The sequence below is a fragment of the Nocardiopsis akebiae genome (assembly GCF_018316795.1).
In the GTDB taxonomy this organism is placed as follows: domain Bacteria; phylum Actinomycetota; class Actinomycetes; order Streptosporangiales; family Streptosporangiaceae; genus Nocardiopsis; species Nocardiopsis dassonvillei.
The window spans coordinates 1,033,277-1,263,962 of sequence record NZ_CP074132.1 but is presented as its reverse complement, the minus strand read 5'-3'; the positions used below and the strand labels follow the sequence as shown (position 1 = coordinate 1,263,962).

At 72.6% G+C, this 230,686-nt stretch carries 198 protein-coding genes, 2 tRNA genes, 2 pseudogenes and 1 riboswitch (2 of these 203 cut by a window edge); of the genes and pseudogenes, 109 read left to right on the top strand and 93 right to left on the bottom strand.

Going from position 1 to position 230,686, the window contains the following annotated elements; genetic code table 11:
* Positions 1-302, top strand: the 3' portion of a protein-coding gene (locus KGD83_RS05435; protein WP_212642812.1) for an LCP family protein. 994 nt of this gene lie to the left of the window's left edge; 302 of the gene's 1,296 nt are visible here — the last part of the coding sequence; the start codon falls outside the window, past its left edge; the stop codon is at positions 300-302.
* Between the two features lie 558 nt (positions 303-860).
* Here the strand turns inward: KGD83_RS05435 and KGD83_RS05430 are convergent.
* Positions 861-2,078: an NADP-dependent isocitrate dehydrogenase gene (locus KGD83_RS05430; RefSeq protein ID WP_212642811.1), complete on the bottom strand. Its 1,218-nt coding sequence runs from the start codon at positions 2,076-2,078 to the stop codon at positions 861-863.
* A gap of 183 nt (positions 2,079-2,261) precedes the next feature.
* Positions 2,262-2,747, bottom strand: a complete 486-nt coding sequence (locus tag KGD83_RS05425; protein ID WP_212642810.1) for a DUF3017 domain-containing protein — start codon at positions 2,745-2,747, stop codon at positions 2,262-2,264.
* Between the two features lie 525 nt (positions 2,748-3,272).
* Here KGD83_RS05425 and KGD83_RS05420 point away from each other — a divergent pair.
* Positions 3,273-3,878, top strand: a complete 606-nt coding sequence (locus tag KGD83_RS05420; RefSeq protein WP_212642809.1) for an FHA domain-containing protein — start codon at positions 3,273-3,275, stop codon at positions 3,876-3,878.
* Between the two features lie 366 nt (positions 3,879-4,244).
* Here KGD83_RS05420 and KGD83_RS05415 read toward each other — a convergent pair whose 3' ends face one another.
* Genes KGD83_RS05415 through purN form a run of 3 tightly spaced genes read right to left on the bottom strand, consistent with a single transcriptional unit; the run spans position 4,245 to position 7,316 of the window.
* On the bottom strand, positions 4,245-5,099 hold the full coding sequence (locus KGD83_RS05415) for a bifunctional methylenetetrahydrofolate dehydrogenase/methenyltetrahydrofolate cyclohydrolase (RefSeq protein ID WP_212642808.1): 855 nt from the start codon (positions 5,097-5,099) through the stop codon (positions 4,245-4,247).
* 16 nt (positions 5,100-5,115) lie between these two features.
* Complete coding sequence (gene purH / locus KGD83_RS05410) at positions 5,116-6,684, bottom strand: bifunctional phosphoribosylaminoimidazolecarboxamide formyltransferase/IMP cyclohydrolase (protein ID WP_212642807.1); 1,569 nt, start codon at positions 6,682-6,684, stop codon at positions 5,116-5,118.
* Positions 6,681-7,316 (bottom strand): phosphoribosylglycinamide formyltransferase, encoded by a 636-nt coding sequence (gene purN, locus KGD83_RS05405; RefSeq protein WP_212644278.1) that lies wholly within the window; start codon positions 7,314-7,316, stop codon positions 6,681-6,683. The genes purH and purN overlap by 4 nt, the downstream gene beginning before the upstream one ends.
* 438 nt (positions 7,317-7,754) lie before the next feature.
* Between purN and KGD83_RS05400 the strand changes: the two genes are divergently transcribed.
* From KGD83_RS05400 to KGD83_RS05360, 9 genes are all read left to right on the top strand, one after another.
* The gene (locus KGD83_RS05400) at positions 7,755-8,147 is read left to right on the top strand and encodes a DUF4190 domain-containing protein (RefSeq protein WP_212642806.1); all 393 of its coding nucleotides are present in this window, start codon (positions 7,755-7,757) and stop codon (positions 8,145-8,147) included.
* Positions 8,148-8,363: 216 nt separating this feature from the next.
* Positions 8,364-10,910 carry a lipopolysaccharide biosynthesis protein gene (locus KGD83_RS05395; RefSeq protein WP_212642805.1) on the top strand — a complete coding sequence of 849 codons (2,547 nt, stop codon included), beginning with the start codon at positions 8,364-8,366 and terminating at the stop codon, positions 10,908-10,910.
* On the top strand, positions 10,910-12,337 hold the full coding sequence (locus tag KGD83_RS05390) for a ligase (protein ID WP_212642804.1): 1,428 nt from the start codon (positions 10,910-10,912) through the stop codon (positions 12,335-12,337). The genes KGD83_RS05395 and KGD83_RS05390 overlap by 1 nt, the downstream gene beginning before the upstream one ends.
* Positions 12,334-13,557: a phosphotransferase gene (locus KGD83_RS05385; RefSeq protein WP_212642803.1), complete on the top strand. Its 1,224-nt coding sequence runs from the start codon at positions 12,334-12,336 to the stop codon at positions 13,555-13,557. Before KGD83_RS05390 ends, KGD83_RS05385 begins: the two co-directional genes overlap by 4 nt.
* Before the next feature lie 144 nt (positions 13,558-13,701).
* Positions 13,702-14,583 carry a sulfotransferase domain-containing protein gene (locus KGD83_RS05380; RefSeq protein WP_212642802.1) on the top strand — a complete coding sequence of 294 codons (882 nt, stop codon included), beginning with the start codon at positions 13,702-13,704 and terminating at the stop codon, positions 14,581-14,583.
* Complete coding sequence (locus KGD83_RS05375) at positions 14,553-16,247, top strand: lipopolysaccharide biosynthesis protein (protein WP_212642801.1); 1,695 nt, start codon at positions 14,553-14,555, stop codon at positions 16,245-16,247. Before KGD83_RS05380 ends, KGD83_RS05375 begins: the two co-directional genes overlap by 31 nt.
* A 145-nt stretch (positions 16,248-16,392) precedes the next feature.
* Entirely contained in the window at positions 16,393-16,851 is a 459-nt protein-coding gene (locus KGD83_RS05370; protein WP_212642800.1) for a glycosyltransferase family 28 protein, read from the top strand.
* On the top strand, positions 16,848-18,419 hold the full coding sequence (locus tag KGD83_RS05365; RefSeq protein WP_212642799.1) for a glycosyltransferase: 1,572 nt from the start codon (positions 16,848-16,850) through the stop codon (positions 18,417-18,419). The genes KGD83_RS05370 and KGD83_RS05365 overlap by 4 nt, the downstream gene beginning before the upstream one ends.
* Before the next feature lie 56 nt (positions 18,420-18,475).
* On the top strand, positions 18,476-19,060 hold the full coding sequence (locus tag KGD83_RS05360) for a GNAT family N-acetyltransferase (RefSeq protein ID WP_212642798.1): 585 nt from the start codon (positions 18,476-18,478) through the stop codon (positions 19,058-19,060).
* 63 nt (positions 19,061-19,123) lie between these two features.
* Here KGD83_RS05360 and KGD83_RS05355 read toward each other — a convergent pair whose 3' ends face one another.
* From KGD83_RS05355 to KGD83_RS05320, 8 genes are all read right to left on the bottom strand, one after another.
* The gene (locus tag KGD83_RS05355; protein WP_212642797.1) at positions 19,124-20,248 is read right to left on the bottom strand and encodes a glycoside hydrolase family 26 protein; all 1,125 of its coding nucleotides are present in this window, start codon (positions 20,246-20,248) and stop codon (positions 19,124-19,126) included.
* Positions 20,249-20,351: 103 nt separating this feature from the next.
* Positions 20,352-21,242, bottom strand: a complete 891-nt coding sequence (locus KGD83_RS05350; protein WP_212644277.1) for a sulfotransferase — start codon at positions 21,240-21,242, stop codon at positions 20,352-20,354.
* Between the two features lie 241 nt (positions 21,243-21,483).
* Positions 21,484-22,644, bottom strand: a complete 1,161-nt coding sequence (locus KGD83_RS05345; RefSeq protein ID WP_249352164.1) for a S8 family peptidase — start codon at positions 22,642-22,644, stop codon at positions 21,484-21,486.
* 539 nt (positions 22,645-23,183) lie between these two features.
* Positions 23,184-24,467: a sulfate adenylyltransferase subunit CysN gene (gene cysN / locus KGD83_RS05340; protein ID WP_275956947.1), complete on the bottom strand. Its 1,284-nt coding sequence runs from the start codon at positions 24,465-24,467 to the stop codon at positions 23,184-23,186.
* A gap of 176 nt (positions 24,468-24,643) precedes the next feature.
* Positions 24,644-25,573, bottom strand: a complete 930-nt coding sequence (cysD, locus tag KGD83_RS05335) for a sulfate adenylyltransferase subunit CysD (RefSeq protein ID WP_013154983.1) — start codon at positions 25,571-25,573, stop codon at positions 24,644-24,646.
* Positions 25,574-25,623: 50 nt separating this feature from the next.
* A complete protein-coding gene (locus KGD83_RS05330; RefSeq protein WP_026338425.1) occupies positions 25,624-26,415 on the bottom strand; it encodes a 3'(2'),5'-bisphosphate nucleotidase CysQ in 792 nt (263 codons plus the stop codon).
* A gap of 3 nt (positions 26,416-26,418) precedes the next feature.
* Complete coding sequence (locus tag KGD83_RS05325) at positions 26,419-27,987, bottom strand: sugar transferase (RefSeq protein WP_212642795.1); 1,569 nt, start codon at positions 27,985-27,987, stop codon at positions 26,419-26,421.
* Between the two features lie 309 nt (positions 27,988-28,296).
* The gene (locus KGD83_RS05320) at positions 28,297-29,283 is read right to left on the bottom strand and encodes a DsbA family protein (RefSeq protein ID WP_212642794.1); all 987 of its coding nucleotides are present in this window, start codon (positions 29,281-29,283) and stop codon (positions 28,297-28,299) included.
* A 73-nt stretch (positions 29,284-29,356) separates the two neighbouring features.
* Between KGD83_RS05320 and KGD83_RS05315 the strand changes: the two genes are divergently transcribed.
* Positions 29,357-29,941, top strand: a complete 585-nt coding sequence (locus KGD83_RS05315; protein WP_212642793.1) for a TetR/AcrR family transcriptional regulator — start codon at positions 29,357-29,359, stop codon at positions 29,939-29,941.
* 165 nt (positions 29,942-30,106) lie between these two features.
* Here the strand turns inward: KGD83_RS05315 and KGD83_RS05310 are convergent, their stop codons facing one another.
* Both KGD83_RS05310 and KGD83_RS05305 read right to left on the bottom strand, forming a co-directional pair.
* Positions 30,107-31,426 carry an SGNH/GDSL hydrolase family protein gene (locus KGD83_RS05310; RefSeq protein ID WP_249352162.1) on the bottom strand — a complete coding sequence of 440 codons (1,320 nt, stop codon included), beginning with the start codon at positions 31,424-31,426 and terminating at the stop codon, positions 30,107-30,109.
* Between the two features lie 109 nt (positions 31,427-31,535).
* On the bottom strand, positions 31,536-32,552 hold the full coding sequence (locus KGD83_RS05305; protein ID WP_212642792.1) for a LacI family DNA-binding transcriptional regulator: 1,017 nt from the start codon (positions 32,550-32,552) through the stop codon (positions 31,536-31,538).
* 162 nt (positions 32,553-32,714) lie between these two features.
* Between KGD83_RS05305 and KGD83_RS05300 the strand changes: the two genes are divergently transcribed.
* Positions 32,715-33,884 (top strand): endo-1,4-beta-xylanase, encoded by a 1,170-nt coding sequence (locus KGD83_RS05300; protein WP_212642791.1) that lies wholly within the window; start codon positions 32,715-32,717, stop codon positions 33,882-33,884.
* 69 nt (positions 33,885-33,953) lie between these two features.
* Here the strand turns inward: KGD83_RS05300 and pth are convergent, their stop codons facing one another.
* From pth to glmU, 4 genes are all read right to left on the bottom strand, one after another.
* Complete coding sequence (gene pth / locus KGD83_RS05295; protein ID WP_212642790.1) at positions 33,954-34,619, bottom strand: aminoacyl-tRNA hydrolase; 666 nt, start codon at positions 34,617-34,619, stop codon at positions 33,954-33,956.
* Positions 34,620-34,710: 91 nt separating this feature from the next.
* On the bottom strand, positions 34,711-35,334 hold the full coding sequence (locus KGD83_RS05290; protein WP_212642789.1) for a 50S ribosomal protein L25/general stress protein Ctc: 624 nt from the start codon (positions 35,332-35,334) through the stop codon (positions 34,711-34,713).
* A 611-nt stretch (positions 35,335-35,945) separates the two neighbouring features.
* Positions 35,946-36,914, bottom strand: coding sequence for a ribose-phosphate diphosphokinase (locus KGD83_RS05285; RefSeq protein WP_013154993.1), 969 nt, complete (start codon positions 36,912-36,914; stop codon positions 35,946-35,948).
* A gap of 17 nt (positions 36,915-36,931) precedes the next feature.
* The gene (gene glmU / locus KGD83_RS05280) at positions 36,932-38,392 is read right to left on the bottom strand and encodes a bifunctional UDP-N-acetylglucosamine diphosphorylase/glucosamine-1-phosphate N-acetyltransferase GlmU (protein WP_212642788.1); all 1,461 of its coding nucleotides are present in this window, start codon (positions 38,390-38,392) and stop codon (positions 36,932-36,934) included.
* A gap of 569 nt (positions 38,393-38,961) precedes the next feature.
* Here glmU and KGD83_RS05275 point away from each other — a divergent pair.
* The 4 genes from KGD83_RS05275 (at position 38,962) to KGD83_RS05260 (ending at position 42,616) form a co-directional block, all read left to right on the top strand.
* Positions 38,962-39,924 (top strand): acyl-CoA desaturase, encoded by a 963-nt coding sequence (locus KGD83_RS05275; RefSeq protein WP_212642787.1) that lies wholly within the window; start codon positions 38,962-38,964, stop codon positions 39,922-39,924.
* A 14-nt stretch (positions 39,925-39,938) separates the two neighbouring features.
* Positions 39,939-40,595 carry a TetR/AcrR family transcriptional regulator gene (locus tag KGD83_RS05270; protein WP_212642786.1) on the top strand — a complete coding sequence of 219 codons (657 nt, stop codon included), beginning with the start codon at positions 39,939-39,941 and terminating at the stop codon, positions 40,593-40,595.
* 85 nt (positions 40,596-40,680) lie between these two features.
* A complete protein-coding gene (locus tag KGD83_RS05265; RefSeq protein WP_212642785.1) occupies positions 40,681-41,190 on the top strand; it encodes a MarR family winged helix-turn-helix transcriptional regulator in 510 nt (169 codons plus the stop codon).
* A gap of 436 nt (positions 41,191-41,626) precedes the next feature.
* A complete protein-coding gene (locus KGD83_RS05260) occupies positions 41,627-42,616 on the top strand; it encodes a GDSL-type esterase/lipase family protein (protein ID WP_212644274.1) in 990 nt (329 codons plus the stop codon).
* Positions 42,617-42,680: 64 nt separating this feature from the next.
* Here KGD83_RS05260 and KGD83_RS05255 read toward each other — a convergent pair whose 3' ends face one another.
* The 3 genes from KGD83_RS05255 to KGD83_RS05245 all read right to left on the bottom strand — a co-directional run bounded on the left by KGD83_RS05255 (position 42,681) and on the right by KGD83_RS05245 (position 46,164).
* The gene (locus KGD83_RS05255) at positions 42,681-43,175 is read right to left on the bottom strand and encodes a glutathione peroxidase (protein WP_212642784.1); all 495 of its coding nucleotides are present in this window, start codon (positions 43,173-43,175) and stop codon (positions 42,681-42,683) included.
* 201 nt (positions 43,176-43,376) lie between these two features.
* Positions 43,377-45,155: an ABC-F family ATP-binding cassette domain-containing protein gene (locus tag KGD83_RS05250; protein ID WP_212642783.1), complete on the bottom strand. Its 1,779-nt coding sequence runs from the start codon at positions 45,153-45,155 to the stop codon at positions 43,377-43,379.
* Between the two features lie 70 nt (positions 45,156-45,225).
* Positions 45,226-46,164, bottom strand: a complete 939-nt coding sequence (locus KGD83_RS05245) for a sugar-binding transcriptional regulator (RefSeq protein ID WP_212644273.1) — start codon at positions 46,162-46,164, stop codon at positions 45,226-45,228.
* 176 nt (positions 46,165-46,340) lie between these two features.
* Here KGD83_RS05245 and KGD83_RS05240 point away from each other — a divergent pair, with 176 nt between their 5' ends.
* From KGD83_RS05240 to KGD83_RS05225, 4 genes are read left to right on the top strand one after another with little or no spacing between them, the layout of a single operon-like run.
* On the top strand, positions 46,341-47,342 hold the full coding sequence (locus KGD83_RS05240; protein ID WP_212644272.1) for a zinc-dependent alcohol dehydrogenase family protein: 1,002 nt from the start codon (positions 46,341-46,343) through the stop codon (positions 47,340-47,342).
* A 17-nt stretch (positions 47,343-47,359) separates the two neighbouring features.
* Positions 47,360-48,718, top strand: a complete 1,359-nt coding sequence (locus KGD83_RS05235) for an ABC transporter substrate-binding protein (protein WP_212642782.1) — start codon at positions 47,360-47,362, stop codon at positions 48,716-48,718.
* Positions 48,715-49,671 (top strand): carbohydrate ABC transporter permease, encoded by a 957-nt coding sequence (locus KGD83_RS05230; protein ID WP_212642781.1) that lies wholly within the window; start codon positions 48,715-48,717, stop codon positions 49,669-49,671. The genes KGD83_RS05235 and KGD83_RS05230 overlap by 4 nt, the downstream gene beginning before the upstream one ends.
* A complete protein-coding gene (locus tag KGD83_RS05225; protein WP_212642780.1) occupies positions 49,668-50,564 on the top strand; it encodes a carbohydrate ABC transporter permease in 897 nt (298 codons plus the stop codon). Before KGD83_RS05230 ends, KGD83_RS05225 begins: the two co-directional genes overlap by 4 nt.
* A 127-nt stretch (positions 50,565-50,691) precedes the next feature.
* Here the strand turns inward: KGD83_RS05225 and KGD83_RS05220 are convergent, their stop codons facing one another.
* From KGD83_RS05220 to KGD83_RS05210, 3 genes are all read right to left on the bottom strand, one after another.
* Positions 50,692-51,591, bottom strand: a complete 900-nt coding sequence (locus tag KGD83_RS05220) for a transketolase family protein (protein WP_212642779.1) — start codon at positions 51,589-51,591, stop codon at positions 50,692-50,694.
* 9 nt (positions 51,592-51,600) lie between these two features.
* On the bottom strand, positions 51,601-52,305 hold the full coding sequence (locus KGD83_RS05215; RefSeq protein WP_212642778.1) for a thiamine pyrophosphate-dependent enzyme: 705 nt from the start codon (positions 52,303-52,305) through the stop codon (positions 51,601-51,603).
* An 83-nt stretch (positions 52,306-52,388) separates the two neighbouring features.
* Complete coding sequence (locus KGD83_RS05210) at positions 52,389-53,369, bottom strand: 4-(cytidine 5'-diphospho)-2-C-methyl-D-erythritol kinase (protein WP_212642777.1); 981 nt, start codon at positions 53,367-53,369, stop codon at positions 52,389-52,391.
* Between the two features lie 262 nt (positions 53,370-53,631).
* Here KGD83_RS05210 and KGD83_RS05205 point away from each other — a divergent pair, with 262 nt between their 5' ends.
* Positions 53,632-55,584: a serine/threonine-protein kinase gene (locus KGD83_RS05205; protein ID WP_212642776.1), complete on the top strand. Its 1,953-nt coding sequence runs from the start codon at positions 53,632-53,634 to the stop codon at positions 55,582-55,584.
* A gap of 247 nt (positions 55,585-55,831) precedes the next feature.
* Here KGD83_RS05205 and guaA read toward each other — a convergent pair whose 3' ends face one another.
* Both guaA and galE read right to left on the bottom strand, forming a co-directional pair.
* Positions 55,832-57,412, bottom strand: a complete 1,581-nt coding sequence (guaA, locus tag KGD83_RS05200) for a glutamine-hydrolyzing GMP synthase (RefSeq protein ID WP_212642775.1) — start codon at positions 57,410-57,412, stop codon at positions 55,832-55,834.
* Positions 57,413-57,546: 134 nt separating this feature from the next.
* Complete coding sequence (gene galE / locus KGD83_RS05195) at positions 57,547-58,560, bottom strand: UDP-glucose 4-epimerase GalE (protein WP_212642774.1); 1,014 nt, start codon at positions 58,558-58,560, stop codon at positions 57,547-57,549.
* Between the two features lie 204 nt (positions 58,561-58,764).
* Between galE and KGD83_RS05190 the strand changes: the two genes are divergently transcribed.
* The 5 genes from KGD83_RS05190 (at position 58,765) to KGD83_RS05170 (ending at position 63,417) form a co-directional block, all read left to right on the top strand.
* Positions 58,765-60,186: a sensor histidine kinase gene (locus tag KGD83_RS05190; RefSeq protein ID WP_212642773.1), complete on the top strand. Its 1,422-nt coding sequence runs from the start codon at positions 58,765-58,767 to the stop codon at positions 60,184-60,186.
* Complete coding sequence (locus KGD83_RS05185) at positions 60,183-60,878, top strand: response regulator (protein WP_212642772.1); 696 nt, start codon at positions 60,183-60,185, stop codon at positions 60,876-60,878. Before KGD83_RS05190 ends, KGD83_RS05185 begins: the two co-directional genes overlap by 4 nt.
* A 135-nt stretch (positions 60,879-61,013) precedes the next feature.
* Positions 61,014-61,913 carry an ABC transporter ATP-binding protein gene (locus KGD83_RS05180; RefSeq protein WP_212642771.1) on the top strand — a complete coding sequence of 300 codons (900 nt, stop codon included), beginning with the start codon at positions 61,014-61,016 and terminating at the stop codon, positions 61,911-61,913.
* Positions 61,910-62,665, top strand: a complete 756-nt coding sequence (locus KGD83_RS05175) for an ABC transporter permease (RefSeq protein ID WP_212642770.1) — start codon at positions 61,910-61,912, stop codon at positions 62,663-62,665. Before KGD83_RS05180 ends, KGD83_RS05175 begins: the two co-directional genes overlap by 4 nt.
* Complete coding sequence (locus KGD83_RS05170; protein ID WP_212642769.1) at positions 62,665-63,417, top strand: ABC transporter permease; 753 nt, start codon at positions 62,665-62,667, stop codon at positions 63,415-63,417. The genes KGD83_RS05175 and KGD83_RS05170 overlap by 1 nt, the downstream gene beginning before the upstream one ends.
* A 73-nt stretch (positions 63,418-63,490) precedes the next feature.
* Here the strand turns inward: KGD83_RS05170 and KGD83_RS05165 are convergent, their stop codons facing one another.
* The 5 genes from KGD83_RS05165 to KGD83_RS05145 form a co-directional block, all read right to left on the bottom strand.
* Positions 63,491-65,923, bottom strand: a complete 2,433-nt coding sequence (locus KGD83_RS05165) for an endonuclease/exonuclease/phosphatase family protein (protein ID WP_212642768.1) — start codon at positions 65,921-65,923, stop codon at positions 63,491-63,493.
* 163 nt (positions 65,924-66,086) lie between these two features.
* On the bottom strand, positions 66,087-68,681 hold the full coding sequence (locus tag KGD83_RS05160) for a polynucleotide kinase-phosphatase (RefSeq protein WP_212642767.1): 2,595 nt from the start codon (positions 68,679-68,681) through the stop codon (positions 66,087-66,089).
* Positions 68,678-70,264, bottom strand: a complete 1,587-nt coding sequence (locus KGD83_RS05155) for a 3' terminal RNA ribose 2'-O-methyltransferase Hen1 (protein WP_212642766.1) — start codon at positions 70,262-70,264, stop codon at positions 68,678-68,680. Before KGD83_RS05155 ends, KGD83_RS05160 begins: the two co-directional genes overlap by 4 nt.
* A gap of 67 nt (positions 70,265-70,331) precedes the next feature.
* Positions 70,332-70,799, bottom strand: a complete 468-nt coding sequence (locus KGD83_RS05150; protein ID WP_212642765.1) for a transporter — start codon at positions 70,797-70,799, stop codon at positions 70,332-70,334.
* A gap of 47 nt (positions 70,800-70,846) precedes the next feature.
* Positions 70,847-71,878, bottom strand: coding sequence for a hypothetical protein (locus tag KGD83_RS05145; RefSeq protein WP_212642764.1), 1,032 nt, complete (start codon positions 71,876-71,878; stop codon positions 70,847-70,849).
* 270 nt (positions 71,879-72,148) lie between these two features.
* Between KGD83_RS05145 and KGD83_RS05140 the strand changes: the two genes are divergently transcribed.
* Positions 72,149-73,126, top strand: a complete 978-nt coding sequence (locus tag KGD83_RS05140) for an ABC transporter substrate-binding protein (protein WP_249352394.1) — start codon at positions 72,149-72,151, stop codon at positions 73,124-73,126.
* A gap of 131 nt (positions 73,127-73,257) precedes the next feature.
* Here the strand turns inward: KGD83_RS05140 and glpD are convergent, their stop codons facing one another.
* The 7 genes from glpD to groES all read right to left on the bottom strand — a co-directional run bounded on the left by glpD (position 73,258) and on the right by groES (position 82,581).
* On the bottom strand, positions 73,258-74,979 hold the full coding sequence (glpD, locus tag KGD83_RS05135; protein WP_212642762.1) for a glycerol-3-phosphate dehydrogenase: 1,722 nt from the start codon (positions 74,977-74,979) through the stop codon (positions 73,258-73,260).
* Between the two features lie 324 nt (positions 74,980-75,303).
* Positions 75,304-76,173, bottom strand: coding sequence for a lytic transglycosylase domain-containing protein (locus KGD83_RS05130; protein ID WP_212642761.1), 870 nt, complete (start codon positions 76,171-76,173; stop codon positions 75,304-75,306).
* 192 nt (positions 76,174-76,365) lie between these two features.
* Positions 76,366-77,469 (bottom strand): GuaB3 family IMP dehydrogenase-related protein, encoded by a 1,104-nt coding sequence (locus tag KGD83_RS05125; protein ID WP_212644271.1) that lies wholly within the window; start codon positions 77,467-77,469, stop codon positions 76,366-76,368.
* Between the two features lie 120 nt (positions 77,470-77,589).
* Positions 77,590-79,086: an IMP dehydrogenase gene (gene guaB / locus KGD83_RS05120; RefSeq protein WP_212642760.1), complete on the bottom strand. Its 1,497-nt coding sequence runs from the start codon at positions 79,084-79,086 to the stop codon at positions 77,590-77,592.
* 643 nt (positions 79,087-79,729) lie between these two features.
* Positions 79,730-80,326: a sigma-70 family RNA polymerase sigma factor gene (locus KGD83_RS05115; RefSeq protein WP_212644270.1), complete on the bottom strand. Its 597-nt coding sequence runs from the start codon at positions 80,324-80,326 to the stop codon at positions 79,730-79,732.
* Between the two features lie 217 nt (positions 80,327-80,543).
* Entirely contained in the window at positions 80,544-82,154 is a 1,611-nt protein-coding gene (gene groL / locus KGD83_RS05110; RefSeq protein ID WP_212642759.1) for a chaperonin GroEL, read from the bottom strand.
* Between the two features lie 115 nt (positions 82,155-82,269).
* Complete coding sequence (gene groES / locus KGD83_RS05105; RefSeq protein ID WP_013155030.1) at positions 82,270-82,581, bottom strand: co-chaperone GroES; 312 nt, start codon at positions 82,579-82,581, stop codon at positions 82,270-82,272.
* Between the two features lie 265 nt (positions 82,582-82,846).
* On the opposite strand from groES, the gene KGD83_RS05100 reads away from it, so the two are divergent.
* The 3 genes from KGD83_RS05100 to KGD83_RS05090 all read left to right on the top strand — a co-directional run bounded on the left by KGD83_RS05100 (position 82,847) and on the right by KGD83_RS05090 (position 87,830).
* Positions 82,847-84,151 (top strand): class I SAM-dependent methyltransferase, encoded by a 1,305-nt coding sequence (locus KGD83_RS05100; RefSeq protein ID WP_212642758.1) that lies wholly within the window; start codon positions 82,847-82,849, stop codon positions 84,149-84,151.
* Positions 84,152-84,177: 26 nt separating this feature from the next.
* A complete protein-coding gene (locus KGD83_RS05095; protein WP_212642757.1) occupies positions 84,178-84,909 on the top strand; it encodes an alpha/beta fold hydrolase in 732 nt (243 codons plus the stop codon).
* Between the two features lie 716 nt (positions 84,910-85,625).
* Positions 85,626-87,830 carry a coiled-coil domain-containing protein gene (locus KGD83_RS05090; protein ID WP_212642756.1) on the top strand — a complete coding sequence of 735 codons (2,205 nt, stop codon included), beginning with the start codon at positions 85,626-85,628 and terminating at the stop codon, positions 87,828-87,830.
* 256 nt (positions 87,831-88,086) lie between these two features.
* Here the strand turns inward: KGD83_RS05090 and KGD83_RS05085 are convergent, their stop codons facing one another.
* The gene (locus KGD83_RS05085) at positions 88,087-89,055 is read right to left on the bottom strand and encodes a zinc-binding dehydrogenase (protein ID WP_212642755.1); all 969 of its coding nucleotides are present in this window, start codon (positions 89,053-89,055) and stop codon (positions 88,087-88,089) included.
* Here KGD83_RS05085 and KGD83_RS05080 point away from each other — a divergent pair.
* On the top strand, positions 89,042-89,446 hold the full coding sequence (locus tag KGD83_RS05080) for a transposase (protein WP_394358092.1): 405 nt from the start codon (positions 89,042-89,044) through the stop codon (positions 89,444-89,446). The genes KGD83_RS05085 and KGD83_RS05080 overlap by 14 nt on opposite strands.
* Before the next feature lie 271 nt (positions 89,447-89,717).
* Here the strand turns inward: KGD83_RS05080 and KGD83_RS05075 are convergent, their stop codons facing one another.
* Both KGD83_RS05075 and KGD83_RS05070 read right to left on the bottom strand, forming a co-directional pair.
* The gene (locus KGD83_RS05075) at positions 89,718-90,305 is read right to left on the bottom strand and encodes a hypothetical protein (RefSeq protein ID WP_212642754.1); all 588 of its coding nucleotides are present in this window, start codon (positions 90,303-90,305) and stop codon (positions 89,718-89,720) included.
* 164 nt (positions 90,306-90,469) lie between these two features.
* A pseudogene (locus KGD83_RS05070) lies at positions 90,470-90,781 on the bottom strand (transposase); the annotation flags it as partial.
* Here KGD83_RS05070 and KGD83_RS05065 point away from each other — a divergent pair.
* The 3 genes and pseudogenes from KGD83_RS05065 to KGD83_RS05055 form a co-directional block, all read left to right on the top strand.
* Positions 90,744-91,166, top strand: coding sequence for a hypothetical protein (locus KGD83_RS05065; protein ID WP_212642752.1), 423 nt, complete (start codon positions 90,744-90,746; stop codon positions 91,164-91,166). The pseudogene KGD83_RS05070 and the gene KGD83_RS05065 overlap by 38 nt on opposite strands.
* Before the next feature lie 187 nt (positions 91,167-91,353).
* On the top strand, positions 91,354-92,100 hold the full coding sequence (locus tag KGD83_RS05060; RefSeq protein ID WP_249352158.1) for a hypothetical protein: 747 nt from the start codon (positions 91,354-91,356) through the stop codon (positions 92,098-92,100).
* A gap of 39 nt (positions 92,101-92,139) precedes the next feature.
* A pseudogene (locus tag KGD83_RS05055) lies at positions 92,140-92,325 on the top strand (GntT/GntP/DsdX family permease); the annotation flags it as partial.
* A gap of 61 nt (positions 92,326-92,386) precedes the next feature.
* Here KGD83_RS05055 and tsaD read toward each other — a convergent pair.
* The 5 genes from tsaD to alr form a co-directional block, all read right to left on the bottom strand.
* A complete protein-coding gene (gene tsaD / locus KGD83_RS05050; RefSeq protein ID WP_212642751.1) occupies positions 92,387-93,421 on the bottom strand; it encodes a tRNA (adenosine(37)-N6)-threonylcarbamoyltransferase complex transferase subunit TsaD in 1,035 nt (344 codons plus the stop codon).
* On the bottom strand, positions 93,414-93,848 hold the full coding sequence (gene rimI / locus KGD83_RS05045; RefSeq protein ID WP_394358112.1) for a ribosomal protein S18-alanine N-acetyltransferase: 435 nt from the start codon (positions 93,846-93,848) through the stop codon (positions 93,414-93,416). The genes tsaD and rimI overlap by 8 nt, the downstream gene beginning before the upstream one ends.
* 38 nt (positions 93,849-93,886) lie before the next feature.
* On the bottom strand, positions 93,887-94,564 hold the full coding sequence (gene tsaB, locus KGD83_RS05040) for a tRNA (adenosine(37)-N6)-threonylcarbamoyltransferase complex dimerization subunit type 1 TsaB (RefSeq protein ID WP_212642750.1): 678 nt from the start codon (positions 94,562-94,564) through the stop codon (positions 93,887-93,889).
* 10 nt (positions 94,565-94,574) lie between these two features.
* On the bottom strand, positions 94,575-95,087 hold the full coding sequence (gene tsaE / locus KGD83_RS05035; protein ID WP_212642749.1) for a tRNA (adenosine(37)-N6)-threonylcarbamoyltransferase complex ATPase subunit type 1 TsaE: 513 nt from the start codon (positions 95,085-95,087) through the stop codon (positions 94,575-94,577).
* A gap of 161 nt (positions 95,088-95,248) precedes the next feature.
* Entirely contained in the window at positions 95,249-96,379 is a 1,131-nt protein-coding gene (gene alr, locus KGD83_RS05030; RefSeq protein ID WP_212642748.1) for an alanine racemase, read from the bottom strand.
* 220 nt (positions 96,380-96,599) lie between these two features.
* Here alr and KGD83_RS05025 point away from each other — a divergent pair, with 220 nt between their 5' ends.
* From KGD83_RS05025 to KGD83_RS05000, 6 genes are all read left to right on the top strand, one after another.
* Positions 96,600-97,319, top strand: coding sequence for a DUF6069 family protein (locus KGD83_RS05025; RefSeq protein ID WP_212642747.1), 720 nt, complete (start codon positions 96,600-96,602; stop codon positions 97,317-97,319).
* A 1,246-nt stretch (positions 97,320-98,565) separates the two neighbouring features.
* Positions 98,566-98,910 (top strand): hypothetical protein, encoded by a 345-nt coding sequence (locus KGD83_RS05020; protein WP_212642746.1) that lies wholly within the window; start codon positions 98,566-98,568, stop codon positions 98,908-98,910.
* Positions 98,907-99,281, top strand: coding sequence for a DUF6507 family protein (locus tag KGD83_RS05015; protein WP_212642745.1), 375 nt, complete (start codon positions 98,907-98,909; stop codon positions 99,279-99,281). Before KGD83_RS05020 ends, KGD83_RS05015 begins: the two co-directional genes overlap by 4 nt.
* A 324-nt stretch (positions 99,282-99,605) precedes the next feature.
* Positions 99,606-102,845: a hypothetical protein gene (locus KGD83_RS05010; protein ID WP_212642744.1), complete on the top strand. Its 3,240-nt coding sequence runs from the start codon at positions 99,606-99,608 to the stop codon at positions 102,843-102,845.
* Complete coding sequence (locus KGD83_RS05005) at positions 102,845-103,735, top strand: immunity 49 family protein (protein ID WP_212642743.1); 891 nt, start codon at positions 102,845-102,847, stop codon at positions 103,733-103,735. The genes KGD83_RS05010 and KGD83_RS05005 overlap by 1 nt, the downstream gene beginning before the upstream one ends.
* Before the next feature lie 57 nt (positions 103,736-103,792).
* Entirely contained in the window at positions 103,793-105,220 is a 1,428-nt protein-coding gene (locus KGD83_RS05000; protein WP_212642742.1) for a DUF6177 family protein, read from the top strand.
* A gap of 146 nt (positions 105,221-105,366) precedes the next feature.
* Here the strand turns inward: KGD83_RS05000 and KGD83_RS04995 are convergent, their stop codons facing one another.
* The gene (locus tag KGD83_RS04995; protein WP_212642741.1) at positions 105,367-106,584 is read right to left on the bottom strand and encodes an ROK family transcriptional regulator; all 1,218 of its coding nucleotides are present in this window, start codon (positions 106,582-106,584) and stop codon (positions 105,367-105,369) included.
* A 115-nt stretch (positions 106,585-106,699) separates the two neighbouring features.
* Between KGD83_RS04995 and KGD83_RS04990 the strand changes: the two genes are divergently transcribed.
* The 8 genes from KGD83_RS04990 to KGD83_RS04950 all read left to right on the top strand — a co-directional run bounded on the left by KGD83_RS04990 (position 106,700) and on the right by KGD83_RS04950 (position 116,024).
* Entirely contained in the window at positions 106,700-107,842 is a 1,143-nt protein-coding gene (locus KGD83_RS04990) for a Gfo/Idh/MocA family protein (protein WP_212644267.1), read from the top strand.
* Positions 107,839-109,512 (top strand): sugar ABC transporter ATP-binding protein, encoded by a 1,674-nt coding sequence (locus KGD83_RS04985; RefSeq protein ID WP_212642740.1) that lies wholly within the window; start codon positions 107,839-107,841, stop codon positions 109,510-109,512. Before KGD83_RS04990 ends, KGD83_RS04985 begins: the two co-directional genes overlap by 4 nt.
* The gene (locus tag KGD83_RS04980; RefSeq protein ID WP_212642739.1) at positions 109,509-110,618 is read left to right on the top strand and encodes an ABC transporter permease; all 1,110 of its coding nucleotides are present in this window, start codon (positions 109,509-109,511) and stop codon (positions 110,616-110,618) included. Before KGD83_RS04985 ends, KGD83_RS04980 begins: the two co-directional genes overlap by 4 nt.
* A complete protein-coding gene (locus KGD83_RS04975) occupies positions 110,615-111,712 on the top strand; it encodes an ABC transporter permease (protein ID WP_212642738.1) in 1,098 nt (365 codons plus the stop codon). Before KGD83_RS04980 ends, KGD83_RS04975 begins: the two co-directional genes overlap by 4 nt.
* Positions 111,713-111,714: 2 nt before the next feature.
* Positions 111,715-112,914, top strand: a complete 1,200-nt coding sequence (locus tag KGD83_RS04970) for a substrate-binding domain-containing protein (protein WP_212642737.1) — start codon at positions 111,715-111,717, stop codon at positions 112,912-112,914.
* The gene (locus tag KGD83_RS28445; protein WP_249352156.1) at positions 112,915-114,054 is read left to right on the top strand and encodes a sugar phosphate isomerase/epimerase family protein; all 1,140 of its coding nucleotides are present in this window, start codon (positions 112,915-112,917) and stop codon (positions 114,052-114,054) included.
* 202 nt (positions 114,055-114,256) lie between these two features.
* Positions 114,257-114,985, top strand: coding sequence for a hypothetical protein (locus tag KGD83_RS04955; RefSeq protein WP_212642736.1), 729 nt, complete (start codon positions 114,257-114,259; stop codon positions 114,983-114,985).
* Between the two features lie 34 nt (positions 114,986-115,019).
* Positions 115,020-116,024, top strand: a complete 1,005-nt coding sequence (locus tag KGD83_RS04950) for a sugar phosphate isomerase/epimerase family protein (RefSeq protein WP_212642735.1) — start codon at positions 115,020-115,022, stop codon at positions 116,022-116,024.
* Between the two features lie 64 nt (positions 116,025-116,088).
* Here the strand turns inward: KGD83_RS04950 and KGD83_RS04945 are convergent, their stop codons facing one another.
* The 4 genes from KGD83_RS04945 to KGD83_RS04930 all read right to left on the bottom strand — a co-directional run bounded on the left by KGD83_RS04945 (position 116,089) and on the right by KGD83_RS04930 (position 118,499).
* On the bottom strand, positions 116,089-116,334 hold the full coding sequence (locus KGD83_RS04945; protein WP_212642734.1) for a hypothetical protein: 246 nt from the start codon (positions 116,332-116,334) through the stop codon (positions 116,089-116,091).
* Positions 116,335-116,441: 107 nt separating this feature from the next.
* Positions 116,442-116,813 (bottom strand): hypothetical protein, encoded by a 372-nt coding sequence (locus tag KGD83_RS04940; protein WP_212642733.1) that lies wholly within the window; start codon positions 116,811-116,813, stop codon positions 116,442-116,444.
* A 95-nt stretch (positions 116,814-116,908) separates the two neighbouring features.
* Positions 116,909-117,397: a hypothetical protein gene (locus KGD83_RS04935; RefSeq protein ID WP_212642732.1), complete on the bottom strand. Its 489-nt coding sequence runs from the start codon at positions 117,395-117,397 to the stop codon at positions 116,909-116,911.
* Positions 117,398-117,800: 403 nt separating this feature from the next.
* On the bottom strand, positions 117,801-118,499 hold the full coding sequence (locus KGD83_RS04930; protein ID WP_212642731.1) for a carbonic anhydrase: 699 nt from the start codon (positions 118,497-118,499) through the stop codon (positions 117,801-117,803).
* 521 nt (positions 118,500-119,020) lie between these two features.
* On the opposite strand from KGD83_RS04930, the gene KGD83_RS04925 reads away from it, so the two are divergent.
* The 3 genes from KGD83_RS04925 (at position 119,021) to rsgA (ending at position 121,972) form a co-directional block, all read left to right on the top strand.
* Positions 119,021-119,554, top strand: coding sequence for a TetR/AcrR family transcriptional regulator (locus KGD83_RS04925; RefSeq protein WP_071622772.1), 534 nt, complete (start codon positions 119,021-119,023; stop codon positions 119,552-119,554).
* 200 nt (positions 119,555-119,754) lie between these two features.
* Entirely contained in the window at positions 119,755-120,621 is an 867-nt protein-coding gene (locus tag KGD83_RS04920; protein WP_212642730.1) for an MHYT domain-containing protein, read from the top strand.
* 226 nt (positions 120,622-120,847) lie between these two features.
* Positions 120,848-121,972, top strand: a complete 1,125-nt coding sequence (gene rsgA, locus KGD83_RS04915; RefSeq protein WP_212642729.1) for a ribosome small subunit-dependent GTPase A — start codon at positions 120,848-120,850, stop codon at positions 121,970-121,972.
* 97 nt (positions 121,973-122,069) lie between these two features.
* Here rsgA and KGD83_RS04910 read toward each other — a convergent pair whose 3' ends face one another.
* A complete protein-coding gene (locus KGD83_RS04910) occupies positions 122,070-122,993 on the bottom strand; it encodes a TatD family hydrolase (RefSeq protein ID WP_212642728.1) in 924 nt (307 codons plus the stop codon).
* Positions 122,994-123,072: 79 nt separating this feature from the next.
* Positions 123,073-124,890 carry a methionine--tRNA ligase gene (gene metG, locus KGD83_RS04905; RefSeq protein ID WP_212642727.1) on the bottom strand — a complete coding sequence of 606 codons (1,818 nt, stop codon included), beginning with the start codon at positions 124,888-124,890 and terminating at the stop codon, positions 123,073-123,075.
* Between the two features lie 295 nt (positions 124,891-125,185).
* Between metG and KGD83_RS04900 the strand changes: the two genes are divergently transcribed.
* Together KGD83_RS04900 and secD are read left to right on the top strand one after the other, a co-directional pair.
* Positions 125,186-125,626 (top strand): hypothetical protein, encoded by a 441-nt coding sequence (locus KGD83_RS04900; protein WP_249352154.1) that lies wholly within the window; start codon positions 125,186-125,188, stop codon positions 125,624-125,626.
* 76 nt (positions 125,627-125,702) lie between these two features.
* The gene (gene secD, locus KGD83_RS04895) at positions 125,703-128,357 is read left to right on the top strand and encodes a protein translocase subunit SecD (RefSeq protein ID WP_212642725.1); all 2,655 of its coding nucleotides are present in this window, start codon (positions 125,703-125,705) and stop codon (positions 128,355-128,357) included.
* A gap of 136 nt (positions 128,358-128,493) precedes the next feature.
* Here the strand turns inward: secD and KGD83_RS04890 are convergent, their stop codons facing one another.
* Together KGD83_RS04890 and rsmI are read right to left on the bottom strand one after the other, a co-directional pair.
* Positions 128,494-129,156, bottom strand: a complete 663-nt coding sequence (locus tag KGD83_RS04890; RefSeq protein WP_212642724.1) for an AIM24 family protein — start codon at positions 129,154-129,156, stop codon at positions 128,494-128,496.
* A 90-nt stretch (positions 129,157-129,246) separates the two neighbouring features.
* On the bottom strand, positions 129,247-130,125 hold the full coding sequence (gene rsmI / locus KGD83_RS04885; protein ID WP_394358091.1) for a 16S rRNA (cytidine(1402)-2'-O)-methyltransferase: 879 nt from the start codon (positions 130,123-130,125) through the stop codon (positions 129,247-129,249).
* Positions 130,126-130,760: 635 nt separating this feature from the next.
* Between rsmI and KGD83_RS04880 the strand changes: the two genes are divergently transcribed.
* From KGD83_RS04880 to KGD83_RS04870, 3 genes are all read left to right on the top strand, one after another.
* Positions 130,761-132,389 carry a dolichyl-phosphate-mannose--protein mannosyltransferase gene (locus KGD83_RS04880; protein WP_212642723.1) on the top strand — a complete coding sequence of 543 codons (1,629 nt, stop codon included), beginning with the start codon at positions 130,761-130,763 and terminating at the stop codon, positions 132,387-132,389.
* Between the two features lie 309 nt (positions 132,390-132,698).
* Positions 132,699-132,902, top strand: coding sequence for a cold-shock protein (locus tag KGD83_RS04875; RefSeq protein WP_013155080.1), 204 nt, complete (start codon positions 132,699-132,701; stop codon positions 132,900-132,902).
* Between the two features lie 254 nt (positions 132,903-133,156).
* Positions 133,157-133,465 (top strand): sec-independent translocase, encoded by a 309-nt coding sequence (locus tag KGD83_RS04870; protein ID WP_212642722.1) that lies wholly within the window; start codon positions 133,157-133,159, stop codon positions 133,463-133,465.
* 42 nt (positions 133,466-133,507) lie between these two features.
* Here KGD83_RS04870 and KGD83_RS04865 read toward each other — a convergent pair whose 3' ends face one another.
* The gene (locus KGD83_RS04865) at positions 133,508-134,071 is read right to left on the bottom strand and encodes a hypothetical protein (protein WP_212642721.1); all 564 of its coding nucleotides are present in this window, start codon (positions 134,069-134,071) and stop codon (positions 133,508-133,510) included.
* A 1,130-nt stretch (positions 134,072-135,201) separates the two neighbouring features.
* On the opposite strand from KGD83_RS04865, the gene KGD83_RS04860 reads away from it, so the two are divergent.
* The gene (locus KGD83_RS04860; protein WP_212642720.1) at positions 135,202-135,927 is read left to right on the top strand and encodes a response regulator; all 726 of its coding nucleotides are present in this window, start codon (positions 135,202-135,204) and stop codon (positions 135,925-135,927) included.
* Between the two features lie 212 nt (positions 135,928-136,139).
* Here the strand turns inward: KGD83_RS04860 and KGD83_RS04855 are convergent, their stop codons facing one another.
* From KGD83_RS04855 to galU, 8 genes are all read right to left on the bottom strand, one after another.
* Entirely contained in the window at positions 136,140-136,760 is a 621-nt protein-coding gene (locus tag KGD83_RS04855; RefSeq protein WP_212642719.1) for a TetR/AcrR family transcriptional regulator, read from the bottom strand.
* A 330-nt stretch (positions 136,761-137,090) separates the two neighbouring features.
* Positions 137,091-137,164, bottom strand: a tRNA-Ala gene (locus KGD83_RS04850).
* A 112-nt stretch (positions 137,165-137,276) separates the two neighbouring features.
* Complete coding sequence (gene sepX, locus KGD83_RS04845) at positions 137,277-137,912, bottom strand: divisome protein SepX/GlpR (RefSeq protein ID WP_212642718.1); 636 nt, start codon at positions 137,910-137,912, stop codon at positions 137,277-137,279.
* A gap of 395 nt (positions 137,913-138,307) precedes the next feature.
* Positions 138,308-139,027, bottom strand: coding sequence for a GNAT family N-acetyltransferase (locus tag KGD83_RS04840; protein ID WP_212642717.1), 720 nt, complete (start codon positions 139,025-139,027; stop codon positions 138,308-138,310).
* Between the two features lie 250 nt (positions 139,028-139,277).
* Positions 139,278-139,796 carry a MogA/MoaB family molybdenum cofactor biosynthesis protein gene (locus tag KGD83_RS04835; RefSeq protein ID WP_212642716.1) on the bottom strand — a complete coding sequence of 173 codons (519 nt, stop codon included), beginning with the start codon at positions 139,794-139,796 and terminating at the stop codon, positions 139,278-139,280.
* Positions 139,789-140,298, bottom strand: coding sequence for a cyclic pyranopterin monophosphate synthase MoaC (moaC, locus tag KGD83_RS04830; RefSeq protein WP_019609858.1), 510 nt, complete (start codon positions 140,296-140,298; stop codon positions 139,789-139,791). The genes KGD83_RS04835 and moaC overlap by 8 nt, the downstream gene beginning before the upstream one ends.
* 138 nt (positions 140,299-140,436) lie before the next feature.
* Complete coding sequence (glp, locus tag KGD83_RS04825) at positions 140,437-141,669, bottom strand: molybdotransferase-like divisome protein Glp (protein ID WP_212642715.1); 1,233 nt, start codon at positions 141,667-141,669, stop codon at positions 140,437-140,439.
* Between the two features lie 136 nt (positions 141,670-141,805).
* A complete protein-coding gene (gene galU, locus KGD83_RS04820; protein ID WP_061079972.1) occupies positions 141,806-142,744 on the bottom strand; it encodes a UTP--glucose-1-phosphate uridylyltransferase GalU in 939 nt (312 codons plus the stop codon).
* A gap of 157 nt (positions 142,745-142,901) precedes the next feature.
* Between galU and KGD83_RS04815 the strand changes: the two genes are divergently transcribed.
* From KGD83_RS04815 to mscL, 4 genes are all read left to right on the top strand, one after another.
* Entirely contained in the window at positions 142,902-143,546 is a 645-nt protein-coding gene (locus tag KGD83_RS04815; protein ID WP_212642714.1) for a 5-formyltetrahydrofolate cyclo-ligase, read from the top strand.
* A gap of 219 nt (positions 143,547-143,765) precedes the next feature.
* On the top strand, positions 143,766-144,128 hold the full coding sequence (locus tag KGD83_RS04810; protein ID WP_212642713.1) for an FmdB family zinc ribbon protein: 363 nt from the start codon (positions 143,766-143,768) through the stop codon (positions 144,126-144,128).
* A 201-nt stretch (positions 144,129-144,329) separates the two neighbouring features.
* Complete coding sequence (gene cpaB, locus KGD83_RS04805) at positions 144,330-144,986, top strand: Flp pilus assembly protein CpaB (protein ID WP_212642712.1); 657 nt, start codon at positions 144,330-144,332, stop codon at positions 144,984-144,986.
* A gap of 105 nt (positions 144,987-145,091) precedes the next feature.
* Positions 145,092-145,499 carry a large conductance mechanosensitive channel protein MscL gene (gene mscL, locus KGD83_RS04800; RefSeq protein WP_212642711.1) on the top strand — a complete coding sequence of 136 codons (408 nt, stop codon included), beginning with the start codon at positions 145,092-145,094 and terminating at the stop codon, positions 145,497-145,499.
* Between the two features lie 67 nt (positions 145,500-145,566).
* Here mscL and KGD83_RS04795 read toward each other — a convergent pair whose 3' ends face one another.
* Positions 145,567-146,673 (bottom strand): M15 family metallopeptidase, encoded by a 1,107-nt coding sequence (locus KGD83_RS04795; protein ID WP_212642710.1) that lies wholly within the window; start codon positions 146,671-146,673, stop codon positions 145,567-145,569.
* A gap of 420 nt (positions 146,674-147,093) precedes the next feature.
* On the opposite strand from KGD83_RS04795, the gene KGD83_RS04790 reads away from it, so the two are divergent.
* The 3 genes from KGD83_RS04790 (at position 147,094) to KGD83_RS04780 (ending at position 147,965) form a co-directional block, all read left to right on the top strand.
* Positions 147,094-147,166 (top strand) — tRNA-Arg (locus KGD83_RS04790).
* Between the two features lie 190 nt (positions 147,167-147,356).
* The gene (locus tag KGD83_RS28440) at positions 147,357-147,683 is read left to right on the top strand and encodes a hypothetical protein (protein WP_249352150.1); all 327 of its coding nucleotides are present in this window, start codon (positions 147,357-147,359) and stop codon (positions 147,681-147,683) included.
* Between the two features lie 63 nt (positions 147,684-147,746).
* A complete protein-coding gene (locus KGD83_RS04780) occupies positions 147,747-147,965 on the top strand; it encodes a hypothetical protein (protein WP_013155098.1) in 219 nt (72 codons plus the stop codon).
* A gap of 34 nt (positions 147,966-147,999) precedes the next feature.
* On the opposite strand, the gene KGD83_RS04775 is transcribed toward KGD83_RS04780, so the two are convergent.
* The 4 genes from KGD83_RS04775 to KGD83_RS04760 form a co-directional block, all read right to left on the bottom strand.
* On the bottom strand, positions 148,000-148,761 hold the full coding sequence (locus KGD83_RS04775) for a class I SAM-dependent methyltransferase (RefSeq protein ID WP_212642709.1): 762 nt from the start codon (positions 148,759-148,761) through the stop codon (positions 148,000-148,002).
* Positions 148,762-148,852: 91 nt separating this feature from the next.
* Positions 148,853-150,094: a phospholipase D-like domain-containing protein gene (locus KGD83_RS04770; RefSeq protein ID WP_212642708.1), complete on the bottom strand. Its 1,242-nt coding sequence runs from the start codon at positions 150,092-150,094 to the stop codon at positions 148,853-148,855.
* 145 nt (positions 150,095-150,239) lie between these two features.
* A complete protein-coding gene (locus KGD83_RS04765) occupies positions 150,240-151,037 on the bottom strand; it encodes a class I SAM-dependent methyltransferase (RefSeq protein WP_212642707.1) in 798 nt (265 codons plus the stop codon).
* Positions 151,038-151,178: 141 nt separating this feature from the next.
* Entirely contained in the window at positions 151,179-151,769 is a 591-nt protein-coding gene (locus tag KGD83_RS04760; RefSeq protein ID WP_212642706.1) for a class I SAM-dependent methyltransferase, read from the bottom strand.
* Between the two features lie 59 nt (positions 151,770-151,828).
* On the opposite strand from KGD83_RS04760, the gene KGD83_RS04755 reads away from it, so the two are divergent.
* From KGD83_RS04755 to KGD83_RS04710, 10 genes are all read left to right on the top strand, one after another.
* A complete protein-coding gene (locus KGD83_RS04755) occupies positions 151,829-152,284 on the top strand; it encodes a helix-turn-helix domain-containing protein (RefSeq protein WP_212642705.1) in 456 nt (151 codons plus the stop codon).
* Complete coding sequence (locus tag KGD83_RS04750) at positions 152,281-152,733, top strand: hypothetical protein (RefSeq protein WP_249352148.1); 453 nt, start codon at positions 152,281-152,283, stop codon at positions 152,731-152,733. The genes KGD83_RS04755 and KGD83_RS04750 overlap by 4 nt, the downstream gene beginning before the upstream one ends.
* Before the next feature lie 115 nt (positions 152,734-152,848).
* A complete protein-coding gene (locus KGD83_RS04745; protein ID WP_212642704.1) occupies positions 152,849-153,898 on the top strand; it encodes an STM4015 family protein in 1,050 nt (349 codons plus the stop codon).
* A gap of 75 nt (positions 153,899-153,973) precedes the next feature.
* Positions 153,974-155,002 carry an STM4015 family protein gene (locus tag KGD83_RS04740; RefSeq protein ID WP_212642703.1) on the top strand — a complete coding sequence of 343 codons (1,029 nt, stop codon included), beginning with the start codon at positions 153,974-153,976 and terminating at the stop codon, positions 155,000-155,002.
* Complete coding sequence (locus KGD83_RS04735) at positions 154,999-156,114, top strand: STM4014 family protein (RefSeq protein ID WP_212642702.1); 1,116 nt, start codon at positions 154,999-155,001, stop codon at positions 156,112-156,114. The genes KGD83_RS04740 and KGD83_RS04735 overlap by 4 nt, the downstream gene beginning before the upstream one ends.
* Positions 156,111-156,971, top strand: a complete 861-nt coding sequence (locus KGD83_RS04730) for an STM4013/SEN3800 family hydrolase (RefSeq protein WP_212642701.1) — start codon at positions 156,111-156,113, stop codon at positions 156,969-156,971. Before KGD83_RS04735 ends, KGD83_RS04730 begins: the two co-directional genes overlap by 4 nt.
* Positions 156,968-158,314, top strand: coding sequence for an STM4012 family radical SAM protein (locus tag KGD83_RS04725; RefSeq protein ID WP_212642700.1), 1,347 nt, complete (start codon positions 156,968-156,970; stop codon positions 158,312-158,314). The genes KGD83_RS04730 and KGD83_RS04725 overlap by 4 nt, the downstream gene beginning before the upstream one ends.
* A complete protein-coding gene (locus KGD83_RS04720; RefSeq protein ID WP_212642699.1) occupies positions 158,311-159,237 on the top strand; it encodes an STM4011 family radical SAM protein in 927 nt (308 codons plus the stop codon). Before KGD83_RS04725 ends, KGD83_RS04720 begins: the two co-directional genes overlap by 4 nt.
* Positions 159,238-159,280: 43 nt before the next feature.
* The gene (locus KGD83_RS04715) at positions 159,281-160,099 is read left to right on the top strand and encodes an HAD-IIB family hydrolase (RefSeq protein ID WP_212642698.1); all 819 of its coding nucleotides are present in this window, start codon (positions 159,281-159,283) and stop codon (positions 160,097-160,099) included.
* Positions 160,100-160,253: 154 nt separating this feature from the next.
* Positions 160,254-160,751 carry a DUF2087 domain-containing protein gene (locus KGD83_RS04710; RefSeq protein WP_212642697.1) on the top strand — a complete coding sequence of 166 codons (498 nt, stop codon included), beginning with the start codon at positions 160,254-160,256 and terminating at the stop codon, positions 160,749-160,751.
* A gap of 34 nt (positions 160,752-160,785) precedes the next feature.
* Here KGD83_RS04710 and KGD83_RS04705 read toward each other — a convergent pair whose 3' ends face one another.
* A complete protein-coding gene (locus tag KGD83_RS04705) occupies positions 160,786-161,469 on the bottom strand; it encodes a GntR family transcriptional regulator (RefSeq protein WP_212642696.1) in 684 nt (227 codons plus the stop codon).
* A 67-nt stretch (positions 161,470-161,536) separates the two neighbouring features.
* Positions 161,537-162,625 (bottom strand): molybdopterin-binding protein, encoded by a 1,089-nt coding sequence (locus tag KGD83_RS04700; protein WP_212642695.1) that lies wholly within the window; start codon positions 162,623-162,625, stop codon positions 161,537-161,539.
* Between the two features lie 204 nt (positions 162,626-162,829).
* Here KGD83_RS04700 and KGD83_RS04695 point away from each other — a divergent pair, with 204 nt between their 5' ends.
* The 7 genes from KGD83_RS04695 (at position 162,830) to KGD83_RS04665 (ending at position 170,941) form a co-directional block, all read left to right on the top strand.
* Positions 162,830-163,840, top strand: coding sequence for a 2-dehydropantoate 2-reductase (locus tag KGD83_RS04695; protein ID WP_212642694.1), 1,011 nt, complete (start codon positions 162,830-162,832; stop codon positions 163,838-163,840).
* A 267-nt stretch (positions 163,841-164,107) separates the two neighbouring features.
* Positions 164,108-166,048 (top strand): molybdopterin oxidoreductase family protein, encoded by a 1,941-nt coding sequence (locus tag KGD83_RS04690; protein WP_212642693.1) that lies wholly within the window; start codon positions 164,108-164,110, stop codon positions 166,046-166,048.
* 219 nt (positions 166,049-166,267) lie between these two features.
* Entirely contained in the window at positions 166,268-168,238 is a 1,971-nt protein-coding gene (locus KGD83_RS04685) for an NAD(P)H-dependent oxidoreductase subunit E (protein ID WP_212642692.1), read from the top strand.
* Positions 168,235-169,176 (top strand): 2Fe-2S iron-sulfur cluster-binding protein, encoded by a 942-nt coding sequence (locus tag KGD83_RS04680; protein WP_212642691.1) that lies wholly within the window; start codon positions 168,235-168,237, stop codon positions 169,174-169,176. The genes KGD83_RS04685 and KGD83_RS04680 overlap by 4 nt, the downstream gene beginning before the upstream one ends.
* 104 nt (positions 169,177-169,280) lie before the next feature.
* Entirely contained in the window at positions 169,281-170,162 is an 882-nt protein-coding gene (gene fdhD / locus KGD83_RS04675; protein ID WP_212642690.1) for a formate dehydrogenase accessory sulfurtransferase FdhD, read from the top strand.
* 105 nt (positions 170,163-170,267) lie between these two features.
* Positions 170,268-170,552, top strand: coding sequence for a hypothetical protein (locus KGD83_RS04670; RefSeq protein ID WP_212642689.1), 285 nt, complete (start codon positions 170,268-170,270; stop codon positions 170,550-170,552).
* On the top strand, positions 170,549-170,941 hold the full coding sequence (locus tag KGD83_RS04665; RefSeq protein WP_212642688.1) for a DNA-binding protein: 393 nt from the start codon (positions 170,549-170,551) through the stop codon (positions 170,939-170,941). The genes KGD83_RS04670 and KGD83_RS04665 overlap by 4 nt, the downstream gene beginning before the upstream one ends.
* Positions 170,942-170,993: 52 nt before the next feature.
* Here the strand turns inward: KGD83_RS04665 and KGD83_RS04660 are convergent, their stop codons facing one another.
* The 3 genes from KGD83_RS04660 to sucC are packed head-to-tail and all read right to left on the bottom strand — an operon-like array spanning position 170,994 to position 174,702.
* Positions 170,994-172,541 carry an aldehyde dehydrogenase family protein gene (locus tag KGD83_RS04660; protein ID WP_212642687.1) on the bottom strand — a complete coding sequence of 516 codons (1,548 nt, stop codon included), beginning with the start codon at positions 172,539-172,541 and terminating at the stop codon, positions 170,994-170,996.
* Complete coding sequence (gene sucD / locus KGD83_RS04655) at positions 172,538-173,476, bottom strand: succinate--CoA ligase subunit alpha (protein WP_212642686.1); 939 nt, start codon at positions 173,474-173,476, stop codon at positions 172,538-172,540. Before sucD ends, KGD83_RS04660 begins: the two co-directional genes overlap by 4 nt.
* A 38-nt stretch (positions 173,477-173,514) precedes the next feature.
* A complete protein-coding gene (sucC, locus tag KGD83_RS04650) occupies positions 173,515-174,702 on the bottom strand; it encodes an ADP-forming succinate--CoA ligase subunit beta (RefSeq protein ID WP_212642685.1) in 1,188 nt (395 codons plus the stop codon).
* A 152-nt stretch (positions 174,703-174,854) separates the two neighbouring features.
* Between sucC and KGD83_RS04645 the strand changes: the two genes are divergently transcribed.
* From KGD83_RS04645 to KGD83_RS04620, 6 genes are all read left to right on the top strand, one after another.
* Positions 174,855-176,273, top strand: a complete 1,419-nt coding sequence (locus KGD83_RS04645; RefSeq protein ID WP_212642684.1) for an MFS transporter — start codon at positions 174,855-174,857, stop codon at positions 176,271-176,273.
* 108 nt (positions 176,274-176,381) lie between these two features.
* Complete coding sequence (locus tag KGD83_RS04640) at positions 176,382-178,088, top strand: thiamine pyrophosphate-binding protein (RefSeq protein ID WP_013155122.1); 1,707 nt, start codon at positions 176,382-176,384, stop codon at positions 178,086-178,088.
* Between the two features lie 23 nt (positions 178,089-178,111).
* On the top strand, positions 178,112-179,341 hold the full coding sequence (gene frc, locus KGD83_RS04635) for a formyl-CoA transferase (protein ID WP_212642683.1): 1,230 nt from the start codon (positions 178,112-178,114) through the stop codon (positions 179,339-179,341).
* A gap of 4 nt (positions 179,342-179,345) precedes the next feature.
* Positions 179,346-181,505 (top strand): acetate--CoA ligase family protein, encoded by a 2,160-nt coding sequence (locus tag KGD83_RS04630; RefSeq protein ID WP_212642682.1) that lies wholly within the window; start codon positions 179,346-179,348, stop codon positions 181,503-181,505.
* 236 nt (positions 181,506-181,741) lie between these two features.
* Positions 181,742-183,340, top strand: a complete 1,599-nt coding sequence (locus tag KGD83_RS04625; RefSeq protein WP_212642681.1) for an Nramp family divalent metal transporter — start codon at positions 181,742-181,744, stop codon at positions 183,338-183,340.
* A 35-nt stretch (positions 183,341-183,375) separates the two neighbouring features.
* Positions 183,376-183,903 (top strand): hypothetical protein, encoded by a 528-nt coding sequence (locus tag KGD83_RS04620; protein ID WP_249352147.1) that lies wholly within the window; start codon positions 183,376-183,378, stop codon positions 183,901-183,903.
* Between the two features lie 121 nt (positions 183,904-184,024).
* Here KGD83_RS04620 and KGD83_RS04615 read toward each other — a convergent pair whose 3' ends face one another.
* Positions 184,025-184,339 (bottom strand): DMT family transporter, encoded by a 315-nt coding sequence (locus tag KGD83_RS04615; RefSeq protein ID WP_013155127.1) that lies wholly within the window; start codon positions 184,337-184,339, stop codon positions 184,025-184,027.
* 36 nt (positions 184,340-184,375) lie between these two features.
* Positions 184,376-184,442: riboswitch (guanidine-III (ykkC-III) riboswitch) on the bottom strand.
* Between the two features lie 471 nt (positions 184,443-184,913).
* Here KGD83_RS04615 and KGD83_RS04610 point away from each other — a divergent pair.
* The 7 genes from KGD83_RS04610 (at position 184,914) to KGD83_RS04580 (ending at position 192,261) form a co-directional block, all read left to right on the top strand.
* Positions 184,914-185,312, top strand: coding sequence for a DUF485 domain-containing protein (locus tag KGD83_RS04610; protein WP_212642679.1), 399 nt, complete (start codon positions 184,914-184,916; stop codon positions 185,310-185,312).
* Positions 185,309-186,994 (top strand): solute symporter family protein, encoded by a 1,686-nt coding sequence (locus KGD83_RS04605; RefSeq protein ID WP_212642678.1) that lies wholly within the window; start codon positions 185,309-185,311, stop codon positions 186,992-186,994. The genes KGD83_RS04610 and KGD83_RS04605 overlap by 4 nt, the downstream gene beginning before the upstream one ends.
* Before the next feature lie 419 nt (positions 186,995-187,413).
* On the top strand, positions 187,414-188,430 hold the full coding sequence (locus KGD83_RS04600; RefSeq protein ID WP_212642677.1) for a sensor histidine kinase: 1,017 nt from the start codon (positions 187,414-187,416) through the stop codon (positions 188,428-188,430).
* Complete coding sequence (locus KGD83_RS04595; protein WP_212642676.1) at positions 188,427-189,242, top strand: LytR/AlgR family response regulator transcription factor; 816 nt, start codon at positions 188,427-188,429, stop codon at positions 189,240-189,242. Before KGD83_RS04600 ends, KGD83_RS04595 begins: the two co-directional genes overlap by 4 nt.
* Positions 189,239-189,697: a hypothetical protein gene (locus KGD83_RS04590; RefSeq protein WP_212642675.1), complete on the top strand. Its 459-nt coding sequence runs from the start codon at positions 189,239-189,241 to the stop codon at positions 189,695-189,697. Before KGD83_RS04595 ends, KGD83_RS04590 begins: the two co-directional genes overlap by 4 nt.
* Positions 189,691-191,346, top strand: coding sequence for a sodium/solute symporter (locus KGD83_RS04585; protein ID WP_212642674.1), 1,656 nt, complete (start codon positions 189,691-189,693; stop codon positions 191,344-191,346). Before KGD83_RS04590 ends, KGD83_RS04585 begins: the two co-directional genes overlap by 7 nt.
* 165 nt (positions 191,347-191,511) lie before the next feature.
* Positions 191,512-192,261 carry a hypothetical protein gene (locus tag KGD83_RS04580; RefSeq protein WP_212642673.1) on the top strand — a complete coding sequence of 250 codons (750 nt, stop codon included), beginning with the start codon at positions 191,512-191,514 and terminating at the stop codon, positions 192,259-192,261.
* A 104-nt stretch (positions 192,262-192,365) separates the two neighbouring features.
* Here KGD83_RS04580 and KGD83_RS04575 read toward each other — a convergent pair whose 3' ends face one another.
* The 3 genes from KGD83_RS04575 to KGD83_RS04565 form a co-directional block, all read right to left on the bottom strand.
* Complete coding sequence (locus tag KGD83_RS04575; protein ID WP_212642672.1) at positions 192,366-193,139, bottom strand: bestrophin-like domain; 774 nt, start codon at positions 193,137-193,139, stop codon at positions 192,366-192,368.
* 160 nt (positions 193,140-193,299) lie between these two features.
* Positions 193,300-194,070: an enoyl-ACP reductase FabI gene (fabI, locus tag KGD83_RS04570; RefSeq protein WP_212642671.1), complete on the bottom strand. Its 771-nt coding sequence runs from the start codon at positions 194,068-194,070 to the stop codon at positions 193,300-193,302.
* A gap of 175 nt (positions 194,071-194,245) precedes the next feature.
* Positions 194,246-194,818 carry an ATP-binding protein gene (locus KGD83_RS04565; RefSeq protein WP_212642670.1) on the bottom strand — a complete coding sequence of 191 codons (573 nt, stop codon included), beginning with the start codon at positions 194,816-194,818 and terminating at the stop codon, positions 194,246-194,248.
* 181 nt (positions 194,819-194,999) lie between these two features.
* On the opposite strand from KGD83_RS04565, the gene KGD83_RS04560 reads away from it, so the two are divergent.
* The 4 genes from KGD83_RS04560 (at position 195,000) to KGD83_RS04545 (ending at position 197,287) form a co-directional block, all read left to right on the top strand.
* Complete coding sequence (locus KGD83_RS04560) at positions 195,000-195,779, top strand: Scr1 family TA system antitoxin-like transcriptional regulator (RefSeq protein WP_212642669.1); 780 nt, start codon at positions 195,000-195,002, stop codon at positions 195,777-195,779.
* On the top strand, positions 195,776-195,952 hold the full coding sequence (locus tag KGD83_RS04555) for a DUF397 domain-containing protein (RefSeq protein ID WP_013155139.1): 177 nt from the start codon (positions 195,776-195,778) through the stop codon (positions 195,950-195,952). Before KGD83_RS04560 ends, KGD83_RS04555 begins: the two co-directional genes overlap by 4 nt.
* 337 nt (positions 195,953-196,289) lie before the next feature.
* The gene (locus KGD83_RS04550; RefSeq protein ID WP_212642668.1) at positions 196,290-196,808 is read left to right on the top strand and encodes a hypothetical protein; all 519 of its coding nucleotides are present in this window, start codon (positions 196,290-196,292) and stop codon (positions 196,806-196,808) included.
* Positions 196,805-197,287, top strand: a complete 483-nt coding sequence (locus tag KGD83_RS04545) for an ATP-binding protein (protein WP_212642667.1) — start codon at positions 196,805-196,807, stop codon at positions 197,285-197,287. Before KGD83_RS04550 ends, KGD83_RS04545 begins: the two co-directional genes overlap by 4 nt.
* Before the next feature lie 54 nt (positions 197,288-197,341).
* On the opposite strand, the gene KGD83_RS04540 is transcribed toward KGD83_RS04545, so the two are convergent.
* From KGD83_RS04540 to KGD83_RS04525, 4 genes are all read right to left on the bottom strand, one after another.
* Positions 197,342-197,560: a hypothetical protein gene (locus tag KGD83_RS04540; RefSeq protein ID WP_212642666.1), complete on the bottom strand. Its 219-nt coding sequence runs from the start codon at positions 197,558-197,560 to the stop codon at positions 197,342-197,344.
* Between the two features lie 1,853 nt (positions 197,561-199,413).
* Positions 199,414-202,590: an RHS repeat-associated core domain-containing protein gene (locus KGD83_RS04535; RefSeq protein WP_249352143.1), complete on the bottom strand. Its 3,177-nt coding sequence runs from the start codon at positions 202,588-202,590 to the stop codon at positions 199,414-199,416.
* Positions 202,591-203,091: 501 nt separating this feature from the next.
* Positions 203,092-204,900, bottom strand: coding sequence for a phosphoenolpyruvate carboxykinase (GTP) (locus tag KGD83_RS04530; protein ID WP_212644265.1), 1,809 nt, complete (start codon positions 204,898-204,900; stop codon positions 203,092-203,094).
* Between the two features lie 493 nt (positions 204,901-205,393).
* The gene (locus KGD83_RS04525; RefSeq protein ID WP_212642665.1) at positions 205,394-206,317 is read right to left on the bottom strand and encodes a universal stress protein; all 924 of its coding nucleotides are present in this window, start codon (positions 206,315-206,317) and stop codon (positions 205,394-205,396) included.
* A 220-nt stretch (positions 206,318-206,537) separates the two neighbouring features.
* Here KGD83_RS04525 and KGD83_RS04520 point away from each other — a divergent pair, with 220 nt between their 5' ends.
* Positions 206,538-207,257, top strand: coding sequence for a DUF998 domain-containing protein (locus KGD83_RS04520; protein ID WP_212642664.1), 720 nt, complete (start codon positions 206,538-206,540; stop codon positions 207,255-207,257).
* 43 nt (positions 207,258-207,300) lie between these two features.
* Here the strand turns inward: KGD83_RS04520 and KGD83_RS04515 are convergent, their stop codons facing one another.
* Positions 207,301-209,454: a HelD family protein gene (locus KGD83_RS04515; protein ID WP_212642663.1), complete on the bottom strand. Its 2,154-nt coding sequence runs from the start codon at positions 209,452-209,454 to the stop codon at positions 207,301-207,303.
* 349 nt (positions 209,455-209,803) lie between these two features.
* Here KGD83_RS04515 and KGD83_RS04510 point away from each other — a divergent pair, with 349 nt between their 5' ends.
* Positions 209,804-210,316, top strand: a complete 513-nt coding sequence (locus tag KGD83_RS04510) for a hypothetical protein (RefSeq protein ID WP_249352141.1) — start codon at positions 209,804-209,806, stop codon at positions 210,314-210,316.
* Positions 210,317-210,353: 37 nt separating this feature from the next.
* Here KGD83_RS04510 and coaA read toward each other — a convergent pair whose 3' ends face one another.
* Positions 210,354-211,259, bottom strand: coding sequence for a type I pantothenate kinase (gene coaA, locus KGD83_RS04505; RefSeq protein WP_212644264.1), 906 nt, complete (start codon positions 211,257-211,259; stop codon positions 210,354-210,356).
* Positions 211,260-211,591: 332 nt separating this feature from the next.
* Here coaA and glmS point away from each other — a divergent pair, with 332 nt between their 5' ends.
* A complete protein-coding gene (gene glmS / locus KGD83_RS04500) occupies positions 211,592-213,439 on the top strand; it encodes a glutamine--fructose-6-phosphate transaminase (isomerizing) (protein WP_212642661.1) in 1,848 nt (615 codons plus the stop codon).
* A 125-nt stretch (positions 213,440-213,564) separates the two neighbouring features.
* Here the strand turns inward: glmS and KGD83_RS04495 are convergent, their stop codons facing one another.
* Together KGD83_RS04495 and KGD83_RS04490 are read right to left on the bottom strand one after the other, a co-directional pair.
* Positions 213,565-213,933 carry an STAS domain-containing protein gene (locus tag KGD83_RS04495; protein WP_212642660.1) on the bottom strand — a complete coding sequence of 123 codons (369 nt, stop codon included), beginning with the start codon at positions 213,931-213,933 and terminating at the stop codon, positions 213,565-213,567.
* Positions 213,934-214,085: 152 nt separating this feature from the next.
* Positions 214,086-214,637: an ATP-binding protein gene (locus KGD83_RS04490; RefSeq protein ID WP_212642659.1), complete on the bottom strand. Its 552-nt coding sequence runs from the start codon at positions 214,635-214,637 to the stop codon at positions 214,086-214,088.
* Positions 214,638-215,007: 370 nt separating this feature from the next.
* Here KGD83_RS04490 and KGD83_RS04485 point away from each other — a divergent pair, with 370 nt between their 5' ends.
* Both KGD83_RS04485 and KGD83_RS04480 read left to right on the top strand, forming a co-directional pair.
* A complete protein-coding gene (locus KGD83_RS04485; RefSeq protein ID WP_394358111.1) occupies positions 215,008-215,844 on the top strand; it encodes a helix-turn-helix domain-containing protein in 837 nt (278 codons plus the stop codon).
* A 528-nt stretch (positions 215,845-216,372) separates the two neighbouring features.
* Positions 216,373-216,609, top strand: a complete 237-nt coding sequence (locus KGD83_RS04480) for a DUF397 domain-containing protein (RefSeq protein ID WP_047868858.1) — start codon at positions 216,373-216,375, stop codon at positions 216,607-216,609.
* Between the two features lie 270 nt (positions 216,610-216,879).
* Here the strand turns inward: KGD83_RS04480 and KGD83_RS04475 are convergent, their stop codons facing one another.
* The gene (locus KGD83_RS04475; RefSeq protein ID WP_212644263.1) at positions 216,880-218,226 is read right to left on the bottom strand and encodes a KamA family radical SAM protein; all 1,347 of its coding nucleotides are present in this window, start codon (positions 218,224-218,226) and stop codon (positions 216,880-216,882) included.
* A gap of 345 nt (positions 218,227-218,571) precedes the next feature.
* Between KGD83_RS04475 and plsX the strand changes: the two genes are divergently transcribed.
* The 3 genes from plsX (at position 218,572) to KGD83_RS04460 (ending at position 222,427) form a co-directional block, all read left to right on the top strand.
* Entirely contained in the window at positions 218,572-219,696 is a 1,125-nt protein-coding gene (gene plsX / locus KGD83_RS04470) for a phosphate acyltransferase PlsX (protein ID WP_212642657.1), read from the top strand.
* 39 nt (positions 219,697-219,735) lie between these two features.
* Entirely contained in the window at positions 219,736-221,481 is a 1,746-nt protein-coding gene (gene argS / locus KGD83_RS04465) for an arginine--tRNA ligase (RefSeq protein WP_212642656.1), read from the top strand.
* A 337-nt stretch (positions 221,482-221,818) separates the two neighbouring features.
* A complete protein-coding gene (locus KGD83_RS04460) occupies positions 221,819-222,427 on the top strand; it encodes a YceI family protein (protein ID WP_212642655.1) in 609 nt (202 codons plus the stop codon).
* A gap of 56 nt (positions 222,428-222,483) precedes the next feature.
* Here KGD83_RS04460 and KGD83_RS04455 read toward each other — a convergent pair whose 3' ends face one another.
* From KGD83_RS04455 to KGD83_RS04445, 3 genes are all read right to left on the bottom strand, one after another.
* Positions 222,484-223,389 (bottom strand): ribokinase, encoded by a 906-nt coding sequence (locus KGD83_RS04455; RefSeq protein WP_212642654.1) that lies wholly within the window; start codon positions 223,387-223,389, stop codon positions 222,484-222,486.
* Complete coding sequence (locus KGD83_RS04450) at positions 223,386-224,213, bottom strand: exodeoxyribonuclease III (RefSeq protein WP_212642653.1); 828 nt, start codon at positions 224,211-224,213, stop codon at positions 223,386-223,388. The genes KGD83_RS04455 and KGD83_RS04450 overlap by 4 nt, the downstream gene beginning before the upstream one ends.
* A 133-nt stretch (positions 224,214-224,346) precedes the next feature.
* Positions 224,347-225,117: a DUF1963 domain-containing protein gene (locus KGD83_RS04445; protein ID WP_212642652.1), complete on the bottom strand. Its 771-nt coding sequence runs from the start codon at positions 225,115-225,117 to the stop codon at positions 224,347-224,349.
* A 369-nt stretch (positions 225,118-225,486) separates the two neighbouring features.
* Between KGD83_RS04445 and KGD83_RS04440 the strand changes: the two genes are divergently transcribed.
* Positions 225,487-226,719 (top strand): winged helix-turn-helix domain-containing protein, encoded by a 1,233-nt coding sequence (locus KGD83_RS04440; protein ID WP_212642651.1) that lies wholly within the window; start codon positions 225,487-225,489, stop codon positions 226,717-226,719.
* A gap of 82 nt (positions 226,720-226,801) precedes the next feature.
* Here KGD83_RS04440 and KGD83_RS04435 read toward each other — a convergent pair whose 3' ends face one another.
* Both KGD83_RS04435 and KGD83_RS04430 read right to left on the bottom strand, forming a co-directional pair.
* On the bottom strand, positions 226,802-227,944 hold the full coding sequence (locus KGD83_RS04435; protein ID WP_212642650.1) for an acetyl-CoA C-acetyltransferase: 1,143 nt from the start codon (positions 227,942-227,944) through the stop codon (positions 226,802-226,804).
* Between the two features lie 99 nt (positions 227,945-228,043).
* Positions 228,044-230,074: an MDR family MFS transporter gene (locus tag KGD83_RS04430; protein WP_212642649.1), complete on the bottom strand. Its 2,031-nt coding sequence runs from the start codon at positions 230,072-230,074 to the stop codon at positions 228,044-228,046.
* Between the two features lie 223 nt (positions 230,075-230,297).
* Between KGD83_RS04430 and KGD83_RS04425 the strand changes: the two genes are divergently transcribed.
* Positions 230,298-230,686, top strand: the start of a protein-coding gene (locus KGD83_RS04425; protein WP_212642648.1) for an acyl-CoA dehydrogenase family protein. It continues 754 nt past the right edge of the window; the window shows 389 of its 1,143 coding nt (coding positions 1-389); the start codon lies at positions 230,298-230,300; its stop codon lies beyond the right edge, outside the window.

Here is a 230,686-nt window from a genome sequence, read left to right as displayed (position 1 = left end):
TCTCGGCGCTGGTCCAGACGGCCAGCGCGCCCTCCACGCTGTTCAACCCCTTCGAGTCCGTCCCGCTGGTGCTCGCGGGCACCGACACCTTCATGGTGGACGAGGGCGACGACCTGCGGCACCTGGGCAGCATGCTCCTGGCGATGCGCGGCGGTACGCAGACCACCGCGATCCCCGTGGGCCAGACCCCCACGCTGGACGGGGTCGGCTCGGTGGTGATCTGGGACGAGGCGCGCTCCGAGGAGATGTTCGCCGCCATGCGGGCAGGGGAGCCGATCCCCGAGAGCGCCTTCCAGGAGTAGACCGGAGGCCGGACCGCCTCGGGCCGCGCAAGTGCGGGCGGTCCGGGGAAAGGCGAAGGGCCCGTCGCCGAAGCGACGGGCCCTTCTTCGTGACGTTCCGTACTGTGCGCGCCTACCCCCCAGCGGGCGCACGGCCGGCACGTCGGTCATAGTGGCAGAGGAGCCGAAACCCGCTCTGGCCTGCCGATTCTCACCGGCACGTCTCCACAATAGGTCAAAGTTCGCGTAAGGTGCGAATCCTGTGCACGTGGCCTATGTCGCACCCTCGGGCCTCTGCGGTGGTCCGGCGTTGCCATCCTGCCACCGCCGGCCCGCGCATGTACGCCGAACACGGGAAACACGCCGGGAAACTTTGGCCGACCGCGGTCCCAGAACCCCGCGAAGGCCGCGTTCGCGACACCCGGGCCCCTCGGGGGCGGGTTCCTCCCGCACCCGGCACGGCGAAGCCCGGCCGCCCCCGAGGGGCGACCGGGCGTGAGCGAGGTCTCACCCGGACGGTACGGATCAGGACCGTCCGGGTCCGCCGCGCGCACCGCCGCTCGGACGGAGCGCGGGGGCTCAGGCCAGGCGCTTGGCGAGGTTCTCGTCCAGCGCGGCCAGGAACTGCTCCGTGGTCAGGAACTCCTGGTCGCCGCCGACGAGCAGCGCGAGGTCCTTGGTCATCTGGCCGCCCTCGACGGTCTTGATGACGACGTCCTCCAGGGTGTTGGCGAACTCGACGACCTTGGGGGTGTTGTCGAGCTTGCCCCGGTGCTCCAGACCGCGGGTCCACGCGAAGATGGAGGCGATCGGGTTGGTGGAGGTGGGCTTGCCCTGCTGGTGCTGGCGGTAGTGGCGGGTCACCGTGCCGTGGGCGGCCTCGGCCTCGACCGTGCGGCCGTCCGCGGTGCGCAGGACGGAGGTCATCAGGCCGAGGGAGCCGAAGCCCTGGGCGACGGTGTCGGACTGCACGTCACCGTCGTAGTTCTTGCAGGCCCAGACGTAGCCGCCCTCCCACTTGAGCGCCGCGGCGACCATGTCGTCGATGAGGCGGTGCTCGTAGGTCAGGCCCGCGGCGTCGAAGCGGTCCTTGAACTCGGTCTCGAAGATCTCCTGGAACACGTCCTTGAACATGCCGTCGTAGGCCTTGAGGATCGTGTTCTTGGTGGACATGTAGACCGGGTAGTTGCGGTCCAGGCCGTAGTTCAGGCTCGCGCGCGCGAAGTCCTCGATGGACTTGCGGAAGTTGTACATGCCCATCGCGACGCCGCCCGCCTCGGGGAAGTTGGCGATGTCGAACTCGACCGGCTCGCTGCCGTCGGCCGGGGTGTAGGTCATGGTGACCGTGCCGGGACCGGGCACCTTGAAGTCGGTGGCCTTGTACTGGTCGCCGTGGGCGTGGCGGCCGATGATGATCGGCTTGGTCCAGCCCGGGACCAGGCGGGGCACGTTCTCGCAGATGATGGGCTCGCGGAAGACGACGCCGCCGAGGATGTTGCGGATGGTGCCGTTGGGCGACCGCCACATCTTCTTGAGGCCGAACTCCTCCACCCGGGCCTCGTCCGGGGTGATGGTGGCGCACTTGACGCCGACGCCGTGCTCCTTGATGGCGTTGGCCGCGTCGACGGTGATCTGGTCGTCGGTGCGGTCGCGCTCCTCGATGCCCAGGTCGTAGTACTTCAGGTCGACGTCGAGGTAGGGGAGGATCAGACGGTCCTTGATGAAGGACCAGATGATCCGGGTCATCTCGTCGCCGTCGAGCTCGACTACGGGGTTCTCGACCTTGATCTTGGCCATGGCTGTGTGGCTGTCCCTTCAGTCTTCGCTGCCGCCTCGTGCGCCGCGGGCCCGCGTCCGGCTCGCGGCCGGAGGCCGGTCCGCGCACCCGGCGGTCCACCGGTCCCGTCCGGGGTCCGTGCTCCCCGGCGGGCAGGTGGCTTCTCGGTGTCGCGGTATCTCGACGTCAAGCTTATTCGACGCCTAAGCGGACAGTTGCGGCGCCACCCATGCCAGCACGATCAGCAGGACCGCGAGGGTGGTCAGGGTGAGCAGGTCGATCCACCGGCGGCGCACGGCGAGCATCCCGACCCAGTCCCGGGGCAGGAGCACCCGGAAGGTCGCCGCCAGCAGCAGCGCGCCCGCGATGATCGCCGGTCCGCGCTTGAAGTAGGCCGCGGCCACGACCACGATCCCCGCCGCGAGCGCCGACATGACCAGGAAGTAGGGCACCTGCGAGAGCCAGTACGGCGTCTCGGGCCCCTCCGCGGTCGGCTCCCGCGCGACTTCCCCGGAGTCCGCCCCGGAGTCCCTGGCGGAACCGCCGCCGGGCTCCGGCCCCCCGGGTCCGTCCCCGCCCGGCGCTCCCCCCTCGGGCTCCCGCCCGCCGCGGGCCGCCCCGCCGGGTGCCCTCGCACCGGGCGCGCCCTCGTCCGCGTCCGCCAAATCCGCCTGCCCCGCCTTGTCCACCGCGTCCCGACCCGTTCGGTTACGAAAGTGCTTGGCCGCCTCGCGGCTCGTTCACGGTCTTCTCCCGGGAACTGGCACGGACCGGCCATCCGTCGAGGACTGGCTGTCCGAAAACCGAACACCGCTCCGGAGGCTCGCGTCCGTGAGGGTTTCGGCGGCACCGCGCGGGAAGCGAGGCTTCCCGTCCGGGAGAGACTGCGCCCATTGTAGTGATCCGGACCGCCGACTCCTCAGGGCTCACGGAAACGGTCCGGCTCGGGCCCCGAACGCCCATGACCGTTTCCCGCTTCCGCTTCGGCCACAGAGGCGTATTTGCACGCCTTATCCGTCTAACTCCGGAGTAAGCGCGTAGAACGCTTACCGCCCGGGTAACCAAGCTGGAGATGAGTGCACCGGTGAGCGAGGACCACCCCCATGAAGCCCACTCCACGCGTAGACCGAACCGTCACCCCACGACAGCCTCCCCTCCACCACCGTCGCCCGCACCCCCACCGGCAGCGCCACCCCACTCCGGGAGGAACCACCGTGGACGGGCCCTACCTCCGCGTCGAAGAGACCGGGGACATACGCCAGCTCGCCGGTGAGGTCACCACGGTCGGCCGCGGGGAGGGCGCCGACATCAGGCTGAACGATCCGAGCGTCTCCCAGCTGCACGCCGAACTGGTCCGCCGCGGCCCCTACGTCTACGTGGTGGACCTGGGCCTGTCGCGCAACGGGACCCGGGTGAACGGCCGCCCCATCGCCCGCCGGGTGCTGGAGGAGGGCGACGTGGTGAGCTTCGGCACCGCGCGCTGCCGGGTCGGCGGACTGCCCAAGGAGCAGATCAGCCCCGACATCGAGCTGCGCCGCGGCGCCGCCCCCGAGCTCACCCGCCGGGAGCTGGACGTGCTGACCGCGCTGTGCCAGCCCGCGCTGTCGGAGGAGGCCTTCGTGGCCCCCGCCACCGCCCGGGACATCGCCGAGGCGCTGGTGGTCACCGAGGCGGCGGTCAAACAGCACCTGTTGCGGCTGTACCAGAAGTTCCGCATCCCCGAGGGGCAGAACCGCAGGACGCGGCTGGCCAACGAGGTCGTGGCGCTGGGCCTGGTGCGGCCGATGCCGATGGGCGGCTCGACCCGCAAGGCCAGCTGAGCGCTCCCCCGGCCCCACCGGAGGGTGCCGTGCGAACGGTCGGGCCGGAGCCGGTCACGCAGTGCGACCGGGTTCGGCCCGTGTGTGACGCCGGAGCCGGGCCCCGCCTCGAACGGGGCCCGGCAGGGGTGCGGTTGGGGATGGTCCTCCGGACCGGCCTCGGCTTGTGGGGGTCGGTTCTGGCGCCCACGGGGTTCTGGAGGGGCCGGAGGCGGGTTCGCGAGGAACGGGCGAACCCGCCGTAGGCACCGAAGGTTCCCGTGCTTCGGGCGCCCGAACACAAGAAGGACCGAGCGCAGCGTCCGTCGGGGGTCGTGGCGGGCGACGGGTGGGACGAAGCGAAGCGGAGGCCCCAGAAAACACTGCCTAGAGGGCGGCCTGCCGCTCGGCGGCCTCCACCACGTTCACCAGCAGCATCGCCCGGGTCATCGGGCCCACGCCGCCGGGGTTGGGCGACAGGTGCCCGGCCACCTCGGCCACGTCGGGGACGACGTCGCCGACCAGGCCCGACTCGGTGCGCGAGACGCCCACGTCCAGCACGGCCGCGCCCGGCTTCACCATGTCCTTGGTGATGAGCCCGGGCACTCCGGCACCGGCGACGATGATGTCCGCGCGGCGCGTGTGCTCGGCCAGGTCCCGTGTGCCGGTGTGGCACAGGGTGACGGTGGCGTTCTCCGACCGGCGGGTCAGCAGCAGGCCGAGGGGCCGGCCCACGGTCACGCCGCGCCCGACCACGACCACCTCGGCGCCCTTGAGCGGCACCTCGTAGCGGGTGAGCAGCTCCACGATGCCGCGCGGGGTGCACGGCAGCGGCGCCTCCTGCATCAGCACCAGCTTGCCGAGGTTGGAGGGCTGGAGGCCGTCCGCGTCCTTGACCGGGTCGATCAGGCCCAGCACGCGGTTCTCGTCCAGGCCCCTGGGCAGCGGGAGCTGCACGATGTAGCCGGTGCAGGCCGGGTCCGAGTTGAGTTCGTGGACGGCCTGCTCCACCTGCTCCTGGGTGGCGTCGGCGGGCAGGTCGCGGCGGATGCTGGCGATGCCCACCTGGGCGCAGTCGCGGTGCTTGCCGCGCACGTAGGAGTGGCTGCCCGGGTCGTCGCCGACCAGGACCGTGCCCAGACCGGGGGTGACGCCGCGGTCGTGCAGCTTGGCCACCCGCTCGGAGAGCTCCTCGCGGATGGACTTGGCGACGGCCTTGCCGTCCAGGACGATCGCGCTCATGCGTGTGTCTCCTCGCTCAGTGGAAGAAGTGCCGGGTCCCGGTGAGGTACATGGTCACGCCGGCCGCCTCGGCCGCGGCCACGACCTCCTCGTCGCGGACCGAGCCGCCGGGCTGGACGACGGCGCGGACCCCCGCACCGGTGAGGATCTCCAGGCCGTCGGGGAAGGGGAAGAAGGCGTCGCTGGCCGCGACGGAGCCGGTCACCCTCTCGCCCGCGCGCGTGACCGCCAGGCGGGCGGAGTCCACACGGTTGACCTGGCCCATGCCCACGCCCACGGTGGCGCCGCCGGAGGCCAGGAGGATGGCGTTGGACTTGACCGCGCGCACGGCCTTCCAGGCGAAGGCCAGGTCGGCCAGGGTGGCCTCGTCGGCCGGCTCGCCGGTGGCCAGGGTCCAGGTGGAGGGGTCGTCGCCGGGGGCGTCGATGGCGTCGCGCGACTGCACCAGCAGGCCGCCGCTGATCTGGCGGTGCTCCACGCCCGCGCCGGGGCCGGAGCCCTGCGCCACGAGCAGGCGGATGTTCTTCTTGCGGCTGAGGATCTCCACGGCCGCGGGCTCGAAGGCGGGGGCGACGACGACCTCGGTGAAGATCTCCGCGATCTGCCCGGCCAGCTCCTCGCCGACGGGGCGGTTGGTGGCGATGACGCCGCCGAAGGCCGACACCGGGTCGCAGGCGTGCGCCCTGCGGTGGGCCTCGGCGTTGTCGGCGCCGACGGCGATCCCGCACGGGTTGGCGTGCTTGATGATGGCCACGCACGGCTGGTCGAAGTCGTGGGCGGCGCGCAGCGCGGCGTCGGCGTCCACGTAGTTGTTGTAGGACATCGCCTTGCCGTGCAGCTGCTCGGCTCCGGCCAGGCCGGTCTCCGGGGCGCCCGCGACGGTGTAGAGCGCCGCCTTCTGGTGGGGGTTCTCGCCGTAGCGCAGGACGTCCCTGCGGTTGTGGACGGTGGCCAGGAAGCCGGGCCAACCCGACTCGGCGGCCTCGGCGTCGGGGGCGTACTCGGCCGCGAACCAGTCGGCGACGGCCGCGTCGTAGGCGGCGGTGTGCTGGAAGGCGAGCCCGGCCAGGCGCTTTCGCTGCTCCAGGGTGAAGCCGCCGTCGCGGACGGCCTCCAGGGCGGCGTCGTAACTGCCCGGGTCGACCACGATCGCGACACTGCCGTGGTTCTTGGCCGAGGCGCGCACCATGGCGGGGCCGCCGATGTCGATCTTCTCGATGCAGTCGGCCTCGGAGGCACCGGAGGCGACGGTGTCCTGGAAGGGGTAGAGGTTGACCACGACCAGGTCGAAGGGGGCGATGCCCAGCTCCTTGATCCTGGCGACGTGCTCGGGGTTGTTCTGGTCGGCCAGCAGCCCGGCGTGCACGGAGGGGTGCAGCGTCTTGACGCGGCCCTCCATGATCTCGGGGAAGCCGGTGACGTCCTCCACGGGGGTGACGGGGATGTCGGCCGCGCGCAGCCGCGCGGCGGTGGAGCCGGTGGAGACGATCTCCACCCCGGCCTCGGCCAGGCCGATGCCCAGCTCCTCCAGACCGGTCTTGTCGTAGACGCTGATCAACGCACGCCTGATGGCCTGCTGGGTCACCGGTTCTCCTTCGTGTCGGTCGCGTCGGTGACGCGCTGCTCGGTGCGGCCGAACCGCACGTGCCTGCCGTCGATGGTCCAGCCCTCGCGGGCGAGCCTGCCGACCGTGTCGACCAGCATCGCCCGCTCCACGGTCTTGATGCGCTCGTGGAGGCTGGCTTCGTCATCGCCGTCCTCGACGGGCACCGCGACCTGGTCGATGATCGGACCGGAGTCGACGCCCTCGTCGAGGAAGTGGATGGTGGTGCCGGTGACGCGGACACCGTGGGCGAGCGCGTCACGCACGGCGTGCGCGCCGGGGAAGGAGGGCAGCAGCGCGGGGTGGATGTTGACCGCGGGGTGGCTGCCGACCACGGCGGGGCCGAGGATGCGCATGAAGCCCGCGGAGACCACCAGGTCGGGGCGGTGCTCGCTGATGCGTTCGGCCATGGCGGCGTTCCACCGCGAGCGGTCGGAGTAGTCGCGGAAGGGGACGACGAACGCGGGCACACCGGCCTCCTCGGCCAGTTCGACGCCGCGGGTCCCCTCGCGGTCGGAGCCGACGGCGACGACGGTCGCCCCGTAGGCCGGGTCCCTGGCCGCCTCCAGCAGGGCGGCCATGTTGCTGCCCGTGCCCGATATGAGGACCACCACTCGCGCGGACAATGCTTCTCCCATTGTGTAGAGAACGGTGCGAGAGCCGCCTCTGGCCTTCCGGGGGCGCCGGGGGACGGCGCAGCATCCGGATCTCGCGTACGCCGGTCCGGGCCGGCGCGCGCCGGAGCCGGAGGCGTGGTGTGCGGGTGACCCGATCGCCCTCCGCCGGGCGCTCCCCCGCGGGCCTCCATGGGCCGGAGGCGTCCGTTGGGGGTGGCGGCGGGTGACGGGCGGGTGACGGGCGCGCCCGCTGGGCCCGCCCGCGTTCCCACCCTATCGGTCCAGGTAGCGTCTACCCACGGGGAGTGGGTGTTGGCCGACCTGTGACGGGGGTCTCGGCGGCCCCCGGACCGGCGTGACCATGGACGACGGGTAGCCTCCGTGCGGCGGAGGCGACCACGGCGCCCCGAGCGGGGCGCGCATAAGGAGTGAACCTTGACCGACAACAGCCCGGAGCCCCGGAACGAGGGGCAGCCGCCCAGAGCCGAACGCGGCGGCCTGTGGGGCCTGTTCTTCGGGGCGGCCGGCCTGCTGCTGCCGCCCTACGGGGTCGTGCTGTCCGTGTTCGGTGTCGTGCAGGGCTTCCGGGCGAGGCGGGCCGCGCGGGCGAACCGCACCGAGGCGCCGGGCGCGCTGATGAGCGTGGTCGTGGGCGTGCTGGGGATCGTGATGTCGCTGTCGCTGTTCGCGGTGGCCGTGGTGTACCAGGAGCAGATGGCGCAGTACCGGGAGTGCTCGGCCCTGGCGCACACGGTCTCCAGCCAGAACGAGTGCGACGAGGCGTGGGAGTCCTCCACCGGTCTTCCGCCCACGGTGGTCATCAGCTAGAGGCCGGTCGGGGCGTCCGAGGGGGCGGCGGGGTGTCCCGCCGCCCCCTTCGCGTGCCCGGGAGTCTTGCCGGGTTGTGACGCGGCCTCCGGTTCCGGTCACTACCCGGGTCGGGAAACGACCGCTCGCCCACGCTGCGAAGACCCCCCAAGGGATTACACTTAGTATGCAATCAATCACTAAAAGTGTTGACTACCCTTGCGCGGAGAGGACTCGATGGACACCGACGCCCCCGGCCCGTCCGGACCGGAACTGAGGGAGTACACGGCTCTGCTGCGCCGCCGCTGGCGGTTCGTCGGCGCCGGGGTGCTCGGCGGGCTGGCGCTGGCCTCCGCCGCGGCGGTCGGACTCCCCGCCGCCTACACCTCCGTCTCCGCCGTCCAGGTCCAGCCCAGCGGGATGGCCGAGTTCACCGGGGAGCGCTCGGGCCGCCTGGCCGGGGACGTCAACCTCGACACCGAGGCGCAGGTCCTGCTGTCGGACCGCGTGTCGTCCGCCGTGGCCGAGGCCCTGGCGGAGGAGGGCGGCGCCGCGCCCTCGGTGACGGACCTGCGCGAGCGGGTGGACGTGAGCGTTCCCCCCAACAGCAGCGTCCTGGAGATCAGCTACTCCGCCGAGAGCCCGGAGGCCGCGCGGGCGGGCGCGCAGGCCTACGCCGACGCCTACCTCGAACTGCGCCGCGAGCGGATCGACGAGCTGATCGACGGCCACCTGGAGGCGCTGCGTGGTGAGCAGGAGGCCCGCTACGAGGCCCTCGCCGAGGCCGCCGCGGAGCCCGCCGGCCCCGGTGCGGACGCGCGGGTGGAGGCACTGCGCGCGGAGATCACCGAACTGGGCAACGGCATCAGCCCGCTCAGCGCCCTGGCGGAGACGGTCGAGCCCGGCGGGGTCATCACCCCGGCGGGGCTCCCAGAGCGCGCGAGCAGCCCGACGCCCGCCCTGTGGCTGATCGGCGGCGGTGCGCTCGGCCTGCTGGCGGGGCTGCTGGCGGCCGTGGTGCGCGACCGCCTCGACCCGTGGCTGCACGACGCCGAGGAGACCGGGCGGATCGGGGCGGTGCCGGTGCTGCTCGACCTGTCCGAGCGGGTCGGGCGCGGCCAGCGCTCCCCCGGGCTGCTGGCGGACGGCGACCGGCGCGGGCAGCGGGTCAACGAGTTCGCGCACCTGGTGCGCGCCCGCCTCGCCGCGGTCCCCGCTCCCCCGGCGGCCGACCGGCCCCTGGGGGGAGCCGGGGCGGGCGGGACGGGAGTGTACGAGCTCGCCGGAACGGACGCGGGCGGTGCCCGGGAGGGGGACGGGCCGGCCGGATTCCTCACTGAGGAGGAGGCCCTCGGCCGCGTGCTGCTCGTCACCGCGACCACCCCGGGCCGCGCCGGTGCGGCGGCCGCGGTGAACCTGGCCGCCTCCCTGGCCCGCACGGGCTCGGAGACGCTGCTGGTGTGCACCGACCCCCGCACCGACACGGTCGGCGAGCTGCTGGGACTGCCGGAGGGCCCCGGGTTGGCCGAGGCGCTGCTGGAGGGTGAGGACCCCGCCGGCCTGGAGGTGCGGCCCGGAGCGGTGTCCCGGCTGCGGGTCCTGCGCTACGGGTCGCCGGGTCTGGACGCGCCGGTGCAGGGCACCGCCATGCCGGAACTGGTACGGCTGCTGCGGGCGGGGGCGGAGTACGTGGTGGTGGCGGTGGCGCCGGTGAGCGAGCGCGCCGACGCGCACGCGCTGGCCGGCTCGGCCGACCTGATGCTGCCGGTGGTCGAACTGGACCGGACGCGCCGGGCCGAGCTGCGGGAGCTGCTCGTCCTCGCCGACCGGTTCGGGGTGCCCGTTGCGGGCACGGCCGTCCTGCCGCGCCAGCCGCTGGCCGGGCCCGCGCCGGTGGCGTCGCCGCCCGCCGCCGAGCCGGTCGCCGGGGAGGAGGCCGCCGGGTCCGGCCGCGCACCCGGAAGGGACGGAGCGGTCGGGTCGGACGAGGAGGCCGAGAGGGCCGAGGAGCCGGCCGGGGCCGCGAAGGGCCGCGCCGCTACGGGGATCGCGCTGACCGGCATCGTCAGCGAACTGCCCCCTGCCGGGGCCGCGGGGACACGGGGGCGCGGCGGGGCGGCACGGCCCCCGGCTCCCGGGGACGCCGAAGGGGTTCCGGGGGCGCCCGGTCCCCGGCGGGCGGAGGCCGCGGCGGGACTCGGGAAGGCCGTGGAGGGTCCGGCGGAGGACGGGGACTCCGCAGGCGCGGACGGCGGCGAGCGCGCCGGTGGCGTCGGCCCCGCCGAGGAGCGCTCCGGGGCGGCCGGGGCCGACACGGCCGAGCGGTTCGCGGAGGCGGCCAGGACCGGCGAGGGCACCGCGCAGGACGCGGCGGCCCCCCGCGACGGCGGGATACCCGCGGGTTTGGAGGTCCCCCGCGTGCTGGGCGGCGACGGTGCCACCCAGATCCCGGTGACGCCCGAGGCCGCCGGGAACGGCCGGACCGAGGAGGACGCCGCGGCCCCGGACCGGAGCGGAGCGGACGGGACCGGTGGGGCCAGCGACGGAGCCGCGGGGACCGCGGCTGCCCCGGGCACGGCCTCGGAGGCGGAGATGGCCTTCGGGCTGGCCCGGGCGGCCGAGTCTCGGGAGCCCCACGGCCCCGAGGCGACCGTCAGCGGCGCCGAGGCCACGGAGGCCCTCGTGGCCTTCGCGACCGAGGGGGCAGAGGGCACCGAGGAGTCCCGGCCGACCGGAGCCGCCGAGGACACCTCCCCCGGCGCCGCCCCGGGGACCCGGAACTGATGGCCTGGAGCACGTCCGCACGCGCCCCCCGGCCGACCGCCGGGGCGGCGGGCCCGGTCGTCGGCGGCCTCGGGGGCCCGCTCCCCGTGGGCGGAACCCGCGTCGGCACCGGTCGGCCGCTGCTCTGGCTGCTGGCCGGGTACCCCCTGTGGTGGGCGCTGGGCCTGGGGCAGTTCGCCTACTGGCTGTTCGCGGTCCCGATGGCCGCCGAGCTGGTGCGCCGGCACCGCGCCACGGGGCTGCGGGTCCCCCCGGGGTTCTGGCTGTGGGCGCTGTTCCTGCTGTGGACGGTGCTGGGCCTGTGCCTGGTCCACCTGGAGATGCCCGGGACCGTGCCGGGCAGCGGCGGATACGGCGGCGCCGTACTCCGTGCGGTCAACTACCTCGTGCTGACGGTCCTGCTGCTCTACGTCGGCAACCTCTCCGAGCGCGAGCTGCCCACGCGCGCGGTCGTGTGCGCGCTGGCGGTGCTGGGCCTGGCCACGGTCGCGGGCGGCTACCTGGGCATGCTCGCGCCCCGGTTCGAGTTCACGGCCCCGGCGGAGTACCTGCTCCCCGCCGCCCTCACCGCCGACCCCTACATGCAGGCCCTCATCCACCCGGCGTCCGCGCAGGTCATGGACATCTTCGGGTACGAGTCGGCCCGGCCGAAGGCGCCCTGGGAGTACACCAACATCTGGGGCTACATGCTCTCCCTGCTGCTGGTGTGGCTGGTGGTGGGCTGGGTGGCGCAGGGTTCGGGCTGGGTGCGCTGGGGCGGGCTGGCCGCCGCCGCGCTGGCCGTGGTCCCCGCCGTGTACTCGCTCAACCGGGCCCTGTGGGCGGGGCTGGCGCTGTCCGCGGCCTTCGCGGCCCACGTGGCGCTGCGCCGCGGCCGGGTGCTCCTGGTGGGCGCCTGCGCCGTCGCGAGCCTGGCGGTGCTCCTGGCGCTGGCCGCCTCACCGCTCGCCGACGTGGTGCGGGCCAGGCTCGACAACCCGCACAGCGACGACGGCCGGGCCGCCACCAACGCGGCGTCCGTGGAGGCCGCCCGACTGTCCCCGGTCACGGGGTGGGGCACCACCCGCGAGAGCCTGGGCAGCTCGGAGTCGATCGCGATCGGCCCCACCTCCGAGTGCCCCGGCTGCGGCCAGCACGTCATCGGCAACGCGGGACAGCTGTGGATGACGCTGATCGCCGGGGGCTGGGTGGGCACCGGCCTCATGTTCGCCTTCTTCGCGCACGTCGTGTGGCGCTACCGCCGCGCGGCCTCGCTGGAGGGGCAGGGCGCGCTGCTGACCGTGCTGCTGCTGTTCTGGTACATGTTCTTCTACGTCGCGCTGATGTCCCCGCTGGCCGTCACCATGGTCGCCGTCGCCCTGCTGTGGCGGGGCGAGGAACCGGTGCTCCGGCGGCGGACCGCGCGCACCCGCGGGGGTCTTTGGTGAACAGCGAGACGACCTACCTGACCGACCTCGCCGCGGTGCTGTGGCCGTGCGGCGGGCTGCTCGGCCCCGGCGACCGCGGTATGCGGCGGCTGGTGCGCCGCGACCGGGGCACCCAGTACCTTCCGGTCCCCAACGCCCAGAACCCCCGGGTGATCCTGCCCGCGCACGACCGGTCGGCGGCCACCCGGGGCATCACGTCCTTCGCGCAGGGGCACTCGTTCCGGGAGAGGGCGCGCACGCTGCTGCTGACCGGGGCGTTCGCCACCGGGCTGGCCCCGCTCCTGCTGCGCGACCGGCTGTACGTGGGGGCCGGTCCGGGTATCGAGCACGCGCTCACGGCGGCGCTGGACCGCGATCTGGCGGTCGCCATCCACGTGGGCCCGCCCCGGGCCAACCGCAAGCCGGTGCTTCTGCTGCTCACCCCCGGCGGACGCACGATCGGCTACGCCAAGGTGGCCGTCAACGACCTGACCTCGCGCCTGGTGCGCGCCGAGACGCGCGCCCTGCGCCAGCTTGCCGAGGCCCGCCTGCCCGACGTGACCGTCCCCCGGCTGCTGCACGAGGGCGAGTGGAACGGCCACCCGCTGCTGGTGCAGGAGGCGCTGCCGGTGGGCGTCCAGACCGACCGGCCCACGCGGCGCCAGCTGCTGAGATGCGTGACGCAGATCGTCGGGCTGTCCAGGGTGCGGCGCCGGAGGCTGTCCGACAGCCCCTACCGGCGGTCGCTGGAGGAGCGGATCGTGACGCTGGGCACGCGCCCCGAGGTGGGGCCCCTGCGCGCGGCGCTGCGCCGCCTGCCCGACGTGTACGTGCCATTCGGAGCCTGGCACGGCGACCTGACCAGGTGGAACATCGCCAGCACAGCGCGGCGCGCGTTCGTGTGGGACTGGGAGCGCCTCGCCATGGACGCGCCCGCGGGCTTCGACGCCCTGCACTACGACCTCAACGAGTGCGTGCAGGCCGGGGTCCACCCGGGGGTGCACCGGTGGCTGGAGAGCGGGTCGCGGCTGCTGCGCGACCCGCTGATGTCCGAGACCGGGGTGCGCTCCCACACGGTGTCCACGGTGATGGCGCTGTACCTGATCGATCTGGCCACCCGGTACCTGCACGACCGGCAGGACGAGAGCGGCGGCCACCTGGCGGCCGTGGACGACTGGCTGCTGCCCGCTCTGGAGGGGCTCCAGGAGAGGGCGGCCCACGAGGCCGCCCACCAGACCTGAACGTCCCCGACGGGCCCGGGCGGTCCTTCCGGGCCCGGGCGGCCCGGCGAACCAGGCCACCCGATCGATCGACACGACCCGCCGAGCCCGGGCGCCGAGGACGGCTGCCGGGGTTGACCGAAACTGCGACAGAAGGAGCACGTGATGCCCCGGAGCACCGTTCCCGTCCTGTTCCACCGCATGGCCGTCCCGGCCCGGAAGGCGCTCCTGTCCCTCGCCGACGGCCTGGGCGCGCTCACCGCGCCGGCCCGCGCCCTGCCCGACTTCCTCGTCTGCGGGGCGCAGCGCTCGGGCACGACGTCGCTGTTCAGGACGCTGTGCCAGCACCCGTGCGTCACCGGGCCCACCCTGCGCAAGGGGGTGCACTACTTCGACACCGGCTACCGCGGCGGCCCGGACCGGTACCGGGCGTACTTCCCCCTGCGCGCGTCGCTTCGGGCCCGGCCGAGGCGGCCCCGGGTGAGGGTGGTCGAGTCCAGCCCGTACTACCTGTTCCATCCGCTGGCCGCAGAGCGGATCGCCCGCGACCTGCCGGACGTGCGGGTGGTGGTCATCCTGCGCGACCCGGTGGAGCGGGCCTACTCGGCGCACGCGCACGAGACCGCGCGCGGCTTCGAGACCGAACCGTTCGAGCGGGCGCTGGAACTGGAGCCGGAGCGGCTGGCCGGTGAGGAGGAGCGGATGCTGGCCGATCCCGGGTACCTGTCGTACTCCCACCAGCACCACGGCTACGTGGCGCGCGGCCGCTACGCGGACCAGCTGGCGCGGATGGAGAAGCACCTGGGACGGGACCGGATGCACGTGGTGGACCACGCCGACCTGTTCGACGGCACGGCGCGGGCGCTGAGCGGGGTGGAGCGGTTCCTGGGGCTGCCGCCCGGGCCGGGCGACGCCCCGGGCAGGCACAACGCGCGCGCCCGGACGGACATGCCCGAGGGGCTGCGCGCGGAACTGGCGGCGCGGTTCGCCGACAGCGACGCGCGGTTGGCGGACTGGTGGGGGCGCGTCCCCTCGTGGCGCGCGTGACCGCCGCGGCGGAGCGGGAGCGGGCGGGGCTGCGCCGCGTCCTGCGCGGCGGAGCGGTCAACATGGCGGGGGCCGTGGTCGGCGCCGCGCTGAACCTGGCGGTGATCGTGACGATCACGCGGGCGTTCTCCCAGGAGACGGCGGGGCTGCTGTTCTCGGCGACGTCGGTGTTCCTGATCGCCGCGGTGGTGGCCAACCTGGGCGCGTCGGACGGCTTGGTGTACTTCATCGCGCGGATGCGCGTGTTCGGCGGCCCCGGGAGCGTGCCCCGGCTGCTGCGGACGGCCGCGGCCCCGGCCGTGCTGGCCGCGTGCGCGCTGGCGGTGCTGCTGCTGGTGTGCGCCGGACCGGTGGCGCGGGGGCTGGGCGACGGCGAGGCGGAGGTATACCTGCGGCTGCTGGCGGTGTTCCTGCCGTTCGCGGTGCTGGCGGACACGGCCCTGGCCGCGACGCGGGCCCACCACGACATGGCCGGAACCGTGCTGGTGGACAAGGTGGGCCGTCCGTTGGCGCAGCTGGCCCTGGTGGCGGGGGTCGCGCTGTCGGGGGCGGCGGGGCTGTTGGCGCTGGCGTGGGCGGGGCCGTACCTGCCCGCGGCCGTGGTGGCGTGGTTCTGGCTGGGGCGCGTCCTGCGCCGGGCCGTCCCCGAGGCCGGTGGCGCCTCCGGGGGTGCGGACGGGTCGGGGGACGCGGATGCCCTCGGGAAGGAGGTGCCCGGTGGGAAACGGGGAACTCCCGGTGTTCCCGATGCCGCCGCGGCGGCCGTGGCTTCGGGGACCGGCCGGGCGTGTGAGGAGCCCGATGCCACGGGGACGGCCGTGGCCCCGGAAGCCGTGGAGGAGGCCGTGGAGAGGGTGGACGCGCGGACGTTCTGGGCCTTCTCCCTGCCGCGCGCGGTGGCCGCGGTCGCCCAGATGGGCGTGCAGCGCGGCGGCGTGGTCCTCGTGGCGCTCCTGGGCGGGCTGAGCGGCGCGGCGGTGTTCACGGCGGCCACGCGGGTCATGGTGGTCGGCCAGTTCGGCACGCAGGCGGTGCTGTACGCGGCCCAGCCCAGGTTCGCCGAACAGCTGGCGACGGGCGACCACGCCGGGGTCCGGACCCTCTACCAGGTGGGAACGGCTTGGCTGGTGTGCCTGCTGTGGCCTTTGTACCTGTCGGTGCTGGTGTTCGCCCCCCAGGCGATGCGGCTGTTCGGGCCGGAGTACGCGGCGGGGGCGACGGCGCTGGCCGTGGTGTGCGCTGGCCAGCTGACGGCAGCCGCGCTGGGGATGGGCGACCTGGTCCTGACCATGACCGGGCTGACCCGGCTCAACCTGGTCAACAACGTGCTGTCGCTGGCGGCGAACGTGCTGGTGTGCGTGCTGCTCGTACCCGCGGCCGGAGCGACCGGGGCGGCCGTGGCCCTGGTGGCCGCGATGCTGGTGCGCAAGCTGCTTCCGCTGTGGCAGCTGCGCTCCCGCGTGGTGCTGCACCCGTTCAGCCGCCCGGTGCTGGCCGCGACGGCCAGCGCGGTGGCCTGGTTCGGCGCCCTGCCGCTACTGCTGGAGACGCTGCTGGGCGGCGGGGCCGCGACGCTGGCGATGGCGGTGGCCTCGGGAGCGGTGGGGCACCTGGTGACGGTGTGGTCGTTGCGCGGACTGCTGGGCCTGGATCCGCGCCGGTGAGGCGGGCGGGCCCTGGGGACCCCCCGTTATCCATGAAAGCCCCTGCGCGCGCCCGGCGGAAGACGCCCTCCCCCGCCTGTGGACAACCGGTGCGCCTCGCCGCGACCCTCCCAGTGACTACACAGAGTTATGTAATGATGACCCCATGTCTCCACGACCGGTTCTCCTGGTGGCCTCCAGCGGAGGGCACCTCGCCCAGTTGTGCTCACTGCGCCCCTGGTGGCGGCAGCGCGAACGCGTGTGGGTGACCTTCCGGACCCCCGACGCCGAGTCCGCCCTGACCGGCGAGCGCGTCCGGTGGGCCTTCCACCCCACCACCCGCCACGTGGGCAACCTGCTGCGCAACGCCTGGCTGGCCGTCCGCGTCCTGCGCGAACGGCGCCCGTGCGCCGTGGTCACCACCGGCGCCGGGGTGGCGCTGCCGTTCTTCGCCCTGGCGTGGCTGCTGCGGATACCGACCGTCTACATCGAGGTCTACGACCGCCTCGACACACCGACGCTCACCGCCCGGCTGTGCCGTCCGTTCACCCGGCTGTTCCTCGCCCAGTGGGAGGAACAGCGCGCCTTCATGCCGACCGCCATCACGGTAGGACCGCTGCTTTGACCGAACAGACCACGCGTCCCGTCCCGCGCCCCGACGACAGCGGCCACCCCGACGTGGTCGTCAGCCTCGGCACCGACCACCACTCCTTCGACCGGCTGGTCCGGTGGATCGACGACTACGCCCGGCGCCACCGGAGCCTGCGCTTCCTGGTCCAGCACGGGCACAGCGCCGCCCCCGCGGTGGCCGCGGGCGCCCCGTTCCTGCCGGGCGAGGAGCTCGGCGAGCACATGCGCCGGGCCCGGGTGGTCGTCGCACACGGCGGACCGGGCACCATCGTCCAGGCCCGCCGCGCCGGACGCCTGCCCATCGTCGTCGCCCGCGACCCCGAACTCGACGAGCACGTGGACGAGCACCAGCTCCTGTTCGTACGGCGCCTGGAGGAGGCGGGCCGGGTGCGCTCCTGCGCGACCCCCCAACAGCTCTGCGCGCTGCTGGACAGGGCGCTCGCCTCGCCCGGGGACTTCCGGGTGGACCCCGGCGACGGCGAGGGCACCGAGCGGGCCGCGCTGCGCGCCGGGGAGCTCATCGACCTGCTCACGCGGGACCCGGGCGCGACGGCGGAACCCGCCGCACCCGACGACACGGCCGCCGCCCGCACGGCCGGAGGCGGCGCGGACGCGCTGGCCGCCGCCCGCACCTCCGGCTCCGTCGACGGCGGGCCCCCGCCCGGCGTGACCGTGGTGGTGCCCACCCGCGACCGGCCGGAACTGCTGCGACGGACCCTGCGGGCGATCAACGAGCAGGACTACTCCGGCCGCATCACCACGATCGTCGTCTTCGACAACGACCAGCCCGACCCCTCCCTGGCCCGCTCCGACGGCGACCGCCCCGTGCGGGTGGTCACCAACACCCTCACCCCCGGCCTGGCCGGGGCCCGCAACACCGGTGTGCTCGCCGCCGACACCGACCTGGTGGCCTTCTGCGACGACGACGACACGTGGCTGCCCGGAAAGCTCCGGGCACAGGTCGACGTCATGCTCGACGAGCCCGGCACGGAGATGGTGTGCTGCGGTATCCGGGTGGTCTACGACAGGGTCGAGGCGGTCCGCAGCCTGGACCGCACCAGCGTGACCTTCGGCGACCTGCTGGGGTCGCGCCTGACCGAGCTGCACCCGTCCACGTTCCTCATCCGGCGCCGCGCCATGATCGACGGCTGCGGAACCGTCAGCGAGGAGATCCCCGGCAGCTACGCCGAGGACTACGAACTGCTGCTGCGCCTGGCCCGGCGCGGACCCATCCGCAACATCCCCGAACCGGGAGTGCGGGTGCTGTGGCACCGCAGGTCGCACTTCTCCGGGCGCTGGCGGACCATCTCCACCGCCCTGCGCTGGCTGCTGGACCGCTACCCCGAGTTCGCGCTGGTGCCGCGCGGCCACGCGCGCGTGGCCGGGCAGATCGCCTTCGCCGAGGCCGCCTCCGGGCGTCGGCGCGCCGCGCTGCGCTGGATCGGCACCACCGTACGCAGCCGCCCGGCCGAGGCCCGCGCCTACCTGGCGCTCGCGGTGGTGCTCGGGGTGCCCGCCGGGTGGGTCACGCGCGCGCTGCACCTGCGCGGCAGGGGCCTGTAACCTCGGTCCGCGCGCCGGGGCCCGGCGCGCGGACCGAGCAGCCGGGAAGGACGCGCATGATTCGCAGGGCCACCCCCGAGGACGTCGAGGGGGCGGCGGACGCGCTGGCCGCCGCCTTCGCGGACTATCCCTTCACCCGTCACGTGATCAGCGCCGACGGCCACGGGACGCGGCTGCGGGAGTTCCAGCGCGTCTTCCTCGCCGAAGTCGGGCTTCCGTACGGACGGGTGTGGGTGAGCGACGACCTCCGGGCGGCCTCCGTCTGGACGGTGCCCGGAGCCGACGGCGCGCAGGAGGCCGTGGAGGCCCTGCTCCCCCGGCTCGTGGAGCTGGCGGGCGACCGCGCCCGGGCCTACGCGCAGGCCGAGGCCGCCATGGAGCCGTACCGGCCGGAGGAGCCGGTGTGGTTCCTCGGCACCGTCGGCGTCCACCCCGCGTCCCGGGGCCGGGGGCTGGGGCGTGCGGTGATCGGCGCGGGCCTGCACGAGGCCGACGCTGCGGGCTTCCCGGCGTTCCTGGAGACGTCGACGGAGGGCAACGTGGGCCTGTACACGTCGCTCGGCTTCCGGGTGACCGCCGAGTACGTGCTGCCCGGGGGCGGCCCGCGCACCTGGTCCATGTTCAGGCCGGTGGGCGGCTGAAGCGGCGCCCCCGTACGGGCCCCGCACGCGCGGACCGACCCGGACGGCCCGGACCCCGGGCGGTCAACCCCGTTCCTGGGCGTACTCGGCCAGGCGGCGCACCCGCTCGGGCAGGTACACGTACGGGTCCTGTCCGGCGGCCTCGAAGCCGCGCTGGGCGTACTCGTCGGCCCGGATCCGGAAGTCGCAGTCCGGGGACAGCTTGTTGTCCCACACCTTGACCGCGCGCACCCGCTCGTAGCGGCGCAGCACGTCGGGGATCTCGGAGTACCACTCCAGGGTCTCCTGCGGGCCGATGTGCGTGGTGCCCATCTCCCCGATCATCACCGGCTTGTCGGGGTCGATACCGTGTTCGGGCCCCTCGTTCTGGAACCACTCGTAGGCGGGGCGCATCATGTCCTCGAAGGAGTACGCCTCGTCCCAGTGCGGCTGGGAGTCGCAGCCGGTCATGTTGTACGCCTCCCAGCTGACCCAGTCGACGTAGTCGTTGCCGGGCCACAGGCCGGGGAGGCGGTCGAAGTTGCCCTCCCAGCCGGTCACGTTCCACACCCAGATGGCGTTGTCCGCGCCCTCCTCGCGGTACAGGTCCACGATGTGCCGCCAGGCCCGCACGAACTCCTCGGGCGCGCCGCGCCTGTTGTAGCGCGTGTTGGCGTCGGCCTCGTGGTCGAAGGTGACGAAGTAGGGCACGTCCAGTTCCGCGATGGCGCGGGCCTGGGAGCGCAGCGAGTCGTCGAACTCGCCGTCGATGAGGGACTCGTAGGAGACCGCCGGATGCCCGGAGCGCGTGAACCGCCGGGCCTCGATGTTGGTGTGCACGAACCTGCCCTCGGCGATCAGTCTGCGTTCGCGCTCACCGGGGACGTTGGCCTGGTCGACGCCGCGCCAGGTGTAGACGACGTCCATGCGGCGGTCGACCGCCTCCTCCAGGGGCTCGATCCGGTCCTGGTAGGGGCTGGCCCCCCACCAGACGCCGCACGAGGGCTCCAGGATCTCCGAGACGGTGCACTCCTCGTCGGTGGCGTACCCCCCGCGCCGGGGCGGCTCCGTCGCTCCCGCGGGCCGGTCCGAGGGTTGCCGTGGAGAGGACGGGGCCCCGCCCGCCGGGGCGTCCCCCGCTCCGACCAGTGTCAGGACGAGGGTCAGTGCCCCCGTCGTCGCCAGTGCCCGTACCGGTCCCCTGTCCACGTCGAACTCCCCCTAGTTCTCCAAAAGTGACTTAGAGTGTTCAGATGGACACCTTACGTCATAATTGGGGCGAACAACAGTCCTTGAAGTGGCAAAACGGACTTCAGTAGCCGTAACGCCCCCGGGACGGAGCCGTCACGGCGGCCACCAGGCGCCGCCGCCAGGCGGGCATCGCCTCACTCCACCCGTGGTCGGCGCGGACCCCGACCCGCCCGGCCGTGAAGCGCATCGGGTTGCCCGACACGGCGTGCCCCTCCGACAGCTCGAAGCCGCCCCGCGCCGCGTCCGGCGGGGTGCCCGCGTACCCCGCGAACTCCGCGATCCGGGCGAACTCGCCCCCGGGGTCGGCGACGAAGTCCTCGTAGCGCACGCGCAGGGTCGGGACGCCGCGCCGGGCCAGGGCGTCGAAGGAGGAGTTCTGGGCCATCCACTGCACCGACGCCCGTCCGGCCGAGTAGCGGGCCATCTCCGGCTCGCTGCTGTCGGGGGAGGCGTCCGGGCGCGCCACGCGCCTGGCCCAGGAGTGGGCCACCGCACGCGGGTCGCGCACCACGTGCAGCAGGCGCATCCGGGCGCCGTAGCGCCAGCGCAGGCAGGCGGCCAGGGAGGCGTGCTTGCTGGCGTCCACGATGACGTGGGCGCCGCTGACCAGGGACACCGCCGAGTACAGGCGGTGGTAGAGCTCGGTGTAGCGGTCGCAGCGCGAGGCGAGCAGCCCCTGGTGGGCTCCGTTGAGCAGCACCGGCAGGAAGCGGGTGCGGTCTACCCGGTCCTTGAGCCGCAGCACCTCCCCGGTGTCCAGGCGGTCCCAGCCGCCGAAGGCCTCCTTGCCCACGTCGGACCAGAAGCCGCAGCCGGAGAACGGGCGGCCGCAGCCGCACAGCTCGTCCTCCACCAGTCCGCGCCGCCACAGGTGCACGACCTCGCCGACCGAACAGAACCCGGGCAGTTCGCCGAGGAGCCGCTCGATCAGGGTCGAGCCGGAGCGGCCCATTCCACCGACGAACACCAGTCGATAACCATCGTCCACCCCACCAGGCTATTACTTTCGGTCACCGTCGAGGACCCCCAAGTGACGGCCGCGTGCCCGGGCCGGGGACCGGGACCCGGACGCGCGGCGGCCCCGGTCCGGGGGAGCTCTCCTCCGGACCGGGGCCGACCGGTTCTTCGTCTGCTACTCGCGCGGCGGCCGCGGAGCGGGCTGTGGACGAGCGGGGTCTCCACAACCCCCCGGGTCAGAGGCCCTGGACGTTGAGCAGCAGGTTGACCGTCCCCGACGGAACGCCGCTGAGCTTGTCCACGCCGGCGTTGGAGACGAGCCAGTCCTGGATGGTGGCCTGGTCGTCGTCGCCGTTCACGCTCTTGTACAGGGCGGCGGCCCCGGCGACGTGCGGGCTGGCCATCGAGGTGCCGTCATAGGAGTCGGTCACTCCGCCGGGGACGGTGGACTCCACGTCCACGCCGGGCGCGTAGATGTCGACGGACGGGCCGTGGTTGGAGAAGTAGGCCGCGGCGTCGGTCGCGTCGGAGGCACCGACCGTGGTCACGCCCTCGGCGCCGCCCGGGGAGGTGTTGCCCGCGTCCTGGCCCTCGTTGCCCGCCGCGACCGCGACGAACACACCGGACGCGGCCAGGCCGTTGACGGCCTCGTCCAGGGTCGGGGAGGCGGGCCCGCCCAGGGACATGTTGGCCACCGCGTTGGGTCCGGCGTTGGCGGCCACCCAGTCGATACCGGCGATGACGTCGTCGTAGGAGCCCGAGCCGTTGTCGTCGAGCACCTTGACGCCGAAGAGGTCGGCGGCGGGGGCGACGCCGTACGTGGCGGAGCCGATGGTGCCCGCGACGTGGGTCCCGTGGCCGTTTCCGTCGCCGCCGTCGCCGCCGTAGGCGTCGAAGGCGGAGGACGCGCGACCGCCGAAGTCGGGGTGCGAGGCGTCGATGCCGCTGTCGATGATGTAGGCGGAGACCCCGGCCCCGTCGCCGGTGGTGCCGTAGGAGCCGTCCAGGGGCAGGTCCTCCTGGTCGATGCGGTCCTGGCCCCACGTGACGGTGGTGTGCGCGACGCCGACCTCCTCGACGTAGGCGACGCCCGACTGTCCGCGCAGTTCGCGCACCTCCTGCGCGCTCAGGCTGGCCGAGTAGCCGTTGACGACCTCGTCGTAGGTGTGGTTGACCTGGTCGGAGGAGATGCCGAGGGACGAGGGGGTGACGGAGGCGGCGCTGAGCGCGTCCTCCAGGACGACGAAGTAGTCGCCCGTGGCCGAGGAACCGACGGTGTGGAGGGGGGCGAGCTCGTCGGCGCCGGCCGAGACGGCGCCCGACAGGGCCAGGGGGACGGAGAGGGCGCCGGCCGCGGCGAGGCCGAGCACCGTTCTCCTGGTGGTGTGCCTGTGCACTCGTATTCTCCTTTGAGGGGGACGGCAATGGGAGGCGCACAGCGTCTAATAACCTAGAGTAGCCAAGCGATTCCAGGTTCGCTGCGCTTTGCCACCATAACCAGACTTCGCTCTCCGCTCCAGGGTTGGAGGGCGAATTTTTTTGCGTCCAAGTACCTCTCGGCCGCCTTCGGGACGCACTGTCTTGCAGTAACCGGGGGCGCGGGCACCGCGGGAAGGAGGCACGAAAACACTCGCCTGTAGTGGTCAAACATTTTTCGGACAGACCTTTCGGCCACCCTCGGAGTCCTTAGCGAGAAACATGCAGTTGACCACGGGAAACCATTTCGTAAGAATCCGAGAACCAAATCAGATTTCTCGGATAACACGGTCGCGGACCCGGGCGGCCCACCCGAAGGCGCCCTTTCCGACTCCTCCGGACCAGCCGCGCCCGCGCCCCTCCGGTCCTCCCTGCACGGTGGCGGAACACGTGGAAGGGGGGCCGCCCCGGCGGGCGGCCCCCCTTCCACTTTCCGGGGGTCCGGCGCCCCGGCCCCGGGTCAGTCGGTCTTGACGACCATCCCCGCGCCGACCGTGGTGTTGGTGGACTCGTCGATGAGGATGAACCCGCCCGTCTGGCGGTTCTTGGCGTACTCGTCCACGAACAGGGGCTGGGTGGAGCGCAGCCGCACCCGGCCGATCTCGTTGAGCGAGAGGTGGTCGGCCTGCTCGTCGCGGTGCAGCGTGTTGACGTCCAGCCGGTAGCGCAGGTCCTTGACCACGACCTTGGCGGTGCGGGTGGTGTGCTTGAGGATGAGCTTGGAGCGCGGCGTGAGCTTGCGCGCGTCCGTCATCCAGCACACCATCGCCTCCAGGTCCTGTGTGACCGCGGGGGCGTTGTTGGGGCGGCAGATCATGTCGCCCCGGGAGATGTCGATCTCGTCCTCCAGCAGGAGGGTGACCGACATCGGCGAGTAGGCCTCGGTGACGTCGCCGTCGGCGGTGACGATCCTGGCGATCCGCGTGTTCAGCCCGGACGGCAGGTGGGTGACCTCGTCGCCCGGCTTGAGGACGCCGCCCGCGAGCTGGCCCGCGTAGCCCCGGTAGTCGTGCAGTTCGGGGTCGGCCGACCGGTGCGGCCGGATCACGTACTGCACGGGGAAGCGCGCGTCGATGAGGTTGCGGTCGGAGGCGATGTGCACGTTCTCCAGGTGGTGGAGCAGGGAGGGCCCGGTGTACCAGGGCATGTTCTCCGAGCGGCTCACCACGTTGTCGCCGTTCAGGGCCGAGATCGGCACGAAGGTCAGGTCGCACACGTCCAGCTTGGTGGCGAAGTCGGCGAACTCGGCCCTGATCTCTTCGAAGCGGTCCTGGGAGTAGTCCACCAGGTCCATCTTGTTGACCGCCAGCACCAGGTGGGGCACCTGGAGCAGGGTGGTGAGGAAGGCGTGGCGGCGGCTCTGCTCCTGGAGGCCCTTGCGCGCGTCCACCAGGATGATGGCGAGGTCGGCCGTGGAGGCGCCGGTGACCATGTTCCGGGTGTACTGGATGTGCCCGGGGGTGTCCGCGATGATGAAGGTGCGCTTGGGGGTGGCGAAGTAGCGGTACGCCACGTCGATGGTGATGCCCTGCTCGCGCTCCGCGCGCAGGCCGTCGGTGAGCAGCGCCAGGTTGGTCTGCTCCTCGCCGCGCGCGGCGCTGGTGCGCTCCACCGCGTCGAGCTGGTCCTCGAAGATGGACTTGGAGTCGAACAGCAGTCGGCCGATCAGGGTGCTCTTGCCGTCGTCGACGGAACCCGCCGTCGCGAACCGCAGGATGTCGTTGCTCATGCTTGCCTGGTCCAATGCGGAGTGTGTGGTCTGCGGGGAACGGGTTCCGGCGCGGGTGCCGCTGGGCCGGCCCGGACGTCGCCGGTGTGGTGCGCGGGGTCCTGGTCCGCGCCCCGGCCGACGCCCGAACCCCGCCACGGGTTCGGGATGACGGCGGACGGGACGGGCCCCGGGCCCTCCCGGCGGTCGCGCTAGAAGTAGCCCTCGCGCTTGCGGTCCTCCATGGCGGCCTCGCTGGTGCGGTCGTCCGCCCGCGTCTGCCCCCGCTCGGTCACCCGGGTCGCGGCGATCTCGGCGATGATGTCGTCGATCTCCACGGCCGTGGACTTGACCGCCCCGGTGCAGGTGAGGTCGCCGACGGTGCGGTAGCGGACGGTCTCGGTGAACGGGACCTCGGTCTCGTCGCGGTTGATGATGGGCGAGTTCGACAGCAGGATGCCGTCGCGCTCGAAGACCTCGCGCTCGTGGGCGAAGTAGATCGAGGGCAGCTCCAGCCGCTCCCGCTTGATGTAGGCCCACACGTCCAGCTCGGTCCAGTTGGAGATCGGGAAGACCCGGATGTGCTCGCCCCGCTCGATGCGGGTGTTGAACACGCTCCACAGCTCGGGGCGCTGGTTCTTGGGGTCCCACTGGCCGAACTCGTCGCGGAAGGAGAAGACCCGTTCCTTGGCACGGGCCTTCTCCTCGTCGCGTCGCGCGCCGCCGAAGGCGGCGTCGAAGCCGTTCTCCTCGATGGCCTCCAGCAGCGCCGAGGTCTGGAGGCGGTTGCGGCTGGCCCAGCGGCCGGTGGGCTCGGAGACCTTGCCCGCGTCGATCTGCTCCTGCACCGAGGCCACGACCAGGCGGACACCCGCCTCGGCGACCCGGCGGTCGCGGAACTCGATGACCTCGTCGAAGTTGTGGCCGGTGTCCACGTGCATGACGGGGAACGGGACGGCGCCGGGCCAGAACGCCTTCTCGGCCAGGCGCAGCATCACGATGGAGTCCTTGCCGCCGGAGAAGAGCAGCACCGGCCGCTCGAACTCCGCGGCCACCTCGCGCATGATGAAGATGGCTTCGGCCTCCAGGACGTCCAGCTGGGAGAGCTGGTAGCGTCCGGCCTGCTGACTCGCCTGACCCATGAATCCGCCTTAGAAATACCGACAGGGCCGACGGCGGAGGGGTCGTCCTATCAGCCCCCCGCGTGCGGACCCGCGCTGTCCAGGTCCGCGCCGTCGCGGATGCTTGCCAACAACATACCCGACAATTCCGATCGGCATACAAGGACATCCGGCAGCAGCGGGTCCGCCGTGTTGTACCGCAGCGGGGAACCGTCGATGCGCGAGGTGTGCAGACCCGAGGCCCGTGCCACCGCCACCGGGGCGGCGCTGTCCCACTCGTACTGGCCGCCCGCGTGCACGTAGATGTCGGCGATACCGAGCAGCACCGCGCAGATCTTGGCGCCCGCGGAGCCCATCGGGACCACCTCGGCGCCCAACTGGGTGGCCATCCGCTGGACGAAGGCCGGGGGCCGGGTCCGGCTGGCGGTGATGCGCAGCCGCTGGTCCGAGGGGCGCTCCTCGGGCAGCCAGGGCGGGTCGACCGTGGACAGGGTGCTGCCCTGGGCGGGCAGCGCCACGGCGCCCGCGACCAGGTCGCCGTTCTCCCACAGCGCCACGTGCACGGCCCAGTCGGTGCGCCCGGCCTCGGCGAACTCGCGCGTGCCGTCGAGGGGGTCGATGATCCACACCCGGCGCGCGTTGAGCCGCGCGGGGTCGTCGGCGCCCTCCTCGGAGAGGACGGCGTCGCTGGGCCGCAGCCGTCCCAGCGCGGAGAACAGGAACTCGTGTGAGGTTCGGTCCCCCAGGGTGCGCAGGACGTCGGGCTCGTCGAAACCGTGCCGGGCGCGCAGGCGCAGCAGCAGCTGCCCCGCCTCGCTGGCCAGGTCGCGGGCCACCTCATGATCGTTTCGGATGTTCTTCACCGGCTAGTATGCTCCCGCCCCACGGATCACCGCTGACCACGTCTTCCACAAGATCTGGACGTCCAGTGTCAGCGACCAGTTTTCCACGTACCGCAGGTCGAGGCGGACCGATTCCTCCCAGGAGAGGTCGGAGCGGCCGCTCACCTGCCACAGACCCGTCATACCCGGCTTGACCACCAATCTGCGGCGGACGTCGTCACCGTAGCGGGCGACCTCCTCCGGAAGCGGCGGCCTCGGGCCGACGAGCGACATCTCCCCCCGGACCACGTTGACGAGCTGGGGGAGCTCGTCGAGCGAGTACCGTCGCAGCCAGGCCCCCACGGCCGTCACCCTGGGGTCGCGGCGCATCTTGAACAGCACGCCCTCGTGCTCGTTGCGGGGCTGGAGCATCGCCTTCAACGCCTCGGCCCCCACCACCATCGTACGGAACTTGTAGACGGTGAACTCGCCCCCGCCCCTGCCCACGCGCGTCTGGGTGAAGAGGGCGGGACCGCCGCCCTCGGCCCGGACCAGGACGCACAGCGCCAGGAACAACGGCGACAGCAGCACCAGCGCCAGGGCGGCGGCGCAGCGGTCGAAGGCACCCTTGAGTACGCGGCGCGCGCCCACGAGTTCGGGGTGCTCCACGTGCAGCAGGGGCAGCCCCGCGACCGGCCGGATGGAGGTGCGCGGCCCGGCCACGTCCATGAGCGCGGAGGCGACGATGAGGTCGGTGCCGGTCTCCTCCAGCCGCCAGGCCAGGCGGCGCAGCTCGGCCCCGTCCATCTCCGGGCAGGCCAGGACCGCGACGGTGTCGGCCCCGGCCAGGGCGGCGGCCTCGGCCGCGCCGGTGAAGGTGCCCAGGACCGGACAGCCCTCCACCTCGTCGGCGCCCGGACCGGAGGCGGCCTCCTCCCGGGGCAGGCACACGCCCACCACGCGCATGCCGTGGTAGACCTCGCCGCGGAAGCGGCGGACCAGGTCGCGGACGGCCACGCGGTAGCCGACGACGACGACCCGGCTCATGCACTGGCCCGAGCCGCGGCGCCGGTGCAGGGCCTTGCGGCGCGCGTACCTCATGCCGAGGGTGAGCAGGAGGATGAGCGGCAGGGTGACGAGCGCGTAGCCGCGGGCGAGGTCGAAGCGCAGGGCGTAGGCGCCGACGGCGACGGTGGCGGCGAGGGCGATCCCGGCCGTGGCGACGCGGCGGTACTCCTCCGTGCCCACGCCCAGGAAGCGGCGGGCGTAGCCGCCGCCCAGGTAGACGAAGAGGATCCACGCGGGGGGCAGCAGGAGGGAGAGTGCCAGGTAGGGCAGGGTGGTGGCCGCTCCGAGGGCGGAGGGGAAGCGGACCGCCGTGCCGCTGAGGGTGGCCGTCATCGCGGCGGCCAGGTCCAGGCCGACCAGGCTCACGACGTAGGGGCGCACCCAGGCGCCGCTGCTCCCGCCGCCGGGGGCGACCGCCGCGCGCCGCCCGGGGGCGCCCGCCGCGGCGGGGATTCCTGGAGTGCCTGGGTCTCCGGGGGCTCCGGGGCCGACCACGATCCGCGCCGACTGTTCGCGGACGGTATCCGTCCGGCTGGTTGTGACCACGTACACTCCCCCAAGACCCACGACTCTTGCAGCTCACACGGCATCGCTCCGCGCGCCATGGGAGAGCACTCTGAGAACGTGAGCGGGGCAGGTGCGTCGGGCGCGGAGACCAACGCCCCGAACATTAACCAAAAGTAGTGGAAAAGTCGCGCAGTGTTGCGGCTTGTTGGGTAAGAAGGCCTGTTCAACACAGGAATGTGTCTGTGCCGAGATCCGTGCGGTCACGCGGAGGTGACCTGATCGGGACGCCGGTGACCGCGCGGGGGGCGCAGCCGAAACCCGGGCTGCGCGGACGGCACGCGCACCGGGTCAGACGTACTCGGGCGCCATGGCGCCGGCCAGGCGCAGGTGCGGTCCGGCCAGCTCCCGCTCGCCCCGGCGCTGGAGCGTGCGGCCCAGGAGCAGGCGCGCGTACGCGTCGTCCGGACTCCGCGCCACCATCTCCTCCAGAGTGCGGCGGGCGCGGCCCAGCTGAGCCGAGCGGTAGTAGGCGCGCGCGGCGAGCAGGCACACGTTCCGGTCGGCGGCGTGCTCGCCGAGCATCGGCCGGAGCAGGGCGAGCGCGCCGAGGGGGTCTCCCCGGTCCAGCAGGGACTCCGCCTGGCGGAAGCGCTCGACCTCCTCGGGGAGTCGGCGCGGGGCGTGCCCGGCGGCCGCGGCCAGGAAGTCGCGAATGGCGTCGGGGTGCCGGGCGCCCTCCAGGGCCCTGCCGTTGACCACCAGGGTCGGGGAGGTGCGCACGCCCACGGCCCTGCCCCGCAGGAGGAGTTCGCGGACCTCCTCCTCCCCGGAGCCCGCGATCAGGAGGCGTCCGCCGTCGGGGAACCCCGCCTCGCGGGCGACGCGGTCCAGCGTCCCGGCGGAACCGATGTCCCCGGCCCCGGTGAAGTGGGCGCGAAGGACGCCCTCGGCGACGGCGCCCTGGAGTCCGGGGCCCCCGGTCCCCAGTGCCAGGGCCAAGAGACGGTGGGAGTCGTGGCTGCTGACCCTCCACGCCGCGCCCCACCGGGGACCGAGCCCCTCGGCCGCGGCGGCCTCGGCCACCCGGACGCGGTTCTGTCCCGGAGTGAGGCCGGGCGCGCAGGCCCGCAGGGCGGTGTCCGCGCGGGGGTCGCGCAGCAGGGGGTCCAGGGGCTCGGCCGCGGCCGGGGCGGCGGGGTCGATCCGGTAGGGGCGCCAGACCACCTCGGCCCTTTCGCGAAGCGCGCCGTCGAGCCCGGCGAGCGCCCGCTCCAGGCGCCGCTTGCCGATGTACGTCCAGGGGCAGACCGTGTCGGCCCAGATCTCGATCCTCATGGGAACAACATAAACGACGCCCGTTGCTTAAACAACAGGTGTTTCTGAGATACAGGTGTCGTACACTGCCTCCGTGAACCCCGACGACCCCCGTGTCCAGCGCACCCGCGAGCGCCTGCGCACCGCCCTGCTGACCCTGACCGCGGAGAGCCCGTCCGGGGCGGTCACGGTCTCCACCGTGGCCAGGCGGGCCGGGGTCAACCGCGCGACCGTCTACCAGCACTACGCCGACCTGGACGCGCTGGTCGCCGACGCCATGGAGAGCGCCGTCGCGCACGTGGCGCGCTGCGCGGCGCTGTGCCCGCTGGACGCGCCCCGCGACCGGGTTCCGCGGCCACTGGTGGAACTGTTCGGCCACGTCGCGGACAGCGCGGTGCTCTACCGCCGGGTGCTGTCGGACCACGGCAGCGCCCGCTTCACGAACCGGCTGCGGGGACGGCTCGCCGAGGAGCTGGCCGCACGGTTCGCGCGGGGGGCGCGGCCGCCCGGGTTCGACGACGTACCGGTGCGCACGCACGCCGCCTACCTGGCGGGGGCGCTGGTCGGCGTGATCGCCGACTGGGTCGGTGTGGGGGAGGCCTCGGAGGCGGACGGCCCGGACGGGACCGCCGCGCCGGAGGAGGCCGCGCTGGCCTTCTGGCGCCTGGTGCGCGGCTGAGGCGGACACCGGACACGGAAGCGGCCCGCGTCCCGGCAGCCCCGGGGCCGGTCGCGGGCCGCCCCTCCCCTCCCGGCCCGGCTAGGCAGTGTCTTTTTGGACCTCCGCTCCGCTTCGGGCCGTGTTCGGGCGCCCACAAGCTGAGACCGGTTCAAAAAACAGACCTTAGCCCTCCCGATCCGGGCGGAAGAGCCGGGTCGGCACGGCGTCGGCCATGGCGGCCATACCGGCGTCGTTGGGGTGCAGGCCGTCGCCGCTGTCGTAGGCGGGCAGCAGGCTCCGCGGGTCGTCCGGGTCTCGCGTCGCCTCGTCGAAGTCGATGACCGCGTCGTACTCCCCGCTCGTGCGGATCCACGCGTTGACCGCCTGGCGCTTGGCCTCGTTCTCCTCGGTGTGGAACCCGAGGGTGTCGCCCCAGAACGGCAGGATGGTGCCCCCGTAGACCCGCAGCCCGGCCGCGCGGGCGCGGGCGATGATCTGGCGGTGGGCGCCGATGACCTCCTCGGCCGTGACGGTCTCCGACACCGGTGCCACGGTCCCGGGGTGGCCCAGGTCGTTGACCCCCAGCAGGACGATGACGTGGCCCGCGCCCGGCTGCGCCAGCACGTCCCGGTCGAAGCGGCGCAGGGCGCTCTGCCCGAAGAAGGCCGCGAAGTCCTCGGCGTCGCCGCCCTCGGGCGGGTTGGGGTCGTGGAGCAGACGGTTGCCCCCGATCCCGGAGTTGAGCACGCCGGTGTGCGGCAGACGCCGGGCGAGCAGGTCCGGCCACCGGTGGTTGGCGTTGACCTCGGTCTCGGAGCCGTCGGTGATGGAGTCGCCCAGGGCCACGACCGCGTCGGCGAGCCGTGTGCGCGACCGCACGCTGACCCCCGACAGGAAGTGCCACTGGGTGAGCGTGCGGGTCGCCTCGACGGACGTGTCGCCGGTGACGTCGCCCGCGGCCACCGCGTTCTCCTGGAAGGAGGAGGCGTGCAGGGTGGTGACCGGCGTCTCCTCCGGCAGGTGGATGCTCACGACCAGGTCGGAGCGGGCGGGCAGTTCCAGCGGCACCGGGTCGCTGACCAGGGGGGCGCCCGCCGGGACGGTCACCGACGTACGGCCGCCGAAGGTGACGGTGCGGTCGGTGGCCGGGTCGATGTCGGTGCCCGAGGCGCCCGCGCGCAGGGCCACGTGCACCCGGCCCACGCGCAGGGCGCTCTCCCCGAACTCGTTGGTCAGGCGCAGGCGCAGCCGGTCGCCGCCGACGCTGGTGCGCACGACCTGCCGGACGGTCTCGTCGCGCAGGACCGGGGTGGCCGTGGCGGGCGCGGCGGTGGGCGCGGCCGCCCAGGTGCCGACCCAGTCCGCGGCCTCGGGCTCCGGCTCGGCGGCGGCGCCGGTGGCGTTCCAGCCGCCGAGCAGGAGCAGTGTGCCGGCCATGGCGACGGCCAGGCCCCGCCGGGCGCGGGCGGGGGACGCGGTCTTTCCCCGGGGAGTGGTGGTCACGCTGGTCTCCTTGACGCGGAGCCTGGGGGATTTCCGGAATATTCCGGTGAAATCAGCCTAAGGAGCGCCGCACCGGGGTGTCAACGCCGACACCCCTCTTCCGCATCCCTCACGGAGGCGGGGCGGTGCTGTCGCGCACGACGAGTTCGGTGGCCAGCTCGACCCGCGGGCTCTCGATGGTCTCGCGCTGCACCAGGCGGTGAACGGTGCGCACCGCGAGCCTGCCCATGTCCGACAGCGGCTGGCGCACGGTGGTCAGGGACGGCGAGGACCAGCGCGCCTCGGGCAGGTCGTCGAAGCCGACCACGCTGACGTCGGCGGGCACCCGCAGGCCGCGGCGGCGCAGCGCCTCGTAGACGCCCAGCGCCATCTGGTCGCTGGCCGCGAACACGGCCGTGGGCGGCTCGGCGAGGTCGAACAGCCGCTCCCCCGCCCGGAAGCCGGACTCGTAGCCGAACTCGCCCGGCACGACCAGCTCGTCGTCGACCGCGAGCCCCGCCGTCTCCAGGCCCGCCCGGTAGCCGTCGAGCCGGGCCCGGCTGCACCACAGCTCGGGGCGCCCGGCGACGAAGGCGATGCGCCGGTGGCCGAGGTGGATCAGGTGCTCTGTCGCGCTGAGGCCCCCGGCCCAGTTGGTGACGCCGACCGTGGGCGTGTCCAGGTCCGGGACTCCGACCGGGTCCACGACCACGGCGGGCACGTGGAGCTCCCGCAGCTCCTCGCGCAGCTCGGGGTCCAGGTCCGTGGTCACGAGGATCGCCCCGTCGGTGGCGCGCGAGCGCACGTTCTCCAGCCACTGGCGGGTGGAGCTGACCCGGCGGTGGATGGCCGACACCACGATGCCGGTCCCGCTCTCGTGCGCGGCGTCCTCGACCCCGCGGATGATCTCGACGGCCCACGGGCTGTCCAGGTCGTTGAAGACGAGGTCGAGCAGGCCGACGCGCTCCCGGGGCCGGCCCCCGCGGCGCCGGTAGCCGTGGGCGCGGATCAGGCTCTCCACGCGCTCGCGCGTGGCGGGGGCGACGTCGCCCCGGCCGTTGAGCACGCGCGAGACCGTCGGCGCGGAGACGCCCGCCTCCTCGGCGATGGCGGAGATCGTGACGTCTCGGGACGGGGTGTCGGACATGGTCCTCCTTCGTGCTCACCCAGAGTACGAGCACAGCTGGCGGGGCGACAGCGCCGAGACGGGATCTTGACGCTGCGCCCGGCGACGACCTAGGGTCCATTGACCTTCATATGTTACGGAACTTTCCGGAAGTTCTGTCGGTCGCCAGATCGGAGATCCCCCATGAAGCCGCTCCGCCTCGTCACCGCCGTCCTCGCCGCGACGGCGCTGGCGGTCCCCCTGGCCTCCCCCGCGGCCGCCGCCCCCGGGCACGACCACGGCGGCGGCCACCGGCCGCCGCACCACCACCGGCACGACGCGAAACCGGGCACGCTGCGCTGGGCCGCGCCCGACGGCCTGGTCATCGGCACCGCCGTCGCGGGCGGCGGGCACCACGTGGACCAGGACTACCCCGACCCCTTCACCTCGGACCGGCGCTACCGCCGGATCCTGGCCCGGGAGTTCAGCTCGGTCTCCCCCGAGAACCAGATGAAGTGGGAGTACGTCCACCCCGAGCGGGGCGAGTACGCGTTCGGGATGGCCGACAGAATCGTGGACTTCGCCGAGCGCCACGGCCAGGACGTGCGCGGGCACACCCTGCTGTGGCACAGCCAGAACCCGGCCTGGCTGGAGGAGGGGGACTTCACCGACGAGGAGCTGCGCGAGATCCTGCACGACCACATCACCACCGTCGTCGGCCGCTACGAGGGCAGGATCTCGCAGTGGGACGTGGCCAACGAGATCTTCGACGAGTCGGGTGGGCTGCGCACCGAGGACAACATCTGGATCCGCGAGCTGGGACCGGGGATCGTCGCCGACGCCTTCCGCTGGGCGCACGAGGCCGACCCCTCGGCGGAGCTGTACTTCAACGACTACGGCGTCGAGGACGTCAACGCCAAGAGCGACGCCTATTACGCGCTGGTCCAGGAGCTGCTGGCGGACGGCGTGCCGGTGCACGGGTTCTCCGCCCAGGTGCACCTGAGCATGCGGTACGGCTTCCCGTCCGGGCTGGAGGAGAACCTCCGGCGCTTCGACGACCTCGGCCTGGGCACGGCGCTGACCGAGGTGGACGTGCGCATGGCGGTGCCCGAGGGCGGGGAGCCGACCGGGGAGCAGCTGGAACGGCAGGCCGACTACTACGGCCGGGCGCTGGAGGCCTGCCTGGCGGTGGAGGGCTGCGACTCCTTCACCATCTGGGGCTTCACCGACCAGTACTCGTGGGTGCCGGTGTTCTTCGAGGGCGAGGGAGCCGCGACCGTCATGGACGGCGACTTCGACCGCAAGCCCGCCTACTACACCCTGAGGTCGCTCCTGCGGGAGGCCGGGGACGGCGGGCCGGGCCGCGGCCGGTAGCCGGGTACCGCGCCCGTCGGCGGCGTTCCCGCGCCGACGGGCGCGGCGCCGCCGCCCGCCCCCCGGGGGTCAGGCGGCGGTGTGGTAGATGTTCTGCGCCCGGCCCAGACCCTCGGTGAGCACCGTGCGCACCGCGTCGGCCGCGCGTTCGACGTTGAGGTCGAGTTCGGCCCGCTCGGTGGAGGAGAAGTCCTTGAGCACGTACGCGGCCGGGTCCATCCGGCCGGGGGGGCGGCCCACCCCGAAGCGCACGCGGATGTAGTCCGGGCTGGACAGGGACGAGGTCATCGACTTCAGGCCGTTGTGCCCGCCCGGGCCGCCGCCCTTCTTGAGCTTGAGCGCGCCGAAGTCGATGTCCATCTCGTCGTGCACCACGACGATCCGCTCGACCGGGACCTTGTAGAAGCGGGCCAGGCCGGAGACCGGGCCGCCCGACAGGTTCATGAAGCTGCGCGGCTTGGCCAGCACCACGGGGACGCCGTCCAGACGGGTCTCCACCACCTCGGCGTGCGCCTTGTGCGCCTTCCAGCGCTCGCCGCCCGCGAGCGCCTCCACCACCAGGAAACCGGCGTTGTGCCTGTTCCCGGCGTACTTGGGCCCGGGATTGCCCAGCCCCACGACGAGCCAGCGCTCGGTATCGGCCATGTCCTCGTTCTCTCCGCCGACGCTTGCGTCCCCGGCGCCGCGCGCGCCGGAGCCCCTGCCGCCGAACAGCCTGCCCCACCAGTTGCCCATGGGGCACGACCCTACCGGGACGGCGGCTGACACGACGGACGCGCGGCCCCCGTCGGGAGACCGCGCGTCGCCGTGTGTGGCCTGTGACCGCCTACTCGGCGGCGGTCTCCTGGGCGGCCTCGTCGCCCTCGCCCTCGGCGGCCTGGGCGGCCTCCTCGCTGGTCTCCGGCTCCTCCTCCACGCGCGGGGCGGAGACGGTGAGCAGGATGGCCTCGGGGTCGGTGACCAGGGCGACGCCGGAGGGCAGCTTGACGTCGGCGGCGGTCGGCGCGGCGCCGATCTCCAGGTCCTCGATGACGAACTCGACGCCCTCGGGGATGTGGGTGGCCTCGGCCTCGACGGCCACGGTGACGAGCTCCTGGGTGAGCACACCCGGGGCCTTGACCTCACCGATCAGGTTGACCGGGATCTCGACCTCGACCTTCTCGCCCTTGGAGACGACCAGCAGGTCGATGTGCTCCAGGAAGCCCTTGATGGCGTCGCGCTGCACGCTCTTGGGCAGGGCGAGGTTGTCCTTGTCCAGGCCGTCGAGGCGGATCAGGACGTTGGGGGTCTTCAGGGCGAGCATGAGCTCGTGGCCCGGCAGGTTCAGGTGGCGGGGCTCGGTGCCGTGGCCGTAGAGGACGGCCGGCACCTTACCCGCGCGGCGGGCGCGACGAGAGGCGCCCTTGCCGAATTCCGTGCGGGGCTCGGCAGCGATACGTACCTCGGACACGACAAAACTCCTCGGGTTCAACCCCGCAGAACGGGGAACACGGCTCCAGTAGCACGAACGATTCCCGCCCTCGGCGGGGAATGCGGCGGGGACTGCCCTCAGGCAGGGACGCGACCGCCCTGGTTCCAGGCGTGCCCGGCGAGCCGTCACCGGACCCGCCCGGCCCGGGAACGCTCGTCGCGCACCCCTGCCCGCCTTCCGAACGCAGCCTTCTTAGGGCTCCGCCTGGGCACGGGGACACTCGGTCAAGTCTAATGGCTTCGCCGACGACTCCGAACATGGCCCGCGATTCCCTCCCCGGTCCGGACAAGCCCCCAGAGAAACCCGCCGGCCGGGCGGCCTCCGCGCGGACGCACGCGGGGGCCGCCCGGCGGCGGACGCGGCCCCGGCCCTCCAGACGGCCGTCGGCGCCCGGGGACACGGTCCGGGCCCATCCGGACCCGGAAGGCACCGGTCAGCGCGCTGGAGGACGTCTGCGCCCCGCCCCGGACCGCGCCCTGTCCGCCGCAGGCGGCCCCGGAAGCGGACCGCGAACGACGGAGACCTCCCGCGGCGGCCCGGCGGGGCGGCCGCGGGAGGTCCCCGGGCGGGGGACGCGCGTCCCCCGACGTCTACTCGAACAGGCTCGTGACCGAGCCGTCGGTGAAGACCTCGCTGATGGCGCGGGCCACCAGCGGCGCGATCGAGAGCTGGGTCAGCTTCTCGAAGGAGCGCTCCTCCGGAACGGGCAGCGAGTTGGTGATGACCACCTCGGAGATCCGCGAGTTCTGGAGGCGCTCGGCGGCCGGACCGGACAGCACGCCGTGGGTGGCGGCCACCAGGACCTTGGCCGCGCCCTGCTCGAACAGGGCCTCGGAGGCCTTGACGATGGTGCCGCCGGTGTCGATCATGTCGTCCACCAGCACGCAGACGCGGCCCTTGACCTCACCGACGACCTCGTGCACCCGGACCTGGTTCGCCACGTCCGGGTCGCGGCGCTTGTGGATGATCGCCAGCGGGGCGCCCAGGCGGTCCGCCCAGCGGTCGGCGGTGCGCACCCGGCCCGCGTCCGGGGACACCACGGTGATCTCGGACTGGTCGACCCGGCCGGCGATGTGGTCGGCCAGTATCGGCAGCGCGAACAGGTGGTCCACCGGGCCGTCGAAGAAGCCCTGGATCTGGTCCGTGTGCAGGTCGACGGCCATCATCCGGTCCGCGCCCGCGGTACGGAACAGGTCGGTCATGAGGCGGGCCGAGATGGGCTCGCGGCCGCGGTGCTTCTTGTCCTGCCGGGCGTAGCCGAAGAACGGGGTCACCACGGTGATCCTCTTGGCGGACGCGCGCTTGAGCGCGTCCACCATGATCAGCTGCTCCATGATGGACTCGTTGATCGGGTCGGAGTGGCACTGGATGACGAACGCGTCCGAGCCGCGCACCGACTCCAGGTAGCGGACGAAGATCTCACCGTTGGCGAAGGTGTCGAACCGGGTGGGGACCACGTCGATCCCCAGTTCCTTCGCGACCTCCTCGGCCAGGCTCGGGTGCGTGCGCCCCGAGAAGAGCATCAGGTTCTTCTGGCCGGTGGCCTTCATCCCGGTCACGTGTTTCTCCCCCACAGTCACTGCTTGTCGTCGGCTCTGCGCCGATCGGCCTGCTCCGCCGCCTCGGCGGAGGGCGTGCCCGGGCGCTTGCGCCGGGTCCAGCCCTCGACGTTGCGCTGGCGGTGCCCCTCGGAAACGGCGAGGGCACCGGGCGGCACGTCGTCGCGGACCACGGTCCCCGCCCCGGAGTAGGCGCCGTCGCCCACGCGGACCGGGGCGACGATGGTGTTGTCGCTGCCGATCCTGACGTGGTCGCCGATGACGCTCCGGGACTTGTTGACCCCGTCGTAGTTGACGAACACCGAGGAGCAGCCGATGTTGCTGCCCACGCCGATGTCCGCGTCGCCCACGTAGGTCAGGTGCGGGATCTTGGACTCGGCGCCGACGTTCGAGTTCTTGACCTCGACGAAGGCTCCGGCCTTGGACCGCTCGGCCAGGCGGGTGCCCGGCCGCAGGTAGGTGTAGGGGCCGACGGAGGCCCCGGGGCCGATCTCGGCCCGGTCCGCCGTGGTCTCGCGCACGGTGGCGCCCGCGCCGACGACCGTGTCCCTCAGGTCCGCGCGGGGGCCGACCACGGCGTCCTCGCCGACGGAGGTGGCGCCCAGCAGCCGGGTACCCGGTTCGATCACGGTGTCGCGGCCGATGGTGACCTGGGCGTCCACCCAGGTGGTGGCGGGGTCCACGACGGTGACCCCGGCGAGCATGTGCTCGTTGACCAGCCGGTCGTTGAGGACGCGGCGGGCCTCGGAGAGCTGGACGCGGTTGTTGACGCCCTGGACCTCGTGCCAGTCGTCCGCCGCCCAGGCGCCGACCCGGTGGCCGTCGCCGCGCAGCAGGGAGACCGCGTCGGTCACGTACTCCTCGCCCTTGGCGTTGTCGGTGGACAGGCGCTGGACGACCTCGGACAGCAGGGCGCCGTCGAAGGCGTACATGCCCGAGTTGATCTCGTCGATCGCGTGCTGCTCGGGGGTGGCGTCGGCGTGCTCGACGATGCCGGTGAAGTCGCCGTCGGCGTCGCGGACGATGCGGCCGTAACCGCGGGGGTCGGGTACGCGCGCGGAGAGCACCGTGACGGCGTTGCCCTCCTCGTCGTGGGCCGCGACGAGCTCCGCGAGCGTGGAACCGCGCAGGAGGGGGGTGTCGCCGCAGGTCAGGACCACGGTGCCGCTGAGCTTGACGCCCTTGGCGGCCAGGTCCTCGATCGCCATGCGCACGGCGTGGCCGGTGCCGTTCTGCTCCTCCTGGACCGCGGTGGCGGCCCGGGGGGCGATCTCCTCCAGATGGGATCTGACCTGCTCACGCGCGTGGCCGACGACCACGACCGCGTGCTGGGGGTCGAGTTCCCGCGCCGCCGCGAGCACGTGGCCGAGCATGCTGCGGCCGTTGAGCTCGTGGAGGACCTTGGGAAGCTTCGACTTCATTCGGGTGCCCTCGCCCGCCGCGAGGACGATGACGGCAGCCGGACGGTTCACGCTCACTGAGGAGTCCCTCGTGGTAGCTGGTGGCTGAGATGTCGGCTCACCCCTCGGCGGCGCGACCCGCATGCCGCACGGGCGGCCGTCGGATGACCAGCGGCCGACATGGGAAGGATACATGTGCGTCACCGGCGCCCCACGGGCGCGTGACGCGGGGGTGAGCGGCGGTTGGCCGTGCCGCGCCTGTGGCGGCGGTTTCCGGAGGCCCGGTGTGAGATGCACCGCTCCGGATGGGTATGTCCGTATCCACGGGGACGCGCGGCGCGCGGGGAACCGCGCGGGTGCGCGTGAGGACGCCGGAAGGGCTCCCGGACCAGGGCTCGAACCTGGACGATGGGGACCAAAACCCCACATGCTGCCGATTACATCATCCGGGAACGCGCGGGGTGGACCACGCCACCCGTGCGCCAGCCACCAACATAGCGCCTTTCACGGAGGGCTTGCCAAACCTACGGCATCGTAGGTTACGGTTACGTAGGAATAGGTTGGGTCGTCGCGGCGGTCACTTCGGTGCCGCACGGACGCCGTCCTGACCGTGACGACGACCGACTGCCCGACAGCGAGGAAGAACCATGACCGCTGCTCCCGAGCTACCGACCGAGAAGACAGAGCCCAAGCGCGAGGCGATCCCCGAGTACGAGCCCGAGCTGCGCGGCAAGGCCGAGCGGTACACGGTCTTCGCGTTCGTGTTCGTGCCGCTGATCGCCCTGCTGGCCTCGCTGCCCTTCTTCTGGGGCTGGGGCCTGTCCCTGACCGACATCGCCATCGCCTCGGTCTTCTACCTGATCAGCGGCCTGGGCATCACGGTCGGCTTCCACCGCCACTTCACGCACGGCTCGTTCAAGGCCAAGCGCCCGCTGCGCATCGCGCTCGCGGTCGCCGGTTCGCTGGCCATCGAGGGCAGCGTCATCAAGTGGGTGGCCGACCACCGCCGCCACCACAAGTACGCCGACGCCGAGGGCGACCCGCACTCGCCGTGGCGCTTCGGCGACGACTGGAAGTCGGTCGCCAAGGGCCTGTACTACGCGCACATGGCGTGGATGTACCTGGACGACAAGAAGACCTCGCCGCGCCGCTTCGCGCCCGACCTGCTCAAGGACAAGGACATCGTCCTGGTCGACAAGCTGTTCGGGCCGATCGTGCTCTTCTCCCTGGGCGCCCCGGCGCTCATCGGCGGCCTGGTCACCATGTCCTGGTGGGGCGCGTTCACCGCCTTCTTCTGGGCCAGCCTGGTCCGCGTCGCGCTGCTGCACCACGTCACCTGGTCGATCAACTCCATCTGCCACACCATCGGCGAGGAGAACTTCGAGGTGCGCGACCGCTCCCGCAACGTGTGGTGGCTGGCCATCCCGTCCTTCGGCGAGTCCTGGCACAACCTGCACCACGCCGACCCCACCTGCGCCCGCCACGGCGTGCTCAAGGGCCAGATCGACATCTCGGCCCGCGTCATCTGGGCCTTCGAGAAGTTCGGCTGGGCCTCCAAGGTCCGCTGGCCCAACAACGAACGACTCGCCGCCAAGCGGGTCAGCGTCTAGGATCGGTAGCCATCATGGGAGCAGCCGACAGCGATCAGAAGATCCGTGTGCGCCGCAAGCGCATGACGGGCAAGGAGCGTCGGCAACAGCTCGTGGAGATCGGGCGGGAGCTGTTCGCCGAACGCGGGTTCGACGCGGCCTCCGTCGAGGAGATCGCCGCGCGGGCCGGTGTGTCCAAACCCGTGGTGTACGAGCACTTCGGCGGCAAGGAGGGCATCTACGCGGTCGTGGTCGACCGTGAGATGCGCATCCTCCTGGCGATGATGGGCGAGGCCCTCTCCGCCGACGGTGCCCGGAGCAAGATCGAGAACGCGGCCCTGGCCCTGCTGCGGTACGTGGAGGAGAACACCGTGGGGTTCCGGGTGCTGACCCGGGACTCGCACGCGGCCTCCGGCACGGGAAGCTTCGCCAGCCTGCTCAACGACATCGCCAGCCAGGTCGAGCACATCATGGTCGACGAGTTCGCCGAACGGGGCTACGACCCGGCGCTCGCCCCCATGTACGCCCAGGCCCTGGTGGGGATGTGGGCCCTGACCGGCCAGTGGTGGCTGGAGGTGCGCAGGCCCAAGCGCGAGGTGGTCGCCGCGCACCTGGTCAACCTGGCCTGGAACGGGCTGTCGAGCCTGGAGCCGAAGCCGAGGCTGCGCCCGGGCAAGCGCGGGCCGGGCTGAGGCGGGACGGTCCTCTCGACCTGTGGGGCGGGTGTGCGCGGCATACCCGCCCCACTATCTTGATGTCAAGAGATAAGCTGTCCCCATGCGCGATGAGGTGGATGGGCTGATCGAGGCGTGGCGCTCCGAACGCCCCGACGTGGACGTGACGCCGCTGGAGGTGTTCAGCCGTGTGTCGCGGCTCGCGCGCCACCTGGACCGTGCCCGGCGCACCGTCTTCACCGAGCACGACCTGGAGCCCTGGGAGTTCGACGTGCTCGCCGAACTGCGCCGCTCCGGCCCCCCCTACGAGCTGAGCCCCGGGCGGCTGCTGCGCGCCACCCTGGTGACCTCGGGGACCATGACCAACCGGGTGGACCGGCTGGCCGCGGCCGGGCTGGTGCGGCGCCGCCCCGACCCCGCCGACAAGCGCGGGGTCCTGGTCCGGCTGACCGAACAGGGCGCCGAGCGCATCGACGCGGCCCTCAGGTCGCTCCTGAGCTACGAGGAGACCCTGCTGGCGCCGATGGCCGACGGCGACCGCGAACAGCTGGCGTCGTTACTGAGACGCCTCCTGGCGCCCCTCGACAGGGGCCCCGGGGACCAGCAGGGCTAGGCAGTGTTTTTTGGACCTTCGCTCCGCTTCGGTCCGTGTTCGGGCGCCCGGAGAACAGGAACCTTCGGTGCCTACGACGGGTTCGCTCGCCCCTCACGCCCCCGCCTCCGGCACCTCCAGAACCCCGTGGGCGCCCGAACCAACCCCCCACAAGCTGAGACCGGTTCAAAAAACGGACCCTAGGCACCGGGCCGTACCCGCCTCCCGCCGGGGCCCGGACCTCCACAGCGGCGGGGCGGGCCCGCGGGAGGTCGCCGCCGTCTCCGCCGAACGGGTCCGCTGACCGGCGCGTACCCCTCCCCCTCCCCCGTAGGCGGGTCCGCCGCCGTGTGTCGGACACCGCACGGCCGCACCGCGTGAGAACCGCGCGTCCCGGGGTAGTGCAGCCCCGGTACGCGCAGTCGATCGTTCGGGGGGACACGTGCGGGTCCGTTGGATGGCCGCGGCGGCCGCGGCCGTGCTGGTCGCGGGGTGCTCGGGCAGCGGTGGCGGGGGCGCTGGCGGGGGCGCTGGCGGCGGCGAGGACGGCGGGGCCGACTCCGGCGGCCGCTACCTGTCGCTGGGCGACTCGATCAGCGTGGGCGTGCAGCCCGACGCCGGCGGTGAGCCGGTGGAGACCTCCGAGGGCTACACCGACGTCCTGTACCGCACCCTGGAGGAGGAGCGCCCGGGGCTGCGGCACGAGCGGATGGGGTGCGCGGGCGAGGACACCACCACCTTCATGGAGGGCGGGCTGCCCGGCTGCGACCCGCGCTACGAGCACGGCTCGCAACTGGAGGAGGCCGAGGCCTTCCTGGCCGGGCACGAGGGCGAGGTGGACCTGGTGACGCTGACCATCGGCGCCAACAACTTCACCCGCTGCGTGCGGGGGATCAACACCCCCGAGGGGCGGGCCCCCGACTCCGGGGACGTGGACATCGACCGCGCGTGCGTGGAGGAGGGCCTGGACCGGCTCCGGGAGGAGACCCCCGAGATCGCCGAGCGGCTGCGCGAGGCGGCGGGGCCGGACACGCAGATCATCGGGATGACCTACTACAACCCGTTCCTGGCCTTCCTGCTGCTGGACGGGGACCCCGCCCAACAGGCGGCCGCGGCGGCGGAGGAGGCCGAGGAGCTCTTCCCCGAGACCGAGGCGCGCGGGGGTCTGGCGGAGGAGGCGGTGGACATCCTGCTGGAGGTCAACGCGACGATCGCCGAGGCCTACCGGGCGGAGGGGATCGACGTGGCGGAGGTGGACGCGGTCTTCGAGTCCACCAACCAGGAGGTGCCCCGGGGCAGTGAGACCGGGCTGCCCGCCAACCTCCAGAACGTCTGCGACCTGACGTGGATGTGCCACGGTGAGCGGGGCCCGGACATCCACCCCAACGAGCAGGGCGCGCGCGAGATCGCCGCCGTCTTCGCCCGGCAGGTGGACCGGGCCGAGTGACCCGGCCGGACCCGGCGGCCGCGTTCGGGGCGGGCCGCCGGGGAGCGGGGCGGGGCGGCTCCGGCTACCCCGCGCCGCCGGGGAGCGCCTTCTCGATGAGCGCGGTGATCCTGGGGTCGTCGGGCTCGGTCGAACTGCGGAAGCGGTGCACGGCGCCGTCGGGGAGGACGAGGAACTTCTCGAAGTTCCACTTGACCTTCCCCGCCTTGCCGTCCTCGTCCTCGGCCGAGGAGAGCGCCGCGTAGAGCGGGTGCTGCTGCTTGCCGTTGAGCTTGGCCTTGGCCGTCATGGGGAAGGTGACGCCCCAGGTCGCAGAGCAGTACTCCGCGATCTTCTCCTCGCTGCCGAACTCCTGGAGGAACTGGTTGCTGGGCACGCCGAGCACGGTGAACCCCCGGCCGCCGTACCGGTGCTGGAGCTTCTCCAGCCGCTCGTACTGCGGGGTGTAGCCGCAGCGCGAGGCGACGTTGACCACCAGCCTCACCTTGCCGGACCACTCGCCGAACGTCGTCTCGCGTCCGTCGATCAGGGTCACCGGGATCTCGTCCAGGTCGCTCATCCGCGTCCATCTCCTTGCTTGCCGGGGCGCCGACGCCCACCGCGCGGCGCGGTGCTTCACGACGTATTCGGAGCACACGCCGCCGTGGCTCGGATTCTTTCTCAGGGAAGGGTCCCGGTCCAGCCGTACCGCCCCTACGAGCCGGACGCCCGGCCGGAGTGCCCCGGCCGGGCGTCCTTCGCGGTCGGCCGCGCCGCGGCCTCACTCTCCGACGAGTTCGGCCTGCTCCAACCAGACCTCCTCCAGCTCCCCGCGCTCGACGGCCAGGGCCTTGGCCTCGGCGTCGAGTTCGGCGAGCCGGGTGTAGTCCTCGGCCGCGGCGGCCATCAGCTCGTGCAGCTCCCCCTCGCGCTTGGCGATGCGGTCCATGCGCCGCTCGACGCGCTGCATCTCCTTCTGCGCGGCGCGCCGCTCGGCCGCGGACACAGTGGGCCGCTCCGCCGCGGCCCGGGCCGCGGCGGCCTCGGAGGCGCCCAGCGGCACGGTGGCCTCGCCCGCGCTGGCCGCGCGGCGCTGGAGGTACTCGTCCACGCCGCCGGGCAGGAAGGCCAGGCCCCCGTCGCCCATCAGGGCCAGCACGCGGTCGGTGATGCGCTCCAGGAAGTAGCGGTCGTGGCTGACCAGCACCAGGGAGCCGGGCCAGCCGTCGAGCAGGTCCTCCAGCTCGGTGAGCGTCTCGATGTCCAAGTCGTTGGTGGGCTCGTCCAGCAGCAGCACGTTGGGCTCGTCCATGAGCAGGCGCAGCAGCTGGAGGCGGCGGCGCTCACCGCCGGACAGGTCGCCGATCGGGGTCCACTGGCGCTCACCGCGGAACCCGAACCGCTCCAGCATCTGGCTGGCGGTGTAGTCGCGCTTGCCGATGGTGACGTGCTCGCGCACGTCCATGACCGCCTGGAGGGGGCGGGCGGTGGGGTCGAGCTCGGCGACGTTCTGGGACAGGTGGGCGAGCTTGACGGTCCGGCCGGTGCGCACGCTGCCGGAGTCGGGCTCGCGCTCCCCGGCCAGGATCCTGAGCAGGGTGGACTTGCCCGCGCCGTTGACCCCGACCAGGCCGACCCGGTCGCCGGGGCCCAACTGCCAGGTGAGGTGGTCGAGCAGGGTCCGGTCGGGGACGGACGCGGACACGTTCTTGAGGTCGATGACGGTCTTGCCGAGGCGGGAGCTGGCGAACTTGACCAGTTCGACCGTGTCTCGGGGCGGCGGCTCGTCGGCGATGAGCTGGTTGGCCGCCTCGATGCGGAACTTGGGCTTGGAGGTGCGGGCCGGGGCGCCGCGGCGCAGCCAGGCCAGCTCCTTGCGCATGAGGTTCTGGCGGCGCTCCTCGGCGGCGGCCGCCTGGCGTTCGCGCTCGGCCTTGGCCAGGACGTAGGCGGCGTAGCCGCCCTCGTAGCGCTCGACCGCGCCGCGACCGACCTCCCAGGTGCGGGTGGTGACGGCGTCCAGGAACCAGCGGTCGTGGGTGACGACCACGAGCGCCTCGGGACGGGCGCGCAGGTGCTCGGCGAGCCAGGCGATGCCCTCGATGTCGAGGTGGTTGGTGGGCTCGTCCAGGACGATGAGGTCGTGGTCGTCCACCAGGAGCCGGGCCAGGCCGGAGCGGCGGCGCTCGCCGCCGGAGAGGCCGCTCATGGGGGTGTCGAGGTCCCAGCCGCCGAGGAGTCCGCGCAGGATGTCGCGGACGCGGGCGTCGCCCGCCCACTCGTGCTCGGCCCGGTCGCCCAGGACGAACTCCCCGACCGTGGAGTCGGGGAAGGTGTCGCGCTGGTGCAGGAAGCCGATGCGCAGCCCGCGGTTGTGCACCACCCGCCCGGAGTCGGGTTCGGTGATGCCCGAGAGCACGGAGATGAGCGTGGACTTGCCGCCGCCGTTGCGGCCGACGACGCCGATGCGCTCACCCTCGTCGACGCCGAGCGACACCTTGTCGAGGAGTACGAGCGGCCCGTAGGCCAGGGACACGTCCTGAAGATTGACCAGATTCATCGCTATCCATTGTGGCGGCAGTGCCGTGGTGCGCTGACCGCCGCCGCTCCCCCGGGGCGGCGGCCGGTCCTCACTCCGGCTCCGGCTGCTCCCCGTCGAGCAGCAGCCGGGCCACTGCGTCGTCGGTCACCAGCGTGGACACCAGGCCGCTGCGCAGCGCGGCGCCGATCGCCCTGGCCTTGGCCTCGTCCCCGGCTCCGGCGACCGCCACCACCTCGGGCACCCGGCGCAGCTGGTCCGCCCGGACGCTGATGACCCTCTCGTCCAGGTCGGAGTGCACCTGGCGCCCGTCGGCGTCGAACAGCTGGGCGGACATCTCCGCGCACACGCCAAGCGCGGTGTACCTGGCCCGCGAGTCCGGGTCCAGCGCCTGGAAGACGGTCGAGTTTCGCTCGTCCCAGCCCCCGATGGCCACCACGGCCGTCGTGAGGCGGTCGAAGTGCGCGAACGCGGAGGCGATGCCCGGGTCGGCGCGCAGCGTGGCCGCCGTCGCGGCGTCCGGCAGGATGAGCGGCGCGTAGATCGGGTACGCGGGGCCGCCCGAGAGCGCGGCCGCCCGGCGCACGGTCTCGACCGATCCGCCGCCCTCCGCCTGCTCGGACAGCACACCGTTGAGCTGCACCACCGTGCAGCGCGGCAGGTCGACCATGTCCAGACCCATCAGCTGGAGCGACCTGCTCCAGGCCAGCCCCAGCACCTCGTCGGGCCGCACGATCTCCGACAGCAGCCGCGCCGCCACCGACCCCAGCGCCCGGCGCGTGTCCCGCGGGTCCTCCAGCGCGTCCACGACGATCGCCCGGCGCAGGTCGAAGGCCGCGCGCATGCGCTCGGACAGCTCCCCGTCCAGCCGGGCGGGCAGGCGGATGTCGATGCGCACGATCCCGCTGCTGCGGGCGGCCTCCAGGTCCCGGGCGACCTTGAACCGGCTCAGGCCGAACTCCTCGGCGATCTCCACCTTGGACCGCCCGTCCAGGTAGAACCTGCGGGCGATGGCGGCGAGCCGCACCATCTCCGCGGGGCCGCTGGGGGCCGTCTCCTGAACCTCACCACGCTGATCGCTCATACGTGCAGGAGTGTACTCGAATGTGCCCAATCCATTGACAGCGCGTTTCCGATGGGCGTTCAATGTTCGAAACATCTGTGAATCACATCGCTCACATGAGCGACCAATGGGAGGTCCCAACCGTGCGTGCCGCCATCATCACCGAACCGGGCTCCGTCACCGTGGGGGACCGCCCCGACCCGCAACCCGCCGCCGACGGCGTGGTGATCCGTGTCGGCGCCTGCGGGATCTGCGGGACGGACCTGCACATCGCCGACGGCGAGTTCCCGCCCAGCCCCTACCCGCTGGTGCCCGGGCACGAGTTCGCCGGAACGGTCACGGCCGTCGGCGAGAGCGCCCCGGGGGACCTGCGCCCGGGCGACCGGGTCGCCGTGGACCCCTCCCTGTTCTGCGGGCACTGCGAGTACTGCCGCGCCGGACGGGGCAACCTGTGCGCCAACTGGGGCGCGATCGGCGACACCGTGGACGGCGCGTTCGCCGAGTACGTGGCCGTCCCCGCCGCCAACTGCTACCGCCTGCCCGACTCGGTGAGCATGCGCGAGGGCGCCCTGGTCGAGCCCCTCTCGTGCGCGGTCCACGGTGTCCGGCGCATCGGGGTGGAGAACGGCGAGCGCTTCCTGGTGGTGGGCGCCGGGACCATGGGCCTGCTCCTGCAGCAGCTGCTGCAGAACTCCGGAGCCCGCGTGACCGTGGTCGACCGCAACACCCGCCGCCTGGCCATCGCCGCAGACCTCGGCGCCGCCGCCACCGCGACGGACACCTCCGAGCTGGGCGACGAGCGCTTCGACGCCGCGGTGGACGTCACCGGCGCGCCCCCGGCCATCGAGGCGGCCTTCGACTCGCTGAGGCGGGGAGGGCGCCTGCTGGTCTTCGGGGTCGCCGACGAGGCCGCCCGCGTGGCGCTGTCGCCCTTCCGGATCTACAACGACGAGATCACCGTCGTGGGCTCCATGGCAGTGCTGAACAGCTACGGGGCGGCCGTTGACCTCATCAGCGCCGGAGCCGTGCGCACCGCCCCGCTGCTCACCGACGCCCTGCCCCTGGAGAAGTTCCCCGAGGCGCTGGCCATGATGCGCGCGGGCACCGGGGTGAAGGTCCAGATCGTCCCCGACGAGACCGCCTGACCCGGGAAGGCAGCGAAGTGCACACCACCTACGCCGTCCGGGCGACCGCCGTCGCCGCCTGCGGACTGCTGCTCACCGGGTGCGCCGGGATGGGCGCCCTGCCCTCCGGTGACGGCGCCGTCCGGCTGACCGTCGCGATCGTGTCCAACCCGCAGATGCAGGACGCGATCTCCCTGGAATCGGAGTTCCGCGCGGAGCACCCCGGCATCGCGCTCGACTTCGTCTCCCTGCCCGAGAACGAGGCCCGCGCCAAGATCACCACCTCCGTGGCCACCGGCGGGGGCGAGTTCGACGTCGTCATGATCAGCAACTACGAGACCCGCCAGTGGGCCGAGTACGGCTGGCTGGAGAACCTGCAACCCTCCATCGACGCCGCCGAGGGCTACGACCACGAGGACTTCATCCCCTCCATCAGGGAGGACCTGTCCCACGAGGGCGACATGTACTCGGTGCCCTTCTACGGCGAGTCCTCCTTCCTCGCCTACCGGAAGGACCTGTTCGAGCAGGCCGGGGTGGAGATGCCCGAGAACCCCACCTGGGAGGAGGTGGCGGACCTTGCCGCCGAGCTCGACGGCGTGGAGCCGGGGGTCTCGGGGATCTGCCTGCGCGGCCTCGCGGGCTGGGGCGAGGTGCTGAGCCCCTTCAACAGCGTCCTGAACACCTTCGGCGGGCGCTGGTACGACGAGGACTGGAACGCCGAGATCGACTCCCCCGAGTTCCGGCGCGCGGCCGAGTTCTACGTGGGCCTGGCGCGCGAGCACGGCCAGCCGGGCGCCGCCAACAGCGGGTTCGGGGACTGCCTGAACCGCTACTCCCAGGGCCGGGCGGCCATGTTCTACGACTCCACCTCCATGGTCAGCACCATCGAGGACCCGGACTCGGCGACCGTGGCCGGGCTCAACGGCTACGCCGCGGCGCCGGTGGCCGAGAGCGGCTACGGCGGCTGGCTCTACACCTGGGCCCTGGGCATCCCCTCCACCTCCGAGCACAAGGAGGAGGCGTGGGCGTTCCTGGAGTGGATGACCGACAAGGACTACGTCCGCACCGTCGCCGAGGAGTACGGCTGGCAGCGGGTGCCGCCCGGCAACCGGCTCTCCACGTTCGAGGTCCCCGAGTACCAGGAGGTCGCCGCGGCCTACGCCGACCCCATGCTCCAGGGCATCCAGGAGGCGGACCCCGAGGACCCGGGCACGCGTCCGGTCCCCTACGAGGGCATCGGCTTCCTCGCCATCCCCGAGTTCCAGGACCTGGGCACCCGGGTCAGCCAGCAGCTGAGCGCGGCCGTGGCCGGGCAGATCACCGTCGAGCAGGCGCTCGAACAGAGCCAGGAGTACGCCGAGGTCGTCGGTGAGACCTACAAGGAGGACGACCGATGAGCGCTGTGACCGCGCCCGCGCGCGAGGCGCCCGCGGCGGCGACGCCGCCCGAACGGCCGAAGCGGAGCCGCGGCGGGGGCGGATGGGCCCGCCGGGCCCCGCTCCTGCCCGCCCTGGTGTTCATGCTGGTCGTCACGCAGCTGCCGTTCCTGGCGACGGTCGTGTACTCGCTGCGCTCGTGGAACCTGCTGCGGCCCGACTCCCAGGCGTGGGTGGGCCTGGCCAACTACGCGGCGGTCTTCACCGACCGGCAGTTCCTGGGCGCGGCGGCGAACACGGTGCTGATCACCGGCTCGTGCGTCGTGGTGGCCATGCTGCTGGGCATCGGGCTGGCGCTGCTGCTGGACCGGAAGTTCAGAGGGCGCGGCGTGGTGCGCACGCTCATCATCACCCCGTTCCTGATCCTGCCCGTGGCCACGGCCCTGCTGTGGAAGCACATCATGCTGGAGCCGGTGTTCGGCCTGGTGAACTTCGTGCTGTCGCCGTTCGGGGTCGAGTCGTTCGACTGGGTCTCCCAGGCTCCCGTGTTCTCCGTGGTGGCCGCGCTGGTCTGGCAGTGGACGCCGTTCATGATGCTGCTGGTGCTGGCGGGGCTCCAGAGCCAGGGCTCCGACGTGCTGGAGGCGGGCCAGGTCGACGGCGCGTCCCGGTGGCAGATGTTCGCCTGGATCACGCTGCCGCACCTGCGCCGCTACATCGAGCTGGGCGTGCTGCTGGGGTCGGTCTACGTGGTCAACACCTTCGACACGATCTACATGATGACCCAGGGCGGACCGGGCACCGCCAGCTCCAACCTGCCCTTCTACGTCTACCAGCGGACCTTCCTCGGGTTCGACATCGGCCAGTCCGCGGCCATGGGCGTCGTGGTGGTGGTCGGCACCATCATCGTGGCGACGCTGGCCCTGCGGCTGATCTTCCGCACGTTCATGAGCGCACAGGAGGCGACATCGTGACCGCCCGAGCCCCCGAACGACCCGCGGGCGCCGCAGGCGGCGCCGTCGCCGCACGCGCGCCGCGCCGGGCCGGCCGCTCCCGGGCCCGGCTGGGGAGCGCCGCCCTGACCGCGTTCACGTGGGGCGTGGGACTGGTGTTCGTGTTCCCGGTGCTGTGGCTGGTGCTGACCGCGTTCAAGGAGGAGAACCAGGCGGCGACCGACCCGCCGACGCTCTTCTTCCAGCCGACGCTGGACCGGTTCACCACCGTCCTGGGCGCGGACTTCCTGCCCTACCTGGGCAACTCGGCGATCGCCACCCTGGCGTCCACGCTCCTGGTGCTGCTGCTCGGGCTGCCCGCCGCCTACGCGCTGTCGGTGGCCCCGGTCAAGCGGACCCAGGACGTGCTGTTCTTCTTCATCTCGACGAAGATGCTGCCGGTGGTGGCGGTCGTGGTGCCGATCTACGTCGCCGCCGCGCACCTGTCCATGCTGGACAACGTGTGGACCCTGGTGGTGCTGTACACGGCGATGAACCTGCCCATCGCGGTGTGGATGCTGCGGTCGTTCTTCCTGGAGGTGCCCAAGGCGATCGTGGAGGCGGCCCGGGTGGAGGGCGCCGGGCTGGCGCGCGTGCTGTGGTCGGTGATGATGCCGGTGATGGCACCGGGCATCGCGGCGACCGCGCTGATCTGCATGATCTTCGCCTGGAACGAGTTCTTCTTCGCCGTCAACCTGACCGCCGCCCGGGCCGCGACCGTCCCGGTGTTCCTGACCGGCTTCATCACGAGCGAGGGGTTGTTCGTGGCGCAGCTGGCGGCGGCGGCCGTCATGGCGTCGCTGCCCATCGTGGTGGTGGGCTGGGCGGCCCAGCGCCAGCTGGTGCGGGGCCTGTCGATGGGCGCCGTCAAGTAGCGGAAGGCGCCCGGGGCCGCACCACGCAGGGCCCCGGGCGGGTCCGGGCGATCGCCCAGGCCGCCGCGGAGGCGGGCCGCACCGGCGGGCGGATCACACGAGAGGGACGGTCACACCGGCAAGCCGGTCACACCAGGAAGAACGCACGGGCGGACTTGGCGATGCCCTCGGTGTCCAGTCCGTGCGCCTGGGCGTGCTGCGCCGGGGTTCCGTAGGCGCGCACCTCGCGGTCCCGCGCCACGCCCAGGCCGAGCTGGCGGTGGCGCCGGTCGGCCAGCGCCGCGGCGACCTCGTGCGCCGAGGTCCCGCTCAGGTAGGGCTCCACAACCAGCACGTCGGCGTTGCCCGCCGCGCCGACGAGCGCGCTCAGCCCCTCGCGGTCGAAGGGGCGCACGGTGGCCGTGTAGGCGACCGTCACGTCCAGGTCGGCGGTGGCCTCCAGCACCCGGTCCAGCATCGGCCCGACCGCCACCACCACCCCGGCCGAGCGCGGCGAGCCCGCGCGCACGACGCCGAGGCGTCCGTCCAGCGGCATCGCCGCGCGGTTGGCGGTCCCCGACAGGCGCACGTACACGCGGTCCTCGCCGGGCAGGGCGGCCTCCAGGGCGGCGCGCACCTCGTCGGGGTGCCCCGGGGCGTACACGGTCCACCCCGGCAGGGTGTCCAGCAGGGCCACGTCGCCGGGCGCCTGGTGGGTGCGCCCCTCCTCCGCGGCGTCGTAGGAGCCGCCGATGCTCACCAGGACGGCTCCCACGCCCTGGTGGCCCAGGTCCAGCTTGAGCTGTTCGAAGGGCCGCTCCACCAGGAACGGCGCGTAGCTGTGCACGACCGGGCGCATCCCGGCCAGGGCCAGTCCCCCGGCCACTCCGATCATGGCCTGCTCCCGGATGCCCACGTCGATCACCCGGCCGGGGTGTCGGGCGGCGGCGCCGCGGAACATGCCCGCGGAGATGGCGGCCAGGACGACGGTCAGGCGCGGGTCGGTGTCCATGGCTCGGTTGACGGCGGCGGCGAAGGTGTCACGCATGGGGCTCTCCTAGGAACGGACGCGGGCGACGACGGCCAGCGGCCGTCCGGGGTGGGGGCGGGTGAGCGCGCCGTACAGGGCGTCGTGGTCGCGTCCGGAGACGTCGCGGGCCTCCCAGCCCTCGATCCCGAAGCGGGCGCCGATCCCGCCCGGCCACCCGTGGCTGGCCGAGGCGTTGTCCACGGCGACGACGGTGAGGTTGTCCACACCGAGCCGTCCGGCGACCGCGATGGCCTCGTGGTTGCTGCCCTCGTCGAGTTCGCCGTCGCCGACGAGCACCACGACGCGGGGCTCGGTCCCGTCGGGGCGGCGGATCCCCCGGGCGCGCAGGCCGAGCGCGCTGCCCAGCCCCAGGGGCAGTCCGTGGCCGAGCGACCCGCTGCCGATCTCCGCGCCCGGGACGAGCAGCCGGTCCGGGTGGTGGCCGAGCGGCGAGTCGAAGGCGGTCCATCCGCGCAGCGTCGGCACGTTCAGGAAACCCTTGGCCGCGAGCACGGCGTAGAAGGCGGCGGGTCCGTGCCCCTTCGAGAGCAGGAAGCGGTCCCGGGCCGGGTCGTCGGCGGTTTCGGGGGTGACCGACAGCACGCGGTCGTAGAGGACCCACACGATGTCGAGCGTGGAGTGGGCCGCTCCGTTGTGCTTCTCGTCACCCTCCATGAGTCCGATGAGCGCGGGCAGGTCGGCGTAGCGCGAGAGGGCGGTTGCGGTGTTCATGTCCACCAGTGTTGAACCCCAACAAAGGTTGAGGTCAACCGGCGCGAACCTCCTCCGACCAGGAAAGTCAGAGGTGATTTACATCACAGGACGGTGGCCCCGGGGACGTCCCCGTACGCCGTCACGACCTGCTCGCACAGCCCGCTGCCCTCCAGCGCCGCCACCACCGCGGCCTCCCGCTCCGCGACGACCGACTCCTTCTCGTCGCCGCCGCCGACCAGGAAGGCGCAGGTCGGACCGGACCCCGACACCAGGGAGCCCAGCGCCCCCGCACCGGCGCCGGTCTTGAGGGTGCGCTCCAGCTCCGGCAGCAGCGAGAGGGCGGCCTCCTGGAGGTCGTTGGTCAGCGCGGCGCCCAGGGCCGCCGGGTCGCCGCCGGCCAGCGCGTCGGCCAGCACCCGGTCCGGCAGGGGCTCGGGGGCGTCCGGGCGGATGCGGTCGTACTCGGCGAACACGCCGGCCGTGGACAGGCCGTGCGGCGACAGGGCGAAGACCCAGCGGAACCTTCCCGGGCTGGTCATGGGCCGCAGGAGCTCCCCGCGGCCCGTGCCCACCGCGGTGGCGCCCAGCAGCGCGAAGGGCACGTCGCTGCCCAGGTCGGCCGCGTACCCGAGCAGCTCCTCCAGCGGAAGGCCGCAGCCCCACAGGCGGTCGCAGGCCAGCAGGGCGGCCGCGGCGTCCGCGCTGCCCCCGGCCATGCCGCCCGCCACCGGGATGCTCTTGTCCAGGTGGACCGCGACCGGGCGGCCCCGGCCGGTCCGCTCCGCCAGCAGGGTGACCGCGCGCGCGGCCAGGTTGGACCCGTCCAGGGGCACACGGGACAGGTGGGAGCCCAGCGCGCCGCCCGCGGTCAGTCCGGCGAAGGCCCCGGCGGCGGATCCGACACCGCCGGACGGGCTCGGTCGGCGCGAGGAAGCCGCCCGGACGGTAACCTCATCGAACAGCGAGACGGCGTGGAACACGTTGACGAGGTCGTGGAACCCGTCCTCACGTCTGGGCCCCACCGCCAACTGGAGGTTCACCTTCGCGGGGACCCGCACGGTTACGGTGGTATTAACGGTCACGAGTCCCCAATCGTAAAGGAACCCCCACCTTGCGTGAACACAGTGCCCTCCGGGGGCTCCGGTGTGTTCACCGCCTCCCGTCGGCTCGTACGCCGTCAGAGGAAAACGGGAACCTCGGACGCGGTTCGGGGATCGTCACCACTGTCATGTCAGTTTCCGCCCGCCCCCAGAACGGCCCGATCAGGCCCGTGAGTGGGAATGCGGGCACAAACACCGCTACCTTGGGGCAAGGCGGAGTTTGGACACCGTCGGGGAGGGTCGCTTGCCGTCGGATGGGCTCCCGAAGAACCTGGAACCGCTGGCCGCCGGGGATCCGGCCACCATCGGTCCCTACGTGCTGTCCGGGAAGCTGGGTAGCGGCGGCATGGGAACCGTCTACCTGGGCAGCGCTCCCGAGCGCAGCAACCAGGTAGCCATCAAGGTCATCCGCCCGGAGCTCGCCTTCGACGAGGCCACGCGGGCGCGCTTTCGCGACGAGATGGAGAACGCCCGCAAGGTCGCCTCCTTCTGCACCGCCAAGGTGCTCGACCACGGGACGTTCGAGAACCGTCCCTACATGGTCACCGAGTACATCGCGGGCACCGCCCTGGCCGAGCACATCGCCGAGAACGGCCCCCTGGACTCCTCGACGCTGCACGGCTTCGCGCTGGGCGTGGCGGCGGCCCTGGCCGCCATCCACCGCACCGGGCTCGTCCACCGCGACCTCAAGCCCGCCAACGTGCTGCTGTCGCTCTCGGGGCCCCGGGTGATCGACTTCGGCATCGCCCGCGCGATGAACACCGCCACCAACCACACCCAGACCGGCATCGTCATGGGCAGCCCCGGCTGGATGGCGCCCGAACAGCTGCTGGAGGAGAAGGTCACCACCTCGGCGGACATCTTCGCCTGGGGCTGCCTGGTGGCCTTCGCCGGGAACGGCACCCACCCCTTCGGCAACGGCGACGCCATGACGCTGGGCAAGCGGGTGCTGTTCGCCGAACCACAGATCGGCAACCTGGACAGCCCCCTGGACCGCCTGGTGACGCGCGCGCTGGCCAAGGAGCCGGGCCGCCGCCCCACCGCGCAGGACCTGCTGCTGGAGCTGGCTGGCGGCGAGGACAACAGCAACCCCAACGACATCGTGTCCCACGCGCTGCACCAGTCCTGGCGGCCCAACCTGCCCCCGATGCCCCCGCCCGGCATGCCCCACCCCCACCAGGGGCCGCCCCAGACCATGGCGGGCATGCGGCACCCGGCGCCCGGCCAGTACCAGGGCGCGCCCCCCATGCCCCCGCCCGCGCACCAGACGGGCAACTACCCGCGTCCGCAGGGTCCGCCGCCGGGCCATCCGGCCGGTCCCCCGCCGGGGGCCCAGGCGCAGCAGGCGCACCAGCTTCCCGGGGTCCAGGCTCCGGGCGGGCAGCCCCAGGGCGGCCCGGCGCAGCAGCCGCGGCCCGTACCCGGTCCCGGACAGGTGCCGCACCCGGCCTCCACCGGGCCGATCCCGATGGTTCCCCCGGCCGACCAGCAGACGGGCCGCCGGGGTCCGCAGCCCTACGTTCCGCCGGTGCCGCCCCCGCCGCACCAACCCGCCGCGCCCAACCGGCGCAAGGGGACGGTCGTGGCCCTGGTGCTGGGCGCCGTGGCGCTGCTGGCGGCCCTGATCGTCATGGCGACCGTGCTGACCAACCTCAGCGACTGGTCGCTCTTCGGGGACGGCGACTCCCAGGGGGACGCCTCCGAGCAGTCGGGCGCCGCCCCGGAACCGCAGGCGCCCGCGCCCGGCGACGAGTCACCCAGCGGCGCCGACGAGGAGGAGGCTCCCGGCGAGGTGCCCAGCGGGATGTCGGGGGCCTCCGCCGACCGCATGGTCGAGTACCGGATCAGCGGGGTCAGCTGCGGCCTGACCGAGCACAACATCCGCTCGGAACTGCCGTCGACCGGTCAGTACTGCGTGGTGGACCTGGAGCTGTTCAACCTCAGCGACGAACTCGTGGAGTTCGAGCACACGGCGCAGCACATGACGACCAGCCGGGAACCCGTCAACGCCCAGGCGCCGTCCGTGCGCGAGGTGGAGGCCCCGCTGTGGGACTCGGCCGGGATCGGCCCCGGGGTCGCCGCCGGGGGCGAGCTGGTGTTCATACTGCGCGACGACATGGAGCCGCGCACGCTGGTGCTCAACCACCGGGCGGGCGCGGAGGCCACGGAGATCAACATCGAGCACATCGTGGACTGAGCCGGGCCGGGGGCGGGCCGGGCCCGTCTCAGGGCAGCACCGTGCCGACGGGGTGGGGAGCCCCCCTGTATCCAGGACACCGTATCGGCGCCCCGCTCCGCCACCCCCGGTCCGCGCCTGTGGACGACCGCTCCCCGGCGCGGCGCCGCGAGGACGAAACGGACGGGCCCGGGGTGACGACGCGTCGTCACCCCGGGCCCGTCCACCGCTCGGGGGCCGCTCCCGCGGGTCCGGTCCCCGGCGGGGGCTACTCCCACTCGATGGTGCCCGGGGGCTTGCTGGTCACGTCCAGCGCCACCCGGTTGATCTCGCGCACCTCGTTGGTGATGCGGTTGGAGATCCTGGCCAGCACGTCGTAGGGCACGCGCGACCAGTCGGCGGTCATGGCGTCCTCGCTGCTGACCGGACGCAGCACGACCGGGTGGCCGTAGGTGCGCCCGTCGCCCTGCACGCCCACCGACCGCACGTCGGCGAGCAGCACCACCGGGCACTGCCAGATGTCGCGGTCCAGTCCGGCGCGGGTCAGCTCCTCGCGGGCGATCGCGTCGGCCTCGCGCAGGATCTCCAGGCGCTCGCGGGTGACCTCGCCGATGATGCGGATGCCCAGGCCGGGGCCGGGGAAGGGCTGGCGCCAGACCATCTCGGCGGGCAGGCCCAGCTCCTCGCCGACCTTGCGCACCTCGTCCTTGAACAGCTCGCGCAGCGGTTCCACCAGAGTGAACTGGAGGTCGTCGGGCAGTCCGCCCACGTTGTGGTGGGACTTGATGTTGGCGGTCCCGGTGCCGCCGCCGGACTCCACCACGTCCGGGTAGAGGGTGCCCTGCACCAGGAACTCGACCTCGGCGCCGCTCCCGCCGCTCTCGGCGACGACCTCGCGGGCCGCCTGCTCGAACACGCGGATGAACTCGCGGCCGATGATCTTGCGCTTCTCCTCGGGGTCGGAGACCCCCGCGAGGGCGGACAGGAACCGCTCCTCGGCGTCCACGACCTTGAGCTTGGCGCCCGTGATCGCGACGAAGTCCTTCTCCACCTGCTCGGCCTCGCCCTTGCGCAGCAGGCCGTGGTCCACGAAGACGCAGGTCAGCTGGTCGCCGACGGCGCGCTGGACCAGTGCGCCGGCCACCGCGGAGTCCACGCCGCCGCTCAGCGCGCAGATGACGCGCTTGTCTCCGATGTCCTCGCGGATGCGCTCCAGCTGCTCCTCGACGATGTTGACCATCGTCCAGGTGGGTCGGCACCCGGCGCCCTCGTACAGGAAGCGGCGCAGCACCTCCTGGCCGTGCTCGGTGTGCAGGACCTCGGGGTGGAACTGGACGCCGAAGAGGTTGCGGCCGGTGTGCTCGAACGCGGCGACCGGGGCGCCCGCGGTGCTGGCGGTCGTGGCGAAGCCCTCGGGGGCCTCCACCACCGAGTCGCCGTGCGACATCCAGACCAGCTGCTCGGCGGGCATTCCGGCGAACAGCAGGGAGTCGGTGACCGCCGACAGCTCGGTGCGGCCGAACTCACTGAGGTCGGTCCTGGCGACGGTGCCGCCCAGGGCCCGGGTCATCGCCTGGAAGCCGTAGCAGATGCCGAAGGTGGGAACCCCGGTCTCGAACAGCTCGGGGCCCAGGTTCGGGGCCCCCTCGGCGTAGACCGACGACGGGCCGCCGGAGAGGATGATGGCCTTGGGTCTCTTGGCGAGCATCTCCTCGACGGGCATGGTCGAGGGCACGATCTCACTGTGCACGTGGCATTCGCGGACCCGTCGTGCGATCAGCTGCGCGTACTGCGCGCCGAAGTCGACGACGAGAACGGTGTCGAACGTGCTCTCAGCACCAACGGACACGACGGAGGACCTTCCGCAGGAAGTACAGGGATGTCCGCCCAGTCTAGGGCGTTGCACAGGCGCGGAGGGCCCCGCACGCGTGTGCGGTCCGGCTCAGCACGCGCGGCGGGCCCGCCGGGACTCCCCCCCGGGGCTCAGGCCGTGAAGCCCGCGGGGTTGGCCGACTGCCAGCGCCACGCGTCGCGGCAGGCGTCGTCCACCGTGCGCACGGCCTTCCAGCCCAGGTCGCGGGCGGCGGCCGAGGGGTCGGCGTAGCACACGGCGATGTCGCCGGGGCGGCGGTCGACCACGGCGTACGGAACCGCGACGCCCGTGGCGCGCTCGAAGGCGCGCAGGCCCTCCAGGACGGAGGTGCCCTGCCCGGTGCCCAGGTTGTACACCCGGTACCCGGACGCGTCGGCGAGGTGCTCCACGGCGGCCATGTGCCCCTGGGCCAGGTCCACCACGTGCAGGTAGTCGCGCACCCCGGTGCCGTCGGGGGTGTCGTAGTCGTCGCCGAACACGTTCAGCCGCTCGCGGCGGCCCGCGGCGACCTGCGCGACGTAGGGGAAGAGGTTGTTGGGAACGCCCTGGGGGTCCTCGCCGATCAGACCGCTGGGGTGGGCGCCGATGGGGTTGAAGTAGCGCAGGGCGGTGATCCGCCAGCGCGGGTCGGCGGCGGCCGTGTCCTGGAGGACGCGCTCGGCGAACAGCTTGGTGGCGCCGTAGGGGTTGGTGGCGGACAGGGCGCTGTCCTCGGTGATGGGCACCTGCTCGGGGTCGCCGTAGACGGTGGCCGAGGAGCTGAACACCAGGTCGCGCACGCCGTGCTCGTCCATCGCCTCGATGAGCGTGAACAGGGAGTCCATGTTGTTGCGGTAGTAGCGCAGCGGCTGCTCCACCGACTCCCCCACGGCCTTGAGCCCGGCCATGTGGATGACGGCGTCGACGCGGTGCTCGGCGAAGACCCGGCGCATCGCCTCGGGGTCGGCGCAGTCGGCCCGGTGGAAGGCGACGGTGCGTCCGGTGATGCGCTCGACGCGGCGCAGGGCCTCCTCGTGGCTGTTGGTGAGGAGGTCCACGACCACGACCTCGTGCCCGGCTTCGAGGAGTTCGACCGCCGTGTGGGAGCCGATGTACCCGGCACCGCCGGTGATCAGTACGTTCATGTCTCGCTTCCCTGGGTGGAGTGCGCCCGCCGCGTCGCGGGCGCTCCCCAGGATAGGCGCCCTCCGGGAGCGGGCCCGTGGACACGCCATGCCCCGTGACCTGCCCTTCGTCGGTGTCCGGGGGCCGTGGGACCGCCTTTCGGACGGCCCGGTCTCATGCCGTGGCACGAGGCCCTCCGGCCCGCGCGTTCCTATCCTGGGGGAATGCCCGACCTGTCCCCACGCTCCCTCCTGGACCGCGCCGCGCTCTGGGCGCGCGGGCACGCTCTCGCCGTGGACGCGTTCTGCGCGGCGGTCTGGTTCGGCCTGTCGGCGGTGTCCCTGCCGGTGTCGGGGTGGCACACCGCGGAGTCGTGGGCCTACCTCGGTATGACCGCCGGGTGCTGCGCCGCCCTGGCCCTGCGCCGCTTCCGCCCGCTCCCGGCCCTGGCCGCCCTGGCGGTGCTGCTGGCGTGCTACATCCTGTGGCTGGAGCACCTGACCGCGGCGACGTTGATCAGCGCCCTGGTCGCCGCCTACACGGTGCAGGCCGAACTCCCGCGCCCGTGGCGGGTGGCCGGGTTCGTGCTGCTCCTGGCCGGAGCGGCGTGGGGGGTTCTCGGCGTTCCGGCCGAGGCTCTGTCGACGGACCCGCAGATGCGCCTCAACAGCGTCTTCTCGGCGTGGACGGCGGTCGCGCTGTTCTCCCTGCTCGGAGCGTTCCGCAGGCGCAACCGCGAGGAGTTCGCCCGCGTCGTGGAGCACGCCCGGCTGCTGGAGACCCAGCGGGAGCAGGAGGTGCGCCTGGCCGCGCTCGACGAGCGGACACGCATCGCCCGGGAGATGCACGACATCCTCGCGCACTCGCTGAACGTCATCGTCGCCCAGGCCGACGGCGGCCGCTACGCCGCGGAGGCCGCCCCGGAGCGCGCGGTGGCCGCCCTGGCCACCGTCGCCCGGGTGGGACGCGAGTCGGCGGCGGAACTGCACCAGCTCCTGGGCGTCCTGCGCGACGGCGAGGAGCGCGGGGCCGCCCCGGCCCCCGGGGTCGGCGACCTGCCCGGCCTCGTGGAGGAGTACCGCCGCGCCGGTCTGCGGATCCGCCTGGTCCAGCACGGGTCCCCGGCCGCCCCGCGCGGCGGCCGGGCGGACACCGGCGCCCCGGCGACCCTGCCGACGACCGCGTCCCTGACGGTCTACCGCGTGGTGCAGGAGTCGCTGGCCAACGCGCTCAAGCACGGGGGATCCGCAGCCGTGCGGGTCGAGCTGACGTGGTCGCCCGGGCGGGTCGGGATCGACGTGGCCGACTCCGTCCGCCAGGCCGTACCCGCGGCCCTCACCACACCGGCGGGCCCCTCAGTCCCCGCGGGTTCCTCCGGCACCGAAAGACGCTCCGTCATCGGGAGGCCCGTCGGCACCGCAAGCCCCTCCGGCACGGGGGCGCCCCCTCCCACCGGAGGCTCCTCCCCGGCGGGGGAGCCCTCCGCCGCCGGGACGGCCCCGGGCCGCGCCCGGCGGGGCTCCGGCCACGGCCTGGTCGGCATGCGCGAGCGCGTGGGCATGCACGGCGGCGCCCTGGAGGCCGGCGTCGACGACGCCACCGGCACCTGGCGGGTGCGCGCGGTGATCCCTTGGGAGGAGGCGTGATCCGCGTGGGGCTGGCCGACGACCAGGTGCTGTTCACGGCGGGCATGGCGATGGTCATCGACTCCCAGCCGGACCTGACCGTGGCCTGGGAGGCGGGCGACGGGGCCCAAGCCCTCGCCAGGCAGCACTCCGACCCCGTCGACGTCCTGCTCATGGACGTCCAGATGCCCGGTACGGACGGGCTGAGCGCCACGCGCTCCCTCGTCTCCTCCGGGGCGGACTGCCGCGTCGTCATCCTCACCACCTTCGACACCGACGAGTACGTGGTCGAGGGAGTGGAGGCCGGGGCCGCGGGCTTCCTGCTCAAGAACACCCCGCCCGAGGAGCTGCTGGAGGCCGTGCGGACCGTGTACAGGGGCGACTCCGTCATCTCGGCCAGCTCCACGCGCAGACTGCTCGGGCACGTGCGCCCGCTGCTGGGCGGCCCGTCCTCCCGCCCGGTCCCGGTCGACGGGGGCACCCGCCGCGCCGCCGCCTCGCTGACCCCGCGCGAGCAGGAGGTCCTCGTCGCCGTGGCGCTGGGGTACACGAACACGGAGATCTGCGAGCGCCTCGTGCTGTCCATGCCCACGGTCAAGACCCACGTCGGCCACGTCCTGGCCAAGACCGGCTCCCGCGACCGGGTGCAGGCCGTGCTGTTCGCGTTCCGCGCCGGGCTGGTGGGCCGCGAGGACCTGCTCCGGGAGGCGTGAGCGGGCCCGCCCCGCACCCGCCCCTCCCGACGCCCCGCGCCCCTCCTCCTACCGCGGTAGGAGCGCGTTCGCCGTCCCCCGGCACGATGCCCTCCCCGGTCCCGGTGCCGGAGGCTCCTCGGTGGAAGGAGTTCCATGGACCACATCATCACCACCCACCACCTGACGAAGGCCTACGGTGCGCGGACGGTCGTCGACGACCTCGACCTGCGGGTGCCGCCGGGCTGCGTCTACGGCTTCCTGGGCCCCAACGGCTCGGGCAAGTCCACCACCATGAAGATGCTGCTGTCGCTGGCCCGGCCCACCCGGGGCGAGATCACCGTCTTCGGACAGCCGATGAACCGGGACACGCGCCCCGCCCTGCTGCGGGAGATCGGCTCCCTCATCGAGGCGCCTCCCGGCTACGCCCACCTGACCGGGCGGGAGAACATGGCGATCGTCCAGCGGATGCTCGGGCTCAGCGACCGGCAGGTCTCCCGCGCGGTCGCCACCGTGCGCCTCCAGGAGCACATGGGCAAGCTCGTCCGCGCGTACTCGCTGGGGATGAAGCAGCGCCTGGGCATCGCGATGGGCCTTGCGCGGGAGCCGCGCCTGCTCATCCTCGACGAGCCCACCAACGGCCTGGACCCCGCGGGCATCGAGGAGATCCGCGAACTGCTGGTGGCGCTGGCCGGGGAGGGCGTCACGGTCATGGTCTCCAGCCACCTGCTCGACGAGATCGACAGGATGGCCTCGGTGCTGGGCATCCTGGGCCGCGGAAAGCTGCTCTTCCAGGGCACCCGGAGCGAGCTGTTCCGCCGCAGCGTGCCGGACCTGCTCGTGGACACCCCCGAACCCGACCGCGCCCTGGCCCTGGGCATCCCCGCCGTGCGCGCGGAGCGGGGCGTGCGCCTGTCCGGGTTCGGCGACGAGGACACCGCCGCGCTCGTGCGGCGGCTGGTCGCCGAGGACGTGCCGATCCACGGGGTGCGGCGCGTCCAGCAGTCCCTGGAGGAGGTCTTCATGGACCTCACCGGCCGTGAGGGGCCGCTGTGATCCTGACCGCGGTGAAACTCGAACTGCGCAAGGCGCGCGGGCTCCGGGTCGTGCTGGTCTGCGCGGTCATGGTGGCCGCCGTCGTGGGCCTGGCCTGCATGAACCTGATGTCGGACTCCGCGCGGGAGGGCTTCGGCGATCCGTCCGCCCAGCCGTGGGAGGGCCTGCTCATGAGCTACGTCATGATCGCGGCCATGACCTCACCCCTCCTGGTCGCGGTGCTGGCCAGCAGGCAGGTGGACATCGAGCACCAGGGCCGGGGGTGGACGCTGTCGCGGGTGGCCGGGTTCGGTCCGGGGCTGCTGTGCCGGGCCAAGGTCGCGGTGCTGGGCCTGCTGCTGGCCGCCGCGGTGGCCGTCCAGACCGCGCTGGTCCTCACGGCGGGCCTGGCCGCGGGGATCACCGTGGAGCCGCGCGTCGGGATGTGGGTCCAGTACGCCGTCGGGCTGCTCCTGGTGGACCTGGCGATGCTGTGCCTGCACGTGCTGCTGGCCGCCCTGGTGGAGAACCAGCTCGTCGGGCTGGCGCTCGGGCTGCTCGGCTCGTTCTGCGGGGTGTTCGCCCTGCTGCTGCCCCCGGCCCTGGCGCGCGTGCTGCCCTGGGGCTACTACGCGGTCGTCTCCCCGCTGGGGACGGGCGGCGAAGGCTTCACCGCGATCACGCCCGGATACGGCTGGCTGGCCGCGTTCCTGCTGCTGGTGGCCGTCCTGTTCGCCGTGGTCGGCCACCGCTTCGACCGGACGGAGGCGTGATGGGGATGGTCCTCGCCGAACTCGCCAAGCTGCGCCGCTCGGCCCTGTGGATCGTGGCCGTGGTGCTGCCGCTGCTCGCGGTCGTCACGGGGACGGCGAACTACGCGGGCAACGTGGAGGCCCTCTCCTCCGGGTGGGCGTCCTACTGGTCCCAGGTGGTGCTCTTCTACGGCATGGTGTTCATGTCGATGGGGATCGCTGTGGCGGCGTCGGCCGCGTGGCGCATGGAGCACCGGGGCCACAACTGGAACCTGCTGATGGCCGCCCCCGCGCGGGCGTTCTCGCTCGTCGGCGCCAAGCTCGCCTCGCTCGCCCTGGTGGTCGTGACGATGCAGCTCGCGCTGCTCGGGCTGGTGGTGCTGAGCGGGAAGCTCGTCCTGGGCCTGGACGGCTGGCCGCCCTGGCACAGCGCGGCCGCGGCCCTGCTGGGCGTCGTCGCCGCGCTGCCGGTGGCCGCGTTGCAGTCCCTGCTGTCGATGCTGGTCCGCTCCTTCGCCGCGCCCGTCGCCCTGGGCCTCCTGGGCTGCGTCGCCGGGGTCGGCCTCCTCTACTCCGGGGAGGGCGGAGTGGTCTCCTACCTCCTGCCGCAGTCGCTGGTCACCACGTCGCTCAGTCTGGGCAGCACGGCCGTCTCCGACGCGGGGTCCCTCGACCTGCCGACGGCGTTCTCCGTCGTGCTCGCGGCCGCGGCGACCACCCTCGTCCTGTGGGTGCTCGCCGCGGCGGTGCTGAGCCGCCGGGACGTGCGCTGACCCCGTCGGCGCGCAGGCGACCGGCCGGGGACCCGGCTCCCGGCGCGGGGGACGCGCCGGGAACCGGGCGGCCTCAGGGGCGCCCGGGCGGGGTGCCGCGGCGGGTGTCCAGCCACAGCACCTGGGGGTCGTGGTCGCTGACCTGGTCGGAGAACTCGGAGTTGATCCGCGCGATGCCGTACTCGACCCGGCCCGCGAGCGCCTGGTTGACCAGGATGTGGTCCAGCGCCTGGGAGTTGCCGTCGAAGACGTAGTTGTAGTGCTCCTCCACGGGCAGGTCCGTCATCGGGTTGTGCAGCGGCCCGTCGGCGGTCAGGATCTCCAGGGTCCGGGAGAACTGGAAGTCGTTCAGGTCGCCCATGACCACCAGGTTGGCCTCGGGGTCCACCGCCAGCAGCTCCTCGGCGAAGTCGCGCACGAGCCCGGCCTGGGCGTGGCGCTGGGCCTCGCTGGTGCGCCGCGGCGGCTGGTGGACGCCGTGCAGGGGCTCGTCCCCGCCCTTGGAGTTGAAGTGGTTGGTGACCACGTAGACGTCGCGGTTCAGGGCGCGGAAGTGGCCGACCAGCGGCTTGCGGCTGGAGTCCCAGGCCCCGTCCCGCGGGCTGATCCGGCCCGGGGACACCGACAGCTCGGCGCCGCGCTCGCCCTCCACGACCTCCACGGCGGTGGTCGCGTCGCCTCCCTCGCGGTCGACGAACTGCACGCGCTCGGGGTCGAACAGGAACGCGTTGCGGATGTTGCCGCCGGGCTGGCCGCCGTCCTGCTTGTCCTCGGGGCTGATCTGCCGCCACTCGTAGGCGGGGCCGCCGTGCGCCTCCACGGCCTCCACCAGCCGGTCCAGGGTGACGTCGGCGTCCACGACGCCGTCGTCGGTCGGGCCGGTGCTGTCCTGGATCTCCTCCAGACCGATGATGTCGGGCGAGTTCAGGGACTCGACGATCCCGGCCGCCAGCGCGTCGTACCTGGCCTGGTCGTCGCGTCCGCCGAGGTTCTCGACGTTGTAGGTGGCGACGCTGACCTCGTGGCGCCGCGCGTCGCGGACGGCGGTGCGCTCCAGGCCGCCCCGCACGTGCCCGCCCAGGGTGGTGGCGCGGATGAGGTAGCCGCCGAACCGGCTGTAGTAGAGGGGTCCCTCGGTGACCCCGGCGAGGGTGTCGCCCACGTTGGCCTCGGGGAAGGGGTGCTGGTCGCGGTCCAGCAGCGACTCGACCTTGATCCGTCCGGAGTTGGGGTCGTCGTAGGAACCGTAGCGGGTGCCGCCGTTGACCGTGGGGTTCTGTCCGGGCTTGGTGGTCACCCAGAGCGCGGAGTAGTCGTCGGTGGCGCCGACGACGGGCGCGTCCTCCACGCGGACGAGCATGTGCTCTTGCGCGGCCCAGAAGTCCAGGGCGTACTCCGCGGGTTCCAGGTCGAGCGCGGAGACGTCGCCGCCGGGTCCGGGCGCGTACGCCTCGGGGACGGCGTCGCCGTCGAGCAGGACCGGGTCGGGCGCGGCGTTGCCCGAGGACAGGACGGTCCAGCGGGCCTGGTCGAGCTGGGTGATGGTCTGCGCACCGGAGGCGGGGCTGTACTCGCTGACCCGTCCGGCGGCCAGGACCTCGTCGCCGACGGCCACGTCCGGGGTGGTGGATCCGGTGAAGACGAACAGCCCCTCGCTGGTGCGCGGGTCGCCGTCGCCCTCGGTGTCCTGGAACCAGAACCCCCGCGCGCCGCCGAAGGGGTTGACCGCCGTGACCACGCCCGGCAGGCCCGTGACCTGCTGTCCGGCGTAGGGGGAGGTCCGGGTGGTGCCCTGGACGTCGTGGACGCGCAGGTCGCCGGGCTCGACGGGCTCCTCGGGGTCGGTGCCGCCCCCGCCGGGTGTCCGGCCCGCGGTGTTGGTGGGCGAGGGGGCCGCGACCGTGAAGTCCGCCTCGTTGTCGCCGGTGTCGGTGAGGGAGTCGTCGCGCGAGGCGGAGGTGGTGTTGCCCAGCCGGGGCGCGGGCGCGCCCTCGTGGACGACGGCGTCCCCGTAGCCGACGAGGTCGGCGACGGACGCGTCCGCGGTGCACTCCGCGGCGGTCCGGCAGGTGACGGGGTCGGTGCCCCGCACGAGCAGGACCGTGCCGGAGGTGGCGGACATGTTGGTGCCGCCGCTGGCGTCGGGGGCGGGGAGGTCGGTGCTGCCCCCGGCGCCCGCCGCCTGGCGCACGAGGTAGTGCCCGTCCGCGCCGATCTCGCCGTTCAGTGCCGTGACCTGCACCTGGGTGGCGGGTCTGGGGTTGGCGGGCAGGTACTGCACGCTCCAGCCGTCGAGGGAGAGCGCCCCGCCGGTGGGGTTGCCCAGTTCGACGAAGTCGTGGCGCAGGTCCGCGCCGCTGTTGCCGCCTCCGCCGTAGACCTCGCTGACCACCGGGGTGGCGGTGTCGGCGAGGGCGGACGGCGCGGACGTGAGCCCGAGGCCCAGGAGCACCGCCGCCGCGGCGGACGTGGACGCGACCAGGCGTCCGGGTCGGTTGGGGGACACATCTTCTCCGGAGGGGAGTGGGAGTTGACGGGCGTGCACATCATGCCCCCTGCGGATGTCCGACCGAAAGAGAGGGCGTGAAAAGGAGGCGAACCGGAACGCCGTCGGTGGGATCGGACCGGTCCGGCGGCGCCTCCGCCTCGTGGTCTCCGCCGCCCTCTCCCTACAGCCGGGGGTCGACCGGAACCGACTCCAGGGCCAGCACCGCGAACACCGGCTCGTGCACGCGCCACAGCGGTTCGCGACGGGCGTGGCGGGCCAGCGCCTCCAGGCCCAGCTTGTGCTCGCGCATGGCCAGACCGCTCTTGCGGCCCACCTGGCGGTCCTTCAGGACCGCCATCCGCTCGGGGTCGGTGTAGTCGGGCCCGTAGACGATGCGCAGGTACTCGGGCCCGCGCACCTTCAGCCCGGGCTGTGCCAGGCCCTTGCGGCCCGTGGCTCGGGCGCCCAGGAGGGGTTTGACCACCATCCCCTCGCCGCCGGTGGAGACCATGTCGGTCCACCAGTCGGCGGCCGAGGCGCACGCGCCAGGGTCGGTGGTGTCCACGACCCGGTAACGGGTGGGGTGGACCAGGCCGCTGGCCTCGGCGAGCCGTTCGGCGACGGCCATGTGCCACAGGTGGTCGGCGTCCCCGTACTCGCGCCCCTCGGAGGCCAGCACCATGAACGGCGCGTACCGGAGCCCGGCGGCGCCGTCGGTGTCCCAGGAGTAGCGGCGGTAGACCCGGCTGAACTCCTCCACCTGCTCCGTCCGGCGCGCGACCCCCTCGATCAGCCCGTCCACGGGCACACCGCGCCCGGCCGCGGCGGCGAGCGCGATCCCGGCCGCGGGCAGGGCCGCGCGGGCGGCGGCGCCCACCGACGCGTACTGTTCGCGGATCAGCGACCGGGCCTTGGCCGACCACGGCAGCATCTCCCCGTCCAGGGCGACCCAGTCGGTGCCCAGCCGGTCCCACAGCCCTGCGTCGGTGACCGCCCGGCGCAGCTGGTCCACGACCTCTGCCTGGAGGGCCGGGTCGGAGAAGAAGGGCCGTCCGGTCCGGGTGTGGACGGTGCCCAGCCGCCCGGGCACGAACCGGCGCTCGGCGGCGTCGGCGTCCCGGCACAGCACGGCCACGGCCCGAGACCCCATGTGCTTCTCCTCGCACACGACCTCGCCGATCCCCGAGCCCCGGAAGGAGGCGAAGGCCTCGTTCGGGTGCTCCAGCAGCCCGGGCTCGGCCGAGGTCGGCGCGGGCGCCATGGTCGGCGGGAGGTAGAGCAGCCAGCGCGGGTCCACCGCGAACCTGCTCATGACCTCCAGCGCGGCCAGGGTACTGCGGCCGTCGGCGCGCACCAGGCCGTGCCCGGTCTCCACGAACATGCCCGTGCGGGTGTCGCCGACGCCGATGTCGGTGACGTCCACGGCGGCGTCGGGGCGCGTGGCGGTCTCCCCGTCCGCCGTGTCCGTCAGCGGCCGGGCGGGCTGGTACCAGGTGCGGCGCGCCCGCACGTCGACGATCTCGCGCTCGGGGTAGCGCAGCGCGGTGAGCCTGCCGCCGAACACGCAGCCGGTGTCCAGGCAGAGGGTGTTGTTGACCCACTCGGCCTTGGCCATGGGCGTGTGCCCGTAGACCACGGCGGCCCGGCCGCGGTACTCGCGCGCCCACGGCAGCCGCACCGGGAGCCCGTACTCGTCGGTCTCGCCGGTGGTCTGGCCGTACAGGGCGAAGGAGCGCACCCGTCCGGAGGCCCGCCCGTGGTACTCCTCCTTGAGCCCGGCGTGCGCGACGACCAGCGCTCCCCCGTCCAGGACGAGGTGGCTGACCAGCCCGTCGCAGAAGTCCAGCACGCGGCCCCGGAACTCCCCGCTCTCGCGTCCCAGCTGTTCCATGGTCTCGGCGAGGCCGTGCGTGAGCTGGGCCTTGCCGCCCTTGAGCACCCGGACGAGCTTGTTCTCGTGGTTGCCGGGCACGCAGAGGGCGTCGCCGTCGGCGACCATGCCCATGACCAGGCGCAGGACGCCGGGGCTGTCGGGGCCCCGGTCCACGAGGTCGCCGACGAACACCGCCGTGCGCCCCCGCGGGTGGCGGGCGCCGACCGGGCGCCCGAGGTCGTCGCGGGTCAGCTCGTAGCCGAGGTCGCCCAGCAGCTCCTCCAGTTCCTCGCGGCAGCCGTGCACGTCGCCGACGACGTCGAAGGGGCCGGTGAGCTCCCTGCGGTCGGGCCAGGCGCGCTCCAGTTCGATGACGGCGGCGTCGATCTCCTCCGGCCCCTGGAGCACGTGCACCTTGCGAAAGCCCTCCCGGCGCAGGTGCCGCAGGCTCTGGCGCAGGTCGCGGCGCTGGCGGCGGATGACGTGGTCGCCGAAGTCGCGGTCGGGCCGGTCCCGGTTGCGCTCCCGGGCCAGGGCCTCGGGGACGTCGAGCACGATGGCCGTGGACAGCACGTCGTTGTCCTTGGCGATGCGCACGAGTTCCCGACGGGCCCCGCTCTGGACGTTGGTGGCGTCGACCACGGCGAGCAGGCCCCGGCGCAGCCGGATGTCCACGACGGTGTGCAGGAGCGAGAACGCGTCGGCGGTGGCGGCCTGGTCGTTCTCGTCGTCGCTGACCATGCCCCGGCAGCGGTCGGAGCCGATCACCTGCGTGGGGGCGAAGTGCCGGGCGGCGAAGGTGGACTTGCCGGAACCGGAGACCCCGACCAGCACAACGAGCCCCATCCCGGGCACGCCGAGCACGCGCGGCTCGGCGGCCCCGGTCCTCTCGGTCGTACTCATCGGACGAAGACTCCCATCTGGGTCGGTGCGCCGGTGTCGGGGTGTTCGGGCCCGACCGGCAGGTGGCGGACGCGGTAGCCGTACTTCTCGGCGACCCCGTCCGCCCAGAGGGTGAACTCGGCGCGCGTCCACTCGAAGCGGTGGTCGCTGTGCCGGAAGGCGCCGTCCTCCAGCCCCTGGTAGTGGGTGTTGTACTCGGCGTTGGGCGTGGTGACCACGACGACGCGGGGCCGGGCGGAGCCGAAGACGCCCTCCTCCATCGCGGGCAGCCGCGATGGGTCCAGGTGCTCGACCACCTCCATGAGGACGGCGGCGTCGTAGCCCTCGAACCGCCTGTCGCGGTAGACGACCGAGCCGACGAGCAGTTCCGGCCTGGGCCGCGCGTTCCCGTGGTCGCGGGCCGCGACGGTGTCGGAGAACAGGGGCCGGTGGCGGTCGCGCCCGCCCGGGTCGCAGCCCCTGCACACCCTGCGGTGGGCGCGTTCGAGGCTGACCGCGCTGACGTCCACTCCGGTGACGCGCTCCAGGGAGCGGTCGCGGACCAGTCGGGTGAGCAGCCGTCCGGCGCCGCAGCCCAGGTCGATGACGCTGGTGGCGTTCTCGGCGGCGAGCACCGCCATGACCGCCCCGGCCCGCTGTTCGGCCAGGCTGGGCGCGCGCTCCTCAAGGGGCGGCGCCGCGGCGGCCTCCTCGTCCCCGGGGTCGTCGCCCTCCCCGTCCCCGGTCAGGTCGTCGGCCTCGGCCAGGCGGGCCAGCGCGGTGCGCACGTAGCCGTCGCGGCGGTTGAGGTAGCGGCGGACGATCCAGGCTCGTTCGGGGTGCCCGGTGAGCCAACCGGTCTCGGCGGGCCCGTCATTCCCGTCCGCACCGTCGGTCCCGTCCGCACCGGCACCCTCGACGGCACCGCCGCCCTCGTCGGAACCGGCGTCACCGGTGGTCCCGGCGGCGACCCCGCCGGCCCGCAGCAGCTTGTCCACCTCGCTGCGGTCCACCCAGTAGTGCTTGTTGCCGTCCAGGACCGGCAGCAGCACGTACAGGTGGCTGAGCGCCTCGGACAGCCGCACGGTGCCGGTGAGGGTGAGCGACAGGTAGTGGGAGTCGCCCCATCCGGGCAGTCCGGGGTCGAGCGGGACCGGTTCGGCCTCCACCGCCCACCCCAGGGGCTCGAACAGCGACCGCGCGCGCTCGGCGCCGCCCCGGCAGGGCACCGCGGGCATGCGCAGCTCCAGCGGGATCGGCGTGCGCGCCAGCTCGGGGCGCTGCTTGCAGTCCCCCCGGAGCGCGGAGCGCATGACCCGCCCCAGCGCGACCGTGAACAGCGACGACGTCGCGTAGGGGCGGTCGTTGACGTACTGGGCGAGCGCGAAGTCGGGTGTGCCCACCGACGTGCGCGTGCGCAGCAGCGCCTGCGCGTCGACGTCGAGCATCAGCGCGGCGGTGCAGCGCTGCTCGGCGGCCTCGGGGTAGAAGACGTGGGCGGTGCCGAAGGACTGCTCGAAGCTCTGCGCCCTGTCGGGGTGCTTGTGCAGCAGGAAGCCGAGGTCCGTCGCCGGGCTCGCCGTGGTCGTGATCGTCAGTAGCACCCGTGCATTGTGGCCGAGCCCCCGCCGCCCTGGCGAGGGCTTTTCGGGTGCCGGGGCGCGTGCGCCCTCAGGCGCGGATGGCGGGGGCGGACCGGCCGCGGACGATCAGCGCGGCGGCGACCAGCGCGACCGCGAGGATGAGCGCGTTGGCGGCGGCCAGGCTCCACGCGGACTCCAGCAAGGGGTGCAGGAAGGAGTCCTGCGGCGTCCGGTCGGCCGCGCCGGGCCACAGGGTCCACACCAAGACGGCCAGCACCAGGTAGACGGGGGTGCAGACCAGCGCCGTGGTCCCCGGGCGGGGCAGGCGGACGGCCAGTGCCAGCGGCCAGGCCATGACCGGGGCGAGGGGGAAGGGCAGGAGCAGCAGGGCCATCCCGGCGCCGATGTTGGCGTCGGGCGCCGTGTGGGCCGCGTCCATGGCGTGGGCGACGCCCCACCCGACCAGGTGGGCCAGGGCGACCGCGCCGAGGGCCGCGGCCGAGGCCGGCAGGACCGTGCGCGCGACGGAGGCGGGGGCGGGAGAGCGGTTGTTCATGTTCCCAGACTGCCCGGTGCGCGCCGCCAGCGCCTGAGTAGCGGTACTCAGGTCGCCGCCGGGCCCTGGGTTCCCCGGCCCGGGTCGACGCCGAGTTCGGCCATCGCGCGGATCAGTTCGGTGCGGGCGGGGCCGAAGAAGGACCAGGGCGTGTCGCACCGCACGGTTCCCACCGCGGCCAGGTGCCAGTGCGCCGCCTGCGCCATCCCGGCCCGGTGGAAGGCCCATCCGAACAGGTGGTGGGCCTGGGCGTCGCGCGGGTGCGCGACCGCCCCGGCGACCCACCCGCGCGCGAGTTCGAACAGCTCCTGGACCGACTCCCCGTGCAGGCGCCCCAGGGCCATGTCCACGATGGAGGGGAGGTTGCCCTCGGCGATCAGGCGTTTCTGCTCCGTGCGCACGTGCTCGGCGTGGGCGAGGGCGAGCACGGACGGCAGGGGGCTGCCCCCGGGCGCGGTGTCGGCGGCGGCTCCGGCGAACGCGAACATCTCCTCGGCGCTGCCGCCCCGGGCGGCCGACAGGGTGCGCGTGCGGACCGTGTGGGCGGGGAACAGGTGGGGCGCGCGGGCGATGACCTCGCGCCAGATCCGGTCCTTCTCCTCCCGGTCCGCGCCCAGGCCCATCGCGGCGGTCTGGAGCCCGGCCCAGGGCGCCGCGTCGTCGGGGCGCAGCCGCGCGGCGGCCTCCAGGGCCTCCCCCGCCTCGTGCAGGGCGGCGGAGGCGGCCTTCTCGTCGGCCCTGGTCCCGCCGGAGGGCCGGACCAGGGCGCGGGCCAGCAGCGTGTGGCCCAGCCAGAGCATGGTGTCGGCCCGGTCGGCACCGGCCTCCAGAAGTCCGGCGATCTCCCCGGGCAGGTCCACGGCGGCCCTGGCCAGCGCCTCGACCCGCAGTACGCGGGTCTCGGGGTCCTCCCGGCTCTCCACGAGCAGGGAGGCACCGGCTTCGATGTCGCCCTCGCGGACGGCGTCGCAGGCGGTCCTCAGAACCGGGTCGACTCCGAAGGCCTCCGGTACCAGGTGCGCCCCGATGTCGGCGCCCCGACGCGGCACCCTGACTGGTTTGCGTACGAATCGCCACATGCGACCGAGCGTAGCGGGCCCGCGGACCCCGGGGCGTCGGGCCCGGGGTGACCTGGCCGGGAACGCGCGCCGCCGGTCCGCGACGGCGCCCCGCCCCGCGCCCGGAGGCCGCTTCGGGGAGGGCGGTGCGGCACCCACCCACCAGCAGGGATTAAGGTAAGCCTTCCCTTAACCGCGCGCGTGGCGCGGGAGTCCGTACGGCTCCCCCATCGTCCGGCGTGCGGCGCGGAGCGGCGCTTCGCGGCGAGTGAGAGGTGTGCGTACGTGAGGATGGGACGAGAGCGCGCGGCGGTCGGCCGCGGGAGGCGCCGGGCCGCAGCGGCGATCGCGCTGGCCGTCGCCGTGAACGGGTGCGGAGCCGGGGCCGGGGAGGCCGGCCAGACCGCCTCCCCCGGCGCCGACGGCTATCCCGTGACCGTCCAGACCCTCCACGGCGGCGTCACGGTCGAGGAGGGCCCGAGCCGGGTCCTGGCCCTGGGCTTCGCCGCGGCCGACGAGGCCCTCTCCCTGGGGGTGACGCCGGTCGCCGTCGCCGCCGACCCCCGGACCCTGGAGACCGCCACCCCCTGGCTGGCCGAGGAGCTGGCCGGGATCGCCGACCCCGGCCTGGTCTCGGCCGACGGCGGGCCCAACCTCGAAGCCATCGCCTCGGTGGAGCCCGACCTGATCCTGGCCGAGACCTACCAGGTTTCGGACGCGACCACGTTCGAGCAGCTCAACGCCATCGCGCCGACGGTCGCCCCGGACTCCGAGGCCCTCAACGTGGACTGGGACGCGCGGCTGCGCACCACCGCCCGGGCGCTGCGCCGGGAGGAGGAGGCCGAGGAGCTGATCACCGACATCGGCGCGGCGTTCGCCGAGGTCGGCGAGCGGGTGCCCGGCATCGGCTCCAAGACCTACCAGTGGGTGCGCGCCGACCCGGGGCAGTACGCCTTCGGCAACGGCTCGGTGCTCGAACTGTTCGGGCTGCGGCCGGCCGACAACCAGGACAACACCCAGACGGGCGAACCGCTGCCCCTGGAGCGCACCGGGGAACTCGACGCCGACGTGCTCATGGTGTGGGCACCGACCGTGGAGGACCGCGACAGGCTGGCCGAGGACCCCCTCTTCCAGGGGCTGCCCTCGGTCGAGGCCTCGACCGTGTACCACGCCGACCCGGCCTTCGCCAACGCGCTGAACTCCCCCGCGCCCATCGGGCTGGAGTGGCTCAGGGGAGAGCTGGAGCCGGTCATCGGCCAGCTCGCCTGAGGGCGGTGGGCGGCCGGTCCCCGGCGGTCCCGCCCCAGGAGGCGGAGCCGCCGGGGACCCGTCTGCCCCGGCCGCGCGGGCCCGGGCGGTTCCCGGCGGCGCTCGCCCGGGTGCGCCGCCCGCCCCCGCGCTCAGGGCCGGGTGATGTTGGCCTCCGGGACGATCTCCGGGGCGCCGTGCTGGATCGCGTCCGCCTCCTGGTCGGTGTCCTGCTCCTGCGCCGCGCGCTCGGCCTCGATCCCCTTGCGGTAGTACTCGACCTCCCGTCCGACCTGCTCCTCGCTCCAGTCCAGGGGACCGGCGAGCAGTTCGGCGGCCTCCTCGGCGGCGGCGATGCCCCTGTCCCAGGTCTCGAAGGAGATCCGGGTGCGCCGGGACAGGACGTCCTCCAGGTGGCGGGCGCCCTCGGCCTCGGCCGCGTAGACGATCTCGGCGCGCAGGTAGTCCTCGGCTTGCGCGAGCGGTCGGCCGAGGTCGGGGCGTTCCCGGATCAGGTCGAGCAGGTCGTGGACCGAGGAGCCGTAGCGGCGCAGCAGGTGGGTGACGCGGGAGACGTGCAGCCCCGAGTTCCGGGCCAGCCGGTGGCGCTGGTTGTACAGCGCCCAGTAGCCGTCCGCGCCCACCAGGGGCAGCCGGTCGGTGACCGAGGCCGGGATGCCGTTGCCCAGGCCGTGCGCGACCGCGTCCACCGCGTCCTTGGCCATCACGCGGTAGGTCGTGTACTTGCCCCCTGCGATGAGGACCAGGCCGGGCACGGGGTGGGCCACCGTGTGCTCGCGGGAGAGCTTGGAGGTCTCCTCCGACTCCCCCGTCAGCAGCGGGCGCAGGCCCGCGTACACGCCCTCGACGTCGTCGCGGCCCAGGGGCGTGCGCAGGACCTGGTTGACGTGGTCGAGGACGTAGTCGATGTCGGCCCGGCTCGCCGCGGGGTTCTCCTTGTCCAGGTCCCACGCGGTGTCGGTGGTGCCGATGATCCAGTGGCGGCCCCACGGGATGACGAACAGGACGCTCTTCTCGGTCCGCAGGATCATCCCGGAGGAGGCCTGGATGCGGTCGCGCGGCACCACGAGGTGGATGCCCTTGGACGCGCTGACGTGGATCTGGCCCCGGCCGCCGACCATCTCCTGGATGTCGTCGGTCCACACCCCGGCGGCGTTGACCACCTGGCGGGCGCGGACGCGCCGCTCGCCGCCGCCCTCCAGGTCGGCGACGGTGGCGCCGACGACGTGCTCGCCCTCGCGCAGGAACCCGACCGCCTGGGCGCGGGAGGCGATCTTGGCCCCCAGTCCGGCGGCGGTGCGCAGCACGCTGGTGACCAGGCGGGCGTCGTCCACCTGGCAGTCCCAGTACTGGATGGCCCCGGCGAGGGCGCTGCGCTTGAGCGCGGGGAAGACCCGCAGCGCCCCGGACCTGGTCAGGTGGCGGTGCGTGGGCAGTCCGCGGTTGTTGCGCGAGCTCATGGCGAGGGCGTCGTAGAGGGTGACGCCCGCGCCGATGTAGGCGCGCTCCCAGTGGTGGGCGAAGGGGAACAGGAACGGCACCGGGCGGACCAGGTGCGGGGCGATGGTGGTGAGGAGCAGGCCGCGCTCGTGGAGCGCCTCGCGGACGAGCTCGAAGTCGAACTGCTCCAGGTAGCGCAGGCCGCCGTGGATGAGCTTGCTGGACCGGCTGGAGGTGCCCGACGCGAAGTCGCGCGCCTCCACCAGCGCCGTGGACAGCCCGCGCGAGACCGCGTCCAGGGCGATGCCCGCCCCGACGATGCCTCCCCCGACCACGAGGACGTCGAGTTCCTCGTCGGCCATCGACGCGAGCGCCTCGGCGCGCCCCTTCGGTCCCAGCCAGGTGGTAGTCATCGGTCTCCTCCGTCTCGATGGGTCTCCTCCCAGGCGCATACCCGCCCCGGGCCCCTGTCCATCCGGGAGGGCCCCAGGCTAACCGGGGGCGCTGATCACACCGGGTGTCCGGCACCGGCGTGTCCCGGGGAGTTCGGGCGGGGCGGGCCGGGGGTGGGAGGCCGGGCGGGACGGCCCCGGTGCTCCGCCAGGGGGCCCAGCCGACGCTCTGTCCCTGGGAGACGCCGGGGACCAGTAGGAGCGATCCGGCGGTGACCGCCGCCGCGCCGGGGGCGTCGAATCCGGTCAGGCTGGGACGGCCCGTCCGCGGGGGCGGCCGTACGGTCAGGCCGCGTCGGCGTAGGCGTGCGCGTAGGCCAGGACGTCGGCGACGTACTCGTCGGACCGGTTGTACTCCAGGATCGCCGCCTCCCAGTCCGCGGCGACGGTCAGGTCGCGCTCCTGCGCGCACAGGTACCGGGCCGCGGCGAGCGCGGCGTCGTCGATGTTGTGCGGGTCGGGGTCGTTTCCGGACGGGGAGTCGCCCCAGCGCTCCCAGGTGTGCGGGATGAACTGCATAGGGCCGATCGCCCGGTCCCACTCGGTGTCGCCGTCGTAGCGGCCGCCGTCGGTGTCCGGGATGGCCCGGGTCCGGTTGGTGCCGTCCAGCGGGATGCCGATGATGTCGACGGTGGTGTTGCCGTCGTCGCCGATCTCGCCCCCGGCGTAGGTGCCGTGGTGCGACTCGATGTAGCCGATCCCGGCCAGGGTGGGCCAGGACAGCTGGCACGAGGGCTGGTCCCGGGCGACCGTCAGCTGCGCGCCCGCGTACCCCTCCAGGGCCCGGCGCGGGATGCCGGTCGCCTCCGACACCCGGTCGAGCCACTCGGCGCTGGGTCGCTCCTCGACGGCGGGGGTCTGGCGCTCGTCGGCTCCCGCCTCCTCGGGGGCGGGGCCGCCCTCCTCCGGGGCCACGTCCGCGGGCTCCGGCGGACCGGTGAGCTCGTCGTGGGGCGGGGTCTGGATCGTGCCCGCAGGTGGCTCGACTCCCGAGGCGCTGGGCGGCGGCCACTCGTTGAACGCGTCGGAGATCCGGTTGACCAGGACGACCACTCCACCGGTCAGCAGCAGGCACACCGCCAGCGTCACGCAGACGGCGGCCAGCGGGCCACGACTCCGGCGCCCCTCGGCCCCGGACGCGCGTCGTTCACCCATGGGCTCTCCACATCGTCAAGGAAACGTCAATTCCACATCACGCCGGAACCAAAGTACGCGACCGGCGGCGCCTCGCGCCCGGCGCCCTCGGGCACGGGGGTCGCCGCGCGGCGGGGCCGCGCACGCGAAGGGCCGCGCCGGCCGGGGCCGACGCGGCCCTTTCAGGTCCGTGTCCTGGGCGAACACACCCCCCTAGTGCGGGTTGACCACGACCTCGACCCGCTGGAACTCCTTGAGGTCGGTGTAGCCGGAGGTGGCCATCGTGCGACGAAGAGCACCCATGAGGTTCATGGAACCGTCGCTGGTGGAGGCCGGGCCGTGCAGGATCGACTTCAGGTCGCCGATGGTGCCGACGTGGAGGCGCTCGCCGCGCGGCAGCTCGTTGTGGTGCGCCTCGCTGCCCCAGTGGTAGCCGCCGCCGGGCGCCTCGGTGGCGCGCGCGAGCGGGGAGCCCACCATGACCGCGTCGGCGCCGCAGGCCAAGGCCTTGGCGATGTCGCCGCTGCTGGTCATGCCGCCGTCCGCGATGACGTGCACGTACCGGCCGCCGGACTCGTCCAGGTAGTCGCGGCGGGCCGCGGCCACGTCGCCGACGGCGCTGGCCATCGGCACGGCCACGCCCAGCACGGAGCGGGTGGTGTGGCCCGATCCGCCGCCGAAGCCGACCAGCACGCCCGCCGCGCCGGTGCGCATCAGGTGCAGCGCCGCAGTGTAGGTGGCGCAGCCGCCGACCACGACCGGCACGTCCAGCTCGTGGATGAACTGCTTGAGGTTGAGCGGCTCGGCGCGGCCGGACACGTGCTCGGCCGACACCGTGGTGCCGCGGATCACGAAGATGTCCACGCCCGCGTCCACGACCGCCTTGTGGTACTGGGCGGTGCGCTGCGGCGACAGCCGGGCGGCGGTGACCAGGCCCGCGTCGCGGATCTCCTCGATCCGGCGGCCGATCAGCTCCTCCTGGATGGGCGCCGCGTAGATCTCCTGGAGCCGCTGGGTGGCGGCGGCGTCGTCGAGCTCGCGGATCTCCTGGAGCAGCGGCTCCGGGTCCTCGTAGCGGGTCCAGAGCCCTTCGAGGTCGAGCACGCCGAGGCCGCCCTGCTCGCCCACGGCCACGACGGTCCGGGGCGAGGACACGCTGTCCATGGGGCTGACCACGAGCGGAGTCTCGAACCGGTAGGCGTCGATCTGCCAGGCGATGGACACCTCCTCCGGGTCCCGCGTCCGCCGGGCGGGCACGATCCCGATCTCGTCGAGCTCGTAGGCCCGGCGTCCGTTCTTGCCCAGCCCGATCTCCACCTGAGCCAACGTTTCGATCCCCTCTGACGTGCCTCGCCGGACGGTCTACCGGCGCGTTTCCTGCCGCCGTGAGTCTATCGACCCCGAAGGCGGGCGGCGCCGGGCCGCCCGGCCACCGCGTCAGCGGGCGTTGTAGTTGGGCGCCTCGACCGTCATCTTGATGTCGTGCGGGTGGCTCTCGCGCAGACCGGCGCTGGTGATGCGCATCAGCTGGCCGCGCTCGCGCAGCTCGGACACCGTGCGGGTCCCGGCGTACCACATGGACTGGTGCAGACCGCCGACGAGCTGGTGGGCGACCGCCTCGAGCGGGCCGCGGAAGGGCACCTGGCCCTCGATGCCCTCGGGGACGAGCTTGTCCTCGGTGGCCACGTCGGCCTGCGCGTAGCGGTCCTTGGAGAAGGAGCGGCCGCGCATGGCGCCGAGCGAGCCCATGCCGCGGTAGGCCTTGAACTGCTTGCCGTTGATGAAGATCAGCTCGCCGGGGCTCTCCTCCACCCCCGCGAGCAGGCTGCCGAGCATCACGGTGCTGGCACCGGCCGCGATGGCCTTGGCGATCTCTCCGGAGTACTGGAGCCCGCCGTCGGCGATGAGCGGGACGCCCGCAGGGCCGCACGCCTTGGCGGCCTCCAGGATGGCGGTGAGCTGCGGTGCGCCCACACCGGCCACGACCCGCGTGGTGCAGATGGAGCCCGGGCCCACGCCGACCTTGACGGCGTCGGCTCCGGCGTCGATGAGCAGCTGCGCCCCGGCGCGGGTGGCGACGTTGCCCGCGACGATGTCGGCGCGCGAGTTGGCCTTGAGCTTGGCGATCATGTCCGCGAGCCCCGAGGAGTGGCCGTGGGCGGTGTCCACGACGATGAAGTCGACACCCGCCTCCACGAGCCGCTTGGCGCGCTCCTCGGCCTCTGCGCCCACGCCCACGGCTCCGCCGACGACGAGGCGGCCGTCGGCGTCCTTGGTGGCGTCGGGGTACTGCTCGCTCTTGATGAAGTCCTTGACGGTGATCAGGCCGCGCAGCCGGTTCTGGCCGTCGACCAGCGGCAGCTTCTCGACCTTGTGCCTGCGCAGCAGGTCGAAGGCCTGCTCTCGGCTGACGCCGACGGGAGCGGTGACCAGGTTCTCCGTGGTCATCACGTCGCGGACCAGGCGGCCGCGGTCGCTCTCGAAGCGCATGTCCCGGTTGGTGACGATGCCGACCAGGGTCCCGGCGCCGTCGGTGACGGGCACGCCGGAGATCCGGTAGTGGGCGCACAGGCGCTCGACCTCGGCGAGGGTGTCCTCGGGCTGACAGGTGACCGGGTCGGTGACCATGCCCGCCTCGGAGCGCTTGACCAGGTCCACCTGACTGGCCTGGTCCTCGACGGAGAGGTTGCGGTGCAGGACGCCCGCGCCGCCCTGGCGGGCCATCGCCACGGCCATGCGGGCCTCGGTGACGGTGTCCATCGCCGCGGAGAGCAGCGGGATGCGCAGCGTGAGGTTGCGGGACAGGCGGGTGGTGGTGTCGACCTCGCCCGGCTGGAGATCGGAGTAGGCAGGGACCAGCAGGACGTCGTCGTAGGTCAGCCCGGGGGGAAGGAGTTTGTCCCCGTAGTCGCTGTACTCCTGGCTCTGGCCCATGACACAACCTCCGCTTTCCCGGCACACCTGCGCGGTCTCGCCCTCGCGTGTCGTCTCATCCTAGGTCGTGGTCCCGTGCGCCCCCGGTGGAACGGGGTGTTTGACCCGTCACCCCGGGCCGAAAGTGACCAGCCTCACGGTTTGCGCGACCCCCTCCGCGCCCCCGCTCCGCGTGCGGGACCTCCTACGGCCCAGGGGTTCCGGGGCCCTCCCCCGCCACTGCCGCCCCCAGGAGGGGAGACGGTGGTCGGAGCCGTTCGGAGCCGCCGCCGCGGTCCCCGGCGGCGGTCGCCGCGCACCGGGTCACACGAGGTGGTCACCCCATGACCCGATCCACGGCACGCGCCTCGGGAAACGGGCGGCCCCGGGGTCTGGTTTTTGCACCGGTCTCGGCTTGCGGGGGGTCGGTTCGTGCGCCCACGGGGTTCCGGAGGGGCCGGAGGCGGGTTCCCGTGGGGGAACCGCGCCGTAGGCGTCGGTTGAGGGTGGTGGCGGGCGACGGGTGGGACGAAGCGGAGCGGAAGGTCCAAGAAACACCGCCTAGGGGCGGAGGTAGCCCGACGGCCCGAGGGCGCGGCAGTACCCGCGCACGCGGGGGCGGTCGGGGCACCGGCGGCGTCCGGGCCGGGGGCGTCCGGAGTGCTCAGGGGACGAGGCGGTTCGCCACGGCCACCTGCCGAAGCCGAGCAATAGCTCGGTGCTGGGCAACCCGTACCGCTCCCGCCGACATTCCAAGGACATGTCCCGTCTCATCCGCCGTAAGTCCTGCGATCACCCTCATGACCAGCAGTTTGCGCTGTTGTTCGGGTAGCTCGTCGAGAAGCTCCCGGGCCCGTTGGGCCTCGATCACCCGCACGGCCGACTCCTCGGGCCCCGGGCCCTCGTCGGGGCACTCGGGCACGGAGTCGGTGGGCACCGTCTCGACCCTGCCCGCGCCGCGCAGGGTGTCGGCCACCTTGTGGGCCGCTATGCCGAACACGAAGGCCGCGAAGGGGCGGCCGCGGTCCTGGTAGCGCGGTATCGCCGAGAGCAGGGCGATACACACCTCCTGGGCCACGTCGTCGGAGTAGTGGGCCAGTCCCGAGACCCTGGCCAGGCGGGCACGGCAGTACCTGACCACCATGGGGCGGACCTCGCGCAGCAGCGAGTCCATCGCCCCGTCGTCCCCCCGGACCGCCAGCGATCCCAGATGGTTCAACCCCGTGTGGTCCCGCTGCCCCCGGGCGCCTGCATCCGTCACCGTCACGCTAGGAATGATGCCCCCACCGCCGGACTGAACCACTCGGATCGGCAACTACAGAATGGTCACGTTTCGGGAAAATCGCCCGAAAACATCTGCGTCGCCGGGGGAAACCCGTGACGTGCGTGATAGTGAGCGGGGGGCGGAGCAAGCGCTCCGCCCCCCGAAGGCCCTCGGCCCCGCGGGCCCTGACGGCCCGGGCGCCGGGCCACCGTGCCTAGTGGCTGTGGCCGTGCCCGTCGTCCTCCTCGTCCTCGGGCTTGTCCGCCACCAGAACCTCGGTGGTCAGCAGCATGCCCGCGATGGAGGCGGCGTTCTGAACGGCGGAGCGGGACACCTTGACCGGGTCGAGGATGCCCTGCGAGGTCAGGTCGCCGTAGGCGCCGGTCGCGGCGTTGTAGCCGTGGCCGACCTCCAGCTCCGACACGCGGTGGGTGACCACGTAGCCCTCGGCGCCCGCGTTCTCCGCGATCCACCGGGCGGGCTCGACCAGGGCGCGGCGCACGATCGCCACACCGGTGGCCTCGTCGCCCTCCAAACCGAGGTCGTCCGAGTCCAGCGCCTTGGAGGCGTGCACCAGGGAGGCGCCGCCACCGGCGACGATGCCCTCCTCGATGGCCGCGCGGGTCGCCGAGATGGCGTCCTCGAGGCGGTGCTTCTTCTCCTTGAGCTCCACCTCGGTGGCGGCGCCCACCCGCAGGACGGAGACGCCGCCCGCGAGCTTGGCCAGGCGCTCCTGGAGCTTCTCGCGGTCCCAGTCGGAGTCGCTCGCCTCGATCTCCTTGCGGATCTGGCGGACGCGGTCCTCGACCTCGGACTGCTCCCCGGCGCCGTCCACGATGGTGGTGGCGTCCTTGGTGATCGTGACGCGGCGGGCACCGCCCAGCGCGTCGAGGTCCACGTTCTCCAGGGTCAGGCCGACCTCCTCGGCGACGACCTGGCCGCCGGTGAGGACCGCGATGTCCTGGAGCATGGCCTTGCGGCGCTCGCCGAAGCCGGGCGCCTTGACCGCGGCGACGTTGAGGGTGCCGCGGATCTTGTTGAGCACCAGGGCGCCCAGCGCGTCACCGTCGATGTCCTCGGCGATGATGAGCAGGGGCTTCTTGCTCTGGACGACCTTCTCCAGCACGGGCAGCAGGTCGTTGAGGCTGCTGATCTTGCCCTGGTTGATCAGGATCAGCGCGTCCTCCAGCACCGCCTCCTGGCGGTCGCCGTCGGTGACGAAGTAGGGCGAGACGTAGCCCTTGTCGAACTGGAGGCCCTCGGTGAAGTCCAGGTCCAGACCGAAGGTCGGGGCCTCCTCCACCGTGATGACGCCGTCCTTGCCGACCTTGTCGAACGCCTCGGCGATCAGGTCGCCGATCTGGGCGTCCTGGGCGGAGTTGGTGGCGACGTAGGCGATGTCCGCGCGCTCCTCGACGGGGCGGGCGCGCTCCAGGAGGATCTCCGACACCTTGGCGGCGGCGGCGTCGATGCCCTTCTTCAGGGACATCGGGGAGGCGCCGGCGGCCACGCTGCGCAGACCCTCGCGGACCAGGGCCTGGGCCAGGACGGTCGCGGTGGTGGTGCCGTCACCGGCGGCGTCGTTGGTCTTGGTGGCGACCTCCTTGACCAGCTGGGCGCCCAGGTTCTCGTAGGGGTCGTCCAGCTCGACCTCACGGGCGACGGTCACGCCGTCGTTCGTGATGGTGGGGGCGCCGAACTTCTTGTCGATGACGACGTTGCGACCGCGCGGGCCGAGCGTCACCTTGACGGCGTTGGCGAGGCGGTCGACGCCCCGCTCGAGGGCGCGACGGGCGTCGTCCTCGAACTCCAGGATCTTCGGCATGTGGGTGCTTCCTCTTCAGGCCGGTCGAAAGAGAGCATCCCGCCCGCCCGGCTGTGCGCCGACCGGTGCGGGATGCGGATGGCTCCGGGCCCGTTGGAACGGGCCCCGCGGAGGCCTACTTCTCGACGACGGCGAGAAGGTCGCGGGCGGAGAGCACCAGGTACTCCTCGCCGTCGTACTTGACCTCGGTGCCGCCGTACTTGCTGTACAGGACGACGTCGCCGACCTTCACGTCCAGCGGGATGCGGTTCTCGCCCTCGTCGTCCCAGCGGCCCGGGCCCACGGCCAGGACCTCGCCCTCCTGGGGCTTCTCCTTGGCGGTGTCCGGGATGACCAGACCGGAAGCGGTGGTCTGCTCGGCCTCCAGCGTCCGGACCACGACGCGGTCCTCGAGCGGCTTCAGCACGGTCTTGGTGGCGGTCGACACGGTGTGACCTCCCCCTTCAAGGTTTCGGTGTACTGATTTCGGCCCGCACTGGTGCACGGACCGGCTACGAAAAAGGGGCGACCACGGCGGCCTGTCGTCGCGGGTGCCAGACCGGCCTCGTCGCGGTTAGCACTCTACCCCCGAGAGTGCCAGAATGGAAATGTGACCGTGACCCCCCGGTCGGGAAGTTCCGCGAGGGGCCCCTCCGCCGGGGCGGGGCGCGGCCGCATCCGCACACCGCTCCTTCGACGCCCGGGGGGAACCCATGCGCCTGGCCGCCTTCGAGGCCCTGCTCACCGACGCGGGCCGGGAGGTCCTGGCGGGGGTGGACCCGCAGGCCGCCGTCGGGGACCAGCTCGCCGCGGCCTCGCTGCTGCGCGGTGACCCGCGCGTGGCCGCCCTCGACCCCGGTCTACCCGTCTCCGAGCTGGTAAACGCCGTCCTGACCCAGGTCTCCCTGCGCGAACGCGGGCGGGCCAAGTTCGGCGAACTCGCGCGGCGGATGTTCTTCACGCCCAACGGGCTGGAGCAGTCCACCCGGCGCGTGGTGGCCGACTACCGCGCGGAGCGCGTGGCCGGGGCGTCCGGACCGGCCGGACCGCCGGGATGGAGTCCGGACGGAGCCACCGCGGGCGACCTGTGCTGCGGGGTCGGCGCGGACCTGCTGGCACTGGCCGCGCGCGGCGTTCCGGTCGAGGGCGTGGACGCCGACCCACTCACGGTCGCGGTGGCCCGCGCCAACATCGCGGCCCTGGGCCTGTCCGGGCTGGCCCGGGTCCGCGAGGGCGACGCCTCCGCGACCGCGCCCGGCCGGTACCCGCTGCTGTTCTGCGACCCCGCCCGGCGGGGCGGGCGCGGCCGGGTGTTCGACCCCTCGGCCTACTCCCCGCCGTGGGACACGGCCGTGGACCTGGCCGAGGGAGCGGAGGCGGCCTGCCTCAAGGCCGCGCCGGGCATCCCGCACGAGGCGCTGCCCGGGGACGCGGCGGCCGAGTGGATCTCGGTGGACGGGGAGCTGAAGGAGACCGCCCTGTGGTTCGGCGCGCTGGCCGACGGGCCGCGGCGCCGGGCGACGGTGCTGCACGAGCGCGAGGGGCTGCTCGCCCGCGAGGGCGCGGTGGCGCACCTGGACGCCGACCCCGGCCTGGGCCCGGCGCCGGTGGCGGCGGCCCGTCGCTACCTGTACGACCCGGACCCGGCCGTGGTGCGCTCGCATCTGGTGGCGGAGGCCGCGGCGCGGGTGGACGGCGCCCTGCTGGACGAGCGGATCGCGTACTTCACGGCGGACAGGGCGGTGCTCTCGCCGCTGTGGCGGGTGCTGGAGGTGGTGGAGGTGCTGCCGTTCTCGCTGAAGCGGCTGCGCTCGGCGGTGCGCGGCCTCGGGGCGGGGACGGTGACCGTCAAGAAGCGGGGATCGGCGGTGGACACCGAGAAGTTGCGCCGGGACCTGCGCGCCTCGGGCCCGGAGTCGGTGACGGTCGTGCTCACACGGATCGGCGAGCGTCCCTTCTGCCTGCTGTGCCGCGAGGTCGACGCCCCGCCCCGGGAGGAGGCCTCGGCCCGGGACTAGGTGTACCGACCATGGAGGATGGGGGCATGCATGTCCTCGAAGCCGGTGACGCACACGCACCTCCGGTCCTGTTGCTGCACGGTGGCGGTGTCGCGGGATGGATGTGGCGCCCCACGCTGGAACGGCTTGGGGACGCGGCCCGTGTGATCATCCCCGATCTCCCCGGCCACGGGCGCGGCGCGGACGGGGCGTACCGGTCCCACGAGGAGACCGTTCGGACCCTGGTGGGGGTCCTGGAGGAACGCGCACCGCACGGCGCGCTGGTCGCCGGGTTCTCCCTGGGAGCGCAGCTCACGACGCTCCTGGCCGCGACCCGCCCCGACCTGGTCACCGGAGCCGTCGTGGTGAGCGCCCAGGCCCGCCCCCTCCGGTTCCCGGGCGCTGCGCTGGGCCTGCTCGCCGTGAGCGCGCCGCTCGCGCGACGACGGTGGTTCGCCCGGCTCCAGGCCAGGGAGCTGTTCGTTCCCGAAGCGCTTCTGGAGGACTACCTCCGCGACAGCGCCCGCACGAGCCGCGCGACCCTGCTCGCGAGCGTCGGCGAGAACGTCCGCTTCACCCTTCCTCCCCGTTGGTCCGACTTCCCGAACCCGGCGCTGGTGATGGTCGGGGAACGGGAGCGGGGCCTGGTGCGCGCTTCGGCGCGCCTCGTCCACGACGCCCTTCCGGGTTCCCGGCTGGTCTCCGTCCCGGGGTGCGGACACGGCATCCCCCTGCAACGACCCGACCTGCTCGCCGACGTACTTGCCGACATGGTGTGAACGGCGCGGACCACGGCCCCGCGTCCCACGGGGGCCGGGTGCGCTTCGCCCCGACGGGGCACGGGGCCCCGTTCCCGAGGAGCGCGTGCCGGTGCCCAAGGGCCCGGTCGCCCAGGGGCCCGCAGGTCCGGCTGCCCACGGGCCCGAAGGCCCTGTGTCCACAGGCCCGGCGCGGGGCTGGTGGGCCCCGGCGGCTCCGCCCTAGACTGGAATCCGGGGGCGCCGCGCGTCCCCGCGGGGTGGGCGCGCCACCCCCGTGTTCGAGTGTCCACCCCCCGTGACCGGCTCGCAAGGGCCCGCTCCCGCCTGTGGACAGGGACCGCTCCCGCCCGTGGACAACCGTGGACGAGGTGGCTGGAGTGCACACCGGGGCCGCGGATCACGACATCGGGCCAGATCGTTACCTTCCCCACCCAGTTCTTTGGCGGTCCCCTGGGGGAGGAGCGGTGCGTGTCGTTAAACTGGCGGCGCGAATTCTTTCCCTTCTCATGGATTCACCCGGAAGGCCGTGATCGTTGACCCGCCCCCCGCGGTTCAGCCGGAGCACGGGCCTTGCCTCACGTGTATACGCTCAGTCACACTCCAGTCACGATGAGGCCGTACTGGTGCAAAAACACCACCCACCCGGGGACCATCGAGAACCCGAGCCGTCCGGAACCCACCGTCCACTCCTCCCGGACGGGTACGGGAGCGCCAGAAAAATAAGGAGCACCTCGGTGGAACAGACCAATCACAACTTCCTCAACGGAGGAGGTCAGGCGGGGATCTCCGACCGCATGCGTGACCTGCTCTCCCAGGCCGCCCAGGAGCACGTCTCCGAACAGAAGTCGCAGGGCGCCGTCAGCGAGGAGATGCGCCAGCGCCTGGAGGGCATGGAGTGGCTGCTCCGCGAGCTGCGCGAGCGCGAGCTCACCGCCCTCACCGAGTCGGTCGCCACGGTCAACGGCCGCGTCGACGAGTTCCTGGCCCGGCCGCCGGAGTGGGCGGAGACCCTCGCCGAGCACATCGAGGTCGTCGCCCAGCAGGTCAAGCCCCTGTCGGACCTGCCCTCCCTGCGCGCGGACACCCACCGCATCGCCGGTCACCTGGACACCGCGCTCACCCGCCTCCAGCGGATGGCCGAGACGGGCAACCGCACCTCCGAGCAGGCCAACGAGCTGGGCGAGCGCCTGAACGGGCTGGACGAGAGCCTCGACACCCGCCTGAACGGACTCGGCGAGACCCTCGGCGCCCGCCTGGACGGGCTGAGCGAGACGTTCGGCGCCCGTCTGGACGCCCTCGACACCGCGCTGGCCTCCCTGGCCGCCAGGACCGAGGCCGTGCAGGCGTCGCTGTCCGCGCTCTCGGAGTCGGCGGAGAGCCGCCACGAGGCCCTCACCGCCGCGGTCGGCGAGAGCCGCACCGAACTGGCCGAAGCGCTCGCCGGCGGGCGGACCGAGATCTCGGAGGCCCTGGCGGAGGGCCGCACCGAGCTGGCCGAGGCCGTGGCCGCGAGCCGCGAGAGCCTCACCGCCACCGTCAACGAGAGCCGTGAGGCCCTCGCCGCCGCCGACGCCCGGCTGGGCGAGACCGTCGCGGCCAAGGCCGAGGAGGCCGCCGCCAAGGCCGAGCAGGCCAACGGAGAGCTGCGCACGCTCGTGGAGGAGCGCACCGAGCGCCTGCTCACCTCGATGGAGGAGCGCACCGCCGAACAGCACGAGACGCTGCTGTCGCGCCTCCAGGAGAACACCGGCGAGCTGGGCGAGCGCACCGCCGCCCTGGCCGAGGAGCTGGGCGCCCTGTCCACCTCCTCCACCGAGCGCCACGAGGCCCTCGCCGCCAAGCTGACCGAGAGCGTCGGCTACCTCAGCACCCAGGCCGAGGAGAACAACGCCGAGACCACCGCCGCGGTCGCCGACGTCACCGGCGCGCTCGCCAAGCTCCGCGAGGACCACGAGTCCTCGCTCACCGAGCTGCGCACCCACCTGCGCCAGCGCCTGTCCGAGCTCAACGAGCAGATGGAGCTGGGCCGCACCGAGACCCGGGAGCAGGCGGAGGCCGCCTCCGAGCGCCTGCGCGAGGCGGTGACCGAGCGCACCGACGCCTTGGGCGCCCGCATCGCAGAGGACGCCGAGCGCGTCACCTCCGACTTCGCCGAGCTGCGGACGTTCGTCCAGGAGAGCGGCGACCGGCTCGCCACCGAGTCCGAGGAGCGTTCGCGGACGCTGACCGAGTCGCTCACCGAGCGGGTGGAGGCGCACCGGACGGCTCTGGACGAGCGTCTGGAGCGCCAGCGCGAGGCCCTGACCGGCAAGGTCGACACCCACCTGGCGCAGATCACCGGCAAGGTGGACCACGAGCTGGGCCGCCTCACCGACCGCTTCGACACCTTCGAGGGGCACTTCGAGGGGAGCTTCGAGGGGGTCGAGGGCAAGCTCGACCGCATCGACGGCCGCATGGACGGCGTCAACGGCCGCCTGGACGGCCTGGACGGCCGGGTCAACGGGGTCGAGGGCCAGTTCGAGGGCGTCAGCGGGCACTTCGAGGGCGTGGACGGCCGCATGGAGGCCCTGGACGACCGGTTGGAGGCGCTCAACCAGCGGCTCAACCAGCTGCCGCAGACCATGGAGGTCAGCGAGCTGCACCGCCGCCTGACCGAGCTGGTGGAGCGGCCCCAGATGGACCACACCGGCAAGCTGGACGAGATCGACGAGCACGTCACCTCGGCCGTGGCGCCGGTGCTGCGCGAGCTGAAGCAGCGCCCGGACCGGCACGAGCTGGAGGAGACCGTCACCGAGGCGGTCGAGAACTCGCACGACGACATCACGAAGCGGTTCGCCTCCCTGGAGGAGACGGTGCTCGCCCTGGCCGAGGCGCTGCTGCGCCCGGGCCGGGACGGCAAGAAGAAGCGCCGCCGCGACGATGACGAGGACGACGAGTAGCCGGTAGCGCGGGGTCCGCGTAGACGGTCCGCCCCATGGTCGCCCGGCGACCGCGGGGCGGGCGCGGACCGGCGGACGGCGAAGGGGCCGGGGCACCTCGGGTGCCCCGGCCCTGCCGTGCACGGAAACCGCGCCGGCACGCCGGGGCGCCCCGCCCGGAGCGGGTCCCGGGCACCGGCCACGGGCACGCGCTCTGGCACCGGCACGAGGTCACCGCGGGCCAGGACCCGCGCCCCGGCCTCCGCGCAGGGCCCGCTCAGACCGTGAAGACGATCTTGCCGAACTGCTCGCCCCCTGCCATCGCCCGGAAGCCCTCCTCGGCCCGTGTCAGGGGCAGCACCCGGTCGACCTCGGGCCGGATGCCGGTGCGCACGCACATCCGGGACAGGGCGGCCAGCTCCTCGCGGGTGCCCATGGTGGAGCCCAGGACCCGCAGCTGGAGGAAGAACACCCGGTTGAGTTCGGCCGGAGGCGCGTCGCCGCTGGTCGCGCCGCAGGTGATGACGGCGCCGCCCGGCTTCAGCGAGCGCAGCGAGTGCGCCCATGTGGCCTGGCCGACCGAGTCGAAGACGGCGTCGACCCTCTCCGGCAGGCGCTCGCCGGTGGGCAGCGCCGCGTGCGCGCCCAGGGAGAGGGCCCTGGTCCGCTTCCCCTCGCTGCGGCTGGTGGCGTAGACCCGGTGGCCCACCTGCGACGCCAGCCGGATGAGCGCCCCGGCCACGCCTCCCCCGGCGCCCTGGACGAGCACCGTGGAGCCCGGCCGCAGGTCGGCCTTGCCGAAGAGCATGCTGTAGGCGGTGAGCCACGCGGTGGGCAGGCAGGCGGCCTCCTCGAAGGACAGCTCCTCCGGTTTGGGCACCAGGTTGGCGCGGGGCACCAGGACCTTCTCGGCGAAGGTGCCGTCGTGGATCTCCGAGAGCAGCGACCGGCGGGGGTCACGCGTCTCGTTCCCTCCCCCGGCGGCCGGGTCGCCGACGACGCCGTGCACGATGACCTCGTTGCCGTCCTCGTCCACCCCGGCCGCGTCGCAGCCGAGGATCATGGGCAGGCGCTCCTCGCTGAGCCCGACGCCGCGCAGGCTCCACAGGTCGTGGTGGTTGAGGGACGCGGCCCTGACTTCGACGGTCGTCCACCCCTCGCGGGGTTCGGGGTCGGGTCGTTCGCCCGCCTCCAGGGCGGAGACGGGGTCGTCGGGCGCGAAGCGTGCTGCGGTGATAGCGAACATACTCCGAAGCCAACCACGGAGACCGAATCCGGTTCCACCCCCCGGGGGGCCGAAACGCCCGGGGAGCGGACCGGGCCGCTACGGGTCCGGAGATCCCCGGCGACGGCGTCCGGCCAAACTCCACGGCGACAAGGCCTACCACTCCCGGGACCAGCGCCGCTGGCTGCGCGAGCGCGGCATCGGCGTGCGCCTGGCCCGTCCCGGCATCGAGTCCTCCCAGCGTCTGGGACGCCACCGGTACAAGGTCGAACGCTCCATCGCCTGGCTGGGCTCCTACCGCAGGCTGAACGTGCGCTGGGAGCGCAAGGCCTCCACCTTCCCGGCCATGCTCGGCATCGCCTGCATCCTCACCTGCGACAAGCACCTGGCCAAGCATGCCGACGGCTTTTGAGATGAGCTCTGAGGGCCCATGTCGAGGAGTCTGCGTCGCTGTGGGACTCGGACCGGGGCCGGGGCGGCCAGCACTCAGCAAGGCCTGTGGCGGAGGTGGCATGGGTAGGCTGGTGGTGTCTCTTCCTGGACTGGACTCTCGGAAGTCGACACTGGCGCGCGCCTCTGCTTTCCCTTCAACGGCCACTGAACATCCCTAGAAGCCCACTGGTACTCCAGCCGTAACCCTGATCTTGGAAGTCAACTCTCGGTTGGGCGGACGTGCGGCCGTCTCAGCTGGACTGGTCTGTAGGGGTGTCGGCGGCTCTGTCCGTGCCGTAGAAACGGCCTTGGTCACACAGGGCGTCGAGCTCAGCGATCTCTTCCTCGCTCAGTTGCTCATCCAGCGCTGCACCGATGACGCCTCGGGCGTGGGCCAACCTCCGGGCGACGTTCCAGTCGGCAATGAATCTGCCGACGATGCGGTCGTCGGCGGTTCCGGACGCTTGGCGAGAACCGAGTCGATCGAGGGAAACCACGAACTCGTTCAAGTCTTGCAGGACAGCAACAGCCTCGCTGAGAGGCATACGGATCTCGCGGGAGGACATCTCCATCGGCCGATTCAACTCCACAGTTGGCGCAGTCTGGCCCCAGATCGTGTTCTTGCTGGCGAAGCCGGTGCGGGCATGGGTGCGGCCGCCGCGTTCCTCGCCGTCGTCCGCTCCGACGAGCATGCCAGTTGCCTCGGAGCGACCGACCTCGTCCCGCTTACCTGCGCCGAGACCCAGCGCCTGTGCACCGCGCTCATCATCGGCCCGGCCCACGAAGCGACCTACCATCTCGGCTGTTCCGGCTAGTGCCGCCACCAAGCCCGCGCCCAAGCCGGTCATTACATCCGGCAAGTCGCGGACCAGACGCGAGGAACACGATCTACGGCTGGAGTACTAGACATACCACCCCACCCCTGGGCAGGTTCGAAGGCTCTTTGAGCCCGAGAAGCCACGTAAGAGGCCTTCCCCAGACGGCGTACGGCTCAGAGCTCATCTCAAAAGCCGTCGGCATGCTTGGCCAGGTGCTTGTCGCAGGTGAGGATGCAGGCGATGCCGAGCATGGCCGGGAAGGTGGAGGCCTTGCGCTCCCAGCGCACGTTCAGCCTGCGGTAGGAGCCCAGCCAGGCGATGGAGCGTTCGACCTTGTACCGGTGGCGTCCCAGACGCTGGGAGGACTCGATGCCGGGACGGGCCAGGCGCACGCCGATGCCGCGCTCGCGCAGCCAGCGGCGCTGGTCCCGGGAGTGGTAGGCCTTGTCGCCGTGGAGTTTGGCCGGACGCCGCCGACGGCGCTCCACCCGCGTCCGCCGCCACGTTCCCGAGGCCCTCCCCACTCTCGCGCCCACGCCGCGCCTGGCACCGCCCGGCCGGACCGTTCCGGCCGAGGACATCGCCCTGGTCAGGCCCTACTACGCCGCCCACGAACGTCTGCGCGCACGCGCGTCCACGATCCGGGTTCCCGCGCCCCGCAGCGCCGAACCCGCTTCCGACGCGAATGAGGTCCAACACGCGTTCGCCCTCGTCCAGGAACGCGCCGCCGCCCTGCTCCAGCAGTGGAAGAAAGACCCCGACGGTCACCTGCTCGGCGAACCCGCGCCCCGCTTCGGCGTCGTCCGACCCACCGAGCCCGCGCGCACCCGACCAGCCCGCTTCGCCGAGTGGGACGAACTCAGCTCCCTCATCCGCACCTGACACGACCAGCAGCGCCAGGCCGCACGCGTGACCTCTTCCCCGCCCCTACGGACAACAGCAAGGAACGCCGTGCCCAGCGAAGAAACACGAGATACCCCCGAAGATCATTCGGAACGCACCGGAGGTGGTCATCCCCCTGCTCCGTGACGGGGTGGGCTTCGAACTGCCCGAGTAAACCGAGGCATCGATGACCTGCTCCGAGTGCACCGACAGCAGACCGCGCGTCTACACCAGCGACGGCGCCGTGGTGCTGCGCAACGGCACCGAGAAGGTCCTGGCCGTGGTCGTGGAGCGCCAGCACAAGCAGGAACAGGACAAGTTCTGGATGTGGCCGGTCTATCACGCCATTGTCCGAGCCCAGGTCAAGTGCCCGACAGTGCTAATGGCGCTGTGTCCCACCGACGCACTCGCCCGGTACTGCACCGGCCCGATCCACACCGGGTATCCGGGCGACCACCTCACGCCTCTCGTGGTGGGGCCGTCCAACACTCCGGTGGTCACCACTCCGGAGCAGGCGAGGAGTATGCCCGAACTGACGGTGCTGTCGGCCAGGGCGCACGGTGACCACGATCTGCGCACGCTGGACGCGGTGATGGAGGCACTGAACGCCGTGTCCTCCGACCACCGCGCGTTCTGCTATGGCCACGTACTGGCCGGGAGCTCCGACGGGGCCCGGAAATACCTGGAGGACCTGATGTCCGTGGGAACCTACAACTGGCAGAGCGACTTCGCCCGGGAGTACGTCGGCATCGGTCGCGAGGAAGGCCGTGAGGAGGGTGTTGCGCGCAGCGTGATCCTCTTCCCCTCCTCCCGGGGCTTCGAGGTCTCCGACGAGGTCCGCCAGCGGATCGAATCCTGTGACGACCTCGACACCCTCGAAGGTTGGGCCAGCAAGGCCGCCAAGGTGAACAGCCCCGAGGAACTCTTCGGCTGAGGCCGGACAGCATGACCACGTGCGGGGGTGGGAAGCCGCGCGATCGCGGCGGGCGGGACGGTGCTCTCGCACGTCAACGACTCCGGCTTCTGGCTGATGAACCGCTACCTCGGCATCGGCGTCAAGACCACCCTCAAGAGCTGGACCGTGATGGAGACCCTCATGGGCTCCATCGCGTTCCTGATCGCCGCCGCCATCAGCGCTGGCCTGGCGCTGGCAGGGTGAGGGATGACAGCGTGACCGCCCCGGCCCGGAAGCGTTCCGGGCCGGGGCGGTCACCCGTCGGCTACATCGCCAGCGGGGAACTCACCGGCAGGGACGTGTCCGTGGCCAGGTCCAGCGCGGACGCGGGCAGGCCCGCGGCCACGACCTCGGCGCCCAGGGCGGCGATCATCGCGCCGTTGTCGGTGCACAGGCGCGGGCGCGGAACGCGCAGTTCGACGCCCGCCTCCCGGCAGCGCTGCTCGGCCAGCGCGCGCAGCGCCGAGTTCGCCGCCACGCCCCCGCTGATGACCAGCGTGCTCACGCCGTGCTCCACGCAGGCGTCCACGGCCTTGCGGGTGAGCACGTCCACCACCGACTCCTGGAAGGCGGCGGCGATGTCGGCGACCACCAGGGGCTCGCCCCGGCGGTCGGTGTCCTCCACGTGGCGGGCCACGGCGGTCTTCAGGCCCGAGAACGAGAAGTCGTAGGTGCCGTCGCCCCACTTGCCGCGCGGGAAGCGGATCGCCTTGGGGTCGCCCCGCTGCGCCGCCTTGTCGATGGGCGGACCGCCCGGGTAGGGCAGGTCGAGCAGGCGGGCCACCTTGTCGTAGGCCTCGCCGGCGGCGTCGTCCACGGTGTCGCCGAGCGAGACCACCTCGGTGGCCAGGTCGTTGACCAGCAGCAGCGAGGTGTGGCCGCCCGACACCAGCAGGGCGATGGAGGGCTTGGGCAGCGGGCCGTGCTCCAACTGGTCCACGGCCACGTGGCCCACCAGGTGGTTCACGCCGTAGAGCGGCTTGCCCAGGGCCATCGCGTACGCCTTGGCGGCGGACACGCCCACGAGCAGGGCGCCCGCCAGGCCCGGACCCGCGGTGACGGCGACGGCGTCCACGTCCGACAGCTTGACCCCGGCCTGGTCCAGCGCCCGGTGCACGGTCGGGGTCATCGCCTCCAGGTGCGCGCGGCTGGCCACCTCGGGCACCACGCCGCCGAACCGGACGTGCTGGTCCACGCTGGAGGCCACGGCGTCGCCGAGCAGCTCGCAGCCGCGCACCAGGGCCACGCCGGTCTCGTCGCAGGACGTCTCGATCCCCATGACCAGCGGCAGGTCACTCATGGTCCCCCTCCTCGGCGACGCGCCGCATGACGAGCGCGTCCGCCCCGTTGTAGTAGCCGCGCCGCACACCGATCTGCACGAAGCCGAACCGGCCGTAGAGCCTCTGCGCGCGCGGGTTGTCCGAGCGCACCTCCAGGAACACGTGGGTGACGCCGCGCCGCGCCGCCTCGGTGAGGAGTTCGGTGAGCAGCGCGCTGCCCACGCCCCGGCCCCAGACCTGCTCGGACACGGCCATGGTCTGCACGTCGCCCTCGGGCGGGACGGCGCGCAGCCCCGCGTAGCCGACGACGGCGTCCCCGGACACCGCGACCAGGTAGTGGCGCGTGGGCTCGGCAAGCTCGTCCCTGAGCATGCCCTCGCTCCAGGCGTCGAGGGGGAACAGGGCGTGTTCGAGGTCCATGACGGCCGCGACGTCGTCGGAGGTCATCGCGCGCAGGCTCACGCCGGTCAGACCCGGCGACGGGGTCACTTCACCCACTGGCGCACCTTCTTCGGGGCACCGGGCTCCACCGCGTCCGGGCGGCGCAGGTAGAGGGGGTTGGGCGGGGGCAGCTCCTCGCCGCGGCCCAGGCGCAGCAGGGCCAACTCCGCCATGGCGGCGGCGTCCGGGTGCAGCGGGTCCGGCGCGGCGGAACCGGCGCCGAGCACGTCGGCGTACATGCGGGCGCCGTCGCCGACCAGCGCGAGCCCGCCGGTGTCCGCCTCGGCGGGGCGGTCGACGCGCACCTCGCCCACGCGGGTGAGGCGGTCGTCGTAGCGGGCCCAGAACACCTCCTTGCGGCGGGCGTCGGTCATCGCGACGAAGGGCTCGGAGCGCCCGGTGGCGAAGGCCAGCGCGTCCAGGGTGGTGACGCCGTGGCAGGGGACGCCGAGGGCGTCGGCCAGGGCGTGCGCGGTGGCCAGCCCGACCCGCAGGCCGGTGTAGGGCCCCGGGCCGATGCCGACGGCGATGTGGTCGAGGTCGGCCAGGACGATCCCGGCCTCCTCGGTGAGCCGCGCGATCGTGGGGCCGAGCAGCTCGCCGTGGCGGCGGGCGTCCACGGAACCGGCGCTGGCGCGCAGCGTGAAGGAGCCGTCGGCGCCGGTCTCGCCGATGGCGGCGGTGACCGCCGGGGTGGCGGTGTCGAAGGCCAGGAGGAGCACGGGTGACCGCCTATCGGGGCCCGGCGGCGGTGCCGGGCAGGTCGGCGCCGGTCCACCGGGCGCCGACGGCGCGCAGGTGGACGGAGCGGGTGTCGTCGGGGTGGCGTTCGATGCGGATCTCCAACCGGTCGTCGGAGAGTCCCTCCGCCACGCCCTCGCCCCACTCCACCACGGTGACGGAGTCGGGGAGGGTCATGTCCAGGTCGATGTCGTCGATCTCGCCGGGCCCGCCGAGCCGGTAGGCGTCCACGTGGACGAGGTCGGGGCCTCCGGTCAGGGAGGGGTGGATCCGGGAGATGACGAAGGTCGGGGAGGTGACCGATCCGCGCACGCCCAGGCCCTCGCCCAGGCCCTGGGTGAGGGTGGTCTTCCCCGCGCCGAGCGGCCCGGACAGGATCAGCACGTCGCCGGGTCGGGCGAGGGCGGCGAGGTCGCGGCCGAGGGTGCGCATGGCGTCGTCGGTGGCCGCGGTGACCTCGCGGACGGTGGCCGCACCTGGAGTGGTTGCTGTCGCGTCTGTCATCAGATTCGCTGCTCGTGGTCTGGGTGGACGGTGGATCGCGGCGCGCCGGGTCAGGGCGTGTGCGGGCGGGGACGGATGGAGCGCCCCCCTACACCCAGGTTAGGCCGGATGGAGGAGGCCTGTGACCGGATCGCGATGACCGGTCAGACTCCCGCCGCCGCTCAGGCCTGCCCGCCGACGTACTCGCGCGGGACCCGGGGCCCCACCCGGGTGACGATCTCGTACGGGATGGTGTCCAGGATCCGGGCCCAGTCCTCGGCGGTCGGGGTGTCCGGGTGGTCTCCGGGGTCGCCGAACAGCACCGCGTACTCGCCGGCCTCCACGGCGTCGTCGCCGACGTCCACAACGAACTGGTCCATGCAGACTGTTCCCGCGATGGCGCGGCGGCGTCCGCCCAGGAGGACGGGCCCCCGGTTGGTGGCGGCGCGGGGGACCCCGTCGGCGTAGCCGAGCGGCACCAGGGCCAGGGTGGTCTCCCCGTCGGTGACGTAGCGGTGTCCGTAGGAGACGCCGCTGCCCTCCGGGACGCGCTTGGTGAGGGCGAGCCGGGAGCGCAGCGTCATCGCGGGCCGCAGCCCGGTCCCCGTGAGGCCGGGGATCGGGGACAGGCCGTAGCTGGCGATCCCGCCCCGGACGAGGTCGAATCGGGCCTCGGGGAGGGTGAGCAGCGCGGCCGAGTTGGCGATGTGCCGGACCTCGGGGGTCAGGCCGACCTTGTCCGCGGTCTCCAGGGCCTCGTGGAAGCGGGAGAGCTGGCGCGCGACGGAGGGGTGGCCCGGTTCGTCGGCGCAGGCGAAGTGCGACCACACGCCGGTGACGCGCAGGTGCCCCTCGTCCTCGGCGCGGGCGGCGGCCTCGGTCAGGGCGCCCCAGTCGGCGGGGCCCGCGCCGCCGCGGTTGAGGCCGGTGTCGGCCTTGAGCTGCACACGGGCGGTGCGGCCGAGGCGGCGGGCCTCGGCGATCACGGTGTCCAGGACCGCGCGGTCGCTCACTCCGATGTCGACGTCGGCCTCGACGGCCTCCGCGACCGGCTCGCCGGGCGGGATGATCCAGGCCAGGACGGGCAGGGTCAGTCCGGCGCGGCGCAGTCGGAGGGCCTCGCCGATGAAGGCCGTGCCCAGCCACGTCGCGCCGCCCGCGATCAGGGCGCGGGCTGCCGGGAGCATGCCGTGCCCGTAGCCGTCGGCCTTGACCACACCCATGAGCGGGGTGCCCCCTGCGGACTCGCGGAGCACCCGCGCGTTGTGGGAGATCGCGTCGAGGTCGACGCGAGCGTGCGCGAAGTGAGACATGTACTCCAGTGTTCCACGTACCCGGGACCGGAGCGGAGTGGCGCCGGAACACGCCCGGGGGAGGGCTCCGACATGCCGGGGAGGGCGTGACCGTTTTCCCCGGCGCCCCAGGCGCTCCCGCGTGACCAGGCACGACGCGGGTTTTCTCGGTTACACGTAGTACATGGGTGCGTGCGGGGTAGGGGATCGGCCCAGAGGCACGGTAGCTGGGGGTACTGGCATGACCGAGATAGGTAGCGAACGACCCGTCAACACCACGAGGCTGTGGTACGGAGGAATGGCCACCGCGGTGGTGGCGGCGCTGGTGATCTTCGCGGGGGCACTGGTCTTCCGGGGAGTGTTCGGGGTACCGGTGCTCGCGCCGGAGGACGCGGGGACGCTGGGCGACGCGAGCACGGTGGTCTACGCGCTGATGGCCGCCGTGGCGGCGCTGCTGGCCACGGGGCTGATGCACATGCTTCTGCTCAGCGCCCCGCGGGCGATGAAGTTCTTCGGATGGATCCTGGGACTGATCACGGCGATCGCGGCCGTCGCCCCGTTCAGCGAGCCCGTGGACACGCCGAGCCAGGTCAGCACGGCTGTGATCAACCTGGTCACGGGTATCGCGATCATCACCCTGCTGCGGAGCGTGGGGCGCGCCTCCACCCTGAGCGGCCGGACACCGGGTGACGCCCGGACGGCGTACACGACGCACGAGGCGACCGTGAGGCCGGTCGGGGAATCCGAGCCGGAGCCCAGGGACGAGACGCAGGCCGTGGATCCCAGGGAGCCCGTGCAGGGCGAGGAGCCCGCCCTGCGGCACGAGGGCATCCTGCCCGACGTGAAGCAGGACGAGTACCGCAGGAAGCAGATCCGCGCCCAGGAGCTGGACGCGGAGGCGGAGGCGGCCAGGCCGGACCAGCACGGCCGCCAGGCACCGGGAGACCAGCACGCCGGGTGACCGGTACGCCGGGCGGCCGACGCGCCGTCCGACGGGCCCGCCGTACGGCCCCGACGTATGGCCGGACCGGGCGACCCGTGGCCCCGGGAACCAGAGCGGCGCCCCCCGACCCGAGGCGCACGAGGGGGCGGAGCCGAGCGGCTCCGCCCCCTTCCGCGTGCCCGGGGCCGGGCGGGCGGCGGGCCCGGCTGGGGCGGAGCCGACGCGACGAAGCACCGCCAAGCGGGTCACATGACCGCAGCGGACCCGAAAACGCCACCCGATCCGCATAACTCACCATCCCCCCTTTTGCGACAAACAAGAAAAACAATTCCCATCGGGACGGGGTCGGAGCGCACGAAAGAAACCACCGACAAAAAGGTCGACAAGCGTTTCGGGGTGCGCACTCGCGGGGAAAAACAAAGCACAGGAAAGGCGGGGAAAAAGAAAAGGGAACCGTCGAACCCGCCCTCCGGAGGCTCCGCGCCCGCCCGCGCGCCTCGAAGTCCGGAAACCCCGCCCCTTCTGCCGCTTCTCAACTCTCCCCCACTCCCCCAAGGCCCCGGAAGACGCTGTCGGCCAGCGGGTCGGCGCCCGTACGCGGCACGACCGCGGCGAGCCGCCCGGCGTCGGCCGTCCTCCGGGGCCGCGAAGCGGAGATCCGGCCGTGTCCCCGCCCTCCAGGACCGGCCGGACCTCCTTTTCCGCGAAAGACCGATAAGGCGTGGGGTTCTCCGGTGTTTCCGCCCGGGAATCGGTGTTCCGACCGCCGTGCGGCCGAACCGTCCGTTGTTCGGGCACACCGGAGCCGCGTTCTCCCTTTCGGGGGCTTCTTCCCTTCCGCGTCGGCCGTGTGGCGTCCGAGGCCCCGGCGCGGCGCCGCCCCGGGACGTTCCCGACGCGGGGCCCGTCCGCCGCCCGCCGCGCGGGACGGCCGTGGGCCCGGGCCGGTGCCCGCCAGAGCCGGGAGCGGGGCACGGAGCGGGGCGTCGGATCTGGCCGCATCCGGCCAGGCCCGGATGGCACGTCGCACGTATCCGGACGGTCGCGGGACGTCCGGCCTCCACCCGCACCGCTCCCGACCTGGTCTCACCTCCGTGACGGGTGGACGGTCCCCGGCCCGACGGGCGTCCACGCCCGCCCCGGCGGATGTCGGTGGAACACCCCACGATGGAACCATTCACTACATTCCGTGCGTCGGTACACACCGCATGGTGAGTGCGTTCGAGCGGGGCCGCGGAGAGGGCGGGGGAGGAGAGAGCGACCGGTGAAGTTCGACATCGTGCACCTCGACCAGGACGGGGAAGCACCCCCGCCGCGGACGCCGCTCCCGGAGCGGGTTCCCGACCGGGCGGAACGACCGCCACCGCACCCCGGACCCAGGATCCAGCGCTCCTCGGAGCACATGCGCCTGCGCGCCCGCACCGACCTCACCCGGGTCCGCTCGGCCTTGAACCGGATGCTCCACACCGTCGAGGCGGCCCGGGCCGGGTCCGAGCCCCTCGCCGGTTCCGGCCCCGACGGCAGGCCCGGGTCCTTCCGCCCCGAGGCCTTCCGCTCCCGTTCCGCCCCCGAGAGCCACCGTGAACAGCGGCAGGAGGAATCCCCGTGACCGCCTGGGACATCAATCCCCCGGAGATCGGCACCGTGCTCGTCAACACCCTCTCCCACCTCGGCGAGGAGGGCGGGTCCGAGGGCCTGTTCGGCGACATGACCACGATCGAGGAACGCGTCACCACCCTCAGCACCCACATCAACAGCGCACCCATCGGGGTCGCCCTGGGCGAGTTCGCCGAGCACTACTTCGGGCTCATGGGCGACATGCTCTCCCTGACCGGCAACGCCGTCGCGCAGACCAGCGAGGCGACCACCGCCTACGTCACGGGCAACGAGGAGATGGCGCTGGAGGCGCAGCGCAACGCCGGCGTGGTCCCCGACCCGCCCCCGCCGCCCGCCCCGGGCGGGAACGCCGAACTCGTCTGACCCGACCGCCCCCACCGCCTCCTCCCCCGGCCACCTCTCCCCCCGGAGTCCTGCCACGTGCTTCCTCCCGGCACTCCCCCGAGCGCGCCGCTGACCATCGGCGAGCAGACGGGCATGCTCACCGACGGTGACGACAAGGTCAGCCCCGCGACCTTCCCCGTCCCCACCCCCTCCCCCGACTACATCGAGACCCTGGCCTCCGACCTGCGCAGCGCGGGCGAGTCGGTCGGCGAAACCGGGAACGACATCACCTCGGCCTGGAGCGGGCTGAGGTCCCACTACAAGGCTCCCGAGGCGGAACACCTCTACTCCGTACTCGAACCGGTGGCCGCTGACGGTGACACGGTCTCGACCGACCTCGGCCACGCCGCGAGCGCGCTGGAGACCTTCGCCGCCGACCTGCGCGACATCAAGTCCCGCTGGTCCGGTCTGAGCGCCGAGGCCTTCGAGTTCCGGGCCCGCATCGACGCGAAGGGCGAGGACTGGCGCAAGGCCGAGGGCGTGTCCGGTTTCTTCGGGATCGGCGAGCACCCCGACGTCGCGGAGAACCAGCGCCTCATCGACGAGGGCACCCGGATCATCGAGGACTACGCGGACGCCGAGCTCGCCTGCGCCAACGCCATCAACCGGTTCGTCCCGGACCGCACCCCGTTCGAGAGGACGCCCTCCGGGGACGGAGCCCTCGATCCCGACGTGTTCTACCACGGTTACGAGGAGGACCTGTCGGACCTGGCCACCGAGTGGGACATGGGCGGGGCCGTCACCGACGAGAGCTGGTTGGTCGACGGCTGGGACGCGGTGTGGGACTTCGGGGTCGGGGCGGTCGAGGGCACCGGCGCGATGCTGGGCATGCACAGCTCCGAGGGCTGGTTCAACATGTCCTGGGGCGACGCCCTGTACGAGTACCACGAGAGCAACATCCAGTCCGTGGCCTCGCTGGTGGGCATGTACGACGCCGAGTCCGACAGCTACGGCTGGTCGGGCTGGGACACCGTCGGCTCGGCGTGGAAGGACCTGGCCCACTCGGTGGTGCCCTGGGAGGAGTGGGGTGAGCGTCCCGGTTACGTGATCGGCACCGCCGTGCTCAACATCGGCGTCACCGCCCTCGGCGCCGCGCTGTCGGCCACCGGTGTGGGCGCGGCGGTCGGCGTGCCGCTGATGGCCTGGCGAGGCATGGCCATCGTGGACGGTATGGGCGGTCGCGGCGGCGCCGGCGGATCCGGCGGCTCGACGGACATCGACGTGGACCTTCCCGCGGGCGTCCCCGCCTTCGGCGGCAGCGGCGCCCCCGTCGTGCGGATCGACACCAGCGTCTTCGACCCCGACGGACTCAGCCCACGGCAGCTGGGTGAGCTGAAGGGGTCCCTGGACCGCTTGCAGGGGATCACGAACGACCCCGCCGACGGCTCCCCTCCGTCGCGGTCCGCCCCAGCCCAGGGCGACGGCGATCCCTCCCAGCCGAGGAGGCCCGCCGCGCAACCGGTCGCGGACCGGGAGAGCGGGGCGAACGGGAGAAACGAGGGGAACGCCGGGTCCGAAACCGACCGTGCCGGGGCGGGCGACGGACAGGGCCTCCTCGAGGACACCGCCGGGAACGACCGCGCCGGCTCTCCCGAACCAGCGCTCCAGGACACCCCGGACGCCTCCCACCGGTCCTCGCCGACCGAGAGCGGTTCCCAGGACCCGACCGCCGAGCAGCTCAGCGAGAGCGACCGGCTGCTGCGACAGGTCAACAGCATGTTCACGGCTGAGGACCACGCGGACTTCCGGGTCAACCAACGCGCCGAGACCGCCTTGCACGAGGGCGACCGTGCCACCGTGGACCCGGACTCCTCTCCCCCGAAGGACTCCCGGGTCGCGGAGAGGTACGGGCTGGACGGCCGCGTGAACGCCGCGTTCTCCGACATGCGTGCGCTGGCGAGCGACTACCCCCATGTGCGCTGGGAGGGAGGTCCCGGCGACGGACGGGACGGACACGACGGCCGCGACGAGCCCGAGGCCGACAGGGAGTACGCGACGACGGCGCCGCGTCCCGACGCCGACGCAGCGAGCGCGCAGAAGCCGATCCCGCGCAGCCAGGTCCAGCACGTGGACCTGGGGGACGGCGGCGGCCACCGGGTCGACGCCTCACGGGTCGGCGCAGCCGACGCGAGGAGCGGCTCCGATGCGGGGTTCCGGCACGACCGCGGCGCCGACACGGGGGCCCACCGTCCGGTCGCCGTCGACAGGGCCGACTCCATGCCGAGCGGCGACGGCGGCTCCGGCGTAGACACGCCTCCTCGGGGTGACGGACCCTCCGGCCGCGACGGATCCGACCGGACCGACTCCGTCGATGCCGTCCCGGCCGTGGTCACCCCGACGCGTGCTGGTGTCCCGGGGTCCTCCAGCGTCCCGAGCGGAGGAACCGGTGGCTCCGGCAGCCAGAGCGGACGGGGCGGGTCCGGCGGCGCAGGCCCCCAGAATCCGGTGACCAACAGCAGGATGTCCAACCAGGAGAGGTTCACCGCCGCTCAGAAGTACCTCAAGGGCCGGGTGTGGTCCTCCGGCAAGCAGTTCGTGCAGGACTTCATAGACCTCATCAACCGAGAAAAAGGCCTCTTCCGGATCTACTACAATGAAAATAATAATCACCGGTGGAGCGAGAAAGCAACGATCGGCAAGTGGGGCGTCCCCCAGATCCAATGGTCTGAATCACTGCGCCGATGGGTCGCCAAAGACAAACTTCCCCCCGCCGCACCGCCCGACTACCTGTTCCCCGAGAAACGTTTCGTTTTCCCGCGACGCGAAAACCATACGGAAAACGGCAACCTCGATCACCTGGCACGGGAGCGGCTCCAGAAAATCACAGACCTGAAAAAGCGCACGCAAGATTTCGAAAAGGAGGAAAAGGCCCACAAGAAAGACAAAAACCACCCTCATGTCACGGAGGCGAAAGCAAAGAAGTCGACCGCACATGACGAGATGGGAAGAGCCAGTGAAACCTACGGGGAGGAGGCCGCCAAGTCTTACATCAAGGACATCTTCAATGGAAAGAGGACCTATGACACCATCAAGAGACATGGAGAAAACAAGGCAGTTCGCAGCAGAATGACCCTGCCCAGAGTCGAGGGGGAAAACCTCCTAAATAAAGTTGACACGGCCCCCGGCAGCGGGAACTACCAATTTGACCAGATCTACCGAACCAGCGACGGTGGATTTGTCATTGTCGAGGCAAAGGGTGACGAGAAGACCAGGCTGGGGGACAGAAAAGTTGGCTCCGGCGCAAACGAGAGGCGAATCTCACAAGGAGTACACGAGTACCTCAGGGCAACATTCGCCGACATGGAACATCGCGGACTAGAGGACACCAGAGACGAAAAAGAGCTCAAAGAAAAGGGTATTATCAACGAAGAAGACCTCGCAGATCAGATGAAACAAGCCCTGCGGGACGGAAAACTATACTATGCTGAGATCAAGGGAATCACTACGGATTCAGGAGAGCACGGCGGCGTCACCTTCGGACTGTTCGACATCTCCGAAGGTGAAGAATCAAAAATCGAGGAAGAAAAGGAAGACAAGAAATAATGACATCACCTCCTCGTCGGCATGACGCGGGCATGCCCGGGTACAAGCGCTACCTGGCAAAGATCGAGAAGAAGCGTGAAACAGAGATCGCTGGCATGGTGAAGGCGCCGTTCACCGCAGGTATGTCTCTGGACAGCTTGGCGCTCGGTGCCAGGGTCACCCTCGCCATGGACCCGGACGCCTCCGAACTGGTCACCTGGGAGGCCTGGACCACCTGGATGCAGGTCTCGGAAGCCGTCTTCGCCATGTCCACCGCGCCCCCGAACAGCACCGTCGAACGCCTCATCAACCACAAGACACGCACCCTTGACGCCATCGATCCCGGTCCCACCAGCGACGCCGGAACCTGGATCGACGCGTTCTTCCTCGCCATCACCTGCCGCGACGAGGCCCGCGTCCGCTCCCTGTGCCAGATCCCCGTCTCCTTCCTCAAGGAGGCCGGAGAACGGGACGGCGGAGGCTACGACGACTACATCTACCCCTGGGTCGCCGCCCTCCAGGACTTCATCCTCAACCGGCCCGAACTCGGCGACAACCTCTACGAGGCCATGCGGCTCTCCGACCCCGACCACGCCGAGATCAGCAGCGCCGAGAACCTGAACACGTTCGTCTTCCCACCGATGAACGCCCTGTACCGGCTCGCCGAACACGACACCGCCAAGTTCGACGAAGCCATGGCGCAGGGGATCCAGCTCTTCCACGACTACTACACCGCCGACGAGGAGCGCACCAAGGACGTCAAGGGCGCGGTCCCGCTGTTCCTGCTCGGCATCGCCTGCCTGGCCTATGACATGAATCAGCTCGCCCCGGACTTCAACCCCGACCTCAGCTCGGACTACCTGCCCAAGCACATCCTCCAGCGCAGCTGGCACGGGGAGTTCCCCATCTGACCGGCCGGGCCCGCCCGACCCCACCGACCCTGTCCCCCACCCCGCGAAGGAACCCCGTTGAGCCACGACGTCGTCGCCCTCCTCGCCGAGAGCCCCAGCCGCCGCTCCCTCCTGGACGCGCTGGTCGCCGCGGGACCCAAACTGCGGGTCCGGCTCGTGGCCGAGGGCACCGTGGTGCAGCTGCGCGACGACTCCGACCGCCTGGTGATCGCCATGCAGGCGGCGCAGCGGCTCGCGGTGTCCGCTGAGGCCGACCGCCTCCTGGGCGGCGGGATCACTGACGACCTGCCCGCGCAGCCGCTGTGGGTCGAGGTCCGCGGAACGGAACTGGCGGACACCGACACGGCCGCGACGGCACGCCGGTTCGCCCGCTGCCTGGTCGAACGGCACGGCGGCGCGGTGTGGGAACCGGAGCGGCGGCTGCCCCGGGACGACGGGCACCTGCTGGGGGTAACCGACCACCCGGCGGTGAGCGCCGTGACCGGGGCGAACGCCGTCCTGGTGCAGGACCGGCCGGTGGTCCCCCTGTCCAGCTGGTTCGTGGACGCGCTGGCCGAGCACGGCCGCCAGGGGCGGGGCCTACAGGTGGTCACCCCGTCCACGAGCGTCATCACCCACGCGCTGCGCTGGTTCCTGAGCAGACCCCGCGCCACATGGGTCGTGCGCGCTCCGGACGGGCGCTACTACGACGGCTTCAACGGTCTGCCGCTGCTGTGGGACGCGGAGACCGGCTTCGTGCCCGACCCCGGCGTGAACGCGGAGGACGGACCCAACCAGGCCTTCCGGGCGTCGGCGGCCGAGGAGCCGGGTACTCACCTGCACGTGGACCTGAGGGTCGACCACGCGGTCGGCGACGGCCTGGTCCTGGGCGCCGCCGTGGAACTGCTCGCCGAGCACCTGGCCGCAGGCCCGCCCGCGGTGTGGGGCGTCTCCGAGCCCCTGACCAGGGCGTGGGACACCGAGCGGGTCACGGCCATGGCGCGGCGCCGCTCCCCGGGTGAGACCCTGCTGGCCTTCGCCGGACAGCCCGGAGGCGTCCGGGAGGAGGGGGCGCGCCCCCTGGCGGGGAGCCTGCGGGTGTCGCGCACGCCGTCGGGGGTACGCGAGCGGATCCTGTTCTCGGTGGGCTACCGGCCGGGTGAGGAGCCCGACCTGGACGCCCTCGACCCCCTGATCCGCGAGCTGACCGAGCGGGACGGCCTGCGCAGCATGACCGTGCACCGCGCCCTCGGGCGCGCCGACCTGACGTACGCGCCCCGGTGGGCGGGCGTGTCCGTGCCGGTCGGGTTGGCGGTGGGGCCGGAGGGGGTCCTGGAGGCGGGACGGGAACGGGCGCTGGCCGCTCCGGTGCCGGGTGTCGCCTTCGGCCCGCCCCTGGCCCCGCTGGTCTGGTACCGGATCGGGGACGGCGTGGAGCCCGACGCCTGGAGCCGCTTCCGCGAGCTGATGGAGCACTTCGACCACGAAGGCGCTTCCACACGCTGACGGAGCGCCCGCGGGCCGGATGGGCGCCCGCGACCTGACGGAGCGCCCGCACTCCAACGCCCCGCGTCCCGAGGCGGCTCCGGGCGCCGAGGCCGGGCCCGGGCCCCGCCCTGAGGCCACTCCCGGCACCACGGGCCTTCCGCGGCTCAGCCGTTGATCAGCGCGTCGGCGTGCTCGGGGCTCAGGCAGTGCTCGATCACCATGACAGCCGCGCCGACCACGCCCGCACTCTCACCCGCCATGGACGAGACGATGCTCAGGTGCTCGGTGGCCAGCGGCAGCGACCGCTGGTAGATGATCTCCCGCACCCCGGCGAGCAGGTGGTCCCCGGCCAGGGCGAGCGCGCCGCCGATGACGATGACCGACGGGTTGAACATGTTCACCGACGCGGCGAGCACCTCGCCGATGTCGCGGCCCGCCTGGCGCAGCGCGCGCAGGGCGGGCACCGACCCGTTGCGGGAGAGCTCGACCACGGCGCGGGCGCCGCTCGCGGGCACCCCCTCTGCGGTGAGCGCGGCGGCCAGGGCGGCACCGCTGGCCACGGCCTCCAGGCAGCCGGTGTTGCCGCAGCGGCAGGGCCGCTCGTCGCCGCTGGGGACGTGGATGTGCCCCATGTCCCCGGCCGCGCCCTGTGCGCCCCGGTAGACGCTGCCCTCGCTGACGATGCCGCAGCCGATGCCCGTGGCGACCTTGACGAACATCAGGTGGCTGGCCTCGGGCCAGGCCGTGTGGTGCTCCCCGATCGCCATGATGTTGACGTCGTTGTCCACCAGGACCGGCACGTCGAGCCGGTCGTGGACGTAGCCGGGCACGTCGAAGTTGTCCCACCCCGGCATGATCGGCGGGTTCACCGCGCGCCCGGTGGTGTGCTGGACGGGGCCGGGCAGGCCGATGCCCAGGCCGAGCAGTTCGTCCACGCGCCTGTCCGCGCCCTCCAGCAGGCCCCGGCCCCGCTCCACGACCCAGTCCAGGACGTGCTCGGGGCCCAAGGCGATGTCCAGGTCCGCGCGCTCCTCGGCGAGTACGGTCCCCGACATGTCGGTGAGGGCCAGGCGGGCGTGGGTGGCTCCCAGGTCGGCGGCCAGGACCACTCGGGCGTCCGGCTGGAACGAGAAGGTCGTGGGCGGCCTGCCGCCGGTGGAGACGGCCTCGCCGGCGGGTCCGATGAGCCCGCTGGCGAGCAGGGCGTCCACGCGCTGGGTGACGGTCGAGCGGGCCAGACCGGTGACCGAGGCCAGCTCCGAGCGGGTGCGCGGTCGGCCGTCGCGCAGGAGTCGGAGCAGGGTGCCCGCACCGGGTGCGGTGGTCGGAGCGACGGCCGTGCCGGGTCGTCCCTCCGCGTGGGTCAGCGCGTCTTCCGTCATGCGAACAGTGAAGCACAGGATCTATTGACTGTCCGTCATCCGTCTATTGCAGATAGATCCTACGACTTTTGCTTGACGATCGACAGAAGTCCGGCGTACCGTTCGGTGCATGTCAGTGAGTAAGGTCACAAGCCTGGGTGAGGCGGCCGATCCCGGGTCGACCGCCCCCAACGCCTACCGCGCCGCGGTGATCGGCACCGGCTTCATGGGACGCGTCCATTCCCACGCCGTCCGCGCCGCGGGAGGCGAGGTCGTCGGGGTCGCGGGCTCCTCCCAGGGCAAGGCCGAGCAGTTCCGCACCGCGCACGGCGTCGCCCGGGCCCACGCCGACGCCCTCGAACTCGTCCGCAGCGACGACGTGGACGTGGTCCACGTATGCACGCCCAACCACCTGCACGCGCCGCTGAGCCTGGCCGCCCTGGCCGCGGGCAAGCACGTCGTGTGCGAGAAACCCCTGGCCACCGACGCCGACACCGCCCGCGAGCTGGTCCGGGCCGCGGAGGAGGCCGACCGGGTCGCCGTCGTCCCCTTCGCCTACCGCTTCCACCCCATGGCCCGCGAGGCGCGCGCCCGCGTGGCCTCGGGCTCCATCGGCCGCGTCAGCCTCGCCCACGGCGGCTACCTCCAGGACTGGCTCCTGTACCCCGACGAGGACAACTGGCGGGTGGACCCCGAACTGGGCGGCCCCACCCGCGCCTTCGGGGACATCGGCTCGCACTGGTGCGACATGCTGGAGTTCGTCACCGGCGACCGCATCACCTCGGTCAGCGCCCAGACCTCACGGGTCAACGACACCCGCGCCGGGCGCTCGGTGGCCACCGAGGACCTGGTGGCCTTCCAGTTCTCCACCGCGGGGGGCGTGGTCGGCAGCGCCGTCATCAGCCAGGTCTCCCCCGGCCGTAAGAACCGGCTCGTGCTGGAGGTCTCCGGCACCGAGGGCACCCTGCTGTTCGACCAGGAGCGGCCCGAGACCCTCTGGGCGGGCGGCCGGGGCCGCACCTGCACCATCAGCCGCGACGACCCGGAGCTGAGCGCCGACGCCGCACGCCTGTCCACGACCCCCGTCGGCCACCCGCAGGGCTACCAGGACTGCTTCAACGCGCTCGTGGCCGACACCGGGGCCGCCATCGCCGGGCGGGTCCCCGAGGGCCTGCCGGTGTTCGCCGACGGCCTGCGCGCCGCCGTGCTGGCCGAGGCCGTCCTGGCCTCGGCGCGGGAACGCCGCTGGGTGGACGTGCCGGAGGTGGGCGGGGCATGAGCGGCCCGCCCCTGCTCCGCATGAGCGGCATCACCAAGTCCTTCCTGGGCGTGCGCGTCCTGCACGGGATCGACCTGGAACTCCACCCCGGCGAGCTGCACGCCCTGGTCGGTGAGAACGGGGCGGGCAAGTCCACCCTGATGAAGGTGCTGGCCGGGGTGCACCGGGCGGACGGGGGCACGGTCGAGCTGGAGGGCGGTGCCGTCTCCTTCGAGCACCCCGTCCAGGCCCAGCGCGCGGGCGTGACCACGGTCTTCCAGGAGTTCAACCTCCTGCCCGACCGCACCGTCGCCGAGAACGTCTTCCTCGGCCGCGAGATCCGCCGCCGCGGCCTGGTGGACGGACGGGCCATGGAGCGCGCCACCGCCGAACTGCTCGCCGAACTCGGTCTGGAGGGCATCGACCCCCGGGCCCGGGTGCGGTCGCTGTCGGTGGCCGAGCAGCAGATCGTGGAGATCGTCAAGGCGCTCTCGCACGACGCGCGCATCATCTCCATGGACGAGCCGACCGCCGCGCTGGCCGACCACGAGGTGGAGGTCCTCTACCGGATCATCGGCCGCCTGCGCGAACGCGGCGTGGCGGTGCTGTACGTGTCGCACCGCATGCGGGAGATCTTCGACCTGGCCGACACCATCACCGTGCTCAAGGACGGCCACCTCGTGGACACCGTCCCCGCCGGTGAGATCGGTCCGGCCGAGCTGGTCCGCAAGATGGTCGGGCGCCCGGTCTCGGCGGTCTTCCCCGAGCCCGTGGAGCCGCACGGCGAGCACGTGGGACGGGTGCGGCTGTCGGTCACCGGAGGCGGTAACACCCAGCTGGACGGGATCGGATTCGAGGTGCGCGGCGGCGAGATCCTGGGCCTGGGCGGGCTCCAGGGCAGCGGGCGCACCGAGGTGGCCCACGCCCTCTTCGGCGTCGAGCGCTTCACCCGGGGTGAGGTCCGCGTGGACGGGCGGCGGGTGGACCCGCGCTCGCCGCGCACGGCGGTGCGCGCGGGCCTGGTCCTGGTCACCGAGGACCGCAAGGCGCAGGGGCTGGCGCTGAACCAGTCGGTGGCGGCCAACGGCCGCCTGGTCCTGGACGCGGTCTGGCCCCTGGGCTCGGCGCGCGGGGCCCGGCGGCTGCCCGGCATCCTCTCCTCCCTGGAGCTGGTGGCGCGCGGCGGCCAGGACCAGGAGGTCCGGTACCTGTCCGGCGGCAACCAGCAGAAGGTCGTGCTGGCCAAGTGGCTGGCCGCCGAACCCGGTGTGATGGTGCTCGACGAGCCCACGCGCGGCATCGACGTGGGTGCCAAGCAGGCCGTCTACCGGCTCATGCGCGAGCTGGCCGCGGCCGGTGTGGCGATCGTGCTCATCTCATCCGAGCTGCCCGAGCTGATCGGCATGTCCGACCGGCTGGTCGTCCTGCGGGACGGCCGGGTGGCGGGGGAACTGCCCGGCGGGGCCGCCGAGGAGGCGGTCATGGCGATGGCCACCGGATCGCCGCACCCGGGCGGGGCCGCCGCACCGGTCCCCGAGGAGGGCCCGGCCGCCGGATCGGCCGCCGAGCAGGACCCGGCCGCCGCTCCGCCGCGCCCGGGCGGTCCCAACCCACCGGCCTCCGAGGGCGGCCCGGCCGCCGGGGCCGACAACGGCGGCTCCCCCGCACGGCACGAGGAGGCCGCCCCGTGACACGCCCACCGACCTCCCCCTTCCGGAGCCTGCGCGCCCGGACGGGCACCACCGGGCTGGTCTACCTGGCCCTGGTGCTGCTGCTCGCGGTCAGCGCGGCCTTCGTGGCCGCCCGGGGCGGCAACCTGTTCACCACCGCCAACACCGTCGACCTGCTCACCCGCAGCAGTCTGCTGGGCTTCCTGGCCATCGGGATGACCCTCGTCATCCTGTGCCGCTCCCTGGACCTGTCGGTCGGCTACGTGGCCGCCCTGTCCACCGTGGTCGCGGCCACCACCATGGCGGGCGACCCCTCCCGGATCGTGCTCGGCGCGGCCGCCGCCCTCGGCCTGGCCGCGCTGATCGGCCTGGCCAACGGGCTGGTGGTCACGGGACTTCGGGTCAACCCCTTCATCGCCACCCTGGGCATGGGGCTGGTGATCAAGGGCTACCTGGACACGAACTTCCAGGGCCCGGCCGGGGCGGTGCCCGCCGCCTTCCAGGCCTTCGGCTACACCCGGATCGGCGTGCTGCCCGTCTCCACCCTGGTCATGCTGGGCGTGGCGGTGGCGGCGGTGCTGTTCCTGGGCCGCACCCGGATGGGATACCACATCTACGCGGTCGGCGGCGACGCCGACGTGGCCCGGCTCTCCGGGGTCCGCTCCGGGGTGCCCACGGTCACCGCGCACGTACTGTGCTCGGTCACCGCCGGTGTGGCCGGTCTGCTGCTGGCCGCCCGGTTCGGCACCGGCAGCGCCACCGTCTACTCCGGGGGCTACGAACTGGAGGCCATCGCGGCCGTGGTGCTGGGCGGGACCTACCTGCTCGGCGGGCGCGGCGGCGTGGCCGGGACCGTGGCTGGTGTGCTCATCCTCGCCACGCTCGACACCGTGTTCAACGTGCTGGCGGTCGACCCGTTCGTCAAGGACGTGCTGCGCGGCGTCATCGTCATCGCCGCCGTGGCCGTCTACGCCCGCGGCGGGCGTTCCGCCGTGCGGACGCGCTTCCCCTCCGGCGGCGCGCCGCCGTCCTCCCCCGTGCCGCGGCCCGCCCCGGACACCGGGACCGCCCCCGGTCCGGGCCCCGGGACGGGGTCCGCACCGCAACCCCTCGGAGGCCGCCGATGACCCCGACCCCCACCCAGGACGCACGCGGCCCGGCGGGGCCGCGCGGGTCCGAGTCGCGCGGTCCCGGCCCGCTGGCGGCGCTGGCCGCGCTGGGCCGGGGCGGCACGGCGACCGTCGCGCTGCTGCTGGCGCTGATCTTCGTGGTGATCGCCACCCAGAACCCCTCCTTCTTCGAGGGGCCGCCGCTGATGGCCTTCGCCAAGAAGGCCGCGCCGCTGGTGATCCTGGCCATCGGCCAGTACCTGGTCATCGTCTCCGGGGAGTTCGACCTGTCGGTCGGGTCCCTGGTGGGCGCGCAGGTGGTGATCGCGGCCCGCCTCATCGACGGCGACGAGGCCATGACCTGGCCGGTGATCGGCCTCATGCTGGCCTTCGGCCTGGTCGTGGGCCTGGTGAACGGCCTGGTGACCACGCTGCTGCGGGTGCCGTCGATCATCACCACGCTCGGCACGATGCTCATCCTGTTCGGCGCGGTGCGCTACTGGACCGGCGGGGCGCCCACCGGAGCGCTGACGGAGTCCTTCCGCGTGTTCGGGCGGCAGGGGATCGGGGGCGTGCCCGTCCTCGGCGAGATCCCGTGGGCGCTGCTCATCGCCCTGGCACTGGCGGCGGGCGCGGTGGTGCTCATGCGCTCGCCCTACGGCCGCTCCCTCGTGGCGACGGGCGACAACGACGTCGCCGCCGCCTTCTCGGGGGTGCGGGTGTGGCGGGTGCGCACGATGGCCTTCGTCGGCTCCTCCCTCACGGCCACCGTCGCAGCCGTCCTCGTCGGCGGCTACGCCGGAGTCACCGCGCAGGTCGGCGACGGGCTGGAGTTCACCGCGATCACCGCCGTGGTCCTGGGCGGGGTGGTGCTGGGCGGCGGACGCGGCACCGTGGTCGCCGCCGTCCTGGGCGCCCTGACCGTGGAGGCCCTGTTCACGCTGTTCAACCAGCTGTACCTGCCCTCGACGCTCCAGCCCACGGTGCAGGGGCTCATCATCATCGCCGCGGTGGCCTACGCCGCCCGCCGGGGCGACCTTCGACTGCCGGAGCGCCTGCGACGGCGACCGGACCATCCGACCGAGCGGCCGCTCGGCACTTCCAGGAGGTAACCATGCGCGTCCCCCGCGTGCTGCTCGCCGGCGCCGCCGGCCTGACCCTGACGCTCACGGCGTGTACGACGGACGCCCCCACCGACGCCCCCGAGGAGGCGGGCGCCGAACTCACCCCCGACGGTGAGTGGTTCGACGAGGCCGAGTTCGAGGCGCAGCTCGCACAGCGCGAGATCACCCCGGAGGGCCCCGAGGACCAGCCCTGGCTCCAGGCGATCGAGCCCGAGTGGATCGACACCTCGGAGTTCGCGCACGACGCGCCCGAGGACGCGACGCTGTGCTTCTCCAACGCCTCGGTGTCCAACCCCTGGCGCGTCACCGGCTTCATCACCATGGAGCAGCAGGTGGAGGCGCTCCAGGAGGAGGGGCGTATCGGCGAGTTCCGGGTGTCGGACGCCGCCGACGACGACAACCAGCAGATCTCCGACATCCAGGCCTTCGTGGACTCCGGGGACTGCGACGTCATCGCCATCTCCCCCTCCACCACCGCGACCCTGACCCCGGCGGTGGAGACCGCCTGTGAGAGCGGCGTCCCGGTCGTGGTCTTCGACCGCGGAGTGAACAGCGACTGCATGGTCACGTTCATCCACCCGATCGGCGGCTACGCCTACGGCGCGGACGCGGCCGAGTTCCTGGTCGAGGAGCTGGAGCCCGGCTCGACCGTGCTGGCGCTGCGCATCCTGCCCGGTGTGGACGTGCTCGAACACCGCTGGGCGGCGGCCCAGGAGATCTTCGCCGACAGCGAGCTGGAGGTGCTCGGCCACGAGTTCACCGAGGGTGACGGCGCCATGATCAAGGACCTGGTCTCCCAGCACCTCCAGCGCGGCGAGGTAGACGGCATCTGGATGGACGCCGGGGACGGCGCAGTGGCCGCCCTGGAGGCCTTCGAGGACGCGGGCCAGCCCTACCCGGTGATCTCCGGGGAGGACGAGCTGAGCTTCATGCGCAAGTGGCAGGAGGAGGACCTCACCGCGATCGCGCCCGTCTACTCCAACTTCCAGTGGCGGACCCCGGTCCTGGCCGCCGGCATGATCCTCGCCGGCGAGGAGGTGCCCTCGGAGTGGATCCTGCCCCAGGAGCCGATCCGCCAGGACGAGCTGGACGAGTACCTGGAGCGCAACGCGGAGATGCCGTCCCTGCACTACGCGAAGTTCGGCGGCGAGGACCTGCCCGGCTTCCCCGAGGCCTGGACGGACAGGTAGATGCGCGCGCTGGGGGTCAACACCTGGGTGTGGACGTCGCCGCTGACCGACGCCGCGCTGGAGCGGATCGCGCCCCGCGTGGCGGAGTGGGGGTTCGACGTGATCGAACTCCCCGTGGAGAACGCGGGCGACTGGGACCCCCGGCGCGCCCGGACCCTGCTGGACGGGCTGGGCCTGACGGCCAGCGTCGTGCTGGTCATGGGGCCGGGCCGGGAACTGGTCGCGACCGACGCGGCCACCCGCTCGGCCACGCAGGACTACCTCAGGCGGGTCGTGGACGCGGCCGCGGCGGTGGGCTCCCCCGTCGCCGCCGGTCCGGCCTACTCCTCGGTCGGCCGCACGTGGCGGATGTCCCCGCGTGAGCGGGCGGGGATCGGCGCGGAGCTGACCGAGGCGCTGGCCCCCGTGGTCGGGCACTGCTCGGCCGCGGGGGTCCGGCTGGCGGTGGAGCCGCTCAACCGGTACGAGACGAGCGTGCTCAACACGGTGGACCAGGGGCTGGAGATGCTGGCCGACCTTCCCGCGGAGCACTGCGGGCTGGCCCTTGACGTGTACCACATGAACATCGAGGAGCGGGACGTGGCGGCGGCCGTGCGGCGCGCGGGGATGGGAACCGCGCCGGAGGCGGCCTCGAGGGGTGGTGGTCGGGCGACGGGACAAGAAGACACCGCGCCGGAGGCGGCCTTGAGGGGTGGTGGTCGGGCGACGGGACAAGAAGACACCGCGCCGGAGGCGGCCTCGAGGGGTGGTGGTCGGGCGACGGGACAAGAAGACACCGCGCCGGAGGCGGCCTCGAGGGGTGGTGGTCGGGCGACGGGACAAGAAGACACCGCGCCGGAGGCGGCCTTGAGGGGTGGTGGTCGGGCGACGGGTGGGCGGGTGGCGCACGTGCAGGTGTGCGCGAACGACCGAGGCGCCCCCGGGGCCGACCACCTGGACTGGAGCGCGATCCTCGACGCCCTCGACGATGTGGGGTACGGAGGACCCCTGGTGATCGAGTCGTTCACGGCGGACAATGCCAGCATCGCCACGGCGGCCTCCGTCTGGCGACCGTTGGCGGCGACCCAGGACGCGATCGCCGTCGACGGCCTGGCCTTCCTTCGCGCCCTGAGCCGACGAGAGGAGCCGCCGTGCAGGTAGGCAGCGCTCCTCGGGGGCCGCGGTCCGCGCCTACGGGCGCGGCCGGGCTCCACGGGGGACGGGAGCCGATCGCCGTGTCCGCACCACGGCCGCCGGTGCCCCCGGGCCAGGAGGAAACGTCCACCACCCCCGCTCGGTGCCGCGCTCGCCGGAAAGCGCTGACTGAGGTAGGGCGGCTCCATCCCCACGAGGAGACGTCACCATGCCCGCTCACAAGACCCCCTCCGCCGCCGGTTCCGAGTTCCCGGACCCGGTGGCGGACACCCCCGCCACCTGGTGGCTGACCGGGGTGTCGTTCGCGGTGGCCGGTGCCGCCGTCGCCTCCGCCGTGTTCCTCGGCGGTGACAGCGCGAACGGCGCCTCCGCCGCGCCGCAGGCCTCCGCGGACCACCCAGACGCCGACCAGGTCGGCTCGCTGCTCACCCACACCCGCACGGCCCACGAGGGACTCGTCCCCGTGGTGGAGGACATGGAGGAGTTCCTGCCCACCGACGGATCACACCCGCCCCTGGAGTTGACCGAGGCCTCAGTGGTCAATTCCTGGCGCACCGAGGTGCAGGCCGCCTCGGTGCACTTCGGCGGGGTTCCCGAGTCCGGCGGCGCCCACCGGACCGCGCACGCGGGCCTGGTGTCCTCCGTCCGGCTGCTGTCCATGTCGGTCGACACCTACGCCAAGGCCGCCCTGGTCGAGGACGAGGACCTGCGTATGGACGTCCTGCACATCGCCATGGAACTGCGGGACGAGGCGGTCGTGTCGTGGTCGGTGGCGGCCACGCACCTGGACGCGGTGAGCGTGGACGCCGGGCACGGCCACGTCCACCTGTACCTGCCCGCCGCCCCCGACAGCGGAGCCCTCGCGCCCGACGGCGCCGAGGAGGACGCGGGGCCGGAGGGCTCCGGGGAGGGCCCCGGCGACGGACACGACCACTGACCACGAAACCCCCCTACTCCAGGAGGAGACGAACATGCCGCGACCAGTCACCCTGTTCACCGGGCAGTGGGCCGACCTGCCCTTCGAGGAGGTGTGCTCCCTGGCAGCCTCGTGGGGCTACGACGGCCTGGAGGTCGCCTGCTGGGGCGACCACCTCGACGTCACCCGGGCCGCCGTGGACGACGACTACGTGCGCGACCGGCTGGACACGCTCGAACGCCACGGGCTGGGCCTGTGGGCGATCTCCAACCACCTGCTGGGCCAGGCCGTCTGCGACGACCCGATCGACCACCGCCACCGCGACATCCTGCCCGCGCGCGTGTGGGGCGACGGCGAGCCCGAGGGCGTGCGTCAACGGGCCGCCGAGGAGATGAAGACCACCGCCCGCGCCGCCGCCAAGCTCGGCGTGTCCACCGTGGTGGGCTTCACCGGCTCGGCCGTCTGGAAGTACGTGGCGATGTTCCCGCCGGTGGGCGAGGACGTCATCGAGGCCGGGTACCGCGACTTCGCCGACCGGTGGAACCCGATCCTGGACGTGTTCGACGAGGTGGGAGTGCGTTTCGCGCACGAGGTGCACCCCTCCGAGATCGCCTACGACTACTGGTCCACGCAGAAGGCGCTGGAGGCGGTGGGGCACCGCCCGGCCTTCGGCCTGAACTGGGACCCCAGCCACATGGTGTGGCAGGACATCGACCCGGTCGGGTTCCTGTGGGACTTCCGGGACCGGATCTACCACGTGGACTGCAAGGACGCCCGCAAGCGGGTGGGCAACGGCCGCAACGGGCGACTGGGCTCCCACCTGCCGTGGGGTGATCCGCGCCGGGGCTGGGACTTCGTCTCGACCGGGCACGGGGACGTGCCCTGGGAGGACTGCTTCCGCACGCTGAACGCGATCGGCTACCAGGGGCCGATCTCGGTGGAGTGGGAGGACGCGGGCATGGACCGGCTGGTCGGGGCGGCCGAGGCGGTGGAGTTCGTGCGCTCCCACGCCTACGACCCGCCGGAGGCGTCGTTCGACTCCGCCTTCGGGTCGGACTGACCCGGATCCGGGCGCGGCGGCGGGGCGGCGCGCACCGGGGATCCCCCTCGACCGGGAGGCGGGGTCAGATCATCGGGGCGATGACCACCCGGTAGTGCCCCCCGTCGGCGGTCGAGACGTCGCAGCGGAAGTCGTTGACCCGGTTGACGGAGCCCTGCACCGCGCTGTCGCCGAAGGCCGCGGTGTCCACCCCGGGCAGGTGCTTCCGGATGAAGGACACCGCCTCCTGGACGGACATGGCGGTGTCCTTCTGCTCTGGGGTGACGCGCAGTCCGTCGTCGGTCAGACGACTGATAACGACCCGGAACATGTGCTGTCTCCCTAGGGTGCCGGGGGGCGGACACCGGCATTCTGCCCCATCGCCTCCCCGGCTGGGAATCCTCCGGGCGGGCGGGGGCGCCGGCGCGGCCCGTCCGGTCAGACCTCCAGGTCCGCCTCGATGCCCTTGAGGCGGTGCCTGGCCAGGGCGAGGTTGCCCCGGGAGCGGTCCAGGGCCAGGTAGAGGAAGAGGCCCTGCCCCTTGCGGCTGGTGAGGGGCCGGATGATGTGGTACTGCCCGGACAGGGTGATGAGGATGTCCTCGATCACGTCGTTGAGTCCCAGCTGGTCCATGGTGCGCATCTTGGCGCGGACCACCTCGGTGTTCCCGGCGGCGGCCACGGTGAGGTCGAGGGTGTTGGTGGAGGCGAGGGTGCCCAGCGCCATCCCGCTGCTGTAGTCGACGACGGCGGCGCCCACAGCCCCCTCGATCTCCATCATCTCCTTGAGCCCGGCTTCGATGTTCGGCATGTCCTTCTCTCTCCTTGACGTGGGTCGGCGCGGCGCCCTGCGGTCGGCGATCCAGCGGCGCAGGCCGGAGGCGCCTCGGCGGGGCTGCCCACCGGTCACGCGGCCACCGGCCGGGGGCGCTCGACGGACAGCGTCCGCAGCGCGGTGAGCACGCGTTCCAGCACCTTGCGGTCCACGGACGCGACCGCCGGCGCGGCGGGGCGGGGCAGGTCCCGACGGGGCGGGCGGTCCGTGTCGTCGCGGGGAGGCGGCACCCTCGCCGTGCGCACCAGGTCGCGCAGCCGCCGCAGGGTGAAGCCGAGGCTGCCCTCCGTGCGGCCCATCCGGACCCGTACGCACAGGTCGGAGCCGTCCAGGACGGCGAACAGCACGTGGTGGTCGGTGTCGGTGACGACGACGTCCTCCACCCGCTGGTCGGCGCACAGGGGGCCCTCCCTGACGGCCCTGAGGATCGCCGCCGCGTCCGCGGCCGGATCGTCGGCGCCGACGTGGGCGAGGACGCGCCCGCGCCGCCAGTCGACGAGGCAGGCACTGCGCACCCCCGGCGTCTGGAGCATCTCCCGCAACTGCTGGTCGAAGCGCACTTCGGTCCTTTGCGAAGGCTGGGGCCGGATCTTGCGTCGGCCCGCGACGAATCAGGCTAACTGTCCTTTGCGGACATCACGAGAATAGGCGCCATGCGTTCGCACCGCAGCCTTTTCAGTGATTTATTATGTTATGCCTGACCGGAGGGGGTGGCGGAAAGCCGAAAGGAGGACGAGGAGGCGTCGGCGCGTGTTTCGCCCCGCGGAGAAAGAAGAACGGTCCCGGTGTCGCGTGCGGTCACCTTTTCTCCTTTTCGGGGGCTTCGGGACCTCGGGCCCGGGCGGCGTCGGCGCGGGGGCGGGCGGCGCGGCCGCCCCGGGGGGAGCTGGTAGGAGGGATGGGGCGGGAGGGACCGACCGGGGGCACGGGTCCGTGATCGGGCGAGCGCGGGACGGCTCCGGGTCAGAGCCAGACGACCTCGGAGGTCTCCAGGTCGTAGCGGGCGGGGACCACGTCCAGGCGGCCGGACTCGACCAGCTCGCGCAGGTCGGCGTCCACCCGGAGCTGGTCGGCGATGTACTCGGCGTTGGCCCGGACGCAGGCGTCCACGAAGTCGCCGCCGTCGTCGGGGGTGGCCTCGACCACCGGCAGGATGCCCTCCACCAGGTAGCCGACGTGGCCGTGCGGGACCTCTCCGGTCTCGTGGGCCTCCACGGCCGCGGTGACCGCGCCGCACGAGGAGTGCCCCAGTACGACGATGAGCGGGACCGCCAGGTGCGCGGCGGCGTAGCTGATGCTGCCCAGGACGGACTCGTCCAGGACCTGGCCCGCGGAGCGGACGGTGAACAGGTCGCCGAGCCCGCGGTCGAAGACCAGCTCGGGCGCCACACGGGAGTCCCCGCAGGCCAGGACCACGGCGAAGGGGCTCTGGCCGCGCGCCATCTCCTCCCTGCGGGCGGGGCCCTCGTTGGGGTGGCGGGAGTCGTACCGGCGCCAGCGCTTGTTGCCCCGCTCGAGGAGGCGCAGCGCCTCCGCGGCGTCCCCCGGTTGGGGCGCGGGCATGGGAGCCGACCAGGCTGGGGCGGAGGCGGCGGTGGCGACCGCGGCCCCGACCCCTCCGGTGAGGGAAACGCGCAGGGCGTTACGACGGGTGATGGCCATGTGGGGTCTCATCCTTGACGTCGACAAATATGGACTTTTGCCGCCAAACGAGGGCCAAATTACTCTTGCCCCACGAACCAGATCAAGGGTTTTTAACGCGCCCCTAACACCCTTCACTGGGGCGCGCACCCGGAACGGAGGCGAAGGAACCCCTTTCCGTGCCGCTGAACTCGCACAATGCCGCACCCGGACGTTTCCCCGCGATTCACCCGGCCTTCTCCAGCCGTGACGAGAAGTGCTTTCCCGAGCACTCCGCGCGACCTGGAGACGGGCGCGGTGCGGGGGCGCACCGGACCCGGGATAGGGTGTGTTACCAACCGACCGTTCGTTAGGAAATCCTCGTGGGGTCCGGCGACGGAGGACGCGCCCGCGGCCGTCCCCGCCCACGGAGCCGCTCCCACCAGGTAGATTCGACAACCGTGTCCAGATCTTCCCCTGTCGAACCAGCGCCCTCCCGCCGCGCGGCAGCGGGGCGGCGACGCTCCGGCCGCCCCGGCCACGACGCCGACTCCGTCCTGCGCGTGGCCGCGCGCGTGTTCAACGAACGCGGGTACGACGGCACGAGCATGGAGGACCTGGCGCGCGCCCTGGGCGTGACCAAGTCGGCCATCTACCACCACGTCACCGGTAAGACCGAACTGCTGCGCCGCTCCCTGGACCTGGCCATGGACGCCCTGTTCGCGGTCACCCGCGAGGAGGCCTCGACCACCGGCCCGGCCATCGACCGCCTGGAGCACGTGCTGCGCGGCAGCGTCCGGGTGCTGGTGGACGAGTTGCCCCACGTGACCCTGCTGCTGCGGGTGCGCGGCAACACCGAGGTGGAGAAGCGCGCGCTGGAGCGGCGCCGGGCGTTCGACCACCTGATCGCCGACCTGGTGCGCGAGGGCGCGGCCGACGGCGACATCCGCCCGGACGTGGACCCCGCGGTCGCGGCGCGCCTGCTGTTCGGCATGGTCAACTCGATCTCGGAGTGGTACAAGCCGGACCGCGGACTGGACTCCGACGAGATCGCCGACACCCTGGCGAGGATCGCCTTCGCGGGCCTGCGCGCCTGAGAGCCGCAGGACCCGGGCGGAGCAGCCGACGACGTGTGGGCCCGGCGGAACGGAGGGTCGCACCCGTGTTCCCCTGCGTTGCCGCTGGCCACATCAGGCCACACACGTTCGGGAACACCCCTGGCGCATCAGTCTCAGGCCTCCCTACTATCCATGGAACCCGAGCGAAACGGGACCAAGGTCATGGAAAGTAGTGCGCCGTGCTCGACCACCTCGCCCAGGACTGGCTGACCCCCTCCATCGCCTTCGCGGTCTCGGTGATCGGGTCGTTCCTCGGGTTGTCCTTCGCCTCACGCGCGCGCCGGACGAGCGGACCCGTCCGGTGGCAGTGGTTGGCCCTGGCCTCCCTCGCCCTGGGCGGGGTGGCCGTGTGGTCGATGCACTTCATCGCCATGATGGGCTTCTCCCCGCCCGGCACGGCCATCCGCTACGACACCGCGCTCACCGTGGTCAGCGGCGTCATAGCCATCGCGGTGATGGCCGTCGCGCTCACCCTGACCATCCGCAGGAGGACGGCCCCCCGGCTCCTGCTGGGCGGTCTGATCGCCGGGACCGGCATCATCGCGATGCACTACCTCGGCATGTCCTCGATGAACGTCCACGGGGAGATCCACCACGATCCGCTCTACGTCGCCCCGGCCTGCGTGATCGCCCTGGTGGCCGCCACCGCCTCCCTGTGGTTCGCCTCCCGGCTGCGCGGCCTCCCCGCCATCACCGCCGCCTCCGTGGCCATGGCCGTCGCGGTGACCACCATGCACTACACCGGCATGGTGGGCGTCCACTTCACGGAACCGCGCTTCTCCCGGCACAGTCCCCCGGACGGTTCCAGCGCGCCGGACCTGGTGCTGCCCCTGCTCGCGGTTCTGTTCGTCTTCATGCTGATCTGCAGCCTCTTGCTCCTGTTGGGGGTGGAGGAGGAGCGCCCGGACTACTCCCGCCGCGAGCCCGCCCCCGACGCGCCCGCCTCCGGGAGCGGCCCGGAGGAGCACGCCGGGGAGTACGTTCCGCGGCACGCGACCGCCCCGCAGACCGCGCCCTCCGACGACGTGTGGACCAGGCGCCGCTGAGCCGCGCCGTTCCCGACCGGGTCCCCGCCCGGAAAACCCGTGGTGCGCCCCGCCCCTGCGGTCCTAGGCTCGCCGGAGCGGAGCGCGCCGTGCCCCCGGTGCCGACGACTGAGAGGAAGCGGTGATGACCGTTGCCGCGCATGGTTCGAACCCGACCTTCCCAACCGTTCGCGAGCCCTGAGGGGCGCTTCCCCTCCTGACGGCTCGCCGTTCCAGAGAGTCCGTCGTGAACACGTACGACAGCACAGACACACCCGCCGCCTCCCCGCTGGCCGCGCTGGGGTGGAACCGCCGCGTCGAGCGGGCCTTCGACACCGTCGCCGCGTCGAGCCCCCACCCGGTGGTCCCCGCACGCGTCTCCTCCTCGCGCCGGGGCGGAGCGGTGGTCCGCCTCCCCGGGGAGGCCGCCGCCGACTACTCCCCCGCCGTCACCAGGGCCGCCCAGGCCGATCCGTCCTCCGCTCCGTGCAGCGGCGACTGGGTCGCGGTGCGCCGCTCCGGTGACACCTGGGTCGTCGAGGCCGTCCTCGAACGCTCCGGCAGCCTGGTCCGCCAGGGCGTGGCCCGGGACTCCCACGACCAGGTCCTGGCCGCCAACATCGACGGCGTCCTGGTCTGCGAGGCCGCCGACCAGGGGCCCAACGTGGGCCGCCTGGAACGCTTCCTCAGCCTGGCCTGGGCGAGCGGGGCCGCCCCGGTCGTGGCGGTCACCAAGGCCGAGCTGGCCGGAGACCGCCTCCCCGAGGTGCTCGAACTCGTCTGCTCGGTGACCGCGGACGCCGACGTGCACACCGTCAGCGCGCACACCGGCCTCGGCGTGGAGGAACTGGCCGCGCGGTTCCCGCCCGGCACCACCTGGGTCCTGCTCGGCGCCTCCGGAGCGGGCAAGTCCAGTCTGGTCAACGCGGTGGCCGGACGGAACCTGATGGACACCGGCGAGATCCGCCACGACAGGCGGGGGCGGCACACCACCACCCGCCGCCAGCTCATCCAACTGCCGGGCGGCGCACTGGTCCTGGACATCCCCGGGGTGCGGCGCGTCGACGTGCCCGGCGACGCCCGGGGCGTGGACCGGACCTTCGCCGACGTCTCCGACCTCGCCGAACGGTGCCGCTTCCGGGACTGCCGCCACGGCGGCGAGCCGGGCTGCGCGGTCGCCGCCGCCGTGGACGGGGGCGAACTGGACGCCAGGCGGCTGGAGCGCTGGAACCGGCTCCGGCGCGAGTCCGAGTGGAACCGCTCACGGGGCGACGCGCGCCTGCGCGCCGAGCGCCGCAAGCAGTGGAAGGCCGCCGAACGGCAGGGCAGAGAGAACGCCTGGCGCAAGCGCGGCGGCCGAGCAGGCGGTTGAGCGTGACGGCGGGCGCGCCGCCTCCGGTGCGGGCGGCGCGCCGGCGTGCGGATCCGCCGCGGTCAGGCGGCGAGGACCCGCGGCCGCGCGCCCCGGGTCAGAACCCGAACGCGCGCCCCGCGTTGCCCGCGATGATCCCGGCGAGTTCGTCCTCGTCCACGCCCTTGACCCCCGCCAGCGTACGCAGCGTGTGCGGGATCAGGTAGGGGGCGTTGGGGCGGCCCCGGTAGGGCTTGGGGGTGAGGAAGGGCGCGTCGGTCTCCACCAGCATCAGCTCCGGCGGCGCCGCGGCGGCGGCCTCGCGCAGGGACTCGGCGCTGGCGAAGGTGACGTTGCCCGCGAAGCTCATGAAGTACCCGTGCTCGGCGCACACCTTGGCCATGGCCGCGTCGCCGGAGAAGCAGTGGAAGACCACCCTGTCCGGCGCGCCCTCCTCCTCCAGGATCCGCAGCACGTCCTCGTGGGCGTCGCGGTCGTGGATCATCACGGCCTTGCCGTGGCGCCTGGCGATGTCGATGTGGCGGCGGAAGGACTCCTCCTGGGCCCGCGCGCCCTCGGGGCCGGTGCGGAAGGTGTCCATGCCGGTCTCGCCGACCGCCACCACGTGGGGCAGCGCGGCCAGATCGTCGATGGCGGCCAGCTGCGCCTCCAGCTCCGCCGTCCCGCCGGGCTCGCGGAGCTTGCCCGCCCAGTCGGTGTCGTCCACCTCCACGCCCGGGGCGCCGTCACCGTGCACGATGCGCGGCGCCTCGTTGGGGTGCAGGGCCACCGCCGCCCACACCTTGCCCGGATGCGCGGCGGCCACCTCGGCCGCCCACCGCGAGGAGGCCAGGTCCACGCCCACCTGGACGAGCGGGGTCACCCCGACGCCCTCGGCGGCGGCGATGATCTCCCCGACCTCCGGGGTCTGCATGTCCATGTGGGTGTGGCTGTCGGCCACCGGTACGCGCAGGGGCTCGGGTACCGGAGGGGGCGTCTGGTCGTTGCGCTCCCTGACCGCTCTGCCGCTGCGCTTTCCCATGCTCACGTTCCTCCGCGAAGAAGCGCCGACGGGCGGTGCCCGCCGGCGCGGTCGTCCTTCTGCCCACCGCGGCCGGAGCCTACTCGGCGGCGCCCTCCAGGCGGGCCAGCTCCTCGTCCACGACCGACTGGTCGAGCTTGGCGAACAGCGGCTCCGGGCGGCCGAGGGGGGTGCCCACCGCGATCGGCCGCGACTCCCAGCGCGCCTCGTTGTCGGCGTAGTCCCCGGTGATGACCGGGTACTCCACTTCCTCCTCCGAGCCGCCGATCGTGTCGCGCCCGGCGTCGATGCGGGGCATGCCCGTCCAGGTGCCGGTGCCGCCGAGCATCGCGTACACCTTGTTCGCCGACTCGGGCAGGTACGGGGTGAGCAGCGTGTTGGCGTCCTGGACCAGCTGGAGGGCCACGTGCAGCACGGTGGCCATCCGCTCGGGGTCGGTCTTCTTCAGCGCCCACGGAGCCTGGTCGGAGATGTACTTGTTGGCCTCGGCGACGGTGCGCATGGCCTCCTGCAGGCCCGCCTTGAACTGGGACCGCTCCAGCCGCTCGCCCACACGGGCGAACGCGGCCCGCGAGTCCTCCAGCACCCGGCGGTCCTCGTCGGTCAGCTCACCGGCCGCCGGGATCTCGCCCAGGTTCTTGGCCGCCATCGAGATGGAGCGGTTGACCAGGTTGCCCCAGGCCGCCACAAGCTCGTCGTTGTTGCGGCGCACGAACTCGGCCCAGGTGAAGTCGGTGTCCTGGGTCTCGGGACCGGCGGCCATGATGTAGTAGCGCAGCGCGTCGGCGGAGTAGCGCTCCAGGAAGTCGCGCACGTAGATCACCACGCGCCGCGAGGAGGAGAACTTGCGCCCCTCCATGGTGAGGAACTCGCTGGAGACCACCTCCGTGGGCACGTTCAGCTCGCCCAGCGGGCCGGGCTCGCCGCCCCGGTCGCCCTCGCCGTTGTGGCCCAGCAGGATCGCGGGCCAGACCACCGAGTGGAAGACGATGTTGTCCTTGCCCATGAAGTAGTAGGACCGGGCCTCGTCGCCCTGCCACCAGCGGCGCCAGGCCTCGGGCTCACCGACGCGCCGGGCCCACTCCACCGACGCCGACAGGTAGCCGATGACCGCGTCGAACCACACGTACAGGCGCTTGTTGGCGTTGTCGCTCCAGCCCTCCAGCGGGACGGGCACGCCCCAGTTGAGGTCGCGGGTGACCGCGCGCGGCTGGAGGTCCTCCACCAGGTTCAGGGAGAACTTGAGGACGTTGGGCCGCCACTGCCCCTCCTTGCCCTTGAGCCAGGTGGTCAGGGCGTCGGCGAAGGCGGGCAGGTCGAGCATGAAGTGCTCGGTGTCCACGAACTCCGGCTTCTCGCCGTTGATCCGCGAACGGGGCGAGATGAGGTCGATCGGGTCGAGCTGGTTGCCGCAGTTGTCGCACTGGTCGCCGCGCGCGCCGTCGTAACCGCAGATGGGGCAGATGCCCTCGATGTAGCGGTCGGGCAGCGTACGGCCGGTGGACGGCGACACCGCGCCCTTGGTGGTGTGGGCGAACACGTACCCGTTCTCGTGCAGCGCGGTGAACAGCTGCTGCGCGACGGCGTAGTGGTTGCCGGTGGTGGTGCGGGTGAACAGGTCGTAGGACAGGCCCAGGCCCACCAGGTCCTCGGCGATGATCCGGTTGTAGCGGTCGGCCAGCTCGCGGGGGGTCACACCCTCCTGGTCGGCCAGGACCTGCACCGGGGTGCCGTGCTCGTCGGTCCCGCTGACCATCAGCACGTGGTTGCCCGACATTCGCTGGAAGCGGGAGAAGACGTCGGAGGGGACCCCGAAGCCGGACACGTGACCGATGTGGCGCGGTCCGTTGGCATAGGGCCAGGCGACCGCGGTCAGGATGTGACGATTCGACGACATGACCCAAGCCTAAAGGCGGCGGCGGCCTGCCGTGCACTCCTCTCCCCGGCGCGCGGCCCCGGGCGAGCGCGGCGGGCGGCGCGCGCCGGGCCGTGCCAGGTTTCCCCCACGCGGTCCGGAGCGCTGTACCGCACGCGGTCCGGAGCACGGGCGGCCCTGCGGTGCGACGGGGGCCGAAGGGACATTCCCCGGGGCTTGCCGCTACCCGTATGCTCTGCTGGACGAGCCGTGCACCACCGGGACGCACGGTCGGGCAGCACTTCCCTCCCGGTCCTTCCCCGAGGCGGTGGTCACCATGGTTACCGGTGCCCTACCCCGTCCTGCCCGGCACACGACCGCGCTGCTGACCAGCGTGGTCCTGCTCGTCATCCTGTCCTTCCCCGTCGCCTCCGGCGGCGGCCGGCCGGCCGGACCCCCCCTGCCGCCGCACGGCCTGCTCAGCGCCCCCGAGGGCGCCGCGGCTGCGGACCAGGAGCGGGTGACCCCGCGCGAACGCGCGGACCTGGCCGAGAACCCGATGGTCACCGTCGGGCCGCCCGCCTCCACGTGCGACCACCGGTCGGTGCTGCGCGACCTGCCCGACACCGTGCCCAGCAGCGCACTGCGCCTGGCGGTGTGGGACCAGCCCTGGTGGCCGCTCTCTCCTCCCGCGCCCGTTCCCGTCCCGGACCTGGACGCCCCCGGGGAGCTGCCGCCGACACGGGCTCCCCCTCCCACCGCGGACACCGTCATCTGACCATCCCCGCGCGTACCCCCCTGTCTCCGGCGTGCGTCGGGATCACCCGTATTCGCAGTGAAGAGGTACCAGCTCCTTGTCCAGTCAAACGGGAGCGGGCGCGCGTTGGACACGCGCCCTCATCTCCCTTCTCGTCATCCTCGTCGCGTTCGGCGCGGCGTGGTTCATCCCGCCGCGCCTGGGGCTGGACCTCAGCGGCGGCACGCAGATCGTCCTGGAGACCCAGGACGGCCCCGAGGGCACACCCGCCAACTCCGAGAACACCGACCAGGTCGTCGAGGTGCTGCGCCAGCGCATCGACCGCCTGGGCGTGTCCGAGGCGACCATGTCGCGCTCGGGCGAGAACCGGATCATCGTCGAACTGCCCGGTGTGCAGGACCCGGCGGAGGCCGCGCAGATCATCGGCCAGACCGCCCAGCTGTCCTTCCACCCGGTGCTGGGCGTGGGTCAGGCCGGCGGCCAGGGCGTGCAGGCGCCCGCCCCGGGCGACTCCGCCAACGCCCCGCAGGCCACCGCGGACGAGGCGCGCGCCCCGTCCGACGCCGCGGCCGAGGGCGGTGACGAGGCCGCCGAGGGCGGCGGCGAGATGACCCAGGAGCAGCTCGAAGAGCTCATGGCGCAGCAGGGCGGCATGGGAGGCCAGCAGCCCCCCGCCGGTCCCAGCGCGGAGAACCCCGAGGACGTCGTGATGACGCTCCCCGACTCCGACGGCACCCAGCTCCAGCTCGGCGAGACCGCCATCAAGGGCGACCAGGTGGCCAGCGCCGAGGCCGCGCTGGACAGCGTCAACCGCGCGCAGTGGACGGTCAACGTCAACTTCCGCGGCGAGGGCGCCGACCAGTGGACCGCGCTGACCGCCGACGCCGCCTGCTACGACCAGGGCGACCCGCGCCGCCGCGTGGCCATCGTGCTGGACGGGCAGATCATCTCCGCCCCGGAGGTGAACCCGGAGTTCGCCTGCGACGTGGGCATGCCCGGCAACACCACCACCATCACCAGCCCCGACTTCACCAGTGAGACCGCCAACGACCTGGCCGTGCTGATCGAGGGCGGCTCGCTGCCGCTGCCGGTCACCGAGGTCCAGCGCCAGACGGTGGGCCCGACCCTGGGCGCCGAGGCCATCCAGGCCAGCGCCGTCGCCGCGCTCCTGGGCCTGGCCTTCACCACGCTCTACATCACGCTGGTCTACCGGCTGGTCGGCTTCCTGGCCGCCCTGGCCCTGGGCTTCTACACGCTCATCGCCTACGGCGCCCTGGTCGCCATCAACGCCACACTGACACTGCCGGGTCTGGCGGGCTTCGTGCTGGCGATCGGTATGGCCATCGACGCCAACGTGCTGATCTTCGAACGCACACGCGAGGAGCACCAGCGCCAGGCGAAGGTCTACGAGGCCAACAAGTCCGCCGGGCTGCGGGACGCCACCGAGGAGGAGGCCGCCAGCGCCGAGTCCGGGGTGCTCACCCGCAAGCGGCGCCGGGCGGTTCCGCCGAGCCTGGAGAAGGCGTTCGTCGTGGGCTCCCGCAAGGCGTGGAGCGCGGTCATCGACACCAACATCACCACGCTCATCGCCGCCGCCCTGCTGTTCTTCTTCGCCTCGGGCACCGTGCAGGGCTTCGGCGTGACCCTGAGCATCGGCACCCTCGTCTCGATGTTCTCCGCGCTGGTCATCGCGCGCGTGTTCGTCGAGTGGGCGGTGCGCCGCGCGGTCGTGCGCAAGCACCCGGCCGTCAGCGGCCTGAACCGTATCGGCGGCGTCCGCACCTGGTTGGTGCAGAAGAACCCCGACCTCATGGGCCACCGCGCCAAGGGCCTGATCGTGGCGGGTCTGATCGTGGCGGCCGCGGTCGCCGCTCCGCTGATCCGCGACACCAACCTCGGTGTGGAGTTCACCGGCGGCCGCGTGCTGGAGTACGAGGTCACCAGCGAAGAGGGCGTCTCGGTCGACGAGGCCCGCTCCGTCATCTCCGCGCTGGACTTCCCCGGCTCGGACACGGCCGTGGTCCAGGAGTCCGGTGACGGCGACATCTCGGTGCGCACCGGAAGCATCTCCGACGACGACGCGGCCCGGATCGCGGACGCCCTGAGCGAGCAGACCGGCGGCGTGGAGCTGGTCAGCGACGAGCTGATCGGCCCGAGCATGGGCGACGAGCTGCGCAACCGGGCGCTGATCGCCCTGGGCGCGGCCCTCGCGCTCCAGATGGTCTACCTGGCCTGGCGCTTCCGCTGGTCGTTCGGCGTGTCCACCATGCTGTCGCTGGCCTTCAACCTGCTCCTGGTGATCGGGCTGTTCATCTGGCTGGGCAAGCCGATCGACGGCGTGTTCCTCGCCGCGCTCCTGAGCGTCATCGGCTTCTCCGTCAACGACACGGTGGTGGTGTTCGACCGGGTGCGCGACGAGTGGGCCCGCGACGAGAAGACGAAGTTCTCCGAGATCGCCAACCGCGCGGTGCTCAACACCCTGCCGCGTACCGTCAACACCTCGATCGGCGCGCTGATCATCCTGGGCTTCCTGACCTTCCTCGGCGGGTCCTCGCTCCAGGACTTCTCGATCGCCATGCTGGTGGGTCTGACGACGGGCGTCCTCTCGACGATCTTCGTGGCCGTCCCGCTGGCCATCTGGCTCCAGAGGTGGGACAAGACCGACCCGCCCCACGTGGTCAAGGAGCGCAAGGCCAAGCAGAAGGTGGCCGCCAAGGCCGCCCGCGAGGCCGACGACGGAGCCGTCGTCTAGCGCCGCACCGGGTTCCCGGCCCCCGGTCGGGGACCCGCCGCGCCGCACACGGCCCGCCGCGCCGCCCCGGGTGGCGCGGCGGGCCGGAAGGCGAAGGGCCCCGGGACGCGCGTCCCGGGGCCCTTCGCCTGTCGGGTCAGGCCGTCTGGGCCGCGACCGGCGCGCCCTCGGAGGCCTGCACCAGGACGAAGCCCTGGCCCTCGAAGGAGAGCTGGAGCGCCTCACCGCTGCCCCGGCCGATGAGCGCGCCCGCCTTGGCCGTGCGGCGCACGCCCGTGCTCAGCGAACTGGACCAGGCGACCGCGGAGTCGGTGTCCACGAAGGTCGGCTGGTCGACGTTGATCAGCACCGGGGCGCCGTGGCAGGCGATGGCCACCCTGCCCCGGCCGCTGAAGACCGTGTTGAAGAGCCCCCCGGCGGCCATGCCCGCGCCCTCCACACGGCGGATGTCCCAGCTCAGCCCGGCCTCGAAGGCGAGCACGTTGTCGCCGTTGACCGTGAGGTGGTCGTCCTCCAGGTCCACCAGGTGCACGTCCCAGGCGTCGCGGGCCAGGAACACGTCGCCGCGCCCGGACACCTTCATCAGCGGCAGTCCCTCGCCGGTGAAGGCCTTCTTGAAGAACTTGCCGACGCTGCCGGACCCCTCGTAGGAGAAGTCGACCTGGCCCTGGTAGGCGACCATGGCGCCCTGTCGGGCGAAGAACTCGCCGTTGAGGCCCACCCGGAGCATCTTGTGGTTCTGCAGGTGCATACCCGGCTGACCGGTCTCCTGGGCCTGCTGGAAGAGTTGGCTGCGCATGAACGTGTTCCCCCGTCGACGGTCTGGCTGTTCCACCCGGTCAGACGCTCCAGAACCGGAAAGGTTCCGCCGAGGGCCCGCCGTTTTCGGTCAGTCGGCGGACACGACCCCGTGCACCAGGTCGTAGACCCGGCGCTTGGGGACACCGAACTCCCTGGCCACACGGGTGATCGCCTCCTTGCGGCGCACTCCCTCCTCCTCCAGGCCGGAGGCCGCGGCGACCAGGTCGGCGTCCCCGACCGTCCCCGGATCGCGGCGGGCGCCCTCCACCACGAGCGAGATCTCGCCCCGCACTCCCTCGGCGGCCCAGGCCGCCAGTTCCCCGAGGCCGCCCCGGCGCACCTCCTCGTAGGTCTTGGTCAGCTCCCGGCACACGGCGGCGCGCCGGTCGGCGCCGAAGGCCGCGGCCATCGCCTCCAGGGTGGCGGCGACGCGGTGGGGGCTCTCGAAGAACACCATCGTGCGGCGCTCGGCCGCCAGGTCGGCCAGGTAGCCCGACAGGCCCTTGCGCGGCGGGAAGCCCTCGAAGCAGAAGCGGTCGGTGGGCAGACCCGAGACCACGAGCGCCGTGGTGACCGCGGACGGTCCCGGGATGGCGGTCACCGGGATGCCCTCTCCCGCGCAGGCGGCGGCCAGCCGGTAGCCGGGGTCGGACACCCCCGGCATCCCGGCGTCGGTGACGACGAGGACGTCGCTCCCCGCGCGCAGGTCTCCGAGCAGCTCGTCGGTGCGGCGGCTCTCGTTGGCGTCGTAGTAGGACACGACGCGGGCGCCCGCCTCCCCGCCCAGGCGCACGTCCGCGCGGGAGGCGAACTGGCGTAGCCTTCGGGTGTCCTCGGCCGCGATGACGCGCGCGCCCTCCAGAGCGCGCAGCAGCCTGGGCGGCGCGTCCTCCACGTTCCCGATGGGCACACCGGCGAGCGTCAGGGTTCCCGCCCCTCCACTCGTCCCAGCTCCACCCTCAACCACTGTGATCCCCGTCCTGTCGCGCTACGGTTGGCTCATCACGCCATCCGAAACCTGGTTCCGTGGTCCGTCCGCAAAGGACAGCCATCTCCGACTCCAACCTACGAGCCGAGGTGACGCGTTCCCCGCTCGAAGGCGGGGCTTTCGGCCCCCGGGCCGAGGGCCTGGCGTTACCAGCACCAGCCAACACCAGGGAGGCGACCAGTTGGCTACGTTTCACACAGGTGAGAAGGCCCACCAGGCCGTGCTCCCTCAGCGACCTGCCCTGGAATCCGCGTCGGCAGGCATGCCAAGGAACGGGAACGAAACGGGGCGCGGCTCCTACGCCCGTACCCGGGCGGACGGGCACGGTTTCGCCCGGTCGCGTCTGCCCCGCCGCGATCGGTTCTTCGGTTTCCAGACCGGGGATCCCGCCCGAGCGTCCGTGCCGTCCGGCATGAACGCGGGGACGCGCACAGGCCGGGTGGCGGTGCGCAGCAGTGGGAGCCGCACCCCGCAAACCTCGCATGGGCCGCTCAAGACCTCATGGAAGAACCTCTGTCTGCTCCAGCGAGCGGACGGTTACGGCTACACCACCCAGAAGGAGGCAGGGGCTCCCTCCACCGCCTGAGGGCGGGAGTATCCACCCCGTACACCCGATGACCACCACCGCACCCTTCTCCGAGGCAGAGCCCTCGCCGCGGTCGGCGCGGATCCGCGCCCGCTTCCTGCCCGTCAACCCCGCGCCCCGCTGGCTGGGCTGGCTGGGCGCCTTCGCCGTCGCGCTGTTCGCCGGGGCGCTGAGGTTCTTCAACCTCGGCCAGCCGGACCGGATCTACTTCGACGAGACCTACTACGCCAAGGACGCCTTCGGGCTCTGGAACTTCGGCTACGAGCACGAGACCGTCGAGGAGCCCGTCGAGGCCGACGACCTGCTCGCCCAGGGGTACCAGGACATCTTCACCGGCGCGGGCGACTTCATCGTGCACCCGCCGGTGGGCAAGTGGATGATCGCCCTGGGCGACTGGCTGTGGTCGCTCCTGCCGTTCGGCACGACCATGACCCCCGAGGCCTGGCGGTTCGCCTCCGCCGTGGCCGGTGTGCTCTCGGTCCTCATCCTGGTGCGGCTGGCCACGCGGATGACCCGCTCGGTGCTGCTGGGCTGCACGGCGGGCCTCATCATGGCGCTGGACGGCCTGCACTTCACGCTGAGCCGCATCGCCATGGTGGACATCTTCCTCACCCTGTGGATCCTGGCCGGGTTCGCGTGCCTGGTGATCGACCGGGACAGCACCCGGGAGCGGATGGCCCGCCTGGCGGAGGCGGGCGGGGACCTGGCGTCGGTGGGCTGGCTGGGGATGCGCTGGTGGCGGCTGGCGGCAGGGCTGTGCTTCGGTCTGGCGGTGGGCACCAAGTGGTCGGCCCTGTTCTTCATCGCGGCGTTCGGCCTGCTCACGGTGGCGTGGGACTACGGGGCCCGCAGCAGCGTCGGCCAGCGCGGCTTCTTCTGGCGGTGGCTGGGCATCGACGCGATCCCGGCGTTCGTGCAGACCGTGGTGGTCGCGGGGGTCGTCTACCTGGTCTCGTGGTCGGGGTGGCTGTTCACCCGCGGCGGCTACAACCGCGACTTCGCGGACGGCATGCTGCCCGAGTGGGTGCCCGGCCTCCTGAGGGAGCCGGTGGAGGCGCTGTGGAGCCTGGTGGACTACCACCAGCGGATGATGACCTTCCACACCGACCTGACCAGCGACCACGCCTACATCTCCGCGCCGTGGGAGTGGCTGGTCATGCGCACGCCGGTGATGTTCCACTACAACGGCGAGGTCGCCTCGTGCGACACGGGCGACTGCGTCACCTCGGTGGTCTCCATCGGCACGCCGGTCATCTGGTGGTCCAGCCTGCTCGCGCTGACGGTGATGCTCGGCTGGTGGGTGACCTTCCGGGACTGGCGCGCCGGGGCGGTGCTGCTGGCCGTGGCCGCGGGGTGGCTGCCGTGGTTCGCCTACCCGGACCGGCCCATGTTCCTGTTCTACGCCGCCCCGCTGCTGCCCTTCCTGGTCCTGGCGATCGTGCTGGCGCTGGGCCTGGCGATGGGGGCCGGGGAGGACAGTCCCCGCTTCGCCCCCTACACGCGGGCGGTGGGCGGCATCGTCTACGGCGTGGTCCTGCTGTTGATCGTGGCCAATTTCGCCTACTTCTACCCGGTGTTGTCGGCGTATCCGATCGACGAGGGTATGTGGCGTGAACGCATGTGGTTCGACGTGTGGATCTACGGCAACGGGGGTTAGTGAACGGCGCCCCGGCGCGTCCGTGTTCGCCGCGCCCCATTAGTGGCACGGCGAACGGAAATCAACAGTTGCGAGTTGCCGAAACAGGACAGGGAAAGAGCGCGATTCCCGCGCGGAAGGCCTCGGCAGGGCAGCACCCTCCCTGGTACTGTCAGCAACTGGTTGCTGTTGTAGTTTCCATGGATGCCCGGGGCGCCTCGCGGAACTTCACGTGGGCGCTCGCCGGTGCGGGATTCACCCGTCGGTCAGGCGCCCGGCGGCCCGGGGCCAGCAGGGTGCGGCCCCGCAGTAGTCCCCAAGGGAGTGCACATGGCTCAGGGCACCGTGAAGTGGTTCAACTCTGAGAAGGGTTTCGGGTTCATCGCCGTCGAGGGCGGTCAGCCCGACGTTTTCGTCCACTACTCGGCGATCTCGGGCACCGGCTTCCGGAACCTGGAAGAGGACCAGAAGGTCACCTTCGACATCATCCAGGGCCCCAAGGGCCCGCAGGCCGCTGACGTCAAAGCGGTCTAGGGCCGTCCTTTCCACGCGGTCGACGGAGTTCCCGGTAGCCCGACGGCACCGTCCACGTCCGCGTTCCCTTACTTGACGGCGCACCCGAGCAGCCGGGACCGGGTGGAGCGCCCGCGCCCAGCCCTCCGCTCGACGAGCGGGGGGCTGGCCCGTGTCCACCCCTTTGCGGACGACCGGGGCGAGGTTACCCAAGCCTCCCGATACCGGTTAACCTGCTTGAAGCCGGTAGGTACACCGAAGGACTGAGGTCGCGCATGTTCAACATCAGCGGAGGAGAGTTCGTCGTCCTCCTCCTGCTCGCGCTGCTGATCTTCGGTCCGGACCAGCTGCCCAAGGCCGCCCAGCAGGTGGGCAGGGTGCTGCGCCAGCTGCGGACGATGGCCAACTCCGCCTCCAACGACATCCGCGAGGGGCTGGGCCCGGAGTTCAAGGACTTCGACGTGCAGGACCTCAACCCCCGGCGCTTCGTGCAGAAGCACTTCTGGGAGGAAGAGGAGCAGGAGAGCAGGCCCGTGGCCCGGCTGAACGGCAAGCGCCCCCCCTTCGACGACGAGGCCACCTGAGTCGGGCCCCGGCCGGAGCGCCCCCTCCCCGGCTCGTCGGCCTCACCCCACGAGCATGAGCACGAACAGGGCCAGGCCCAGCAGGATCACCGAGCCCACGATGATCGCGGGGGACCCGAAGGCCAGCACCAGGACCTCCACCGCCAGCGCCCCGCCGAAGGCCCCGGCCAGCCAGGGCCAGCGCGGGCCCGGCTCCCAGCCGTGGCGGCGCTCGCGGTTGAGCGTGATCAGGAACGCGCCCCCGATGAGCAGCCAGAAGACCAGGTGGGCGAGCGCGCGGGTCTGCGGATCGACGTAGTCCGCCATCCCGCCGACCACCATCACGTAGGTCGCCGTTCCCGCGAGCAGCCGCCAGTGCCCGCCCGCCCTTCGGGCGGGGATGACCTTGCGCCGGGCCGGTGTGGTGCGCCGGAAGCGCTCCGCCGCGAGCACGGGCTCCTCCTCCACCGGTTCGACCGTGGTCTCACGCGGCCCGGGAGGCGGGGGTTCGGGGGGCGGGGGCTCGTATCCCCCCAAGGGTGCGGTCTCCGGCGGCGTGGCCGGGGGGTCCTGCGGCGGGAACTCTTCGGGGTGGTATCCGCCGGGGTACTTCGGGGAGTCGGACACGGTCCGCCCCTTCACGGTCGCGCGGTGGGCCCCTGCCGGGGCCGGGGTTCGGTGTCCGGATCCCTACCCGGTGCCGCGCCCGGTCAAATCCCCGTCCCCGGGCCTTCCGGCGGCGGTGCGGTCCGGACCGCGGGAGCGGGGACGAAGAGGGACCCGACCGGTCCTCGGGGGTCCGGTCGGGTCCCTGTGCCGGGGTTCGGCGGAACCCTTTCGGCGGGCTGGTTACAGCCAGGACCACCCGCTGTCACGGGCGGTAATCACGTGCGTGGTCATGGCATCTACCTTTCGTATTGGCTTCCAGCCCATCCCAGGACCACGATGGCGTAGAGCGCTCTCGATCCGCAAGACCCATGGACGAATGTTCATCATTTTATGGCACGGGCACCACCGAGGCCCGCCGAAGCATGGCGCAAATAACCGAATGCTGACCTGTTTCCCCAGCTCAGAAGGGTTTCCATTACCGCAGGCAGAACACCAGGCAGCTTGGCGGCCTGCCAAAACAAGACATGCGCCAGGTCAAATACACACCATGAATATAACGGAGAGCGACGGCGTTCCCATTTCCCCGGGACAGGAAATCGGGATAGCCGGAGGCGCACTTGGGGGCGACTCCGGAGATCAACACGGGCTGTTACCAGGGAGAACCTGTTGAACTTAATGTCGGAAAGCAGAGCTATGCCCAGCTTTGCACCATCACATCCGTTCTGTCAGAACGTGACTCTGCGTCATGACGCCCTCGGCCCAGCCACCCGGGCGCGTCCCCGGAGAGGGGGGTCCCAAGGACGGGTGTTTCGGTCATGCACAAAACCGCATATCCCGCTTCCCCTTCCCGCTCCCATGGCGGCGGCGCCCTTACACGGCCGTTTCCCGGTGCCGTTCGCACCGTTTCACCCGGACGCGCCCGGGGTAGCGGGCGGTGAGTTCGTCCGTTACCACTCCGCTCACCGAGCGCACATGAGACAATGAGCAGCCCCAGCAGGAGGTCTCCATGCGCGTCTCTCTCCCCCGGCCGGCCCTTCTCCTCCTGGCCGGCGGTCGGACATGCCCGCACCGCGTCCGCCCGGACAGACCCGGGTCCCCGGTGCGCGAGAGTCCGTCACTCGGCCAGGGACGGGACGGGTAGGCGACCCATGAGCGCACACCCCCTCTTCCCCGCGCAGGCCCCCTGCCCCGGGGAGCCCGCCTCTCCGGCCGCCCCGATCCGCGCCATGGTCGTGGACGACCACGCGCTGTTCCGCCGGGGCCTGGTCTCGGTCCTGGACGAGGAGCCCGACATCGACGTGGTCGACGAGGCCAACGACGGGGAGGAAGCCGTCCGCCTGGCCGCCGAGCTGCGTCCGGACGTGGTCATCATGGACGTGATGATGCCGCACACCAGCGGCATCGACGCCTGCTCGCGCATCCGTGAGGCGGTGCCGCACACCAGGTTCATCATGCTGACCATGAGCGACGACGAGAGCGACCTCTTCGACGCGCTCAAGGCCGGGGCGACGGGCTACCTGCTCAAGGCCATCTCGGTGACCGAACTCGCCGAGGCGGTGCGCGCCATCGTCAAGGGCGACTCGTTCATCAACCCGGCGATGGCGACCAAGCTCATCGGCGAGTTCGCCGAGCTGGCCAAGCAGGAGAGCGCCCCGCCCAGCCGCACGACCATCCCCGAGCTGACCCGGCGCGAGACCGAGGTGCTCAAGCTGCTGGCCCGTTCCCTGAACAACCGGGAGATCGGGGAGCGGCTGTTCATCACCGAGAACACCGTCAAGAACCACGTCCGCAAGATCCTGGAGAAGCTCCAGGTGCACTCGCGCACCGAGGCCGCCATCTACGCCGTCCGGGCCGAGTACGTCTCCGGGCGCTGAGGCCTCCCGGCCGGGCCGCGCCGCCCCCGGCCCGCGACCGCCGTACGGCCCCCAGCCCGACGCCGGGGCCCGTCCGGCGTCAGGAGCAGCACGAGGCCGGGAGCGCCCGCATGGGCGCGTCCTGCGCGCGGCGGACCGCGCAGGGGCGCCGGGGAGGCTCGGCGCGGTTCGGCTCGCGCCCCGCGGCCGGTCGGGAGCCGGGCCGGGCGGCCCTACTCCCCCGGGGAGGGGTCCCGGCCCGCGGCGGACGGGCCGAAGAGGAGCCCGGCGCTGCGACGGGTGACGGTGAGCAGGTCGGCGTCGCGGAACAGGTCCCCGAACCCCGAGCCCTCCAGGTTCCCCGTGAGGGAGAGCGTGGCGATGCCGTGCACGACCGACCAGCCCGCGACCATGGCGGCGGCCGCGTCCTCGACCTCCCGGCCCTCCTCGGCCAGGGACTCCACACCGGCGCGGAGCTCGTCGAAGGCAGCCGTACGCGCGGCGTTCAGCTCGGCGTCGCCGTCGCTCAGCAGGCTGGGGGCGAACATCACGTCGAAGTGCGCCGGGTGGCCGGTCGCGAAGCGCACGTACTCCACGCCCGCCTCCAGGAAGCCCCCGCCGGACTCGCGGTTGGCCCGCAGCCGCGCGGCCAGTTCACGGAAGCCCTCGGTGGCCAGGGCGTTGAGCACGCCCTCGCGGCTGCCGAAGTGGTGCCTGGGGGCGGTGTGGCTGACCCCGAGTTCGAGCGCCAGCGAGCGCAGGCTGAAGGAGTAGGGCCCCTCCCTGGCGATGACCTCGGCCGCCTTCTCCAGGACGGCGGCCCTGAGGTTCCCGTGGTGGTATCCGTCTGCCATGAACCCGCACCCTACGACGGCGGGTTGCCACTGTAAAGATCGCTGAGGCCTGCCCCGCAGCGGAGGCGGGGAGTACGCTGGAGGGGTACCGGCCGCCCCGCGACAGGGGATAGCCGCTTCGCCGGTGACACTCGGGGCTCCGGTCCGGAAACGACCTCCCGCCGCAGGGAACAGCAGCACCGCCTCCGGACCGGACCCCGCCCGGCCGTGCGCGCCGGGGCGCCGCGCGGACACCTCCGCACCGGAGGCCTCCCAGGAATCTCCTAGAACCGTCCCCCCGAACACGGCGAAGGCCCCTCCCGAACCCGGGAGGGGCCTTGCCGTCTGCGGTGGAGCTATGGGGATTTGAACCCCAGACCCCCTCGATGCGAACGAGGTGCGCTACCGGACTGCGCCATAGCCCCGAAGACGTGATCCACATTAGCAGGAAACCCGGAGTGGTCCGAACCGGCTTCTCCCGGACCGGCCCCGGAGCCGCCCCGGCCCGGACCGCTGCCGGTCCGGAGCCGGGCCCGGTCAGTCCCCGGCCGCCCGCAGCCGGGCGTCCGCGTACTGGTCGTAGACCTGGCTGCGCCGCTCCTTGAGCGCGATCACCTCGGCCTCCCGCTCGGCCTCGCGCCGCCGCTCCGCCTGGTCCCGGCGGGCGCGCAGGACCTCCCGGCGGCGGGCCCGCAGGGCGGCCTCCCTGCGCTCGGCGTCCGCCTTGGCGGCCTCCCGGAGCAGGACCAGGTGTCCGGCGAGCAGCAGCACCGGCGGGGCCGCCACCCACCAGGGCCCCAGCCCGAGGGCCACGGCCACGAGGGTGGCGGCGTTCACCAGGGTCAGCGTCGTGGTGCGACGGCGGCGGCGGGCGATGACGCGGGCGCGCGGCCCGGACTCGGCGCGGTAGCGCCCCGGACGCGGCGCGTCCCCGCCGTGCGCGGGGGCGTCCGCCGGGGCGGTGTCGTAGTCGTCACGGCGCAGGACCCGGGTCTCGGTGGCGTCCGGGTCGTCCGCACGCCCCTCGGCGTCCTCCCGGTCCCCGGTCTCCGCGGGCTCGTCGTCCTCCCGCGGGTCCTCGTGGAAGGTGTCGGGGTCCTTCCGCAGCAGCATCGGCACCAGGACTATGAGCCACACCACCACGATGGCCAGGTACAGAGGAGAGCTGCTCATCACCCCTCCTCACGATGACGGCCACTGGACGTTGCTCGACACCTCGTCGACACCGCGCCGCGTGGTTCCCCGGGGGACGGAGACGTCCCGCCGGGGAGGGCCGCCCCCGTCACTCCCCGGATCCGGGAAGTTTCCGGTGCGCCATATCCACGCGTTGCCCGCATCGTCAATGCGTCTATGTTCCGCACGGTACGACCCCGTGTCCATAAATGCGCCACATTCTGACCGGAGTGTCGCAAGATTGTGGACTCTCAGTTTCGGACGCCCTGACCCCGGGGGTGAAAGTGCAGGTCAGCCAACGACTGCGGAGTGCAGTCCCAATTCAACGCAAAGTAATGAGTCAATGTCACTAAAGTCAGGTTTAAGTTCCGGATGCTTCTGTGATGTTGGCACGTTCAGTTCGGCTCCGGGTACGGACTCGCCGGATCGCGCGGATCCCGGCCGCCGTTCGGGTCCTGTGGCCCCAAAGCGGAACCAGGCCCGGAACCGGGTTCCCCGGAGGGCCCGGAAGAGGACCCGTGGCGCCACCGGTACATCAGTCCCCGGGGGACCTCCTCAGCGGTGATCGCGTAGCAGATGTGGTCGCGCCAGGCCCCGTCGATGTGCAGCTGTCTCCTGCGCACGCCCTCGTCGCGAAAGCCCAGTTTGGCGACCACGCGTCTGCTCGCCCGGTTCTCGGGCCGGACGTTGGCCTCGATGCGGTGCAGCCCGACGCGGAAGAAGGAGTGGTCCACGGCCAGCGCGACCGCGGTCGGGGTGATGCCGAGCCCGGCGTGGGCGCTGTCGATCCAGTACCCGACCTGCGCCGACCTGGCCGAGCCCCACACGATGGCCCCCACCGTGATCTGGCCGACGAACCTGTCGTCGTACAGGACCGCCCAGGGCATGGACAGGCCCTGCCTGGCCTCGTGGCGGATGGACTGGAGCATCGAGACGTAGGGGGTGAGGCCGGTGGTGCGCAGCGGCATCTCCGGATAGGTGGGCTCCCAGGGGCGCAGCCACTCCTCGTTGCGCGAACGCGTGTCCCGGAGCGCCGCGGCGTCGCGGAGCCGCAGTGGCCGGAGTACGACCGGGCCCTCCTGGAGGGTGACGGGCCACCCATGTCTGCGATTCACGACCGTCCCTTCGATGCCCTCGGCACCGTAGCCCAGCGCTGCGACACCGGACGCGGAGGCGTCGGGTTCCCGTCGCCGGTGACGGGCTCCAGTATTCCACTCCCCGGGGCGCGGCATGGCTGCGGTCGCCCCAGGAGGCAAGAATCGGATGATTCTTAACTCCAATACTCCCGCACCGAAAACCGGCCCTGCCCCAAGGAATTCTCAACGGTCGGAATGCCCGGGATGTGATTCCGGTCATTGTCCGGTGTCATTCGGAGCGGGCGTGGTCGCCTCCGCGCAGCTGGTCCACCGCGTGCCGCAGCACCGGCGCCAGCACCTCCATCCCGTCGGCGGCGCCGCCCCGGGAACCGGGCAGGTTGACCACGAGCATCCGGTGCCCCGCGCGCTCGGCGACCCCGGCCAGGCCGCGCGACAGGATCGCCGCGGGCACGCCCTTGTCCCGGCCCGCGGCCCGCAGCGCCTCGGCGATCCCGGGGATCTCGTAGGACAGCAGCGCGCGCGTCACCTCGGGCGTGTGGTCGTGCGGGGTCAGCCCGGTCCCCCCGGTGGTGACGACGGCGTCGAGCCGCTCGTCCAGGGCGCGGCCGATGGCCCGGGCCACGGGTTCGCCGTCGGGGACCACCCACGGCCCCACGACCGCGCAGCCGATCCCGCGCAGTCCCTCGGCCACGACCGGCCCGGAGCGGTCCGGGTATACTCCCGCCGCCGCCCGGTTGGACGCCGTGACGACCGCCACGCGGGGGGTGAGGGCACCGGCGTCAGTCACCACGCCTCCAGTGGCCCTTCCTGCCGCCGGTCTTCTCCTCCACGCGCACCCCGGTCACCTCGGCCGCCGGGTCGATCGCCTTGACCATGTCCACCAGTCCGAGGGCCGCGGCCATGACGCAGGTGAGCGCCTCCATCTCCACGCCGGTGCGGTCGGCGGTGCGGACCGTGGCACGGATGTCCACGCCCGCGTCCACGACGGTGAGGTCCACGTCCACCCCGTGCACGGCGATGGGGTGGCACAGGGGCACCAGGTCGGGGGTGCGCTTGGCCGCCTGGATCCCGGCGATCCGGGCGACGGCCAGGGCGTCGCCCTTGGGCACCTCTCCTCCGCGCAGGGCGGCGACGGCCTCGGGGCCGAGCAGCACCCGTCCCGACGCGGTGGCGGTGCGCGCGCTCACCGTCTTCTGCGAGACGTCGACCATGCGGGCGGCGCCGGACCCGTCCAGGTGGGTGAACCCGGAGGGGTGGTCGGCCCCCTCCCGCCGTGGGGTGTCGGTCATGGGCCCGCCAACTCCTCCGCTCGGAACGCGGGACGCGGCCGGTCGGCCCCGTCCGGGCGCGCCGGAGCGCGCCACCACGACCGTACGGCACTCCCGGGGCCCCCGGTCCCCGGGTCCGCGGACCCGGGCGGGCGCGGCTCAGGCCGGTTCGGGCAGGCGCACCACCTCGACGCGGCTGCCCGCGGCCAGTTCGGTCACCTCCTCGGGCACCACCACGAGCGCGTTGGCCCCGGCCAGGGCGGACAGCTGGTGCGAGCCCTGGTGCGACGCCGGGGACACCGTGGGCTCGGCGTCGCGACCGTAGGGGGACTCCTCCAGCACCGCGCGCAGGAAGGAGCGGCGCCCGGGCGGGGAGGTGACCGGCGAGGTGAGCAGGGCGCGCATGCTCGGCAGCGGCCGGGGATCGAGCCCGCGCAGGCGGCGCAGCGCGGGCCGGACGAAGACCTGGAAGGACACGAAGGCGCTCACCGGGTTGCCGGGCAGCGTGATGATGGGGGTCCGGTCCGGGCCGATGACGCCGAAGCCCTGGGGCTTGCCCGGCTGCATCGCCACCTGGACGAACTCCACGGTGCCCTCGCGGGTGAGCACCTCCTTGACCACGTCGTGGGCGCCCATGCTCACGCCGCCCGTGGTCACCACGACGTCGGCGCGCACCAGCAGGTCGTCCAGCGTGTCGCGCACCGTCTGGGGGTGGTCGCCCACGAACCCGTGGCGGTGCACCTCGCACCCGGCGTCGCGCGCGGCGGCGGCGATCATGAAGCTGTTGGACTCCCAGATCTGGCCGGGGCCGAGCGGACGCCCGGGCTCGACCAGCTCCTCGCCGGTGGAGAGCACCATCACGCGGGGGCGGGCGTAGACCGGCACAGAGCGGCGCCCGACGGCCGCCAGGACGCCCATCTCCCCCGGGCCGACGCGCACGCCGGGCCGCAGCACGGTGGCGCCCGCGGTGACGTCGTCCCCCGCGCGGCGCACGGCGTTGCCCTCCTTCACCGGCCGGTCGAAGGCCACGCTGGCCGTGCCGCCGTCGGTCCACTCGACCGGGACCACCGCGTCCGCCCCCGAGGGCATGGGCGCGCCGGTCATGATCCGGGCGGACCTGCCGGGCAGGACCGCCGTCGGGGAGGGGTCCCCCGCCGGGATGTCGGCCACGACCGGCAGCCGCACGGGGTTGTCCGGCGAGGCCCACTCCAGGTCCGCGGCGCGCACCGCGTACCCGTCCATGGACGAGTTGTCGAAGCCCGGCAGCGACACGGGCGAGGTGACGGCCTCGGCCAGAACGGCGCCGTGCGCCTGGAGCAGGTCCAGCTCGGTCGGCACGGGGTCGGGGATCAGTGCCAGGACGTCGGCGACGTGCTGTTCGACGCTCTTCACGGGGTTCCTCCCGGTTCGCGGTTCCTGTGGTGGCCCCGCCTCCCCTCCCTCAGGAGACGGCTCACGCCCCATTCTTGCCGCGTCCGGCCCCGTATGCGGCGCGCCGGGCCCCGGCCGGGGCGCCCGGGGTCCCCTGTCAGGGGCGCTGGGCCTGCGCGCGGTCGACGAAGTCCCGCAGCCAGGGCAGCAGTTCGTCGGCGAGGTCGGGGCGGCGGCAGGCGAAGTCCACGACCGTGCGGATGTAGTCGGCCTTGTTTCCGGTGTCGTAGCGGCGGCCGCGGAAGAGGACGCCGTGCACCGTGCCGCCGTCCTCGGGCTTGCGCCGGGCCAGCTCGCGCAGGGCGTCGGTCAGCTGGATCTCGCCGCCCCGGCCGGGCGGGGTCTCGTGCAGGACGGGGAAGACCGCCGGGTCGCAGACGTAGCGGCCGATGATCGCCCAGCGGCTGGGCGCCTGCTCGGGGGCGGGCTTCTCGACCAGGTCGGTGACGGTGACGACGTCGTCCTCGTCGGTGGGCTCGATGCCCGCGCACCCGTACAGGGACACCTGCTCGGGCTCCACCTCCATGAGGGCGACGACGCTCCCGCCGTGGCGCTCGCGCACCTCGATCATGCGGCGCAGCAGGTCGGCGGACTCGATGAGGTCGTCGCCCAGCAGGACGGCGAAGGGGTTGTCGCCCACGTGCGCCTCCGCGCACAGCACCGCGTGGCCCAGACCGCGCGGCTCGCCCTGGCGGACGTAGTGCACCTGGGCGAGGTCGCTGGACTCGCGCACCGAGCGGAGCCGGGCGTCGTCACCCTTGGCCTCCAGCGCCTCCTCCAGCTCGTAGGCCCGGTCGAAGTGGTCCTCGATGGAGCGCTTGCTGCGGCCCGTGATCATCAGGACGTCCTGGAGGGAGGCGGCCACCGCCTCCTCAACGACGTACTGGATCGCGGGCTTGTCCACGATCGGCAGCATCTCCTTGGGCGTGGCCTTGGTCGCGGGCAGGAAACGCGTGCCTAGGCCCGCGGCGGGTACGACCGCCTTCGTGACGGACACGGAACCGGAGGGCCGCTTCTGGTCGGTGGAGTCGTTCATGTCGGCACTTTAGGCCAGCGGTCGGCCGTCTCCGCGCCCCCACGCACGGGAGTGCGCCAAGAAGTACGGATCGTTTCGGGCCGCGGAGGGCGGCCCGCCACCGCGTGTTCACCGCGCGGGGCAACCGGCCGGTTCGGGGCGGTGCCAGACTGGGGCCATGGGCGAGAGCGAACTGCGTGAGGCCAAGGCCGGGCTGCGGAGGGGTTTCCTGGAGCGGCGGCGCGCCCGGGGGCCCGAGGAGCGCGACCGGGCCGGATCGGCGGTACGCGACGCGCTGCTGGACGTCCCGTGGCTGGCCATGGGCGGGACGGTCGCCTGCTACTACTCCGTGGGCGGCGAGCCCGACACCCGCAAGCTGGTGGCGGCGCTGTGGAAGCGCGGCGCCTACGTGCTGCTGCCCGTGTTCCTGCCCGGCGGCGAGCTGGACTGGGCGGCCTTCGACGGGCCGGACTCCCTGGCCCCGGCCGGACACGGGCTGCTGGAGCCCGTGGGCCGCCGCTACGGGCCCGACGCGCTGGCCCGGGCCGACGCCGTGGTCTGCCCGGCCGTGGCCGTGGACCGGCGGGGGACGCGCCTGGGGCGCGGCGCCGGGTGCTACGACCGCGCGCTGGCCCGCAAGGGCCCGCACTCCCCGGCGATCGCCCTGGTCCACGACGAGGAGTTCGTGGAGTCGCTGCCCGCCGAGCCCCACGACCGGCCGGTGGACGCCGTGGTCACCCCGTCCGGCGGGGTGCGGGTCCTCGGCGCGGGCGTGTGGCCGGGCGGACCGGCCGAGCGGGAGCGGCTGAACCGGAGGGGCTGAGCGGGAGCGGCCGGACCGCGGGGACGGGGGGCGCGGGCGGGATTAACCCGGGCCCCGGGGGCGTTGTCGCTGGCGGTCGCGCTCCGGCGGCGCCCGGCGCCCGGCCGTTCGCACCCCCGCGTCGGCCCCCGTGGGCGAGGCCCTGTCACGGCTCCGGTCGGCGAGCGCGTACTATTTAGCAGTCAACGGGCGAGAGTGCCAGCAAGGAGGACCCGAACAGTGCCTACGTACCAGTACGCGTGCACCGAGTGCGGCGCCCAGATGGAGGTCGTGCAGAGCTTCAGCGACGACGCGCTGACCGTCTGCCCCGAGTGCGAGGGCCGCCTGCGCAAGGTGTACTCCGCCGTGGGCATCGTCTTCAAGGGCTCCGGCTTCTACCGCACCGACAGCGGCAAGTCCTCCAACAGCTCCGTGCTGACCGGATCGGGCTCCTCCGAGGGCAAGGACGGCGGGAACTCGGGCTCCACCGACTCCTCCTCCGCGTCCTCGGCCTCCTCGGACGCCAAGACCTCCTCCTCGGACACCGGCAGCGGCACCACGGGCAAGGCCGCCAGCACCAGCGCCACCGCAGCGACGAGCTGACCCGCCGGGCCGTTGACCGCCACCGCGCCGCCGACCCCTCGGCGGCGCGCGGCACGTCCGGCCCCGGCGGACGCGACGGGGCGCTGACGGCCCCGCGCCTCCCCCTCCGGGCCCCTCAGCGGTCCGACCCGGTGCGCGGCCCGCGCGATCGGGCCTGTGGACAACCTCCGAACGGCCCCTCCGCGGCCTAGCGTTGGGGGTATGACCAACGCCGTCCCCCTCCCCTACCGGCACCGTCGCGCGCTCAGCCGGCTACTGGACCGGCACCGGCGCACCGTCGCCGCGCTCCTGGCCGCCGCCGCGCTCCTGAGCGCCGTCCTGGCCGTGCGCCCTCCGCCCGTGCCCGTCACCCGTGTCCTGGTCGCCTCACGCGACCTCGGCGCCGCGGACCCCCTCACCGATGGCGACCTCACCGCCCGTGACCTGCCCGCCGGGTCAGTGCCGGGCGGCGCGCTCGCGGCCGACACCGCGACCGCCGGGCTGCGCCTCAACGCCCCGGTGCGCCGGGGGGAGGTGATCACCGACGCCCGGCTCGCCGACCCTCCCGCGCGGGCCTACGGCCCCGGCCTGGTCGCCGTCCCGGTGCGGGTGGCCGACCCCGGCGCGGTGGGCCTGCTCTCCCCCGGCAGCAGGGTGGACGTCCTCGCCGCCGGAGGGGGCGACGACCTCGCGCCGACCCGGGCGGGCCCCGCCGTGGAGGTGGTCAGCGACCGCCCCGTCCTGGCCCTGCCGGAGGAGGATTCGCAGGGCGGCGGGGAGGGCGGCGCGCTGATCGTCGTCGCCGCCACACCCGTCGAGGCCAGGAGCCTGGCGGGCCACGCGGCCGGCTCGCGGCTGTCCATCACCATCCGCGGTTGACCGGCGACCTCCAGTGGGCAAAGCTGGCCGGGCGCCGCGGGCTCCCACCAGGGGATCCCGCTCCGGCGCCCGTACGGACACCACGAGTATGTAGGGCTTGTATCCATGCAAGGCTTCAAGAAGTTCCTGCTCCAGGGCAACCTGGTGCAGCTGGCGGTCGCGGTCGTGATCGGCGCGGTCTTCGCCAACCTCATCACCGCGTTCACCGAGGGGTTCATCACCCCGCTGATCGGCATCTTCGGCGGGGTTCCCACCTTCAGCGACCTCTACTTCGAGATCAACGGGAGCCGGTTCCTGTACGGGGCGTTCGTCGACGCGCTGATCTCGTTCCTGATCACCGCAGCGATCCTGTACTTCTTCGTGGTCCTGCCCGTGGCCAAGGTGGTGGAGCGCTTCGTCAAGGCCGAGGAGGCCACCACCCGCGAGTGCCCGCAGTGCTTCAGCGAGATCAGCAAGAAGGCGTCACGCTGCGCCCACTGCACCAGCGAGGTGGTGCCCGAGACCGCCGCCTGAGGCGGTCGGACGCGCCGGGGGGGGCGGCCCCGTGCGGGACCGCCCCCCCCCGGGAAGACGCCGCGGGTCAGCCGGTGTACTCCCAGTGCCAGGGCTCGAAGGGGCTGGACTTGGCCCAGGCCGGGTGGTGCCAGCCGAAGTCGGCGCCGTTGGCCTCCATCCAGAGCCAGCGGTCGGACCGGTAGTTCTGGATGCCGCAGCCGAGGTCGATCGCCTGCCCCAGGCCGTGGTTGCTCGTGCCGGGGACGGCCGCGAAGCCCGGGGCGACCTGTCCGTAGACCCGGTGCTGGTTGGGCAGGTCGCGGTAGGCGCTGGTGATGCAGATGTTCTCGCCGTACTCGTCCACGTACCTGGCGTTGAGCTGGAGGAAGTCCACCGCCGCGTCGGCGCGCAGCTTCTTGTCGTCGTAGAGGTCGCACAGGGAGTTGGCCGGAAGCAGGCCGTTGGCCGCCCCCTGGGCGTTGGCGGCAGCGTCCGGGTCGCAGTCCCCGGCGGCCATGTAGGCCTCCGGGTCGATGCCGCGGTCCTCCAGCTCCTGCACCAGCTCGTTCGTGGTCTGCTCGGACCGCTCGCGCAGGGCCTCGATGTCCGCGGCCAGCTCGACCTGTTCGAGCTGGGTGGTGGTCTGCAGCTCCTGCGCCTGGCTCGCCAGCTCGACCTGCTCCTCGCGCAGGTCGGTGGCGTCCTGGATGAGCGCCTGGTTGTCCTCGGAGATCTTCGCCGCGTAGGACTGGGTCTGCAGGTCCTCGGTGAGCGATCCCGAGGCCAGGACGGCGAGCATGCCGCCGTCGGGCTGCTTGTACAGCGTGCTGGCCAGCTGGGCCAGCGGTTCGCGCATCTCGTTGAGTTCGAGTTCGGTCTGCTGGAGGTCGTAGATCGTCTGGACCAGCTCGGTCTGGGCGTCCTCCAACGCCTCCTGGCGGTCGACGAGGTCCTGGTTGGCCTCCTCCAGCTCCTGGGAGGCGGTCTCGGCCCTCTCGCGGAACTCCTCCAGGCTCGCCTCGGCGGGCTCCAGCACGCCGACGGGCACCGGCGCCACGAGGAGCGCGGTGACGAGCGTGAGCGTCAGCGCCTGTGCGAAGCGGACCCGGTAGGACGGGGCGAAGGCGGTGAGCGCCCCGCCGCCACCCGGTACGCGGGACCTGCGCCGCGCCGCATCAGAAGTGAACGGCACGAATGATCCTCCGGCTGCTTTTCCTCGAACACCTACCCGTGACCGCAAGGCAACGTACTACATGTCCACATGCGGCCACGCGAGATCGGTCCACCGGACGGAGCGGGTCGCGGACGGGCCCCACCCCGCCCCGCCGCCCTCTGCTCCGGGCCTCGGTGAAACACCTGGTCACCGCCGGGCCGGTCAACGCCGAGCCCGCTCTCCCACCGTTATCGACGGTACATATGCGGCCATAACACGACATGCGTCATGAACAACGTCACACCGCACCAGGACAACCAATCGTAGGTCAGCGTACTCCGCCATGCACGCAGAGTCCCCCAACCGCCCGCGCCGGGGGCGGACCGACACCCCATCCACGTCCATCCTGGGTTAGGCTTGGTGCGGTGACGGGACAAGACATACCCGTGCCAGACCCATGGCTCCGTAGCTCAGGGGATAGAGCACCGCTCTCCTAAAGCGGGTGCCGCAGGTTCGAATCCTGCCGGGGCCGCATAGCGCGGGCTGCTGCTCGCCGGTCTTCGACCGGCTCGCAGCGGCCCGCGATGCTTTTCGGGGCCCGTAACGGCTCCCGCAGGCGGCTACCGGCGGTCGGCCGCCTCCGTGGAACCCGCGACCAGCGCGGCCACCGTCCGGCGGATCCTGTCGAGGACCACGGAATCCTCCGCACCGGTGAGCACCAGGTGGTGGACCGCACCGACCACGACCAGCGCCAGGGCCTCGGCGACCGGGCGCTCACCGTGTTCCGGGAGAACCTGGAAGCGGCTCTGTACGGGGCCGTGCGCGGGAGCGCTGCCTTCCGTTCAGGCACCACCGCCGTGGACGTTGACCAGGACGCCGACGGCGTCCGAGTCGGGCTCAGCGACGGCACCGCCGAGCGCGCCGACCCGTCCAGCTCCTACTTCGGCTCCGTCAGCCAGATCAGCGCGGACCGGTGGAGCCGCGTCCGGGCCCCGCGTTTCCGCGTTCTCCCCGGTCAACGGTGCCGCTTCCCCCACGTGTCGCCATGACACCGGGGGCGGCTCGTCCGATCATGGAGCGGGAGCAGGTACCGGACGGGGGAGGTCACACGGATGGCGCACGCGGAGCACTTCCGGGACGGGCAGGCGGAGGAGCCGGACAGGACACCCGCCCGGCAGCGGGGCGGCTCGCCCGCCGCCATCGCCGGGGCGCTCCACCGCACCCCGCACCCGGGCCCCCAGCACTGGGGCGGGCCCCGGCCCCGCAAGACGGACCCGGACCCGTTCTTCCCCAACCGGCTCGGGCCGCCGCCCAAGCGTCGCCGCTCCTGAGCTGGCGCCCGTCCGGCGGCCCTCGGAGCGCGGTCTAGCGACGCGGCCGGAGCACGTAGCCGACGTAGCCGTACTCGTGTCCGTGCTCGCGGTACACCGCGATCTCCCGGCGCAGTTCGGCTGCGGCGGCCGCGGCACGCGGGTCGTCCGGGTCGGTCAGCGCGGCCCGCGCCTCCAGCGGGGCGTAGTACGCCTCCTCCCAGTCGCTCGCCGGGAGCAGGTAGGCGGCCGTGACGGTGTACCCGGCCGCCGTCGCCGCGGCCACGTTCTCGGCCGTGGTGCTCAGCGGGTACGCGGCGTCCCAGTAGGCGCGGGCCCCGGCCGACGGCTCGTCCGTGGTCCACCCGCACTCGGTGACCACCAGCGCCCCCTCGGGGGAGAGCAGTCGGCGCCACGAGGCGAGCGCGTGCGCGAACCCGACGTTGTAGGCGGCGCCCTCGCTCCACACCAGGTCGAAGGAGCCGTCGGCGAGGTCGTCCAGGCCGTCCATGGAGCCGGTCCGCGTGGTGACGCGGTCCGCCACGCCCGCGGCCTCTGCGGCGGCCGCCAGTTCGATCAGGAACGGCGGATACAGGTCCACCGCGGTGATCCGCGCCCCCTCCAGCTCCCGTGCCAGCACCAGCGAGGCCGCTCCGGTGCCGCTGCCCAGGTCCAGCACCCGCGGGTCGCGCGGCAGCGGGGACGCCAGGGAGAGCAGGAGGCGGGTGGTCTCACCCGACCCGGGCCCCTGCCGCTCCTGCCCCTCGTGCAGGGCGAGGGCGGCCTTCAGGGACGGGTCGTCGAAGTCGGGTTCCATGAACGCTCCGATGCGCTGGAGGAGGGGTGCACCGGAGAAAGTACCAGCCCGGCGCGGTCGCCCCCGGGGAGGCGGCGCCGGCCCCCGAGGCTCAAAGGAAGGGCCGCCAGGGGGCCAGCACGGCCTCGCCGAACTTGGCGTACCAGGGGCGGTCGCGCCACTCGCACTCGGTCAGCTCGCGGGCGTTGGCGAGGTCGTTGGCGAAGACCTCCTCCAGGTGCGCGGCCACGCCCTCGTCGAAGATCTCCACGTTGATCTCGTAGTTGCCCGTCAGGCTCAGCCGGTCCACGTTGGCGGTGCCGATCGTGGACCAGCGGCCGTCCACCGTCGCCGTCTTGGCGTGCACCATGGCGTCGCGGTACAGCCACAGGCGCACGCCGCCGCGCAGCAGCACCGAGTACTGGCTGCGGGAGATCCAGTCCGCGACGACGTGGTTGGACTCCTCCGGCACGAGGATGTTGACGTCCACGCCGCGCTCGACCGCGTCGACCAGGGCGTTCTGGAACTCCCGGTCGGGCATGAAGTAGGCCTGGGTGAACAGCACCCGCTCCTTGGCCCGGTCGATGGCCTCCAGGAACATCGCCCGGATGGGGTAGATGAGCATCTCGGGCACGTTGCGGTGCACGCGGAAGTGCGCGTCCCAGTCGGGGTCGCCGAAGTTCTCCAGCTCGGGTTGGAGGGGCCGCCGGTTCATGTTCCAGAAGTCGCTGAAGGCGTTCTCCAGCTCCCACACCGCCGGGCCGGTCACGCGCATGTGGGTGTCGCGCCAGTCGGTGGCGTAGAGCGAGCCCACGTTGTACCCGCCGACGAAGCCCACCTCGCCGTCGACGGTGAGGATCTTGCGGTGGTCGCGGCCGGACTTGCGGATGTTCAGCAGCAGCAGGCCGGGGCGCAGGAGCGGGTACTCCAGCACGTGGACGTTGGACGGGAAGCGGAAGAAGGACCGGGGCACCACCAGGTTCGCGAAGCCGTCGTAGACGACGTACACCTCGACGCCCCGGTCGGCCGCCTCGATGAGCGCGCGCTTGAACCGCTGGCCCACCCGGTCGTCCTTGATGATGTAGGACTCGAACAGGACGCGGCGCCGGGCCCCCCGGATCGCCGCGATCATGTCCTCGAACAGGTCCTCGCCGTAGGTGTACACGGTCGCCGTGGTCCCGGTGTCGCCCACGGGCAGCTCGGCGGGCGCCGTGCGGGGGAAGAAGGCCCGGCGCGGCCGCACCTTCCTGCGCCAGTGGTTGACACCCATGAGGGTCGCGGCCACGGCGACCTGGGTGGTCACCAGCCCGACGAGCCCCCACTTGGCCACCGAGGTGATGGTGGAGCGTCGCACAGTCGCCTCCCGGGCAGGGACCTCCGCGGTGCCGGGCCCGACCGCGGACGCCCCTGGTACAAAAAGTGGACGTCAACCGTATCCCGGGGCACCGGTGGACGGCGGCGCGTCCGCACCGTGTCTCCCGTGACACAGGACTCTCCTCCTACCCCCGTTCCCGGCGGCGGAACGCCACCAGCTCCGTGGTCGGGCTCTCACTGCGGCCCCGGACCAGGCGCCGCTCCAGCGGGTAGAGCGCCGCGCCCGCGAGCCAGCCGGTCGGCGCGGTGAGGGTGGCCGCGCGCAGGGCCCCGCCCCACGCCTTGCGCCAGGGCGCGGGGGCGTCCACCTGGGCGTTCATCAGCATGAGCATGGGCACCCGGCGGACCAGGTCGAACCCGGCCCGGTCCGCGGTGTCCGTGATCCACTCCAGGGTGCGGTTGACCTGGTGCTCGCCGCGCTGCTCGGGGCGGCGCAGGCAGTTCTCGGAGATCACGAGCAGGCCGCCGGGGCGCAGCACCCGGGAGAACTCGCCGACGGCCCGGGTGTAGCGCTCGTCGTCGGTGATGTGGAAGAGCACGTCCATACAGGACAGCGCGTCGAAGGAGTGGTCGTCGAAGGCGTCGAGGTCGGCGGCGTCCTGGCGGACGAACCTGTGGTCGGGGAACCTGCCGCGCAGGCGCTGCACGGCGGCGTCGGTCATGTCGCACCCGGTGACGTCGCCGACGCCCATCCGCTCCCACAGGCGCACGTAGAAGCCGGTGCCGCTGCCCACGTCGAGGACGCTGGCGCCGGACCGGCCGGGGGTCAGCCGGGCGGCCTCGCGCAGGAACACCTCCTCGCGCACCTTGTACATCCACGTGTTGAAGGGGCGGCCCAGGGCCCGGTAGCCGACGCCGCTCTCGGTCCAGTCGCCTTCGAGACGGCGTTCCCAGAAGTCTCGCAGTTCGCTGTGCGTAGCCATGGGACCACTGTCACACCGCGCCCGCGGGAAGTCCCGCCGCAGCGCCGCGTCGGCCCCGGAGAGCCGTGTGCGCCCGGTTTTCGGACATCCCCGCTCCCCCGAGGAGAAGGGCCGGATCCCGCGGCGCCGCCCGTCCGCCGTTCAGGCGACGCGGTGGGCGACCACGCGCTCCACGAACCCCAGCGCGGTCCGGTCGTGGCGGTCGATCACGAACCCCGCGTCGGCGGCCACGTGCCGGGGCAGCCGCCGGGGCCGGTCCCTTCGTGCCTCCCGGGCGCGCAGGGGCCAGCGGGTGTACTCGACGTGGTCGACCAGCAGCAGGAGCCCGCCCGGCCGCAGGACGCGGTGCATCTCGGACAGGGCGCGGTACTGGTCGGGGATGGTGCACAGGGCGAGCGCGCACAGGACGGTGTCGAACTCCCCGTCTCCGAAGGGCAGGTCCTGCGCGTCGCCCTCGCGCAGGGTGAAGCGCCCGTCCATTCCCGCGGCCCGCTCGCGCGCCCTGGACAGCATGCCGGGGCTCAGGTCCACGCCGGTGACCTCCGACCCGTCCCGGTAGTGGGGCAGGTTCTGGCCGGTGCCCACGGCGACCTCCAGGACCCGGCCGCGCGCCTCGGCGCACAGCCGGGCGCGGGTGCGGCCGAGCACGGCCCGCTGCACCCGCGCGCCGCGGTCGTAACCCCGCGACATCCTGTCCCACTCGCCGCGCACCCGCTCGGTCCGCTCGTCCACGGTGCCCTCCCTCAGGTCGGTCCCTTGACCGGAGCACCAGTGTGGAAGTTAATGTCCACATGAAGTCAAGCGAGTCGGAGCTGTCGATCGGCGAACTGGCCGAACCCTTCGGACTGGCCACACACGTGCTGCGGCACTGGGAGTCGGTCGGCGTCCTGGAACCGTCCCGCCGCGCGGGGGGCCAGCGCCGGTACACGCCCGAGCAGCGCCTGCGAGTGGCGCTGGTGCTGCGCGCCCAGGAGGCCGGGTTCAGCCTGGAGCAGATCCGGGAGCTGTTCGGCGCCGAGGACGGTGCGGCGCGGCGCGACCGTCTGGCCGAGCACCTGGCGCGGCTTGACGAGCGCATGGCCCGGTTGCGGGCGGTGCGCGACATGGTGGCGCACACGCTCTCCTGCGAGTCGCCGGACATCCTGGAGTGCCCGACCATGAGGGCGGTGCTGGTGGAGACCTCGGTGTCGGAGTGCGCTGCTACGCATGGCCGCGTACACCCTCCGGACCTGCGGGAGACCCCTTGACCTTCCACGACGACCTGACCGAGTTCGCCGGACTGCCCGTCGCGGGCTGCCCGGAGGCCCGCCGCCTGGAACGGCGCGGGGAGGCGGTCCCACCCGGCGCCCGGCCCCCGGAGCGGGACGGCCTGGCCGACCCCGGGCCGGTGGCCTGGCGGTTGGACCAGTACGGAGACGACATCCCGGAGGCCCCCTGGAGCACCTGGAGAGCTTCCTGGAGTTCGTCGGCGCCCCGGACGCGGTCCGCGCCCTCGTGGTCGGCAACCTGGTGGAGGGCTTCGGAGCGGAGTCCTCCGACGCCGTCCGCGACGCCCTGGTGGAGGTCGCCCCGCGCCTGCCCGGCCTGCGCGGCCTCCACCGGAGCCGGGGTGGAGGTGGACCTGTCCGAACGGGAGGAGCCGGACCTCGACACGTACGACGGCGGGCCCGCCTACTACACCGCCGTGTCGGAGTAGACCCGGGAACCGCCCGAGAGCCCCGGGCCGCCCGCCCGGACGCGGGCGGGTCGGGGTGTCGGAGCGCGCTGGTAGGCATGGACGCACAACCTCCGCCGCACCCCTGGGAGACCCCGTGGCCTTCGACGCCCACCTGACCGAGTTCGCCGGACTGCCCGTCGTGGGGTACCGCTCCTCAGAGGGGTGGAACCGGGAGGCCGGGGAGGAGCGCGAGAGGGCGAAGTGGCGGGGCGGGAGCTTCACCGACCCCGGACCCTACCCGCCCCCGGCGCTGGCAGCGGCCCTGGCCGACCCCGGCTCGGTGGCCTGGCGCCTCAGCGACGATGAGGAGCCCCTGGACGACTACCGGCGGTTCATCGCGCAGGTGGACCAGGACCGGGTCGCCGCCGTCGTGCTCGGGGACATGCGGGAGACCTTCTCCGTGCAGTGCCCCGACCCCCTCAAGCGCGCCCTCCTGGAGGTGGCGCCGGACCTGACCGGGCTGCGCTCCCTCTTCTACTGCGACGTGACCTTCGAGCAGGTCGAGGTCTCGTGGATCGAACTGGGCGACATGGCCCCGGTCCTGGAGGCCCTCCCCCGGCTGACCGAGTTCGCGGTGCGCGGCACCACCGAACTGAGCCTGCGCGTACACCGGCACGACTCGCTGCGCCGCCTCACCCTCCAGGGCGGAGGACTGCCCGCGAAGCTCACCCGCGAGATCGTCTCGTCCGGGCTGCCGAACCTGGAGCACCTGGAACTGTGGCTGGGAGTGGAGGAGTACGGGGGCGACACCACCCCGGAGGACCTCGCCCCGGTCCTGTCCGGCGAGGCCTTCCCCGCGCTGCGCTCGCTGGGCCTGCGCAACGCCGAGCACACCGACGACTGGGTTCCGGTCCTCGCCGGGGCGCCCGTCACCTCCCGCCTGCACACCCTGGACCTGTCCCTGGGCACCCTCACCGACGAGGGCGCCCGGGCCCTTGTCGGGGCCGTGTCCGCCTTCTCCCACCTGAAGCGGCTCGACCTGCGCCACCACTACCTGTCAGAGGTCATGCAGGAGCGCGTCCGGTCCGTCTTCACCGGGGCCGGTGTGGACGTGGACCTGTCCGAACGCGAGGTCGGCAGTGACTGGGAGGACGAGGACTTCGACTACGACTCGGCCGGTTTCTACACAGCCGTCAGCGAGTAGGGCCCGCGCCGTCCATCGTGTCACCCCGGGCTGCTAGATATGTTCCTGCCCGAAACCCCGAGGTAGGAGCCCCCCGTGCCGAACAGCCACCACGTCACCGAGTTCGCGGGCCTGCCCGTTGTCGAGTTCCCCGCGGTCGACACCGAGGAGGGCGGCGCCGCCTACACCGAGGACCCGCCCCAGTCCCCCGAGGCGCTGGCCGCCGCGGTCGCCGACCCCGGATCGGTGGCGTGGCGGCTGCGCGTGTCGTCGGTCTACCCGGCCGAGGACTTCCGGGACTACTTCGCCCGCTTCCTCGCGGCCGTGGACACCGGCCGGATCCGAGCCCTGATCGTCGGCGGCTGGGGCGACTTCGAGGAGGAGCCGCCCTCGACCGTCCCGCGCGACGCGCTCATCGCCGGCGCCGACGCTTTCCCCGAGCTGCGTGCGCTGTTCTTCGGCGAGATCCTCCAGGAGGAGTACGAGATCTCCTGGATCCACCAGAGCGACCTGGCCCCCCTGGTGGCGGCGTTCCCCCTGCTGGAGGAACTGACCGTGCGCGGTACCGGCGACCCCTACCTGGGCGAGGGCAAGCTGGAGATGGCCCTGGCCGAGCACACCGGCCTGCGGACCCTGGTCCTGCAGACCGGCGGCCTGCCAGGCCAGGTCTCGCGCGAGGTCGCCGCCTCTCCGCTGCCCTCCCTGGAGAACCTCGAACTGTGGCTGGGCACGGAGAACTACCGGGGTGACACCACCCCGGACGACCTGGCGCGGGTGCTCTCCGGCGAGGCCTTCCCCGAGCTGCGCTACCTGGGCCTGCGCAACGCCGAGGACGTGGACGAGTGGGTCCCCGTCCTGGCCCAGGCCACCGTCCTGGCCTCCCTTGACGTCCTGGACCTGTCCCTGGGCATCCTCACCGACAAGGGCGGACGGGCCCTGATCGAGTCCGCGTCCGCGTTCGCGGGGCTGCGCCGCCTGGACCTGCACCACCACTACCTGTCCGAGGACGTGCAGGCGCGGATCCGCGCCGCTCTGCCCGGCGTGGAGGTGGACCTGTCCGAGCACCGGGAGCCGTACATCCACGGGGGCGGCGAGCCGTACTACTACACCGCGGTCGCGGAGTGATCCCGGGACGACCTCTGGCCGTCGTCGGGGTCCCCGGCCACCGGCGCCTGGAGCTGTTCGGCGCCGCGGCCGGGGCCCTCGGCCTGCCCGGGCCGGTGGTCGTGCCGTGGCGCGCGCTGGCCGCCGGGCCGGTGGAGCTTCCGGAGGGCGCCCTGGTCCGGGTGGACTCCCCGGGCGGCGACGCCGAGACCGAGCGCCTGCTGCGGGGGTGGGAGAGCGCCCCCGACCTGTACCGGGCCGAGGGCACCGGCGACCAGCACGCCGGGTTCCGGGCCGCGCTGGACCGGCTCGCCGAGGCGGTGCGCGCCACGCCGGGCGCGGCCCTGCTCCAGGAGCCCGCCGACCTGGTGGACATGTGCGACAAACGGCGCTGCCACGCCCGCCTGGCGGCGGCCGGGGTGCCGGTGCCGCCCGCCCTGCCCGGACCGGTCACCGGCTACGCGTCGCTGCGGGCGGCGATGGAGGCCCACCGCTGGCCGAGGGTGTTCGTCAAGCCCGCGCACGGCTCCTCGGCCTCCGGCGTGGTGGCGCTGGCCACCGCCTCGGGCGGACGGGTCCGCGCGGTCACCTCGGCCGACCTGGTCCGGGGCTCCGACGGCTCCGTGGAGCTGTACAACAGCCTGCGGCTGCGCACCTACACCCGCGAGGAGGACGTCGCGGCGGTGGTGGACGCCCTGGCCCCCGACCACCTGCACGTGGAGCGGTGGGTGCCCAAGGCGGGGTTCGCGGGCAGGACCGTGGACCTGCGCGTGGTGGTGGTCGCGGGCCGGGCCACCCACGTCGTGGTGCGCTCCTCGTCCTCACCCATGACCAACCTGCACCTGGGCAACGCCCGGGGCGACCTGGCGGCCCTGCGGGAGTCGGTGGGCCCCCGCGCCTGGGCGCGGGCGACGGCCACGGCCGAGGCCGCCGCCGCGTGCTTCCCGCGCACCCTGCACGCCGGGGTGGACCTGCTCGCCTCCCCGGGGTGGCGGGAGTTCGCCGTGTGCGAGGTCAACGCCTTCGGCGACCTGCTCCCCGGCGTCCTGCACGAGGGCCGCGACACCTACGCCGAGCAGCTGCACGCCCTGGCCGCCGGCCGTTTCCCCGTCCCCGAACCCGAGAGCGCATGAACAGCACCGCACCCGACATGAACGCCGTGGTGGGCACGCACGACATCCTGCTGCTCACCCTGGACACCCTGCGCCACGACGTGGCCGACGAGCTGGCCGAGGCGGGCCGCACCCCGAACCTGGCCCGGCTGCTGCCGGGCGGGCGGTGGGAGCGCAGGCACGCGCCCGCGAGCTTCACCTACGCCTCACACCTGGCGATGCTCGCCGGGTTCCTGCCCACCCCCGCCTCCCCCGGGCCGCACCCGCGCCTGTTCGCCGCCGCGTTCCCAGGCAGCGCGTCCACCGCGCCCGGCACCTGGACCTTCGAGGCGCCCGACCTGGCCTCGGGGCTGGCCCGCGCCGGGTACCACACGGCCTGCGTGGGGGGCACGGGCTTCTTCAACCGGCGGTCGGCGGTGGGCTCGGTCATCCCGGACATGTTCGCCGAGAGCCACTGGGAGGAGTCCTTCGGCGTGACCGACCCCCGCTCCTTCGAGCACCAGGTGGCGTGCGCGGCCCGGATCGCCGGGGAGCGCCCCGCGGACCAGCCGCTGTTCCTGCTGCTCAACGTGTCGGCGCTGCACCAGCCCAACTGGTTCCACCTGCCCGGGGCCGTCCGGGGGGACGGCGACACCCGGGAGAGCCACGCCGCGGCCCTGGAATACGTGGACCGGCACCTGCCGCCGCTGCTGACCGCGATGTCGGCCCGCCGCCCCTGCTTCGCGATCGTGTGCTCCGACCACGGCACCGCCTACGGGGAGGACGGCTACACCGGCCACCGGATCGGCCACGAGACCGTGTGGACGGTCCCCTACGCCCACGCGTTCCTGCCCCGGGGACGCACCGCTCCCGCCGACGCACAGGAGGCGACCGCGTGACCACCGCCCCGACCCCGCGCCCCGAACCGGTGCGCGCCGACTCCCCCTACCAGTCCTACGTCTACGCCTACCCGCACAAGAGCGCCTACCGGCCCTTCACCGAGCGCCCCGCGCTCGCCGACCTGTGGCGCGGCGAGGACGTCGGCGCGCTGTCGCTGTACGCGCACATCCCGTTCTGCGAGATGCGCTGCGGGTTCTGCAACCTGTTCACCCGCTCCACTCCCCCGGCCGAACAGGTCACCGCCTACCTGGACGCCCTGGAGCGGCAGGCGGACGCGGTGGCCGGCGCGCTGCCGGAGGGCGCCGCCTTCGCCCGGGCCGCCCTGGGCGGCGGCACCCCCACCTACCTGACCGCCGAGGAGCTCACCCGGGTCTACGACCTCACCGAGCGCGCGTTCGGGGTGGACCTGTCCGCGATCCCGGTGTCGGTGGAGACCTCCCCGGCCACGGCCACGCCCGACCGGCTGGCGGTGCTCGACGCGCGCGGCGCCACCCGGATCAGCATGGGCGTGCAGAGCTTCCTGGACTCCGAGGCGCACGCGGCCGGGCGCCCGCAGAAGCGCGCCGAGGTGGACCGGGCGCTGGCCGCGATCCGCGAGCACGCCTCGGCCGACCTCAACCTCGACCTCATCTACGGCATCGACCGCCAGGACGCCCGCACCTGGGCCTACTCCCTGGACACGGCGCTGGAGTGGGAGCCCGAGGAGGTCTACCTGTACCCGCTGTACGTGCGCCCGCTCACCGGACTGGGCCGCCGCGCCCGCGCGTGGGACGACCACCGGCTGGGCCTGTACCGGCAGGGCCGGGACCACCTGCGCGAACACGGCTACGAGCAGGTGTCCATGCGCATGTTCCGGCGGGCGGACGCCCCGCGGACGCGGGCGCCGGACCACTCCTGCCAGACCGACGGCATGGTGGGGCTGGGCTGCGGGGCGCGGTCCTACACCTCGGCCGCGCACTACTCCTTCGACTACGCGGTGGGCGTGGGGCGGGTGCGGTCGATCATCGCCGACTATACGGGACGCGACCGAGCGGACTTCGCCCGGGCCGAGGTGGGGTTCCACATGGACGGGGACGAGCGGCGGCGCCGCCACCTGCTCCAGTCGCTGCTGCTAGCGGAGGGGATGGACACCGCCGCCTACGCCGACCGGTTCGGCTCCCGCCCCGAGGAGGACTTCGCCGCGACCCTGGCGGTGCTCGACGGACGCGGCTGGCTGGAGCGGGACGGCGCGCCGGACCTGCTGCGGCTGACCCCTGAGGGGCTCGCGCACTCCGACGCGGTGGGACCGATGTTCTTCTCCGCCGGGGTGGCGGCCCTGATGGCCGACTACGAGGCCCGGTGAGCGCGGTGACCCCCTCCTCCCCGGTCCGGGCGCGCGCGCTCCCGCCGCACCTGACCCTGCTCTACCGCGGCCCGCTGGCCAGCTGCGACTACGACTGCCCGTACTGCCCCTTCGCCAAGCGGCGCGACAACCCCGAGACGCTGCGCGCCGACCGCGCCGCGCTGGAGCGCTTCACCGGCTGGGTGGCCGCGCTGGAGTCGGAGCACCCCGGCACCCGGGTCTCGGTGCTGTTCACCCCGTGGGGCGAGGGGCTGGTGCGGTCCTGGTACCGGACCGCGATCATCCGGCTCAGCCACCTGCCGCACGTGGAGCGGGTGGCCATCCAGACCAACCTGAGCGGCCGCCTGGGCTGGCTGGCCGACTGCGACCCCGCCGCCGCCGCGTTGTGGACCACCTACCACCCCGGCCAGGTGAGCCATGAGCGCTTCCTGGCCAAGGCGCGCGAGCTGGACGGGATGGGGGTGCGGTTCAGCGTCGGCGTGGTCGGCCAGCCGGAGCACCTGGCGGCGGCCCGGCGGATGCGCGCCGACCTGCCCGAGCGGGTGTACCTGTGGGTGAACGCCGCCGAGGGGCGCGCCTACACCGACGCCGAGGCCGAGCGGTGGCAGGCCCTGGACCCCCACTTCCACTACAGCCGCAGCCCCCACCCCAGCCGGGGTCTGCCCTGCCGTACCGGTGACACTGTGCTGTCCGTGGACGGCGACGGCGACGTGCGCCGGTGCCACTTCGTGGACACGCCGATGGGCAACCTCTACGACGGCTCGTTCGCGGCCGGGCTCGGCCCCCGCCCGTGCCCGCTGACCAGCTGCGACTGTCACATCGGTTACGTCCACCTGGAGTCCCTGGACCTGTACGACGTGTTCCGGGGCGGGGTGGTGGAACGTGTCCCGGCGGCCTTCGGCTCCCCGCTCCCGCTCGTGTGAGACGGGTCAAAACCGCTTCGCAACGTCACCGGGAACAGACATAATGCCCACCATGGTCTTTCCCCGGGTTATCGCGACCGATCTGGACGGCACACTCCTGGACGCGGGAGGCCTGGTCTCCGAGCGCAACCGGCGGGCGCTGGCCGCCGCCGCGGAGGCGGGCGTCAAGGTGGTGGTCTCCACGGCTCGTCCGCCGCGGACCACGCAGCACATCGCCGAGCAGCTCCCCTGCGCCGCCGTGCTCTGCGGCAACGGCTCGCTGGCCCACGTACCCGGTGACGAACCGCTGGTGCGCGCCATCTCCCCGGAGACCGCGCGTTCGGTGGTCGAGAAGGTCAACGCGGAGCTGTCCGGGATCGGCTACGGCATCGAGACCGGCACCGACTTCTTCCACGACGCCGACTACCACCGGGAGCCGTGGCTGTCCGGCGAGTGGGTGCGCGAGGTCCTGGAGGACACCGAGACCCTGCTCAGGCGGGCGACCCCGATCACCAAGCTGCTCGTGCGCTCCCGCGACATGCCGGTGGAGGAGCTGCACCGGACGGCCGCGGCGGCGGTCGGGTCGCTGGCGGAGGTGACCTACTCGGGCAGCTACAGCCTGCTGGAGCTGAGCGCGCCGGGTGTGAACAAGGGCAGCACCCTCGCGATGGTCTGCGAGCGGTGGGGGGTGGCCGCCGAGGAGGTGGTGGCCTTCGGCGACATGCCCAACGACCTGGCCGCGCTGTCCTGGGCGGGCGGGGGCTACGCCATGGCCAGCGGGCACCCGGACCTGCTCGACCCCGAGATGGGGCTGCGGACGGCCCCGCCCGCCAACGAGGACGGTGTGGGCCGGGTGGTCGAGCAGCTGCTCGCGGAGCGCTGAACCGCGATGGTCCCGTACCCGTGGCCAACGTCGGCGCCCGAACCTCGCCACAGGTACAAGGCCACGGCGAACGTGCGGCGCCGGAAAAGGCCTGGACCGCCGCCGGGCCCGTCTCCTAGGGTCGCCCCACACGCACCCGGAGGAGGGCCCGCCGTTGCCGCACCCCACCCAGATCGTCTCGTCCCTGGCCGACCCCGACCGCCTGGAGCTCTACGCCCGGGTGGTCGGCGCGGGAGCGGGCGGGCTGCCCGCCGATGAGGTCCGCGCGCGGGGGTCGCGGGGGCGCCGGAACCTGGCCCGGCTCGTGGAGGCGGGGCTGGTGCGCGAGGAGGGCGATCGCCTGGTGCGCGTGCCCGAGGCGTTCTCCGCCGCCCTGGAGGAGCACCGGCCGGTGCGCCGGGACCCGGTGGACGCGCTGTTCCACGAGGGACGGCTGAGCGCGCTGCCCGCCAGGCGCGAGCTGCGCGCACGGGTGTTCGCGCGGATCACCGACCGGTTCTTCGCCTACGGGGCGACCTACACCGAGAAGCAGGTGAACGCCGCGCTGCGGTCCTGCTGCGACGACCACTCGGCCATGCGCCGCCACCTCGTGGACGGGGGCTACCTGACCCGCGACGACGACGGCGGCGCGTACCGGGTCGCGGCCCCCTGAGCCGCCGCGGGCGGCGGGACGGGCGCGGGGCGGCTCAGGCCTCCACGCCGTCCACCTGCTCGTGGTAGGTGCGGCGGGTGCGCTCGGTGTGCTCGCTCATCAGCCGCAGCGCCGCGTCCGCGTCCCGGCCCTCGATGACGTCGACGAGGGCGGAGTGCTCGTCCCAGGAGGCGGAGCCGCGGACGCGGGCGACCGGTGCGTAGTACCAGCGCACCCGCCGGTCCACCTGCGCGGCCAGCTCGGCGAGCACCCGGTTGCCCGAGGCCTCGGTGACGGTGCGGTGGAAGTCGGCGTTGGCCTGGACGACCGCGTCGGTGTCGGCGCGGTCGGTGGCCGCGCGCCCGGCGGCGACCAGGTCGCGCAGCGTCCCGATCTGCTCGTCCGAGGCGTTCTGTGCGGCCAGGCGGGCCGATTCCGTCTCCAGCAGGGCGCGCACGGCCAGGAGCTGGTCGGCCTCGCTCTCGGTGGGCGTGTGCACGAAGGCGCCGTACCCGGGCCGCAGGTCCACCCACCCCTCGTTGCTGAGCCGCTGCATGGCCTCGCGGACCGGCTGGCGCGAGACGCCGAGGGTCTGGGCCAGCTCGGTCTCGACCAGGTGCTGGCCGGGTGAGAGCGACCGGTTGGTGATCAGGTCGAGGATGGCCTCGTACACGGCTTCACGCAGCGGCACGGGGCGCTGGACCCGTCCCGCGACGGCGTTCAACCCCTGTGGGGACATAGGGCGGCTCCATCCGGATGCGTGGGCTTTGTAGACAGTGTACAAAAGGCGACGGCCGAGTGCGTCCTCACGGCAGCTCCACGAGTTCGACGCGCCCGGTCCGGCGGCCGGGCGGCACGACCGCGAGGGCGTCGGCGACGGCGGCGGCGCGCAGGTCGGCCGAGCCGGCGCCGGGCAGTTCCACCGCCAGGTCGCGGCTGACGCGCACCGGCACCAGGCGGGTGTCGGCCGGATGGGGCCGTGTCGGTCCGATGAGCCGGACGCGTCGTCCCAGGTGGGCGGGGTCGCGCCGGTCCGCGCGCCCGGCGAGCACCGGGACGAGCAGGGTGAGCGCGGCGGCCAGCGCGGCACCGGGGTTGCCCGGCAGGCCCACGACCACGGTTCCCGAGGGCAGCACGGCCAACACCTGCGGGTGCCCCGGGCGGCAGGCCACCCCGTCGACGACCATCCGCGCGCCGAGAGCGGCGAGCACCGGGCGCAGGTGGTCGGCGGGTCCGGCCGAGGAGGAGCCGCAGACCGCGACGACCTCGGAGGGCCCGGACGCCTCCAGGGCGCGGGCCGTGTCCCGGCCCCGGTCGGCGACCGCAAGCGCGGGCAGGCAGCGCCCTCCGGCCCAGGCGACCAGGCCGGGGAGCAGCGGGCCGATCGCGTCGCGCACGGCGCCCGGGCGCGGTCTCCCCTCGCGCACGACTTCGTCCCCGGTGACCAGGACGCGCACCGAGGGGCGGACCACGGGCAGCGCGTCCAGGCCCAGGCTCGCGGCCAGGCCCAGGAGGGCGGGGGTGACGGGGCTGCCGCGGCGCGCGGCCAGCGCCCCGGCGGGGGTGGTCTCTCCTCGGCGGCGGATGTGCCTTCCGGTCTCGGCCGCGCCGCGCACGCGCCCGGAGGACGCCGTCGCCCGCTCCCGGGGGAGGACGGCGGTGGTGCCCTCCGGCACGACGGCGCCCGTGGCGACCTCCACCGCCTCCCCCGGGTCCAGGCGGACGACGGGGCTCCGCCGCCCGGCGAGCGAGCGGCCGAGTACGGTCCAGGGGCCCTCACCGGCCACCGCGTACCCGTCCATGGCCGCGCTGTCCAGCACCGGGACGTCGACCGCCGAGACGAGGTCGGCGCCGAGGGTGGCGCCGAGGGCGCCGTCGAGCGGCTCCTCGGCCATGGGCTGTCCACCCTCGGCGCCGGTCACCCGCGCCAGCTCCCGCGCCTTGGTCCAGGGCAGCGGTGTACGCGGGCGGCTTTTTCCGTGAAGAAGCGGAGAAGTTTCCGGGGCGACCGGGTCGGGCATTCCTTCTCTCCCTGTCGTCGGGTGAAGAACGCTGCCCCGAAGCATACTGTATACAGTATTTTATGGAAAGGAGTCCTCATGCGAATCGCCGTACTCGGCGCCGGAGCGATCGGCGCCTACGCGGGAGCCGCGCTGCACAGGGGCGGGGCCGACGTGCACCTCATCGCGCGCGGCGAGCACCTGCGGGCCCTGCGCGAGCGGGGAGTCCGGGTCCTCAGCCCGCGCGGGGACTTCGACGCGCGCCCCCACGCCACCGACGACCCCGCCGAGGTCGGGCCCGTGGACGCCGTCTTCCTCGGCCTGAAGGCCCAGCACTACGCGGCCTGCGGCCCGCTGCTGCGCCCCCTGATGGGCCCCTCCACCATGGTCGTCACCGCCCAGAACGGCATCCCCTGGTGGTACTTCCACGGGATCGAGGGACCCCTGGCCGGGCACCGGATCGAGAGCGTGGACCCCGGCGGCGCTGTCAGCCGGACGATCCCGGTCGAGCGCGCCGTGGGCTGCGTGGTCTACGCGGCCACCGAGATCGCCGGGCCCGGCGTGATCCGGCACATCGAGGGGACCCGGTTCTCCATCGGCGAACCGGACCGCTCCTCCTCCCGGCGCTGCCGCGACCTCCAGGCCGCGATGGAGGCGGGCGGGCTCAAGTGCCCGATCGAACACGACCTGCGCGAGGACGTCTGGGTGAAGCTGATGGGCAACATCGTCTTCAACCCGCTGAGCGCGCTGAGCCGCTCCACCATGGCGCAGATCTGCCGCAACCGCCCGACCAGGGACCTGGCCCGGACCATGATGGCCGAGACACTGGACGTGGCCGCGCGGCTCGGCGTGCGCCCCGCCGTCTCCATCGACCGGCGCATGGCCGGGGCCGAGCGCACCGGCGACCACCGCACCTCGACCCTGCACGACCTGGAGCGCGGCCGCCCCATGGAACTGGACGTCATCCTGTCCGCCGTGGTGGAGCTGGCCGACCTGACCGGCGCCCCCGCCCCCGCTCTGCGGGCGGTGGACGCCGTCGCGGGACTCCTCAACGCGCGGATGCTCGACGCGCCCGCCCCCGCGCCCGTGACCCCCTCCGTCGCCGCCTAGACGCACTGACCGCAAAGGCTCGCAGGACCCACCCACTCCGTCGTGATCTTGTACTTATAGCGAGGTCGGACGGTCGAGACGCGCTATAAGCGCAAGATCATCGCAGTTCAGAAACCACGCGACACACCAGTAACATCTCCGGCCAGTCCACCGTCCCCCACGCTCTTGACCCTTGTCCGCACCGTCTCAATACTGTATGCAGTATCCGCAGAATGTCGCCGCCCGGCGGCCCGGACGAATCCGGCCACGAACACCAAGCGAGGCCACATGCGATCCGACGCACCCTCAGCACCCCTCACCCGACTCACCCGACCCCTCGTCCGCGACGGCGGCGAGCTGCGCCCGGCCTCCTGGGAGGAGGCCCTGGACCGCGCGGCCGCCGGGTTCCGGCGCGGGGTGGCCGAGCACGGCCCCGACTCCTTCGGCATGCTCTCCTGCGCCCGCGCCACCAACGAGATGAACTTCATGGCGCAGAAGTTCACCCGCGTCGTCGTCGGCACCAACAACGTCGACTCGTGCAACCGCACCTGCCACGCGCCCAGCGTCGCGGGGCTGGCCGCCGCCTTCGGCTCGGGCGGGGGCACCTCCTCCTACACCGAGATCGAGGACACCGACCTCATCGTGATCTGGGGCGGCAACCCGCGCTTCGCCCACCCGATCTTCTTCCAGCACGTGCTCAAGGCCGTGCGGCGCGGGGCGCGCCTGTTCGTCGTGGACCCCCGGCGCACCCCGACCGCGGAGTGGGCCGACCGCTGGCTGGGCCTGAACGTGGGCACCGACATCCCGCTGGCGCACGCCATCGGCCGCGAGATCCTGCACGCGGGGCTGGCCAACGACACCTTCGTCCAGCGCGCCACCACCGGTCTGGAGGAGTACCGGGCGCTGGTGGAGCCGTGGACGCTGGCCGCCGCCGAGGCCGAGACCGGCGTGCCCGCCGAGGCCATCCGCGAGCTGGCGCACGCCTACGCCCGCGCCGAGCGCGCACAGATGTGCTGGACGCTGGGCATCACCGAGCACCACAACGCCACCGACAACGTCCGTGCGCTGATCAACCTGTCCCTGCTCACCGGGCACGTGGGGCGGTACGGGTCCGGGCTCAACCCGCTGCGCGGCCAGAACAACGTGCAGGGCGGCGGCGACATGGGCGCCATCCCCGACCGGCTGGTCGGGTTCCAGGACATCCTGGACGCCCGGGTGCGCGCGCCCTTCGAGGCCGCCTGGGGACGCGAGATCCAGCCCGCCAAGGGCCTGAACCTGACCCAGATGTTCGAGGCCATGGACGAGCGCGAGCTCAGGACCCTCTACGTGATCGGGGAGAACCCCGTCCAGTCCGAGCCCGAGACGCACAAGACCACCCGCCGCCTGCGCGGCCTGGACCACCTGGTCGTGCAGGACATCTTCCTGACCCGCACCGCCGAACTGGCCGACGTGGTGCTCCCGGCCAGCGCGTCCTGGTGCGAGTCCGACGGCACCTTCACCAACAGCGAGCGCCGCGTGCAGCTGGTGCGCAGGGCGCTGGACCCGCCGGAGGGCGCCCGCGACGACATCGAGATCATGTGCGACCTGGCCACCCGGCTGGGCCACGACTGGGAGCGGCCGTCGGCCGAGGAGGTCTGGGACGAGGTCCGCTCGCTCTCCCCCATGCACCGGGGCATGAGCTACGCGCGCCTGGCCGAGCTGCACGGCATCCAGTGGCCGTGCTACTCCGAGGACGCCGTGGAGCCGAGCTACCTGCACGCGCGGCTGTGGTCGGAGGACCCGGCCGAGCGCGGCGAACCCGCGCCGTTCGGGATCGTGGGCCACTCGCCGCCGGTGGACCTGCTGGACGAGGACTTCCCCTTCCGGCTGACCACCGGCCGACGGCTGGACGACTACAACACCGGGGTGCAGACCAGCGGGTTCTCCTCACCGCTGCGCCGGGGCGAGCTGCTGGACCTGTCCCCCGAGGACGCGGCCAAGCTCGGCGTCGGCGACGGGGAGACGGTCCGGGTGACCTCCCGGCGGGGCTCGGTGCTGGTGCCGGTCTCTGTCACCGAGGCCATGCGGCCCGGCCTGGTGTTCATGACCTTCCACTTCCCCGACCAGGTGGACACCCAGCTGCTCACCATCGACGCCACGGACCCCATCGCGGGGACCGCGGAGTACAAGGCCGCCGCGGTGCGGATCGAACGAGTGGAGCGCTCCGGCCGCCAAGCCGCCGCGAGCTGAGGCAGAAAGGGGGGCCGTGCCGTCGCCCCAGCCCCCTGCGGCGGCGGCACGGCCCGTCATGGCAGGTCAGCACCCTGCGATCGCGGTCCGAGCACTCGGGCGCATCCTTACGCGATCTTACCGCTTACAGGGGTTGTCAACCCGAACACCGCCATCATACTGTTCTCTGTATACAGAATCCTGTGATCTGGATTACACTCGATATGAGGTGACCACGGCGTGGACCTGCGATTCCTGGACGAGACGCCCACCACCGCCGAACGCGAGGCCGTCGAGAGCGTGCTCGGGCCGCCCGAGTCCGGCTGGGACGGCGGCACCCGCCAGGACGCCGACCTGCGCTACGCGCGCGGCGGCCACTCCGCCCGCGACCGGCGCGACCTTCTCCTCCCGGCCCTGCACGCGGTGAACGACCGCGTGGGCTGGATCAGCCGCCCCGCCCTCGACCACATCTGCCGCAGGCTGACCGTCCCCCCGGCGGAGGCCTACGCCGTCGCCTCCTTCTACGCGATGTTCGCCCTGCACCGCAGGCCCCGCCGGGTCGTACACCTGTGCACCGACATCGCCTGCGCTGCGGCCGGATCGGACGGGCTGCGCGCCCGGCTGACCGAACGCCTCGGCCCGCCCGGCGGCCACGACGGGGAGGCGGCCTGGCACGAGAGCCCGTGCCTGGGCATGTGCGAGCGCGCGCCCGCCGCCCTGACCCTGGAGGCGGGCGCCCCCGCCCGGTACGCCGTCGCCGCCCCCGCCGCACCCGAGGCGCTGGACGCGATGGCAGCCGAGGCCCTGCCCGGGACCGGGGCGCCGGAGGCCGACGGCCACCGGCCCCCCACCACCTTCGGCGCGGACCCGCTGCCCGGGACCGCGCCCGAACCCGACCCCGCCGCGGCCGTGCCCGACGCGGGCTCGCCCGACCACGTGCTGCTGCGCCGGATCGGCGCCGTCGACCCCCTCAGCCTGGACGACTACCGCGCCGCGGGCGGGTACGCCGCGCTGCGCCGGGCGCTGAGCCTGGGCCCCGCCGGTGTCATCCGGGAGGTCTCCGACTCCGGCCTCGTCGGCCGGGGCGGGGCCGCCTTCCCGACCGGGCGCAAGTGGCAGGCCACGGCCCAGCAGCCGGACGGCCCGCACTACCTGGTGTGCAACGCCGACGAGAGCGAGCCCGGCACCTTCAAGGACCGGGTCCTGATGGAGGGCGACCCTTTCTCCGTCGTCGAGGCGATGACCATCGCGGGGTACGCCGTGGGCGCGCGGACCGGCTACCTCTACATCCGGGGCGAGTACCCCCGGGCGCTGCGCCACCTGGAGAACGCCGTCGCCCTGGCCCGCGGGCGGGGCCTGCTGGGCCCGGACGTCCTGGGCTCGGGCTTCGCCTTCGACATCGAGATCCGGCGCGGCGCGGGCGCCTACATCTGCGGCGAGGAGACCGCGATCTTCGGTTCCATCGAGGGGCAGCGCGGCGAGCCGCGCAGCAAGCCGCCCTTCCCCGTGGAGAAGGGGCTGTTCGGCAAGCCCACCGCCGTGAACAACGTCGAGACGCTGGTCAACGTGCTGCCAGTCCTGCTGATGGGCGGCCCGGCCTACGCGGCCGTGGGCACCGGCCAGTCCACAGGACCCAAGCTGTTCTGCCTTTCGGGCGGCGTGCGCCGCCCGGGGCTGTACGAGCTGCCCTTCGGCGCCACCCTGCGCGACCTGATCGAGGCGGCCGGGGGGATGCCCGAGGGGCGCACCATCCAGGCGGTCCTGCTCGGCGGCGCGGCCGGGACCTTCGTGCGCGGGGACGAGCTGGACATCCCGCTGACCTTCGAGGGGGCCCGCGCGGCGGGCACGTCCCTGGGCTCGGGGGTGGTGCTGGTCCTGGACGACACCGCCGACCTGGTCGCGACGCTGGTCCGGGTGGCGGCCTTCTTCCGCGACGAGTCCTGCGGCCAGTGCGTGCCCTGCCGGGTCGGCACCGTGCGCCAGGAGGAGTCGCTGCTGCGGATCAGCTCCGGGGGCGACGCCGCCGCCGAGGTGCCCCTGCTGCGCGAGGTCGGCCTGGCGATGCGCGACGCCTCGATCTGCGGCCTGGGGCAGACCGCCTGGAACGCGGTGGAGTCGGCGATCGACCGGCTCGGCCTGTTCGACGCGACCGACGACACCCAACAGAGCACCGGCCCGGGCACCCGGGCGGCTACCGAGGAGGCCCGATGACCGTCCCCGTACTCCTGGCCCCGCCCAAGCGGCTGATCGACGCGACCATCGACGGGCGCACCGTGCGCGTTCCCGAGGGCACCACCATCCTGGAGGCCTGTGCCGGGGAGGGGACCGAGATCCCCACCCTGTGCTACGGCGACACCCTCACGCCCCGCAACGCCTGCCGGGTGTGCGTGGTGGAGGTGGAGGGCGCGCGCACGCTCGCCCCCGCCTGCTCTCGCGAGCTGGAGCCCGGCATGAGCGTGGCCACGGACTCCGAGCGGGTGCGGCACAGCCGCAAGATGGTCCTGGAGCTGCTCGGCTCATCCGTGGACCTGTCCACAACGCCCAAGGCGGCCGGTTGGATGGAGCGCTACGAGGCCGAGCCCGGGCGGTTCGGCCCGCGCGCCGAGGCCGCGGCGCTGGGCGTGCGCGACGCCCGCCACGCGGGCGACCACGAGCCGGGCGACGGCGCGGTCGCGGAGACGGTCGAGCAGCCCGCCAAGGTGGACAACGACCTGTACGTGCGCGACTACTCCAAGTGCATCATGTGCTACAAGTGCGTGGACGCCTGCGGCGACCAGTGGCAGAACACCTTCGCCATCGGGGTGGCCGGGCGCGGCTTCGACGCGCGCATCTCCACCGAGCACGACGTCGCCCTGCCCGACTCGGCCTGCGTCTACTGCGGGAACTGCATCGAGGTGTGCCCCACCGGCGCCCTGTCCTTCCGCACCGAGTTCGACATGCGCGAGGCGGGTACCTGGGACGAGGAGGCGCAGACCGAGACCACCACGGTGTGCACCTACTGCGGGGTGGGCTGCAACGTTACGCTGCACGTGCAGGAGAACGAGATCGTCAAGGTCACCTCGCCGCACGACAACCCGGTGACCCACGGGAACCTGTGCATCAAGGGCCGGTTCGGCTTCCAGCACGTGCAGCGGCGCGGCGGCGGCTGACCCCCGAGCGGGCCCGCTCGGGGGCGGGCCCACCTCAGGGGATGAGAAACCGGGCGAAATCAGATAGAACCGGGACAGAGGTACACCAGAAGGCGGTGGAACGGATGGGACGGGTCACGGCCCGGGAGAAGGTGCTCCGGATCAGGGACGGGTCCGCGACCGAGCGCGTGGACACGCTGGTCGTCGAGGAGCCCCTGGAGATCAGGCTGGACGGAGACCCGCTGAGCGTCACCATGCGCACCCCCGGCAACGACTTCGACCTGGCCGCGGGGTTCCTGGTGAGCGAGGGCGTGGTCTCCCGGGGCGGGGAGGTCACCGCCATCCGCTACTGCGCCGGGGCCACCGAGGACGGCTCGAACACCTACAACGTGCTCGACGTGTCCCTGGCCCCGGGCGTCCCCCGCCCCGACACCTCCCTGGAGCGCAACTTCTACACCTCCTCCTCGTGCGGCCTGTGCGGCAAGGCGAGCCTGGACGCCGTGCGCACTCAGGCCGTGTGGCAAGTCGAGGCGGACGGACTGCGCGTCGGGGTCGAGACGCTGACCTCGCTGCCCGACCGGCTGCGCGAGGCCCAGCGGGTGTTCGAGCGCACCGGCGCCCTGCACGCCGCCGGCCTGTTCACCGCCGACGGCGAACTGCTGGCCCTGCGCGAGGACGTGGGCCGCCACAACGCGGTGGACAAGCTGGTCGGCTGGGCGCTGCGCTCGGACCGGCTCCCGCTGCGCGAGACGGTGCTGATGGTCTCGGGGCGGGCCTCCTTCGAGCTGGTCCAGAAGGCGTGGATGGCCGGCATCCCGATGATGGCCGCCGTCTCCGCGCCCTCGTCCCTGGCCGTCGACCTCGCCGCGGAGGCGGGCATCACCCTGGTCGGCTTCCTCCGGGGAACCTCCATGAACGTCTACGCCGGACGGCACCGGATCCTCCTGGAGAAGGCGCACGCCGCGCCTTCGGCGGCCACGGGAGGCGTCCGCGGTCCGGGTCGGTAGACGCGGGGGCGGCCGGTGTGCTCCAGCCCCCTGCACCGACCGCTCCCGACATCCGGCCTTCGAAGAACCCGAGTCGATTCCCACTCGCTTCGATAAATTTGCCGCGTGAGTGAAGACAAGCTTCCTGTAGGCAGTGGCTCCTCGGTTCGGGTGAGCCTCTCCCTCCCGGAGGGCACCGCCGAGGCGGTGCGCGCCATTACCGGGAAAAGGGAGTTCTCCGCCTACATCACCGAAGCGGTCGAGCACCGGTTGCGCAACGACCTGATCGCCCAGGACCTCGCTGACTACCAGGAGGAGTACGGCGTTTTCACGGAGGAGGAGCGCGCCTGGGCCAGAGCGGAGTTGGCCGGTGAGCAGAAGGGCACCAGGGGTTCGGGCGAAGCCGGGTGAGGGGCACTCTCGTCCTGGACTCGGCAGGGCTGTCCGGGTTCATCGCCGGGGACCGCAAGACCATGCTCCTCATCGACGCCGCAGTTCAGGAGGACCGGGCACTGGTCATCGGCGCGGCGACCATCATCGAGGTCCAGGACCGAGGCGTGAGTAGCGCGAGGTTGGACTGGGTGCTCTCCCGCCTCAGGGTCGAGGGCCTCAGCGAGGACGGTGCGCGATCAGCCGCCTCGCTCCTCCAGCGTGCCGGTCTGCACGGCCACCAGTACGCCATCGACGCGATGGTGGCGGAGGTGGCCCTACGACAGCGGTCTCCCGTCACGGTACTGACGTCGGATGTCGGAGACATGTCTCGGCTGTGTGGCTCCGAGGTCCGCCTGATCGCTGTCTGAGGAGGACGGTCTTCCGGGGAGCCGCCGGTCACCCGGAAGACCGCGCTTCTCCCTAGACGCGCCCCTCGGGGCGCAGGGTGTAGTGCGGGAAGTTGCCGGGCAGGCGCTCGGCCGCCGGTCCCCTCGTGACCGCGTGGACCAGCAGCTCGCCGCCGACGAAGGCGCCGCGCCAGGAGTCCCCCCAGCCGCCGAACAGCTCCTCGCGGTCTCCGCGCGAGCGCGGCCGGTTGACGCCGACCTTGAAGGCCCGCACCCCGGCGGCCAGGCGCGCGGCCGTGTCGGTGTCGTCGCACGAGACCGTGGCGACCAGGGCGCCGTTGCTGGCGTTCATGGCGGCCAGCAGCTCGGCCTCGGTGTCCACCAGCACGATCGAGTCCACCGGGCCGAAGGGCTCGGCGTGGAAGAGCGGCGAGGAGCGCGGCGGCTCCAGGAGGGCCACGGGGGCCACGTAGGCGTCGGTGTTCTGGCCCGGCAGCAGGAGGGCGTCCTCCAGCCCGCCCCGGTACAGCGGCACGGCCCCGCCCGCGACGGCCTCGGCCACCCGGTCGGTCAGCTCCTTGGCCTTGGCCGCGTTGATCACGGGTCCGAAGTCCAGCTCGGGCGGGTCGTCGTCGGCCGACTCCACGGCCAGGGGGTGGCCGAAGCGCACGGACCGGACCGCGGAGAGGTAGGCGCCGAGGAAGGCGTCGAAGCGGGAGCGCTGCACGACGAACCGGGGGTAGGCGGTGCAGCGCTGCTTGGCGTAGTCGAAGGTCCTGCGGATCTGCCCGGAGAGGGTCTCCCAGTCCCCGAACTCCCACACGCCCCAGCAGTTGAGCCCCTCCTGCTCCAGGACGTGCGGCCGCCCCAGGTCGGCGAGGTCGGCCGCCACCCGGCCGCCGGTGTCCCGGCCGCCCACGAAGGACACGCAGCCGATCTCGGGCCCGCGCACCAGCGCCGGGGAGAGGTCGCTACCGCCTCCGCTGACCAGTGTGAACGGCAGACCCTCGCGGACCGCCAAGGCCACGGCCAGGGTCAGGCAGACCAGCCCGCCGTCGGTGGGGGTCTTGGCGATCACGCCGTTGCCCGCCAGCGCCTGGACGCACATCGCGTGCGCCAGCACGCTCATCGGGTAGTTCCAGCTCGCGATGTTGCTGACCGGGCCGTCCAGGGGCAGGCGGCCCTCCAGCATCGGTTCGACGCCGTCCAGGTACCACTCGACCCCCGAGATCGCCCGGTCCACGTCCTGGCGGGCCAGCCGCCAGGGCTTGCCGATCTCCCAGACCAGGGCAAGAGCCAGGGTGTCGCGGTGCCGCCCCCAGGAGCGGACCGCGGCGCGCACCCGCTCCCGGCGCTCGGCCAGGGGCAGTGCGCTCCAGCGGCGGTGGTCCTCGGCCGCCCCGGCGACCGCGCGGGCCGCGGTGGCACCGTCGAGCATGGGCGGGCCCGCGATCTCCGAGCCGTCCACGGGCGAGTACGCGGTCCGGAGTTCGCCGTCGGCGCGCCACCGGCCGCCCCAGTGGTTGTGCGTCCGGTCGGGGCCGAAGGCCTCGGGGGCCGCCTCGCGGCAGCGGGTGTACAGGGCCGCCCAGTCGGTGCCGGGCTTGAGCGTCGCCGTCATCGCGCCGTGGGCGCCGCCTCGGGGAGGGCGCCCGCCTCCTCTCCGAGGGGAGCCCCGGCCAGGACGGCGCGCACCATCCGGGCCGCTTCGCTGGGGGTGGTGCCGACCTTGACGCCGACGGCCTCCAGCGCTTCCTTCTTGGCCGCGGCCGTGCCCGAGGAACCCGACACGATCGCGCCCGCGTGCCCCATCGTCTTGCCCTCCGGAGCGGTGAAGCCCGCCACGTAACCCACCACCGGCTTGGTCACGTTCTCCCGGATGAACTCCGCCGCACGCTCCTCGGCGTCCCCGCCGATCTCACCGATCATCACGATCACGTCGGTGTCCGCGTCCGCCTCGAACGCCGCCAGAGCGTCGATGTGCGTGGTCCCGATGATCGGGTCCCCGCCGATGCCCACCGCCGAGGAGAAACCGATGTCACGCAGCTCGTACATCATCTGGTACGTCAGCGTCCCGGACTTGGACACCAGCCCGATCCGGCCCGGCTTGGTGATGTCGGCCGGAATGATGCCCGCGTTGGACTGGCCCGGCGTGATCAGCCCGGGGCAGTTCGGGCCGATGATGCGGGTCTTGTCGCCCTTGGCCCGGGCGTGCGCCCAGAACGCGGCCGTGTCGTGCACCGGGATGCCCTCGGTGATGACCACGGCCAGCCCGATCCCGGCGTCGATGGCCTCGAAGACCGCCTCACGCGAGAACTTGGGCGGCACGAAGATGACGGTGACGTCGGCGCCGGTGGCGGCCATGCCCTCGGCCACCGAGCCGAAGACGGGCACCTCGGTGCCGTCGAAGTCGACCTTCTGGCCGGCCTTGCGGGGGTTGACCCCGCCCACGACGGTGGTGCCCGAGGCGAGCATGCGCCGGGTGTGCTTGGTGCCCTCAGAGCCCGTCATGCCCTGCACCAGGACTCTGCTGTCGCTGTTCACGAAGATGGCCATGTGTGTTCGTCGCTCCCGTCGGGGGTGTGCGGCCGCTGTCAGTTGGCGGCCGCGAGCTCGGCGGCCTGAGCGGCGGCGCCGTCCATCGTGTCCGCCTGCCGCACGGCCGGGTGGGCGCGTCTGGTGAGGATCTCGCGGCCCAGTTCGGCGTTGTTGCCGTCCATACGCACGACCAGCGGCTTGCCGAGCTGGTCGAAGCCCTCGTCGCCGCTGCGGCCCTCCAGCATGTCCAGGGCCCGGACGATGCCGTCGGCCACCGCGTCGCAGGCGGTGATGCCGCCGAAGACGTTGACCAGGACGCTCCTGACCGAGGGGTCGCCCAGGATGATCTCCAGACCGTCGGCCATGACCTCGGCCGAGGCCCCGCCGCCGATGTCCAGGAAGTTGGCCGGCCGCACTCCGCCGTGGGCCTCGCCGGCGTAGGCGACCACGTCCAGGGTGGACATGACCAGGCCCGCGCCGTTGCCGATGACGCCGACCTCGCCGTCGAGTCCGACGTAGTTCAGCCCCTTGGCCCTGGCCACGCGCTCGCGCTCGTCGGTGTCGGCGCCGTCGGTGAACGGGGCCCGCTCGGGGTGGCGGAAGGCGGCGTTGCCGTCCAGGGTGACCTTGCCGTCCAGGGCGATGATCCGCCCGTCGGCCGTGCGGACCAGGGGGTTGACCTCGACGAGGGTGGCGTCCTCCCCGACGGCGACCTGCCAGAGCCGGGTGACCACCTGGGCCGCGCAGTCGCGCACCTCCTCGGGCAGCCCGGCCGCGCGGCAGATCGCGAGGGCGGCCCCGTGGTCCACGCCCCCGGGGCCGACCGGGGTGCGCACGACCGCCTCGGGCCGGGTCCGGGCGACCTCCTCGATGTCCATGCCGCCCTCGGCCGAGCAGATGGACAGGAAGGTGCGGTTCGCGCGGTCCAGCAGGAAGGAGAAGTAGTACTCCTCCGCGATGTCGGAGGCCTCCTCGATGAGGACGCGGCGGACCGTGTGGCCCTTGATGTCCATGCCGAGGATCTGCTCGGCCTTGGCCCGGGCGTCCTCGGGGCCCTCGGCGACCTTGACGCCGCCGGCCTTGCCGCGACCACCGGTCTTGACCTGCGCCTTGACCACCACCCGGTGACCGATCCGTCCGGCCGCCAGCCGGGCCTGTTCGGGGGTGTCGGCGATCTCGCCCTCGACGAGGGGGACGCCGTACTCCCCGAAGAGCTGTTTGGCCTCGTACTCGTACAGATCCACCGGGCCTCCTCACGTGCGTGGTTCTCCGTCACCTCCAGTGTTACGCCATACTGTATGCAGTATGCAATAGCCCTTCGGGTAGAAATGTGTCCCCGGTCACCCCTTTCCAGATCGGCGCACCCTTTGCATACTGCATACAAGGAGGTGCCGTCATGCGCAGCCGCCGTCCGCTCCCCGATCCGCCCCCCTCCACCCCCTCCTCCGCCGCACCCCTCCCCGAGGAGGTGCGCGACTGGCGCGGCAGGAGCTACGCGGTGGGCCCCTCGGCCCGCGCGCTCACCGGCCGCTCCCGCCGCACGATCCTGCTCCGCGCGCTGACCGCCGCGGCGGCGGTCGGCGGGCTCCAGTTCGGCTACGGCGCCGCGGTCCCCTCGCTGGTGGCCGCGCACGGCTGGTCCCCCGCCCAGGCACTGGTCCCCTTCCTGGCGTGGACCCTGGTGCAGGGCGCCTGCGCGCCTGCGCTGCACCGGCTCCGGGCCCGGGGAGCGGTGCGGGCCGGACCGGCCGTCCAGGCGGGCGCTCTGCTGTGCGCCGCCGCCCTGGTCGCGCTCGGCGCCTTCCCGTCTCTGCCCGCCGCCGTCCTGGGCTACGGCCTCCTGGGCGGCCTGGGCGCGGGGCTGGTCTACCACTCCTGCACGCACCTGGTGGACGGCTGGTTCCCGGACCGGCGCATCGTGCGCTCGGGTGCCGTGGGCGGCGCCTTCGCCCTGGGCTGGACGCCCCTCCTGCCCGCCGTCGCGCTCGGCGTCTCCCCCGCCGCCCTGCCCGCCGCCTGCGGGGCGCTCGCCCTGCTGGTCGCGGCCCTGGGACTGGTGGGCGGCGCCGGGCAGCGCCCGGCCCCGCCCCGGTGGTGGCCGCCCGGCTCAGACCCGCGCGCGAGCGCGCTGCTGGCGGGCGCCGACCCGCCGTGGGCCCGCGACCTCACCCCGGCCCAGGCGTGGTCCTCCGGCCGCTCCCTGCCGCTCCTGCACGCGGTGGTCGCGCTGTCCGGGGCGAGCGCGCTGTCCACCCTCGCCGTGCTGCCCGTCCTCCTGGCGGACGGCGGCGACCCGGGCGCGGCGGCCGCCCCGGCCGTGGCGGCCTTCGCCGCGGGCAGCGGCCTGGGACGGCTGGCCGCGGGCACCGCGGCCGAGCGGACCGGACGCAGGCGCACGCTCACCGCGCTGCTGTGCGCTGGGGCGCTCGCCCAGGCGGGCCTGGCCGCGGCCGTCACGACCGGGCAGAGCGCCGCACTCGTGCTCCTCTCGCTGGCGGCGGGCGCGTGCACCGGCTCGTGCTACCCGCTGACCCGGGCTATCACCGAGGGCCACTTCGGACCGCGCTGGACCGCCGACATCCACGGCCTGGTCTACAGCTCCAAGGCGGTCGGCGGCCTGCTCGGGGTCGGCGGGGCCGCACTGTTCCTGGCCCTGGCACCGGCCTCCGCGTGGCCCGCGGGCCTGGCCGCGTCCGGGGCGCTCTGCGGCGCGGCGGCAGTCCTGGCGGCCCTGCTCAGGCGTCCGCTCCCGGTCCGGACCACACCCGAGCCACACGGGGTCTGGACACCGACGCGGCACCGTGCTCCAATGTGATGCACACGGTATACAGTATCCCGCCTACAGAAGACGGTCGCACCGCACAAGCCACCGCAGGACACGTCCCGCACACCGCACACCCGCACGAAAGGGGTCGGCGTACCGATGGCCGACAAGGCAACCAGCGAGTCCACCAGCAGCGAGAAGACCACGATCTCCGGCGGCCACCTGGTCGCCAAGGCCCTCAAGGCCGAGGGGATCGACGTGATCTTCACGCTCTGCGGCGGACACATCATCGACATCTACGACGGATGCGCCGACGAGGGCATCGACGTGGTCGACGTGCGACACGAGCAGGTCGCCGCGCACGCCGCCGACGGCTACGCCCGCGTCACCGGCAAGCCCGGGTGCGCCGTCGTGACCGCCGGACCGGGGACCACCGACGCGGTCACCGGCATCGCCAACGCCTACCGCGCGGAGAGCCCGATGCTGGTCATCGGCGGCCAGGGCGCCCTGAGCCAGCACAAGATGGGCTCGCTCCAGGACCTGCCGCACGTGGACATGATCAACCCGATCTCCAAGTTCGCCGCCACCGTGCCGCACACCGAGCGGGTCGCCGACCTGGTCTCGATGGCCTTCCGCGAGGCCAACAGCGGCGCCCCAGGCCCGGCCTTCCTGGAGATCCCCCGCGACGTCCTGGACGCCGAGGTGCCCGTGGAGCGGGCGCGCGTGCCCGCCAAGGGCCGCTACCGCGCCTCCACCCGGCAGGCGGGCGACCCCGCCGCGATCGAGCGGCTGGCCGACCTCATCGTGCGCTCCGAGAAGCCCAGCATCCTGCTCGGCAACCAGGTGTGGACCACCCGGGCCACCCAGTCCGCAACCGACCTGGTGCGCGCGCTCAACATCCCCGCCTACATGAACGGCGCGGGCCGGGGCACCCTGCCGCCCGGGGACCCGCACCACTTCCAGCTCTCCCGGCGCTACGCCTTCACCAACTCCGACCTGATCATCATCGTCGGAACCCCCTTCGACTTCCGGATGGGCTACGGCAAGCGCCTCTCGCCCACCGCCACGGTGGTGCAGATCGACCTCAACTACGCCACCGTCGGCAAGAACCGCGACGTGGACCTGGGGCTGGTCGGGGACGCCGACGTGATCCTGTCCTCGGTGCTCCAGGCGACCTCGGGCTACGGGGACAACGGCGCCCAGAGCCGCAAGACCTGGCTGGAGGAGCTGCGCACCCAGGAGCAGGCCGCGCTGGACAAGCGCGCGCACCTGCTCACCTCCGACTCCACGCCCATCCACCCCTACCGGCTGGTCAGCGAGATCAACCAGTTCCTCACCGAGGACTCCATCTACGTCGGCGACGGCGGCGACATCGTCACCTTCTCCGGCCAGGTGGTCCAGCCCAAGTCGCCGGGCCACTGGATGGACCCCGGGCCCCTCGGCACGCTGGGCGTGGGCGTCCCGTTCGTGATGGCGGCCAAGTACGCCCGCCCGGACAAGGAGGTGGTGGCCCTCTTCGGCGACGGCGCGTTCAGCCTGACCGGCTGGGACTTCGAGACCCTGGTCCGGTTCGACCTGCCCTTCGTCGGCATCGTGGGCAACAACTCCTCGATGAACCAGATCCGCTACGGCCAGATCGCCAAGTACGGCGCGGACCGGGGCGAGATCGGCAACACCCTGGGCGACGTCAACTACGCCGAGTTCGCCCGGATGCTGGGCGGCCACGGCGAGGAGGTCCGGGACCCCGCCGACATCGCCCCCGCGCTGCGCCGCGCCCGCGAGTCAGGCAAGCCCTCGCTGATCAACGTCTGGATCGACCCCGAGGTCTACGCCCCGGGGACGATGAACCAGACCATGTACAAGTAGCCCTGACCAGGAAGGAGAGAGTCATGGGCAAGGCACTCGACGGGGTCCGCGTCCTGGACATGACCCACGTCCAGTCGGGCCCGTCGGCGACGCAGATACTCGCCTGGATGGGCGCCGACGTGGTCAAGGTGGAGGCGGTCACGGGTGACATCACCCGGCGCCAGCTCCGGGACAAGCCCGGTGTGGACAGCCTCTACTTCACGATGCTCAACTCCAACAAGCGCAGCGTCACCCTCAACACCAAGAGCCCCAGGGGCAAGGAGATCTTCCTGGACCTGGTCCGCCGCAGCGACGTACTGGTGGAGAACTTCGCCCCCGGCGCGCTGGACCGCATGGGCTTCACCTGGGAGGTGCTCGCCGAGGCCAACCCGCGGCTGGTCTACGCCTCCATCAAGGGCTTCGGCCCCGGCGCCTACGCCGACTTCAAGGCCTACGAGGTGATCGCCCAGGCGATGGGCGGCTCCATGAGCACCACCGGATTCGAGGACGGCCCGCCGCTGGCGACGGGCGCCCAGATCGGTGACTCGGGCACGGGGATGCATACAGTAGCCGGTATCCTCGCCGCGCTGTACCAGCGCACCACCACCGGCCGGGGCCAGCGCGTCCAGGTCGCCATGCAGGACGCGGTGCTCAACCTGTGCCGGGTCAAGCTGCGCGACCAGCAGCGCCTCGCCCACGGGCCGCTGGCGGAGTACCCCAACGACGACTTCGGCGACGAGGTCCCCCGCTCCGGCAACGCCTCCGGCGGCGGCCAGCCCGGCTGGGCCGTGCGCACCTCCCCCGGCGGCCCCAACGACTACGTGTACGTCATCGTCCAGCCCACCGGCTGGGAGCCCATCACCCGGCTCATCGGCCGCCCCGAACTGGCCGAGGACCCCGAGTGGGCCACCCCCGAGGCCCGGCTGGACAAGCTAGACAAGATGTTCGCCCTCATCGAGGAGTGGGCCGGCCAGATCCCCAAGTGGGACGTGCTGGCCGCGCTGAACGCGCACAACATCCCCTGCGGGCCGATCATGTCCACCCGCGAGATCATCGACGACCCCACCCTGCGGGCCAACGGGGTCGTCACCACCGTCGAGCACCCCGAGCGGGGCTCCTACGACACGGTCTCCTCGCCGATCCGGCTCTCGGACTCACCGGTGGACGTCGTCCGCTCCCCGCTGCTCGGCGAGCACAACGCCGAGGTCTACGGCGGCGAGCTGGGGCTGTCCGACGAGGACCTGGCCGAACTCGCATCGAACGGAGTGATCTGAACACATGGCCGCCTACACCCCCGACCGCCCCGACCACGACCGCGCCGCGGTCCGCGAGGTGCTCGACCGCGCCAGGGCCGAGGGCAGGAGCGCCCTGACCGCCCCCGAGGGCCGCGTCCTCGCCGACGCCTACGGCATCCCCGTCCCGGGCGAGGCGCTCGCGCACTCCGCCGAGGAGGCCGCCGAACTCGCCGGTGAGCTGGGCCTGCCGGTCGTGGCCAAGATCGTCTCCCCCGACATCCTGCACAAGACCGACGCGGGCGGCGTCGAGGTCGGCCTGGACAGCGCCGAAGCGGTCGCCGGGGCCTACCGGCGCATCACCGCGAACGCCCTGGCCCACACCCCGGGGGCGCGCATCGACGGGGTCCAGATCCAGCAGCAGGTCGGCGGCGGACCGGAGGTCGAGGTCCTCGTCGGCGCGACCACCGACCCCACCTTCGGCAAGATCGTGGTCTTCGGACTGGGCGGCGTCCTGGTCGAGGTGCTGCGCGACGTCACCTTCCGGATGGCCCCGGTCTCCCGCGGGGAGGCGCTGACCCAGATCGACGACATCCGCGCGGCCGAGGTCCTGCGCGGCGTGCGAGGCCGCCCCGGCGTGGACCGGGAGCGGCTGGCCGACGTGGTGAGCAGGCTGTCGGACCTGGTCACCGACTTCCCCGAGATCGCCGAGGCCGACCTCAACCCGGTCTTCGCCGGACCGGCCTCCGCCGTGGCCGCCGACCTGCGCTTCGTCCTGGACTTCGCGCCGCCCGAGCCGCCCGCGCGGTTCGAAAGGGACGAGATCCTCGCCGCGATGAACCGGGTCTTCAAGCCGCGGTCGATCGCGATCGTCGGCGCCTCCAACGAGCCCGGCAAGATCGGCCACTCCGTCATCAAGAACATCGTCGACGGCGGGTACGCGGGCGAGGTGTACCCGGTCAACCCCAAGTCCGCCGAGGTGTACGGCCGCCCGGCCTACAAGAGCGTCCTGGACATCCCCGGCGAGGTCGACGTGGCGGTCTTCGCGATCCCCGCCAAGTTCGTGGCGGGCGCGCTGGAGGACGTCGGCGCCAAGGGGGCGGCCGCGGCGGTCCTCATCCCCTCCGGGTTCGCCGAGACCGGCGAGCAGGAGCTCCAGGACGAGGTGCTCGCCGTCGCCCGCAGGCACGGCGTGCGCCTGCTCGGGCCCAACATCTACGGCTACTACTACACGCCCGAGAAGCTGTCGGCGACGTTCTGCACCCCCTACGACGTCAGCGGCGGCACCGCCCTGACCTCGCAGTCGGGCGGGATCGGCATGGCCATCCTCGGCTACAGCCGCAGCACGAGCACCGGCGTCTCGGCCATCGTGGGCGTCGGCAACAAGGCCGACATCGACGAGGACGACCTGCTCACCTTCTTCGGCCAGGACGAGAACACCAACGCCGTCGCCATGCACCTGGAGGACCTCAAGGACGGCCGCGCCTTCGTCGAGGCCGCCCGCGAGGTCGTGCCGCACAAGCCCGTCATCGTGCTCAAGGCCGGGCGCACCGACGCCGGGGCGCGCGCGGCCGGGTCGCACACCGGCGCGCTGGCGGGCGACGACAAGGTCTACGACGACATCCTGCGCCAGGCGGGCGTGGTCCGGGCCCCCGGGCTCAACGAGCTGCTGGAGTTCGGCCGCGCGCTGCCGGTCCTGCCCACCCCCAAGGGCGAGAACGTCGTCATCATCACCGGGGCGGGCGGATCGGGCGTGCTGCTCTCCGACGCGGTGGTGGACAACGGGATGAGCCTCTACGGGATCCCGCCGGACCTGGACGCCTCGTTCCGGGCCTTCATCCCGCCCTTCGGCGCCGCCGGGAACCCGGTGGACATCACCGGCGGCGAGCCGCCCTCCACCTACGAGGCCACGATCCGACTGGGTCTGGAGGACGAGCGGGTGCACGCGCTCATCCTGGGCTACTGGCACACCATCATCACGCCGCCGATGGTCTTCGCGAAGGTGGTCGCCGACGTGGTGGCCGAGGCCAGGGCCAAGGGGATCGACAAGCCCGTGGTCGCCTCGCTCTCGGGTGACACCGAGGTCGAGGAGGCCTCGCGGTACCTGTTCGAGCACGGCGTCGTGGCCTTCCCGTACACCACCGAGAAGCCCGTGCAGATTCTCGGCGCGAAGTATCGCTGGGCCCGCGCCGCGGGACTACTCTGACCCAGTGCCCGGTCGGTGCTCCGGCTCCGACCGGGCCCCGTACCAACGCGCACCACCCCTGAACCCGGCGGCCACGGAGCCGCCGCCACACGGCCGCCGGGTCCCCCACCGCGCGACGCAGCCCCTGCGTCGCGGTGACCTCGCCCGTGCGTCCGGCAGAGAGGAGTCCGCACCACCCGGGGGCGCCATGCCAGCAAGCAGCTCGCATCCGCACAGCCCACAGGGAGTTCCCAGCAATGGATTCCTCACGCCCCGAGACCGGCGGCACGCCCGAACCGGTCCGCCAGTCCCCCACCGACGCACAGCCACCCTTCGTACCCGCCCAGAGGCAGGCCGCTCCCCCCGAGGCCGAGGCCGCCTCCGGCCCGTCCGCCCCCGGCGGCGCTCCGCCCGGGGAGCGCGTGTGGAAGGCGGGCCGGCTGGAGCCGATGCCGATCCGCCCCCTGCCCAAGGCCCCGCCCTCGATCCACATCCTGGGCCCCACCGTGTTCCTCGTCGCCCTCGGCGTGGGCATGGGCGAGTCCTACATGTGGCCGAGGCTGGTCCTCGTGTTCGGCCCCGAGATCCGCTGGCTGTTCCTGGTCGGCGTCACCCTCCAGGCCGTGGTCATGCTGGAGATGTCGCGCTACGCGATGGCCACCGGGGAGAGCATCTTCTACGGCGCCGCGCGCGTGTTCAAACCGCTCATGTGGTTCTTCTTCGTCACGGCGATGCTGGTCTACATCTGGCCGGGGCACCTCTCGGCGGGCGCCTCGGCCTTCGAACGGGTGACCGGCATCCCGTGGCAGGTCACGGCGGTCGCCGGGATGCTCCTCGTCGGTGTGGTGTTCACACTGGCCAAGGTCATCTACAACCTGCTGGAGAACGTGCTGTCGATCTGCATCGGCATGCTGGTGGTCGGCAGCGCCGTGATCGCGGCCATCGTGGGCGACCTGTCCGACCTGACCTCCACCCTCACCGGGATGTTCGCGTTCGGCTACCTGCCGGAGGAGGCCACCACGGCCCTGTGGTTCCCCGTGATCGTGGGCTCCATCGCCTTCGCCGGGCCCTCGGGCATGCAGCAGATGTGGTACACCCTGCACCTGCGCGACAAGGGCGCCGGGATGGGCTCGCACATCCCCAAGATCCGGGGCCTGCGGCACGCGGACGAGCAGGAGGCCATGCCCACGCGCGGCTTCATGTTCGACACCTCCGACGCCTCGGAGATGGAGAAGTGGAAGGGCTGGCGGCGCTGGGTCACCTTCGACGCGATGGTCCTGTTCTGGGGCATCACGATGCTGGTGACGATCTCCTTCACCGTGCTGGCCCAGGCCTCGGCCCGCTTCGACCCGAACGTGACCGACCTGCTGCGCGACGGCGACCGCGACGCCGCCCTGGACGCCATGGCGGCCTCCTTCTCGGCGGCCGGGAGCCCGGTCCTGGGCACGGTGTTCTTCTGCTTCATCGCGCTCATCGGCCTCAACGCCACGCTGGGGCTGTTCGACTCCTTCTCCCGCGGTCAGGCCGACATGACCTTCAACTTCGTGCCGGGCGCCAAGAAGGTCGGCATGTCGAGGCTGTACGCCCTCTTCCTGTGGGGCCTGATCGCCTTCGGCATCGTCGTCCTGCTCTTCGGCCCCGCCGACGGCCCGGCGGCGATCCTGGACGTGCTGGCCTTCCTGTCGGCGTTCGCGATGGGCGCCTACTGCGTGGTGCTGCTGCTGGTCAACAACCTCACCCTGCCCAAGCCGATCCGGCCGGGCATCCTCTCCAACGCCGTCATCGCCTTCGCGGCGGTGTTCTACCTCGGCGCCCTGTTCTACTCGCTGTTCGCCTTCGGGGTCGTGATCGACTGATGGGCGCTCGGGAAGTCCTCCCCACCGGGAGGCCCGTGCTCGACCACGCGGAGATCACGCTGCCGGGCGCGCTGATCGGCCTGGTGGCCGGTCTGTTCGCCACGGCCGTCGCGGTGATGGCGGGGCTGTCCCCGGTGGTCACCCTCGCCCTCTCGGCCGGGCTGGGAGTGCCCCTGGCCCTGTTCGGCGCCGGGTACTGCGTGCTGCTGGCGCGCGGCGTCTTCCAGGTCGGCGCGGTTGCGCCCATGGCGCTGTACTGGCTGGCGGGGTTCCCCGCCTCCCGGCTGATCGACTCCTACGCCGTGGCGTGGGCGCTGGGCGACGACACCGTGCTGGGGGAGCCGCTCCTGTCCTTCCTGGCCCTCCAGGCGATGCTGAGCCTGGGGTTCACGATCGGCTTCCTGTGGCTCCACGAGAGGATCGCGCCGCACTGGCTGCTCCGCGTCCGGGGTCACAACCCGGTGGCGGCGTCCCTGGTCGAACGCTACCTGGAGCACGCCGTCCACCTCGACCGGCGGCGGGGAGGCTCCCGCCGCGGCGTCCCCCGGTCCCCGTCGCCCTGAGCGGCGCGGTGACGCTCCCGTGACGACGGCGGGGGCCGGGCACCGCGCGGTGCCCGGCCCCCGCCGTCGTGTACACGGTCCCGGAAGGACGGGGAGGCCGCCCGTCCCGGGGACGCGGGCCCTAGTGCAGGAGCTTGAGCCCCACCACGCCCGCGACGATGAGCACCAGGCACAGCAGCTTGGCCCAGGTGAAGCCCTCGCCGAGGAAGAACATGCCCACCAGCGCGGTCCCGACGGCGCCGATGGCCACCCACACCGCGTAGCCGGTCCCGACGGGGATGGTGCGCAGGGCGTAGGCCAGTCCGGCCATGCTCAGGAACAGGGTGACCCCGAAGGTCACCGACGGCCACAGGCGGGTGAAACCCTTCGAGGCGCTGAGCGAGAGGGCCCACGCGGTCTCCAGGAACCCCGAGACCACCAGAACGATCCAGGCCATGATGCCTACCTCCGTGACGTGTGACGTGCGTTGTCCAACGCGCCGTCTTGTCGTCACCGGGTACGGCGCACCTCGTCCGGGGTATCGCGGAACGCGCCGACGCGGATGCCCGCGACGGCGGTGATGGTGCACAAGCTACAACGCCCCGGGCCGGACGGGCGTTCCGGGTCCGGTGGAGGCGTGTCCCACCACCGGGGGGGCGGCCCCGGCGGGACGGAGGCCGGCCCCGGCGAGGACGCCCCCGACCACCTCCCCGGCCCCCGGCGGGACGGAGGCCGGAGCACCCCCGAACCCCTGCCCCGGGCGCCGGAACCCCTGCGGAACCGGCTCCGCGGGCGTGTGCGCTCGGGGCCCGTGGTCTGGACCGGAGCCGCTCGGCGACCGTTCGGCGCGCCAGACGACCGCTCACCGCGCGCTGGGCGACCGTTCGACGCTCCTCCCCCGCGTTCGGCGCGCGTGCGTACGAGCCCCCTCCTTCGCGGTAGTGCCGCTCCTTACAGTTCCCCGTAACGCAGATCACACAAGAGCGGCGCCGTCGCCGCCGGACGCACGGTAATCCCCCCGGAGGTAGAGCATGTCAACAGACCGGCCGACGAAGGACCCGGCCCCGCCGCCCGACGGCGACGGAGGCGGCGACGCGATCCCGACCGAGGCCTACGTGACCATGCACGGCGACCCGCGCTTCATCGAGCTCAAGCGGCGGCTGTACAGGTTCGTCTTCCCGATGAGCCTCGCCTTCATGGCGTGGTACCTGCTCTACGTGCTCATGTCCGCGTTCGGCCGCGACCTCATGGGCGTGGTGCTCTTCGGCAGCGTCAACGTCGCCCTGGTCTTCGGTGTCCTCCAGTTCGTGTCGACCTTCGGGATCGCCGTCCTGTACACGAACTACGCGCGCCGCAGGCTCGACGCCCAGGCGGTCGAGCTGCGCGACGAGCTCCACTACAACGCGGCGAACAAGGAGGGCGGCCGATGATCCTCGCCCAGGAAGCTGTCGAGACGGTCAGCGACAGCAGCCGCGTCATCACCATCGTCCTCTTCGTCCTCATGATCGCGGCCACGCTCGGCATCACCGTCTGGGCCGGCCGCAGCACGCGCTCCGCCACCGACTTCCACTCGGGCGGGCGCGGCTTCTCCCCGCTCCAGAACGGCCTGGCGATCGGCAGCGACTACATGTCCGCCGCGTCCTTCCTGGGCATCGCGGGCATGATCGCGCTGTTCGGCTACGACGGCTTCCTCTACTCCATCGGGTTCCTCGTCGCCTGGCTCGTCGCCCTCCTGCTGGTCGCGGAGCTGCTGCGCAACTCCGGCCGCTACACCATGGGCGACGTGCTGTCCTACCGGATGCGGCAGCGCCCGGTGCGCACCGCCGCGTCGGTCTCCACGATCGTGGTGTCGATCTTCTACCTGCTGGCGCAGATGGTCGGCGCGGGCGCGCTCATCGCCCTGCTGCTGGGCATCCAGCCCGGGCAGACCTTCATGGGCATGGACGCCGCCACCGCCAAGATCGTCGGCATCGTGGTCATCGGCCTGCTGATGACCATCTACGTGACCTTCGGCGGCATGAAGGGCACCACCTGGGTGCAGATCATCAAGGCCCTCATCCTCATGCTGGGCGCCGCGCTGCTCACCGTGCTGACCCTGTCCCTGTACGGGTTCAACCTCGGCGCGCTGATGAGCGACGCCGCCGCGGCCAGCGGCCAGGAGGGCTTCCTGGAGCCCGGCCTGCGCTACGGGGTGGAGGTCGCGGGCGACCCGCTCCAGACCCTGTGGAACAAGCTGGACCTGATCAGCCTGGGCCTGGCCCTGGTGCTGGGCACGGCCGGTCTGCCGCACATCCTCATCCGCTTCTACACCGTCCCCGACTCCCAGAGCGCCCGCAAGTCGGTCAACTGGGGTATCGGCCTCATCGGCACCTTCTACCTGATGACCCTGGTGCTGGGCTTCGGCGCGGCGGCCATCGTCGGCCACGAGGCCATCACGGCGCAGGACGGCGCGGGCAACACCGCGGCTCCGCAGCTGGCCCAGGTGGTCGGTGAGCGCATCGGCGGCGAGATGGCGGGCGCGGTCCTGCTGGCGATCATCGCCTCGGCGGCCTTCGCGGCCATCCTGTCCACGGTTGCGGGCCTGGTCATCGCCTCCTCGTCCTCCATCGCGCACGACTTCTACAACTCGGTCCTGCGCAAGGGCAAGGCCACGGGCACCGAGGAGGTCCGGGTCGCCCGCCTGTCCGCCCTCGGCGTCGGCGTGGTCGCGATCCTGCTGGCGGTGTTCGCGCAGAACCTCAACGTGGCCTTCCTGGTCTCGCTGGCGTTCGCGATGGCGGCCTCGGCGAACCTGCCGACCCTGCTGCTCAGCCTGTTCTGGAAGAGGTTCAACACCCGGGGCGCCCTCGCGGGCATCTACGGCGGCCTGATCAGCGCCGTGGGCCTGGTGTTCTTCTCGCCCGTGGTCTCAGGCAGCGAGACCGCGCTCATCCCGACCGCGGACTTCGCCTGGTTCCCGCTGCCCAACCCGGCCCTGGTGTCGGTGCCGATCAGCCTGCTGTGCGCGATCGTGGGGACCCTGTCGTCCAAGGAGCGCGACTTCGACAAGTTCGCCCAGCTCCAGGTCCGCGCCCTGACCGGTGCGGGCGCGGAGAAGGCCGCCAACCACTAGACAGTGTTTTCTCTGGGCCTCCGCTTCGCTTCGGCCCGTGTTCGGGCGTCCGGAGAACGGCAGCCCCGTGGACGCCCGAACTCTCCGGGCCCGCGCTCCGCGCGCGGGCCCGGAGGACTCCCGAACCACCTGCCCGGGGCCGCCGGCGGCCCGCTCCGCCCGGGAGTCCACCCTTCTCCCGGCACGGCCGCCGCCCCGGGCGCTCCTCCGGGCCCGCCGCCGCTCCCGGTGGCGGGCCCGGCTCCCGCCCGCGGCGCGAGCGCGCATTTGCGTCACGATTCGAAAGGTGACCCCGGCCACGTGAGCACCGACACAGTCCGCTGGGATAGGGTCGTTCCGTGTCATACCGGTGGCTGTCGCGGGTGTCCCCCTCCCGACGTCGCCCGGCGTCCTCGGAGCAGCGGGCGAGCGTCGAGCTGATGCGTCAGGTCCACGCCCTCGGCGTCGACCTCCGGGACGGGCTGCACGGCCGGAGGGTCCCCTCGGCCGCCAGACGGCTGCGCCAGCTCCTGGCCGTGGACGGCGTCGTCCTGGCCGACCTGGACGGCCCGGTCGCCGCGCACGGGACCAGCCCCGCGCCCTCCGAGGTGGAGGGCCTGCTCTCCCAGGTCTTCGAGTACGGGAGCAACGCCCGGCTGCGCCTGCCCGACGGCGCGTCGGCGTGCGCGGTCCCCCTTACCGTGGCCGACGAGATCTCCGGCGCCCTGGTGGCCTCGGGCCATCCCGTGGAGGCCGACGTGGAGGCCGCCGCCGCGCTGGTCTCGGACTGCCTGGACCACGCGGCGCTGCGCCGGGCCCGCGCCCGGATCGCCGCGGCCGACCTGCGCACCCTGCGGGCGCAGATCTCCCCCCACTTCGTGCACAACGCCCTGGCGGTGATCGCCGCCCTGGTGCGCACCGACCCCGACCGGGCCCGCCACCTGCTGTCGGACTTCGCCGACTACCTGCGCTACGGCTTCTCGGAGAAGGGCGACTACGCGACCCTCTCGGAGGAGCTGGAGGCCACCCAGACCTACCTCGAACTCCAGCGGGCCCGCTTCCACGACCGCCTGGACATCACCGTGCGGATGGCCCCCGAGGTGCTGCCGGTGGCCATACCCTTCCTGGTCGTGCAGCCGATAGTGGAGAACGCGATCCGGCACGGGCTGGAGCGCAAGGAGGGCCGCGGCCACATCAGCGTCTCCGGTTTCGGCGAGGGCCCGCTGTGCGTCATCGAGATCGAGGACGACGGGGTGGGCATGCACCCCGACCTGGCCCGCTCCCTGCTGGCGGGCACCGGCCCGGAGTCGCGCGGCGTCGGCCTGGCCAACGTGGACCAGCGGCTGCGCGCCGTCTACGGACCCGAGTACGGTCTGGTGATCGAGACCGCGCTGGGGGAGGGGACGAAGGTGACCGTGCGCGTGCCCAGGTTCACCAGGGGGGTGGTGGCGCGTTGAAGCCCGAACTGCGGGTGCTGGTGGTCGAGGACGAGGCCTCCACCCGCCAGGAGATGGCGTCCCTGCTCGGCGACATGCCCGAGGTGGCGGAGGTCCTGGTGGCCGACAACGGCGCCACGGCGGTGCGGCTGCTGGGGACCACCACCATCGACGCCGCGTTCCTGGACATCCTCATGCCCGGTCTGGACGGCATGGACGTGGCCCGGGTGCTGAGCGTGCTGTCCGAGCCCCCGTCCATCGTGTTCGTGACCGCCTCCGAGGCCCACGCGGTGGAGGCCTTCGGCATCGGCGCCGTGGACTACCTGCTCAAGCCGATCCGGCCCGAGCGCCTGGCCGAGGCGGTGGGCCGCATCGCCCAGCTGCGCAGGCCCGGGAGCGGGGCCCCGCCCGCCGAGGACCTGCACGTGGTGCAGATCGACACCGGCAGGCGCACGGTGTTCGTCAAGCGCGACGACGTGCAGTTCGTGGAGGCCCAGGGCGACTACGTGCGCCTGCACACCGCCGACGGCGGCCACCTCATCCGCCTGTCGCTGTCCTACCTGGAGGAGGTGTGGGCCTCGGCCGGGTTCGTCCGGGTCCACCGGGGGTTCCTGATCGCCATCCCGTGGGTGCGCGACCTGCGGGTGACCTCCTCGTCCGGCCTGGTGGCGGGCACCCCGGCCGGGGACGTGCCGGTGAGCCGACGCCACGGCCGCCAACTGCGCGCCCAGCTGCTGGAGGCGGCCCGGCGCGACCAGCTCGGCCGGTCCGCCAACGCCCAGGGCGGCCCCGCCTCCCGGCCTCGGGACGGTGAGGGGGAGCAGGCGCCGTGAGTCCGCGCCGCGAGAAGCTGACCAGCCCGCAGACCCGGATCGCGCTGGCACGGGGCAACCGGCCCGCGCAGCACCTGCTGCCGATCCCGGAGCCGGTGGACACCGAGGCGGCGCGCGCGCTGTTCCGGGCCCAGCGGCGGACCGCCGTGCGCACCGTGGCGGTGCTGTCGGTGCTGCTGTTCGGGATGAGCGGCGCGTTCGCGCTCTTCCCCGCGCTGGGTGAGGTCCGCTTGGGCGGGGTCCCGCTGTCGTGGCTGCTGCTGACGGTGGCGGTCTACCCGATGCTGTTCGGGCTGGCGCTGTGGCACGTGCGCTCGGCCGAGCGGATCGAGGACCGGGCCGAGAGCGCCGCGGACCGGGCGGAGGCCGCGCGGGTGCCGGAGCACGACCGGAAACCCGGAGGCACGAGGGGACCGGGACGCGCGAGCGGTGAGGACACGGGGCGCACGTGGTGATCGCGGTCCTGGCCATCGGGCTGGTCCTGCTCACCAGTCTGGTCATCGGCGTCTACGGGGTGCGGGCGGCCCGCTCGACCTCCGACTTCCTCGTGGCCTCGCGGCGGATCTCCCCCAACTGGAACGCGATGGCGATCGCCGGGGAGTACCTGTCGGCCGCCTCGGTGCTGGGGCTGGCGGGGCTGCTGCTCAAGAACGGCCTGGGCACCATGTGGTACGCGGTGGGGTTCGCCGCGGGCTACGTGGCGGTGGTGGCGCTGGTGGCCGGGCCGATGCGCCGGTCGGGGGCGTTCACCGTGCCCGACTTCGCCGAGTACCGCCTGGGCGCGCCGCGCCTGCGCAAGCTGTGCGGCTGCGTGGTGCTGGTGATCATGCTGCTGTACCTGGTGCCCCAGTTCAAGGGCGCCGGTGTGGTGCTGGCCCTGGTCAGCGGCACGCCGTACTGGGTCGGGGTGCTCCTCGCCGGGCTGGTGGTGAGCGCCTCGATCGCGGCCGGGGGGATGCGGTCGGCGACCTACGTGCAGGCCTTCCACTACGTGGTCAAGCTGGCCTTCATCGCCGTCCCGGCGGTCTACCTGGTGGTGCACGCCGGTCCGCAGACCCGGGCGGAGGCGCTCAACCCCGAGTGGGGCACGCACTTTCCCGAGGCGACCCCGGTGGAGTTCACCGTGGGGACCCGGTTCGGCCTGGACGAGCCGGTGACGGTGACCGCCCCCGGGGGCGAACGGGTGGAGTTCGCGGCCGGGGAGCACAGCGTGGAGGCGGGCACCGAGTACGTGTTCCCCGAGGGAGCGCCCATCCCGCACCCGGCGGGGCTGCCGGAGCTGGGCAGCGAGCGGTGGAGTTCGCCGCTGCTGGACGTGGGCGGGTACCCGCTGTTCGAGACGTGGTCCACGCTGCTGGCGATCACGCTGGGCTGTATGGGGCTGCCGCACGTCATCATGCGCTTCCACACCAGCCCCACGGCGCGGACCGCGCGCCGGGTGGCGGTGGGCGTGATCGCCCTGCTGGGGCTGTTCTACCTGTTCCCGACGGTGTACGGGCTGCTCGGGCGGGTGCTCACCCCGCACCTGGTGCTGCTCCAGGGCACCGACACGGTCGCGGTGGTGCTGCCCGCCCAGGCGGTGCCGGGCTCGGTGGGAACGGTGCTGACGGCGCTGGTGGCGGCGGGGGCGTTCGGCGCGTTCCTGTCCACCTCCTCCGGACTGCTGCTGGCCCTGGCGGGCGGGCTGTCGCACGACCTGTTCCAGGGCAGCGTGCCGCGGCTGCGCCTGGCGGTGGCCGTGGGCGCGTGCGTGGCGGTGCTGCTGGCGCTGCCCGCGCAGCTGATCGACATCAACGTGCTGGTGGTGTGGGCGTTCACGGTGGCGGCCTCGACGTTCTGCCCGCTGCTGGTGCTGGGCATCTGGTGGCGGCGGCTGACGCTGGCCGGGGCCGCGTCCGGACTGATCGTGGGGGCGGTGACCGCGACCGGCGCGGTGGGGTGGTCGATCCTGCTGCCGCCCCCGGTCGGGTGGCTGTCGGTGCTGCTGGCGCAGCCCGCGGCGTGGACCGTCCCGCTTGCCTTCGGGACGATGGTGCTCGTCTCCCGGCTGACCAGGCCGCCGGACTGGGCCGAGCACGCCGTGCTGCGCCTGCACTCCCCCTGACCCGCGCGGCCGTGCTCCCGCCGCCGACCCCGGTGGCAGCTCCGACTGCGGGACCGGTGGCAGGACCCCGTGTCGGGCGGGCCGCGGAGGGCGCTTTCCCGGGTGTAGGGTCCGGACTGACCGCGTACGATCACCCGTGGTGCCGACAGCGACACGAGGAGTCCCATGCCCCCCTCACGCCGTGCCCTGCCCGCGCTGCTGGCGGCGGGCGCGCTCCTGTTCGCCTGCGGCGCCTCGCCCTCGCTCGCCCCGGACGACTCACCCGCCGAACCGCCGGGCACGGCCTCCCTGGTCGGCGCGGTGGACACCGTTCCGCAGGTGAACGCGGACGGCACCGGCGTCAGCGTGGACGACGGGGACTCCCGCGTGGAGGTGGGCCCCGGCGGGGTCCGCGTGGAGACCTCGGGCGCGCTGGTGGACGTCAACCCCGGGTCCTACGTCCTGGTGTGCGCGAACGGCGTGCGGGTCGTGGTGCGCGCGGGCGAGGCACCGCCGTGCTCGCCGGGCCCCGAGCAGCCGGAGCCTCCCGCACCTGAGGAGCCCGGCTACCCCGAACCCGAGCCGCCCGCTCCACCGGCGCCCGGCGAGCCGGAGCCCGGGGAGCCGGAGCCCGGGGAGCCCGCTCCCCCGGCCGCGGAGGAGCCCGGGGCCGCGCAGCCCGGGGCGGAGGCCGCCGCCCCGGTGGAGCCCGCCCGGGAGCGCGCGGCCCGACCCGAACAGCCGTCGGCGTCCCCGTCGGCCCCGCCCCCGGCGGAGCGGGCCGTCCGGGAGCAGGTGCTGGCCGACCTCTCCCCGCACTCCGCGCCGCAGGCCGCCGGAGCCTTCACCCCCATGCGCACCATGGTGGTGCTCGTGGTCGTCATCGCCGTGGTCGCCGCGGGCGCGGGCCGCGCCGCCACGCGTTCCCCGGGCTGACCGGCTCCGGCCCGACACGGCCGTCCGCCAGCGCCCGGCAACAGCGGACGGGCCGCGGACGCGGCCCCCGAGGACGCGTCCGGGGCCCGTCGGCCCGCTCGCCCCTACTGGGGGCTGAGTGAGGCGTCGATCCGCTCGAACCCGGCGAGGGCGTCCTGGATCGCGCCCGCGTCGTGCGCCAGGGCCCCGTTGTAGGGGTTGCCCAGGTAGAACAGCAGCAGGATCGTGGCGAACACGAACACCAGGTTGGCCGACGCCCAGAAGTAGGCCACGGTCGAGCCCCGCCGGATCATGGCGAAGGGCAGCACCGCGACCGCGACGGCGGACAGGGCCGCGATGCCGTTGAGGACGAACGGGATGCCGTCCCCGGCCGCGTCCGCGCGCTCGATGCGCGCGTCGCTGAGCTCCGCGAGCTCTTGGCGGGCGGTCAGGCGGTCCAGGCCGTCGCCGCTGTCGGACACCGACAGCGCCCGCACCGACGCGGCCAGTTCGGCCAGGGCCTCGTCGCCCTCCTCGCTCAGCTCGCCCTCGGCGCGCATCATCGGCCAGTCGCTGTCCGCGACCGCGCTCATGTAGGCGCGCAGCTGCTGGCGCACGGTCTCCGCCTCATCGGCGGGGAGGGTGGTGGTGCTCCAGTACAGGGCGTCGGCCGCGCCCGTCTCCTCGGTGATCCCGTCCCCGGCACCGGTGAAGTTCTCCCAGCCGATCACCACCCCCATCGCCGCCGCCGCGAGGTAGAGCGCGAGCACGCAGGGGGCGACGACCACGCTGACGGCGCCCCCCGAGGATTCGTCGTCGACGCGGAACCTGCCTACGGCGAGGACCGCGCCGCCGACCATGGCGGCCAGAACGGCGAGGACGAGCAGCATTGTCATCATGGGGGTTCCCGGGGAAGAAGGAGGAGGGACCGGCAGCGAACGGGTCCATCCGTAGCACGCGCGGGTCGGCCCGCTCAGCGGAAAGCAGGAACGTCCGCAAATGTCCCTCCGGCGTGGTGACCAGTGCGGACGCCCTCCCCCTCCCGGTCGGCTCCCGGGGTTACAGCGGCGCGCCCATCGCGTGGTAACCGCCGTCCACGTGCAGCGTCGTGCCGGTGACGGCGCGCGCGGCCGGGGACATCAGGAACAGCGCGGGACCGGCGACCACGGAGGCGTCCTTGGTGTCCCAGCCCAGCGGCGCGGACTCTGCCCAGCCGTCCGCGATCTGGTCGAACCCGGGGATCGAGCCGCCCGCGAGGGACTTGACCGGCCCCGCGCTGACGGCGTTCACCCGGATTCCGTCGCCGCCGAGGTCGCGGGCCAGGTACTTCGTGGAGTTCTCCAGCACGGCCTTGGCCGACCCCATCCAGTCGTAGACCGGCCAGGCCCGGGAGGCGTCGAAGGTCAGGGAGACGACCCCGGCGCCGTGCGGGGCGGCGGCCATGAGCTCCCGGAACCCCACGGCGAGCGCCTTCAGGGAGTACCCGGAGACGTGGATCGCGGTGGCCACGTCCTCCCAGGAGGTGTTGAGGAAGTTGCCGCCCAGCGCGTCTCCCGGGGCGTAGGCGATGGAGTGCAGCAGCCCGTCCACGTGGTCCCAGTGGGCGGCGACCCTGCCCGCCGTCTCGGTGACCTGCTCGGGGTCGGTGACGTCCATGGGCAGGATGTCCACGGGTTCGGCGGGGAGGCGTTTGGCCACCCGTTCCAGGATGGACAGCTGCCTGCCGGGCGGGTTGGTCAGGATCACCTGGTGGCCCTGCTCCATCGCCTCCTCGGCGATCGCGTAGGCGATCGAGGACTGGGTGGTGATGCCGGTGATGAGGAGGTTCACCTGGGTTCCTTCCGCGCGTGGTTGCTGGCAGGAGGAACGTACCGGTGCGCCGGAGGGGCCGTCACCGGCGAATCGGTACAAGGTTCGGGCCCGGATTTTGAAACCCCGGGAGGCGGGCGGTACCCGTCGGCCCCGGGGCCCGCCGTGAGGAGCGCGTCCAGGTCGGGAGAGGTGTTCACCGCCCGGCGTGCCCGGCGGAGCGGTCGCGACCGCGGTCGGGGCGGTCGATCTCGAACCAGACGGTGGTCCGGCCGCCCTCGTGGAGCGTGCCCCACCGGCTGGCCTGCGCGGCGACCAGGCGCATCCCCAGCCCACCCACGCGCAGCGGGTCGGCGGGCCGCACGCACGGTGTGGTGACGGCGTCCTCGCCGATCGGCCCCTGGTCGGTGATCTTGACCTGCACGCGGCCCGGAAGCCGGTGCACGCTCACGATGACCTCGCCCCCGGACAGGCCGCTGCGCGTGTGCGTGATCGCGTTGTTGAACACCTCACCGGCCAGTTCCTGGGCCGCTTCCCTCGCCAGCGGCGGCAGGGCGGAGAGGGCGCAGACCCTGTGGCGCACCAGGGCGGCCTGGTCGGGACGCCCCGCGATGATGAGCGCGGTGCCGAGGCTGCTCCAGCGCTGGTCCAGCACCAGGGGCGCCCTGTCGCGGGGTTCCACTCCCCGGCGGGGAAGGGGGAAACGCCCGGCGCCGCCGCCGTCCTGGAAACCCGAACCCGAACCCGGACCGCCTCGACGCGATTGCATGCTTGTCACTGATCCCAACTGAAATCACCATCCTCCGGAACATAGCCACGAACAGGCCGCAATTACCTGCGGGTTCGTGACCTGCATCCACCCTGGCCACAGGGCCTGGGCTATCTCCACTGTTTGTCGTTTTCGGGAGAACGGATGACAGGAAGCGCAACCGCTCTGTAAGTTGTGCAGGGTGACGCAAGATCACTTCTCCTCCCTGCTCACAACGTTTCGCGATTTCTCAGGGAGAACGCAGAAGCAGTTGGCCTTCGACATAGGCACCTCGCCCGCGTCCGTGTCCCGGTGGGAGGCGGGGAAGTTCACGCCCAGTGTGGAGACCGCCGAGGCCCTGGACCGGATGCTCAAGGCGGACGGCAGGCTCCTCAAGGCGTGGCGGAAGAAGACCTCGGGGACGGAGCTGCCGGTGTGGCAGCTCAACGTGGCCCGGTTGCAGGAGCAGGCCGTGGCCATCGACTGCCTGTCACCGGTACTGGTTCCGGGCGAACTCCAGTGCTCTTCCTACGCCGAGGCCGTCTTCAAGGACGGACAGCCACTCGTTGCTGACGCTGAGGTGGCCCGCTGGGTCAACGCTCGCTGCGGACGCCTCAAAACACTGCGCGAGCACCACCACGACCCGGTGGTGACCTCCGTCTTTCCGCACAGCGCTTTGACCTGCATGCCTGATCACATCCGGAGGGAGCAGGCAGGGCACCTGTTACGGCTGGTGGAAGGTGAGCGCGTCGAGGCCCACTTGTTGTCGCCGGGAACGTCCATGGTCGGAGTTACCGCACCCGTCAACCTGTACCGACTGGTTGACGGCGGCCTGGCTGTCTCCAGCGACTACATCGCGGGGAACGTCATCCTGGAGTCCGACAGCCATCCGCGTATGGAGGCGCTGGTAAGAAAGTGTCTGGCGTCCGCGCTGCCCGCTAGAGAGTCCCGGCAGCTGTTGAGGGAATTGGAAGCACCATGAGCAACGAGTGGCACAAGAGCAGCTACAGCAACACCGGGAGCCAGTGCGTCGAGGTCCGCGAACACGCCTCCGGCGCTGACGTCCGCGACACCGTCCACCGCGAGGCCGGACACCTCACCGTCCCCGGGGACCAGTGGGTGGCGCTGCTCAGCGGCCTGCGTTCCGGCCTGTAGCCGCCTCTAACCGCCTCCAGCCCCCGCGCCCGCTTCGGCCGGGGGCTTTTTCCTACCCAAAAGACCCCAGGAAAAGACCCTCAAAACCAATCATTCCGGACAATGGAGAAACCTGGCCAGCCAGATTTCTCCCACCTCACCCGAGCCTCTGACCAGCACATACGCACCATCCGCGCACCTTTCTCGAACCCTACTCCCCCGTAGCGTCCTCCACCACTCCACCAATCCCCTAGCCTTTCTCCGAACACACAACTGAACACGAAAGACCCCGCGACGGTCAAATACCGCCCGGGGTCACGGCCAGCACACCAACCCTTTAAGAACAGGAACTGCCAGCATGCGCCAGTTTAGCGCTGCACTTCTCACCCGTGCCCTGGCTCTGGTGACATCCCTCTTCATCCCCGCGCGCGGACGCCACTCGGCCGCCGTCCGCCGTCGCCGTTCCACCCGGGTCCGCCGCTACGCCCCGGTCCCCGCACCCGCTTCCGCGCGGTCCAGCAGGCCCACGATTCCACAGCGCGGGACCTCGCGCCCCGCTCCGCGCCCGGTGTCCCCTCCCCGCCTGGCCCCCGCCCCGGAGATCTTCCCGGCCGACGACATCGCCCTGGTCAGGCCCTACTACACCGCCCGCGAACGCGAGTGCGAGCACGACCTCTCCCGCGTCCAGGCCGAGGCCGTCATTCGACTGCGCGCGTGGTCGCACGGCTCCGTTCACGTCCCTGCCCAGGCCCCGCTTCCGGTTCCGACCCCGACCCGGGCCCCGGCACCGACCCCGGCTCCCATGCCCGTTCCCGTCGGCGACCTGCTCGCCGCCGCACCCGCCCGGACCCGGTACGCGGACGGGGTGACGGTATGACCCGCACGCCTGTGCACGACCCGGCACCGGTCCCCGGCCCGTTCGCCTTCTGGGGACACCTCGACTACGCCTGCGACCTGTCCGAGCTCGCCCGGGTCCGCTCCGAACTCGCCCGCGACCTGGCCGGGTTCGACCCCGACCTGGTCGCGACCGTCCAGCTCGTGGCCAGCGAACTCGTCGCCAACTCCTGCAAGTACGCCCGTTCGGAGGAGGGGGTCACCCGCACCCTGTCCATGCCCGACGAACGCACGCTGCGCCTGACCGTCAGCGACGCGGGCGGCCCCACCCTGCCCCGCATTCCCAACGAGCGCACCGACGAGGAGTGGGAGGCGGCGGAGGGCCAGCGCGGCCTGCTGCTGGTGCGCCAGCTCTCCCGCACGTGGGCCAGCTTCGCCTTTCCGCGCCGCTACGGCCTCGGCACCCACGTCTGGGCCGCCTTCGACGCCGAGCCGCCCCGGAGCCTGCGCGGCGCTTGGTGACGCACAGAGAAAGGGGGCGCGGGCACGATCGTGCCCGCGCCCCCTTTCCAGAGGTCACTCCTTCTTCTTGCGGCGCAGTTGCAGCATGCGAGGGGCCACATAGACCGCGAAGAGAATGGCCGTGAGGAGCACGCTCAGAGCGGCCCAGAAGTAGTCGCCCTCCCATGCGCGCCATACCGCCATGCCGAGGAAAAAGGCTATGCCAACAAGCCTGAACCAGATGAGGGTGCGAAGCTCCTTCTTGGTCGGGTCCTTCGGAAAGCTTCCCTCCATGCGCCCTGCTCCCTTCTTTGGTTGCCGATCCGCGGCAGCAAGCCCAAGCGCAGTTGTCCAGTTGCTGCCGGGACGGGCCCGGTCGGGTGAAGCCCATCGTGAACGTGCTGTGGAAGCGGTGGTTCAGATGCACCGTGCCGTCCTGGAACTGGTAGACGCCGCTGAACCCGAACAGACTCAACGCCGCCACTACCTTCCGAAATCAATCAAATCACAAGAAAGTGAATGAAAATTGAGACCAACGCCAGAATCCCCAAACCCCAGAACAGCGAAGTAAAAACTATCCCCAATCTTCTATTCTTCCTTTTTGATGCCACATAGAAGCCGAACGACATAAAAGCCAGACAGGAAGCGTACATTATGATTCGAGTCGAACCTTCATCGAGAAACAAAACTTCCAAAGGCTTTCCATACCTCATGGCATTGAGCCTATATTATTGAGAAAACCTGCAAGTATATTTTATAGAACCTCACTGCTTGGCCAGCCTTCCCTGGCGAGGCATCTTATTCATTATCCCAGGGGCGCGACGCCCAAGCCGACGCGCCACGATCCAACAACCGCCTACTGGGGCCAGAAAAAAAGGAAACCTGCTATCACCAGAAGAATCAAAGCAGTCAATGAATCAACGTTCCTAATCGGCCTTGAAGTCTTCACCCTGGCCACCATGTAAATCATAACGGCACAGATTATAATTGACGCAAGAAGCTCAAAAACGGGAGATCACCTGCTTTCTCTAGAGATCCTTGAAAGTCGCACGCCGCGTAGGCGTAGTTGTTCGCCCCCTGTCGGGACGGGCCCGGTTGGGTGAATCCCAGCGTGAACGTGCTGTGGAAGCAGTGGTTCAGGTGCACCGTGCCGTCCTGGAACTGGTAGGCGCCGGTGAACCCGAACGAGCACGACACCATCAAGCTGGCGTATCCTTTATTTTTCTCGACCTGAGCGGAAGACTCTGAACGACTGGCATTCAGAGCCTTCCACTGTTGCAATTCCCACTATCTAGCGGAAGTCTCCCTTAAAAGAGCAGCCAAATAAGGGAAAATAGGAAGCATGCCAGGAAAGAGGATACGATTAGCAAATCGAGCCACTTGGGTGCTGCCGATTTGCGACTGACTAGAAAAACTTTGACCAGTAGGCCAATGGCCCCAATGACCATGAGTGCGAAGGTTGCAGGAATTATCAGCATCTCTCCTAAGGGCCACCAGGGGAGCTTCCTGGTGGCCCGCTTTGCTGGATCAGCGAGTCAGTATCGATAGTGGAGCCAGAGTGCTCCGCATGTTATTCCAACTGCGGCCACGCCGATTGCCCAGAATGCTCCCCAGGGCCCCGTGATGCCAAAGGCCCAGACAAGGATTCCGATCTCCGTTCCGAGAAGCCCAGCTGCTGAGCACATGTCTAGAGCAGTTGAGTTCAGCCCGGTGGGGTCGGTGTTGTTGATGGGGTCGCACTGGGCGTAGTTGTAGTTGTTGAGCTCCTGCCGGGAGGGGTCGGGCTGGGTGAAGCCCAGGGCGGCGCACGAAATACGTGCGCCGCCCTGCATAGAGCGAGACCAAGGACTTCAAAAATCGCCAAACAATAGCTTAGGCGTTTCTGCCATGCATGCCTTGTTCTTCACTCTCCTTCGCGACATGAGGCCGCATCGAAAGCGTAGAAGTGATCACGAGAAATAGAGGTAAACGCAGATAGCGATAGCGGCGCCCGAGATGACGATGATCGCCTTTTCCGACTTTGCGCCCCGGGCACCCGTCCCACTTTTATACCCCAAGGAGGCAAGAGCGAAGACCCCCGCAACTAGGAATACAGATGCAAAAATCGCTAGCGTCACTTGACTCACTTCCGTGCTGTGCTTTTTGGACTACTTGGTTGCGCCGTAGGCACCTCCGATCAGGGTCCCGGCCACTCCACCGGCTTTGTACCCGGCTTGGCAACCGACCCAAGCCCCGGGGAGAGCACCTATGCCCCCGCTCATGAGGCCTCCGGCGAGCGCACCGAAACCGCCTACCAGAACACAGCCAGCGGCTGCGCCGATGATCGCACCACCAGCCCCGTAAGCACCGACTTCTTTGACGGAGAATAGTCCTCCGGGATCGGTGTTGTTGATGGGGTCGCAGGCCGCGTAGGCGTAGTTGTTCAACTCCTGCCGGGAGGGGTCCGGCTGGGTGAAGCCCAGCGTGAACGTGCTGTGGAAGCGGTGGTTCAGGTGCACCGTGCCGTCCTGGAACTGGTAGGCGCCGGTGAACCCGAACGGGCTCAACGCCGCCGCCTCGGTTCCCTCCAGGCTCTCAGAGGTGCGCTCGCCGTAGGGGCTGTAGTCGTAGACCACGTCCGGGGACTCGGCTTCCGAACCCTCAGAGGTGAGAGCCAGCACGGTGTTCTGCTGGTCGAGGGTGTAGTGGAACCGCTCATCACCGTCCCAGGCCACCATGGACACCAGACGCCCGTCGGGGTCGCGCACGAAGCTGGTGCGCTCGCCCTCGGAGGCGATGTTGGTGACCCCGAGCGCGGTGTTGGACAGCTGCCGCTCCACCCGGGTGCCCTCGTGCACGTCGGTGACGCCGCGCATCTGGGTCTGGTCGGTGGTGTCATAGCTCAGCCACGAGGCCAGGTCACCGTCACCGTCGTTGGAGCGCAGCGTCTGGTTGGTCACCGAGTACTCGTAGACGTACTCACCCCGCGAGGTCATGTTCCCGGCCTCGTCGTGGCCCACCTCGGCCCCGCGAGCGCTGGTGACCTGGTCGGCGTCGTTGTAGGCGAACTCCTCGTCCCCGGCGGTGAGCAGGTTGCCGACGTCGTCGTAGGTGTAGTCGGTGGTGCCGTCGCTGGTGAGCCGGTCCAGGCCGTCGTAGGTGAAGGTCTCGGTGTCCCCTTGGATGGTGCGCGACTGGAGCTGGTCGCTGTCGGCGCCGTCGTTGTCGTAGGAGTAGACAGCCTGCACCAGGGCCTGGTCGGCGGCTCCGGTGGTGGTGATGCCGGTCAGGCGCCCGGAGTCGTCGTAGGTGCGCTCCTCCACGGCCCCGTCGGGGTGGGTGATGCTGGTGCGGCGGTTGTTGGCGTCGTTGGTGAAGGTGGTCTCGGCCCCGGTGTGGTCGGTGAGCGAGGTGAGGCGGAACGCGGCGTCGTAGCCGTAGGTCGTGCTGTGGCCGTGTTCGACCATCTCGGTGACGTTGCCCGCGGCGTCGTAGGCGTAGGTGGTCCTCTCGCTTGCGGCCGAGTCGGTGCGCACGGTTTCGAGCAGGTCGCCGCGGCCGTTGTAGGAGTGCTCCACACTCGCCTGGTCGGTGTGCGTCGTGATCTGGCGGCCGTTGCCGTCGTAGGCGATGGCCTGGAGCAGGTCGCCGCCCTGGGAGATGGACACGATCCGGTCCAGCCGGTCGTAGCCGTACTCCAAGGTCACACCGTTGCCGTCGGTGACCGAGGTGACCCGCGACAGCGCGTCGTAGCCGTATTCGGTGGTGCCCATCGGCCCCGGCTCGTCCATCGCCGTCATGTTCCCGGCACGGTCGTAGGAGTAGCTGGTCACGTTGCCGTTGGCGTCGGTGACCTGGTTGACCAACCCGTTGGAGTGGTAACGGATGTCGGCCACCTCGATGTCCATCTCCTCCTGGACGGCCAAGGTGAGGTTGCCCGCGTCGTCGTAGGACATCTGAAGCGTGTCCCCGTCCGGGGTGGTCACGCTGGTGGGCTTGGCCGGGTTGGCGGTGTCGGTGAACCCGACCGAGGTGGCCGCTCCGGTGGGCAGTTCGGTGCCGATGAGGTTGTTGAACTCGTCGTAGTCGTAGGTCACCGAGGCTTGCAGGGCGTCGGTGGTGGTGGCCACGTCCGAGTTCGCCGTCCAGGTCTGGGAGCGGGTGTTGCCGACCTGGTCGGTCGCGGAGGTCTGCCTTCCCTGGTCGTCGAACTCCAGGGTGGACTCGCCACCGCCCGGGTCGGTGACCGTGGTCTCGGGGTTGTTCCACCCGCTCTCGGCATAGGAGTAGGAGGTGGTGGCCCCGTCCTCGCTGCCGTCGGGCACGGTCAGGCTGGAGACCCGATCGTCGGCGTTGTAGGCGATCTCCCACACCGCACCGGTGGCGTCGGTGATCGAGGTCAGCAGGCCATCGTCGTAGCCGAACTCGATGTCCTGGCCCGCGCGATCGGTCAGCGTGGAGGTACCGTCTCCGCTAGAGGCGTAGGACGTGGCCGTCTCACCGACCGGGTCGGTGATGGTCGGGATAGCTCCGCTGTCCCAGTCGAAGGTGGTCACCCGGTCCTGGGCGTCCACGACCGAGACCAGGTTCCACTCGGTGTCGTAGCGCATCCGGTGGGTGTGGCCGTTGCGGTCGGCCTGGGAGTACAGCCACCCGTTGGCGTTGAAGGTCCACACCTGGTCTTCGTACTCGCCTCGGTGGAAGGTCAGCGCGTAGTGGCCATTGGACAGCTCCTCCAGTTCGGCGTTGAGGCCGGGGGGTGGGGTGAAGGAGCCGTCCTCGGCGATGTCGAAGCTCTCGCAGTAGCCGGAGGGGCCTCGGAAGATGATGCTGTTGCTGAAGATGTCCAGCCCCACGTCCTGGCCGTGGGAGAGGGTCCAGCCGCCGTAGGAGGGCGCGGAGTTGTAGAAGCTGGAGACCGACAGGTCCAGGCCGGTTCCGGCCACGGTCAGGTTGCGGTGGCGGAGGACGAGGTTGCCGTTGTGGGTGTTGACCGTCAGTTCCATGCGGTCGCTGATCTGGTGGCGTTCCAGCGGGTACCAGGACTGGATACCGCGGTCGATGCCGTCGTCGCAGGTGATGACCCGGGGCTCGGGGTTCTCCGCACGGGCTTCGGGGGCGGCTTCTTCGGCTCCGGGCGGGGCCCAGGGCTCGTTGGGTGGTTCTCCGCCCACGGGTTCGGTGTTGGCCTCGCCCGGCTCCCAGGTGTCGGGGACGGGGACGGTGCGGTCGGCGGGTGAGTGGGGGTCGGTGTCAGCGAGCGCCGGGGGTGCGGACAGCAGCCCCAGCACGAGGGTGGAGGCGGCCGTCGCGGCCGTCAGGGACCAGGGGATGTGCCTTCTCACGAGGGGGATCGCTCCCAGGGTAGGGATGTGCACGGGGAACACCCGGACATGACGACCCTGGTCTGAGGGTCCGTCTCCGGGTGGCTCAGGCACCCGGTACGTTACGGAACCCCGACGCGAGAGCACCATGAGCCCAGGGTGAAGAGCGTGACCCTGGGTGAGAGGGACCTTCGGGAAGTTTGACCACGGGCGCAACGGAGAGTGACCGCGTTCGCGCAGGTGAGGGCGAACGCCAAGGAAACACTGCGTCGCGTGCACCGGATAGTGTCCCCGCGACCCGCTGACCCCGGTGGCCGGAACCGGCCCCGACGACAACAATTGCCCTGGGGCAACCATCACGTTCCCCGGCACCGCCGATGCCGCGCGGCAGCACATGGTGACCGCGTGACCCGCCGCACGAGGGAGGGGCGCGGGCCCCGGCGTGCCCGCGCCCCTCCCCCACGGGCCCCGCGCGCGGAAGGGGGCCCTGGTCAGGGGGCCGTCAGGCCCCCGTCGTGGTCGTTACCGGTTCTCCAGGCGGTCCAGCAGGGCGTGGTACTCGTCCCACAGCTCGCCCGGCAGGTGGTCGCCGAAGGTCTTGAAGAACTCCGGCACCAGCGCGGCCTCCTGCTTCCACACCTCGGTGTCGACGTCGAGCACGAAGGCCACGTCCTCGTCGGAGACGTCCAGCCCCTCGGTGTCGATGCCACCGGCCACGGGCAGGCGGCCGATCGGGGTCTCGACGGCCTCGGCCTCACCCTCCAGCCGCTCGACGATCCACTTGATGACGCGGCTGTTCTCACCGAACCCGGGCCAGACGATGCGGCCCTCGGCGTCCTTCTTGAACCAGTTGACGTAGAAGATCCGGGGCAGCTCGGCCTGGTCGGCCGCCTGGCCCAGCTTCACCCAGTGGGCGAAGTAGTCGCCCATGTTGTAGCCGCAGAACGGCAGCATGGCGAAGGGGTCGCGGCGCAGCTCGCCCACCGAGCCCTCGGCGGCGGCGGTCTTCTCCGAGGAGACGTTGGCGCCCAGGTAGACGCCGTGCTGCCAGCTGAAGGACTCGGTGACCAGCGGCACGGCGGTGGCGCGTCGGCCGCCGAACAGGATGGCCGAGATCGGCACGCCCGCCGGGTCCTCCCACTCGTCGGCGATGGTCGGCGCCTGCCCGGCCGGGGTGGTGAAGCGCGAGTTCGGGTGGGCGGCGGGCTCGCCCGACTCCGGCGTCCAGGGGCGGCCCTTCCAGTCGGTGAGGCCCGCGGGCGGCTCCTCGGTGAGGCCCTCCCACCACACGTCGCCGTCCTCGGTCAGGGCGACGTTGGTGAAGATGCTGTTGCCCCAGAGGGTCTCCACGGCGTTGGCGTTGGTCTTCTCGCCGGTGCCGGGCGCGACGCCGAAGAACCCGGCCTCGGGGTTGATGGCGCGCAGCCGGCCCTGCTGGTCGAAGCGCATCCAAGCGATGTCGTCGCCCACCGTCTCGACCTTCCACCCCGGGATGGTCGGCTGGAGCATGGCCAGGTTGGTCTTGCCGCAGGCGCTCGGGAAGGCGGCGGCGACGTAGTGCGCCCGGCCCTTGGGCGGGGTGACCTTGAGGATGAGCATGTGCTCGGCGAGCCAGCCCTCGTCGCGGGCCATCACCGAGGCGATGCGCAGCGCGTAGCACTTCTTGCCGAGCAGGGCGTTGCCGCCGTAGCCCGAGCCGTAGGACCAGATCTCACGGGTCTCGGGGAAGTGCGAGATGTACTTGGTGGAGTTGCAGGGCCAGGCGACGTCCTGCTGGCCGGGTTCCAGCGGTGCGCCCACGGAGTGGACGGCCCTGACGAACTCGCCGCGCTCCTCGATCAGGCGCAGGGCGGCGCTGCCCATGCGGGCCATGATGCGCATGGACACCACGACGTACGGGGAGTCGGTGATCTCGACCCCGAGCTGGGAGATGTCGCCGCCCAGCGGTCCCATGCAGAAGGGCACGACGTACATGGTGCGCCCGCGCATGGCGCCCCGGAAGACCTCGCCGAAGGTGGCGCGCATCTCGTCGGGGGCGATCCAGTTGTTGGTGGGGCCCGCGTCGCTCTCGCGCTCGGAGCAGATGAAGGTGCGGTCCTCGACCCGGGCGACGTCGCTCGGGTCGGACTTGCAGTAGAAGCTGTTGGGGCGCTTGTCCGGGTTGAGGCGGACGAAGGTGCCCTGCTCGACCAGCTGGTCGGTCAGGCGGGTCCACTCCTCCTCGGAACCGTCGCACCACACGATCTCGTCCGGCTGCGTGAGCTCGGCGACCTCCCGCACCCAGGAGACGAGCTCCTCGTGTTCGGTCGGCGCGTCCACGTCGGTATCCACGGCAGTCACAGCGGCTCCTTCTCAAGGTCGAGATCTCTCGCATCATGAACGACGATCCCCCGCAGTGACCAATTGGTTTAGGCCAATGGTCTATAGAAGTTGTGCCGGAAGAACGGATTGCCCTGCACGGCAGGGGATCCGCGTGGTCTACCACCGGGTACGTACGCGCACGAACCGGGACCGGTCGGAGACCGTTCCGGTGCTGTTGGGAGCGGGTCCCCCTGCTGGAAGGGGAACCGGGTGCCGCGACCGACACACCGTGCTGTTCGTCACACTACGTGTCCGGCGCCCGGTCGCGGGCTCCGGACGTGCACTAGACCTGTACCGCCGCACCACTGGCACGGAGGTGCGTCCTCGCAGGTGGGAGCGGTGCAACCGGAGCCGGTCCGCAACGGCGGCAGGACGGCGACGGGCCGGATCCGCGCGGAACGAACCGGCCTGGATCAACCCGGGACGAGCCAGTCCGGTTCAACCCAAGACGGGCCGGACCGGATCAGCGCAGGATGGCGACGGGCCCCCTGGCCCCGTGCAGGACGGAGTGGCTCACCGATCCGAGCAGCAGCCCGCGAAAGCCCCCGCGTCCGCGCGAGCCGACCACGATGAGGTCGGCGGGGGTGGCCTCCTCCAGCAGGGCGATCACGGGGTGGGCGCGCACGACCCGGGTGCGCACCGGCACACCGGTGTGGCGCGCGCGGGGCCCGGCCAGCTCCTCCTCAAGGGCCTGCCGGGCGGCCTCGGCGGCGGTCGCGTCGTCGAACAGCTCCGGCGGGATCGGCCCGGTCGCGGCGGCGAAGGCCACCAGCGGCTGCCAGGCGCTCACCGCGACCAGTTCGGTGTCGGCGAAGTCGGCCTGCGCGAAGGCGAAGTCCACCGCGCGCCTGCTCGGCTCGGACCCGTCGATGCCCACGATCACCCGGCCCCGCACGCCGTGCGCGGAGGCGTGCTCCCGGGGCAGCACGATCACCGGGACGGGCGCGCGGGCGGCCAGTTCGATGCCCACGGAACCGACGAACGCGGCCACGATCCCGCTCAGCCCGCGCGAGCCGACCACCACGGCTACGGCGCCCTCCGCGGAGGCCTCGGCGAGCAGGGCCTCCACCGGTCGGTCGTGGGACAGGCGCTTCTCCACCCGCAGCTCGGGGAAGAGCCGCGCCACCCAGTCACCGGCGTACTCCAGCAGGGACTCGGCCCCCTGGGCGTCGGCCTCGTCGGGGAACACGTCCGGGGCGACGTCGGGGTCGGCGTGCCCGTGCCCCGCGAACACGCCGACCGAGGCCAACGGCCCCGCGGCCGCGACGATCCGGACCCCGAGGCCGCGCAGCACCGCCTGGTGCGCCGACCACTCCAGCGCGTGGCGGCTGGATTCCGTGCCGTCGACCCCCACGATCACCCATCGCGTCGTGGATGCGCCGTCCATGCGTGCGCCCTTCTCGTCGGCCGTCCCTGCCCCGCGTATTCCGCCGGTGTCCCCCGATGATGCCGTGTGAACACGCACCCGCGGATAACGGTGCCGACGCGAGTTGGGTGAGACGGGGCACCCCGGGTAGGGGATTGCGACACAGGGGTGGGTTCGGCCGCGCGCCCTTCGGAGGGTGTCCGAACGGGGGCGCGGGAACCCGTGGAAGGCAGGGGGCACGATGTCGCACTCCGCACAGATGCACTGGGACTACAGGGACGGAAGGGTCGCGGCCGTGGTGGCCGCGCTCGTGTACAGCCTGTGGGTCGTGGAGGTCATGCTGCCCGACAGCAGCGCGGCCCGGGGAGCCCTGGCCGTCCAGAGCTCGGACTTCGCCAGGTTCCTGGAGAGCGCGCACCGCATCGCGGCGATCCTGGTGGTGATCGCCGCCGGGATCGGGCTCGGGCTGGGCGCGAGGGAGCGGACGGGCCACCTGCTGGCGGTGTCGTGGTGGTGCATGCTCGTGTTCGGCGCGGCGTCGCTGGCCGCCACGTTCTTCCCCGGGCCGTGCGTGGTGTCCACGGACGTCCCGTGCGCGTCGGAGTCGCTGGCGGAGGGGCTGGAGGGGGCCACGGCGGCCCAGGCCGTCGTCGCGGTTGTCGCGCTCCTGGCCGCGCTGACGGGCGCGATCGTGCTGGCGGTGGACCGGCGCAGGACGGGCGACGGCAAGTGGCCGCTGGTGGCCGTCGTGGCGGCGTTCCAGCTGGTGACCGCCGTCGCCGTCCTGGTCGCGGCGGTACGGGTCTACGCGGGCGGGGGCGACGGCGACCCGGGGGTCGTGTTCAGCGCCCTGCAACGGCTCCACCTGGTGGCGGTGGCCCTGTGGCTGCTCACCGCGGGCCTGCTGCCCAGCCTGTGGAAGCGGTCCTGGACGCCCCGGCGCGCCCGCGTCGAGCGCTGAGGGACCGGAGCGGGAGCGGCTCCCGGCGCGCTCCCGCCCGTCGTCACGCCCCGGTGTCGCGCAGGGCCTCCGGCAGGGGGCGCGCGTGCACCACGTGCAGGGTGCTCACCGCACGGGTGAGCACCACGTAGAGCCGGTTGACGCCGCGCTCCTCGGCCTCGGCGATGGCGGCGGGCTCGGCGACGACCACGGCGTCGAACTCCAGGCCCTTGGCCAGGCTCGCGGGGACCGCGACCAGGCGGCCCGCGTCCGGCCCGGCGCCCGCCTCCCCCAGCAGCGGCGCGGCCAGCCCCTCTGCTTCGACGGCCTCGCGCAGGGCGGGCAGGTCGGCGTCGGCGGCGATGAGGCCGACCGAGCCCTCCCCCCTGAGCGCGGTGCGGCAGGCGTCGGCGACCGATGCGGCCAGACCGCCCTCGGCGGTAGTGATCCGCAGCGCCCCGGGCGCGCGGCGCACGGCGACGGGCGCGCCGAGTCCGGGCGCGATCGCGGGCAGCAGGCGGGCGGCGAAGTCGATGATCTGGGCGGGGACGCGGTAGCCGCGGTCCAGGACGCTCAGGTGGCCGGTGGGCTTGCCCAGGTGTTCCAGGAGCGTGGACCAGTCGACGGCCGCCGAGGGGCTGGTGCCCTGGGCGATGTCGCCGAGCACCGTGAGCGAGCCGGACACGCAGCGGCGGCCGATCGCCCGGCACTGCATGGGGCTCAGGTCCTGGGCCTCGTCCACCACGATGTGGCCGAGCCCGGCGGGGCGCTCGATGAGCGCGGCGGCCTCGTCCACCAGGGCCAGGTCCTCCTCCGACCACAGGGCCGCCTTGGGGCCGCGGGGCTTTCCCGGCAGCAGGACGGCGGCCTGCTCCTCCGTACTGAGCAGCCCCTCGGCGGCGCGGGCCAGGCGTTCGGGGTCGGTGAGCAGGCCGAACACCAGCTTGAGCGGGTCGGCCTTGGGCCACATGGCGGTGACGGCCGACTTCACGGCGGGGTCGCGGCGCACCTGCGCGTGGGTGCGGTCGTCGCAGACCTCGCCCCGGGCCTCCATGAGGGAGAGCACGGCGTGGGCGATGCGGTGGGAGAGGAGTTCGCGCCCGGAGCCGTAGGCGACGCCGCGTTCGGCCAGCTCGTCCAGGAGGGGGCGCAGGTCCTCGGGGTACAGGCGCCAGCGGCGCGACCCGCGGCGGACCATGACCGCCTCCTCGGGCGTGCGCAGGTGCGACCACAGGTCGCGGCGGACCACCTCGGCCATGCGGGCCTGGCCCTTGATCCGGGCGGCGCGGGGCTCCTCGGTGCGGCGCACCCACCCGGCGGCGGGGCGGGACCGCTCGGGCAGCCCGGCGGTGAGCATCTCGGTGACGGTGGTCTGCTGGACGTCCACCTCGCCGAGGGCGGGCAGGACGTCGCGGATGTAGGAGAGGAAGGAGCGGTTGGGGCCGACGATCGCCACGCCGGAGCGGGAGAGGCGTTCGCGCTCGGTGTAGAGCAGGAACGCGATGCGGTGCAGGCCCACGGCGGTCTTGCCGGTGCCGGGCGCGCCCTGCACGCACAGGGTGGTGGCGAGCGGGGCCCGGACCAGGCCGTCCTGCTCGGGCTGGATGGTGGCGACGATGTCGCGCATGGGCCCGGTGCGGGGGCGTTCGATCTCCGCGTCCAGCAGGGCGCTGGCGCGCTGACCGCTCCCGGTCGGGGCGGTGGTGAGCGGCTCGTCCTCGAAGGCGGTGAGCACCACCTCGGGGTCGGCGTCGCGGCCGTGGTCGATCGTGGTGAAGCCGTAGCGGCGGCGCAGGCGCACGTCCATCCGGTCGCCGGGCGAGGCACGGTAGTAGGCGACGCAGATGGGGGCGCGCCAGTCCAGGACCATCGGGCGCCCCTCGCCGTCGTGGACGTGGCGGCGGCCGATGTGGATCCGGTCGGGCCCGGCGCCGTCGGACACGTCGTCGTCCAGGAAGACGGTGCCCGGTTCGAAGTCGAGGCGGCCGAAGAACAGAGGGGCCCCGGGGACGTCGGCCAGGGCCGCGAGGCGGCGTTCGCGGCCGCGGCGCAGGGCGGCGTTGGTGACCTTGTCGTTGACGACGTCGCCCAGGACGAGTTCGCTGCCCTCGACCTCCGCGCGCATCCGGTCCAGGGCGGCGCGGGCGGCGGCCAGGCTGTCGCGCTCGGCCCGGAGTTCGGAGCTCACGGGCACGGCGGCGGAATCGGTCGTGGACATGCGGCGACCTCGGAAGGGATCGGCGGGACAGGGAGGCGGCTTCGCGCGTGCGCGGGTCCCGCCCCGGTCGCCGCGAGGGCCCGGTTCGTTCCGATCCGTGAGAGCGCACAGCACCCGTTCAGGGGGCGCGGCCGAAAAGAGGCACCACCTTACCCCCCGGGTGCTCCCCCGCCAAACCGGCCCTGGCGGGCGTGACCGCCCGGAGGGGACGAGAACCAACGCGGGCCCGGGAGCGTCCGAGGAACCGGGAGAGGACGGTACTCACATGCACCGCGTTCAGGACGACCTCGTACTACGGCCCGGCCTCCGGGCGGGATGGGCCAGGCTGGGTGTCGGGGTGGTGACCGGTGTGGTCACGACCGCCGGCGTCGCGTTCCGCGTCGGCCCGGGAGCGGCCCTGGCCACGGGGGTCGCGTGGACCGTGCTGGTCGCGGCGGTGGCCCTGCACCTCCACCGCGCCAGGATCGTGCTGACCGCGCACGAGATCGTCCTCAAGGGGGCGTTCCTCCAGCGGCGCCGGTCGCGGTCGCGCGCCGTGTGGACGATCCGCGCGACCGTCGTCCAGCCGCGCGGGGGCCCCTGCGACACGCTGTTCGTCCTCGACCAGCACGGCGGCGTGCTCGTCCGGGTGTACGGCGCCAACTACACGACCGAGGACATGGACCGGCTGGTGGGCGCGCTCGGACTGCCGTGCAGCGGCCCGGAGGGGCCTGTCACCCCCAAGGAGCTCAACCGGTTCCGGCCCGGTCTCGTGACGTGGTTCGAGCAGCACGCCTACCTGCTCGGAATGGCGTTCGCCGTCGCCCTGACCCTGGCCATCGTGGCGGGCGTACTGATCGGCCTGTCCCTGACGGCGGGGTAGCCGCGGCGGCCCGGCGCTGCCCCGCCGAACCGGTCGGTCAGGTCTTGCGCAGCCGCACCCGCCGCACGCGGTGGTCGTCGCCCTTGTACAGGACCAGGGTGGCCCGGCCCCGGGTGGGGCGGATGTTCTCCACGAGGTTGACCTCGTTGATGGTGCGCCAGGTGTTGGCGGCGAACTCCAGCGCCTCCTCCTCCCCGATGGCGGTGGCCATGTGGTGGAAGTAGGAGCGCGGGTCGGAGAACGCGGTGCGGCGCAGCTCTCGGAAGCGGTCGAGGTACCAGCCGCGGATGTTCTCGACCTTGGCGTCCACGTAGATGGAGAAGTCGAAGAAGTCGGCCACGGCCAGGCGCCCCGCGGCGGGGGGCTGGAGGACGTTGATGCCCTCGACGATGAGGATGTCGGGGCGGTGCACGGTCTGGCGCTCGTCCGGCACGATGTCGTAGTTCAGGTGGGAGTAGACGGGGATGTCGATCCGGTCGGCCCCCGCCTTCATCTCGGACACGAAGCGCACCAGGGCGCGGCGGTCGTAGCTCTCGGGGAAGCCCTTGCGGCGCATCAGGCCGCGCGATTCCAGCACCGCGTTGGCGTGCAGGAAGTTGTCGGTGCTGACCAGTTCCACGTCCGGGTGGTTGGGCCACTGGGCCAGCAGGGAGCGCAGGAGGCGCGCGGTGGTGGACTTGCCGACCGCGACGCTGCCCGCGACCCCGATGATGAACGGCGACGGGCGGTCGGACTCGCCGAGGAAGGCGCGCACGGCGGAGTGCCGCTGCTGGGTCGCGCCCACGTAGAGGTTGAGCAGTCGCGACAGCGGCAGGTAGACGTCCCGCACGTCGTCCAGGGAGGTGGGGTCGGTGGTGCCGCGGAGCTGGGCGAGGTCCGCCTCGGTCAGGGACAGGGGTGTGGAGGCCCGGAGCGCGGCCCAGGCCTCCCGGTCCATCTCCACGTACGGCGTGGAGAAGCCGTTCTTCGTCGTGTGAGACACGAATGACCACCCTAGAGCAGGGGGTCGACCGCACCGGGCGGCCGGTCCCCACAAGTCCCGCCATGGCCCCCGAAACGTGCCGTAAACCACATGTTCACGACACGCACCCCCAAAATTTTGCTTCCCCTTCCCTGGGGGTGGAATCGGTTCCACTCGTTGCCTCCCCATGCCCCCGACCTGCGCGGTCTACTCCCCATGCACCAAATGGTCTATACCGCTACCTGGGAAAACGACCAGTGGTATGGATGCCTGGTTGGTCGATTCGACCGGCTTCTTCGCTTACGCTGGCGGCCATGTGCGGAATCGTTGGCTACGTCGGGCCGCAACCGGCGCTTGAAGTCGTCGTGGACGGCCTCGCAAGGTTGGAGTACCGCGGATATGACTCCGCGGGTGTGGCTGTGCTGGGCGACGGTGCTCTGCGCACCGAGAAGCGCGCGGGCAAGCTCGCGAACCTGCGCCGGGCGCTGGAGGAGCGGCCCGTCAGCGGCGACGGCGCCGGGATCGGGCACACGCGCTGGGCAACGCACGGCGCGCCCAACGACGTGAACGCCCACCCCCACGTGGACAACGACAACCGCGTCGCCGTCGTCCACAACGGCATCATCGAGAACTTCGCCGCGCTGCGCCTGGAGCTGGAGGAGCGGGGCTGCAAGTTCCTCTCCGAGACCGACACCGAGGTCGCCGCCCACCTGCTCAACACCGAGCTGGCCCGGACCGGCGAGCTGCCCGCCGCCATGCGCGCGGTGTGCAAGCGGCTGGAGGGGGCGTTCACCCTCGTGGCCGCCTCCGTGGACGACCCCGACCTGGTCGTGGCGGCCCGCCGCAACTCCCCGCTGGTCGTCGGCCGCGGTGAGGGCGAGAACTTCCTGGCCAGCGACGTGGCGGCGTTCATCGCCCACACCCGCGAGGCGGTGGAGCTGGGCCAGGACCAGGTCGTGGAGCTGCGCGCGGACTCGATCACGGTGACCGACTACGAGGGCAACCCCGTCGACGTGCGCGAGTACCACGTGGACTGGGACGCCTCCGCCGCCGAGAAGGGCGGCTACGACTACTTCATGCTCAAGGAGATCGTCGAGCAGCCTCGCGCGGTGGCCGACACCCTCCTGGGCCGCGTGACGGTGGACGGCCAGCTCACCCTGGACGAGATGCGCCTGTCCCCGGAGGACCTGCGCTCGGTCGAGAAGATCGTCATCATCGCCTGCGGCACCTCCTACCACGCGGGCCTGATCGCCAAGTACGCCATCGAGCACTGGTGCCGCATCCCGTGCGAGGTCGAGGTGGCCAGCGAGTTCCGGTACCGGGACCCGATCCTGGACCAGCAGACCCTGGTCATCGCCATCTCCCAGTCCGGCGAGAGCATGGACACCCTGATGGCGGTCCGCTACGCCCGTGAGCAGCGCGCCCGGGTGCTGGCCATCTGCAACGTCAACGGGTCCACCATCCCGCGCGAGTCCGACGGCGTGCTGTACACGCACGCGGGTCCGGAGGTCGGCGTCGCCGCCACCAAGACCTTCCTCACCCAGCTGGCCGCCTGCTACCTGATCGGCCTGTACCTGGCGCAGGTGCGCGGGCTGAAGTTCGGCGACGAGATCAACGCCGTGATCGCCCAGCTGGCCACCATGCCCGAGCAGATCGAGCGGGTCCTGGAGACGGCCGAGCCGGTCCGCGAGCTGGCCCGGTCGCTGGCCGACGCGGACACGGTGCTGTTCCTGGGCCGCCACGTGGGCTACCCCGTGGCGATGGAGGGCGCGCTCAAGCTCAAGGAGCTGGCGTACATGCACGCCGAGGCGTTCGCCGCCGGTGAGCTCAAGCACGGGTCGATCGCGCTGATCGAGGACGGCGTGCCGGTCGTCGTGGTGGTGCCCTCCCCCGAGGGCCGCAGCGTGCTGCACGACAAGATCGTGTCCAACATCCAGGAGGTGCGCGCCCGCGGCGCCCGCACCATCGTCATCGCCGAGGAGGGCGACGAGGTGGTCCGCCCGTACGCGGACGTGCTCGTCCCCATCCCGGCGGTGCCGACCCTGCTCCAGCCGCTCGTGTCCACGATCCCCATGCAGGTGTTCGCCTGCGAGCTGGCCCTGGCCAAGGGCAACGACGTGGACCAGCCGCGCAACCTGGCCAAGAGCGTGACGGTCGAGTAGTAGCGGGAACGCAGGAAGGGGCGTGTCCGGCGCGCGGCGCCGGGCGCGCCCCCTGTCGTGTCCGGGGTCCGGTGTGTCCGGGGTCCGGTGGCCGACCGGCTCCGCTCCCCGTGGGAACGCTCCCGTCAGCGCGGCGCGCCGTGCCCCGACCCGTCGTGGGCGGCGCGTGCCGCGGAGACGTCGGTGTGGGTCGGCAGGACCGCGCCCAGCCCCAGGACGTCGAGGATGCGGGTCAGCTGGCGCGGGGGGCAGGCCAGGAGGAGGTGGTGTCGGGCCCCCGCTGCGAAGCGCAGGGCGCGCACGAGGGCGTTGACGCCCGAGGCGTCGATGAACTCCACCCGGGACAGGTCCACCGCGACGCAGCCGTCCGCGGCGGCGGCCGTGATCCGGGTGAACGCCTCCTCGGCGGTGGCGATGTCGATCTCGCCGCCCAGCTCGACGACGGTGATCCCGTCACAGACGAACTGGTCCTGTTCCGTGTCCAGCACGGTCACGCCTCGCTCCGGGGATCGGGTGTAGGGAACTCTGCTCAGGACGCGGTCGGCCAAATGCCGACATGCGTTGACAGCCTACTCTTCCCGGGCGGCCCGTCCGGTGCCGTCCACAGCCCCGAAGTCCTTTTCCTGCACCGCCTCGGAGGCGTGCGTCAGCCCTCACCACCGCATATCGCCCACACGATTTTTCCGCGGCCGCGCACCGGTTCCCAGCCCCATTCCCGACTGAAAGCGAAGACGAGGCCGAGCCCCCGGCCCGACTCGGCGAAATGGTGGGCGTCCACTCTGACCGGGGCTTTTTCGCTGGAATCGGCGACCATGCACACCACTCCGCCCCGCCCGCCGTCGAGGCGGCGCAGCTGGACCACGACGCGGCCGCGAGGGGCGCCTCCCTCGGGGAGGGCGTGGCGGCAGGCGTTGCCCACGAGTTCGGAGACGATGAGCCTGACGTCCTCAAGCTCCTCGCGGAACCCCCACTCCTCCAGGGCCCCGGAGGCGAACTCGCGCGCCCGGCGCACCGACTCCGGCGAGGCCGCGAACGCGCCCGCCGCGGCGTCCCTGGTCCGCGCACGCTCCCCGACCGAGAGGCGGCCCAGTGGGTCGTCCCACCAGCCGCCCAGGAGTGCCCGGGAGGCCTCCGCGAGAGAGGGGCGGCTCCAGGAGGGCTCGGAGTCGGTCTCCGAGGACACCAGCTCTGCGTTCATCACGGTCCTCACGGGTGCGCTGTCGGTTGCCCCGTCCTCGGGGCCATCGTGGCTTACATCTGTAAGACACAGATGCACGTGCAGCTCAACGTCCGGCCCAGGGTATAGGACGAAGTGCCCTTATTGGTAGATCCCCTGCGCAGAATTCACAGACGGGCATCCGTGTTTACACCAGACCCGCAAGGGGCCGATAGGCCCCAACCCAATCCCCGGCCGCCTCTGTCCGTAACGGAACCCCGTGGGTATACTGAGCGGTCGCCCGCACCAAAGCCGCTACAGCCGTTGCACAGGAGGCGATGTGGTCGCCGAAGAGGCACCGAATCTACAGGTCACCCAGGATTTCCTGGCCAATTCCAGCGGTGGCCCCACCGTGCTGCGCATTCTCCTGGGAACGCAGCTGAGGCGGCTGCGACAGGAGAAGGGGATTTCGCGGCACGACGCCGGATACGCCATCCGCGCCTCCCACGCCAAGATCAGCCGGATGGAGCTGGGCCAGGTCAGCTTCAAGCGCCGCGACGTGGACGACCTGCTCAAGCTCTACGGCGTGGACCGGGCGGACCAGCGCGAGGCCCTCCTCGGACTGGTCTCCAGCGCCAACGCCCAGGGCTGGTGGCACAAGTACGGCGACGTGCTGCCGAACTGGTTCGGCGTCTACGTCGGCCTGGAGGAGGCCGCGTCGGTCATCCGCACCTTCGAGGTGCAGTTCGTCCCGGGCCTGCTCCAGAGCGAGGACTACGCGCGCTCGGTCATCCGCCTGTCCCGGACCGCCACCTCGGACGAGGACGTGGACAGTCGTGTGCGGATGCGCATGCGCCGCCAGCGCAGATTCGTCGAACCGGACGCGCCCAGACTGTGGGCGGTCGTCGACGAGGCCGTGCTGCACCGCCCCTACGGCGACACCCGGGTGATGCGCGAACAGATCGAGCACCTGGTCGAGATGGCCCGCCGTCCCAACATCACCCTCCAGATCGCCACCTTCGCCATGGGCGGCCACCCCGCCGCGGGCGGCCCCTTCAGCATCCTGCGCTTCCCCACCCCCCAGCTGCCCGACGTGGTCTACCTGGAGCAGCTGAGCAGCGCCCTGTACTTCGACAAGTACGACGACACCCACCGCTACGCGCAGACGATGGACCACCTCGCCACCCAGGCGCCGCCGCCCTCTGCCACGGAGGAGATCCTCCGCAGCTTCCTGGAGCGCTACTCCTGACCCCCGCCCCCGCCCGCCGGTTCCCGAGCCCCTGACCGGGGTACCCGCCTCGGGACGCCCTCCCCCCGAACCCGTCGGCCCCCGCTGGCCCCCGCACCGGGAGCCCAGCCGCCCCGCCGACCGCCTCCCCCACCGCCGCCCCACGCCTGGTCGCTCTCCGCGCCCGGGCGTTCGCTTTGCGCACACGGAATCGGCCCCCCGATGGCCGCCTTCGGCCACGACCGGACAACGATCCGCGGGGGCCGGATCCCCTCCGGACCCGACGCGTCGGGCGTGACGTGCGGTTCCGCCCGGGAACCACCTGACGCGCTTGCATAAGTACTTACCGCCGTAAGTACGAATGCACGTGCATAAGCTACGCTTTGGCTCGCACCGGGGATGAAACAGCCCAACGGGGGACAGGGCCTCCCATGCCCGGGGTCGTCTTCCCGGTGGGGGCCGGGGGTTCGACACAACGGGCGCGGTGGACTGGACCGCCGCGTGTGGACACACCCCGCTCACGCGTCCCCCACGTTCCAGGAGGTTGAGATGCATCCGATCTACAACGGCGTTCCCGCCGGCAGCCTGCCGAAGGTCGTCTGGACCAAGAGCAGCTGGAGCAACCCGGACGGGAACTGTGTCGAGGTCGCCGCCCTACCGGACGGGGACATCGCCGTGCGCAACTCGCGCGACCCCCAGGGGCCGGCCCTCGTCTACACCCCCGCCGAGATCGAGGCCTTCGTGCGCGGCGCCAAGACCGGCGACTTCGACGCCCTCCTGAGCTGACCCGGCTCCCCCGCCCCTCAGACCATCCCGGAAAGGGTCCGCGTCGAGGGCCGCCGTGACTACCCGAACCCGTCCGGCGGCCCGCACTCCGTCCACGGCGCGGACGCGAGCGGAGCCCGGCACCACCGCGGTGCCGGGCTCCGTCTTGTGTCCGGGTCCGCGCGCGGCGGACGGGGCCCGCCCCAGGGACGCTCCAATTCCCCTGGGACGGGACCGCCGTCCGCTCCTCCCCCGGCTTTCGGAACCGAGGCGCGCGGCGCCGGGTCGTGGCTACAGGCGGGTGGGATCGACCAGGCCGCCGGACGCGCCGACCGGGGGCTGCTCCCACGGCAGGTGGGTGGCGCCCAGGGCGGGCTTGAGGTCGAACAGCCACGCGGCCTTCTCGTCGTACTCGGCGAAGAAGGGCCTGCCGACCAGCTCGGGGTCGCGCGCCTGGATGAAGTGCAGGACGAAGACCTTCTGGCCCGCCACCTCGGTGACGCCGTCCACACACACCTTGCCGGGGGTCGCCGACATCGACGGGCCGCGCACCGTGCGGGCCAGTCCCGAGACGTTCTTGTAGGCGCCGCGGAAGATCTCGTAGGCCTCCGCCAGCGGCACCGCGAAGTAGTCCTGCGGACCCGTGTCACGCTCGACGAACATGTAGTACGGGACCATGCCGTGCCGCAGGTGGGTGCGCCACATGCTCTCCCACACGGCGGAGTCGTCGTTGATCGTGCGGATCAGCGGCGCCTGCGTGCGGATGACGGCGCCGGTCGCGCGGATGCGGCGCACCGCCTCCTGGACCAGCTCGGGCCGCATCTCGTTGGGGTGGGAGAAGTGGGCCATGAACGCGAGGTTCTTGCCCGAGGCCACGACCTTCTCGAACAGGCGCAGGGTGTCGTCGGCGTCCGGGTCGGTGACGAAGCGCTGCGGCCAGTAGGCCAGCGCCTTCGTGCCGATTCGGATGGCCTCCAGGTGCTCGATCTCCAGCAGCGGCTCGATGTACTTGGAGATGACCCCCTCGCCCATGATCATCGGGTCGCCGCCGGTGAACAGGACGCTGGTGACCTCGGGGTGCGAGCGGACGTAGTCGACGAGCTGGTCGATCTCGCTGGAGGCGAACTTCAGGTCGGCGTCGCCGACGAACTGGGCCCAGCGGAAGCAGTACGTGCAGTACGCGTGACAGGTCTGCCCCTGCTTGGGGAAGAAGAGCACGGTCTCCTTGTACTTGTGCTGGACGCCGGGGATGGGCTCCTCGTTGGCCAGCTTGGGCACGTTGAGGTCCATCTGGCCCGCGGGGTGCGGGTTCAGGCGGGCGCGGATCTGGTTGGCGGCCTCGTTCAGCTCCTTGCGCTGGGCGCCAGAGCGCAGCAGGTCGGCGATCCGGGACACGTCGTCCTGGGGCAGCATGTCCGCCTGCGGGAAGACCAGGCGGTAGATCGGATCGTCGGGAGCCGCGTCCCAGTCGATCAGCTCGTCGACGACGTAGCTGTTGACCCGGAACGGCAGCACGGTGGCCACCGCCTGCACGGCGAGCCGCTCGTCGGCGGCGAGCCCGGCTCGCGCGGTGAGCTCGTCGAGGTGTTTCGTCGTGTAGGCACGAAACCGACGTCCGGCGGACGGGGACGTCGCCACGTCTGGCGTAACGCTCACGCCTCTCCTTTCTGCGGGTGAGCAGGGCGCCCGCCGGGTTGGTGCGGGCAGCCCTGATCCGGTGGTTCCGGCGCGCGTGCGCACCGGCGGACCACCGGGAGGTGTTCGATGTGGTTGTCGCGTGCCGCCGGAGGGTGATCACGTTCCGGGGCAGCGAGCGGATATACCCCGTCTAGGGACTTTTATCCATCATGCGGGAAGTCCAGTCCTGACCTGGACATACGGTAAGTATCCTCGCATGAGTAGACGAAAGTGCCCGACGGTGCCGCCACCGCACGACCCGATACCGTGTCACCGCGTCCGCCCACCACACCCGTGAGGGAACAGTTGACTGGTACACCCGACGCGGAGGCGTCCGTCGCGCGGCGCTCGTCCCCGCCGATCATCGCCGTGGACGCGATGGGCGGCGACAACGCGCCGGCCGAGATCGTGCGGGGAGCCGTGCTGGCCGTCCGCGAACTCGGCCTGCGCGTCCTGCTCGTGGGACGGCGCAGCGAGATCGCCGCGCTGCTCGCCGAGGAGGGCGCGCTGCGCGACATCCCCGTCGTGCACGCCGAGGACAACCTGGCCATGCACGAGGGCGCCCTGGCCAGCTGGCGGCGGCCCCGTTCCAGCGCGGCCGTCTCCTGCCGCCTGATCCGTCGGGGCGACGCCGACGCCCTGGTCTCGGCCGGTTCCACCGGCGGAATCGTGGCGACCTCCACCGTGCGGCTGCGCACCCAGCCCGGAGTCCTGCGCCCGGCGCTGGCTGTGACCCTTCCCACCGGCGAGACGCCCACGATCATGGTGGACGCCGGGGCCAACGCCGACGCCAAGCCCGAGATGCTGGTGCAGTTCGCGCACCTGGGCTGCGCGTACGCCCAGACCGCGTTCGGGGTGCGCAGGCCCAGGGTGGGCGTGCTCACCATCGGCTCGGAGCCGGGCAAGGGCAACAAGCTCGTGCGCCGGGCGACGGAGCTGCTGGCGGCCACAGCGGAGGGGCCCCCGGCGATGGACTTCCGGGGCAACATCGAGGGCCACGACCTGCTCGCGCGCAAGGTGGACGTGGTGGTGACCGACGGCCACACCGGCAACGTGGCGCTGAAGTCGGTGGAGGGCACCGCAGCGTTCGCGATGGAGGCCGTGCAGGCTGCGCTGACCTCCTCGGCCGCGGCCAGGGCGGGCGCGCTGTTGCAGCGCAAGGCGCTACGGAGCCTGCGCGAGCGGCTGGACAGCGAGACCTACGGCGGCGCCGCGCTGCTGGGCCTGAACGGGACCGTGGTGATCGCGCACGGAGACAGCCGGGCCAAGGGCGTGGCCCGGGCCTGCCAGCTGGCCAACGACCTGGCGGGCGGCCGCATCGGGGAGCAGATCCGCCGTCGGGTGCACAGCCGCCCGCCGAACTGGCTGCACCGCCTGGCCCAGTCCGAGGCGCCGGGACAAAGGGGCACGGAGCAGACCGAGGAGCGCTGACGGGCCGGGAGGGGCGGCTCCGGTCGGTACGCTTGGGGCATGGCCGACCCGCAGGAAGTACTCTCGCGACGGGTCCAGTCCGCCCTCGGCGCCGCCTTCGGCCCCGAGTTCGCCGACACCGACCCCGTCATCCGCCCGTCCCAGTTCGCCGACTACCAGGCGAACGCCGCGCTCGCGCTCGCCAAGCGACTGGGCCGAAAGCCGCGTGAGGTGTCCGCGGCGATCATGGAGCACCTGGACGTGGCCGACGTCTGCCGCGACGTCGAGGTCAGCGGGCCGGGCTTCATCAACCTGACGCTGCGCGAGGACTGGATCGCCGAGCAGACCCGCCGGCTCCTGGACGACCCGCGCCTGGGCGTGCCCGAGCAGGAGCGCCAGAACATCCCGCTGGACTACTCCGCGCCCAACGTGGCCAAGGAGATGCACGTCGGGCACCTGCGCACCACCGTGGTCGGCGACGCGCTCGCGCGCACCCTGGAGTTCCTGGGCCACAACGTCATCCGCCAGAACCACATCGGCGACTGGGGCACCCCCTTCGGCATGCTCATCGAGCACCTGCTGGAGGTGGGCGAGGACTCCCCCGAGGCGGACCTGGTCACCACCGACCCCAACGCCTTCTACCAGGCGGCCCGGAGCAAGTTCGACTCCTCGGGCCCCGGACCCGACGACTTCGCCGCGCGCGCCCGCCGCCGCGTGGTCTCCCTCCAGAGCGGCGACGAGGAGACGCTGCGCCTGTGGCGCAAGCTCGTCGGCCTGTCCAAGGTCTACTTCAACAAGGTGTACGCCAAGCTCGGCGTGACCCTCACCGACGAGGACCTGGCCGGGGAGAGCAGCTACAACTCCGCGCTCGCCGACGTGTGCGAGGAGCTGGAGGCCAAGGGCATCGCCGAGATCAGCGACGGCGCCCTGTGCGTGTTCCTGGAGGGCTTCACCGGCCGCGAGGACAAGCCCGTCCCGCTGATCGTGCGCAAGAGCGACGGAGGCTACGGCTACGCCACCACCGACCTGGCCACCGTCCGCCACCGCGTGGACGACCTCAAGGCCGACCGCATCCTGTACGTGGTCGGCGCACCGCAGGCCATGCACTTCAAGATGGTGTGGGCCACCGCCCGCCAGGCCGGGTGGCTGCCCGAGGGCGTGGAGACCGTCCACGTGCAGATCGGCAACGTGCTGGGCGGCGACGGCAAGATCCTGCGCACCCGCAGCGGCGCCCCGGTGCGCCTCATGGCGCTGCTGGACGAGGCGATCGAGCGCGCCGCCGCGGTGGTCGCGCAGAACCGCCCCGACCTGGACGCCGAGGGCCAGGCCGAGATCGCCCGCCAGGTGGGCATCGGCGCGGTCAAGTACGCCGACCTGTCGGTCGCGCACGACACCGAGTACACCTTCGACTTCGACCGGATGCTGGCCCTGACCGGCAACACCGGCCCGTACCTGCAGTACGCCCAGGCCCGGATCCGGTCCATCTTCCGCAAGGGCGGCTTGGAGCTGTCGCAGGCCAGGGGGGACATCAGCGTCTCCGAGGGCGCCGAGCGCGACCTCGCCCTCAAGCTGCTGGAGTTCGGCGCGGTGGTGGCGCAGGTCGGCGACCTGCTCCAGCCGCACCGGCTGTCCACGTACCTGTTCGAGCTGGCGCAGTCCCTGACGGCCTTCTACGAGCACTGCCCGGTGCTGACCGCCTCCGACGAGGCCGAGCGCGAGTCGCGCCTGGCGCTGGTCGCGGTGGCGTTCCGGGTCCTGGTCCAGGGTCTGGACCTGCTGGGCGTGGAGGCTCCCGAGCACATGTAGCGGAGCGCACGCGGGCCCGCCGGGCGCGCGTGCGGGAGGAGGCCGGGGCGGCGCCGCCCCGGCCTCCTTCGCGTGCGCGCCGGTGGCCGTGGGTGCGCGGCGCTTCACCCGCCGTGTTACTCCGCCGTCGTGCGGCTGACCGGTTCCGGTCGCCGGGAAGCGCCCGGGGGATCTCACACGCGGCGAACCGGCTCGTCAGAGGCGGTTTCAGCGCGTGCGCGGCCACCGAGTCGAAGATCTCGCCCCCGACCGGGCCGGAACTCCGTCCCCCGTCCAGGCGTCAGACCTAAAGTATGTGGACAAAAGCCTCAGATAAGACAAAAGGGAGAAATCGTTAATGACAACCGCCCCCGCGGAGGTCGGTCCCGGACCCGGCACCTGGTACCTCGACCCGCTGCACTCCAGCCTGATCTTCGTCGCCCACTACCTGCGCTTCGGCCGGGTACAGGGCACGTTCGGCCGGGCCTGGGGCCGCGTCGCCGTCGCCGAGGAGCCCGAACGGTCCGCGGTGGAGGTCGTCCTCGACGCCGCCAGCGTCAACACCGGCGTGGGCGCGCGCGACGCCCACCTGCGCTCCCCCGACTTCCTGGACGTGGACCACTACCCCGAGCTGCGCTTCGCCTCCACCGGGATGGAACCGGGCGGGCGCAACCCCGACGCCTTCCGCCTGCACGGCGACCTGACCATCCACGGCACGACCGTGCCCACCGTGCTGGACGCCCAGTGGGTGGGCGAGGCCCCCGACTACGCCTCCCCCGAGGACACCCACGGCCACTTCTTCTCCGCCACGACCCGGATCCGCCTCTCGGACTTCGGCGTGGGCGACGGCGGGCCGGTGCCCTGGGGAGGCCGCATGGTCGGCGACACGGTGGACATCGTGCTGGAGGTGCGCCTCCAGAACCAGGACCCCGCCCCCTTCCTCCGCCAGATCGGGCACGCGCCCTGAGGAGCGCGCCCGAACGGCCGGGGCCCCGCGGGAGCCGGGGAGGGGCGGCGGCGGGCTCAGCCGCCCAGCAGCGCCTCGACCTCGTCCCGGGAGGCCATCGACGAACTGGCGCCGTGCCGCTGGACCGAGAGCGCGGCCGCCGCGGCGGCGAACCGCATGGCCTCCTGCGGCGTGCGGCCCTCCGCGCGGGCGACCGCGAACGACCCGCAGAAGACGTCCCCGGCCGCCGTGGTGTCCACCGCCTCCACCCGGCGCGCGGGAACGTGCAGCGGCTCGCCCCCTCTGCGGCCGTGGAGCGAGCCGTCCTCGCCCAGGGTCAGCAGCACCTCCGGAACCAGTTCCAGCAGCGCGGCCAGCGCCTCTCGCGGCTCGGCGCGGCCGGTGATCGCGGCCGCCTCGTGCTGGTTGGGCACCAGGACGTCCACCGACTCCAGGAGTTCGGCGGGCAGTTCGCGCGCGGGAGCCGGGGTCAGGTAGACCGGGACGCCCAGCTCGCGGCCGGTGCGCGCGGCCGAGACCACCGCCTCCACGGGCAGTTCGAGCTGGAGCAGCAGGGCGGCGCTGCCCCCGATGATCCCGGGGTCGCCCGCGGCCACGCCGGTGACCTCGCCGTTGGCCCCGGGCACGACGATGATCGAGTTGCCGCCCCCGCCGTCCACGACGATGTGCGCCACCCCCGACGCCCCGGGCACCGTGCGCAGCCCGGACACGTCGATGCCGCTGCCGACGAGGTTGGCGCGCAGGTCCTCCCCGAAGGAGTCCTCGCCCACCGCGCCGAGGAAGGCCACGTCGGCCCCGGCCCTGGCCGCGGCCACGGCCTGGTTGGCGCCCTTGCCGCCGGGCACCTGGCGAAAGGCCGTGCCCGTGACCGTCTCCCCGCTGGCGGGCACCTGTTCGACGTAGGCGACCAAGTCCATGTTGACGCTGCCGAAGACCGCCACGCGGGGCGCCGCGGCGCTCACTTGGCAGCCTCCCTGGCCACGGCCTCGCCGCCGTCGCCGTCCAGGCCCACGATGACCGGGGCGTGGTCGGAGGCGCCCTTGCCCTTGCGCTCCTCGCGGTCGATGCTCGCGCCGCTGACGCGGTCGCGCAGCGCCGGGGAGGCGAGCACGAAGTCGATGCGCATACCCCTGCGCTTGGGGAAGGCCAGGCCCTTGTAGTCCCAGTAGGTGTACACGCCGGGGCCGGGGGCGTAGGCGCGCACGACCTCGTCGAACCCGGTGCCGACCAGCTTGTCGAAGGCCACGCGCTCGGGCTCGGTGACGTGGGTGCTGCCCTCGAAGGCGGCCATGTCCCACACGTCCTCGTCGCGTGGGGCGATGTTGAAGTCGCCGACGTAGGCGATCTGGGCGTCGGGGTCGGCGGCCAGGCTGGCGGCGCCCGCCTCGCGCAGCGCCTCCAGCCAGCGGAGCTTGTAGGCGTAGTGGGGGTGGTCGACCTCGCGCCCGTTGGGCACGTACAGGCTCCACACCTGCACGCCCCCGCAGGTGGCGCCGATGGCGCGGGCCTCGGCCTCCTCGGGGTCGCCGTAGCCGGGCTGGCCGGGGAAGCCGATCCGCACGTCCTCCAGGCCGACGCGGGAGGCGATCGCGACCCCGTTCCACTGGGACAGGCCGTGGTGGGCCACCTCGTAGCCGCGGTCGGTGAGGACCGAGGCGGGGAACTGGTCGTCCCGGGCCTTGGTCTCCTGGATGGCGAGGACGTCGACGTCGCTCCGGTCCAGCCAGGCGCCGATCCGCTCGGCCCTGGCCCGGGCACTGTTCACATTCCATGTCGCGATACGCACAGCAGAAGGCTAGGCCATGGCGGCGACGGGACCGGCCTCGCCGGGGAGCCGGTCCCGCGTGTCCGCCACCGCACCCACGGCCTCGCCGGGACCGCGCGGAGCGGGCCGCGCCGCCGCGGCGCCCGCGCGGCCGTCAGGGGTGGGAGGCCAGCACCCCGCCCACCGCCTTCGTGAAGTCCATCGCCTCCAGGTCGTGCCGGTACATGACCCACACCGCGTACCCGGTCCAGCCGGGGGCGCCGTACATCCCGTAGTGGGCCTGGGCCAGCAGCACGCGCTCCCCTCCGTCCCGCTCGTAGTCCGCCGGGGTCTGGACGAAGGGCGGGTCCTGCGGCGAGTAGGCGTACCCGCCCAGGATCAGGTCGGACCGGCGCACGTGCTCCAAGCCGTCGTACTGGTCCAGCCGGTGCTCCCGGTAGACCCGCTCGGTCTCCCCGTCCGCGACGACGGCGCCGTCGGCACCCGTCGGCATGCTCCAGGCAGTCCGGGCGTAGAGGGGGTACGGATCGGTGTGGGGGGTGCCCTCGTCGGGGACGCGTTCGACCGCGGCCGCCCCCGAGGGGACGTGGACCACGGCGCCGTCGCCCGCGGACCCCTCCGGGTCGCACCGGTTGGCGAAGAACAGCAGGTGACCGTCCCGCGGCAGCGGGAAGTCGAGCACGTCCCGGGGCAGGGCCGCGCAGTCCACGGAGGCGATGAGGTCCGGGAAGCCGTTCCAGTCGACGTCCGGTGGGAGGACGGGGCGGCCGCCGTACCGCCCGGCGAGGACCCCGCCGCCGCCGTCGGCGGGACCCAGCCCGATCTGGGGGCGGGCCAGGCGCAGGCCCGTGTCGACGGCGTGCTCCGGCACGCCGCTCCTGCGGGCCGCGTCGCGGTACTCCTCGAAACTGTCCATGACGGACATGCTGTCGCATCGGGGGGACATCCCGCCGCGCGGGCGGGCACGCGACGGGGAAGGAGAAAACAGCCCTGTGGACAACGGGAGCACGGGGCTCCGGTCGGGGAGAATGCGAGGAGGCGACCGTTCGTGCCCCGCTCCTCGGGGGCGCGGGGCACGGGAACGGTCGTGGCCCCGGTGCGGCCGTCCTCCGCACCGGGGCGTGCGCGACTCCCGGCACGTGCCCGGTGGTCGTCGTCGCGCTCTGTTGGACGGCTTTCCACCCCCGGAGGTTCGCATTGGGTCAAAGGTTTTTCGGCGCTCCCCGCCGGTCCGGCGCACGGGTCCCGCGGCCCGGAGGGGCGGACTGTCGGCGGTCGGGGTTACGGTGGCGCAATGGCAGAACCGCACCCCCGCCGCGACGCGGAACTCTCCCTCTCCCAGGCGCGCAGGATCGCGCTCGCCGCGCAGGGGTTCAGCGACCCCCGGCCCGCCGGGAAGCCGACCCTCGCCCACCTGGCGCGGGTGGTGCGCAGGGTGGGAATCCTCCAGATCGACAGCGTGAACGTGCTGGCCCGCAGCCAGTACCTGCCGGTCTTCGCGCGCATGGGCGCCTACGACACCGCCCTGCTGGACCGGGCGACCACCTCCGCGACCGGGTCGGGGGCCGCGCGGCTGGTGGAGTGCTGGGCGCACGAGGCCAGCCTGGTGCCGCCCTCCACCCGCCAGCTCATGCGCCACCGGATGGAGCGCAACCGCGCCCAGGAGCGCGTGGGGTGGATGGACCGCATCCGGGAGGAGAAGCCCGAGCTGGTCAAGGCGGTGCTGGAGGAGGTGGTGCGGATCGGCCCGGCCAGCGCCCGGCAGGTGGAGGCGGCGCTGGCGCACGACGTGCCGCGCGCCAAGGACCACTGGGGGTGGAACTGGTCCGAGGTCAAGAGGTGCCTGGAGTACCTGTTCTGGGTGGGCGACCTGACCTCCAACGGGCGCAACGCGCAGTTCGAGCGGCTCTACGACCTGCCCGAGCGGGTGCTGCCGCCGGAGGTGTACGCGGCGCCGGAGACCACCCCGGAGGAGGCGCACCGGGAGCTGGTGTCGATCGCGGCCCGCGCCCACGGGGTGGCCACCGAGGCGTGCCTGCGCGACTACTTCCGCCTCAAGTCCACCGAGTCCCGGGCGGCCGCCTCCGACCTGGTGGAGGCGGGTGAGCTGGTGCCGGTGCGGGTGCGGGGCTGGGACCGCACGGCCTATCTGCACCGGGACGCCCGGGTGCCGCGCGGCGTGCGGGCGCGGGCGCTGCTGAGCCCGTTCGACTCGCTGGTGTGGACGCGCGACCGGGCGGAGGAGCTGTTCGGGTTCCGGTACCGGCTGGAGATCTACGTGCCCGCCGCCAAACGGGTGCACGGCTACTACGTGCTGCCGTTCCTGCTGGGCGAGGACCTGGTGGCGCGGGTGGACCTCAAGGCGGACCGCGCCTCGGGGACCCTGCTGGCGCAGCGGATCACGCTGGAGGACGGCGCGCCCGCCGAGACGCTGGCCGAACTGGTCGAGCAGCTGACCGAGATGGCGGCCTGGCTGGGCCTGTCCAACGGCGTCGGCGGCCCGGCGCTGGCCTCCGGCGGACGCTAGGCGCCGCCGTCGCCCCCGGGCCACGCGAGGGGCCCGTGTGCTCGCGCATCCGCGAGCACACGGGCAGCGCGGCCCGGAGGGGCTAGACCCGCTCGATGATGGTGACGTTGGCCTGGCCGCCGCCCTCGCACATGGTCTGGAGGCCGTAGCGGCCGCCGGTGCGGTGCAGCTCTGCGACCAGCTTGGCCATGAGCACGGTGCCGGTGGCGCCCAGCGGGTGGCCGAGGGCGATGGCGCCGCCGTTGGGGTTGACCTTGGCCGGGTCCGCGCCCAACTCCTGGATCCAGGACATCGGCACCGGGGCGAAGGCCTCGTTGATCTCGGTGACGTCGATGTCGTCGATGCCCAGGCCCGCCTTCTCCAGGGCGATCCGGGTCGCCGGGATGGGCGCGGTGAGCATGTACACGGGGTCGTCGCCCACCAGTGAGAGCTGCACGATCCGGGCCAGCGGGGTCAGGCCGTGCCGCTCGACCGCCCGCTCGGAGGCGATCAGGACCGCGCCCGCGCCGACGGAGATCTGGCTGGCCACGGCGGCGGTGAGCGCCCAGCCCTCGCGCAGCGGCTTCAGGCCCGCCATCTTCTCCAGGGTGGTGTCGGGGCGCACGCCCTCGTCGCGCTCCACCCCGGCCAGGGGGGCGATCTGCTCGTCGAAGTGGCCCGCCTCCAGCGCCCGGGCCGCGCGCCGGTGGCTCTCCAGCGCGAACTCCTCCAACCGCTCGCGCTCGAAGCCCCACTTCTCGCACATGAGCTGGGCGCCGCGGAACTGGGAGACCTCCTGGTGGCCGTAGCGCTCGACCCATCCGTCGCCGTACAGGCCGAGCCCGTTGTCGAGGGCGTACTGGACGTTGGCCCCCATGGGCACCATGCCCATGTTCTCCACGCCCGAGGCCACGACGAGGTCCTGGGTGCCGGACATGACGCCCTGGGCGGCGAAGTGGACGGCCTGCTGGGAGGAGCCGCACTGGCGGTCGATGGTGACGCCGGGGACGGACTCCGGGAGGCCCGCGGAGAGCCAGGCGGTGCGGGCCAGGTCGAGCGCCTGCGGCCCGACCTGGCTGACGCAGCCCATGATGACGTCCTCGACCGCGGCCGGGTCCACCCCGGTCCGGGAGACGAGTTCCCTGAGCACGTGCGCGCCCAGGTCCGCAGGGTGCACGGCGGCCAGGGCGCCCTTCCTGGTGCCGACGGGGGTGCGTACTGCGCCGACGATGTATGCCTCGGCCACGGGGTCCTCCAAGGGCCTGGATGACGGTTACGAACCGAACTGTATTCGGTTTATCGGATCCGGCAAGTCCCCGCCCCCGCGAATTCGCCCGGCGCCCCCTCAGGCCCGGTGCGCTCCCCGCTCCAGGTGCCCGGCGTCCCCCTCGTCCCCCAGGACGTCGGTGGTGATCCGCTCCAGGGCGGCCACCACCTCGGGGTGTTCCTCGGGCCCGTAGTCGGCCAGCAGCGAGCGCAGCGCGGTCCGCTGGGCCTCGAACACACTGCGGGCGGCGGACGCGCCGCGCCGGCTCAGCTCCCAGGGCTCGCCCCCGCCCGCCAGGTAGCCCGCCTCGACCAGCTCCCGGTGGACCGGCTCCCAGTAGTCGGCGGACAGCCCGGACATCTCCACCAGCTCCCCGGGCGAGAGCGGCCCGGTCACGCCCAGGTGGCTGAGCACCCAGCACGCGCGCGGCGAGACCTCCAGGCCCGCCGCCTCGCGCAGGCGCCCGTACATCTGGTCGGCGCCCTCCCGGCCGCAGGCCCGGAACACCTCCTTCTCCACGTGCGCGATGGCGCTGCGGCTCGCGGCGGCCACGGGAGGGATGGACTCGTCCAGGTCCGGGGAGTCGATGGTGGTGCGCAGCGGGATCTGCCGCAGGAACAGCGCCAGCACGAACCCGGCCAGGGCGACCGGGACCGCGCACAGGAAGACGGTGTCCACCGCGTCCGCGTAGGCCTGCAGGAAGGACGCCTGCGCCTGCGGGGAGAGCTGGTCCAGGCTGCGCGGGTCGCTCTCCAGCGCCGCGGGGTCCACCCCGGGCGGCAGCTGGATCTGCGCGGCCCGCTCGGCCAGGTTGGCCGCCAGCTGCCCGGAGAAGACGGCGCCGAACACCGCCGTGCCGAACGACCCCCCGATGGACCGGAAGAACGTCGCCGCCGAGGTGGCCACGCCCAGGTTCGCGTAGCTGGCGGCGTTCTGCACCACCACGACCACCACCTGCATCACCAGGCCCAGGCCCACGCCGAGGACGAAGAAGTAGAGCCCCATCTGCGCCATCGAGCTCTCCGGCCCCAGCCGCGAGAGCAGGAACAGACCGAGGGAGGTCACCGCCATCCCCAGCACCGGGTAGACCTTGTAGCGGCCCGTGCGGGTGACCAGGCGCCCGCTGGTGATCGAGGTCAGGAACAGGCCCAGCACCATCGGCAGCAGGTGCAGCCCCGAGGCCGTGGGCGACAGGCCGTGCACGACCTGGAGGAACAGCGGCAGGAACGCCATCGACCCCATCATCGCGAAGCCCACGCAGAAGCCGATCGCCATGGCCACCACGATGGTCGGGTCGCGGAACAGGCTGAGCGGCATGACCGGGTCCGGAGCCCGTCGCGCGGACAGCCACCAGCCCACACCGAGCACCACGGCGGCGGCGCCGAGCCCGAGGACCTGCGGCGACGTCCACGGGTAGAGGCTGCCGCCCCAGGAGGCGACCAGCGTCAGGCAGATCGCGGTGGCGGCCAGCAGCGCGATCCCGAAGTAGTCGATGCTCTGGCGGCCGGTCGGCTGGCGGCGCGGCAGCACCACGAGCACCGTGATGAAGGCCAGGACCCCCAGCGGCAGGTTGACGTAGAACACCCACCGCCAGGACAGGTGGTCCACGAACAGTCCGCCGAGCAGCGGACCGGCCACGCTGGAGATGCCGAACACCGCGCCGAACAGCCCCTGGTACTTGCCGCGCTCGCGGGGCGAGACGACGTCGCCGATGATGGCGGAGGCCAGCACCATGAGCCCTCCGCCGCCGATGCCCTGGACCGCGCGGAAGAGGATGAGCTGGAGCATGCTCTGGGCGATCCCGCACAGGGCCGAGCCGACCAGGAAGACGGCGATGCAGGTGAGGAAGAACTGCTTGCGGCCGAACTGGTCGCCGAGCTTGCCCCACAGCGGCGTGACGGCCGTGACCGCGAGCAGGTAGGCCGTGATCACCCACGACAGGTGGTTGAGCCCGCCGAGTTCGGACACGATCGTGGGCAGCGCGGTGGACACGATCGTCTGGTCCAGGGCCGACAGCAGCACGGTGAGCATCAGCGCGCTCATGATCACCGCGATCCTGCCGCCCCGGTGCTCCCTGCGCGCCCGATGCCTGGCCTCGTACTGGGCCATGGCCCTCCCTTCCCCCGGCAGGGCCGCACGCGGTCCCGCCCCTCGGCTACCGGCTCCGCTGCCGCCACCCTAGGAAGCCTCGGTCCCGCGTCCGGCGGGAACCGCCGCACGGGCGCTGACGGGCACGGGAACTTTGCCGGGGCTTGGACTGTCCCCTTCAAAACCGAATTCGGTTCGGTTACTGTGGCGTCACGCAGGAATCCCCGACACCCCGGAGCAGAGCATGAAGCGGGATCTCTTCGACGCGGACCACGACCTCTTCCGCGCATCGGTGGCCGAGTTCCTCGAGCGCGAGGTCACACCGCGCCATCCGGAGTGGGAGGAGGACGGGATCGTGCCCCGCGGGGTGTGGACCAGGGCGGGCGAGGTCGGCCTGCTCGGCCACGGCGTGCCCGAGGAGTACGGCGGCACCGGGCTGCGGGACTTCCGCTACAACACCATCGTCAACGAGGAGATCTGCCGGGCCCGTGCCAGCGGCCTGGGCGTCACCCTCCAGAACGACGTCATGGCCCCGTACATGGTCGACCTGACCGACGACGAGCAGAAGAGGCGCTGGCTGCCGGGGTTCGCCAGCGGCGAGCTGATCACCGCCATCGCCATGACCGAGCCCGG

Excerpts from the sequence above, each read along its gene's own strand:
- KGD83_RS05430 (WP_212642811.1), bottom strand. The coding sequence starts at position 2,078 with ATGGCCAAGATCAAGGTCGAGAACCCCGTAGTCGAGCTCGACGGCGAC.
- KGD83_RS05415 (WP_212642808.1), bottom strand. The coding sequence starts at position 5,099 with ATGAGCGCGATCGTCCTGGACGGCAAGGCCGTCGCCAAGTCCATCCGC.
- KGD83_RS05395 (WP_212642805.1), top strand. The coding sequence starts at position 8,364 with ATGGACACCGACGCCCCCGGCCCGTCCGGACCGGAACTGAGGGAGTAC.
- KGD83_RS05390 (WP_212642804.1), top strand. The coding sequence starts at position 10,910 with ATGGCCTGGAGCACGTCCGCACGCGCCCCCCGGCCGACCGCCGGGGCG.
- KGD83_RS05380 (WP_212642802.1), top strand. The coding sequence starts at position 13,702 with ATGCCCCGGAGCACCGTTCCCGTCCTGTTCCACCGCATGGCCGTCCCG.
- KGD83_RS05370 (WP_212642800.1), top strand. The coding sequence starts at position 16,393 with ATGTCTCCACGACCGGTTCTCCTGGTGGCCTCCAGCGGAGGGCACCTC.
- KGD83_RS05360 (WP_212642798.1), top strand. The coding sequence starts at position 18,476 with ATGATTCGCAGGGCCACCCCCGAGGACGTCGAGGGGGCGGCGGACGCG.
- KGD83_RS05350 (WP_212644277.1), bottom strand. The coding sequence starts at position 21,242 with ATGGGCCGCTCCGGCTCGACCCTGATCGAGCGGCTCCTCGGCGAACTG.
- cysD (WP_013154983.1), bottom strand. The coding sequence starts at position 25,573 with ATGGGTCAGGCGAGTCAGCAGGCCGGACGCTACCAGCTCTCCCAGCTG.
- KGD83_RS05320 (WP_212642794.1), bottom strand. The coding sequence starts at position 29,283 with ATGAGGATCGAGATCTGGGCCGACACGGTCTGCCCCTGGACGTACATC.
- KGD83_RS05305 (WP_212642792.1), bottom strand. The coding sequence starts at position 32,552 with ATGTCCGACACCCCGTCCCGAGACGTCACGATCTCCGCCATCGCCGAG.
- KGD83_RS05300 (WP_212642791.1), top strand. The coding sequence starts at position 32,715 with ATGAAGCCGCTCCGCCTCGTCACCGCCGTCCTCGCCGCGACGGCGCTG.
- pth (WP_212642790.1), bottom strand. The coding sequence starts at position 34,619 with ATGGGCAACTGGTGGGGCAGGCTGTTCGGCGGCAGGGGCTCCGGCGCG.
- KGD83_RS05275 (WP_212642787.1), top strand. The coding sequence starts at position 38,962 with ATGACCGCTGCTCCCGAGCTACCGACCGAGAAGACAGAGCCCAAGCGC.
- KGD83_RS05270 (WP_212642786.1), top strand. The coding sequence starts at position 39,939 with ATGGGAGCAGCCGACAGCGATCAGAAGATCCGTGTGCGCCGCAAGCGC.
- KGD83_RS05265 (WP_212642785.1), top strand. The coding sequence starts at position 40,681 with ATGCGCGATGAGGTGGATGGGCTGATCGAGGCGTGGCGCTCCGAACGC.
- KGD83_RS05260 (WP_212644274.1), top strand. The coding sequence starts at position 41,627 with ATGGCCGCGGCGGCCGCGGCCGTGCTGGTCGCGGGGTGCTCGGGCAGC.
- KGD83_RS05255 (WP_212642784.1), bottom strand. The coding sequence starts at position 43,175 with ATGAGCGACCTGGACGAGATCCCGGTGACCCTGATCGACGGACGCGAG.
- KGD83_RS05250 (WP_212642783.1), bottom strand. The coding sequence starts at position 45,155 with ATGAATCTGGTCAATCTTCAGGACGTGTCCCTGGCCTACGGGCCGCTC.
- KGD83_RS05245 (WP_212644273.1), bottom strand. The coding sequence starts at position 46,164 with ATGGTGCGGCTCGCCGCCATCGCCCGCAGGTTCTACCTGGACGGGCGG.
- KGD83_RS05230 (WP_212642781.1), top strand. The coding sequence starts at position 48,715 with ATGAGCGCTGTGACCGCGCCCGCGCGCGAGGCGCCCGCGGCGGCGACG.
- KGD83_RS05220 (WP_212642779.1), bottom strand. The coding sequence starts at position 51,591 with ATGCGTGACACCTTCGCCGCCGCCGTCAACCGAGCCATGGACACCGAC.
- KGD83_RS05215 (WP_212642778.1), bottom strand. The coding sequence starts at position 52,305 with ATGAACACCGCAACCGCCCTCTCGCGCTACGCCGACCTGCCCGCGCTC.
- galE (WP_212642774.1), bottom strand. The coding sequence starts at position 58,560 with ATGAACGTACTGATCACCGGCGGTGCCGGGTACATCGGCTCCCACACG.
- KGD83_RS05190 (WP_212642773.1), top strand. The coding sequence starts at position 58,765 with ATGCCCGACCTGTCCCCACGCTCCCTCCTGGACCGCGCCGCGCTCTGG.
- KGD83_RS05180 (WP_212642771.1), top strand. The coding sequence starts at position 61,014 with ATGGACCACATCATCACCACCCACCACCTGACGAAGGCCTACGGTGCG.
- KGD83_RS05170 (WP_212642769.1), top strand. The coding sequence starts at position 62,665 with ATGGGGATGGTCCTCGCCGAACTCGCCAAGCTGCGCCGCTCGGCCCTG.
- KGD83_RS05160 (WP_212642767.1), bottom strand. The coding sequence starts at position 68,681 with ATGAGTACGACCGAGAGGACCGGGGCCGCCGAGCCGCGCGTGCTCGGC.
- KGD83_RS05150 (WP_212642765.1), bottom strand. The coding sequence starts at position 70,799 with ATGAACAACCGCTCTCCCGCCCCCGCCTCCGTCGCGCGCACGGTCCTG.
- KGD83_RS05145 (WP_212642764.1), bottom strand. The coding sequence starts at position 71,878 with ATGTGGCGATTCGTACGCAAACCAGTCAGGGTGCCGCGTCGGGGCGCC.
- KGD83_RS05140 (WP_249352394.1), top strand. The coding sequence starts at position 72,149 with ATGGGACGAGAGCGCGCGGCGGTCGGCCGCGGGAGGCGCCGGGCCGCA.
- glpD (WP_212642762.1), bottom strand. The coding sequence starts at position 74,979 with ATGACTACCACCTGGCTGGGACCGAAGGGGCGCGCCGAGGCGCTCGCG.
- KGD83_RS05130 (WP_212642761.1), bottom strand. The coding sequence starts at position 76,173 with ATGGGTGAACGACGCGCGTCCGGGGCCGAGGGGCGCCGGAGTCGTGGC.
- guaB (WP_212642760.1), bottom strand. The coding sequence starts at position 79,086 with ATGGGCCAGAGCCAGGAGTACAGCGACTACGGGGACAAACTCCTTCCC.
- groL (WP_212642759.1), bottom strand. The coding sequence starts at position 82,154 with ATGCCGAAGATCCTGGAGTTCGAGGACGACGCCCGTCGCGCCCTCGAG.
- KGD83_RS05100 (WP_212642758.1), top strand. The coding sequence starts at position 82,847 with ATGCGCCTGGCCGCCTTCGAGGCCCTGCTCACCGACGCGGGCCGGGAG.
- KGD83_RS05095 (WP_212642757.1), top strand. The coding sequence starts at position 84,178 with ATGCATGTCCTCGAAGCCGGTGACGCACACGCACCTCCGGTCCTGTTG.
- KGD83_RS05085 (WP_212642755.1), bottom strand. The coding sequence starts at position 89,055 with ATGTTCGCTATCACCGCAGCACGCTTCGCGCCCGACGACCCCGTCTCC.
- KGD83_RS05060 (WP_249352158.1), top strand. The coding sequence starts at position 91,354 with ATGACCTGCTCCGAGTGCACCGACAGCAGACCGCGCGTCTACACCAGC.
- tsaD (WP_212642751.1), bottom strand. The coding sequence starts at position 93,421 with ATGAGTGACCTGCCGCTGGTCATGGGGATCGAGACGTCCTGCGACGAG.
- rimI (WP_394358112.1), bottom strand. The coding sequence starts at position 93,848 with ATGACCTCCGACGACGTCGCGGCCGTCATGGACCTCGAACACGCCCTG.
- tsaE (WP_212642749.1), bottom strand. The coding sequence starts at position 95,087 with ATGACAGACGCGACAGCAACCACTCCAGGTGCGGCCACCGTCCGCGAG.
- alr (WP_212642748.1), bottom strand. The coding sequence starts at position 96,379 with ATGTCTCACTTCGCGCACGCTCGCGTCGACCTCGACGCGATCTCCCAC.
- KGD83_RS05025 (WP_212642747.1), top strand. The coding sequence starts at position 96,600 with ATGACCGAGATAGGTAGCGAACGACCCGTCAACACCACGAGGCTGTGG.
- KGD83_RS05005 (WP_212642743.1), top strand. The coding sequence starts at position 102,845 with ATGACATCACCTCCTCGTCGGCATGACGCGGGCATGCCCGGGTACAAG.
- KGD83_RS04995 (WP_212642741.1), bottom strand. The coding sequence starts at position 106,584 with ATGACGGAAGACGCGCTGACCCACGCGGAGGGACGACCCGGCACGGCC.
- KGD83_RS04985 (WP_212642740.1), top strand. The coding sequence starts at position 107,839 with ATGAGCGGCCCGCCCCTGCTCCGCATGAGCGGCATCACCAAGTCCTTC.
- KGD83_RS04975 (WP_212642738.1), top strand. The coding sequence starts at position 110,615 with ATGACCCCGACCCCCACCCAGGACGCACGCGGCCCGGCGGGGCCGCGC.
- KGD83_RS04970 (WP_212642737.1), top strand. The coding sequence starts at position 111,715 with ATGCGCGTCCCCCGCGTGCTGCTCGCCGGCGCCGCCGGCCTGACCCTG.
- KGD83_RS28445 (WP_249352156.1), top strand. The coding sequence starts at position 112,915 with ATGCGCGCGCTGGGGGTCAACACCTGGGTGTGGACGTCGCCGCTGACC.
- KGD83_RS04955 (WP_212642736.1), top strand. The coding sequence starts at position 114,257 with ATGCCCGCTCACAAGACCCCCTCCGCCGCCGGTTCCGAGTTCCCGGAC.
- KGD83_RS04950 (WP_212642735.1), top strand. The coding sequence starts at position 115,020 with ATGCCGCGACCAGTCACCCTGTTCACCGGGCAGTGGGCCGACCTGCCC.
- KGD83_RS04945 (WP_212642734.1), bottom strand. The coding sequence starts at position 116,334 with ATGTTCCGGGTCGTTATCAGTCGTCTGACCGACGACGGACTGCGCGTC.
- KGD83_RS04940 (WP_212642733.1), bottom strand. The coding sequence starts at position 116,813 with ATGCCGAACATCGAAGCCGGGCTCAAGGAGATGATGGAGATCGAGGGG.
- KGD83_RS04930 (WP_212642731.1), bottom strand. The coding sequence starts at position 118,499 with ATGGCCATCACCCGTCGTAACGCCCTGCGCGTTTCCCTCACCGGAGGG.
- KGD83_RS04910 (WP_212642728.1), bottom strand. The coding sequence starts at position 122,993 with ATGGGAAAGCGCAGCGGCAGAGCGGTCAGGGAGCGCAACGACCAGACG.
- metG (WP_212642727.1), bottom strand. The coding sequence starts at position 124,890 with ATGTCGTCGAATCGTCACATCCTGACCGCGGTCGCCTGGCCCTATGCC.
- KGD83_RS04900 (WP_249352154.1), top strand. The coding sequence starts at position 125,186 with ATGGTTACCGGTGCCCTACCCCGTCCTGCCCGGCACACGACCGCGCTG.
- KGD83_RS04890 (WP_212642724.1), bottom strand. The coding sequence starts at position 129,156 with ATGCGCAGCCAACTCTTCCAGCAGGCCCAGGAGACCGGTCAGCCGGGT.
- KGD83_RS04880 (WP_212642723.1), top strand. The coding sequence starts at position 130,761 with ATGACCACCACCGCACCCTTCTCCGAGGCAGAGCCCTCGCCGCGGTCG.
- KGD83_RS04875 (WP_013155080.1), top strand. The coding sequence starts at position 132,699 with ATGGCTCAGGGCACCGTGAAGTGGTTCAACTCTGAGAAGGGTTTCGGG.
- KGD83_RS04870 (WP_212642722.1), top strand. The coding sequence starts at position 133,157 with ATGTTCAACATCAGCGGAGGAGAGTTCGTCGTCCTCCTCCTGCTCGCG.
- KGD83_RS04860 (WP_212642720.1), top strand. The coding sequence starts at position 135,202 with ATGAGCGCACACCCCCTCTTCCCCGCGCAGGCCCCCTGCCCCGGGGAG.
- KGD83_RS04855 (WP_212642719.1), bottom strand. The coding sequence starts at position 136,760 with ATGGCAGACGGATACCACCACGGGAACCTCAGGGCCGCCGTCCTGGAG.
- sepX (WP_212642718.1), bottom strand. The coding sequence starts at position 137,912 with ATGAGCAGCTCTCCTCTGTACCTGGCCATCGTGGTGGTGTGGCTCATA.
- moaC (WP_019609858.1), bottom strand. The coding sequence starts at position 140,298 with ATGACCGACACCCCACGGCGGGAGGGGGCCGACCACCCCTCCGGGTTC.
- galU (WP_061079972.1), bottom strand. The coding sequence starts at position 142,744 with ATGAACGACTCCACCGACCAGAAGCGGCCCTCCGGTTCCGTGTCCGTC.
- KGD83_RS04815 (WP_212642714.1), top strand. The coding sequence starts at position 142,902 with ATGGGCGAGAGCGAACTGCGTGAGGCCAAGGCCGGGCTGCGGAGGGGT.
- cpaB (WP_212642712.1), top strand. The coding sequence starts at position 144,330 with ATGACCAACGCCGTCCCCCTCCCCTACCGGCACCGTCGCGCGCTCAGC.
- mscL (WP_212642711.1), top strand. The coding sequence starts at position 145,092 with ATGCAAGGCTTCAAGAAGTTCCTGCTCCAGGGCAACCTGGTGCAGCTG.
- KGD83_RS04780 (WP_013155098.1), top strand. The coding sequence starts at position 147,747 with ATGGCGCACGCGGAGCACTTCCGGGACGGGCAGGCGGAGGAGCCGGAC.
- KGD83_RS04775 (WP_212642709.1), bottom strand. The coding sequence starts at position 148,761 with ATGGAACCCGACTTCGACGACCCGTCCCTGAAGGCCGCCCTCGCCCTG.
- KGD83_RS04765 (WP_212642707.1), bottom strand. The coding sequence starts at position 151,037 with ATGGCTACGCACAGCGAACTGCGAGACTTCTGGGAACGCCGTCTCGAA.
- KGD83_RS04755 (WP_212642705.1), top strand. The coding sequence starts at position 151,829 with ATGAAGTCAAGCGAGTCGGAGCTGTCGATCGGCGAACTGGCCGAACCC.
- KGD83_RS04730 (WP_212642701.1), top strand. The coding sequence starts at position 156,111 with ATGAACAGCACCGCACCCGACATGAACGCCGTGGTGGGCACGCACGAC.
- KGD83_RS04715 (WP_212642698.1), top strand. The coding sequence starts at position 159,281 with ATGCCCACCATGGTCTTTCCCCGGGTTATCGCGACCGATCTGGACGGC.
- KGD83_RS04705 (WP_212642696.1), bottom strand. The coding sequence starts at position 161,469 with ATGTCCCCACAGGGGTTGAACGCCGTCGCGGGACGGGTCCAGCGCCCC.
- KGD83_RS04700 (WP_212642695.1), bottom strand. The coding sequence starts at position 162,625 with ATGGCCGAGGAGCCGCTCGACGGCGCCCTCGGCGCCACCCTCGGCGCC.
- KGD83_RS04695 (WP_212642694.1), top strand. The coding sequence starts at position 162,830 with ATGCGAATCGCCGTACTCGGCGCCGGAGCGATCGGCGCCTACGCGGGA.
- KGD83_RS04690 (WP_212642693.1), top strand. The coding sequence starts at position 164,108 with ATGCGATCCGACGCACCCTCAGCACCCCTCACCCGACTCACCCGACCC.
- KGD83_RS04680 (WP_212642691.1), top strand. The coding sequence starts at position 168,235 with ATGACCGTCCCCGTACTCCTGGCCCCGCCCAAGCGGCTGATCGACGCG.
- fdhD (WP_212642690.1), top strand. The coding sequence starts at position 169,281 with ATGGGACGGGTCACGGCCCGGGAGAAGGTGCTCCGGATCAGGGACGGG.
- KGD83_RS04660 (WP_212642687.1), bottom strand. The coding sequence starts at position 172,541 with ATGACGGCGACGCTCAAGCCCGGCACCGACTGGGCGGCCCTGTACACC.
- sucD (WP_212642686.1), bottom strand. The coding sequence starts at position 173,476 with ATGGCCATCTTCGTGAACAGCGACAGCAGAGTCCTGGTGCAGGGCATG.
- KGD83_RS04645 (WP_212642684.1), top strand. The coding sequence starts at position 174,855 with ATGCGCAGCCGCCGTCCGCTCCCCGATCCGCCCCCCTCCACCCCCTCC.
- KGD83_RS04640 (WP_013155122.1), top strand. The coding sequence starts at position 176,382 with ATGGCCGACAAGGCAACCAGCGAGTCCACCAGCAGCGAGAAGACCACG.
- frc (WP_212642683.1), top strand. The coding sequence starts at position 178,112 with ATGGGCAAGGCACTCGACGGGGTCCGCGTCCTGGACATGACCCACGTC.
- KGD83_RS04630 (WP_212642682.1), top strand. The coding sequence starts at position 179,346 with ATGGCCGCCTACACCCCCGACCGCCCCGACCACGACCGCGCCGCGGTC.
- KGD83_RS04625 (WP_212642681.1), top strand. The coding sequence starts at position 181,742 with ATGGATTCCTCACGCCCCGAGACCGGCGGCACGCCCGAACCGGTCCGC.
- KGD83_RS04615 (WP_013155127.1), bottom strand. The coding sequence starts at position 184,339 with ATGGCCTGGATCGTTCTGGTGGTCTCGGGGTTCCTGGAGACCGCGTGG.
- KGD83_RS04610 (WP_212642679.1), top strand. The coding sequence starts at position 184,914 with ATGTCAACAGACCGGCCGACGAAGGACCCGGCCCCGCCGCCCGACGGC.
- KGD83_RS04605 (WP_212642678.1), top strand. The coding sequence starts at position 185,309 with ATGATCCTCGCCCAGGAAGCTGTCGAGACGGTCAGCGACAGCAGCCGC.
- KGD83_RS04600 (WP_212642677.1), top strand. The coding sequence starts at position 187,414 with ATGCGTCAGGTCCACGCCCTCGGCGTCGACCTCCGGGACGGGCTGCAC.
- KGD83_RS04580 (WP_212642673.1), top strand. The coding sequence starts at position 191,512 with ATGCCCCCCTCACGCCGTGCCCTGCCCGCGCTGCTGGCGGCGGGCGCG.
- KGD83_RS04575 (WP_212642672.1), bottom strand. The coding sequence starts at position 193,139 with ATGATGACAATGCTGCTCGTCCTCGCCGTTCTGGCCGCCATGGTCGGC.
- KGD83_RS04565 (WP_212642670.1), bottom strand. The coding sequence starts at position 194,818 with ATGCAATCGCGTCGAGGCGGTCCGGGTTCGGGTTCGGGTTTCCAGGAC.
- KGD83_RS04555 (WP_013155139.1), top strand. The coding sequence starts at position 195,776 with ATGAGCAACGAGTGGCACAAGAGCAGCTACAGCAACACCGGGAGCCAG.
- KGD83_RS04550 (WP_212642668.1), top strand. The coding sequence starts at position 196,290 with ATGCGCCAGTTTAGCGCTGCACTTCTCACCCGTGCCCTGGCTCTGGTG.
- KGD83_RS04545 (WP_212642667.1), top strand. The coding sequence starts at position 196,805 with ATGACCCGCACGCCTGTGCACGACCCGGCACCGGTCCCCGGCCCGTTC.
- KGD83_RS04540 (WP_212642666.1), bottom strand. The coding sequence starts at position 197,560 with ATGGAGGGAAGCTTTCCGAAGGACCCGACCAAGAAGGAGCTTCGCACC.
- KGD83_RS04525 (WP_212642665.1), bottom strand. The coding sequence starts at position 206,317 with ATGGACGGCGCATCCACGACGCGATGGGTGATCGTGGGGGTCGACGGC.
- KGD83_RS04520 (WP_212642664.1), top strand. The coding sequence starts at position 206,538 with ATGTCGCACTCCGCACAGATGCACTGGGACTACAGGGACGGAAGGGTC.
- KGD83_RS04515 (WP_212642663.1), bottom strand. The coding sequence starts at position 209,454 with ATGTCCACGACCGATTCCGCCGCCGTGCCCGTGAGCTCCGAACTCCGG.
- glmS (WP_212642661.1), top strand. The coding sequence starts at position 211,592 with ATGTGCGGAATCGTTGGCTACGTCGGGCCGCAACCGGCGCTTGAAGTC.
- KGD83_RS04490 (WP_212642659.1), bottom strand. The coding sequence starts at position 214,637 with ATGAACGCAGAGCTGGTGTCCTCGGAGACCGACTCCGAGCCCTCCTGG.
- KGD83_RS04480 (WP_047868858.1), top strand. The coding sequence starts at position 216,373 with ATGCATCCGATCTACAACGGCGTTCCCGCCGGCAGCCTGCCGAAGGTC.
- argS (WP_212642656.1), top strand. The coding sequence starts at position 219,736 with ATGGCCGACCCGCAGGAAGTACTCTCGCGACGGGTCCAGTCCGCCCTC.
- KGD83_RS04460 (WP_212642655.1), top strand. The coding sequence starts at position 221,819 with ATGACAACCGCCCCCGCGGAGGTCGGTCCCGGACCCGGCACCTGGTAC.
- KGD83_RS04445 (WP_212642652.1), bottom strand. The coding sequence starts at position 225,117 with ATGTCCGTCATGGACAGTTTCGAGGAGTACCGCGACGCGGCCCGCAGG.
- KGD83_RS04440 (WP_212642651.1), top strand. The coding sequence starts at position 225,487 with ATGGCAGAACCGCACCCCCGCCGCGACGCGGAACTCTCCCTCTCCCAG.
- KGD83_RS04430 (WP_212642649.1), bottom strand. The coding sequence starts at position 230,074 with ATGGCCCAGTACGAGGCCAGGCATCGGGCGCGCAGGGAGCACCGGGGC.